At 70.3% G+C, this 229,117-nt stretch carries 206 protein-coding genes and 2 pseudogenes (2 of these 208 running past the window's edge); 89 read left to right on the top strand and 119 right to left on the bottom strand.

Annotated features, from left to right (window positions below; translation table 11 throughout):
• The 10 genes from AB0H54_RS21350 to AB0H54_RS21305 form a co-directional block, all read right to left on the bottom strand.
• Positions 1–2,133, bottom strand: partial view of an NADH-quinone oxidoreductase subunit G gene (locus AB0H54_RS21350; RefSeq protein ID WP_357347106.1) — the 5' portion only. 327 nt of this gene lie to the left of the window's left edge; the window shows 2,133 of its 2,460 coding nt (coding positions 1–2,133); the start codon lies at positions 2,131–2,133; the stop codon falls past the left edge of the window.
• On the bottom strand, positions 2,130–3,455 hold the full coding sequence (nuoF, locus tag AB0H54_RS21345; protein ID WP_355272050.1) for an NADH-quinone oxidoreductase subunit NuoF: 1,326 nt from the start codon (positions 3,453–3,455) through the stop codon (positions 2,130–2,132). Before nuoF ends, AB0H54_RS21350 begins: the two co-directional genes overlap by 4 nt.
• 1 nt (position 3,456) lies before the next feature.
• A complete protein-coding gene (gene nuoE, locus AB0H54_RS21340; RefSeq protein WP_357347104.1) occupies positions 3,457–4,158 on the bottom strand; it encodes an NADH-quinone oxidoreductase subunit NuoE in 702 nt (233 codons plus the stop codon).
• Complete coding sequence (nuoD, locus tag AB0H54_RS21335) at positions 4,155–5,468, bottom strand: NADH dehydrogenase (quinone) subunit D (protein WP_357347102.1); 1,314 nt, start codon at positions 5,466–5,468, stop codon at positions 4,155–4,157. Before nuoD ends, nuoE begins: the two co-directional genes overlap by 4 nt.
• Positions 5,468–6,223, bottom strand: coding sequence for an NADH-quinone oxidoreductase subunit C (locus AB0H54_RS21330; protein WP_357347100.1), 756 nt, complete (start codon positions 6,221–6,223; stop codon positions 5,468–5,470). The genes nuoD and AB0H54_RS21330 overlap by 1 nt, the downstream gene beginning before the upstream one ends.
• On the bottom strand, positions 6,220–6,774 hold the full coding sequence (locus AB0H54_RS21325; RefSeq protein ID WP_218720158.1) for an NADH-quinone oxidoreductase subunit B: 555 nt from the start codon (positions 6,772–6,774) through the stop codon (positions 6,220–6,222). Before AB0H54_RS21325 ends, AB0H54_RS21330 begins: the two co-directional genes overlap by 4 nt.
• Positions 6,775–6,784: 10 nt before the next feature.
• Positions 6,785–7,165 (bottom strand): NADH-quinone oxidoreductase subunit A, encoded by a 381-nt coding sequence (locus AB0H54_RS21320; protein WP_355272057.1) that lies wholly within the window; start codon positions 7,163–7,165, stop codon positions 6,785–6,787.
• Between the two features lie 371 nt (positions 7,166–7,536).
• Entirely contained in the window at positions 7,537–7,863 is a 327-nt protein-coding gene (locus tag AB0H54_RS21315; RefSeq protein ID WP_355273021.1) for a hypothetical protein, read from the bottom strand.
• A gap of 174 nt (positions 7,864–8,037) precedes the next feature.
• The gene (locus AB0H54_RS21310) at positions 8,038–9,117 is read right to left on the bottom strand and encodes a hypothetical protein (RefSeq protein WP_357347097.1); all 1,080 of its coding nucleotides are present in this window, start codon (positions 9,115–9,117) and stop codon (positions 8,038–8,040) included.
• A gap of 179 nt (positions 9,118–9,296) precedes the next feature.
• Positions 9,297–10,406, bottom strand: coding sequence for a hypothetical protein (locus AB0H54_RS21305; protein ID WP_357347095.1), 1,110 nt, complete (start codon positions 10,404–10,406; stop codon positions 9,297–9,299).
• Positions 10,407–10,459: 53 nt separating this feature from the next.
• On the opposite strand from AB0H54_RS21305, the gene AB0H54_RS21300 reads away from it, so the two are divergent.
• A complete protein-coding gene (locus tag AB0H54_RS21300; protein WP_357347093.1) occupies positions 10,460–11,347 on the top strand; it encodes a TIGR02452 family protein in 888 nt (295 codons plus the stop codon).
• A 17-nt stretch (positions 11,348–11,364) separates the two neighbouring features.
• Here the strand turns inward: AB0H54_RS21300 and AB0H54_RS21295 are convergent, their stop codons facing one another.
• Positions 11,365–12,246 (bottom strand): LysR family transcriptional regulator, encoded by an 882-nt coding sequence (locus AB0H54_RS21295; RefSeq protein WP_357347091.1) that lies wholly within the window; start codon positions 12,244–12,246, stop codon positions 11,365–11,367.
• Between the two features lie 198 nt (positions 12,247–12,444).
• On the opposite strand from AB0H54_RS21295, the gene AB0H54_RS21290 reads away from it, so the two are divergent.
• The 5 genes from AB0H54_RS21290 to AB0H54_RS21270 are packed head-to-tail and all read left to right on the top strand — an operon-like array spanning position 12,445 to position 17,289.
• Complete coding sequence (locus tag AB0H54_RS21290; protein ID WP_357347089.1) at positions 12,445–13,887, top strand: form I ribulose bisphosphate carboxylase large subunit; 1,443 nt, start codon at positions 12,445–12,447, stop codon at positions 13,885–13,887.
• Between the two features lie 9 nt (positions 13,888–13,896).
• On the top strand, positions 13,897–14,319 hold the full coding sequence (locus tag AB0H54_RS21285) for a ribulose bisphosphate carboxylase small subunit (protein ID WP_357347087.1): 423 nt from the start codon (positions 13,897–13,899) through the stop codon (positions 14,317–14,319).
• Positions 14,309–15,328, top strand: coding sequence for an AAA family ATPase (locus tag AB0H54_RS21280; RefSeq protein WP_355272069.1), 1,020 nt, complete (start codon positions 14,309–14,311; stop codon positions 15,326–15,328). Before AB0H54_RS21285 ends, AB0H54_RS21280 begins: the two co-directional genes overlap by 11 nt.
• Complete coding sequence (locus AB0H54_RS21275; protein ID WP_357347085.1) at positions 15,313–16,401, top strand: class 1 fructose-bisphosphatase; 1,089 nt, start codon at positions 15,313–15,315, stop codon at positions 16,399–16,401. The genes AB0H54_RS21280 and AB0H54_RS21275 overlap by 16 nt, the downstream gene beginning before the upstream one ends.
• A gap of 9 nt (positions 16,402–16,410) precedes the next feature.
• Positions 16,411–17,289: a phosphoribulokinase gene (locus AB0H54_RS21270; RefSeq protein WP_357347083.1), complete on the top strand. Its 879-nt coding sequence runs from the start codon at positions 16,411–16,413 to the stop codon at positions 17,287–17,289.
• A 12-nt stretch (positions 17,290–17,301) separates the two neighbouring features.
• Here the strand turns inward: AB0H54_RS21270 and AB0H54_RS21265 are convergent, their stop codons facing one another.
• Positions 17,302–18,333 carry a hypothetical protein gene (locus AB0H54_RS21265; RefSeq protein ID WP_357347082.1) on the bottom strand — a complete coding sequence of 344 codons (1,032 nt, stop codon included), beginning with the start codon at positions 18,331–18,333 and terminating at the stop codon, positions 17,302–17,304.
• A 112-nt stretch (positions 18,334–18,445) separates the two neighbouring features.
• Here AB0H54_RS21265 and AB0H54_RS21260 point away from each other — a divergent pair, with 112 nt between their 5' ends.
• Positions 18,446–19,036, top strand: coding sequence for a TetR/AcrR family transcriptional regulator (locus AB0H54_RS21260; RefSeq protein WP_357347080.1), 591 nt, complete (start codon positions 18,446–18,448; stop codon positions 19,034–19,036).
• A gap of 6 nt (positions 19,037–19,042) precedes the next feature.
• Here AB0H54_RS21260 and dinB read toward each other — a convergent pair whose 3' ends face one another.
• On the bottom strand, positions 19,043–20,278 hold the full coding sequence (gene dinB, locus AB0H54_RS21255; RefSeq protein ID WP_357347078.1) for a DNA polymerase IV: 1,236 nt from the start codon (positions 20,276–20,278) through the stop codon (positions 19,043–19,045).
• Positions 20,279–20,396: 118 nt separating this feature from the next.
• On the opposite strand from dinB, the gene AB0H54_RS21250 reads away from it, so the two are divergent.
• From AB0H54_RS21250 to AB0H54_RS21225, 6 genes are read left to right on the top strand one after another with little or no spacing between them, the layout of a single operon-like run.
• Entirely contained in the window at positions 20,397–20,774 is a 378-nt protein-coding gene (locus AB0H54_RS21250; protein ID WP_355272075.1) for a BlaI/MecI/CopY family transcriptional regulator, read from the top strand.
• A complete protein-coding gene (locus tag AB0H54_RS21245; RefSeq protein ID WP_357347076.1) occupies positions 20,774–21,853 on the top strand; it encodes a winged helix DNA-binding domain-containing protein in 1,080 nt (359 codons plus the stop codon). The genes AB0H54_RS21250 and AB0H54_RS21245 overlap by 1 nt, the downstream gene beginning before the upstream one ends.
• Positions 21,854–21,912: 59 nt before the next feature.
• Complete coding sequence (locus AB0H54_RS21240; protein ID WP_357347074.1) at positions 21,913–22,992, top strand: dihydrodipicolinate reductase; 1,080 nt, start codon at positions 21,913–21,915, stop codon at positions 22,990–22,992.
• Positions 22,989–23,468, top strand: a complete 480-nt coding sequence (locus AB0H54_RS21235; RefSeq protein ID WP_355272080.1) for a carboxymuconolactone decarboxylase family protein — start codon at positions 22,989–22,991, stop codon at positions 23,466–23,468. Before AB0H54_RS21240 ends, AB0H54_RS21235 begins: the two co-directional genes overlap by 4 nt.
• Positions 23,469–23,492: 24 nt before the next feature.
• Positions 23,493–23,906: an NUDIX domain-containing protein gene (locus AB0H54_RS21230; protein ID WP_355272082.1), complete on the top strand. Its 414-nt coding sequence runs from the start codon at positions 23,493–23,495 to the stop codon at positions 23,904–23,906.
• Positions 23,903–24,391, top strand: a complete 489-nt coding sequence (locus AB0H54_RS21225; protein ID WP_357347072.1) for a hypothetical protein — start codon at positions 23,903–23,905, stop codon at positions 24,389–24,391. The genes AB0H54_RS21230 and AB0H54_RS21225 overlap by 4 nt, the downstream gene beginning before the upstream one ends.
• A 193-nt stretch (positions 24,392–24,584) precedes the next feature.
• Here AB0H54_RS21225 and AB0H54_RS21220 read toward each other — a convergent pair whose 3' ends face one another.
• Positions 24,585–25,994 (bottom strand): MFS transporter, encoded by a 1,410-nt coding sequence (locus AB0H54_RS21220; protein WP_357347070.1) that lies wholly within the window; start codon positions 25,992–25,994, stop codon positions 24,585–24,587.
• Between the two features lie 14 nt (positions 25,995–26,008).
• Positions 26,009–26,812 carry a thioesterase family protein gene (locus AB0H54_RS21215; protein WP_357347068.1) on the bottom strand — a complete coding sequence of 268 codons (804 nt, stop codon included), beginning with the start codon at positions 26,810–26,812 and terminating at the stop codon, positions 26,009–26,011.
• Positions 26,813–26,865: 53 nt separating this feature from the next.
• On the opposite strand from AB0H54_RS21215, the gene AB0H54_RS21210 reads away from it, so the two are divergent.
• Both AB0H54_RS21210 and AB0H54_RS21205 read left to right on the top strand, forming a co-directional pair.
• Positions 26,866–27,339 carry a helix-turn-helix domain-containing protein gene (locus AB0H54_RS21210; protein ID WP_357347066.1) on the top strand — a complete coding sequence of 158 codons (474 nt, stop codon included), beginning with the start codon at positions 26,866–26,868 and terminating at the stop codon, positions 27,337–27,339.
• A gap of 145 nt (positions 27,340–27,484) precedes the next feature.
• Positions 27,485–28,525, top strand: coding sequence for a fused (3R)-hydroxyacyl-ACP dehydratase subunits HadA/HadB (locus AB0H54_RS21205; protein ID WP_357347064.1), 1,041 nt, complete (start codon positions 27,485–27,487; stop codon positions 28,523–28,525).
• Positions 28,526–28,572: 47 nt separating this feature from the next.
• On the opposite strand, the gene AB0H54_RS21200 is transcribed toward AB0H54_RS21205, so the two are convergent.
• A complete protein-coding gene (locus AB0H54_RS21200) occupies positions 28,573–30,768 on the bottom strand; it encodes a molybdopterin oxidoreductase family protein (protein ID WP_357347062.1) in 2,196 nt (731 codons plus the stop codon).
• Between the two features lie 156 nt (positions 30,769–30,924).
• Here AB0H54_RS21200 and AB0H54_RS21195 point away from each other — a divergent pair, with 156 nt between their 5' ends.
• Positions 30,925–31,815 carry a ribonuclease Z gene (locus AB0H54_RS21195; protein WP_357347061.1) on the top strand — a complete coding sequence of 297 codons (891 nt, stop codon included), beginning with the start codon at positions 30,925–30,927 and terminating at the stop codon, positions 31,813–31,815.
• Between the two features lie 4 nt (positions 31,816–31,819).
• Here the strand turns inward: AB0H54_RS21195 and fdxA are convergent, their stop codons facing one another.
• Positions 31,820–32,155, bottom strand: a complete 336-nt coding sequence (gene fdxA / locus AB0H54_RS21190; RefSeq protein WP_357347059.1) for a ferredoxin — start codon at positions 32,153–32,155, stop codon at positions 31,820–31,822.
• 122 nt (positions 32,156–32,277) lie between these two features.
• Positions 32,278–48,468, bottom strand: coding sequence for an amino acid adenylation domain-containing protein (locus tag AB0H54_RS21185; protein WP_357347057.1), 16,191 nt, complete (start codon positions 48,466–48,468; stop codon positions 32,278–32,280).
• Positions 48,469–48,736: 268 nt separating this feature from the next.
• On the opposite strand from AB0H54_RS21185, the gene AB0H54_RS21180 reads away from it, so the two are divergent.
• Entirely contained in the window at positions 48,737–49,975 is a 1,239-nt protein-coding gene (locus AB0H54_RS21180) for a helix-turn-helix domain-containing protein (protein ID WP_357347055.1), read from the top strand.
• Between the two features lie 102 nt (positions 49,976–50,077).
• Positions 50,078–50,434 carry a hypothetical protein gene (locus tag AB0H54_RS21175; RefSeq protein WP_357347053.1) on the top strand — a complete coding sequence of 119 codons (357 nt, stop codon included), beginning with the start codon at positions 50,078–50,080 and terminating at the stop codon, positions 50,432–50,434.
• Between the two features lie 443 nt (positions 50,435–50,877).
• On the opposite strand, the gene AB0H54_RS21170 is transcribed toward AB0H54_RS21175, so the two are convergent.
• Together AB0H54_RS21170 and AB0H54_RS21165 are read right to left on the bottom strand one after the other, a co-directional pair.
• Positions 50,878–52,656 (bottom strand): long-chain fatty acid--CoA ligase, encoded by a 1,779-nt coding sequence (locus tag AB0H54_RS21170; RefSeq protein WP_357347051.1) that lies wholly within the window; start codon positions 52,654–52,656, stop codon positions 50,878–50,880.
• Between the two features lie 40 nt (positions 52,657–52,696).
• A complete protein-coding gene (locus tag AB0H54_RS21165; protein ID WP_357347049.1) occupies positions 52,697–54,004 on the bottom strand; it encodes an ABC transporter permease in 1,308 nt (435 codons plus the stop codon).
• Between the two features lie 77 nt (positions 54,005–54,081).
• On the opposite strand from AB0H54_RS21165, the gene AB0H54_RS21160 reads away from it, so the two are divergent.
• Positions 54,082–54,672: a WHG domain-containing protein gene (locus AB0H54_RS21160; RefSeq protein ID WP_357347047.1), complete on the top strand. Its 591-nt coding sequence runs from the start codon at positions 54,082–54,084 to the stop codon at positions 54,670–54,672.
• Positions 54,673–54,678: 6 nt separating this feature from the next.
• Here the strand turns inward: AB0H54_RS21160 and AB0H54_RS21155 are convergent, their stop codons facing one another.
• The 8 genes from AB0H54_RS21155 to AB0H54_RS21120 form a co-directional block, all read right to left on the bottom strand.
• Positions 54,679–55,461: a carbonic anhydrase family protein gene (locus AB0H54_RS21155; RefSeq protein WP_357347045.1), complete on the bottom strand. Its 783-nt coding sequence runs from the start codon at positions 55,459–55,461 to the stop codon at positions 54,679–54,681.
• A 300-nt stretch (positions 55,462–55,761) separates the two neighbouring features.
• The gene (locus AB0H54_RS21150; RefSeq protein ID WP_357347043.1) at positions 55,762–58,146 is read right to left on the bottom strand and encodes an excinuclease ABC subunit UvrA; all 2,385 of its coding nucleotides are present in this window, start codon (positions 58,144–58,146) and stop codon (positions 55,762–55,764) included.
• A 57-nt stretch (positions 58,147–58,203) separates the two neighbouring features.
• Positions 58,204–58,614, bottom strand: coding sequence for a VOC family protein (locus AB0H54_RS21145; RefSeq protein WP_357347041.1), 411 nt, complete (start codon positions 58,612–58,614; stop codon positions 58,204–58,206).
• A gap of 10 nt (positions 58,615–58,624) precedes the next feature.
• Positions 58,625–59,065 (bottom strand): AraC family transcriptional regulator, encoded by a 441-nt coding sequence (locus AB0H54_RS21140; protein ID WP_218720192.1) that lies wholly within the window; start codon positions 59,063–59,065, stop codon positions 58,625–58,627.
• 49 nt (positions 59,066–59,114) lie between these two features.
• Positions 59,115–59,543 carry a MerR family transcriptional regulator gene (locus AB0H54_RS21135; protein ID WP_355272111.1) on the bottom strand — a complete coding sequence of 143 codons (429 nt, stop codon included), beginning with the start codon at positions 59,541–59,543 and terminating at the stop codon, positions 59,115–59,117.
• Positions 59,544–59,552: 9 nt separating this feature from the next.
• A complete protein-coding gene (locus AB0H54_RS21130) occupies positions 59,553–60,098 on the bottom strand; it encodes a class I SAM-dependent methyltransferase (protein ID WP_357347038.1) in 546 nt (181 codons plus the stop codon).
• A gap of 17 nt (positions 60,099–60,115) precedes the next feature.
• Entirely contained in the window at positions 60,116–60,673 is a 558-nt protein-coding gene (locus AB0H54_RS21125; protein WP_357347036.1) for a cysteine hydrolase family protein, read from the bottom strand.
• Between the two features lie 28 nt (positions 60,674–60,701).
• A complete protein-coding gene (locus AB0H54_RS21120) occupies positions 60,702–61,487 on the bottom strand; it encodes an N-acetylmuramoyl-L-alanine amidase-like domain-containing protein (RefSeq protein WP_357347034.1) in 786 nt (261 codons plus the stop codon).
• Positions 61,488–61,743: 256 nt separating this feature from the next.
• Here AB0H54_RS21120 and AB0H54_RS21115 point away from each other — a divergent pair, with 256 nt between their 5' ends.
• Positions 61,744–62,793, top strand: a complete 1,050-nt coding sequence (locus AB0H54_RS21115; RefSeq protein ID WP_357347032.1) for a glucose 1-dehydrogenase — start codon at positions 61,744–61,746, stop codon at positions 62,791–62,793.
• A 4-nt stretch (positions 62,794–62,797) separates the two neighbouring features.
• Here AB0H54_RS21115 and AB0H54_RS21110 read toward each other — a convergent pair.
• Positions 62,798–63,508: pseudogene (locus tag AB0H54_RS21110) on the bottom strand (DsbA family oxidoreductase).
• A 196-nt stretch (positions 63,509–63,704) separates the two neighbouring features.
• Between AB0H54_RS21110 and AB0H54_RS21105 the strand changes: the two are divergent.
• Together AB0H54_RS21105 and AB0H54_RS21100 are read left to right on the top strand one after the other, a co-directional pair.
• Entirely contained in the window at positions 63,705–64,409 is a 705-nt protein-coding gene (locus AB0H54_RS21105) for a histidine phosphatase family protein (RefSeq protein WP_357347030.1), read from the top strand.
• Positions 64,410–64,446: 37 nt separating this feature from the next.
• On the top strand, positions 64,447–66,312 hold the full coding sequence (locus tag AB0H54_RS21100; RefSeq protein ID WP_357347028.1) for a Na+/H+ antiporter: 1,866 nt from the start codon (positions 64,447–64,449) through the stop codon (positions 66,310–66,312).
• Here the strand turns inward: AB0H54_RS21100 and AB0H54_RS21095 are convergent.
• Positions 66,288–66,854, bottom strand: a complete 567-nt coding sequence (locus tag AB0H54_RS21095) for a TetR/AcrR family transcriptional regulator (protein WP_357347026.1) — start codon at positions 66,852–66,854, stop codon at positions 66,288–66,290. The genes AB0H54_RS21100 and AB0H54_RS21095 overlap by 25 nt on opposite strands.
• Positions 66,855–67,068: 214 nt before the next feature.
• Between AB0H54_RS21095 and AB0H54_RS21090 the strand changes: the two genes are divergently transcribed.
• Both AB0H54_RS21090 and AB0H54_RS21085 read left to right on the top strand, forming a co-directional pair.
• The gene (locus AB0H54_RS21090) at positions 67,069–67,677 is read left to right on the top strand and encodes a TetR family transcriptional regulator (RefSeq protein ID WP_357347024.1); all 609 of its coding nucleotides are present in this window, start codon (positions 67,069–67,071) and stop codon (positions 67,675–67,677) included.
• Between the two features lie 12 nt (positions 67,678–67,689).
• Positions 67,690–68,346 carry an enoyl-CoA hydratase-related protein gene (locus tag AB0H54_RS21085; protein ID WP_355272129.1) on the top strand — a complete coding sequence of 219 codons (657 nt, stop codon included), beginning with the start codon at positions 67,690–67,692 and terminating at the stop codon, positions 68,344–68,346.
• A gap of 6 nt (positions 68,347–68,352) precedes the next feature.
• Here the strand turns inward: AB0H54_RS21085 and AB0H54_RS21080 are convergent, their stop codons facing one another.
• The 6 genes and pseudogenes from AB0H54_RS21080 to mshC all read right to left on the bottom strand — a co-directional run bounded on the left by AB0H54_RS21080 (position 68,353) and on the right by mshC (position 76,084).
• The gene (locus tag AB0H54_RS21080; protein WP_355273024.1) at positions 68,353–69,195 is read right to left on the bottom strand and encodes an Abi-alpha family protein; all 843 of its coding nucleotides are present in this window, start codon (positions 69,193–69,195) and stop codon (positions 68,353–68,355) included.
• 2 nt (positions 69,196–69,197) lie between these two features.
• Positions 69,198–70,616 carry a hypothetical protein gene (locus AB0H54_RS21075; RefSeq protein ID WP_357347022.1) on the bottom strand — a complete coding sequence of 473 codons (1,419 nt, stop codon included), beginning with the start codon at positions 70,614–70,616 and terminating at the stop codon, positions 69,198–69,200.
• A 128-nt stretch (positions 70,617–70,744) separates the two neighbouring features.
• A complete protein-coding gene (locus tag AB0H54_RS21070; protein ID WP_357347020.1) occupies positions 70,745–71,530 on the bottom strand; it encodes a universal stress protein in 786 nt (261 codons plus the stop codon).
• An 84-nt stretch (positions 71,531–71,614) separates the two neighbouring features.
• Entirely contained in the window at positions 71,615–72,313 is a 699-nt protein-coding gene (locus tag AB0H54_RS21065; RefSeq protein WP_357347018.1) for a dienelactone hydrolase family protein, read from the bottom strand.
• Between the two features lie 9 nt (positions 72,314–72,322).
• Positions 72,323–74,729: pseudogene (locus AB0H54_RS21060) on the bottom strand (heavy metal translocating P-type ATPase).
• Positions 74,730–74,845: 116 nt separating this feature from the next.
• The gene (mshC, locus tag AB0H54_RS21055) at positions 74,846–76,084 is read right to left on the bottom strand and encodes a cysteine--1-D-myo-inosityl 2-amino-2-deoxy-alpha-D-glucopyranoside ligase (RefSeq protein WP_357347016.1); all 1,239 of its coding nucleotides are present in this window, start codon (positions 76,082–76,084) and stop codon (positions 74,846–74,848) included.
• Between the two features lie 295 nt (positions 76,085–76,379).
• On the opposite strand from mshC, the gene AB0H54_RS21050 reads away from it, so the two are divergent.
• Positions 76,380–76,808 (top strand): helix-turn-helix domain-containing protein, encoded by a 429-nt coding sequence (locus AB0H54_RS21050; RefSeq protein WP_357347014.1) that lies wholly within the window; start codon positions 76,380–76,382, stop codon positions 76,806–76,808.
• Positions 76,805–77,644 (top strand): alpha/beta fold hydrolase, encoded by an 840-nt coding sequence (locus AB0H54_RS21045; protein WP_357347012.1) that lies wholly within the window; start codon positions 76,805–76,807, stop codon positions 77,642–77,644. The genes AB0H54_RS21050 and AB0H54_RS21045 overlap by 4 nt, the downstream gene beginning before the upstream one ends.
• Before the next feature lie 69 nt (positions 77,645–77,713).
• Here the strand turns inward: AB0H54_RS21045 and AB0H54_RS21040 are convergent, their stop codons facing one another.
• From AB0H54_RS21040 to AB0H54_RS21015, 6 genes are all read right to left on the bottom strand, one after another.
• Entirely contained in the window at positions 77,714–77,983 is a 270-nt protein-coding gene (locus AB0H54_RS21040; RefSeq protein ID WP_355272142.1) for a hypothetical protein, read from the bottom strand.
• A gap of 95 nt (positions 77,984–78,078) precedes the next feature.
• Positions 78,079–79,056 (bottom strand): aldo/keto reductase, encoded by a 978-nt coding sequence (locus tag AB0H54_RS21035; RefSeq protein ID WP_357347010.1) that lies wholly within the window; start codon positions 79,054–79,056, stop codon positions 78,079–78,081.
• Positions 79,057–79,115: 59 nt separating this feature from the next.
• On the bottom strand, positions 79,116–79,913 hold the full coding sequence (locus tag AB0H54_RS21030) for an SCO1664 family protein (RefSeq protein WP_357347008.1): 798 nt from the start codon (positions 79,911–79,913) through the stop codon (positions 79,116–79,118).
• A 4-nt stretch (positions 79,914–79,917) separates the two neighbouring features.
• Positions 79,918–80,505, bottom strand: a complete 588-nt coding sequence (locus AB0H54_RS21025) for a DUF3090 domain-containing protein (RefSeq protein ID WP_355272148.1) — start codon at positions 80,503–80,505, stop codon at positions 79,918–79,920.
• Between the two features lie 50 nt (positions 80,506–80,555).
• Positions 80,556–81,266, bottom strand: a complete 711-nt coding sequence (locus AB0H54_RS21020) for a histidine phosphatase family protein (RefSeq protein ID WP_357347005.1) — start codon at positions 81,264–81,266, stop codon at positions 80,556–80,558.
• A 31-nt stretch (positions 81,267–81,297) separates the two neighbouring features.
• Positions 81,298–82,239, bottom strand: a complete 942-nt coding sequence (locus tag AB0H54_RS21015) for an undecaprenyl-diphosphate phosphatase (RefSeq protein ID WP_357347003.1) — start codon at positions 82,237–82,239, stop codon at positions 81,298–81,300.
• Positions 82,240–82,468: 229 nt separating this feature from the next.
• Here AB0H54_RS21015 and AB0H54_RS21010 point away from each other — a divergent pair, with 229 nt between their 5' ends.
• From AB0H54_RS21010 to AB0H54_RS20985, 6 genes are all read left to right on the top strand, one after another.
• The gene (locus tag AB0H54_RS21010) at positions 82,469–83,446 is read left to right on the top strand and encodes an aldo/keto reductase (protein ID WP_355272152.1); all 978 of its coding nucleotides are present in this window, start codon (positions 82,469–82,471) and stop codon (positions 83,444–83,446) included.
• A gap of 17 nt (positions 83,447–83,463) precedes the next feature.
• Positions 83,464–84,477 (top strand): ABC transporter substrate-binding protein, encoded by a 1,014-nt coding sequence (locus AB0H54_RS21005; RefSeq protein WP_357347001.1) that lies wholly within the window; start codon positions 83,464–83,466, stop codon positions 84,475–84,477.
• The gene (locus AB0H54_RS21000; RefSeq protein ID WP_357346999.1) at positions 84,474–85,595 is read left to right on the top strand and encodes an iron ABC transporter permease; all 1,122 of its coding nucleotides are present in this window, start codon (positions 84,474–84,476) and stop codon (positions 85,593–85,595) included. The genes AB0H54_RS21005 and AB0H54_RS21000 overlap by 4 nt, the downstream gene beginning before the upstream one ends.
• Positions 85,592–86,491: a heme ABC transporter ATP-binding protein gene (locus AB0H54_RS20995; protein ID WP_357346997.1), complete on the top strand. Its 900-nt coding sequence runs from the start codon at positions 85,592–85,594 to the stop codon at positions 86,489–86,491. The genes AB0H54_RS21000 and AB0H54_RS20995 overlap by 4 nt, the downstream gene beginning before the upstream one ends.
• 57 nt (positions 86,492–86,548) lie before the next feature.
• Entirely contained in the window at positions 86,549–87,124 is a 576-nt protein-coding gene (locus AB0H54_RS20990) for a TetR/AcrR family transcriptional regulator (protein WP_357346995.1), read from the top strand.
• A 71-nt stretch (positions 87,125–87,195) separates the two neighbouring features.
• The gene (locus tag AB0H54_RS20985; protein ID WP_357346993.1) at positions 87,196–87,984 is read left to right on the top strand and encodes an SDR family oxidoreductase; all 789 of its coding nucleotides are present in this window, start codon (positions 87,196–87,198) and stop codon (positions 87,982–87,984) included.
• A gap of 53 nt (positions 87,985–88,037) precedes the next feature.
• Here the strand turns inward: AB0H54_RS20985 and AB0H54_RS20980 are convergent, their stop codons facing one another.
• Genes AB0H54_RS20980 through AB0H54_RS20965 form a run of 4 tightly spaced genes read right to left on the bottom strand, consistent with a single transcriptional unit; the run spans position 88,038 to position 91,644 of the window.
• Positions 88,038–88,652, bottom strand: coding sequence for a hypothetical protein (locus AB0H54_RS20980; RefSeq protein ID WP_357346992.1), 615 nt, complete (start codon positions 88,650–88,652; stop codon positions 88,038–88,040).
• Entirely contained in the window at positions 88,649–90,727 is a 2,079-nt protein-coding gene (locus AB0H54_RS20975) for an MMPL family transporter (RefSeq protein ID WP_357346990.1), read from the bottom strand. The genes AB0H54_RS20980 and AB0H54_RS20975 overlap by 4 nt, the downstream gene beginning before the upstream one ends.
• A 20-nt stretch (positions 90,728–90,747) precedes the next feature.
• Positions 90,748–91,281 (bottom strand): hypothetical protein, encoded by a 534-nt coding sequence (locus AB0H54_RS20970; protein ID WP_357346988.1) that lies wholly within the window; start codon positions 91,279–91,281, stop codon positions 90,748–90,750.
• 6 nt (positions 91,282–91,287) lie between these two features.
• Positions 91,288–91,644, bottom strand: coding sequence for a hypothetical protein (locus tag AB0H54_RS20965; protein WP_357346986.1), 357 nt, complete (start codon positions 91,642–91,644; stop codon positions 91,288–91,290).
• A 162-nt stretch (positions 91,645–91,806) separates the two neighbouring features.
• Here AB0H54_RS20965 and AB0H54_RS20960 point away from each other — a divergent pair, with 162 nt between their 5' ends.
• The 3 genes from AB0H54_RS20960 to AB0H54_RS20950 are packed head-to-tail and all read left to right on the top strand — an operon-like array spanning position 91,807 to position 94,159.
• Positions 91,807–92,817 carry a hypothetical protein gene (locus AB0H54_RS20960; RefSeq protein ID WP_357346984.1) on the top strand — a complete coding sequence of 337 codons (1,011 nt, stop codon included), beginning with the start codon at positions 91,807–91,809 and terminating at the stop codon, positions 92,815–92,817.
• Positions 92,818–92,825: 8 nt separating this feature from the next.
• Positions 92,826–93,071 (top strand): DUF5703 family protein, encoded by a 246-nt coding sequence (locus tag AB0H54_RS20955; protein WP_355273027.1) that lies wholly within the window; start codon positions 92,826–92,828, stop codon positions 93,069–93,071.
• Positions 93,072–93,079: 8 nt separating this feature from the next.
• A complete protein-coding gene (locus tag AB0H54_RS20950) occupies positions 93,080–94,159 on the top strand; it encodes a quinone-dependent dihydroorotate dehydrogenase (RefSeq protein WP_357346982.1) in 1,080 nt (359 codons plus the stop codon).
• Positions 94,160–94,163: 4 nt separating this feature from the next.
• Here AB0H54_RS20950 and AB0H54_RS20945 read toward each other — a convergent pair whose 3' ends face one another.
• Positions 94,164–94,550, bottom strand: coding sequence for a hypothetical protein (locus AB0H54_RS20945; RefSeq protein ID WP_355272171.1), 387 nt, complete (start codon positions 94,548–94,550; stop codon positions 94,164–94,166).
• Between the two features lie 346 nt (positions 94,551–94,896).
• On the opposite strand from AB0H54_RS20945, the gene AB0H54_RS20940 reads away from it, so the two are divergent.
• From AB0H54_RS20940 to AB0H54_RS20930, 3 genes are all read left to right on the top strand, one after another.
• Positions 94,897–96,399: a PfkB family carbohydrate kinase gene (locus AB0H54_RS20940; RefSeq protein ID WP_357347553.1), complete on the top strand. Its 1,503-nt coding sequence runs from the start codon at positions 94,897–94,899 to the stop codon at positions 96,397–96,399.
• 101 nt (positions 96,400–96,500) lie between these two features.
• The gene (locus tag AB0H54_RS20935; RefSeq protein ID WP_357346980.1) at positions 96,501–97,247 is read left to right on the top strand and encodes a GTP cyclohydrolase II; all 747 of its coding nucleotides are present in this window, start codon (positions 96,501–96,503) and stop codon (positions 97,245–97,247) included.
• Positions 97,248–97,379: 132 nt separating this feature from the next.
• A complete protein-coding gene (locus tag AB0H54_RS20930; RefSeq protein WP_357346978.1) occupies positions 97,380–99,206 on the top strand; it encodes a long-chain fatty acid--CoA ligase in 1,827 nt (608 codons plus the stop codon).
• 59 nt (positions 99,207–99,265) lie between these two features.
• Here AB0H54_RS20930 and AB0H54_RS20925 read toward each other — a convergent pair whose 3' ends face one another.
• Positions 99,266–99,793: a YbhB/YbcL family Raf kinase inhibitor-like protein gene (locus tag AB0H54_RS20925; RefSeq protein WP_355272176.1), complete on the bottom strand. Its 528-nt coding sequence runs from the start codon at positions 99,791–99,793 to the stop codon at positions 99,266–99,268.
• A 26-nt stretch (positions 99,794–99,819) separates the two neighbouring features.
• Positions 99,820–101,181: a M20/M25/M40 family metallo-hydrolase gene (locus tag AB0H54_RS20920; RefSeq protein ID WP_357346976.1), complete on the bottom strand. Its 1,362-nt coding sequence runs from the start codon at positions 101,179–101,181 to the stop codon at positions 99,820–99,822.
• Positions 101,182–101,326: 145 nt separating this feature from the next.
• Here AB0H54_RS20920 and AB0H54_RS20915 point away from each other — a divergent pair, with 145 nt between their 5' ends.
• A complete protein-coding gene (locus AB0H54_RS20915) occupies positions 101,327–102,280 on the top strand; it encodes an endonuclease/exonuclease/phosphatase family protein (RefSeq protein ID WP_357346974.1) in 954 nt (317 codons plus the stop codon).
• 4 nt (positions 102,281–102,284) lie between these two features.
• Here AB0H54_RS20915 and AB0H54_RS20910 read toward each other — a convergent pair whose 3' ends face one another.
• Positions 102,285–102,875 carry a TetR/AcrR family transcriptional regulator gene (locus AB0H54_RS20910; RefSeq protein ID WP_357346972.1) on the bottom strand — a complete coding sequence of 197 codons (591 nt, stop codon included), beginning with the start codon at positions 102,873–102,875 and terminating at the stop codon, positions 102,285–102,287.
• 55 nt (positions 102,876–102,930) lie between these two features.
• Between AB0H54_RS20910 and AB0H54_RS20905 the strand changes: the two genes are divergently transcribed.
• Positions 102,931–103,785, top strand: coding sequence for an alpha/beta hydrolase (locus AB0H54_RS20905; protein WP_357346970.1), 855 nt, complete (start codon positions 102,931–102,933; stop codon positions 103,783–103,785).
• Between the two features lie 2 nt (positions 103,786–103,787).
• Here AB0H54_RS20905 and AB0H54_RS20900 read toward each other — a convergent pair whose 3' ends face one another.
• Together AB0H54_RS20900 and AB0H54_RS20895 are read right to left on the bottom strand one after the other, a co-directional pair.
• On the bottom strand, positions 103,788–104,789 hold the full coding sequence (locus tag AB0H54_RS20900) for a DUF6745 domain-containing protein (protein WP_357346969.1): 1,002 nt from the start codon (positions 104,787–104,789) through the stop codon (positions 103,788–103,790).
• A gap of 17 nt (positions 104,790–104,806) precedes the next feature.
• Entirely contained in the window at positions 104,807–105,133 is a 327-nt protein-coding gene (locus tag AB0H54_RS20895) for a hypothetical protein (protein ID WP_355272188.1), read from the bottom strand.
• A 156-nt stretch (positions 105,134–105,289) separates the two neighbouring features.
• Here AB0H54_RS20895 and AB0H54_RS20890 point away from each other — a divergent pair, with 156 nt between their 5' ends.
• Genes AB0H54_RS20890 through AB0H54_RS20870 form a run of 5 tightly spaced genes read left to right on the top strand, consistent with a single transcriptional unit; the run spans position 105,290 to position 110,443 of the window.
• Positions 105,290–106,270, top strand: a complete 981-nt coding sequence (locus tag AB0H54_RS20890; protein ID WP_357346968.1) for an STM4015 family protein — start codon at positions 105,290–105,292, stop codon at positions 106,268–106,270.
• Positions 106,271–106,285: 15 nt separating this feature from the next.
• Complete coding sequence (locus tag AB0H54_RS20885; RefSeq protein WP_357346967.1) at positions 106,286–107,341, top strand: STM4014 family protein; 1,056 nt, start codon at positions 106,286–106,288, stop codon at positions 107,339–107,341.
• Entirely contained in the window at positions 107,338–108,174 is an 837-nt protein-coding gene (locus AB0H54_RS20880) for an STM4013/SEN3800 family hydrolase (RefSeq protein ID WP_357346966.1), read from the top strand. The genes AB0H54_RS20885 and AB0H54_RS20880 overlap by 4 nt, the downstream gene beginning before the upstream one ends.
• Complete coding sequence (locus AB0H54_RS20875; protein WP_357346965.1) at positions 108,171–109,508, top strand: STM4012 family radical SAM protein; 1,338 nt, start codon at positions 108,171–108,173, stop codon at positions 109,506–109,508. Before AB0H54_RS20880 ends, AB0H54_RS20875 begins: the two co-directional genes overlap by 4 nt.
• Before the next feature lie 2 nt (positions 109,509–109,510).
• Positions 109,511–110,443: an STM4011 family radical SAM protein gene (locus AB0H54_RS20870; RefSeq protein WP_357346964.1), complete on the top strand. Its 933-nt coding sequence runs from the start codon at positions 109,511–109,513 to the stop codon at positions 110,441–110,443.
• On the opposite strand, the gene AB0H54_RS20865 is transcribed toward AB0H54_RS20870, so the two are convergent.
• The 11 genes from AB0H54_RS20865 to AB0H54_RS20815 all read right to left on the bottom strand — a co-directional run bounded on the left by AB0H54_RS20865 (position 110,347) and on the right by AB0H54_RS20815 (position 119,447).
• On the bottom strand, positions 110,347–110,859 hold the full coding sequence (locus AB0H54_RS20865; RefSeq protein WP_357346963.1) for an OsmC family protein: 513 nt from the start codon (positions 110,857–110,859) through the stop codon (positions 110,347–110,349). The two genes, AB0H54_RS20870 and AB0H54_RS20865, sit on opposite strands and share 97 nt — an antisense overlap.
• A gap of 65 nt (positions 110,860–110,924) precedes the next feature.
• A complete protein-coding gene (locus tag AB0H54_RS20860; RefSeq protein ID WP_357346962.1) occupies positions 110,925–111,653 on the bottom strand; it encodes a hypothetical protein in 729 nt (242 codons plus the stop codon).
• 43 nt (positions 111,654–111,696) lie between these two features.
• Complete coding sequence (locus tag AB0H54_RS20855) at positions 111,697–112,308, bottom strand: methyltransferase domain-containing protein (RefSeq protein ID WP_357346961.1); 612 nt, start codon at positions 112,306–112,308, stop codon at positions 111,697–111,699.
• Between the two features lie 78 nt (positions 112,309–112,386).
• Positions 112,387–113,073, bottom strand: a complete 687-nt coding sequence (locus AB0H54_RS20850; RefSeq protein ID WP_357346960.1) for a hypothetical protein — start codon at positions 113,071–113,073, stop codon at positions 112,387–112,389.
• Positions 113,074–113,101: 28 nt separating this feature from the next.
• Positions 113,102–113,707 (bottom strand): 3-oxoacid CoA-transferase subunit B, encoded by a 606-nt coding sequence (locus AB0H54_RS20845; RefSeq protein WP_357347551.1) that lies wholly within the window; start codon positions 113,705–113,707, stop codon positions 113,102–113,104.
• A 35-nt stretch (positions 113,708–113,742) separates the two neighbouring features.
• Positions 113,743–114,486 (bottom strand): CoA transferase subunit A, encoded by a 744-nt coding sequence (locus tag AB0H54_RS20840; RefSeq protein WP_357346959.1) that lies wholly within the window; start codon positions 114,484–114,486, stop codon positions 113,743–113,745.
• Positions 114,483–115,073 (bottom strand): alpha/beta fold hydrolase, encoded by a 591-nt coding sequence (locus AB0H54_RS20835; RefSeq protein WP_357346958.1) that lies wholly within the window; start codon positions 115,071–115,073, stop codon positions 114,483–114,485. The genes AB0H54_RS20840 and AB0H54_RS20835 overlap by 4 nt, the downstream gene beginning before the upstream one ends.
• Positions 115,074–115,100: 27 nt before the next feature.
• Positions 115,101–116,393, bottom strand: a complete 1,293-nt coding sequence (locus AB0H54_RS20830; RefSeq protein WP_357346957.1) for an MFS transporter — start codon at positions 116,391–116,393, stop codon at positions 115,101–115,103.
• Between the two features lie 82 nt (positions 116,394–116,475).
• A complete protein-coding gene (locus AB0H54_RS20825; protein WP_355272209.1) occupies positions 116,476–117,528 on the bottom strand; it encodes a 3-keto-5-aminohexanoate cleavage protein in 1,053 nt (350 codons plus the stop codon).
• A gap of 52 nt (positions 117,529–117,580) precedes the next feature.
• Entirely contained in the window at positions 117,581–118,447 is an 867-nt protein-coding gene (locus AB0H54_RS20820; RefSeq protein WP_355272210.1) for a TauD/TfdA family dioxygenase, read from the bottom strand.
• A gap of 25 nt (positions 118,448–118,472) precedes the next feature.
• Entirely contained in the window at positions 118,473–119,447 is a 975-nt protein-coding gene (locus AB0H54_RS20815; RefSeq protein ID WP_357346956.1) for a quinone oxidoreductase, read from the bottom strand.
• Between the two features lie 108 nt (positions 119,448–119,555).
• Between AB0H54_RS20815 and AB0H54_RS20810 the strand changes: the two genes are divergently transcribed.
• Positions 119,556–120,560: an AraC family transcriptional regulator gene (locus AB0H54_RS20810; protein WP_357346955.1), complete on the top strand. Its 1,005-nt coding sequence runs from the start codon at positions 119,556–119,558 to the stop codon at positions 120,558–120,560.
• 10 nt (positions 120,561–120,570) lie between these two features.
• Here the strand turns inward: AB0H54_RS20810 and AB0H54_RS20805 are convergent, their stop codons facing one another.
• Positions 120,571–121,662 carry a metallophosphoesterase gene (locus AB0H54_RS20805; RefSeq protein WP_357346954.1) on the bottom strand — a complete coding sequence of 364 codons (1,092 nt, stop codon included), beginning with the start codon at positions 121,660–121,662 and terminating at the stop codon, positions 120,571–120,573.
• A gap of 37 nt (positions 121,663–121,699) precedes the next feature.
• Complete coding sequence (locus AB0H54_RS20800; RefSeq protein ID WP_357346953.1) at positions 121,700–122,926, bottom strand: hypothetical protein; 1,227 nt, start codon at positions 122,924–122,926, stop codon at positions 121,700–121,702.
• Positions 122,927–123,194: 268 nt separating this feature from the next.
• Between AB0H54_RS20800 and AB0H54_RS20795 the strand changes: the two genes are divergently transcribed.
• Positions 123,195–124,139 carry an AraC family transcriptional regulator gene (locus tag AB0H54_RS20795; protein WP_357346952.1) on the top strand — a complete coding sequence of 315 codons (945 nt, stop codon included), beginning with the start codon at positions 123,195–123,197 and terminating at the stop codon, positions 124,137–124,139.
• Between the two features lie 3 nt (positions 124,140–124,142).
• Here AB0H54_RS20795 and AB0H54_RS20790 read toward each other — a convergent pair whose 3' ends face one another.
• Positions 124,143–125,621, bottom strand: a complete 1,479-nt coding sequence (locus tag AB0H54_RS20790; protein ID WP_357346951.1) for a sugar porter family MFS transporter — start codon at positions 125,619–125,621, stop codon at positions 124,143–124,145.
• 132 nt (positions 125,622–125,753) lie between these two features.
• Here AB0H54_RS20790 and AB0H54_RS20785 point away from each other — a divergent pair, with 132 nt between their 5' ends.
• Both AB0H54_RS20785 and ppk2 read left to right on the top strand, forming a co-directional pair.
• Positions 125,754–128,141 (top strand): glycoside hydrolase family 3 C-terminal domain-containing protein, encoded by a 2,388-nt coding sequence (locus tag AB0H54_RS20785; protein ID WP_357346950.1) that lies wholly within the window; start codon positions 125,754–125,756, stop codon positions 128,139–128,141.
• 58 nt (positions 128,142–128,199) lie between these two features.
• Positions 128,200–129,135, top strand: a complete 936-nt coding sequence (ppk2, locus tag AB0H54_RS20780; RefSeq protein WP_357346949.1) for a polyphosphate kinase 2 — start codon at positions 128,200–128,202, stop codon at positions 129,133–129,135.
• On the opposite strand, the gene AB0H54_RS20775 is transcribed toward ppk2, so the two are convergent.
• Positions 129,132–129,872 carry a hypothetical protein gene (locus AB0H54_RS20775; protein ID WP_357346948.1) on the bottom strand — a complete coding sequence of 247 codons (741 nt, stop codon included), beginning with the start codon at positions 129,870–129,872 and terminating at the stop codon, positions 129,132–129,134. The genes ppk2 and AB0H54_RS20775 overlap by 4 nt on opposite strands.
• A gap of 130 nt (positions 129,873–130,002) precedes the next feature.
• On the opposite strand from AB0H54_RS20775, the gene AB0H54_RS20770 reads away from it, so the two are divergent.
• The 3 genes from AB0H54_RS20770 (at position 130,003) to AB0H54_RS20760 (ending at position 132,607) form a co-directional block, all read left to right on the top strand.
• Positions 130,003–130,728 carry a Sir2 family NAD-dependent protein deacetylase gene (locus tag AB0H54_RS20770; protein ID WP_357346947.1) on the top strand — a complete coding sequence of 242 codons (726 nt, stop codon included), beginning with the start codon at positions 130,003–130,005 and terminating at the stop codon, positions 130,726–130,728.
• Between the two features lie 44 nt (positions 130,729–130,772).
• Positions 130,773–131,426 (top strand): CPBP family intramembrane glutamic endopeptidase, encoded by a 654-nt coding sequence (locus AB0H54_RS20765; protein WP_357346946.1) that lies wholly within the window; start codon positions 130,773–130,775, stop codon positions 131,424–131,426.
• 77 nt (positions 131,427–131,503) lie between these two features.
• Complete coding sequence (locus AB0H54_RS20760; RefSeq protein ID WP_357346945.1) at positions 131,504–132,607, top strand: glycosyltransferase; 1,104 nt, start codon at positions 131,504–131,506, stop codon at positions 132,605–132,607.
• Positions 132,608–132,647: 40 nt separating this feature from the next.
• On the opposite strand, the gene AB0H54_RS20755 is transcribed toward AB0H54_RS20760, so the two are convergent.
• Positions 132,648–133,523 carry an NAD(P)-binding domain-containing protein gene (locus AB0H54_RS20755; RefSeq protein WP_357346944.1) on the bottom strand — a complete coding sequence of 292 codons (876 nt, stop codon included), beginning with the start codon at positions 133,521–133,523 and terminating at the stop codon, positions 132,648–132,650.
• 51 nt (positions 133,524–133,574) lie between these two features.
• Between AB0H54_RS20755 and AB0H54_RS20750 the strand changes: the two genes are divergently transcribed.
• Positions 133,575–133,982 carry a MerR family transcriptional regulator gene (locus AB0H54_RS20750; protein ID WP_357346943.1) on the top strand — a complete coding sequence of 136 codons (408 nt, stop codon included), beginning with the start codon at positions 133,575–133,577 and terminating at the stop codon, positions 133,980–133,982.
• A gap of 3 nt (positions 133,983–133,985) precedes the next feature.
• On the opposite strand, the gene AB0H54_RS20745 is transcribed toward AB0H54_RS20750, so the two are convergent.
• The 5 genes from AB0H54_RS20745 to AB0H54_RS20725 all read right to left on the bottom strand — a co-directional run bounded on the left by AB0H54_RS20745 (position 133,986) and on the right by AB0H54_RS20725 (position 137,900).
• Positions 133,986–134,426, bottom strand: a complete 441-nt coding sequence (locus tag AB0H54_RS20745) for a DUF5990 family protein (protein WP_357346942.1) — start codon at positions 134,424–134,426, stop codon at positions 133,986–133,988.
• Between the two features lie 26 nt (positions 134,427–134,452).
• Positions 134,453–135,895, bottom strand: coding sequence for a hypothetical protein (locus tag AB0H54_RS20740; RefSeq protein ID WP_357346941.1), 1,443 nt, complete (start codon positions 135,893–135,895; stop codon positions 134,453–134,455).
• Positions 135,896–135,971: 76 nt separating this feature from the next.
• Positions 135,972–136,154, bottom strand: a complete 183-nt coding sequence (locus tag AB0H54_RS20735) for a hypothetical protein (RefSeq protein ID WP_355272239.1) — start codon at positions 136,152–136,154, stop codon at positions 135,972–135,974.
• A 24-nt stretch (positions 136,155–136,178) separates the two neighbouring features.
• On the bottom strand, positions 136,179–137,435 hold the full coding sequence (locus AB0H54_RS20730) for an MFS transporter (RefSeq protein ID WP_357346940.1): 1,257 nt from the start codon (positions 137,433–137,435) through the stop codon (positions 136,179–136,181).
• Between the two features lie 93 nt (positions 137,436–137,528).
• The gene (locus tag AB0H54_RS20725; protein ID WP_357346939.1) at positions 137,529–137,900 is read right to left on the bottom strand and encodes a nitroreductase family deazaflavin-dependent oxidoreductase; all 372 of its coding nucleotides are present in this window, start codon (positions 137,898–137,900) and stop codon (positions 137,529–137,531) included.
• A 96-nt stretch (positions 137,901–137,996) separates the two neighbouring features.
• Here AB0H54_RS20725 and AB0H54_RS20720 point away from each other — a divergent pair, with 96 nt between their 5' ends.
• On the top strand, positions 137,997–138,641 hold the full coding sequence (locus tag AB0H54_RS20720) for a TetR/AcrR family transcriptional regulator (RefSeq protein ID WP_357346938.1): 645 nt from the start codon (positions 137,997–137,999) through the stop codon (positions 138,639–138,641).
• 59 nt (positions 138,642–138,700) lie between these two features.
• On the opposite strand, the gene AB0H54_RS20715 is transcribed toward AB0H54_RS20720, so the two are convergent.
• The 5 genes from AB0H54_RS20715 to AB0H54_RS20695 form a co-directional block, all read right to left on the bottom strand.
• Positions 138,701–139,024 carry a hypothetical protein gene (locus tag AB0H54_RS20715; protein ID WP_355272246.1) on the bottom strand — a complete coding sequence of 108 codons (324 nt, stop codon included), beginning with the start codon at positions 139,022–139,024 and terminating at the stop codon, positions 138,701–138,703.
• Between the two features lie 79 nt (positions 139,025–139,103).
• Positions 139,104–139,637 (bottom strand): DUF4334 domain-containing protein, encoded by a 534-nt coding sequence (locus tag AB0H54_RS20710; RefSeq protein ID WP_357347549.1) that lies wholly within the window; start codon positions 139,635–139,637, stop codon positions 139,104–139,106.
• A 20-nt stretch (positions 139,638–139,657) separates the two neighbouring features.
• Positions 139,658–141,322, bottom strand: a complete 1,665-nt coding sequence (locus tag AB0H54_RS20705; RefSeq protein WP_357346937.1) for a GMC family oxidoreductase — start codon at positions 141,320–141,322, stop codon at positions 139,658–139,660.
• Entirely contained in the window at positions 141,319–142,767 is a 1,449-nt protein-coding gene (locus AB0H54_RS20700) for an NAD(P)/FAD-dependent oxidoreductase (protein WP_357346936.1), read from the bottom strand. Before AB0H54_RS20700 ends, AB0H54_RS20705 begins: the two co-directional genes overlap by 4 nt.
• The gene (locus AB0H54_RS20695; protein WP_357346935.1) at positions 142,764–143,564 is read right to left on the bottom strand and encodes an alpha/beta hydrolase; all 801 of its coding nucleotides are present in this window, start codon (positions 143,562–143,564) and stop codon (positions 142,764–142,766) included. The genes AB0H54_RS20700 and AB0H54_RS20695 overlap by 4 nt, the downstream gene beginning before the upstream one ends.
• Positions 143,565–143,705: 141 nt before the next feature.
• On the opposite strand from AB0H54_RS20695, the gene AB0H54_RS20690 reads away from it, so the two are divergent.
• On the top strand, positions 143,706–144,365 hold the full coding sequence (locus tag AB0H54_RS20690) for a TetR/AcrR family transcriptional regulator (RefSeq protein ID WP_357346934.1): 660 nt from the start codon (positions 143,706–143,708) through the stop codon (positions 144,363–144,365).
• 13 nt (positions 144,366–144,378) lie between these two features.
• On the opposite strand, the gene AB0H54_RS20685 is transcribed toward AB0H54_RS20690, so the two are convergent.
• Genes AB0H54_RS20685 through AB0H54_RS20675 form a run of 3 tightly spaced genes read right to left on the bottom strand, consistent with a single transcriptional unit; the run spans position 144,379 to position 146,604 of the window.
• Positions 144,379–145,017: a TetR/AcrR family transcriptional regulator gene (locus AB0H54_RS20685; RefSeq protein WP_355272254.1), complete on the bottom strand. Its 639-nt coding sequence runs from the start codon at positions 145,015–145,017 to the stop codon at positions 144,379–144,381.
• 28 nt (positions 145,018–145,045) lie between these two features.
• Entirely contained in the window at positions 145,046–146,134 is a 1,089-nt protein-coding gene (locus tag AB0H54_RS20680; RefSeq protein ID WP_357346933.1) for an NAD(P)-dependent alcohol dehydrogenase, read from the bottom strand.
• A complete protein-coding gene (locus AB0H54_RS20675; RefSeq protein ID WP_357346932.1) occupies positions 146,134–146,604 on the bottom strand; it encodes a DUF4334 domain-containing protein in 471 nt (156 codons plus the stop codon). Before AB0H54_RS20675 ends, AB0H54_RS20680 begins: the two co-directional genes overlap by 1 nt.
• A 94-nt stretch (positions 146,605–146,698) precedes the next feature.
• Here AB0H54_RS20675 and AB0H54_RS20670 point away from each other — a divergent pair, with 94 nt between their 5' ends.
• From AB0H54_RS20670 to AB0H54_RS20660, 3 genes are read left to right on the top strand one after another with little or no spacing between them, the layout of a single operon-like run.
• Positions 146,699–147,262, top strand: coding sequence for a TetR family transcriptional regulator (locus tag AB0H54_RS20670; RefSeq protein ID WP_357346931.1), 564 nt, complete (start codon positions 146,699–146,701; stop codon positions 147,260–147,262).
• Positions 147,263–147,283: 21 nt separating this feature from the next.
• A complete protein-coding gene (locus AB0H54_RS20665; RefSeq protein ID WP_357346930.1) occupies positions 147,284–147,862 on the top strand; it encodes a VanZ family protein in 579 nt (192 codons plus the stop codon).
• Between the two features lie 34 nt (positions 147,863–147,896).
• On the top strand, positions 147,897–148,505 hold the full coding sequence (locus AB0H54_RS20660) for a GDSL-type esterase/lipase family protein (protein WP_357346929.1): 609 nt from the start codon (positions 147,897–147,899) through the stop codon (positions 148,503–148,505).
• Between the two features lie 2 nt (positions 148,506–148,507).
• Here AB0H54_RS20660 and AB0H54_RS20655 read toward each other — a convergent pair whose 3' ends face one another.
• A complete protein-coding gene (locus tag AB0H54_RS20655; protein WP_357346928.1) occupies positions 148,508–149,167 on the bottom strand; it encodes a TetR family transcriptional regulator in 660 nt (219 codons plus the stop codon).
• A 128-nt stretch (positions 149,168–149,295) separates the two neighbouring features.
• Here AB0H54_RS20655 and AB0H54_RS20650 point away from each other — a divergent pair, with 128 nt between their 5' ends.
• Positions 149,296–150,219 carry an oxygenase MpaB family protein gene (locus AB0H54_RS20650; protein ID WP_357346927.1) on the top strand — a complete coding sequence of 308 codons (924 nt, stop codon included), beginning with the start codon at positions 149,296–149,298 and terminating at the stop codon, positions 150,217–150,219.
• A 4-nt stretch (positions 150,220–150,223) separates the two neighbouring features.
• On the opposite strand, the gene AB0H54_RS20645 is transcribed toward AB0H54_RS20650, so the two are convergent.
• Complete coding sequence (locus AB0H54_RS20645) at positions 150,224–150,868, bottom strand: TetR/AcrR family transcriptional regulator (RefSeq protein WP_357346926.1); 645 nt, start codon at positions 150,866–150,868, stop codon at positions 150,224–150,226.
• Positions 150,869–151,067: 199 nt separating this feature from the next.
• Here AB0H54_RS20645 and AB0H54_RS20640 point away from each other — a divergent pair, with 199 nt between their 5' ends.
• Positions 151,068–152,474, top strand: coding sequence for an NAD(P)/FAD-dependent oxidoreductase (locus AB0H54_RS20640; RefSeq protein ID WP_357346925.1), 1,407 nt, complete (start codon positions 151,068–151,070; stop codon positions 152,472–152,474).
• A 9-nt stretch (positions 152,475–152,483) separates the two neighbouring features.
• Here the strand turns inward: AB0H54_RS20640 and car are convergent, their stop codons facing one another.
• Complete coding sequence (car, locus tag AB0H54_RS20635) at positions 152,484–155,981, bottom strand: carboxylic acid reductase (RefSeq protein ID WP_357346924.1); 3,498 nt, start codon at positions 155,979–155,981, stop codon at positions 152,484–152,486.
• Positions 155,978–157,507 (bottom strand): carboxylesterase/lipase family protein, encoded by a 1,530-nt coding sequence (locus tag AB0H54_RS20630; RefSeq protein WP_357346923.1) that lies wholly within the window; start codon positions 157,505–157,507, stop codon positions 155,978–155,980. The genes car and AB0H54_RS20630 overlap by 4 nt, the downstream gene beginning before the upstream one ends.
• Before the next feature lie 80 nt (positions 157,508–157,587).
• Between AB0H54_RS20630 and AB0H54_RS20625 the strand changes: the two genes are divergently transcribed.
• Positions 157,588–158,385, top strand: coding sequence for a uracil-DNA glycosylase (locus AB0H54_RS20625; protein WP_357346922.1), 798 nt, complete (start codon positions 157,588–157,590; stop codon positions 158,383–158,385).
• A 312-nt stretch (positions 158,386–158,697) separates the two neighbouring features.
• On the opposite strand, the gene AB0H54_RS20620 is transcribed toward AB0H54_RS20625, so the two are convergent.
• The 10 genes from AB0H54_RS20620 to AB0H54_RS20575 form a co-directional block, all read right to left on the bottom strand.
• Entirely contained in the window at positions 158,698–159,426 is a 729-nt protein-coding gene (locus AB0H54_RS20620) for a hypothetical protein (RefSeq protein ID WP_357346921.1), read from the bottom strand.
• A gap of 76 nt (positions 159,427–159,502) precedes the next feature.
• Positions 159,503–160,000: an SRPBCC family protein gene (locus tag AB0H54_RS20615; RefSeq protein WP_357346920.1), complete on the bottom strand. Its 498-nt coding sequence runs from the start codon at positions 159,998–160,000 to the stop codon at positions 159,503–159,505.
• Positions 160,001–160,015: 15 nt separating this feature from the next.
• Entirely contained in the window at positions 160,016–160,717 is a 702-nt protein-coding gene (locus AB0H54_RS20610) for a TetR/AcrR family transcriptional regulator (RefSeq protein WP_357346919.1), read from the bottom strand.
• Positions 160,718–160,722: 5 nt separating this feature from the next.
• Positions 160,723–162,888 carry a 3-hydroxyacyl-CoA dehydrogenase NAD-binding domain-containing protein gene (locus AB0H54_RS20605; protein ID WP_357346918.1) on the bottom strand — a complete coding sequence of 722 codons (2,166 nt, stop codon included), beginning with the start codon at positions 162,886–162,888 and terminating at the stop codon, positions 160,723–160,725.
• Positions 162,889–162,917: 29 nt separating this feature from the next.
• Positions 162,918–164,129 carry an acetyl-CoA C-acetyltransferase gene (locus tag AB0H54_RS20600; RefSeq protein WP_357346917.1) on the bottom strand — a complete coding sequence of 404 codons (1,212 nt, stop codon included), beginning with the start codon at positions 164,127–164,129 and terminating at the stop codon, positions 162,918–162,920.
• Positions 164,130–164,161: 32 nt separating this feature from the next.
• Entirely contained in the window at positions 164,162–164,938 is a 777-nt protein-coding gene (locus AB0H54_RS20595; RefSeq protein ID WP_357346916.1) for an enoyl-CoA hydratase, read from the bottom strand.
• Entirely contained in the window at positions 164,935–165,831 is an 897-nt protein-coding gene (gene mmsB / locus AB0H54_RS20590; protein WP_357346915.1) for a 3-hydroxyisobutyrate dehydrogenase, read from the bottom strand. Before mmsB ends, AB0H54_RS20595 begins: the two co-directional genes overlap by 4 nt.
• Positions 165,828–166,898 carry an enoyl-CoA hydratase/isomerase family protein gene (locus AB0H54_RS20585; protein ID WP_357346914.1) on the bottom strand — a complete coding sequence of 357 codons (1,071 nt, stop codon included), beginning with the start codon at positions 166,896–166,898 and terminating at the stop codon, positions 165,828–165,830. The genes mmsB and AB0H54_RS20585 overlap by 4 nt, the downstream gene beginning before the upstream one ends.
• Positions 166,895–168,037, bottom strand: a complete 1,143-nt coding sequence (locus tag AB0H54_RS20580) for an acyl-CoA dehydrogenase family protein (RefSeq protein ID WP_357346913.1) — start codon at positions 168,035–168,037, stop codon at positions 166,895–166,897. Before AB0H54_RS20580 ends, AB0H54_RS20585 begins: the two co-directional genes overlap by 4 nt.
• 6 nt (positions 168,038–168,043) lie before the next feature.
• Positions 168,044–169,543 carry a CoA-acylating methylmalonate-semialdehyde dehydrogenase gene (locus AB0H54_RS20575; RefSeq protein ID WP_357346912.1) on the bottom strand — a complete coding sequence of 500 codons (1,500 nt, stop codon included), beginning with the start codon at positions 169,541–169,543 and terminating at the stop codon, positions 168,044–168,046.
• A gap of 187 nt (positions 169,544–169,730) precedes the next feature.
• Between AB0H54_RS20575 and AB0H54_RS20570 the strand changes: the two genes are divergently transcribed.
• From AB0H54_RS20570 to AB0H54_RS20555, 4 genes are all read left to right on the top strand, one after another.
• Positions 169,731–170,888: an acyl-CoA dehydrogenase family protein gene (locus tag AB0H54_RS20570; RefSeq protein WP_357346911.1), complete on the top strand. Its 1,158-nt coding sequence runs from the start codon at positions 169,731–169,733 to the stop codon at positions 170,886–170,888.
• Between the two features lie 71 nt (positions 170,889–170,959).
• Complete coding sequence (gene pepN, locus AB0H54_RS20565; protein WP_357346910.1) at positions 170,960–173,437, top strand: aminopeptidase N; 2,478 nt, start codon at positions 170,960–170,962, stop codon at positions 173,435–173,437.
• Positions 173,438–173,526: 89 nt separating this feature from the next.
• Complete coding sequence (locus tag AB0H54_RS20560) at positions 173,527–174,213, top strand: DNA alkylation repair protein (RefSeq protein ID WP_357346909.1); 687 nt, start codon at positions 173,527–173,529, stop codon at positions 174,211–174,213.
• Between the two features lie 67 nt (positions 174,214–174,280).
• Entirely contained in the window at positions 174,281–175,255 is a 975-nt protein-coding gene (locus AB0H54_RS20555) for a zinc-binding dehydrogenase (protein WP_357346908.1), read from the top strand.
• On the opposite strand, the gene AB0H54_RS20550 is transcribed toward AB0H54_RS20555, so the two are convergent.
• The gene (locus tag AB0H54_RS20550) at positions 175,252–175,881 is read right to left on the bottom strand and encodes a TetR/AcrR family transcriptional regulator (RefSeq protein ID WP_357346907.1); all 630 of its coding nucleotides are present in this window, start codon (positions 175,879–175,881) and stop codon (positions 175,252–175,254) included. The two genes, AB0H54_RS20555 and AB0H54_RS20550, sit on opposite strands and share 4 nt — an antisense overlap.
• 84 nt (positions 175,882–175,965) lie before the next feature.
• On the opposite strand from AB0H54_RS20550, the gene AB0H54_RS20545 reads away from it, so the two are divergent.
• Positions 175,966–177,636 (top strand): FAD-binding dehydrogenase, encoded by a 1,671-nt coding sequence (locus AB0H54_RS20545; protein WP_357346906.1) that lies wholly within the window; start codon positions 175,966–175,968, stop codon positions 177,634–177,636.
• A gap of 64 nt (positions 177,637–177,700) precedes the next feature.
• Here AB0H54_RS20545 and AB0H54_RS20540 read toward each other — a convergent pair whose 3' ends face one another.
• From AB0H54_RS20540 to AB0H54_RS20520, 5 genes are all read right to left on the bottom strand, one after another.
• On the bottom strand, positions 177,701–178,144 hold the full coding sequence (locus AB0H54_RS20540) for a hypothetical protein (protein WP_357346905.1): 444 nt from the start codon (positions 178,142–178,144) through the stop codon (positions 177,701–177,703).
• Between the two features lie 187 nt (positions 178,145–178,331).
• A complete protein-coding gene (locus AB0H54_RS20535) occupies positions 178,332–178,964 on the bottom strand; it encodes a TetR/AcrR family transcriptional regulator (protein WP_357346904.1) in 633 nt (210 codons plus the stop codon).
• 65 nt (positions 178,965–179,029) lie between these two features.
• Positions 179,030–180,595 carry an AMP-binding protein gene (locus AB0H54_RS20530; RefSeq protein WP_357346903.1) on the bottom strand — a complete coding sequence of 522 codons (1,566 nt, stop codon included), beginning with the start codon at positions 180,593–180,595 and terminating at the stop codon, positions 179,030–179,032.
• A gap of 39 nt (positions 180,596–180,634) precedes the next feature.
• Positions 180,635–181,729, bottom strand: coding sequence for a saccharopine dehydrogenase NADP-binding domain-containing protein (locus AB0H54_RS20525; RefSeq protein ID WP_357346902.1), 1,095 nt, complete (start codon positions 181,727–181,729; stop codon positions 180,635–180,637).
• An 11-nt stretch (positions 181,730–181,740) separates the two neighbouring features.
• Entirely contained in the window at positions 181,741–183,018 is a 1,278-nt protein-coding gene (locus AB0H54_RS20520) for an NADH:flavin oxidoreductase/NADH oxidase family protein (RefSeq protein ID WP_357346901.1), read from the bottom strand.
• A gap of 105 nt (positions 183,019–183,123) precedes the next feature.
• On the opposite strand from AB0H54_RS20520, the gene AB0H54_RS20515 reads away from it, so the two are divergent.
• Positions 183,124–183,705 carry a TetR/AcrR family transcriptional regulator gene (locus AB0H54_RS20515; protein WP_357346900.1) on the top strand — a complete coding sequence of 194 codons (582 nt, stop codon included), beginning with the start codon at positions 183,124–183,126 and terminating at the stop codon, positions 183,703–183,705.
• Between the two features lie 116 nt (positions 183,706–183,821).
• Here the strand turns inward: AB0H54_RS20515 and AB0H54_RS20510 are convergent, their stop codons facing one another.
• The 4 genes from AB0H54_RS20510 to AB0H54_RS20495 all read right to left on the bottom strand — a co-directional run bounded on the left by AB0H54_RS20510 (position 183,822) and on the right by AB0H54_RS20495 (position 188,170).
• A complete protein-coding gene (locus AB0H54_RS20510) occupies positions 183,822–185,420 on the bottom strand; it encodes a succinic semialdehyde dehydrogenase (RefSeq protein ID WP_357346899.1) in 1,599 nt (532 codons plus the stop codon).
• A 72-nt stretch (positions 185,421–185,492) separates the two neighbouring features.
• Positions 185,493–186,446, bottom strand: coding sequence for an alpha/beta hydrolase (locus AB0H54_RS20505; protein ID WP_357346898.1), 954 nt, complete (start codon positions 186,444–186,446; stop codon positions 185,493–185,495).
• A gap of 32 nt (positions 186,447–186,478) precedes the next feature.
• Positions 186,479–187,405: an acetoacetate decarboxylase family protein gene (locus AB0H54_RS20500; RefSeq protein ID WP_357346897.1), complete on the bottom strand. Its 927-nt coding sequence runs from the start codon at positions 187,403–187,405 to the stop codon at positions 186,479–186,481.
• A 63-nt stretch (positions 187,406–187,468) separates the two neighbouring features.
• The gene (locus AB0H54_RS20495) at positions 187,469–188,170 is read right to left on the bottom strand and encodes a type 1 glutamine amidotransferase domain-containing protein (protein WP_357346896.1); all 702 of its coding nucleotides are present in this window, start codon (positions 188,168–188,170) and stop codon (positions 187,469–187,471) included.
• A 213-nt stretch (positions 188,171–188,383) separates the two neighbouring features.
• Between AB0H54_RS20495 and AB0H54_RS20490 the strand changes: the two genes are divergently transcribed.
• Positions 188,384–189,247, top strand: a complete 864-nt coding sequence (locus AB0H54_RS20490; RefSeq protein ID WP_357346895.1) for an alpha/beta hydrolase — start codon at positions 188,384–188,386, stop codon at positions 189,245–189,247.
• Between the two features lie 6 nt (positions 189,248–189,253).
• Here AB0H54_RS20490 and AB0H54_RS20485 read toward each other — a convergent pair whose 3' ends face one another.
• Positions 189,254–190,843: an FAD-binding protein gene (locus AB0H54_RS20485; protein ID WP_357346894.1), complete on the bottom strand. Its 1,590-nt coding sequence runs from the start codon at positions 190,841–190,843 to the stop codon at positions 189,254–189,256.
• 93 nt (positions 190,844–190,936) lie between these two features.
• A complete protein-coding gene (locus AB0H54_RS20480; protein WP_357346893.1) occupies positions 190,937–191,539 on the bottom strand; it encodes a hypothetical protein in 603 nt (200 codons plus the stop codon).
• Between the two features lie 228 nt (positions 191,540–191,767).
• Here AB0H54_RS20480 and AB0H54_RS20475 point away from each other — a divergent pair, with 228 nt between their 5' ends.
• A complete protein-coding gene (locus tag AB0H54_RS20475) occupies positions 191,768–193,312 on the top strand; it encodes an acyl-CoA carboxylase subunit beta (protein WP_355272326.1) in 1,545 nt (514 codons plus the stop codon).
• 30 nt (positions 193,313–193,342) lie between these two features.
• Here AB0H54_RS20475 and AB0H54_RS20470 read toward each other — a convergent pair whose 3' ends face one another.
• Positions 193,343–194,971 carry an alpha/beta-hydrolase family protein gene (locus tag AB0H54_RS20470; RefSeq protein WP_357346892.1) on the bottom strand — a complete coding sequence of 543 codons (1,629 nt, stop codon included), beginning with the start codon at positions 194,969–194,971 and terminating at the stop codon, positions 193,343–193,345.
• 251 nt (positions 194,972–195,222) lie between these two features.
• Between AB0H54_RS20470 and AB0H54_RS20465 the strand changes: the two genes are divergently transcribed.
• On the top strand, positions 195,223–195,549 hold the full coding sequence (locus tag AB0H54_RS20465) for a hypothetical protein (protein ID WP_357346891.1): 327 nt from the start codon (positions 195,223–195,225) through the stop codon (positions 195,547–195,549).
• Between the two features lie 31 nt (positions 195,550–195,580).
• Positions 195,581–196,864 carry a DUF1576 domain-containing protein gene (locus AB0H54_RS20460; protein ID WP_357346890.1) on the top strand — a complete coding sequence of 428 codons (1,284 nt, stop codon included), beginning with the start codon at positions 195,581–195,583 and terminating at the stop codon, positions 196,862–196,864.
• Positions 196,865–196,911: 47 nt separating this feature from the next.
• Here AB0H54_RS20460 and AB0H54_RS20455 read toward each other — a convergent pair whose 3' ends face one another.
• The 5 genes from AB0H54_RS20455 to AB0H54_RS20435 form a co-directional block, all read right to left on the bottom strand.
• Positions 196,912–198,387, bottom strand: a complete 1,476-nt coding sequence (locus tag AB0H54_RS20455; protein WP_357346889.1) for an aldehyde dehydrogenase family protein — start codon at positions 198,385–198,387, stop codon at positions 196,912–196,914.
• A gap of 74 nt (positions 198,388–198,461) precedes the next feature.
• Complete coding sequence (locus AB0H54_RS20450; RefSeq protein WP_357346888.1) at positions 198,462–199,472, bottom strand: alcohol dehydrogenase catalytic domain-containing protein; 1,011 nt, start codon at positions 199,470–199,472, stop codon at positions 198,462–198,464.
• A 37-nt stretch (positions 199,473–199,509) separates the two neighbouring features.
• A complete protein-coding gene (locus tag AB0H54_RS20445) occupies positions 199,510–201,456 on the bottom strand; it encodes a hydantoinase B/oxoprolinase family protein (protein WP_357346887.1) in 1,947 nt (648 codons plus the stop codon).
• A 2-nt stretch (positions 201,457–201,458) separates the two neighbouring features.
• Positions 201,459–203,501 carry a hydantoinase/oxoprolinase family protein gene (locus tag AB0H54_RS20440; RefSeq protein ID WP_357346886.1) on the bottom strand — a complete coding sequence of 681 codons (2,043 nt, stop codon included), beginning with the start codon at positions 203,499–203,501 and terminating at the stop codon, positions 201,459–201,461.
• Positions 203,502–203,526: 25 nt separating this feature from the next.
• Positions 203,527–203,736, bottom strand: a complete 210-nt coding sequence (locus tag AB0H54_RS20435) for a hypothetical protein (protein ID WP_357346885.1) — start codon at positions 203,734–203,736, stop codon at positions 203,527–203,529.
• 191 nt (positions 203,737–203,927) lie between these two features.
• Between AB0H54_RS20435 and AB0H54_RS20430 the strand changes: the two genes are divergently transcribed.
• From AB0H54_RS20430 to AB0H54_RS20390, 9 genes are all read left to right on the top strand, one after another.
• Complete coding sequence (locus tag AB0H54_RS20430) at positions 203,928–204,899, top strand: AraC family transcriptional regulator (RefSeq protein WP_357346884.1); 972 nt, start codon at positions 203,928–203,930, stop codon at positions 204,897–204,899.
• A 147-nt stretch (positions 204,900–205,046) separates the two neighbouring features.
• Positions 205,047–206,231: an MFS transporter gene (locus AB0H54_RS20425; RefSeq protein ID WP_357346883.1), complete on the top strand. Its 1,185-nt coding sequence runs from the start codon at positions 205,047–205,049 to the stop codon at positions 206,229–206,231.
• 41 nt (positions 206,232–206,272) lie between these two features.
• Entirely contained in the window at positions 206,273–207,508 is a 1,236-nt protein-coding gene (locus AB0H54_RS20420; protein ID WP_357346882.1) for an aminotransferase class I/II-fold pyridoxal phosphate-dependent enzyme, read from the top strand.
• On the top strand, positions 207,505–209,070 hold the full coding sequence (locus tag AB0H54_RS20415; protein ID WP_357346881.1) for a carboxyl transferase domain-containing protein: 1,566 nt from the start codon (positions 207,505–207,507) through the stop codon (positions 209,068–209,070). Before AB0H54_RS20420 ends, AB0H54_RS20415 begins: the two co-directional genes overlap by 4 nt.
• Positions 209,067–211,001: a biotin carboxylase N-terminal domain-containing protein gene (locus tag AB0H54_RS20410; RefSeq protein ID WP_357346880.1), complete on the top strand. Its 1,935-nt coding sequence runs from the start codon at positions 209,067–209,069 to the stop codon at positions 210,999–211,001. Before AB0H54_RS20415 ends, AB0H54_RS20410 begins: the two co-directional genes overlap by 4 nt.
• Before the next feature lie 116 nt (positions 211,002–211,117).
• A complete protein-coding gene (locus AB0H54_RS20405; RefSeq protein ID WP_357346879.1) occupies positions 211,118–212,635 on the top strand; it encodes an ABC transporter substrate-binding protein in 1,518 nt (505 codons plus the stop codon).
• A 36-nt stretch (positions 212,636–212,671) separates the two neighbouring features.
• Complete coding sequence (locus AB0H54_RS20400; RefSeq protein ID WP_357346878.1) at positions 212,672–213,670, top strand: ABC transporter permease; 999 nt, start codon at positions 212,672–212,674, stop codon at positions 213,668–213,670.
• Positions 213,667–214,509 carry an ABC transporter permease gene (locus tag AB0H54_RS20395; protein WP_357346877.1) on the top strand — a complete coding sequence of 281 codons (843 nt, stop codon included), beginning with the start codon at positions 213,667–213,669 and terminating at the stop codon, positions 214,507–214,509. The genes AB0H54_RS20400 and AB0H54_RS20395 overlap by 4 nt, the downstream gene beginning before the upstream one ends.
• Positions 214,506–216,149 carry an ABC transporter ATP-binding protein gene (locus AB0H54_RS20390; protein WP_357346876.1) on the top strand — a complete coding sequence of 548 codons (1,644 nt, stop codon included), beginning with the start codon at positions 214,506–214,508 and terminating at the stop codon, positions 216,147–216,149. Before AB0H54_RS20395 ends, AB0H54_RS20390 begins: the two co-directional genes overlap by 4 nt.
• A 13-nt stretch (positions 216,150–216,162) precedes the next feature.
• Here AB0H54_RS20390 and AB0H54_RS20385 read toward each other — a convergent pair whose 3' ends face one another.
• A complete protein-coding gene (locus AB0H54_RS20385; protein WP_357346875.1) occupies positions 216,163–216,807 on the bottom strand; it encodes a hypothetical protein in 645 nt (214 codons plus the stop codon).
• A 182-nt stretch (positions 216,808–216,989) separates the two neighbouring features.
• On the opposite strand from AB0H54_RS20385, the gene AB0H54_RS20380 reads away from it, so the two are divergent.
• The 3 genes from AB0H54_RS20380 to AB0H54_RS20370 all read left to right on the top strand — a co-directional run bounded on the left by AB0H54_RS20380 (position 216,990) and on the right by AB0H54_RS20370 (position 220,154).
• Positions 216,990–218,105: an AI-2E family transporter gene (locus AB0H54_RS20380; RefSeq protein ID WP_357346874.1), complete on the top strand. Its 1,116-nt coding sequence runs from the start codon at positions 216,990–216,992 to the stop codon at positions 218,103–218,105.
• A gap of 145 nt (positions 218,106–218,250) precedes the next feature.
• The gene (locus AB0H54_RS20375) at positions 218,251–219,048 is read left to right on the top strand and encodes an SAM-dependent methyltransferase (RefSeq protein WP_357346873.1); all 798 of its coding nucleotides are present in this window, start codon (positions 218,251–218,253) and stop codon (positions 219,046–219,048) included.
• Between the two features lie 251 nt (positions 219,049–219,299).
• Positions 219,300–220,154 carry an acyl-CoA thioesterase domain-containing protein gene (locus tag AB0H54_RS20370; RefSeq protein WP_357346872.1) on the top strand — a complete coding sequence of 285 codons (855 nt, stop codon included), beginning with the start codon at positions 219,300–219,302 and terminating at the stop codon, positions 220,152–220,154.
• Here the strand turns inward: AB0H54_RS20370 and AB0H54_RS20365 are convergent, their stop codons facing one another.
• From AB0H54_RS20365 to AB0H54_RS20350, 4 genes are all read right to left on the bottom strand, one after another.
• Positions 220,155–221,690 (bottom strand): AMP-binding protein, encoded by a 1,536-nt coding sequence (locus tag AB0H54_RS20365; protein ID WP_357346871.1) that lies wholly within the window; start codon positions 221,688–221,690, stop codon positions 220,155–220,157.
• 72 nt (positions 221,691–221,762) lie between these two features.
• The gene (locus tag AB0H54_RS20360; protein ID WP_357346870.1) at positions 221,763–222,101 is read right to left on the bottom strand and encodes a nitroreductase/quinone reductase family protein; all 339 of its coding nucleotides are present in this window, start codon (positions 222,099–222,101) and stop codon (positions 221,763–221,765) included.
• Positions 222,101–222,310 carry a hypothetical protein gene (locus AB0H54_RS20355; protein ID WP_357346869.1) on the bottom strand — a complete coding sequence of 70 codons (210 nt, stop codon included), beginning with the start codon at positions 222,308–222,310 and terminating at the stop codon, positions 222,101–222,103. The genes AB0H54_RS20360 and AB0H54_RS20355 overlap by 1 nt, the downstream gene beginning before the upstream one ends.
• Before the next feature lie 47 nt (positions 222,311–222,357).
• Positions 222,358–223,545: a helix-turn-helix domain-containing protein gene (locus AB0H54_RS20350; protein ID WP_357346868.1), complete on the bottom strand. Its 1,188-nt coding sequence runs from the start codon at positions 223,543–223,545 to the stop codon at positions 222,358–222,360.
• Positions 223,546–223,756: 211 nt separating this feature from the next.
• Here AB0H54_RS20350 and AB0H54_RS20345 point away from each other — a divergent pair, with 211 nt between their 5' ends.
• The 5 genes from AB0H54_RS20345 to AB0H54_RS20325 are packed head-to-tail and all read left to right on the top strand — an operon-like array spanning position 223,757 to position 228,595.
• Complete coding sequence (locus tag AB0H54_RS20345) at positions 223,757–224,674, top strand: SMP-30/gluconolactonase/LRE family protein (RefSeq protein ID WP_357346867.1); 918 nt, start codon at positions 223,757–223,759, stop codon at positions 224,672–224,674.
• 46 nt (positions 224,675–224,720) lie between these two features.
• Positions 224,721–225,980, top strand: a complete 1,260-nt coding sequence (locus AB0H54_RS20340) for an acyl-CoA dehydrogenase family protein (protein ID WP_357346866.1) — start codon at positions 224,721–224,723, stop codon at positions 225,978–225,980.
• 1 nt (position 225,981) lies between these two features.
• Positions 225,982–226,773, top strand: coding sequence for an SDR family NAD(P)-dependent oxidoreductase (locus tag AB0H54_RS20335; RefSeq protein ID WP_357346865.1), 792 nt, complete (start codon positions 225,982–225,984; stop codon positions 226,771–226,773).
• Positions 226,770–227,519 carry an SDR family oxidoreductase gene (locus tag AB0H54_RS20330; RefSeq protein WP_355272374.1) on the top strand — a complete coding sequence of 250 codons (750 nt, stop codon included), beginning with the start codon at positions 226,770–226,772 and terminating at the stop codon, positions 227,517–227,519. The genes AB0H54_RS20335 and AB0H54_RS20330 overlap by 4 nt, the downstream gene beginning before the upstream one ends.
• Positions 227,516–228,595 carry a phosphotransferase family protein gene (locus AB0H54_RS20325; RefSeq protein ID WP_357346864.1) on the top strand — a complete coding sequence of 360 codons (1,080 nt, stop codon included), beginning with the start codon at positions 227,516–227,518 and terminating at the stop codon, positions 228,593–228,595. Before AB0H54_RS20330 ends, AB0H54_RS20325 begins: the two co-directional genes overlap by 4 nt.
• Before the next feature lie 83 nt (positions 228,596–228,678).
• On the opposite strand, the gene AB0H54_RS20320 is transcribed toward AB0H54_RS20325, so the two are convergent.
• Positions 228,679–228,846, bottom strand: coding sequence for a CsbD family protein (locus AB0H54_RS20320; RefSeq protein ID WP_357347548.1), 168 nt, complete (start codon positions 228,844–228,846; stop codon positions 228,679–228,681).
• Between the two features lie 177 nt (positions 228,847–229,023).
• Here AB0H54_RS20320 and AB0H54_RS20315 point away from each other — a divergent pair, with 177 nt between their 5' ends.
• Positions 229,024–229,117, top strand: partial view of an FAD-dependent monooxygenase gene (locus tag AB0H54_RS20315; RefSeq protein WP_357346863.1) — the 5' portion only. It continues 1,550 nt past the right edge of the window; 94 of the gene's 1,644 nt are visible here — the first part of the coding sequence; the start codon lies at positions 229,024–229,026; the stop codon falls past the right edge of the window.

Below are 229,117 nucleotides of genomic sequence, written 5' to 3'. Positions count from 1 at the left end.
CACCGCGGTACCGATACCGGGCGCCGGGCGGGTCTGGCTGCTCAGCTCGGGTGCGGCGATCGGTGTGCCGTGCCACGCGCCGAGCAGGTCGAGTTCGCTGCGGGCGGACGCGGTGTCGGGCAGGTTGATCGGCGTCCCCATCTCGGCGGCGAGCGAATGCAGCACCCGCAGGTCCGACAGCGGAGCGGCGACGCGGCGGGTGGTGTCGAGCGGGGCGGCGGCGAACGGGCGCGGCCTGCCCTCCCAGGTGCGGAAGGTGCCGGACTTCTCCATGACGGGCGCGATCGGGAAGACGACGTCGGCGCGTTCGGTCACGGCGCTGTGCCGCAACTCCAGGCTGACCACGAACCGCGCTGCGTCGATCGCGGCCAGCGCGGCCGCCGGGTCGGGCAGGTCGTCGGGGTCGACACCACCGATGACGAGCGCGCCGAGCTGAGCGGCGCTCGCCAGGATGCCCGCGGTGTCGCGGCCGAGCGTGACGGGCAGATCGTCGGCCTGCCAGCGGTGCCGGACCTGTTGCCGCGCGGCCGGATCGACCACGGGCCTGCCACCGGGCAGCAGTCCGGGCAGTGCTCCCGCTTCCAAAGCACCGCGTTCGCCTGCCCGTCGGGGTACCCAGGCGAGCCCGGCGCCGGTGGTGTCGACCAGCCGGACCACGGCCGACAGCGCGCCGGGGCTGCCCGCGAGCCGTTCGCCCGCCAGGACGACCGCGCCCGGGCTGCGCAGCAGTGCCATGAGTTCGGCCGCGTCCGCCGAGGTCTCGGCGGCGATGGCGTCGAGCACGTCGGCCTCGCCGCACGGCGGGGTCTGGATGAGCGCGCCCGACATCCGTTCGAGCCCTCGGGAGGCGAACGGGGCCAGCGACACCACGCGCAGCCCGCGGGTCCTGGCGGCCTTGCGCAGGCGCAGGTAGACGATCGGGGATTCCTCTTCGGGTTCGAATCCCACCAGCAGCACGACCGGTGCGGCGGCCAGCGCCGCGTAGTCGACGTCGACACCGTGTCCGGCGACGCGGGCGGCGAGGAAGCGTTCCTCCTCCTCGGAGTGCACGCGGCTGCGGAAGTCGATGTCGTTGGTGGCGAGGACCATGCGCGCGAACTTGCTGTACGCGTAGGCGTCTTCCTCGGTGACCCGCCCACCGACAAGCACGCCCGCGTTCCCGATCGCGGCCCGCAGCCCGGTCGCCGCGGCGGCCAGTGCCTCGGACCAGGAGGCCGGGGCCAGCACGCCGTCCCAGCCCCGGACCAGCGGCGTGGTGAGCCGATCGCGTTCGGTCGCATAGGTGAAGGCCCAGCGGCCCTTGTCGCAGTTCCATTCCTCGTTGACCTGCGGATCGTCACCGGCCAAGCGGCGCAGCACTTTTCCGCGCCGATGGTCGGTGCGCTGGGCGCATCCGGAGGCGCAGTGCTCGCACACGCTCGGCGTGGACACCAGGTCGAACGGGCGGGCCCGGAAGCGGTAGGAGGTGCCGGTGAGCGCGCCCACCGGACAGATCTGCACCGTGTTGCCGGAGAAATAGGAGTCCAGCGGTTCGGCCTGGGCGATGCCGACCTGTTGCAGCGCGCCGCGATCCATCAGTTCGATGAACGGATCACCGGCGACCTGCTGGGAGAACCGTGTGCACCGTGCGCACAGGACGCACCGCTCGCGGTCCAGCAGGACAGCTGAGGAGAGCGGGATCGGTTTCGGATAGGTGCGCTTCTCCCCGTCGAACCGGGAGTCGGCGCTGCCGGTGGACATCGCCTGGTTCTGCAGCGGGCACTCGCCGCCCTTGTCGCAGACCGGACAGTCCAGCGGATGATTGATCAGCAGCAGCTCCATCACCCCGCGCTGCGCCTTCTCGGCGACCGGCGAGCTGATCTGGGTACGGACGATCATGCCGTCGGTGACCGGAATCGTGCAGGACGCCACCGGCTTGCGCTGCCCCTCCACCTCGACCAGGCACTGCCGGCAGGCGCCGACCGGGTCGAGCAGCGGGTGATCGCAGAAGCGGGGAATCTGCACGCCGACCAGTTCGGCGGCGCGGATCAGCAACGTGCCCGCGGGCACCTGGACGGTGGTGTCGTCGATGGTGACGCTCACCAGATCCGCGGGGACGACGCCGCTGCTGTTGCCGGGCGCGATCGCTGTCATCGGTCCTCATTCCCTGCCGAGGCCCACACCGTGGCGCGGGCCGGATCGAACGGGCAGCCGCCGCGGCGCTGATGCTCGAGGTACTCGTCGCGGAAGTACTTCAGCGAGGAGAAGATCGGGCTGGCCGCGCCGTCGCCGAGCGCGCAGAACGATTTGCCGTTGATGTTGTCGGCGATGTCGGCGAGTTTGTCGAGGTCGGCCTCGGTGCCCTGCCCCGCTTCGAGCCTGCGCAGCAGCTGCACGAGCCAGTAGGTGCCCTCGCGGCACGGTGTGCACTTGCCGCAGGATTCGTGGGCGTAGAACTCGGTCCAGCGCAGGACGGCACGCACGACGCAGGTGGTGTCGTCGAAGATCTGCAGGGCCTTGGTGCCCAACATGGATCCGGCGGCGGCGACACCCTCGTAGTCGAGCGGGACGTCGAGGTGCTCGGCGGTGAACAGCGGCGTCGACGAGCCGCCCGGTGTCCAGAACTTCAGGGTGTGACCTGCCCGCACGCCACCGGCGTAGCCGAGCAGCTCGCGCAGGGTGATCCCCAGTGGCGCCTCGTACTGGCCCGGCCGGGCGACATGGCCCGACAGCGAGTACAGCGTGAACCCGGGTGACTTCTCGCTGCCCATGGACCGGAACCATTCGGTGCCCTTGCGCAGGATCGACGGCACCGAGGCGATGGACTCCACATTGTTGACGACCGTCGGGCAGGCGTAGAGCCCGGCCACGGCCGGGAACGGCGGCCGCAGCCGCGGCTGACCACGGCGGCCTTCGAGCGAATCGAGCAGCGCCGTCTCCTCGCCACAGATGTAGGCGCCCGCTCCGGCGTGCACGATCAGTTCCAGGTCGAACCCGGAACCCAGGATGTCGCGCCCGAGGTAGCCCGCGTCGTAGGCCTCCGCGACCGCGGCCTGGAGCCTGCGCAGCACCGGCACCACCTCGCCGCGCACGTAGATGAACGCGGTGGCCGCCCGGATCGCGTAGGCGGCGATCACCACCCCTTCGATCAGGGTGTGCGGAGTGGCCAGCATCAGCGGAATGTCTTTGCAGGTGCCGGGTTCGGACTCGTCGGCGTTGACGACCAGGTAGTGCGGTTTGGTCGTGCCGTCGGGACCGGGTCCCTGGGGGATGAACGACCACTTCATGCCGGTCGGGAAGCCCGCGCCGCCGCGACCGCGCAGGCCGGCGTCCTTCACCGTCTGGATGACGTCGTCGGGTGCCATCCGCAGGGCGGCGCGGAGTCCTTCGTAGCCGCCGGTGGCGCGGTAGCTGTCGAGGGTCCAGGATCGTGGGCGGTCCCAGTGTTCGCTGAGAACGGGGGTGAGGGTGGTCATCTCATTCCCCCTGTCCGAGGGAATCGCCTTCTGCGGCAGTGGTTTCCGCAGTGTGCAACCCGGCGAGGGTGGCCGCGCCCGGGGCGCCGTCGAGCGCGCCTGGACGTTCGTCGGGGAAGCCGGCGAGGATACGGGCGGTCTCCCGGAAGGTGCACAGCGGCGCTCCCCGGGTGGGACGCACCTGGTGCCCCGCGCGGAGGACATCGGTGATCGCGCGCGCCGACTCGGGAGTCTGGTTGTCGAAGAACTCCCAGTTGACCATCATCACCGGTGCGTAGTCGCAGGCGGCGTTGCACTCGACGTGTTCGAGGGTGATGGCGCCGTCGGCGGTGGTCTCGCCGTGGTGGATGCCCAGATGGTGTTGCAGCGCTTCGTAGATGGCGTCGCCGCCGAGGACCGCGCACAGCGTGTTGGTGCACACGCCGACGTGGTAGTCGCCGGTCGGTGTGCGCCGGTACATCGAGTAGAACGTCGCGACGGCGGTCACCTCGGCGCCGGTGAGACCGAGATGGTCGGCGCAGAAGTCGATGCCGGTGCCGGTCACGTATCCCTCTTCGGCCTGCACCAGGTGCAGCAGCGGCAGCAGCGCCGAGCGGGGGTGCGGGTACCGGGCGATGATTTCCTTGGCGTCGACTTCGAGCCGCTGCCGCACGTGCGGCGGGTACGGTTCCGGCCTGGTGGTGAGTTTCAGTTCGATCTTCATCGGTCCACTCCGCCCATCACGGGGTCGATGCTGGCGACCGAGGCGATGACGTCGGCGACCATGCCGCCTTCGCACATCGCGGCCACCGCTTGCAGATTGGTGAACGAGGGATCGCGGTAGTGCACCCGGTACGGCCGGGTGCTGCCGTCGCTGACCATGTGCACGCCGAGCTCACCGCGCGGTGACTCCACCGCCGCGTACACCTGGCCCGCGGGAACCCGCATGCCTTCGGTGACGAGCTTGAAGTGATGGATCAGCGACTCCATCGAGGTGCCCATGATCTTGCCGATGTGCTTGGGCGAGTTGCCCAGTCCGTCGGGACCGAGTTGCAGGTCGGCGGGCCAGGCGATCTTCTTGTCGTCGACCATGACCGGGCCGGGCCGTAACCGGTCCAGGCACTGCTCGACGATCTTGAGCGACTCGCGCATCTCGGCGACCCGGATCAGGTAGCGGCCGTAGCAATCGCACCCGGTGGTGGTCGGGATGTCGAATTCGTAGTTCTCGTACCCGCAGTAGGGCGCCGACTTGCGCAGGTCGTGCGGCAGACCGGTGGCACGCAGGACGGGGCCGGTGATGCCGAGCGCCATGCAGCCGGTGAGGTCGAGGTAGCCGATGTCCTGGGTGCGCTTCTTCCAGATCGGGTTGGCGCTGAGCAGGTGCTCCATGTCGCGCAACCGGCCCGGCATGATCTCCAGGAGCTCGCGCACCTTGGCGACGCCGTCGTCGGGCAGGTCCTGGGCGAGGCCGCCGGGACGGATGAACGCGTGGTTCATCCGCAGGCCGGTGATGGTCTCGAACACGTCGAGGATCAGTTCGCGTTCGCGGAAGCCGAACAGCATCGGGGTGAGCGCGCCGAGTTCCATGCCGCCGGTCGCGAGGGCGACCAGGTGCGAGGAGATCCGGTTGAGCTCCATCAGCATGACGCGCACGACGGTGGCGCGTTCGGGGATCTGCTCGGTGATGTCGAGCAGCTTCTCCACGCCGAGGCAGTAGGCGGTCTCGTTGAAGAAGGGGGACAGGTAGTCCATCCGGGTCACGAAGGTGACGCCCTGGGTCCAGGTGCGGAACTCCAGGTTCTTCTCGATCCCGGTGTGCAGGTAGCCGATGCCGCAGCGGGCCTCGGTGACGGTCTCGCCTTCGATCTCGAGGATCAGGCGCAGCACGCCGTGCGTCGACGGGTGCTGCGGGCCCATGTTGACGACGATGCGTTCTTCGCCGCCGCCCTCGATCACTTCGCTGACCTGGTCCCAGTCCTGGCCTGCGACGGTGACGACCTGCGGTTCGTCGCGGCGGAAATCGGTGTCGGTCATCAGCTGTAGGTCCTCCGCTCGTCGGGCGGCGGTATCCGCGCGCCCTTGTACTCCACCGGGATCCCGCCGAGCGGGTAGTCCTTGCGCTGCGGATGGCCGCGCCAGTCGTCGGGCATGGTGATGCGGGTGAGGGAGGGATGCCCGTCGAAGAGGATGCCGAAGAAGTCGTAGGTCTCGCGTTCGTGCCAGTCGGTGGTCGGATACACCGCGAACAGCGAAGGGATGTGCGGATCGGCGTCGGGGGCCGACACTTCCAGCCGGATCCGCCGGTTGTGGGTGATCGACATGAGGTGGTAGACCGCGTGCAGTTCGCGGCCCTCGTCGTCGGGGTAGTGCACGCCGTTGACGCCCAGGCACAGTTCGAAGCGCAGCGAGGTGTCGTCCCGCAACGCGCTCGCGACGGCGACTAGGTGCTCACGCCGGACGTGCAGGGTGATCTCGTCGCGGAAGACGACGATCTTCTCGATCACGGTGTCGAACGCGATCACCCGGTGGGTCAGCGCGGCGCGCAGGGTGCCGACGAACGCGTCGAACCAGCCGCCGTAGGGCGGCGGGGTGCCCGCGGGCAGCGCGACGGGCGTGACCAGACCGCCGTAGCCGGAGGTGTCACCGGTACCGGTGACACCGAACATGCCTCGGCGGGTGCCGATCACCTCGTCCTCGGGTGCCGCGGGCGGCCTCGGCGTGGCGGGTGTGTCGTCCGGAATGTCTTGTCCCGCAGTGTTGTCGGCGTTGTCGGGAGCGTCGAAGGTCATCGCAGCAGGCCCTCCATCCGGATGGTCGGCGTGCTGGCCAGCGCGGCCTGCTCGGCGGCGCGGATCGCTTCCTCGCGGTTGACGCCCATCGGCGTCTCGGCGATCTTGGCGTGCAGCGCGAGGATCGCGTTGAGCAGCATCTCCGGGCGCGGCGGGCAGCCGGGCAGGTAGATGTCGACGGGGACGATGTGGTCGACGCCCTGCACGATCGCGTAGTTGTTGAACATGCCGCCCGAGGAGGCGCACACGCCCATGGCGAGTACCCATTTCGGCTCGGTCATCTGGTCGTAGACCTGGCGCAGGACCGGAGCCATCTTCTGGCTCACCCGGCCCGCCACGATCATCAGATCGGCCTGGCGCGGGGAGGCGCGGAACGCCTCCATGCCGAAGCGGGCGATATCGAATCGTCCCGCGCCGGTGGCCATCATCTCGATCGCGCAGCAGGCCAGGCCGAACGTCGCGGGCCAGACCGAGCCCTTACGCAGGTAGCCGGCGAAATCTTCCACGGTGCTCAGCAGGAACCCGCTGGGCAGTTTCTCTTCGAGACCCATTATTTCCCACTCATTCCCAGCTGAGGCCGCCGCGCCGCCACTCGTAGGCGTAGGCGACCGACACATTGACGATGAACAGCGCCATCGCGGCGAGACCGAAGAGCCCGAGCGCATCGAAGTGCACGGCCCACGGGTAGAGGAACACGATCTCGATGTCGAAGATGATGAACAACATCGCGGTGAGGTAGTACTTCACCGGAAAGCGCTGTCCCGTGGCGTTTCCGGGGCCACCCGCGATGGCGTGCGGGGTCGGCTCGATGCCGCATTCGTAGGGTTCCAGCTTGGCCCGGTTGCGCCGCTTCGGGCCGATCAGCGCCGCCATGATGACGGAGAACACCGCGAACGCGGCGGCGATGGCGCCGAGTACGAGCGCGGGCACCTCGATATTCACGACTGCTTTCCCCTCCTCGCTGGAGCAGGTCGAGCCGTGTGGCCCGGCCGCGGACGGCAGCTTTGGCGAGACGGGGCCGACAACGTTGTCCGCCGATACGGGGCTCGCGCAAGGCTGTGCAGCGATGGCGGAGCGTTATACAGGAGCCCGCGCTCGTGTGAGCTAGAGCACAGACTACCGCCGTTGCGGGGGCGCACCGCGCGTTTCCGGGGTGGGCTTTGATCGATTTCGAGACAGCGATTCATGAGCGATCCGGGGGTAATCCCGGATCGGCGCACGCCACGTAACCACTGGTGTTACCAGTGGTAATAGGCAGAACTGTGGGGCGTGGGACTATCCGCGGGGCCGGGACGATGCCCGGAGGTCGCCGATCAGCGGGCGAGCAGGATGCTGGTGACCGCGTGGGTGAGCTGCATGGGGTCGATCGGGTGCGAGACCGCGGCCTCGGCACGCGACCAGTTCGCCAGCCAGGCGTCGTCGGGCCTGCCGGTCAGCACGACCACCGGCGGGCACTCGTCGATCTCGTCCTTGAGCTGCTTGGCGATGCCGAGGCCGCCCGCGGGCGCGGACTCCCCGTCCAGGATCGCCAGATCGATCCCGCCCGCGTCCATCTGTTCGATGACCACGGGTGCCGTGGCCACCTCGAAGAAGTCGAGCTCCGGCAGGTCGGGGCGCGGCTTACGGCCCAGCGCCAGCATCACCTGTTGCCTGGTGTCGGCATCGTTGCTGTAGACCAGCACACGCAGCGGGGTGGAACCATTCGATTCGGCCACGCTCGGATCGTACGTCCGCGCGGGCGCGCGGCGTGGCAGGTTCGCCGGATCGGCCGGTTGGCCTGCGGGGCAAGCGAGTCCACCGCGGGCCCGCGACGGCTACCAGTCGCCGTCCTCGACCTTCTTGCCGCCCAGCGGGATCACCGGAAGTGGTTGCTCGAGTGGCGGATTGGGCTGCTCGTCGGCCAGCCACTCGCCGGTGGGCTTCACCCCGGCGAGCTCGGCCGAGGGGGCCAGGTCGTCGGCGTCGGCGGCGTAGTAATCGAACCAGGGCAGATTGTGCTCGGCGTAGGCCTGGGCCGTGATCGGCGTCGGCGGGGCCGGTTCACCCGTGATCTGCTGCCATTCGGCCGCCGAAGCGAGGTGGACGAAGACGCGGCCGTCGGCCTCGGCGTGATAGTCCTCGACCGGCCTGCGGTCGGCGAAGATCTCCTGCCGCATGGTGCCACCCGCGCCGAGCCCCATCTTCCTGGCCGCACCGCGCATCCGGGCGGCGCCGGCGGGTGCCGCGGGCGGCGGCCCGCCCGGCGCCGGACCGGAATACATCGCCCCGGCCGGTGGCGCGCTCACCGGCATCGGTGCGCCGTACACCGGCTCACCGGACTGCCAGGGCGGGACGGTGCGCGCGGCGCGCTGCCGGGCGTCCTCGGCAGCACGCCAAGCAGCACGGGCGGCGTCGGTGAGCCCGTGGACGGCCAGTTGCACGCCACCCCACTGTTCGACCCCGGTGACCTGACCTTCGACGGTCGCGCCGAGCCCGAGCGGCACCGCGACGAACTGGCGGACGGTGCCGTCGCCGGAGTTGATGCCGTCCATCCACGGCTGCTGGGGCAGGGCGAGATAGTTCTGCGGGTCCTGGCCGATGGTGTCGCTCCATGGTTTCCCGGAGACCGCGCAGACCTTGCCGACGCCGACCTTGAGCGCGGTGGGCGCGCTCGCGGAGAAGCGCAGCCACAGGGCTTCACGCTGATACACCGGCAGCATGACCCCGCCGCGTGTGCGCCACTCCTCGGGCACGGTGTCCGGGTAGTCGGCGACGCGGCGCAGCGGAAAGCTGCCGAGTCCGGGCGGCAGCGGATAGGTGCCCGTCTCGGGCAAGCGCAAGGTTCGGATGAACGTCACCCGGACGCCGCCCGGCAGTTCGAGCGCGTCTCCCGACAGCGTCACTTCCGTTGCCATGCCCCACCCCTTCGTTCGATTGTGCGCAGACGATGGACCCGCCCCTGGCGACGACGGTACCCGCGGTGACCATGGCCGTCCACGGCGTTGTCGTCAGTACCTCGGCGGCAGTCCGAACTCGGCGCGGATGCCCGCGAACAAGACCTCGACCCGGTCACCGAAGGTGATCGCGGCTTCGTTCAGGCCCGCGAGCGCACCTGCAGCGGATCGGCGAGGCGCGCGTGGAACAGGGTGTTGACGGCGAAATGCGGGCGGCTGATATTGCCGCGGTCGTAGGGATTCCGGCGACGCGCGGGCAGGTCGCCGTCTACCCGGAGGACGGACCTGAACTGCGCCGCGCCGGGGCCGTACTCGTCCTCGTCCAGCCGGGCGAACGTCGCGGCCGCGTCCTGGAAGTGCTCGGGGAATGGGTCGCCGGCACGTAGGGCGGCGAGCGCGGGACGGACCCACGGGCGGTCGGCGAGCCCGGCGTACTCGTAGGCCCGCTCGGCGCAGAACACGCTCAGCGCCCGGAGTTGCTCGACATCCATCCCGGCGATCGACTCGGCGAGCGCGCGGTCGTATCCGGCGAGATCGCGGGCGCAGTAGATGTCGGCGAGCGCGGCGATCGGCTCGCCGCCCCATTCTTCCCTGGCACGCTCCGCCGCCGCCTGTTCCCACTGCCGTGCCTGGTCGTCCGGCGCGGAGCCCTCGGTGGCGAACGGGATCACGAGGTGCGCGGACGCGGCCGTCGTTCCGCTCGGGAGTGTGACGCCGGAATCGATGCGCGGCAGTGCGCTGGACGAGTCGGCCGCGAGATCGGGGTCGACCCAGACTCGTGGTGTTCGCAGCTCGCTGCCGTCGTCGGGCCAGCAGCGAATCCGCCAATGATCGCCCGGCGTGGTGGTGCCCGGCCAGCCGTATCCGACGAAGCCGGTGCCCGCGATCTCGACGATGTAGTCGCCCGGCGGTACCGGCGCGGGCTCCCAGGTGTCCACCGGCGAGCTGATGTTCAGTCCGTACTCGCCGATGTGCAGCCGGGCTTCGCTGATCTGTTGCCAGTCGTCCTCGTCGGCCGGTGGACGTGTCGCCCACACCTGCACCACCACGGGCATCTCGAAGTTGTTCTGGTGCGGACTGCACACCACGACGGTGTGTCCGTCACCGGCGGACGGACCGGTGGCGAGCGCCGCTTCCAGCAGGGCCAGTTCGGCGTCCTCCTCGCCCTCGCCGCCGTGGAGCACGAATTGGCCGTAGTCGAGGGCCAATTCCAGGTGGTGTTCCAGCACGGGTTCCAGGTCGCGGGTCATGAGCGGCATCGTGGCACGGTGTACCGACATCCTGCTCCAGTCAGCCGGTCGGCATGGTTGTTGTTATCGAGACAAAAACCAGTGGCGGGCCGACGGTCTCGCCGGTTACGGTCACGATGATGACGAAGAAATGGCACCACGTGGCCGTGGTGAACGAGGAAATCGCCGAACGAGGCACCTACCGGACCGCCGCGGGAGTGGCCGTCGACATCGGTCCGGAACTGCCGGCGGCGCGAGGCGGAACGGTGTCCTACACGCCGACGCTCTTGGACGAGATGATCCGAACGCCGGCACCCGGTTCCGGCCCGGCGACCATCGATGTGACCGGCGAAGGCAGCGTGGCGGCGGCCCGGCGACTGCACGGCGAGGACAACGGCGGGCGGATCGGAATACTCAACTTCGCCTCGGCGCGGAATCCTGGAGGTGGCTACCTCAGGGGCGCGCGAGCCCAGGAGGAGGACCTGTGCCGGAGCGCGCTGCTCTACACCTGCCTGATCGAGGCGCCGGACTACTATGCGGCCCACCGCGCGTCGTCGGACCCGGCCTACAGCCACCGGGTCATCGTCTCGCCCGATGTGCCGGTCATCCGCGACGACGAGGGCGCGCTGGCCGAACCGTTTCCGGTGACCTTCCTGACCTCGCCCGCCCCCAACGCCGGCGAGCTGGCCCGTCGGGCGGTGACCATCGACCTGCCCCTGCTGTTGGCCGAGCGAGCCGAACGGGTGGTCGCCGCCGCGGCGCGGCACGAGGTGCGCACCCTGGTGCTCGGCGCGTGGGGTTGCGGCGTGTTCCGCAACGATCCCGTCCAGGTGGCTGACGCCTTCGCCACGGCGCTGGAGAAGTGGGGCGCGGCCTTCGATCGGGTGGTGTTCGCCGTATGGGATCGGGCGGCGGTATCGGCCAATCGCACAGCCTTCGAGGCCCGCTTCGCTGCGCGATAACGCCCGAAAACAGCCCGCTAGGGCCCGATCGCGGCGTGGAAGGCATCGGTTCCGGTCTCGAGCGGGTCGATCAGGTGCGCCAGGAACAAGCGGGTGGCCGGGGTGGGGGTCGGCGTCGTGACCGCGTGCCAGGCCCGGTCCAGCGGGGTCCCGGGCACGTCGATCGTGTGCAGCGCACCGGATTCCAGATGCTCGCCGACGGCATCGGAATGGATGAGGGTGATGCCCAGGCCCTCGCGGGCGGCGGCGATGACCGCGCCGTGCGAACCCAGTGTCAGGGTGGGGGGATCGATCTGGAGCCGGTCGAGCAGGGCGAGGGTCGCTTCCCGGGTGCCCGAGCCGTTGCCGCGCAGCAGCCAGGTGTCGTGGCGTGGATCGTTGGTATCGTTCGCGCCCACGACGACGAGCGTGCTCGGCCGCCGGGCCTGGATGACCAGATTCGCCGCGTGCGGGGGACGGCCCGCGATGACGAGATCGGTCTCGTGGTGCTGCAATTCGAGAAACAGCACGTCACGGGGCTGAATCGACAGGCTCAGTTCCACATCGGGATAGCGGTGCCGGAACGAGGCCAGCGGGCGCAGCACCACCGATTCACCCGCCGTGGCGACGACGCCGATACGGAGCCTGCCCGCCTCGGCCTGGCGGACCGCGGCGTGCGCCTCCTTCATCAGACCCAGGATTCCGCGGCAGTACTCGGCGTAGACCCGGCCCGCTTCGGTCAGCGCGATCCCACGCCCCGATCGGGTGATCAGTTTGGCACCGAGCTGCTTCTCGACATGGGCGACGGCGGCGGAGACGGCCGCCTCGGTGACGTGCAGCTGAGCGGCCGCGCGGCGCACGCTGCCGAGCCGGGCCACCGCGAGGAAGGTTTCCATCCGTCCCGCGCTCACCCTGCCCATTACCCGACGGTAGCAAACTCAACGTTTCGGTTGAGCGTTCCCAGAAACATTCACATTGTTTGCTGCCCGGCCGGGCCTCATCCTGGAATTCGCAAGGCGTACACCGGATTCCACCGCCGGTGAAGTCAGGGCCCGGAGGCGGTAGCTTGCGTCACCATGGAGGGCCCCTGAACCGGCGAATCAGGTACAGGAGGAACGATGGCGGAAGAAACCGAACGGGATCGTTGGGATCCGGGCGTACAGTCCTACGCGTCGATGGGATATTACGCGCCCGACTACGTGCCCTCGGAGACCGATGTGCTCGCGGTGTTCCGGGTGACGCCACAGCGCGGAGTCGACCCGATCGAAGCGGCGGCCGCTGTCGCGGGTGAATCCTCCACGGCGACATGGACTGTCGTGTGGACCGACCGCCTCACCGCGCATTCGAAGTATCAGGCCAAGTGTTACCGGATCGATGAGGTGCCGGGCAGGCCGGGCGAGTACTTCGCCTACATCGCCTACGATCTGGATCTTTTCGAGGAAGGGTCGATCACCAACCTGACCTCCTCGATCATCGGCAATGTGTTCGGATTCAAACCGCTGCTCGCGCTGCGGCTCGAGGACATGCGTATTCCGGTGGCCTATGTCAAGACCTTCCAGGGCCCGCCGCACGGCACGGTGATGGAACGCGAATATCTCAACAAATACGGCAGGCCGCTGCTTGGCGCGACAGTGAAACCGAAACTCGGTTTGTCCGCCCGGAATTACGGCCGGGTGATCTACGAGGCCTGCAAGGGGGGTCTCGACTTCACCAAGGACGACGAGAACATCAACTCCCAGCCGTTCATGCGCTGGCGCGACCGGTACCTGTTCGCGATGGAGGGCGTGAACCGGGCGATGGCCGAGACCGGCGAGATCAAGGGCCACTACCTCAATGTCACGGCCGCGTCCATGGAGGACATGTACGAGCGGGCCGAGTTCGCCAAGGAACTCGGGTCGGTGGTCATCATGATGGACCTCACCGTCGGCTACACCGCCATGCAGTCGATGTCGAAGTGGGCGCGACGCAACGGGGTGCTGCTGCACCTGCACCGGGCCGGGCACTCGACATTCACCCGGCAGAAGACGCACGGCGTGAGCTTCCGGGTACTGGCCAAGTGGTGCCGGCTGATCGGCGTCGACCACGTCCACGCGGGCACCGTCGTGGGCAAGCTGGAGGGCGACCCGGCGACCACACGGGGGTTCTACGACACGTTGCGGGAGAACCACATTCCCACCGATCTCGGCAACGGCATCTTCTTCGACCAGGACTGGGCCAGCCTGCCCGGTGTCATGCCGGTGGCTTCGGGCGGTATCCACGCCGGGCAGATGCATCAGCTGCTCGACCTGTTCGGGGACGACGTCATCCTGCAGTTCGGTGGCGGCACCATCGGTCATCCGCTGGGCATCGCGGCGGGGGCCGAGGCCAACCGGGTGGCGCTGGAGGCGGTCGTCAAGGCCCGCAACGAGGGTCGCGACCTGCTGAAGGAGGGGCCGGACGTGCTGCGCGCCGCGGCCTCGACCTGCCGTCCACTGGAGGTCGCGCTGTCGACTTGGGGTGATGTCACCTTCGATTACACGTCCACCGACGCACCCGACGCGGTGCCGACGCCGAGCCTGTAGGGAGCAACCATGTATCTGCGACACGGGACGTTCTCGTATCTGCCCGAGCTCACCGACACCGAGATCGCGGCCCAGGTGCGCTACGCGCTGCTCAACAACTGGCCGATCTCGGTCGAGTACACCGACGACCCGCACCCGCGCAACACCTACTGGGAGATGTGGGGGTTGCCGCTGTTCGACCTCGACGAACCCGACGGGGTGATGGCCGAGATCAACGCCTGCCGGGCGACCTTCCCCCGGCACTACGTGCGGGTCACCGCCTACGACGCGACCTACACGAAACAGACGACGGCGCTGAGCTTCCTGGTGCAGCGTCCCGCGGACGAGCCCGGTTTCGAGCTGGCGCGCACCGAGGGACCGGACCGGCGCCAGATCTACAGCATGCGGTCCTACGCCACCGATCGTCCGCAGGGACAGCGGTATGGCGGCTGACGGGTCCGCTGCCGGATTCCGGTTGCCGCGGCCGGGCGTCGGTGACGCCCGGCCGTCGCGCCCGCCCGCCGAGGGCGCCACCGCGACCGAGGAACTGCTGAGCGAGGACGCGCTGTTGGACCTTTCCCTCGATGTGGCCGGGCACGACGTGGCCGAGACGCTGGCCGCGCTGGACGCCGAGCTGATCGGCCTGGCGAATGTGAAGGAACGGGTGCGCGAGATCGCCGCGCTGCTGATGATCGATCGGGCGCGGCGGCGGTTCGGGCTCGAATCGTCGCGCCCGACCATGCACATGAGCTTCACCGGTGGGCCGGGCACCGGCAAGACGACGGTGGCGTTGCGGATGGCGCAGATGCTGCACGCGCTGGGCTACATCCGCAAACCCAAGGTGCACACGGTGACCCGTGACGACCTGGTCGGCCAGTTCATCGGCCACACCGCGCCCAAGACCAAGGAGGCGATCGCCAAGGCCGCGGGCGGGGTGCTGTTCATCGATGAGGCCTACTACCTGTTCCGGCCGGAGAACGAGCGCGACTACGGGCAGGAGGTGATCGAGATCCTGCTGCAGGAGATGGAGAGCGAGCGGGCGAGTCTGGTCGTCATCTTCGCCGGCTATCCCGACCGGATGGACCGGTTCTTCTCCGCCAATCCGGGGCTGTCCTCCCGGGTGCCCCATCACCTGGAGTTCGCCGACTACACCCACGACGAGCTGATGGGCATCGCCGAACTCATGGTGGCGGGCGAGAACTTCCGGTTCGACGCCGCCGCGCACGTGGCGTTCTCGGAGTACCTGACGGTGCGGATGACCAGGCCGCGGTTCTCCAACGCGCGCAGTGTGCGCAACGCGATCGATCGGTGCCGGTTGCGGCAGGCCAAGCGACTGGTGGAGGCGGCGCGGCCGCTGTCGAGGACCGACCTGATCACCCTGTGTGACCGGGACGTGTACGGCAGCAGCGTGTTCGACGAGACGGTGCAGGAGGTGGCCACGACGCCATGCCGAACGGATTGAAAACGCTCACCCGCTACACGATCGAGGAGGAACATCGGCATCCCGGCTCGTCGGGGGAGTTCTCGGCGCTGGTCAACGTGGTGGCCACGGCCACGAAGATCATCGCCAATCAGGTGACCCGTGGCGCGATCATCAGCTCGACCAGCGACGCGGAGCCGCTGTCGGTGAGCGCGCGCCTGGATGTGCTGACCGACGAGATCATGGTCGCGCAGACGCAGTGGACCGGGCATCTGTCGGGGCTGCTGTCCGAGCGGCGCGACACGGCGTTGCCGGTGCCCGCCACGCAGCGGCGCGGCAAGTATCTGCTGGCCTACGACGCGCTGGACGGGTCGAGCAATATCGATGTGAACCTGCCCGTCGGTTCGATCTTCAGCATTCTGCGCGCGCCGCAGGAGGTGCTCGACGGGACGGCGGAACCGGTCGACGCGGATTTCCTGCAGCCGGGGGTGCGCCAGGTCTGTGCCGGGTTCACCCTCTACGGGCCCGCGACCATGCTGGTGCTCACCACCGGCAGCGGTGTGGACGGGTTCACCCTCGATCGGGAGATCGGCGCGTTCGTGCTGACCCACCCGCGCATGCGCATCCCCGAAGACACCGCGGGGTTCGCGATCAATGCCGCCAACGAGCGGTTCTGGGAGCGGCCGGTGCGTCGCTACGTGCAGGAATGCCTGCAGGGGATGGACGGACCGCGGGGCCGGGACTTCAATATGCGCTGGGTCGCGTCGCTGGTGGCCGACACGTTCCACATCCTGACCAGGGGCGGGGTGTACCTGTATCCGCGCGACACCCGCAATCCCGCCCGCCCAGGGCGGGTTTCCCTGCTGTACGGGGCGAATCCGATCGCGTTCATCGTCGAGCAGGCGGGCGGGGCGGCCACCACCGGGCACGACCGGGTGATGCTCGTGCCGCCCGCGGAGGTGCATCAGCGGGTGCCGTTCATCTTCGGTTCCCGCACCGAGGTCCTGCGCATCGAGCGCTACCACTCCGAGCCGGACGCGGGCCCGAGCTTCGACAGTTCGCTGTTCGGCACGCGGTCACTGTTCCGTCCGGCCAAGCACGACCAGCGCACTTAGGAGTCGCCCATGTCGGTCAAGCATCCCGTTGTCGCGATCACCGGGTCCTCCGGCGCGGGAACGACCAGCGTCACCCGCACGTTCGAGGAGATCTTCCGCCGTGAGGGCATCAGCGCCGTGGTGGTGGAGGGTGATTCGTTCCACCGGTACGACCGCTCGGAAATGAAGATCGCGATGGCCGAGGCCGAGCAGCAACGCAATACGACGTTCTCGCATTTCGGCGAGGACGCCAATCTGCTGCCCGAATTGGAGGCACTGTTCCGCGAATACGGTGAATCGGGGGTCGGGCAGGTGCGCAGATACCTGCACGACGACGAGGAGGCGAAACCCTACGGGCAGCCGGCGGGCACCTTCACCCCGTGGGAGGATCTGGCGCCCGGCAGCGACCTGTTGTTCTACGAGGGATTGCACGGCGCGGCCGTCACCGACGCCGTCGATGTTGCCCAATACACCGATCTGCTGGTGGGGGTGGTGCCGATCATCAACCTCGAGTGGATTCAGAAGGTGTACCGGGACAAGACCCATCGCGGGTATTCCAGTGAGGCGGTGATCGATACGATCCTGCGCCGGATGCCGGACTACGTGAAATACATCTGTCCGCAGTTCTCGCGGACCTATGTGAACTTCCAGCGGGTACCGACCGTCGACACGTCGAATCCGTTCATCGCGCGCAGCATTCCCACCGCCGACGAGAGTTTCGTGGTGATCCGCTTCGCCGATCCGAAGGTGATCGATTTCCCGTATCTGCTGTCGATGCTGCACGATTCGTTCATGTCGCGGCCGAATTGCATCGTGGTGCCCGGCGGCAAGATGGAACTGGCGATGCAGTTGATCTTCACCCCGCTCATCCTGCGGTTGATGGACAAGCGGCCCAAACGATTCGTATGAGGGCGGCGCCCGTCACCGGGTGCGTACCGAGCTGTTCCGGTAGTGCTCGGCGACGGCGGTGAAGGCGGCCTTGGGTTCCCAGCTCATGTCCGGGTAGGTCGCGCCGGTGCGGTCGTCGAGGATCGCGACGATGCCGTAGCTGGCGCGATCGAGGTCGTCGCGAGGATCGGCGGCGGGACGGTGCGGCATGTCGTAGAGGGCGAAGATGAACACGAAAGTGGTGTCGACACCGCTGTCGTCGAACAGTTCCAGCAGGTCGGTGAGGTAGGCGGCCTGGCCCGCTTCGTCGCGGTCGACACCGGCGGTGAGCCGGATCGGGCCGGGGCGGTATTCGACGATGTCGAGGCCGTTGGCGCCGACATCGCCCGCACCGCGGAAGGTGGCGGCGCCGAATTCGGTGATGGCCACCGGCTTGTGCTGGGCGACGATGTCGCGGATGCCGTCGGCGAAGCGGTCGGCGACCTCGGCGGAGCGGTAGAGGTCCAGCGAGACGATGTCGAACAGGTTCCAGTCGACGCGTTCGAGCGGGATCGCGGCATAGGTCAGTGGGCCGCCGAAGCGCTGACGGATCAGCGGCACCGAGGTGCGGAAGAACTCGTCGAGCCGGGCGCTCGCCTCCGTCACGACCTTCGGGAGTGCGCCGGGCGCGGTGAGCCCGGCGACGCGTTCGTGCAGGGTCGTGCCCGCGAGGAAGCCGATGTTCATGATGCTGATCTCGGCGCCGGTCACGAAGACCACCTCGGCGCCGCGGCGACGGAGCCGTTCCGCGCGGTCGGCGCAGTCGAGCATCAGCGCCAGCATCTGCTCGGTGGTCTGTTCCAGCGGATACGGCGAGAACCACACTTCCAGGCCGAGGTCGGCGGCCAGGCCCGCGGCGATGTCGAGCCGGTCGGGGTCGCCGCCGACGAGCCGGACCGCGGTGCAGTGCAGATCGTCGCGGATGATCCGCAGTTCCGCGCGTACGACGTCCGGGTCGAACTCGGTGCGGGACGACACACCGTCGCGGAGGAAGCCGGTGTCGTAGCTGATGCCTGTGGCGCGCATGCTGCTGCCCTTCGTTGCTGATACGGTACGCCACGTACCCTAAAGGCGGTGCGAGCTGGAGGCAAGGTGGTGTCCGGAAGGTACGATGTTCTCGGAATCGAGGAGGTCGACGGTGGCGGAGAAGGTCACTCGCAGGCGTGGCGCGGAATTGGAGGACGCGATCCTGCGCGCCGCGGCCGCGGAACTGAGCGAGGGTGGCTACGCCGGGCTGACCATGGACAAGGTCGCTCAGCGTGCCGGTACCAACAAGAACGCGCTCTACCGCCGCTGGCCGAATCGCCTCGCGCTCGGCGTCGCGGCCTACCGGCTGCTGACCACCACTGCAGAGGTTCCCGACACCGGCGACCTGCGCGCCGACGCGCTTGAGCTGCTGCGCCGGGCGAACCGGCACTGGAGTTCGGCACTCGGTGCGATCATGCGCGAACTGCTGGCCGCGGCGGGCGGGGCCGCCGAACTGCTCGCCCAGCTACCGGAACAGTCGGTGGACGCGACGGCGGCGACCTGGCTGACGGTGCTCGGCCGCGCGGTGGCCCGTGGCGAGGCGGCTCCGGAATGCCTGCATCCACGGGTCGCCACCGTGGCGATCGTGCTGCTGCGCAACGAATTCGTGCTGCGCGGGGTGCCCACCGCACCCGACGACGTCCTCGTCGAGATCATCGACGAGGTGTATCTGCCGCTGGTCCGCCGACGCGCCCGCGGGTGAGGGCGGTCAGTCCGGGAGCATCGGGACAGACAGGCCCTCGCCGCTTTTGAGCAGTGCGGCGCGGGTGACGGCGGCCGAGCCGAACCGGCGGCGCAGGTCGTCGAGGGTGGCGTCGAGGGTGTTCTCGGCGCGGGGTTCCAGGGGGAGGGTGAGTTGCATGGTGTCGGCGTCGTCGAGGTTGGTCAGCGACAGGCCGATGAGGGTGATGCCGCGTTCGGTGATCAGGGGCTGGGCGGTGTCGAGCAGCAGGCGGGCGGCGTGGCGCAGTGACGCGGTGGCGTCGGTGGCCTCGACCAGGGTGTGCGAGCGGGTCGCCCGGGTGAAGTCGTCGAAGCGTAATCGCAGGATGACGGTGCGGCACACGCGCTCCGCGGCGCGCAGCCGGCGACCGAGCCGGTCGGTGAGACCGTCGAGATAGGCGGCGATCTCCTCCGGGGTGCGGTGGCGGCGGCCCAGGGCGCGCTGCGCGCCGATCGAGCGCCGACGTTTCCCGGTCTCCACGCGCCGGGGATCGCGCCCCCACGACAGTGCGAACAGGTGCCGTGCCGCGCCCGGCCCGAGGATGGCGCGCAGATGCGGTTCGCCGAGTTCGGCGAGCTGCCCGACCCGGGTGATGCCGTTCTCGTGCAGGGTCGCGGCGGTCACCGCGCCGACGCCCCATAATCGTTCGACCGGCAGCGGGTGCAGGAAGTCGAGTTCACGGCCGGGCTCCACCAGTCGCAAGCCGTCGGGTTTGGCCACCGCCGAGGCCACCTTGGCCAGGAATTTGTTGCGGGCGATACCGACCGAGATCGGCAGCCCGACCTCGCTGCTGATCCGGGCCCGCAGGGCGTGCGCGATCTCGATCGGCTCGCCGCTGATCCGCCGCAGCCCGCCGACGTCGAGAAACGCCTCATCGATCGAGATGCCCTCCACGATCGGGGTGGTGTCGTGGAAGACCGCGAACACCGCCTTGCTCGCCGCGGCGTAGGCCGACATCCGCGGCGGCACGACCACCGCGTGCGGGCACAGGCGCAAGGCCTGGCCCGCGTTCATCGGGGTCCGGATGCCGAAGGCCTTGGCCTCGTAGCTCGCGGCCAGCACCACCCCGCCACCCACGATGACGGGTTTGCCCCGCAACCACGGCTGATCGCGTTGCTCGACCGAGGCGTAGAAGGAATCCAGGTCGGCATGCAGGATCGACGCCTCGGCGCGGGTCTGGATGCGCGGGCGACGGGCGGGAACGGAGTCGGACACGAACATATGTTCGCATCGGGGTACGACAGAAAGGGTTGCCGCGCGATAGCGGTCTCACCGCGGCCAAGCCGGTAGTGTGAAGCCGGTTTCGGCGAGTCGGCGATGATGAGGGAGACGGTAGGCGGTGCGTGGTTTCGGCGATCTCGAAGCGGTGCTGATGGACCGCCTGTGGGATCGCGACGTGGACTCGACCACCGTGCGCGAACTGTTCGACGAGCTCGCCGCCGAACGTGACATCGCCTACACCACGGTCATGTCGACCATGGACAACCTGCACCGCAAGGGCTGGCTGGCCAGGGAACGCGACGGTCGCGCCTACCGGTACTGGCCGACGATGACCCGCGAGGAACACAGCGCCCAGCTCATGCACGAGGCGCTCGGGCTCGGCGGTCGGTCCGATCTCGTGCTGAGTCATTTCGTCGACCGGATCAGTGACGACGAGTTCGCCGGATTACGGGCCGCGCTCCGGCGGGTGGTGTCCAAGCGCGCCGAGGAGAACTAGTGCTCGAAGTCGGGTGGGATCAGGTTTTCGCCTGGCGGTTGCGCAGGCAGTTCGTCACCGAGCCCGCCGCGGGCGGCGCCGCGGCGATCGCGGGCAGGCTGGCCGGGGTGCAGGCGCAGGTCGCGTCGGCGGCGGAGACGGCCGTCGCGATCCGAAGCCGGGACGCGGCACCGAACGCGTTGGCCGACGCGTTGGCGGCGGGCACCCTCGTCAAGACCTGGGCGATGCGCGGCACGCTGCACGCGATGGTGCCCGATCAGGCCGCCGCGGCCCTGGCGCTGATCGGCGCGGCGCGGACGTGGGAGAAGCCGTCGTGGCAGAAGACCTTCGGCGCGACACCCGATCAGGTGGCGGCGCTGGTGGAGGTGGTCTCGGCGGTACTCGCCGAGCAGGTCCTCACGCGCGACGAACTCGTCGATGCCGTGCTGGCCGATCCCGGTTTCGCGCACCTGGGTGCGCAGTTGCGCTCCGGCTGGGGCGCGGTGCTCAAGCCGCTGGCCTGGCAGGGCGCGCTGTGTCATGGTCCGGCGCGCGGCACGAAGATCACCTTCACCAGTCCCGGACATCTGGTTCCCGGCTGGACGGGTGTGCCCGACCCCGAGCTCGCCGCGCCGACGCTGATCCGCGCCTACCTCGGCGCGTACGGTCCGGCGACACCGGAGGTGTTCGATGCCTGGCTCAGCCGCAACAGCCTGCGCAAGACCCTGGTGCGCGGCTGGTTCGCCGCGCTGGGCGACGCGCTGACCGAGGTCGACGTCGAGGGCCGTCGTGGCTGGATCCCGACCGAATTCGCCGACGAGCTCGCCGCCGCGCGACTCGACGGCGCGGTGCATCTGCTCGGCCCGTTCGATCAGTACGTGCTCGGACCCGGCACCGCCGACACCGTGCTGCTGCCCGCTGAGCATCGCGCGAAGGTCAGCCGCACGGCGGGCTGGATCTCGCCGCTGGTCGTGGTCGACGGGCGGATCGCGGGGACCTGGGACCGCGTCGACGGCGAGGTCGCGGTGACGATGTTCGACGGTCGACAACTGCCGTCCCGGGCGCTGTCGACGGCGGTGGCCGCGGTGCGAGAAGGCTGATCGGAGACCGTCTTCCGGATATTCCGGACACCGAACCAAGCGCTTGCTACGCTCGCGCGATGATCCCCACGATCGTTTGGGGCACCGGCAACGTAGGCCGAGCGGCCATTCGTGCCGTGGCTGCCCACCCGGCCCTGGAACTCACCGGGGTGCTGGTGCACAACCCCGACAAGGTCGGCCGCGACGCCGGTGACCTGGCCGGACTCGACTACGGGCTGGGGGTGGCGGCCACCGACGACATCGACGCGCTGCTCGCCACCGGGCCACGCGCGGTCGTCTACGCGGCCTCCGGTGAGATCCGCCCCGATGACGCCCTCGCCGACATCGTGCGCGCGATCCGCGTCGGCGCCGTCGTCGTCACGCCCGCCCTCTACGCGCTCTACGACCCCAGCAACGCGCCCGCCGAGATGCGCGACCCGGTGCTGGCCGCGATCGCCGAGGGCGGCGGTTCGCTGTTCGTCTCCGGTGTCGATCCCGGCTGGGGCAACGATGTGCTGCCGCTGTTGATCAGCGGGCTCTCGAGCACCCTCGACGTGGTGCGCTGCCAGGAGATCTTCGACTACTCCACCTACGACCAGCCCGACTCGGTGCGCTATCTGGTCGGCATGGGACAGCCGATGGACTACCAGCCGCCGATGCTGCTGCCCTCGGTGCCGTCCATGGTGTGGGGCGGGCAGGTCCGGCTCATGGCCAGGGCGCTGGGCGTGGAACTCGACGAGATCCGCGAGACGCTCGACCGGCGTGCACTCGATGCGACGGTGCAGACCACGCAGATGGGCGAATTCGAGGCGGGCACCCAGGGTGCGGTGCGGTTCGAGGTGCAGGGCATCGTGGAGGGTGAGCCGCGCATCGTCATCGAGCACGTCACCCGGATCCACCCCAGCTGCGCGCCGGACTGGCCGACACCGCCCGACGGCGTCGGCGCGCACCGCGTGATCATCGAGGGCACGCCCCGGATCGAGGTCAGCGTGGAAGCCGCGGACGAGGGCGGCAACCGGTCGGCGGGCGGAAACGCCACCGCGGTGGGCCGGTTGGTGAACGCCGTCGACTGGCTGGTCGAGGCCGAACCCGGCCTCTACGACGCACTCGATGTGCCGCTGCGGGCCGCGGTCGGCAAACTCGGAAGGAAGACACCATGATCATCGACATTCCCGAGGGCAAGGACCCGATCGGCTACGTCTGGGGCGAGATGGTGCCCGGCATCGGGGTCGCCGCCGCCGCGTTCTCGCTGTCGGTCTACGAGCACTCGACCCTGGGGCTGCGCGAGTTCGAGGCGGCCCGGCTGCGGATCGCGCAGATCAACGGGTGCCTGTTCTGTCAGGACTGGCGCACCGAACGCGACGGGCAGAAGGTCGAGGCCGAGTTCGCCGACGCCGTCACGAACTGGCGCACCACCGAACTCTTCGACGACCGGGCTCGCCTGGCCGCCGAATACGCCGAGCGCTACGCCACCGACCATCACAGTCTCGACGACGAGTTCTGGGCCAGGATGTTCGAGCACTACACCCAGACCGAGGTGGTCGAGCTGAGCATGAGCATCGGATCGTGGCTCGCGTTCGGCCGGCTCAACCGGGTGCTCGGCCTGGACACCGTCTGCGTCCTGCCCGGCCACTGACGCGGGCGCAGTAGGCTGCGGGCCGTGGTGGACTCTCCGGTACAGCAGCTGATCGATACGGTGGCCTGGGTACTGATCGAGGACGGGCGCATCCTGTGCGCCCGCCCCCGGGGCAAGGACGTCTTCTTCATCCCCGGAGGGAAGCGGGAAGGCGCCGAGACCGATGTGCAGACGCTGGTGCGCGAGGTCGCCGAGGAACTGAGCGTCGACCTCGCACCGGAGAGCGCGGCCCATGTCGGCACCTACGAGGCCGCGATCGCCGACGGTCACCCCACCGTCGTGCGGATGGCCTGCTACACCGCCGAGTACCGCGGCGTCCTGACCGCCAGCAGCGAGATCGAGGCCCTGGCCTGGTTCGGCTACCGCGATCGCGATCTCGTGCCGCCGGTCGACCAGTTGCTCTTCGACGATCTGGCGGCGGCGGGTTCCCTACGGTGAGCGGGGTCGGGCGGACGATCGGCTATGCCCTGCTTGCGCTGCCCCTGGCCCTGTCCCCGGTCCGCACTCGACTGCGGGTGCCGCGCCTGCTCCTGCACGAACCCGTCTCCGCCCGCCGCGTCCCGGCGCCGCGCTGCCTGGTCCACTCCGTCCTGTCCGCGGGTACCGGTCTGGTCGCCTGGTTCCTCACCCTGCTCGCCGGCCTGGTCCTGATCCGCGGCCTCGCCTACCCCCTGGTCGCCGCGAATGCCTACGAAACCGCCTGGGGCGGACCCACTCTCGTCGGCGCCTGGCTGGTCCACGCCGCGCTCGGCCTACTCCTGGCCCCGGCCTTCCTCGGCATCGTCGCCCTCCTCGGCCGCCTCCAGCTGCGCCTGGCCCGCACCGTCCTCGGCCGCGACACAACCTGGTGGACCATCCCGATCAGCATCGCCCTCACCACGGCGGGCACCCTGTTCTTCATCGCCTGGACCCACCAGATCTGAACGGGCTCAGCCGAATTCGCGATCCCTCGGCGCGCCCACCGGCATCATCACCGGATGCGCACAGCCGCGGATCGAGGGATACGGCAGTGACTTCGGCGGGGAGACGACTCGACGATCCCTTGCCGCTATCGCGTGGCGAACGCCCGGTGCTGATGGTGTCGATCAGCACCGGGCGAACGTTCGGGCGGTACACCTACCCGTGCGACACCTGGGCAGGCTCTGCGTCCTGTCGCTCGGCCGCCGACGGTGTCGAGCGGATGCCGAGGCCGAGTAGGCCGGCGAGGACGGCGACGGCGGCGGTGACGTACCAGGCGCGGTGGAAGGCGTCGAGGGTGGCGGGGTTGCCGAGGAGGGCGACCAGGAGGGCGACGCCGACGGCGAGGCCGAGTTGGCGGGACATGCTCAGGACGGCCGAGCCGGTCGCGAAGCGGTGCGGGGGTAGGGTTCCCGCGCCGGCGGCGAAGGCGGTGGGTAGGGTGAGCCCGACGCCGAGGCCGGTCAGCAGCATGCCGCCGAGCAGGCCGGACGGGTAGTCCGGGGTCAGTTCGGCGGCCCGGGCCCACCACAGCAACCCGCCGCCGAAGGCCAGCCCGCCCGCGGCGATCACCGGACCGGCACCGACGCGGGCGATGAGGCGGCCCGCAGCGATCGCGACGAACGGGACGACCAGCGGTCCCGGCGCGATCGCCAGCCCGGTCCGCAGGGCGGACCATCCCCACACGTTCTGCGCCCACAGGGTGACCGACAGCAACATGCCCGCGAACGCGATCTGGAACACGAGCGAATTGGCGCTCGCCAGGGTGAAATTCGGGGCGCGCAACAGGGCCGGATCCACCACCGGACTCGGATGCCGCGCCGACGACACGACGAAGACCACTCCCAGGACGAGCGCGACCGCGAACGCGGCCAGCACCCCGGTCGACGTCCAGCCCCAGTCCGGCCCCTGCACCACGGCCAGGATGAACGACCCGACCGCACCGATCAGTGCCACCGCACCCACCAGGTCCGGCAGCGGACCGCAATCGGCAGGCGGGCGTGGCAGCGTGCGCGCGCCGACCGCCAAGGCGACCAAACCGATCGGCACGTTCACCAGAAATACCCAGCGCCAATCGAGTTCGACCAGCAGCCCGCCGATCACCGGTCCCAGCGCCGCGCCGAGACCGCCGAAGGCGACCCACAGCCGCACCGCGCCCGCCCGCCGCTCCGGCGGTGTCGCGGCCAGCACCAGCGCCAGGGACGACGGTGTCAGCAGCGCGCACCCGACGGCCTGCACGACGCGGAATCCCACGAGCGAGGCCACATCCCAGGCCACCGCGCACAGCGCCGAACCCAGCACGAAAACGGCGAGGCCGAGCAGGAAGGTCGCGCGATTGCCGTTGCGGTCGCCGAGGCGCCCCGCGGGGACGAGCAGCGCGGCGAAGACGATCGCGTAGAGATTGAGCACCCACGACAGCCCGGTGAGCCCGGCGCCGAAATCGGTGGCCATGGCGGGCATGGCGACATTGACGATGAACAGGTCCAGGCTCGACAGCAGGACGCCGGTGGAGACGACGGCGAGTACCACCCGGGAATCGGTGGTGCGCGCGGTGACGACGGAATTCATGCGAAAGCTCCCGATCAGCCGAGAACGCGGCGGGTCTGGCGGGCGGTGGCGAGCAGGACCCCGTCGCGGTCCCAGATATCGGTGTCGTCGACGGACCAGCCGTCTCCGGCGCTGATCGCGGCGGCGCGCACCAGGACGGGTGCCTCGACGAGGCGGGCGGGATCGGCGTGCAGTTGCAGCGACAGCGTCACAGTCGGCACCGCGACCGGCGCGGTGAGCAGCGGGAACAGCCCGGGCGGCAGCGCGTCGGCGAGGACGGCCAGGCTGGGCGCGTCCAGCGGCAGCGCGGGATCGAGCGCGATCCAGGCGCACATCATCGCCTCGTCCGCGCCACTGAGCGGCAGCGGGCCGGCGGCGGGCCGGATGACGAAATGCGCTCCCACCGGAACGATCTCCGGCGGCAACTGGAACAGCGCGCACTCCTGCGGCGCGGGCACAGCGGGCGCGGGCCGGGCCGAGTGGGCGGCGATCGCGGTGACCCCCGCCGCGCCGAGGGTGACCGAGGCGGCGGCGACGGGCGCGCCGTCCTGCTCGGCGATCACGTCGAGGATCGTCGTGCTGCGTCCGACGACGTGTTCGGCGGTGCGCAGCGTGAACGCCCCGGTCGCCGGGCGGCCGAGGAAGCGGATATCGGCGGCGCGCACGGGCTGGTCGCGGGTGCTCGCGCGCTGGGCGGTGTCGATCAGGAGTCCGGCGAGCGCGCCACCGTGCGGGCCGGTCCAGCCTCGCCAGGAATCGTCGACGACGGCCTGCCAGTGCCCTGGCGCGGTGGCGGTGAGGGCGAATTCCGCGCCCAGCCGCCCAGTGAGTTTCATCATGCAACTTACGGTAGATGGGTGAGTTCGTTCATGCAACCGACTAGACTCGGGGCATGCGCCGCACCAGCTTCGAGGACATGAACTGCTCCCTGGCCCAATGCCTGGAGGTGGTCGGGGAGTGGTGGACGCTGCTGATCGTGCGCGACGCCCTGTTCGGCGTGACCCGCTTCGACGAGTTCCGCGAGCGGCTCGGCATCGCTCGCAACGTGCTCACCCAACGCCTCGACGGCCTGGTCGAGCACGGGATCATGACCAAGGAGCCCTACCAGGACAACCCGGTCCGCCACGACTACCTGCTCACCCCCAAGGGGCGCTCGCTGTGGCAGGTCGTCACCGCGATGCGGCAGTGGGGCGACGAATGGGCGGCGCCCAACGGCGCGCCGGTCGTGGCCGTGCATCGCGGCTGCGGTCACGTCGCCACCGTCGAACCGGTGTGTTCGCACTGCGGCGAGCGGGTGCTCGGCCGGGACCTGACGCCGATCGACGGCCCGGGGGCCGGTCCGGTGTCGATGCTGCCGACGCGCTGACCACGCCCGCGCCGGTTCGGCTCGGCCCCGCGTAGAGCGTGCACACCGGGCGACGCCACTGTGAAGTGTGCCAAGGTGTGCGCGGTCGTGCGACGAGTCCGCTAGCCTGCCGGGTGTCCGTTCCCCGAACGAAGGTGATCGAAAAGTGACTTCCGTGGTCGATGCCCCTGATATCGCGTCGAAGGTTGGGCATTACTACCGGGTCGGCGACGTCTACGAGGTCGGCCGCGAGAAGATCCGCGAATATGCCCGCGCGGTACAGGATTTCCACCCCGCGCACTGGGACGAGGACGCGGCGACCGCGCTCGGCTACCCGGGCCTGGTCGCGCCGCTGACCTTCGTTTCCATCCCGGCCATGGCCGCCAACCGGCCGCTGTTCGAGTCGGTCGTCGTCGGCTACGACATGTTCGTGCAGACCGAGCAGGTCTTCGAACAGCACAAGCCGATCGTCGCCGGTGACCGGCTGGTCGTCGACGTCGAGCTGTCCTCGGTGCGCCGCATCGCGGGCAAGGACCTGATCACCGTCACCAACACCTTCGCCGACGAATCCGGCGAGACGGTGCACATCATGCACACCACGGTCGTCGGTATCACCGGCGAGGGCGTCGATCCCGAGATCACCAGCGCGGTGGAGAACGTCATGGTGCACGGCGTCAAGGTGTTCGGTAACAGTGACGCCACCGCCGAAGAAGCGGGCGAGACGCCGCTGCGCCCGGAAGGCGAGCTCCAGCTCTCCGTGGCCGGCGCGGCCCGCGTCCCCAGCACGACGCTGTCGTTCGAGGAGCTGACCGTCGGTGCCGAGCTCCCGCTGCGCGACGCACACCTGTCCCGCGGTGACCTGGTCAACTACGCGGGTGTCTCCGGCGACGGCAACCCGATCCACTGGGACGAGAGCATCGCCCGCCTCGCCGGCCTGCCCAACGTGATCGCGCACGGCATGCTCACCATGGGCCTGGGCGCCGGTTTCGTCTCGGCGTGGTCCGGTGACCCGGGCGCGGTGACCCGCTACGGCGTGCGGCTGTCGAACTACACCATCGTCGACTTCCAGAGCGGCGGCGAGGTGGAGTTCACCGGCCGGGTGAAGTCGCTCGACGCCGACACCAAGTCCGCGGTGATCGCCATCGTCGCCAAGTCCGGCGGCCGCAAGATCTTCGGTCTCGCCACCACCACGCTGCGCTTCCGCTGATCCGATGGTGGTGGACCCGGGCGGCCGGGTCCACCACCATCGCCGGTTCAGCCGGCCGCGGGCACGCCGATCCGGTCGCTGTCGGCCGCGTCCCGCTCGGTCACGACCGGGCTCACGCGCACCCAGGTGTTGTTGACCGCCGCGGTCCCGGTGAGCGGATCGGTGCGGGTCGGATCGTGCAGCAGGTTGACATTGACGCCCGGCTGGGCCGCGGCCACCTGCCAGCCGACGCCGGGCTCCCGATGCCCCCAGCCGTGCGGGATGGCCACCACACCGGGGCGGATGTCGTCGCTGACCTCCACCGGCACGACGATCGTCCCGACCGAGGACTCGACGCGGGCCGGATCGCCGTCGGCGAGGCCGCGGGTGGCGGCGTCGTCGGGATGCACCAGGACGGTGCAGCGATCGCGGCCCTTCATCATGGACGGGATGTTGTGCAGCCAGGAGTTGTTGCTGCGCAGGTGACGTCGGCCGATGAGTTGCAGGTCGTATCCCGCGCTCGTCGCGGTGTCGGCCTCGTCGAGGACCGCGTGGAGCGCGGCCAGCAGGTCCGGCGGCGTCAGCTGGACCTTGCGATCCTTGGTTCCGATCAGCTCGCGCAATCGGGGCACCAGCGGTCCCAGGTCGACACCGCCGGCTGTGGACCGAATCCTGTTGACCGTCAACCCCTTCCGCCCCTTGCGCAGGATGCCGTATGGTCCGGTGGCGATGGCCGCGGCGGTCAATCGCAGCGGGCTGAGCTGTTCGAGCACGCCGGTGAGCGCGCGGCCGGTGACGCGCCGTGCGGGCAGCGGCACCACCTCGGTGAGCAGCCGGGCCAGGATCTGCCAGTCCTCGAGCCCGTCGGCCGGCGGTTCGAACACGGGCGCGTCGAAGCGCACGTTGTTGCGGACGCTGAACACCGGGAACACCAGATTGAGGTCCTCGCGTTCCAGCGGTGAGACCGGCGGCAGGATGATGTCGGCGTGGCGGGTGGTTTCGGTGACGTACATGTCGATCGCGACGTAGAAGTCCAGGGACTCCAGGGCCTCGTCGAGGCGTCCGCCCTGGGGTGTGGACAGCACCGGATTGCCCGCGTAGGTGATCATCGCCCGGATCCGGTCCGGGCCTTCGGCGAGGATGTCCTGGGCCAGCACCGAGACCGGTAGTTCGCCGCGGAAGGATTTCTGGGTGCCGGAGCGATCGGTCCAGGCGCCGTAGCCCATCGGCAGGTATTTGCCGTAGCGGGCGATGTCGACCGGCGGTGTCGCGAACATCTGCCCGCCCACGCGATCGAGATTGCCGGTGACGGCGTTGATCGTGTTCACCAGCCAGTGGGTCAGCGCGCCGGTGGTCTGCAGGCAGACCCCGATCCGCGCGTACAGCACCGCCGAGGGGGCCGCGGCGTGATCGCGGGCCAGGCGGCGGATGGTGTCGGCGTCGACGCCCGCGTGCACTGCCATCCGGTCCGGTGTCGTCGTCGCGACCAGTCCGCTCAGCTCATCCCACCCCGCGCATTGCGCGCGGACAGCGCGCTCGTCGCACAGCCCCTCGGTGACGAGCACGTGCAGCATGCCCAGCAGCAGGTAGACGTCGCCGCCGGGGCGCACCGCGACGTGCTCATCGGCCAGCCGGGCGGTCTCGGTGCGGCGCGGGTCGATCACGACGACGGTGCCGCCGCGCTTGCGGACGTCCCGGATGCGCAGTTTCGCGCCGGGCATGGTCGTGATCGACCCGTTGGACACCGCCGGGTTGGCGCCGAGGATCACCAGCCGGTCGGTGCGGTCGATGTCGGTGACCGGCATCAGCACGTTGGCGCCGAACATCCGCCAGGCGACGAATTCCTGCGGGAACTGGTCGATCGAGGACGCGGAGAAGAAATTGCGGGTCAGCAGCGCGGTCCGCAACGCGACGCCGTAGATGACCGAGGAACTGTGGGCGGCCGGGTTGCCCATGTACATCCCGATCGCGCTGGGACCGTGTGCCGCGCGCACCGCCCGCAGCCGCTGCCCGATCTCGCGGAACGCCTCGTCCCAGCCGATCGGTTCGAAACTGTCCCCCACGCGTCGGACGGGAGTGCGCAACCGGTCGGGATCGTGGTGCAGCCCGCCCATCGCCGTCGCCTTGGGACAGATGTAGCCCTTCGACAGCACGTCATCGGGATTACCCTCGATCCGCGTGACCTGCTCGCCCTCCACCGTCACCAGAATTCCGCAGTGTGCCTCACACAGTGTGCACTGCCGCGCGATCGTCTTGCCGTCCACAGCTTCCCCACCTTTCGCCGAACCGCTCGATCCACGCTAACCCGGCCCCAGTGCCCACAGATCCATCTACGGGTGGAGATTTTCCTTCGTTGGTGGTGGGTGACGGGCAGTCCGGCGATTCTCGACACGGTGCGCTGTTGCGGCGAGGATGGGCCGATGTCGACACGTGAACTGGTCGTGCTCGGGACAGCGGGTGCTGTGCCGACGCGGCGGCGGAACCACAACGGGTATCTCCTGCGCTGGGACGGGCGGGGTGTGCTGTTCGATCCCGGGGAGGGGACGCAGCGGCAGATGTCGCAGGCGGGTGCGTCGGCGACCGAGCTGCACTGGCTGTGTGTCACCCATTTCCACGGCGATCACTCCCTCGGGGTTCCCGGCATCGTGCAGCGGCTGGGCCGTGATGGTGTCCCGCATGATGTGCATGCGGTGTTTCCCGCCGACGGCGCCGCCTACTGGGAGAGGTTGAAGTACGCGACCAGCTACTACGACGAACCGCGGCTGGTGGAACATCCGCTCAGCGGGCCCGGCGAGACACTCCAGGCCGACGGTTTCACCCTGACCACCCTGCCGCTGGACCACAGCATCACCACCTACGGTTACCGCCTCGCCGAACCCGACGGCCGGACCTTCCTGCCCGAACGCCTACGCGCCCACGGGATCTCCGGTGCGGCGGTCCGGGAACTGTCCGGCGCGCTGCTCGAGGAATGCACGGTGCCCCGGCCGGGGCAGAAGGTCGCGTTCGTGATGGACACCCGCCTGTGCGACAACGTCTACGCCCTCGCCGACGGGGTGGACATGCTCATCATCGAATCCACGTTCCTGGACTCCGAGACCGACCAGGCCAACGAACGGGGCCACCTCACCGCCCGGCAGGCGGGTGAGGTGGCCCGGTCGTGTGGGGTCCGAACCCTCGTCCTGACCCATTTCTCGGAACGCTACGGCGAATCCGACGATCCGCTGTTCCAGGAGCAGGCGGGCTTTCCCGGGGCCGTGCTCGCGCACGATCTCGACCGGGTCCCGCTGCCCGCCCGGCGCCTGGTCCGGTGATCCGTCACCGTTGGTAGTCCCGCACGAACGGCGTGTCGACGCCCAGCGGGCCGAGCGCGGTCGCGCCACCGGGTTCCCCGAGTGGCGCGTCCCGCCCTGGCAGCGGCTCGGCGAAGAAGCGGGCGTTCTCGGCGCGGAACTGTTCCTGCCCGGCCGGGAGGTCGTCCTCGTAGTGGATCGCCTCGACCGGACAGACCGGTTCGCACGCCCCGCAGTCGATGCACTCGACGGGCTGGATGTAGGCCATCCGGTCACCGACGAAGATGCAGTCGATCGGGCACTCCTCGACACAGGCCCGATCCAGGACGTCGACGCAGTCGGCGCCGATCACGAACGTCACAGTGGTCTCCTCCGATCCTGACCCGCGACACGGGACACCTACGATCCTGGTGCCCGTTCGGCGCGGTGGGTAGTAGGCCGGTGCCTACCACCCCATCAGCACCGCTTATGGGTTCGTGGTCGTCACAGCCACTCGCGCAACACCTTCGCGATCGCCTCCAGTGCGCGGCCCTCCGTCATCCGCCAGTGCGTCGCGTCGACGACATGGTTGCGCACGGGCCGGGTGGCGGCCTCGGTCCAGGACGCGGCGCCGGTAGCGCCGGTGGGATCGTCCTGACCCGCGGTGAAATAGGTGATGGCACCGTCGAAGCGGTGTGGCCGGTAGGCCGCGTCGAGTGCCGCCGAGGTGATCGCCGCCTCGACGACGCGCTCGATCCGCGCGGGATCCAGCGAGGCCAGCGGCGACGCGAGCCGGCCGAGGACCTGCGCCAGCCCCTGGGCATCGGCGACCTCGTCGAGGGCGCCGTCGGTGGCGAGATCACCGGCGAAACCGCCGAGCAGATCGGCCGCCGTGACCGGGCTCGCCGTGGCGGGTGACGCGGCGGTCAGCGTGCTGTCCAGCATGGCGAGCAGCGCGACCTCCTCACCGTCCTCCTGCAACTGCACGGCCATCGCGTGCGCGATCACCCCGCCCAGGGACCAGCCGAGCAGGTGGTAGGGCCCTTCGGCCTGGACCTCGCGGATCTGCTTGAGGTAGAGCAGCGCCCATTCCTCGATCGAATCCGGCAGCGGCTCGGCCGAACTGAGCGCCGGTGACTGCAGACCGTAGACGGGCCGGTCGGGGTGCAGGTGGGCGGCGAGCCCGCCGAACGACCAGGCGACGCCGCTGATCGGGTGGATACAGAACAGCGGTTCCCTGGTTCCGCCGGTCCGCAACGGCAGCAGGACCTCGAACGCGGCGTCGGCACCCGTGCTGTCGGCCCCGTCGGCGCGCAGGGCCGCGAGGATGCCCGCGGGCGTCGGCGTGGTGAACAGCCAGGTGACCGGGATGGTCGCGGCCACCGCGTCGCTCAGCTGCGTGGCCAGGCGGGTGGCGCTGAGCGAGGTGCCGCCCAGTTCGAAGAAGTGGTCGTCCAGGCCGACCCGGTCCAGCCGCAGGACATCGGCGAAGATCTCGCACACCGTCTGCTCGATCGCGGAATCGGGGGCCCGGTAGGCGCGGACCGCCAGCTCGGGCGCGGGCAGCGCCGACCGGTCGAGCTTGCCGACATGGGTGAGCGGTACCTGGTCGATGACCATGATCGTGGCGGGCACCATGTGCGAGGGCAGCGACCGCGCCGCCCACTCGCGCAGGTCCTCGACGACGACCACCCGATCCGGCGCGGCGACCACATAGGACACCAGCACCGTCGCGCCGGTCTGGTTCTCCCGCCCCACCGTGACGGCATACCCGACATCGGCGTGCCCGGCGAGCACGGCGTCGATCTCCTCGAGTTCGATGCGGAAACCGCGGATCTTCAGCTGGAAGTCGGTGCGCCCGCGATACTCCAGCGCCCCGTCGGCATTCCACGCCGCCAGGTCACCGGTGCGATACAGGCGGGTGCCCGCGTGGAACGGGTTGGCCACGAACCGCTCCGCGGTCAGATCCGGCCTGCTGAGATAACCGCAGGCCAGCTGCGCGCCGGCCAGGTACAGCTCACCCGGCACACCGACCGGCACCGGGCGCAGGCGCGCGTCGAGCACGTAGACCTGACTGTTCCAGACCGGCTTGCCGATCGGGACCGTCGCGGTGTCCGCGGCGCCGACCTGGTGACTGGTGATCGAGACCGCCGCCTCGGTCGGCCCGTACACGTTGAACAGGGTGGCGTGCGGTGCCGCGGACTCGAATCGGCGGGCCGAGGCCGCGGGCAGGGTCTCGCCGATGGCCAGGACCCGGCGCAGCGAGGTGGGCAGGGCGTCGGCGGGCAGCGCGTCGAGCATCGAGGGCACCGCGTGCAGCATGGTGACGCCCTCGCGACGCATCAGGTCGGCGAGGTAGGCCGGATCGCGGTGACCGTCGGGGGCGGCGATGACCAGGCGCCCGCCCGAGACCGCCGTCGACCAGAACTCCCACACCGACAGGTCGAAGGTCGCCGCCGTCTTCAGCAGCACGACGTCCTCGGCGGTGAGACCGAATCGTTCCGCCTTCCAGCGCAACTGGTTGACGACCGCCGCGTGCGACACCACGACACCCTTGGGGCGGCCCGTCGAGCCGGAGGTGAAGATCACGTACGCGGTGTTGGCGGCCCGCAACGGTGCGCGCCGATCGCGATCGGTGAGCGGGGCGGCGCCGAGTGTCGACAGCTCGAGCTGATCGACGGCGACGACCCGGGTTCCGGCGGCCGTGAATCCGGTGGCGGTGTCGGTGAGGACGAGGATCGGCAGTGCCGTGTCCAGGATGTACTCGGTGCGCGCGACCGGCTGATCGGGATCGATCGGCACATAGGCGCCACCGGCGGTGGCGACCGCGTACATCGCGACCACCAGGTCGACCGAGCGCCGCATAGCCAGCGCCACCCGGGTCTCCGGTCCCACACCCGCGGCGACCAGGTACCGGGCCAGCCGGTTCACCCGCGCGTCGAGCTCGGCGAAGGTCCACCGTCGGCCGTCGGCGACGAGGGCCACCGCGTTCGGGTCGGCGGCGACGGTCTCGTCGAGCAGCGACACCAGAGTCGCGGCCGGATCGGTGTGGCGGGCGGTGCGATTCCACCGCTCCACGATGCGGGTCCGCTCGGCCGGGGCGAGCAGATCGATCGTGTGCAGCGGGGCGCCGGGCGCGGCGACCACGGCGGCGATGATCCGGCTGAACCGCTCGAGGAAGCCGCGCACCGTCGACGCGTCGAACAGGTCGGTGGCGAAGGTGCAGTAGCCGCCGATCCCGGCCGCGGAGCCGTCGGCGGTGTACCGGTCGGCCAGGATGAGGTGCAGGTCGAACTGGGACAGTTCGCGATCGGTCTCCACCGAGGAGACGGTGACGCCCGGCAGGTCCATCCGCACCTCGGCCAGGTTCTGGAACGACAGGCCGACCTGGAACAGCGGATGACGGGCCGTGGAGCGGGCCGGGTTGAGCACCTCGACGAGCCGCTCGAACGGGACGTCGCTGTGCGCGAAGGCCCGCAGGTCGATCTCGCGCTGGCGGCCGAGGAGTTCGGCGAAGCTCGCGTCGCCGTCGACCCCGGTGCGGAACACCAGCGTGTTGACGAACATGCCGATCAGATCGTCCAGCTCGGCCTCACCGCGCCCGGCGACCGGAGTGCCGATGGCGATGTCGGTCGTGCCCGACAACCCGGCCAGCAGCACCGCCAGCGCGGTGTGCACGGCCATGAACAGGGTCGCGCCCTGCGTGCGGGCCAGTTCGGTGAGCGCGGCATGGGTGGCGTCGTCCACGGTGAACGGCACCCGGCCACCGGCGTAGGACTGAACGGGCGGTCGCGGGCGGTCCCGGGGCAGGTCGAGCTGGTCGGGCAGCCCGGCCAGGGCCCGGCGCCAGTAGGCGATCTGCTCGGCGCCCACCGAGGACGGATCGGTGTCCTCGCCCAGCAGCGTCTGCTGCCACACCGCGTAGTCGGCGTACTGGACCGCCAGCGGGCTCCAGGTCGGCGCGTGCCCGGTGACGCGGGCGCCGTAGGCGCTCACCAGATCACGGGTGAGGGGTCCGCCGGAGAAGCCGTCACCGGCGATGTGATGGATCGCCATGGCCAAGACGAAGTCCTCGGGGCCGACCTCGAACAACGTCGCCCGCAACGGCACCTCGGTGGTGACGTCGAAGACCGTCGAAACCAGCTGCGACACAGCGGATTCCACCTCGACCGTCGCCTGCGCGGTCAGTCGGGGCAGGTCGGGATGGTCGGCGGGCAGCACCACCTGCACCGGCGCGTGATCGGCGACCGGATACACCGTGCGCAGGATCTCGTGCCGGGCCACCACATCGCCGAACGCCGCCTGCAACGCGACGACATCGAGCGCACCGGACAGGCGCAGCACGACCGGAATCGTGTAGGCCGAGGTGCGGGTGTCGAAGCGGTTGAGGAACCACATGCGCTGCTGGGCGGGCGAGAGCGGCACCCGTTCGGGCCGTGGCTGTGCCCGCAGCGCCGGACGGCGGCCCGCCCGGGTCAGCCGGGACACCTCCGCGGCGCACTCGGCGACCGTCGGTGCCGCGAACAGCACCCGCACCGGGACCCGCAGGTCCACGGCCGCGCTGAGGCGGGCGGTGAGCCGGGTCGCGAGCAGCGAGTTGCCGCCGCGTTCGAAGAAGTTGTCGTCGGCGCCGATCCGGTCGACGCCGAGCACCTCCGCGAAGATCTCGGCCACGGTCCGTTCCAGCCCGCTCGCGGGCCGCCGGTAGGGGCGGGCCGCGAAGACGGGCGCGGGCAGCGCCGTGCGGTCGAGTTTGCCGGAGGCGGTCAACGGAATCCGCTCGAGCACCACCACGGCGGCCGGAACCATGTGCGCGGGCAGCATCGACGACGACCACCGGGCCACCGCGGCGGGGTCGAGGTCGCGGCCGGTCACATACGACACCACCGTGGTCTCGCCCGCCGGATTCTCGGCCCCGACCGTCACCGCGAACGTGACCTGCGGATGCCGCGCCAGCACGGCATCGATCTCGCCGAGCTCGATCCGGAAGCCCCGGATCTTGACCTGGAAATCGGTGCGGCCCAGATACTCCAGCTCATCGGCGTCCTCGGCGCCGCGCACCCAGCGCACGAGATCGCCGGTGCGGTACATGCGTTCACCCGCCACACCCCACGGGCAGGCGACGAACCGGTCGGCGGTCACAGCACCACGACCGTGGTAGCCACGGGCCAGCCCCGGACCGGCCAGATACAGCTCGCCGGTGACCCCGCGAGGTACCGGATGCAGCCGGTTGTCGAGGACCACCGCGCGCAGTCCGGGCACCGGGCGACCGATCGTGACCCGGTCACCGGCGCGCAACCGCGCGTAGGTCGCGCCGATCGTCGCCTCGGTCGGTCCGTACCCGTTGAGGAAGCGGCGGCCGCGCTGCCAGGCGGCCAGCAGCTCGGCGGTGCACGCCTCGCCACCGGCCGAGACACACACCAGATCGGGCAGACCCGCCGGATCGAGGGTGCCGAGCAGGGCCGGGGTGATGATCGTGTGGGACACGCGTTCCCGGCGCAGCAGGTCGTCGAGATCGACGCCGCCCACGGTCTCCGGTGGTGCGATCACCAGGGTGGCACCGCGATGGAAGGCGGTGCCGATCTCCTCGATCGACTGGTCGAAGCTGGGCGAGCAGACGTGCAGCATTTGATGGTCGTGCCGCAGGCCCATGATGGTGGCCGAGTGCGTGACCAGGGCTGCCAGGCCCGCGTGGGTGACGCTGACGCCCTTGGGCCGCCCGGTGGAGCCGGAGGTGTAGATGACGTAGGCCGCGTGGTCGCGCCGCAACGGCGCCCGGCGGTCCCGGTCACGCACCGCGGTGGCGGGACGGCCCGCGATGCGGGAGCGCACGGCCGGATCGTCGAGCACGAGCCAGCGCACCGACTCGCCGAGTTCCCGTGCGTGTCCGGTGACAGTGAGGCCAACGGCGGCACCGGAATCCTCGAGCATGTGCCGCACCCGGTCGGCGGGATAGTTCGGGTCGACCGGCAGATACACGCCACCGGCCTTCGCGATCGCCCAGAACGCCAGGATCGACCGGTACCCGCGCGGGATCGCCGAGGCGACCACGGTTTCCGGCCCGACCCCGTCGGCGATCAGGACCCGCGCCAGGCGCGAGGAGTCGGCGTCCAGCTCGCCGTAGGTGTGGCCGCGGCCGTTGGCACGCACCGCGATCCGGTGCTGGCCGTAGTCGGTGCCACGGACCAGCAGCTGCGGCAGGGTGGCGATGGTCGACGGTGTGCCGCCGTCGCCGAGCCGGGTCAGGAACAGGTCTTCGTCGCGGTCCGACAGCGGCAGGTCACCGACCGGTGTCCCCGGTCGCTGGGCGACAGCGGCCAGGATACTGAGCAGGCGCCGACCGAACGTCAGTGCGTCATCGTCGTCGAAAAGTGTTCGGGCGAAGGCGATGTCGAGCGTCGAGCCCGCCGCGTCGTCGACCACGGCGAGGGCCAGCTCGCCGGCGGGGAGGTGATCGAAGCCCAGACACACCTGAGCGAGGTGATCGGTCCCGAGCAGGACGGCCAGCTCAGCCGGGGGAATTCCGGCGTGCTCGAGGGCCTGGGTCTCGCTGTGGTGCGCGTGGGGCAGCAGGGCCAGGAACGGCTGGGCGGCGTCGATCCGGGTGCGGACCACCATGTTCTGCTCGGGTGCGGCGATCACGATGTCGTCGGTCCCGGTGAGCCGAGCCAGCAACACCGCGACAGCACTGCGGATCAGCGCCGACCAGCTCACGCCCGCCGCCTCGGCGAGCCGGCGCAGGTCGTCGTGCACCGCCGCCGGGATCGGCAGCCGCGCGCGTCCCGGAGCGTCCGCGGTGCCGCGCCCGGCCGTGGGGAGTGTGAGCCGCCCCGGCGGATCCGCCAGGGTCCGGCGCCAGAAGCGGGCGCGCGTGATCGGGTCGGTGGGCTCGGCCGCGAGCCGCCGCGCGACCTCCGCGGCGGGGCTGTCCGGGGCGGCGATCACCTGGGTCAGCGCGGTCCGCAGCCGATCGGTCACCGCCTGCGCGGTGGCATCGGCGACGAGATCACGCCGGTACTTGATCTGCACCTGGGTGCGGGCACCCAGGAACACCAGGATGGTGAGCGGGTAGTGGGTGAAGTCGGCGCCGCGCAACCCGTCGATGCTGAGGTCGTCCAGCGCGCCACCGGCCTGCTGGAGCCCTTCGGCGTCGACCGGGTAGGACTCGAAAGCCAGCATGGTGTCGAACAATTCACCGCGCCCGGCCACCCGCTGGATCGCGCCGAGACCCAGATGGTGGTGATCGAGCACCGAGGCCTGCTCGGCCTGCACCGCGCGCACCAGATCGGTGACCGTGGCGGTGGGGTCGAGCCGGACCCGCACCGGGACCGCGTCGACGAACAGGCCGATCATGTCACCGACACCGTCCAGCTGCGGCGGACGACCGGACACCGTGGCACCGAAGACGATGTCGTCGCGGCCCGTGGTGCCGGCGACGACCAACCCCCACGCCGCCTGGAACACGGTGTTCGCGGTGACCTCGGTGTGCGCGGCGAACGCGGTCAGCGCGGCCGTGCGGTCGGCGTCGAGGTCGAACTCGCACAGCCCGAATCCGGTCTCCGTGGCCGGCGGCCACGTCAGCTCCGGCGCGAGCACGCTCGGCTCCACCCCGGCCAGCACCGTCGCCCACGCGTGCTCGGCGACCGCGCGATCCTGACGGCTCAGCCACTCGAGGTAGTCGCGGTAGGGCCGCACCGGCGGCAGCGGCGTCGCGTCACCGTGCGTCGCGTACAGGACCAGCAGTTCCTTCATCAGCAGCGGCATCGACCAGCCGTCGAGCAGGATGTGATGACCGGTCAGCACGAGATGGCTGCGCCCGGAACCGGTGGTGTACACGGTGAATCGCAGCAGCGGCGCGATCGCCGGATCGAATCCGGCCTCCTGATCGGCGGCCAGCAGCGCGGGCAGGTCGGCGTCGGCGAGACCGCCGACGATCCGGAACGGCGCCTCGACCGCGTCGGCCACCACCTGCACCGGCGTGCCGTCGGCGGTGGTGACGAATGCCGAACGCAGATTCGCGTGCCGCTCCAGGACCGTGCGGGCCGCGCGACGCAGCCGCTCGGTGTCCAGATCACCCGTGAGCTCGGCGACGAGCTGGATGACATAGGCGTGCACCGACTCGTCGAGCAACTCACCCAGCGCCAGCAGCGAATGCTGTAGCGGCGACAACGGCAGCACCTCGGCAAGACCGGGGTGGGTGCGGCGCCAGAGATCCAGATCCGCCTGCGACACCCGCACCAGCGCAACATCCGAGGGTGTCAGGCCGCCCGCGTCCGCGTGCCGGGTGTGCTCGGCGAGCGCGGTGAGGTGCCTGCGCCAGTCGTCGGCCAGCTCCAGCACGTCGTCCGCGTCGAGAATGCCGGTGACATACCGGAAGTCGGCACGCAGCTGGAGACCGGTGTCGGTGGGGACCGCGATCGCGTTGATGTCCACCACGGTGGTCGCCGGCAGGGCGGGGTCGTAGTCGACCTCGAGGTCGCCGAGATCGGCGGCGGGCAGCCAGGCGGTGTCGTCGGCGGGTCCGTGCCCGGTCGTCGCGCGGCCGAGATAGTTGAAGCCGACCTGGCCGAGACCACCGGTGAGACCGTGCGCCGCGTCCAGGCGCAGCACACCGAAGCCGATGCCGTTGTCCGGCACGGCCAGCAGCTGTTCCTTCACCGACCGCACCGCCGTCGCGAGAGCGACGTCATCGACCTGCCCCGGGACCCCGGACAGGTCGAGCACGACCGGGTAGACGCTGGTGAACCAGCCGACGGTCCGGGTCAGATCGGCGCCGGGGACGAGGTCTTCCGCGCGACCGTGCGCTTCCAGTCTGATCCGCAAAGTATCGGCGTCCACGCCACGGCGCGCGCGCCAGTCACGCACGGCCAGCGCGAGCGCGGCCAGCAGGGCGTGGTCGGCGCCGGCCCGGTACTGCGCGGGCAGCGTGGTGAGCAGCGGCTCGGTGATCTCGGCGGGCACCTGCACCGTGATCGAGCGCGTCGTCGCCTCGGTATCGACCGCACCGTCCACCGCTCGCGCGCCGAGCAGCGGATCCGGGGTGGCCAGCAGCTGCCGCCAATAGTCGAGTTCGCGGGTCCGGTCGGCCGCGACGAGACCGTGCGCCCACCGCCGGAACGACGTACCCACCGGCGGCAACACGATCGCCTGCCCCGCGGTGTACCGGGCCCACGCGACGACCAGATCGGGCAGCAGGATCCGCCACGAGACACCATCGATCGCATAGTGGTGCGCCGCCACCACCAGCACATCCCGGGCACCGTCGCGGCGCACCCAGGCGAACGTGACCATCCGGCCCTCGCCCGGATCGAGCGCCGACAGCGCCGAATCCATGGCCGCGCTACCGAGCCGGGTGAGGTCCTCGCCGTCAGCAGCGGCCGCGTCGACCTCGGTGATCAGCGAGCCCGCGTCCACGGTCTCGGGGTCGAGGACCTCGAACTGCCACCGGAGGCCGTCGTGACGCAACCGCGAACGCAGCATGTCGTGATGGCGCAGCACGGCGGCCACGGTCGTGACCAGCCCGGTGCGATCGATACCGTCCGGTAGCGCCAGGACCATCGTCTGCGCGAAACGATCACTCGAACCGGTGGCCAGGAACTCCGCCAGCACCGGGGTCAGCGCCACCGCACCGATCCCGCCACCGGGAAGCTCGGCGAGCGTGACCGCAGGACTGTCGACCGCGGCGATCGAGGCCAGCTTCGCCACGGTCCGGTGCTCGAACACCTCCCTGGTCGTGAACACGATGCCCGCCGAACGAGCCAGCGAGACCAGCTGGATCGACAGGATGCTGTCGCCACCCATGGCGAAGAACGACTCGTTCACCCCCACCGACTCGACCCCGAGCACCCTGGCGAACAACTCGCACAGCACGGTCTCCCTCGGCGACGACGGTGCCCGGTCGACCGCCGTCGCGGCCACCGGCTCCGGGAGAGCCGCACGGTCGAGCTTGCCGTTCGACGTCAACGGCAGCGCGTCGAGCACGACGATCGCCGAGGGCACCAGATACGACGGCAGACGCTGCGCCGCGTAGTCGGTGAGCGCACCCGGATCTGCGGTCCGGCCCGGGGCGGCGACCACATAGCTGACCAGGGTGGTGGACCCGGACGCGGTCGACCGACCCACCGTCACCGCGGCAGCGACCTCGGCGCGACCGGTGAGCACCGCGTCGACCTCGCCCGGTTCGATCCGGAACCCCCGCACCTTCAGCTGCGTGTCCGCGCGACCCACATAGAGCAGTTCCCCCGCGCGCAGGCGCACGAGATCGCCGGTGCGATACATCCGTGACCCCGGAGCACCCCAGGGATCGGGGACGAACCGTGCCGACGTCGTCCCCGGCTGACCACGGTAGCCGCGCGCCAGCCCACGACCGGCCAGATACAGCTCACCGGTCACCCCCGGCGGTACCGGACGCAACCGCGCGTCCAGGACCATCGCGTCCGTGCCCCGCACCGGCCCGCCGATCGAGACCGGACGGCCCGCGGTCAGTTCGGCGTAGGCGGAGATGATCGTGGTCTCGGTGGGGCCGTAGCCGTTGAGATAGCGGCGACCCGGCTGCCACGTCGCCAGCAGCTCCGGCGTGGTCACATCACCGCCGACGGACAACACCTCCAGCGCGTCGAGACCCGTCGGATCGAGAGTGCCCAGCACGGCGGGGGTGATGATGGCGTGGGTGACGGCTTCGGCCGCCAGCAGCTCGGCCAGCTCGACACCGCCGATGATCTCCGACGGCACGACGACGAGCGTCGTCCCCGTGCTGAACGCGCACAGCCATTCCAGGACCGACGGATCGAACCAGGGCGCGCAGATGTGCAGGAACCGGTGATTCCAGGTCAGGTCGTAGCGGCGGACGGCTTCATCGACCAGGACGCTGAGCCCGGCGTGCGTCACCGTGACACCCTTGGGCACGCCGGTCGAACCGGACGTGTAGATGACATACGCGGGATGCTCCACCCGCAGCGGCGCACGGCGATCCGCGTCGGTCACCGCGGTCGCGGCAAAGGACGCGGCATCGTCGACGGTCAGCCAGTCCACGCCCGCGGGCACCCGATCGCGCTGCTCGGGCGCGGTGACACCCACCACCGCACCGGAGTCGGCGACCAGGTGTTCCAGACGCTTTGCGGGCAGGGCCGGGTCCATCGGCACGAAATGCCCACCCGCCTTGGCGACCGCGAGCGCCGCGACCACCATGTCCGACGACCGCGGGAACGCCACCGCGACAGCGACTTCCGGGCCGACACCCCGCGCGATCAGCGCACGCGCCAAACGGGAGGTCTGCGCGTCGAGCTCGCCATAGCTGATCGACCGTCCCCGGTGCCGGATCGCCACCCGATCCGGACCGATCGCGACCCCACGCGAGACGAGGTCCGGGAACAGCACCGCGGGCCCGCCGGGATCGGTCGCACGTTCGGTGCGCTGCTCGGCAGGGCTGAGAATGGCCAGGTCACCGACCGGCGACTCCGGGAACTCGGTGATCGCGGTCAGCAGCCGGACGAGACGTTCGGCGAACACCTCGACCGTCGCGCGGTCGAACAGGACACCGGCGAAAGCGAACTCGGCCGGGAGGGCGTCCACCGCGTCCGTGGGGACGGTGAGGACGAGGTCGTAACCGGTGACCTCCGGCCGGGGCGCCGTCAGCAGCGCGACCCGGCTCGACGCTCGCCCGCCGAGACCCAGCGCCGCCGACTCCGCCACGGACAATTCCGTGTGCGTGACAGCCTGCCGGGCGAGACCGGCCGCCTCGGTGAGTAACGCGTCGACGGTCCGCTCGCCCGGCACCGGTAGTCGAAGCAACACCGGATCGTGTGGGCCGAACGCGTCGATCGCGATATCCGCGCTTCCGGAGAGCCGCGCCAACAGCACCGCGAACCCGGCATGGACGACGGTGCGCACCGACGTCTGCCGCGACTCCGCGACCTCGCGCATCCGCGCCGCCAGACCGGCGGGAATCTCGAACCGCACGCGATCGTCGACGACCACCGGCTCCGCGGGCCGGGAGCGATCCGCCGGGAGATCCAGCTCCTCGGGCAGATCCGCGAGAACCGCCCGCCAATACGCGAACCGCGCGACCGCGTCATCCTGACGAGCGAGCACCTCGAGCAGGTCACGCACCGGACGATCCGGCGTCTCCCGCAGGGCATCGAGCACCACCCGCAGCCGGTGCGCCAGCGCCGCGGCGACCTCGGCACCTACGACATCGAGCCGATACTGCAGGCCCACCCGGATACCGTCGCCCACCTCGACCCCGACCGCCACCGGATAGTGCGTCGCGTTGGCCGCCTCGACAGCCACGATCTCCAGACCGTCGATGGCACCGTGCGCGCGCCGCATCCCCTCGGTATCCACCGGATACGACTCATAGGCCATCAGCGTGTCGAACAGCTCACCCGCGCCGGCCGCCCGTTGGATCTCGGCCAGCCCCAGATAGTGGCCGTCGAGCAACGCGACCTGCTCGGCCTGCACCCGCGACAGCACCGCGCGCAGCGACGCGGCACCGTCGAGCCGCACCCGCACCGGGATCGTGTTCGCGAAAAGACCGACCATGCCGTCGATCCCGTCCAGCTGCGGCGGCCGCCCCGACACCACCGCACCGAACACGACATCGTCGCGGCCGACGACACCGGCCAGCACCAGACCCCACGCCGCCTGGAACACCGTGTTCAGGGTGACCTCGTGCGCCGCGGCGGCCGCCGACAAGACCTCCGCCTCGTCCGCCGACAGATCGACCGCGCACAACCCGTAACCCGCCGACACCTCGGCAGGCGGTGCGACCGCCGCCGTGAGCACGGTCGGCACGTGCCCCGACAACGCCGCACCCCACGCGTCCAGCGCCGCCGAACGATCCCGGCCCGCCAGCCACGCGAGATAGTCCCGATACGGCCGCACCCGCGGCAGCATCGACGGGCCGCCGTCGGTGGCGTAGGAGACGAGCAACTCGGTCATCAGCAACGGCATCGACCAGCCGTCCACCAGCAGATGATGCGCGGTCAGCACCAGATGCAGATCACCGGAACCCCGGCGGTACACCGTGAACCGCAACAGCGGCGGCGCCGACAGATCGAAACCGACCCGCGCCTCGGCCGCCAGGAACTTCCGCGGGTCACGCACCTCGGTGTCGACGATCCGCCACGGCACCGCGACACCCTCGGCCACGAAACCCACCGGCGAACCCGACGCCGCCGACCCGAACGACGTGCGCAGGATGGCATGCCGATCCAGCACCACCTGCGCGGCCCGCCGCAGCCGCGCCAGATCCACCGCACCCGCCAACTCGACGGCCAGCTGCACCAGATACGGATCCGCCTCCGGCGCGGCCTGCGCGAGATACAGCAGACCGAGCTGCAACGGCGCCAACGGCACCACATCACTCAGCCCGGGCAACTCCCGATGCCACCGATCCAATTCCCCCTGCGACACCCGCACCAGCGCGACATCGGCGGGGGAGAGGCCACCGGCCGCCGGATCACGAAGATGCTCGGCCAGCAACGCCAACGCCTCGGTCCAGCACTCGGCCAGCTCGCGCACCGATGCCTCGTCGATGATCTCCGAGGCATAGGAGAACGACGCCCGCAGCAGCACACCCTCCGGGGAACCGGCCGCCAGCGCGTTGACATCGATCACGGCGGCCGCGGGCAACGCCGGATCCTGCTCGGCGACCGGCTCGCCCCACGCGTCGGTCGGCAGCCAGCCGTGCCCAGCCAGCGCCTCCGGCACATCACCGGCCGACACCCGGCCCAGGTAGTTGAAGCCGACCTGCCCCAGCGCACCATCGAGCAGCGGACCCGACTCGGCGTCCAGATGCCGGAGCATGCCGAAACCGATGCCCTTGTCCGGCACCGCGAGCAACTGTTCCTTTACCGCCTTCACCAGCGCCGCCGTCGCCGCGCCACCCCGCCACGCGGCTTCGGTATCGATCCCGTCCAGATCGAGCGCGACCGGATACATGGTGGTGAACCAGCCGACCGTCCGGGTCAGATCGGCACCCTCGACCGCCGATTCCTCCCGGCCATGACCCTCCAACCGCAGACGTGTCGCCGCGGCCGTCACGCCGCGGCGGGCGCGCCATGTCCGCACCGCCAGCGCCAGCGCGGCGAGCAGTCCGTCCTCGGCGCCCGTGCGATACGTTGCGGGCAGGTCGGTCAGCACCGCTTCGCTGACCTCGGCGGGCACCGTGACACTGAAAGTCCGCACGGTCGAGGCCGTATCGACCGAGCTGTCGAGCGGACGCTCGCCCAGCAACGGGTCGGGAACCGCGAGAATCCGCCGCCAGTAGTCCAGCTCGCCCCGACGCTGCGGCGCCGCCTCGACCACGCCGTGCGCCCACCGGCGGAACGACGTACCGACCGCGGGCAAATCGACCCGCTGCCCGGCCGCATGCTGCGCCCACGCGGTCACCAAGTCCGACAACAGGATTCGCCAGGACACGCCATCGATCACGGCATGATTGGCCGCCACCACCAGACCGTCCGGGCCGTCTGCACGGCACAGCCACACGAACGCGACCATCCGGGACGCCAGCGGATCCAGCGATGCCAGCGCCGCATCCAGCGCCGTGCTCGCGATCTCGGCCAGCTCGTCCTCGGACCGGCCCGCGGGCACATCGACCCGGGTGAGCAGCTGGTGTGCCTCCACCGCCCCTGCGGGCAGCGCGTTCAGCTCCCAGCGCCCGTCCACCTGCCGCACACAGGCGCGGAGCATGTCGTGATGATTCAGCACCGCCGTGAGCGTGTCCAGCACACCGATCCGGTCGATGCCGGACGGCAGCGCCAACACCATCTGCTGGCTGAACCGCCCGTACACCCGGCCGCCCGCCACCGACGCCGCGAGCACCGGCGTCAGCGGCATCGTCCCCACACCACCACCGGGCAGCTCGGCCAACGTCGGAACCGACTCCGCGCCGACCACCGCGACCCGGGCCAACCCCGCCACGGTCCGATGCTCGAACACCTGCTGCGGGGTGAACGAGATACCGGCCGTCCGCGCCCGCGACACCAGCTGGATGGACAGAATGCTGTCGCCACCCGAGGCGAAGAACGAATCCTCCGCACCGATCTCCCGCACACCGAGCACCTGCGTGAACAACGCGGCGATCGCGGTCTCGAGCGGGCCCTCCGGCGCCCGGGACCCGGCCGCGCCGAACACCGGAGCGGGCAACGCCGCGCGATCCAGTTTGCCGTTCGGCGTCAACGGGATCTCGTCCAGCGCGACGAGCACGGTCGGCACCATATGACCCGGCAGCGAGACACCGACGAACCGCGACACCTCCTCGGTATCGACCGGAACACCCTGGCGGGGGAGTACATAGGAGACCAGCACCGTCGCACCCGAGTCGGCTTTCACCCCCAGCGTCACCGCGTACTCGACGTCCGGATGGGCCGTCAGCGCGGCATCGATCTCCCCGAGCTCGACCCGGAAACCCCGGATCTTCACCTGGAAATCGGACCGGCCCAGATACTCGAAATCGCCCTCGATCGTGCGCCGGACCAGATCACCGGTCCGATACATCCTGGCCCCCGCCACGCCAGCGAACGGCGCGGCGACGAACCGCTCCGACGTCAGCCCCGGCCTGCCCAGATAGCTCTGGGCCAGCGCCGGACCCGACAGATACAGCTCACCGGCCACCCCCGCGGGCACCGGACGCAGCCGCCCGTCCAACACCATCGCCCCGATGCCGGGGAACGCGGAACCGATCGTGATCGGCTCGCCCGGCACCAATCCGGCACTGCCGGTAGCCAGAATCGTCGCCTCGGTCGGGCCGTACCCGTTGAAGAACGCACGCTCGCCGACCGCCCACCGCTCCACGAGGCTCGGACCGAACGCGTCACCGGCCACGACGACCACCCGCAGCGCGTCGAGCCCCTCGGCGTCGACCGACTCCAGCGCGGCCGGCGTGATCAGCAGATGGGTCACCCGCTCCCGGCGCAGCAACGCCGCCAGCTCCGGACCACCGAATACCGTCGGCGGCGACACCACCACCGTCGCACCGGCCTGGAAGGCCACCAGCAGCTCGAGCACCGACACGTCGAAGTTCGGTGAGCACACATGCAGGACCCGATCGCCCGCGTTCACCGCGTACCGCTCCCGCGCCGCCGTGACCAGCGCGCCCAGACCGGCGTGCGTGACCACCACACCCTTCGGCCTGCCCGTCGACCCCGAGGTGTAGATGACATAGGCCGGGTGCTGATCAGTCAGCGGACGCACCCGATCGAGATAGGAGATCGGATGCGACGGCCACTCCGCGATCCGCTCCCGCTGCCCGGACGCATCGACCTCGACCCACTCGAGCGCGTCGGCCAGGGCGGCCCGGTGCGCCGTCGCGGTGAGCCCGAGGACCGCGCCCGAGTCGGCCACCAGATAGGCGATCCGTTCCGCGGGCAGTCCGGGATCGACCGGGACATAGGCCGCACCGGTCTTGGCGACCGCCCACACGGCCAGCACCGACTCGATCGACCGGGTGAAACCGAGCGCGACCACATCACCGGGCCCGATACCGCGGTCCAGCAGCTCCCTGGCCAGCCGCGAGGACGACTCGTCGAGCTGGGTGTAGGTGAGGTCGATCCGGTCGCCGTCGACGGGGGAGGAGGTCAGGGCGATCGTCTCGCCCGCCGTGTCGACCGCCGCCGTCAGCAGCTGCGCGAAGAGGGGAGTGCTCGCCTTGCGATTGCCTCGACCTCGCGCCGCACGACGAACCTCACCCATCCTTGTACAACATCCTTCATCCGTCCGGCCCACAGCTCTGCGATGACCCACGAACCCTGTCGGATTCTGGGCCTACCGGGCGGTGGACCAGTGTCGAACAAGCAAGAAGGAGTCGATATCGGGGCGTTCGGCGACCATGACACCACACGTCACGCTGTCACGACCACACAACCGCCCCCGACGACCACCTCTGACGCCTTGTCAGGCGGGAATTTGTGCGCATGGCACAATATCGGCGGTAGTTTTTGTACAGCGGACGGAGTGGGCGGTGGCGGCGTACGGATCCCTCGTCTGGGTCGGCCAGGCCCTGGGTCCACTCACCGACGCGATCACCGAGGACCTGATCCGCGTCACCGAACAGATGATCCCGGTGACCGACATCGCCTTCGACCTGGCCGACCTGCGCGCCGCCAGCATCGCCGAGAACATCGCCGTCGTGCAGTACGTCCTGGCCAACAACATCGACCCGGCCACCGTCAGCCCACCCGCGGGCGCCGCCGCCTACGCCCAGCGCCTGGCCCGGCGCGGCGTGCCGCTGACCGTCCTGCTGCGCGCGTACGGCCTGGGCCAGTACCGCCTCCTCGACGCGGCCATCGGCCTGATCCTCGCCGTCCCCGGCCCCGACCAGGCCACCAGGATCGCCGAACTGCTCCGCTTCGCCGGCACCTACCTGGACCGGCTCAACTCGTCCATGGGCCGGATCTACGAGACGGAACGCGACCGCTGGCTCAGCAGCCGCCAAGCCGCGCGCCAGCAGTGGATCGCCCGCCTGCTCGACAGCGACGACGTCGACGTCCCGGCCGCCGAGGAAGCCCTCGACTACCGGCTCGACCAGTCCCACCGCGCCGCGGAGGTCTGGACCCCACCGGACACCCCGGGAGCCGACGCGGCCCGCGCGCTCGACCAGGCCCGCCAGCTCCTGTCGACGGCGATGGGCGCCAGGGGAGCGGAGCTGGCGGCCGCGACCGGCGAACGCGCGCTGCGCATCTGGTTCCCGTCCACCGGCGACCACCACATCGCACCCGAGGACCTCGCGAACCAGATCACGGCCTCCGGGCTGCCCGTCCGGGTCGCCATCGGCACCGTCGGTGACGGGCTCCCGGGATTCCGGAACTCCGCCCGCAGTGCGGCCCGCGCCAAGAACCTCGCCGTGACCGCGGGGCCCGACGCACCACCGGTAGTCGACTTCGACACCGTTGCCCCGTTCGCGCTGCTGTCCGACGAACCCGACGAGCTCGCCGGACTGGTCCGCCGCGTCCTCGGACCGCTCGCCGACGACGGCGCCAAGATGGCCATGCTCCGCCACACCCTGGAGGTCTTCCTGGCCGAGGGCGGCAGCTACTCGGGCACCGCCCGCCTCCTCGACGTCCACCGCAACACCGTCCAGTACCGCATCCAGCAGATCACCGGCCGCTACGGAATCACGTTGGACGGGGACAACTTCCGTCTACGGTTCGCCCTCGGTGTCTGCCGCTGGTATCGTCACATCATTTTTCGGACATTCTGACTCCGAACAGTTTGTGCCCGACGCACAGTCTGGGGGAGTGATCTCTTCGACGGTGGTGGTTGGCGGGCGTAGTGTTGGTAACCCGGGCGGCAGGAGTTGACCATGTCCATACGCGCCATTCCGGCGATAGTCCGGACCGCTGCGATAGCTGTGGCCATCGGTGCGGCCACGCTCGTCGGCGCAGTCGGTCAAGCAGCCGCCGACGTCGAACCCGGCACGTATACGTCGACGACATGGTCGGGCGGCATCGTGCTCCTGCAACGCGATGGGCGAGTCGAAGACGGGAACCTGGTCTTGATAGGGCGGTACCCAATTCATCCGACGCCCGACGGTGGTTACGTCGACCTCTTTCCCGGCCACCGAGTCGTCCTGATCAGGGACGGACAGGGCGGGTACGCGGGTCCGGCGTATTTCGGAGACGTGGTGATCGGTTCCATCACGCTGACGCCCAAGCGTTGACCCCGGACGCACAGCGGGGAGGAGTCGGCGTTTCGTCTGCCGCCATACGCCAGGGTTCTAGTTGACATAATGTGCATTATCGGCGTTTGAACGGCGCCGGTCGGGTGGGTGTTTTGCATTATTGGATGCAGCGTCTGCCGACATGCATTGCGTGCCGATCGATGGCCGAGCCGCCCGTTCCTGTTCCGCATCGACCCGCGAGAACTTCTTCGCATTCACAACGCCGCGTATCGACAGTTTCGATATGTGAGGTCGAATTCCGCATCTGCCGCCGAATGATCAATTCATGACCACTCGTGATGAATGCCTTCAGCTGCCGGTCGACGGCTCCGGATATCGAGAAATCCTGGATTCACGGGTCCGTGGCGACAGGGCGCGCACTCCCCCTCCACTTCCCCGGTGCCATCATTTCGTCACTGTGACGCAATGATGGCACCGGGAAGTCATGAATAGATCGCGTCGACGTCGGTCGCGTACTTCTTCATGACCTCCGCACGCCGCAGCGACATCTTGGGGGTCAGTTCGCCGGTCGCCTCGGTCCAGTCGGACGGCAGGATCCGGACCTTCTTGATGGCCTCGGCGTGGGACACCAGCGTATTGGTGTCGGCGACGGCGGCATCGATCTCGGCGACGAGATCGGGATTCTCGACAAGGGTCTGGATCGGCGTATCGGCGGGCAGGTTGTGTCGTTGCCGCCAGCCGGGAAGAGCCTCGGGATCGAGGGTGATCAGTGCGCCGACGAACGGGCGGCCGTCGCCAACGACCATTGCCTGACCGATCAGCGGATGTGCGCGCAGGGAATCCTCGAGCAGGCCCGGCGAGACATTCTTGCCGCCCGCGGTGACGATGATTTCCTTTTTGCGGCCGGTGATCGTGAGGTAGCCGTCCCGGTCGATGGCACCGAGGTCGCCGGTGCGGAACCAGCCGTCGGTGAAGGCGTCCGCGGTGGCGTCGGGGTTTCCCCAGTACTCGTGGAACACCACGGGACCGCGCAGCAGGAGTTCGCCGTCGTCGGCGATCTTGATGGCGTGCCCGTCGGTCGGGCGGCCCACGGTGCCGACCCTGGTGTGCTGCGGGGTGTTCACGGTGATGGCCGCGGTGGTCTCGGTGAGTCCGTAGCCCTCGTAGATGGGAATGCCCGCGCCGCGGAAGAAGTGGCCGAGGCGGGCGCCGAGCGGTCCCCCGCCGGAGACGGCCGCTCCGCAGCGTCCGCCGAGCGCGCCGCGCAACTGCCGATACACGAGCCTGTCGAACAGGGCGTGCTCGAGCCTGAGCAGGAGTCCCGGCCCACCGTTGTCCAGCGACTCGCTCCAGGCGATGGCGGTCTCGGTGGCCCGGTCGAAGATCCGGCCCTTGCCGCCGGCGTGCGCTTTCTGCTTGGCGCCGTTGAAGACCTTCTCGAACACGCGTGGCACCGCGAGGATGAAGTGCGGTCGGAAGCTGCCGAATTGGTCGACGAGGGTGGACCAGTCGGCGCTGAACCCCACGATGACCTTGGCATCGAGGGCGGCCAGGGTGACCGCGCGCGCGAACACGTGCGCGAGCGGCAGGAACATGAGTGTCTTGTGGCCGTCGACGACGAAGTCCGCCAGCTCGATCCGGTCGGACTTCGATTCCGCGTAGAGGTTCGCGTGGGACAGCAGGACGCCTTTGGGTCGTCCCGTGGTGCCCGAGGTGTAGATCAGGGTGGCCGGGGAGTTCGCGTAGACCTGTGCGCGCCGGGTGTGGACGGTCTCGTCGTCGAGGTCGGCGCCGCGCCTGGTCAGTTCGGCGACGGCGCCCTGGTCGATCTGCAGGATCTCGGTGAGCGCGGGCAGTGCGGCGCGGTCGATCTGGTCGATGACGCGGCGGTGTTTGTCGCTGTCGACCACCAGCAGTTGGGTCGCGGAGTCCTGCAGGATCCATTTGGCCTGCTCGGCGGCGGAGCTGTCGTAGATGGCGACGGTGCAGCCGCCGGCGGCCCAGATGGCGTGGTCGAGCACGACCCACTCGTAGCGGGTGGGGGCCATGATGGCGACCCGGTCGCCGAGCCCGACGCCGGAGGCGATGAGGCCCTTGGCGACATCGGTGACGGTGCGCGCGAATTCGGCGGCGGTGACGTCGCCGGTCGCGACGTCGAACAGGACCGTGTCCGGCGAGTGTTCGGCGTGCCGGAACACGCTGTCGGAGTTGTTCGCGTGTTCCGGAACGGTGTAGGAAGCGGGGGCTTCGAACTCGCGCATCAGGTGCCCTTCCACGTGGGGGTGTCGAGTGAGGTGTCCGCTAGTGCGCGGTGGCTGGTTCCTGGCGGTGGTCGAGGCCGAGCCGGTGGAGGCCGCGCAGGTCGTAGAGGTGGGTGGCGACGGCGCCGAGGACCAGTCCGATCGCGAGGCCGACGAGGGTCATCGCGAGGCCCTGGCCCATACCGGCTTCGAGGTTGCCGTCGAAGAACAGGATGGCGCGCACGGCGAGGTAGATCTGGTGCATGGGTTCGAACGCGGCCAGGTCGGCGATCCAGCGCGGGGTGGCTTCGAGCGGGATGGTGCCCGAGGACGACGGGATGCCGAGGACGACGAAGACGATGAGGTTGATCATCAGGCCCGCGGTGCCGAAGGCGGCCATGACCGACAGGCCGGTGACGGCGATGGCGATGATGGCGAGGGTGCCGTAGAGGAACAGCATCAGCGGTCGCTCGATGGACATGTCGAGCAGGGCGCCGATGCCGAGGAAGACGCCGGAGGCCAGTGGTGCGCTGATCGCGGCGATCGCCCATTTGATGAGCAGGGTGCGCCAGCGGCTGATCCGGGCGCGGTCGGCGATCTTGTGCCAGGGGCCGTATTCGGCGGGGACGAAGCCGAGGGAGCCGTCGACGAGGGAGTTGATCATCATCGCGCCGCTGAAGCCGACGATCAGCAGGACGAGGGTGTAGAAGAAGGCGGCCAGGCCCTGGCCGGTGCCTTCGGGTAGCGGGTGGTACGGGGTGACGACGACGTCGATGGGCTGGGTGAGCTGGAGCTTGGCCGCTCCGCTGAGGGGTGCGGTGCCGATCGCGCCGCGGACCTGGTCGGTGAGCTGGGTGCCGACGGTGGTGTTGACCTGGGTCATGGCCTGGTCGGCGATCGTCGCCATGATCTGGGCGGCGAGGGTGCCCGCGCGGGGGTTGGTCAGGACGGAGATGATCGGCTGTTCGACGTCGCCGGGGACGATCGAGGACGCGCCGAGGACGGCGACGCGTTTGGTGAAGTCGCCGGGGATGACGATGGCGCCGTAGACCTCGCCGTTGCGTAGTTGGCGTTGGGCTTCGTTGAGACCGACGGTGCGCAGGTCGATCTTGTCGGCGGGAATGTTCTCCCCCAGTGCCGTGGTGATCTGGGCGCCGAGGTTGGTGGGTGTGCCCGCGAGGGTGTCGCCGACGTCCTGGTTGACGACGGCGATCGGGAAGTCGTGCAGGTGCTTCTGTGGGTCGGCCGTGTAGCCGAGGTACATGGTGCCCAGGAGTGCGGCCAGCACGGTGACCAGCGTAATCGGTGCCAACCACTCGCGGATCGGCATGCTGCTCGGCGGGCGCGGCGGCGCGGTGTTGTCAGTCATGGCATCGTTAATGTAGTCAGCGACTACAAAGTAGTCAATGCAAACATTCGATGGCGGTCGGATATCCTGCCAACACCATGTCCTTGCACTCGCGCTACCACCACGGAGACCTCCGCGCCGCGCTGCTGCAGCACGCCGAGGCGGCGCTGCGCACGGTCGGGGCGGACGGCCTGTCGCTGCGTCAGCTGGCCCGCGACACCGGGGTCAGTCACGCGGCCCCGAGCCGGCACTTCCGGGACAAGCAGGCACTGCTCGACGCGCTGGCCGTGACCGGGCTCGAACGGCTCGGCGCCTGCTTCGAACAGGCCGTGACGACCGGCCCGATCACGACGCGACTACAGACCTTCGCGCGGGCCTATCTCCGCTTCGCCCTCGACAATCCCGAACTGCTCCCGCTGATGTTCGCGCGCAGGCACAGCTCCACCGACACCGGCATCCAGGCGGCCGCGGATCGCGCCTTCGCCATCCCGATCGCGATGATCGCCGAGGGCCAGGCCGCAGGCGAGATCGTGCCCGGTGACCCGAAACGGCTCGGGGTGACCGCGCTGGCGGCCGTTCAGGGTCTGGCGACCTTCGTCGGGTCGGGGTACACCGCCGACTACGACGCCGAACAGCTCCTCGACGATCTGGTCCGGCACATGACGCTGGGGCTCCTCCCCCGCTCCTGATCGGTCCTAGCCGGTCCCGGCGAGGATGACCGGGCGGCCGTTGCGTGGCTGCGTCGGCCGGTTGCTGTGCGGGAACAGGGCGCGATACCGGTCGACGTCGGCGATCGCCACGGGACTCGGGGTGCGCAGCACGATCCAGGCCACACCTTCGGTGCACGGCGGCGTGGTCAGCGAACCCTCGTAGCGGAACTGGGCGAGATCGTCGGGCAGGAATGTGCGGGGGTCGATATTGCTCAGGGTGCGGGTGGCGCCGACGCGATCCGGGGACGCGGTGAGGACCCTGCTCACCGGCGCCGGTGCGTGCTGGGCGTGCAGGAGGACGGCGAGAACGGCCAGCCGTCCGGCCGCGTCGGTGTGCACGAGGTGCAGTTCCATGGCGGTCTCGGCGCCGACGACGGTGTGTTCGCTGGGCAGGTGGAAGTGGTACTGGGTCAAGGAGAACGGGGTGCCGTCGACGATGATCCGGTTGCCCGAGCCGGCGGGCACACTGGTCTGGATGGTGTGGCCGGTGTTGGTGAGGGTGGCCGTGGGGGTCGGTCCGTACACGATCTCGATGTGGTCGGCGGGGTGGGCCTCGGCGGCGTCGGGTAGGTCGATCGGTGACTGGGCGTGACCGTTGCGGCAGGTGGCGTAGTGCTTGTCGAGATCGGCCCAGTGATCGGGTCCCTCGGCGTCGTAGTCCCAGTGGGGTGCGGTGGCGGTGGTGTCGGCGGCGCCGCACCCGGCGACCGCGAGCACTGCCAGGGCGGCGAACGCCTTGCGGCGGTTCAGGACGACTCGATGTGTCACCGGCGCGACTCCTTGCCACGATTCGGCCACCGGTCCGGCGCTGTCGGTCGACGCGTCCGGAGCGGCGGGGCGATCAGAGCGCACGCCGAAATCAGCGAGTCACCGCCGTCTCCGGAATGTCCGATTGGTACCGAATATCCCTCTGGTGCAGGTGATTTCGCGTGCAACGGACACTCAGGCTAGGCCGGTGAGTGCGGCGCGGACCAGAGGGGAAGGCGGCGAGATACGTCACAGCGGACGCGACGGAAGTGGGACTCCTCCCCCCGGGAACCGTTGTCCCGGGGGGAGGATAGCGGCGGCTCAGGCGCCGACGTAGTCCGCGAGATGCTCGCCGGTGAGGGTGGATCGGGCGGCGACGAGGTCGGCCGGGGTGCCTTCGAAGACGATCTGGCCGCCGTCGTGACCGGCGCCGGGGCCGAGGTCGATGATCCAGTCGGAGTGGGCCATCACGGCCTGGTGGTGTTCGACGACGATGACCGACTTGCCCGCGTCGACCAACCGGTCCAGCAGGCCGAGCAGCTGTTCGACGTCGGCCAGGTGCAGGCCGGTGGTCGGTTCGTCGAGGATGTACACCCCGCCCTTGTCGGACATGTGGGTGGCGAGCTTCAGGCGCTGGCGTTCACCGCCGGACAGCGTGGTGAGCGGCTGGCCGATGGTGAGGTAGCCGAGGCCGACCTCGGTGAGGTGGGTGAGGATCTTGTGGGCGGCGGGCGTCTTGGCCTCCCCCTCGCCGAAGAACTCACGGGCCTCGTCGACGGGCATCGACAGCACCTCGCTGATGTTCTTGCCCGCGAAGGTGTAGTCGAGCACCTCGGCCATGAACCGCTTGCCCTCGCACACCTCGCACACCGTGGAGACGCCGGCCATCATGGCCAGGTCGGTGTAGACGACACCGGCGCCGTTGCAGTTCGGGCACGCCCCTTCGGAATTGGCGCTGAACAGGGCCGGTTTGGCACCGGTGGCCTTGGCGAAGGCCTTGCGGATGTGGTCGAGCAGGCCGGTGTAGGTGGCGGGGTTGCTGCGCCGGGAGCCCTTGATGGGCGCCTGGTCGATGGAGATGACGCCCTCGTCGATCGGGATCGAGCCGTGCACGAGCGAGCTCTTGCCCGACCCGGCGACACCGGTGATCGCGACGAGTACGCCGAGCGGGATGTCGACGTCGACCGCGCGCAGGTTGTTGGCCGTGGCGCCGCGGATCTGCAACGCGCTCCCCGACTCGCGCACCGTGTCCTTGACGGCGGCCCGGTCGTCGAAGTGGCGGCCGGTGACGGTCTTGCTGGCGCGCAGCCCGTCGACGGTGCCTTCGAAGCAGATGGTGCCGCCCTTGGAGCCCGCGGCGGGACCGAGGTCGACGATGTGGTCGGCGATGGCGATGGTCTCGGGCTTGTGTTCGACGACCAGGACGGTGTTGCCCTTGTCGCGCAGGCGCAGCAGCAGATCGTTCATGCGCTGGATGTCGTGCGGGTGCAGGCCGGCGGTGGGCTCGTCGAAGACGTAGGTGACGTCGGTGAGCGAGGAGCCGAGGTGGCGGATCATCTTGACGCGCTGGGCTTCACCGCCGGACAGGGTGCCCGAGGGGCGCGACAGCGACAGGTAGCCGAGGCCGATCTCGACGAACGAGTCCAGGGTCTGGCGCAGCGATTCCAGCAGCGGGGCGACCGAGGGATCTTCGATGCCCTTGACCCATTCGGCGAGATCGGTGATCTGCATGGCGCAGGCGTCGGCGATGCTGATGCCGTCGATCTTGGACGAGCGGGCTTCGGCGCTGAGGCGGGTGCCGTCGCAGTCGGGGCAGGTGCCGAAGGTGACGGCGCGTTCGACGAAGGCGCGCACGTGCGGCTGCAGCGCATCGACGTCCTTGGACAGCATGGATTTGCGGATCTTGGGGATCAGGCCCTCGTAGGTGAGGTTGATGCCGTCGACCTTGATCTTGGTCGGTTCCTTGTAGAGCAGGTCGGCGAGCTGCTTCTTGGTGTACTTCTTGATCGGCTTGGCCGGGTCGAAGAAGCCGCTGCCCTTGAAGATCCGGCCCATCCAGCCGTCCATGCTGTAGCCGGGGATGGTGAGCGCGCCCTCGTCGAGCGACTTGTTCTCGTCGTAGAGCTGGGTGAGGTCGATGTCGTTGACGGTGCCCTTGCCCTCACAGGTGGGACACATGCCGCCGGTGATGCTGAAGCTGCGGCGTTCCTTGACGGTGACGCCGTGCTTCTCGACGGCGACCGCGCCGGAGCCGCTGATCGAGGCGACGTTGAAGGAGAAGGCCTGCGAGGAGCCGATGTGCGGGTCGCCGAGGCGGCTGAACAGGATGCGCAGCATGGCGTTGGCGTCGGTGACGGTGCCGACGGTGGAGCGCGGGTCGGCGCCGAGGCGGGACTGGTCGACGAGGATGGCGGTGGTGAGGCCTTCGAGGACGTCGACGTCGGGGCGCGACTGGCTGGGCATGAAGCCCTGGACGAAGGCGCTGTAGGTCTCGTTGATGAGGCGCTGGGATTCGGCGGCGATGGTGCCGAAGACGAGCGAGCTCTTGCCGGAGCCGGAGACGCCGGTGAAGACCGTCAGTCTGCGTTTGGGGATCTCGACGCTGATGTCGCGCAGGTTGTTCACCCGGGCGCCGTGCACCCGGATCAGGTCGTGGGCGTCGGCCGGCTCGACGGTCGCGGTGCTGGACTTCTTGGCCGTGCTCATGGATCTCCCTCAGGTCGGTCGGCGTCGCCGGTTTCTCGAATCTACCGGCGGTGGTGCTTACTTGGTCTGCTGGATGCGAACCATGTTGCCCGCGGGGTCGCGGAAGGCGCAGTCGCGGATTCCGTAGGGCTGATCGGTGGGTTCCTGTACCACTTCGGCATCGCCCGCCTGGAGCTTCTCGAACAGGCCGTCGAGGTCGTCGGTGGCGAGGTTGATGCCGGCGTAGGTGCCCTTGGCCATCATCTCGGTGATGACGCGGCGCTCGTCGTCGGTGATGCCGGGGTCGGCGGCGGGCGGGTGCAGCACGATCGCGGTGCTGGGCTGGTCGGGCGGGCCGACGGTGATCCAGCGCATGCCGTTGTAGCCGACGTCGTTGCGGACCTCGAAACCGAGCGCGTCGCGGTAGAAGGCGAGGGCGGCGTCGGGGTCGTCCTGGGGCAGGTAGCTCTGGTGAATGGTGATGTTCATGGCGACCACGCTAATTGTCGCGGGAGACCGGCGCTTCTCGATTCCTGATCGGTCTGGTCACCTTCTTGACCACGCACGACGGCATGCCCTGGGTCGCCAGCGCCTCCTGCCGGTAGACGCTGGGCGGGACGCCGACGAGTTCGGTGAAGCGGGTGCTGAAGGTGCCCAGTGAGGACGATCCGACGGCGAAGCACACCTCCGTGACGCTGAGGTCGCCGCGGCGCAGCAGCGCCATGGCGCGTTCGATGCGGCGGGTCATCAGGTACGAGTAGGGCGATTCACCGTAGGCGAGGCGGAATTGCCTGCTCAGGTGCCCGGCGGACATGTGCACACCGCGCGCGAGGGCTTCGACGTCGAGCGGCTGGGCGTATTCGCGGTCGATCCGGTCGCGGACGCGGCGCAGCAGGGCGAGGTCCCGCAGGTGCTGGGGTCGCTCCGGCGTGCTGGTCACCTGCGCGATCGTCTCATGTCGGGGCGGGGTTTCCCAGCACGGGACGGTGTCATCGGCCGGTCTCTCGCCGGGCACGTGCGGTAGCCGGGCGGACGGCGGCGACCTGGTCGAGGAAGTGTGGGCAGGTGCGGAAGTCCTCGGCGTCGCAGTCGAGGACGTGGGTGACGGCGTCGAGGGCGGCGCGGGTGCGGGCGAGCTGGTCGGCGAGGCGGGCCCGGTGCGCGTGCAGGACCTGCGTGCGGGTGGCGCGGTCGGGTGCCCGGGTGAACAGCAGGGCCAGGTCGTCCAGGGACAGTCCGGCTTTCTTGCCGAGGACGATCATGGCGATGGTGTCCAGGTCGGTGTCGCGATAGCGGCGGCGGCCCGCCGAGTCGCGGTCCGGAGTGAGCAGCCCGCGGTCCTCCCAGTGCCGCAGGACGTGGGTGGCGAGACCGAAGTGTGCCGCCGCCGCGCCGATCGTGGTGTGCTCACCCGTCATTCGTCGAGCCTAGGCGGTGGCGCGGTAGCGGGTGACGACGGCGACGGGATACCAGGGCAACCGGACGGCGGCGGTGTCGACGTGGCCGAATCGGGCGCGCAGGGTGTCCTGGACGGCCCCGGCGCGGGTGAACCGGAAGTCGTAGACGGTGAGGCTGCCGCCGGGGCGGAGGATGCGGTGCAGTTCGTCGGCGGCCGGGTCGAGGTCGGGCCATTCGTGCATGCTCAGGCTGGAGACGGCGAGGTCGATGCTCGCGTCGGGGTGTGGGAGATCGGTGACGTCGGCGACGGTGAGGTCGACGGGGTGGCCGTGCAGGTTGTGGCGGGCGATCTCGATCATGTGCGGGGACAGGTCGATGCCGTGCAGGCGCAGGTCGGGGCGGCGGGTCGCCACGTGGGACAGCAATTTTCCCGGTCCGGTGCCGATGTCGGCGACGGTCGCGCCGGGCGCGGTCGCGGTGTCGATGTCGGCGGCGATGCGGCGGTAGAGGCCGCCGAGCAGCCGGGTGGCGCGGCGGTCGTAGCCGAGGCTGCGGGCGTGGTCGAAGGTGGTCATGGGACCACCGTGCCGGTTCAGGTCGACCTGAAGTCAAGCTCCGCGGTCGGGCGGACGGCGGCGGTGCGGCCGGGCGCCCGCTGATATTGCCAGTACAGGTTGGTGTGGGCGATGACCTGGGCGGGTTGCGGTGCGCCCCACGGGGTTTTGTCGAAGGTGGTGTGGGCGTCGGCGACGAGGGTGACGTCGTAGCCGCGGACGAACGCGCCGTGGATGGTGGAGCGGATGCACGCGTCGGACTCGGCTCCGGCGACGACGAGGTGCCCGGCGCCCGCGTCTGCGAGCAGGTCGTCGAGCGGGGTGTCCTCGAAGGAGTCGCCGTAGCGTTTGTGGACGAGGGGTTCGTCGTCGGCGCGGGTGAGTTCGGGAACGTACTGCCAGGCCTCGGTGCCGGTGACGAGGTCGTCGCCGGAGTGCTGGACCCAGATCACCGGTACCGACGCGGCCCTGGCCCGGTCGACGAGGGCGGCGATATTGGCGACCACTTCGTCGCGCCGGATCGCTTCGCCGACGACGCCGTTCTGGACGTCGACGACGAGCAGTGCGGTGTGGGGGCGGTCGGGCAGGGTGGTCACGGCGAATCCCTCGATGGTGGTGCGGTGGTCAGAGCGGGCGCAGCACGACGATGCCCGGTGTGGTGCGGACATAGTCGGCCAGCGGGGTGTCGAGGACCTGGTAGGCGGCCAACGAGGACGCGTTGCGGAACATCGGGCCGTCGGCGGTCTGGACGATCAAGCCGACGTGGGTGACGTCGAGGCCCGCGTCGGGGGTGTAGGCGCCGACGAAATCACCGGTGCGCAGCCCGGCCACGACTCCCCCGTCGACGGCCGCCGCGGGAATGTGGGTGATCGCCCGGTCGACGACGGGCAGACCCGGCAGATAGGTGCCGCCGTCGGCTTTGGCGTTGAGGTGTTTGGTGACGGTGACCGCGGCGGGGCTCAGGCTCGTGGTGATGTCGGTGGCGGCGACGCGCCCGGTGGCCGCCCAGTCGGTGAAGAAGTGTTTGCGCTGGATGAATTCGACGCGGCTGTCGACGTAGCGGGTGGCGACGAGGTTGCTGACGAACTGGTCGCGGTCGGCCGAGCGGGACGCGGCGTCGAGGTAGTCGAGGAAGGTGAAGCAGTCGACGCGACGCAGGTCGACGACGAGCTGTTCGGGCTCGGTGGCCGATCCGATGAGCATGTTCGCGCCGTACGGCGTGCCGAGCAGGCGCGTGGACAGCCGTGCGAGCAGTTCGGCCCGGCTGATCGCGCCCGCGTCGGCGCGCACGGCGAGCAGTTCGTCGATCTTGCGGCTGGTGGTGTCGTCGACGGCCGGAGCCGCGAGCGCGGGCGTGGCGGCGCAGACCAGGGCGGCGAGCACGAGCAGGATCCGGACGATGATGCGCAAGACGCCTCCCAGCAGCCGGCGGTCGATCGGTGCGAGCGGTCTCCACCGTAGCCGACCCGGCGACCGGTGCTTCCGCCGTTGGGGACGATGACCGCTTGGAGTGATCGCAAGCAATTCGCGATCATCGCGGTACTGCGGGATCCCGGCGGGTTCCCGTACCGTTGGCGCAGGTGGTGCGTGTGCTCGCGGGTTCGCGAGTGAGTTGCTCGTGCAGGTTGTCGACAGCGTCGCCCGGGGTGGCGGAAGGGAAACCGACATGCGTGCTTTGACCGTGGTGCCCGAACAGGCCGGTTCGCTGCGTGTGCAGGATGTGCCGGATCCGGTGGCAGGGCCGAACGAGCTCCTCGTCGACGGGGTGTCGCTGGGCATCTGCGGCACCGACCGCGAAATCGCCTCGGGTATCTACGGATGGGCGCCGCCGGGGCGGGAACGGCTGGTCCTCGGGCACGAGTCGCTGGGCCGGGTGCGCACCGCGCCGGCCGGAAGTGATTTCGCGCCCGGCGATCTCGTCGTGGGGATCGTGCGCAGGCCGGACCCGCAACCGTGCGGGGCGTGTGCGCGTGGGGAATTCGACATGTGCCGCAACGGGCAGTACGTGGAGCGCGGGATCAAGGAGATCGACGGGTACGGGTCCACCGCGTGGGTGGTCGACGCCGACTACACGGTGCGGCTCGATCCGTCCCTGGCCGAGGTCGGGGTGCTGATGGAGCCGACGACGGTGGTCGCCAAGGCGTGGGATCAGATCGAGCGGATCAACCAGCGGGCCTGGTTCGAACCGAAGACGGTGCTGGTCACCGGCGCGGGACCGATCGGGCTGCTGGCGGCGATGCTCGGCGCGCAGCGTGGGCTCGACGTGCACGTGCTCGACCGGTCGACGGCCGGGCCGAAGCCCGGGCTGGTGGCCGATCTCGGTGGCACCTTCCACACCGGGTCCGCCACGGCGGTGGCCGAGAAGATCAGCCCGGATGTGGTGATCGAGGCGACGGGTGCGGCGGCGGTGACCCTGCAGCTGATGCAGTTCGACACTCCGGGCTCGATCGTGTGCCTGACCGGGGTGACAGCGGCGGGCAAGAACTCTCCGGTCGATGTCGGTGCGCTGAACCGCAATATCGTGCTCGACAACGCGGTCGTGTTCGGTTCGGTGAACGCCAACCGGCACCACTATCAGCTGGCCGCCGAGTCGCTGGCGAAGGCCGATCCGGCGTGGCTGGCCCGCTTGATCACCCGGCGACTGCCGTTGGAGCGCGCGCTCGAGGCGTTCGAGCCGGGTGATCACACCGATATCAAGGTCGTCATCGACCTGTAGCGGGTCAGATCTTGCAGCCGTCCGGGCCGCACGCGTCGGCGTCGGCGTCGGCGATCACCAGCGGCGCGGGGCGGTCGTTCCAGGCGGTGGTCAGGGCCTGGGTGAAGACCTCGGTCGGCTGGGCACCGGAGACGGCGTATTTGTTGTCGAAGACGAAGAACGGCACGCCGGTGGCGCCGAGCTGGACGGCTTCGCGTTCGTCCTGGCGGACGGCGTCGGCGTAGGCGTGCGGGTCGGCGAGGACCTCGCGCACGGCGGTCTCGTCCAGACCGGCGCGAACCGCAAGGGCGACAAGGCGTTCGGTGTCGGCGAAGACCGGTTCGGCTTCGGCGAAGTTGCCCGCGTAGAGGGCGTCGAGCAGGGCGTCCTGCTTGCCCTGGTCGAGGGCGAAGTGCAGCAGGCGGTGCATGTCGAAGCTGTTGCCGTAGTCGCGACCGGAGGTCTTTTAGGGCAGGCCGAGCTGGGCGGCCTGGGCGCCGATGCCGCGCTCGTTGGCGGCGGCCTGCTCGACGCTGATGCCGTATTTGGCGGCGATGCGCGGGATCACGGGGCCGGACTCGGCGGCGGGCAGGCCGGGATCGAGTTCGAAGGAGCGGTGCACGACCTCGACGTCGTCGCGATGGTCGAACTCGGCCAGTGCGGCTTCGAAGCGCGCCTTCCCGAGGTAGCAGAACGGGCAGTTGATGTCGGTCCAGATCTCTACTCTGGTGGTCAAGCGGGCCTCCTCCGGCACACGAAATCCGGCGGCGATCCGCCGGAAATATCTGGACAGGCGTTCAATTCTCGGGGTACAACGCCGGCAACGAAGCCGCTATTCCCTGGCGCGTCCGGGCACGACGGGACGAGCACGAAGGACATCGATGGGGTTCGACCAGCGGAGGGGGTGGGTGCAGGTGCCCGAAGGATTGACGGTGCCACGCGCGCTGGACGGGTTGTGGGCCGTGCGGCACGCCCAGAGCACGGCCAACGCCTGGTACGCGGACCCGGCGACCGAACTGCGGCCGATGCGCGGCACCGACGCCGAGGTCGAACTGACCGAGCTCGGGCACTGGCAGGCGCAGTGCCTGGGTGAGTGGCTGGCCGGTCTCGCCGGGGTCCAGCGGCCGGGGCTGGTGGTCTGCTCCCCCTATCTGCGCACCCGGCTCACCTGGGCGGTGATGGCGGAGGCCGCCGTCACCCGGAACCGGCACCTGCGCCCGATCCGCACCCTGGTCGACGAGCGGCTGCGCGACCGCGAGATGGGGGTGTTCGAACTGCACCCGTACAAGGCGATCCGGCGCCGCTCCCCCGAGGAGGCGGCCCGGCGCGAACGGGTCGGCAACTGGGTCTACCGGCCGCCCGGCGGCGAGTCGCTGGCCGATGTCGCCCTGCGGGTGCGCAGCTTCCTCGACGAACTCGACGTCGTCGCGGCGGGCGAGCAGGTACTGGTGGTCACCCACGACGCGGTGGTGATGTCGATGCGCTACATCCTGGAGGGCATGGGCGCCGCCGTGCCCGACTCGCTCGAACCGGTCCCGAACGCGTCGGTGTCGCAGTGGCGGCGCGAGGGCAGCAGGCTGGGCCTGCGGGTGTGGGGCGAGGTCGGCCATCTCGGGGGTGCCGAGCAGGTCGGCTGAGCGCGGGGGGCGTCCCCGGCGTGAGCGCGATGGAAGAATGCTGGTCGTGCATGTGGCGATCGGTCTGGTGATTCTCGTCGGCTCGGCGACCGCGCTGGCGGCGCTGGCGCGACGGTTCGGGGTGTCCGAACCCCTCGTCCTGACGGTCGCCGGCGTCGCCGCGTCCTATGTGCCGATGGTGCCGCAGGTGCATCTCGAGCCCGAGGTGGTGCTGCTGGGGCTGCTGCCGCCGCTGCTCTACACCGCGGCCCTGCGGACCTCGCTGGTCGATTTCAAGGACAATCTGCGCACGATCGCGTCGTTGTCGGTCGGGCTGGTGCTGTTCAGTACCTTCGCGGTGGCGCTGGTGGCCTGGTGGTTGCTGCCGATCCCGTTCGCGGCCGCGGTCGCTCTGGGCGCGGTGGTCGCGCCGCCGGACGCGGTGGCCGCGACGGCGATCGCCCGCCGCACCGGCATGCCGCGCAGCATCGTGACCGTCCTCGAGGACGAATCGCTGTTCAACGACGCGACGGCGCTGGTGTCGCTGCGCGGCGCGATCGCCGCCATGGCGGGCGCGGTGACGGTGTGGCAGATCGGTGGGGACTTCCTGCTCGCCGCGGTCGGCGGGGCGGTCGTGGGCGGGGCCGTCGCGGCGGCACTGGTGGTGCTGCGCAAGCGGATCAAGGACCCGGTCCTCGACACCACGGTGTCGCTGCTCGCGCCGTTCGTGGCGTACCTGCCTGCCGAGCACGTCCACGCCTCCGGGGTGATCGCGGTGGTGACCTGCGGGATGATCCTCGGGCACGGCGCGCAACGCTGGCAGGGCGCGGCCTCCCGGGTCGCCGAGTCGACGAACTGGCGAACCATCCAGTTCATCCTGGAGAGCACGGTCTTCCTCATCATCGGCCTGCAGGTGCGCTGGATCGTCGAGGCCGCCTGGCACAGCGGGCTGGACCGGGGAACCCTGCTGGTCGCCGCGGTGGCGGTGCTGGCCGCAGTGATGCTGGCCCGGCCGATCTGGGTGTTCACGCCGGTACTGGTGGCGCGGCTGTTCGGGCGCGAGACCGAGCCGTTGAGCCATGCCGCGGTGGTGTCGTGGGCGGGAATGCGCGGCGTGGTGACCCTGGCCGCGGTGCTGCTACTCCCCGAGTCGACCCCGCAGCTGCCGGTGCTGGAACTGCTGGCGCTGGTGGTCGTCGGCGGCACCCTGCTGGTGCAGGGCACCTCGCTGCCGTGGCTGGTGCGGTTGCTGCGGCTGCGCGGACCCAGCCGGGCCGAGGACGCGCTCGCGAAAGCCGATCTGCTGCAACAGGCGTCGAGCGCGGGGCTGGCCGAGCTGGACAAGCGGATCGGCCCGAACACGCCGGAACCGGTCATCGAGTCACTGCGGCAACGCCTGGTCTGGCGCACCAACGCGGCCTGGGAACGGCTGGGCCGCCCCGAGGCCGAACTGGTGACCCCGACCGCCGAATACCGGCGCCTGCGGCTGGCGATGCTGGCCGCCGAACGCGATGCCGTGCTCGCGGTCCGGGACGCGGGCGCGGTCGATTACGAAGTGCTGCAGCACGTTCTCGCGCGCCTGGACCTCGAGGAATCGATGATCGACCGCTTCGACGAAGCCGACGACGAACCCGGCACCGAACCGCTCTCCGGCGCCGCGCCCGCCGACGGCTGCACCCACCTCGAACACGCGCCGCTGCTGCGGGAGCCGGACGGTGCGCTGGTGTGCCAGGAGTGCGTGGCGGAGGGGCTGGCCTGGGTGCATCTGCGGATGTGCACCGACTGCGGCAATATCGCGTGCTGTGAGTCGTCGCTGGGCAATCACGCGAGCGCGCACTTCCGGTCCTCGGCGCATCCGGTGATGCGCAGCGTCGAGCCCGGTGAGGTGTGGCGCTGGTGCTACGTGGACGAGTTGCTGGGCTGAGGCCGGTGCGAATAGATCAGCCGCGCGTATTCGGCGAGCAGCTGGTCGAGTTCGGTGAGTTCACCGGTGGCGGCGAGCTGCTGGTAGCCGATCAGCATCGCCATGCCGAATTCGGTGACGACGGTGGCGGTGGCCGTGTCACCGACGACGCTGTCGATCACGCGATGCACGGTGCGGCGGCGGGATTCATCGACGCGCTTGACCGTCACGTGAACCGACTCGTCGTTGGCCGCCCAGGCGCGCAGCGCGGCTTCGGCGCCGTGTTCGAGTCCACCCGCCAGTTCCGACATGGCGCGCACGTCGGCGTCCGGATCGCCGTGGCCGACATCGAGCGCGCGTAGCTCGAGCATCTGCCGGTTCTCCCAGTGCTCGAGCAGGGTGTCGACGAACCCCTGCCACGAGCCGAAGTGGTGGTAGAACGAGCCGCTGGTGACCCCGAGGCGACGGCACAGCACACCGATGTTGAGGCCTTTGAAGCCGAACTCGGCGAGCACCGCCACGGCGGTGTCGTAGTACTGCTCCTTGGTGACCACTCGGGACATCGCGATGCCGATCTGTGCGTGCGGACAGGACCGAAGAATGCGAACAGTACCCGATCGTAACGAGGGCTCGCGCGAGCGTAACGAAGTCTATGCTGTGGCGGAATCGCGCAACGTGAGATCGAAATACCAAGTGCTGGAACAAAATCCGTGCGCTACCAGGTGACGAGTGCACCCGGATGGAATAACAGAGCAGACGCTCTGTAAACTTTTGTTCATGCCGAGACCGCGAACTCACGACCCGGAGACCGTGCTGGACGCCGCCGAGCACCTCGCCGCGCGCTCCGGTTCCGCGGCGGTGACCGTGCGCGCGGTCGCCGCCGCGACCGGGGTGTCCAACGGCGCGCTGTACCACACCTTCGGCTCCCGCCAGGAAGTGCTGGCGCGCACCTGGTTACGCGCCGCCCGCCGCTTCCTGGCCCTGCAAGCCGCCGACATCGATCGCGCCGTCGCCGCCACCGACCCGGACGCGCGGATCGACGCGGTGGTCGACGCCGCCGAGACGCCGGCGCGCCTGGCCGACGTCCACCCCGACTCGGCTCGCCTGCTGCTGCTCGTCGACCGCACCGAACTCCTCCACGGCGATCTGCCCGCCGACCTCACCCGCCAGATCGCCGACACCGAGAAGGCGTTGCTGACCGCGCTGTCGCGCGTCGCGCGGGCGCTGTGGGGCCGGGCCGACCGGCGCGGCGTCGCCACCGTCACCACCTGCCTGGTCGACCTGCCGACCGCGCTGCTGTTGCGGCGCGACCGGCTCACCGATCCCCTGGCCCGCAGGCATCTGCGCGCCGCTGTCCGTGCCGTGCTCGAACTCGGCCCCCGCTGAAAGGAACCCTCCATGCCCACCCTGCGCCACCACGACGCGATCGCGATCCTCGACCTCGGCGACGGGGAGAACCGCTTCTCCCCCGACTTCATCACCGAGGTGCACGCCCACCTCGACACCGCCGTCGCCGAGGGCGCGGCCGCGCTGGTGACCACCGCGACCGGCAAGATCTACTCCAACGGTCTGGACCTGGACTGGTTGTCCGCCAACGGCGATCGCGCCGCCGAGTACGTCGAAGCCGTGCACACCCTGTTCGGCCGGATGCTCACGCTGCCGATGCCGACCGCCGCGGCCATCGGCGGGCACGCCTTCGGCGCGGGCGCCATGCTCGCCGTCGCCCACGACTACCGGGTCATGCGCGCCGATCGCGGCTTCTTCTGCTTCCCCGAGGCCGACATCCGGATCCCGTTCACCAACGGCATGGCCGCGCTGATCCAGGCCAAGGTGCCGCCGCGGACCGCGGTCGCCGCGATGACCACCGGCCGCCGCTTCGGTGGCACCGACGCGCTGGCCTACGACCTGGTCGACGCCGCCGTCGGCGAGGACGCGGTGCTCGACACCGCGCTGGCGACCGTCGCCCCGTTCGGCGGCAAGGACCAGCCAACGCTGACCGCGATCAAGTCGGTGATGTTCGCCGGCGTGCTGGATGCGTTGCGCGGCAAGGACTGACGCGGCTCACGGCAGCCGGGGGCCCTTGCCCAGATAGACGTCACCACGATCGTCGCTGGCCCAGCCGCCCCCGGTGTAGTCGCCGAGCACGAAACACGCGTCACAGAACTGCTTGCCGAACACCGACAGGTAGATGCTGCGGTAGGAGCTGATCGCCCGCATCTTCACCGACTTGTAGGCGGCCTGAGCGCTGGGCTGGGCCTCCAGGAACGCGTAGCGGCGGAAGTCGGCGACCGGTTCGGTGGAGAAGCGCACCAACCCGAGCCTGCTCAGATTGCCCAGGTAGTGGTGATCGCGTTCGGGCAGCGCGCAGCCGGCCATGTAGGCGATCATGTTGATGCCGTCGGCCAGGCGCTGCGAGCCGATCCCGAACGGCGCCTTGGTGCGGATGTCGATCGCTGGTTGTGGGCCGGCGACGGCCAGGAACCGCAGGATGCGCGCCTCGTCGGGAGTCAGGTCGTGCAGGATCGGCACGAACGAGGGATGCAGATCGCGGGGCTGCTGCGCCGAATCCCAGCCCTCGGTGATCATCGCGTCGCCCATGGCCTTCAGATCCGCGGCGCCCACACTGGTTTCGGCCTGCCCGTACACCCCCGACGCGGTGCTGGTGAGCCCGAGCGCGCCCAGGGCGATCTTGCGCAGCGCGTCGATGCGCTCATCGATGATCTGCGACATCGGCTCGCCCGCGCGGATGTCGTCGGCGAGGTCGGTGGCGGTGTGCAGCGCGCCCTTGGTGACCGCGCCGACGATGTGGCGCAACGACAGTCCCGCGATGCGCGCCAACCCCACCAGGTCGGTCGGGATCCCGGGCTCCGGGGTGGGTTCGGGCAGGTTCTCGCGGTCGTCCATGCTCACGCTCCGAAGACCAGTAGATGCAGGGCGCCGACGAGCACACCGAGCGCGCCGCCGTGCGCGTAGAGCAGCCAGGCGTCCTGTTCGATGGCGGTGTAGAGCATTTCGACGAACTCCTCCGGCGGCAGTTCGCGCAGTTTCTCGGTGGCCAGGCGGTCGACGCTGGCCGCCGTGGTCTGGGAGAACTCGACATCGTCGACCAGCCACGGCTTCATCTCCGTCGCCAGGCTCGCGCCCGCGGTGGCCTGGATAGCGTCGAACTGGCGGGGCCCCACCGCGAGCCGGGTCACCGACCGCAGCGGCCCCAGCACCCGGTCGATCTCGGCCTTGAGGAAGTGGGCGATGACCGCGCGGGTCTTGTCGCCGCTGGGCCCCTCCAGGAGCTGCTCGGCGACGACGTCGAGAGTGACGATCTGATAGCCGATCGCGTGCCCGAGATCGGCTGCCGCCTGATGCTGACGTTTGGCGAATTTCGCCACCCGCCACGGGTATTTGTAGCGCGGTTGCGGGGTGGCCGGTTCGAACACCACCTTGATCGCGATGATGTTGACCAGCACACCCACCACCGCGCCGCCGAACAGCACCCACGCCCATGCGGGCAGGATGTGCAGGATGTCGTAGAGCCAGCCGGGCAGCGAGATCAACGCCGGGGTGTCCCCGTGCGGGGTGCTGTAGTGCAGCAACGACAACCACAGCGCGACGACGACCCCGAACGGGAACCCGATCACCCCGCTGCGGGTCATGAACCGCAACTCCGGCGCGCCGAGCCCGTAGATGACGTCCTTGAGCAGTTCCGGGCGCCGCCGCAGATAGCCGACGACCATCAGCTTCACATCGAGCAGCTGGTCGATATTGGCGCCGATGAAATCGAAGGCGCGATCGGTGATCGCGGGCAGTTCCGCCTCCACCCGCGAGTACACGACTTCGCGTGCGCGCGGCGGCATGTCGGCCCACAGCTGCGGATGCTCGGTCACCATGATCGAGTCGACCATCGACCGCACGTTCGGCAGCGCCACCTGGGCGACCTGCGCGGAGATCTTGCGCGGATCCATCTGGTCGAAGAAGTCCTTGGCCGTGCCGATCTTGGCGACGGCGTTGTCGACCATCAGGCTCGCCATCTTCTCGGCGCGGGCCGGAATGAAGCCCTGGAAGCCGAGGATGCCGCCGGGGGCGAAGGTCGGCAGGATCTGCACCTTGCGCGGCAGCAGCGGGAAGATCGTCTTGAGGCCAGGAACGTAGAACCCGGTGAAGCGCACCGGCGCGAACAGCATGATGACGCCGGTCCAGTTGGTGATCAAGCCGGCCATGGCGCTGAAGATCGGAATGCTGATCATGTCGACCCAGAACTTGCTCAGGCCGGTCGTCTTCTCCCAGTCGAGCAGGCCGAAGAAGCCCGCCGCTTCGATCCCAGCATTCATCCGGCGTCCACTCCGTCGTGTTCCGAACCTCGCGCGTTCGGGTCATCATAAGTGACCGACCAGGTGGTTTCGGGCAGCTTTCGTGGTTACCCGCTAAACCGGAGCAAACCTGAACTAAAACCTTCAACTCAGCCGTGGGTGGTGTTGACCAGCAGCAGGTTGGTGTCGATGTCGTGGGTGACCTTGTTGGCGACCGAGCCCAACAGCCGTGCGGGACCGCTCATTCCGCGATTGCCGATGACGACCAGGTCGTACTTCCAGGCCGCGTTGCAGATCGCCTCGGCCGCGGGCACACCGGTGAGGACATCACGGCCGAACAGCTCCGGATCCTCGACCTGGGCCTGGCCTTCCACCTCGATCAGTGTGACCGCGCCGTCGTCGTCGGTCTTGGCGGCGGTCACCAGGAACGGGCGGGCGCCGAGCGCGACGGCCACCTCGTAGCCGCGTCGTACCGCGGTGATCGAACTGGCCGACCCGTCGGTGGTGAGACCGACGGTGGTCCAGCGTTTCGGGATCTTGTGGGTGAACACCACATCGGATTCGCTGTGGTGGGACACGTGATTGGCGGTCGACCCGAGCAGGCGCGCCTTCGAACTGCCCAGCCCGCCCCCGCCGATGACCAGCAGGGTGCCGGGTTCGGCGGCGGCGACCTCGAGCAGGACCGCGCCCGCCGTGCCGGGCAGTTCGCTGCGCAGCACCTCGGTGACGCCCGCCTCGGCGAGCACCTCGGCGGCGGCCGCGGTGTTCTCCTCGGCCCAGGCGGCGTCGGTGCCCGCCTTCAGCGTCGCTTCCTTCCAGACGCTCACGACGGTGACCCCGAGTTCGAGCTTGACCGCGAGTTCGCCGCCGACGGCGACCGCCGTCAGCGCGGACTCCGAGCCGTTGGTCCCCACCACGATGCGCTGGTACCCCATGTGACGCTCTCCGATCGACGGCAGGTCAGCTGCGCTTGGCCACAGTATAAACGCCGCACACTCCCGGCTACCGTGGCGCGCGGCTCACGCCCCGGTGCGCAGATGCCGGTCGAAGAAGGCGAAGATGCGCTGCCAGGCGTCGTCGGTGGCGGCCGCGTCGTAGCCGATACCGATGCGTTCCAGCACGGCGTTTCCGGGCAGGACATTGGCGAAGCTGTGGGTGGCGTTCGGGTAGGTCTTGATGTCGTGCTCGACCCCGCCCGCGGTCAGCGCCGCCTCGAGTTTGCCCGCCGCGCCCACGAGCCCCGGATCGAGCTTGCCGTAGCTGGCAACCACCGGGCACGCGCCGTCGAGCAGCGTCTTGTAATCGCCGTAGAGACTGCCGTAGAACGGTGCCGAGGCGTGGAAGCCCTGGGGCGCGGTGAGCAGCGCGAAGCCGCCGCCGAGGCAGAAACCGAGTACCGCGATCCGGCCGGTGCAGTCGGGATCGTCGGCGAGGCGGTCACGCGCGGCGAGGATCTCCCCCACCGCGGGCCCCTTCCCGGTGAACGCGACGGCGCGGAACGCCTGCTGGATGCACCGCACCCGGCCGCGCGCGAACAGGTTCGGCGCGATCGCCAGATAGCCCGCGCCGGAGACGATCTCGAGCTGGTGGCGCAGGTCGGCGTTCACGCCGAGGGCGTCGTGGAGGACGACCACGCCCGGCCATGGGCCCGGACCCTGCGGGCGGGCGATCAGGGCGTCGATTCGTCCGGTCGGAGTATCGATCTCGATCGATTCCATGGCACGAATCTAGAGCCTCGACGCACGGTTCGCGGGCCGACGGCCGGAAACCGCACCGGCGCGTCGCCGGTCGGGCGGTTCGGGCAGCGGCAGGCGTTTGAGGTGCAGCGCGTTGAGGGCGACGATCAAGCTCGATCCCGACATCGCCATGGCCGCGATCTCGGGGCGCATCGTCAGCCCCCACGGCGCGAACACCCCGGCGGCGATCGGCAGCGCGATGCCGTTGTAGCCGACCGCCCAGGCCAGGTTCTGGTGTTCCTTGCGGACGGTGCCACGCCCGATGCGCAGCGCGGTCGACACGGTGAACGGGTCCGAGCGCATGAGCACGACGTCGGCGGTCTGGATGGCGACGTCGGTGCCCGCACCGATGGCGATGCCCAGATCGGCGCGGGCGAGGGCGGGCGCGTCGTTGACGCCGTCGCCCACCATCGCGACCTTCCTGCCCGCCCGCTGCAGTTCGGCGATCCGGTCGGCCTTGTCGCCGGGCAGGACGTCGGCGATCACGGTGTCGATGCCGAGGTCGTCGGCGATGCGCCGCGCGGTCGCGTGGTTGTCGCCGGTCAGCATCACCACGTCCACGCCGAGCTCGTGCAGCGCGGCGACCGCAGCGGCCGAGGTGGGTCGCGGGGCGTCGGCGAGGGCGATCACGGCAGCGGCGGTGCCGTCGACGGCGACCAGGACGGCGGTGTGCCCCGAGGCCGCCAGATCGTCGCGCCGGGTCGCCAGCTCGCCGAGGACGATGTGCTCCTGCTCGAGCAGACCGCGATTGCCGACGACGACGCGATGCCCGTCGACGGTGGCGATCGCACCGCGGCCGGGCACGTTCCGGAACTCCGTCGCCGACAGTGCCCGCGCGTCCTGGCCTTTCGCGTAGTCGACGATCGCCTTCGCCAGCGGATGCTCGGACTCGCGCTCCACCGCCGCGGCCAGGGCGAGCATCCGACCGGTATCGACGCCGGGCGCGGGCACCACGTCGGTGACCTCCGGCGCGCCCTTGGTGAGGGTGCCCGTCTTGTCCAGCACCACCACATCGATGCGCGACGCGTCCTCGAGCGCCGTCGCGTTCTTGAACAGCACACCGCGCTTCGCGCCGAGACCGGTGCCGACGAGGATCGCGGTCGGTGTCGCGAGACCCAGCGCGTCCGGGCAGGTCACCACGACCACGGTGATCGCGAACAACAGCGCCCGGCTCAGCGAGGCGCCGGCGAGCAGCCACACCACCAGCGTGGTCAGGCTGCCGATCAGGGCGACCAGGGTCAGCCAGAACGCGGCCCGGTCGGCCAGGCGCTGGCCCGGCGCCTTCGAGTTCTGCGCCTGCTGCACGAGTTCCACGATCTGGGCGAGCGCGGTGTCGGCGCCGACCTTGGTGGCCCGCACCCGCAGGCTGCCGGTGGTGTTGATGGTCGCGCCGATGACCGGGGAGCCGGGTTCCTTGTGCACCGGCAGGCTCTCCCCGGTGACCATCGACTCGTCGACCTCGCCCGAGCCGTCGAGCACGACGCCGTCGACGGCGATCTTGGCGCCGGGGCGCACCAGCAGCACGTCACCGACCGCCACGTCGGCGGTGGGGATCTCGACCTCGTTCCCGTCGCGCAGCACGACGGCTTTCGGCGGCGACAGATCCAGCAGCGTGGAGACCGCGTCGTTGGCGCCGCCGCGCGCCCGCATCTCGAACCAGTGCCCCAGCAGCACGAAGGTCGCCAGCATGGTCGACGCCTCGTAGAACACCTCGCCGCCACCGGTGAGCGTCACGTAGAGCGAGTACAGCCAGCCGGTGCCGATACCGACCGAGACCAGCACCATCATGTCGAGGGTGTGCGCCTTCAGCGCCTGCCACGCGCCCGTGAAGAAGATCGTCGAGGAGTAGAAGATCACCGGCAGGCTCAGGATCAGCGCACCACACGTCCACGCGCAACCCGAACGGGACCGCCAGGTGCAGGCCGAGCATGTGGGTGGCCATCGGCGACCACAGCATCACCAGGGTGGAGAAGACGAGCGCGACGAGGAACCGGTTGCGCATGTCGCGGGCCATGTCGTCCATGGACATGGCGGCGTGGCCGCCGTGGTGGTGTCCCGCCGTCGCCGCGTCCGGCGGGGCCGCGGCAGTGGTCGGTGTGCCGGTGCCCCCGGAAGCGCGCTCCGGCGAGGGCGGCTCACTGCCCGGATCGCAGAGATGGGTGGGTACCGAGCGGCCCGCGCAGTGGTAGCCGCAGTCCCGGATCCAGTCGCGCAGGTCGGTCACCGAGGTCAGCGCTGGGTCGTAGGTGACGGTGGCGGTCTGGGCGAGCGGGTTGGCCTCGACCGCCAGGACGCCGGGCCGATCGCGCAACGCGGCGGCCAGGGTCTGCCGGGAGCCCGCGCGATGCAGTCCGCCGACGTGCAGGACCGTGGTGGCGGGATGGTGCGTGTCGGGCATCGACGCTCCTGTCGCCGGTCGAACGCACGACGCGACAGCGCCCCGCGCCTCACTTCCGGCGACAGTACTCGGCGCGGGTCACGAGACGACGCAGGTCGCCGGGTGACCCGCGACCGTCAGAGCGTGATGCCAAGCAGCGCGTCCACGGCGTCGCGCACCAGCGCGGGCGCGGCGGGGTCGGCGCCGCCGTAGGTGAGCGCCTGCTCGACCCAGTTGTCGACGGCGTCGAGCGCCTTGGGGGTGTCCAGATCGTCGGCCAGGTGCTGACGCAGCCGGCCGACGGTGTCGGCGGCCGAGGGGCCGGTGGCCAGGCCGGCGGCTTCCCGCCAGCGCGCCAGGCGGGCCTGGGCCGCGGTGAGGACCTCGTCGGTCCACATCCGGTCCTGGCGGTAGTGCCCGGCGAGCAGGCCGAGGCGGATCGCGGCCGGGTCGACGCCGGAGCGGCGCAGCTTCGACACCAGCACCAGATTGCCCTTGGACTTCGACATCTTCTCGCCGTCGAGGCCGATCAGCCCGGCGTGCACGTAGTGGCGGGCGAAGCGGCGGGCGCCGGTGATCGCCTCGGCGTGCGCGGCCGAGTACTCGTGGTGCGGGTAGATCAGGTCCGAGCCGCCGCCCTGGACGTCGAACTCGGTGCCGATGCGGTTGAGCGCGATCGCCGCACACTCGATGTGCCAGCCCGGGCGGCCCGCGCCGAACGGCGCCTGCCAGGACGGCTCGCCCGGACGTTCGGCCCGCCACAGCAGCGCGTCGATGATGTCGCGCTTGCCCGGGCGGTCGGGGTCGCCGCCGCGTTCGGCGAACAGCTGTTCCATGGTGGCCCGGTCGTAGCCGGACTCGTAGCCGAACTGCTCGGTGGCGTCGGTGCGGAAGTAGATGTCGGGGAACTCGGCGTCGTCGACGATGTAGGCGGCGCCGGCGGCGAGCAGCTTCTGCACCAGCTCCACCACCTCCTCGACCGACTCGATGGCGCCGATGTAGTGCTGCGGGGGCAGCACCTGCAGGGCGGTCATGTCCTCGCGGAACAGCTCGATCTCGGAGCTGCCGAGGTCACGCCAGTCGACGCCGTCGCGGGCGGCGCGTTCGAACAGCGGGTCGTCGACGTCGGTGACGTTCTGCACGTAGTGCACGTCGTGGCCCGCGTCCCGCCACAGCCGGTTGACCAGGTCGAATGTCAGATAGGTGGCGGCGTGCCCGAGGTGGGTGGCGTCGTAGGGAGTGATGCCGCAGACGTACATCTTCGCGGTCGCGCCGGGGGTGACCGGGCGGACCTGGCGGTCGGCGGTGTCGTACAACCGCAACGGCGGCCCTGTTCCGGGGACGGTCGGTAGGGCGATATCGGACCAGGACTGCATGATTCGAGGGTAGAGCCCCCGCCGGGGCGAGCGGTCCGCGGGCCGGTCAGGCGGTTGCCCGCGGTGTCGCCCGGGCGGCCCACTACCTGCAGACAAACGTGTTCCGGCGGTTGCGTCAAGGGTTGTGTTCAGCCAGATCCGCTGGTCACGGCGGTGGCGGACGAATTGCCGATGATCATGCACCGCACCAGCGCCGATGGTTGCCGAAACGGGCGCTTCGCGACCATTGTCACACATCACACCTACCTAAACTTCCCTATTGCTCCCTATATGCATGTTCGTTTACGGTAGTTTCATGACGGATCGTCTCTACTCGGTCGAGCAGGTCGCCGACTTGCTCGGGCTGCATGTGCGCACCGTGCGCAGCTATGTCCGCGACGGCAAGCTCCCCGCGGCGCGCATCGGCAAGCAGTACCGCATCGCGCACGACGACCTCGAGGCCTTCACCGGCCTGCCGATCACCGCGCCCCGCACGCCCGAGACCGCGGGCCCGCACGCCGACGCGTCCTGCATCGTCGAGATCGACGCCGTCGACCGCACGACCGCCGACCGGATCACCACCTTGCTCACGAGCGCGGCCGGCACCCGGGGGCCCGGTGGCACGCCCCTGCGCGTGGACACCGCCTACGACCCGGCGCGTTCGCGCCTCAAGGTCATCCTGCTCGGCGGTCTCGCCGATACCGCCCGCCTGCTCGACTACATGGACGGAGTACTCACCTCATGACCGGCATCTACACCTCCGAGACCGGCCGCCAGGCCATCGCCGAGCGCTATCGCGCCCACCTCGACGCCTGGCCGGTCCCGCACGAGGAGATCCGGGTCCCGACCGCCGCGGGCGAGACCTTCGTCGTCGCCTCCGGACCGGTGGACGCGCCACCGCTGGTCCTGCTGCACGGATCGGGAGCCAACGCGAGCGCCTGGCGCGGCGATGTCGGCGACTGGTCGACCCGCTATCGCGTGTACGCGGTGGATCTGCCCGGCGAGCCCGGATTCAGTGCCCCCCGCCGCCTGGCGCTGAACAGCGACGAGACCGCGAGCTGGCTGTCGGAGACCGTCGACGGCCTCGGCCTGACCACCTTCGCTCTCGTCGGCATGTCCCTGGGCGGCTGGACCGCGCTGGACTTCGTCCTCCGCAGGCCCGGACGGGTCGACGCGCTGACACTGCTGTGCCCGGGCGGACTGGGTGGGCAGCGCTTCGGGTGGCTGATCAAGGGGATGGCCCTGCGGCTGATCGGCAGGCAGACCGTGCGCGACTCCGCGCGCACCGTCCTCGGTATCGACGACGCGGACGTCCTGGACGAGGTGGAATCGACGTTCCGGCACTTCTCGCCTCGAACCGGCCGGCTGCCGATCTTCCCCGACGCGGACCTGAGCACGGTGGACATCCCGGTCCTGGTGATCGTGGGCGGCCGTGACGTGCTCTTCGATTCGGCGCGGACCGCCGAACGGGCGCGGGCGTGCTTCGCCCGGGGTGATGTTCGCGTGCTACCCGAAGTGGGTCACGCGGTGCTGGGACAGACCGCGGAGATCGAGCGGTTCCTCAGCGCGCACACCGGCTGAACCGGGTGCGGGGCGATGAGCCCGGTGTCGCCGCGCGTCGGGAGCGGCAACACCGGGCTCATCGAAGGCTCACGCCTGCAGGTAGCACTGCACGTTGGCGCCGTCGACCTCGGGGCCGAACTGCGGCAGCGCGTAGAACGAGGCGCCGACCTGATCGGCGGCCTGCACGGTGACGTCGGGCAGCGGAGCGCCGGTGTTGCGGTCGGTCGCGGTGCAGACGTAGGTCTTCTCGCTCCACCATCCGCTGGGGAAGGCCTGCGCGGGCGCGGCCACAGCGGCGACGGCGCCGGTGAGCAGCAGCGCGGCGGCGGAGGTGGTGACGATCGATCGGGTCGACATAGATTTCCTCTGACTCTTGCGTTGGAATGACGAAAGTGCTTGGAGCACACTAGCACCGGCCCCGACCCGGAAAAGCAGCCTCAAGATACCCGACGTCAACGGATGCGTGGGCCGGAATCGCCGACATCGACGCGGTCCACCGCGTCACCGTAAACCATCGGGCTGGCATCGCATTCGGCGACGAAATCGGCCGGAAAGCCCCGTTCGAACGGCACCGCGTCCGCGAGCACCCGGATCGCGTCGGCGGGCAGGCGCAATTCGGCCGCCGCCAGATTGCCGCGCAGCTGCGCGGCGGTACTCACCCCGAGGATCGGCAGCACCGCGCGGCTGCGCTGCCGTGTCCAGGCCAGGGCGACCTGCTCGGGCGGAACACCCAGCCCCGTCGCGACTTCGGTCACCGCGGCGACCGCGGCCAGCTCCGACGGCGTCCGCGCGCGGCCCGAACCCGGCGCGAGCACTCCCCCGGCCAGCGGCGACCACGCGGTGACGGTGAGTCCGAAGGCCTCGGCCATCGGCAGCACCTCCCGTTCGATTCCACGCTCGAGCAGGCTGTAGGGCACCTGGACGGCGGCGAACGGCGTCCGGTCGCGGCACTGCGCGAGCGTGTTGGCGCGGGCGATCACCCAGGCGGGCGCGTCGGAGATGCCGATGGCCAGTGCCTTGCCCGCCCGCACCACCTCGTCGAGGGCGCGCATCGTCTCCTCGATCGGGGTGTGCCGGTCCCACACGTGCACCCAGTACACGTCGACGTAGTCGGTGCGGAGCCTGCGCAGACTGCGTTCCAGCGACAGCACCAGGTTCTTGCGGTGATTGCCCGCCGCGTTGGGATCGGTGGTGTCGCGGCTGAGCGTGTATTTGGTGCCGAGCACGAAACGGTCGCGATCCCGCAGCACCTGACCGAGGATCGTCTCGCTCTCACCGTAGGCGGAGGCGGTGTCGAGGAAATTGCCGCCCATCTCGGCATAGGCGCCGATGATCCGGTCGGCCTCGACGGGGTCGTCGAAACGCATGGCGCCCAGGGCGAACTCGGAGACGCGCAGGCCGGTGTGGCCGAGCAGACGGTAACGGAGCATGCGATCAGTCTGGCCGGGCAGCGCGGGCGCAGACAGACCGTGTCAGGGCCACCCTGGGATCAGAACGCGGGCCAGGGAATCGGGCGCGACGAGTTCGGGATCGGCATCACCGGATGCTCGAGCAGCGCTTTCGTGCGTTCGGTCAGCGCGGTGATCTCGGCGTCGGTGATGTGCTCGGCCAGTGAATCGGCCACCGAGCCCGGCAGGTTCGCGGCGAACGCGGTGATGTCGGCGAGCAGTGACGCGTGCACCGGACGCCCGGCCCAGCCCCACAGCACCGTGCGCAGTTTCGGCTCGGTGTGCAGGCAGATGCCGTGGTCGACGCCGTAGACCTGCCCGTCGACACCTTCGAGCGCGTGTCCGCCCTTGCGGTCGGCGTTGTTGAGCAGCAGGTCCAGCACCGCCATCCGTTGCAGGCGTGGATCGTCGGCGTGGATCAGCGACACCTCGTTGCCCTCGCCATCGAGGGCGCGCAGTACCTCGCAGAAACCGTCGGGCACCGTCCCCGGCCTGCACAGGTCGACCAGGTCCAGCCGCGGCTTCGGCTCGGTGTGATGGTCGACCGAGGTGACCCAGCGCTGCACCATGCCGGGCCCGAACGGCCCGTCGCGCAGCACCGTTTCCGGGATCACCCCCCAGCCCAGCTGCTCGGAGATCAGGTAGGAGGCGACTTCCCGGCCGGCGAGCGTGCCGTCCGGGAAGTCCCACAGCGGACGTTCCCCGCGCACCGGCTTGTACACCACCCGCAGCGGCGCCCCGTCGGGCTCGGGCGCGGCGATCTCGCACACCAGCGTCAGATTGCTGGCGACGCCGACCCGGCCGACGATGTCCAGCTCGCCTGCGGTGAGCGCGGTCACCGGATCACTCCTCTTCGAGCTCGGCCGCGCCGAAGATCTCGCCCCGCTTGTAGCCGTTGGTGCGCACACACATGTGCCCACGCGCGGAAAGCGGTTCACCGCACAGCGGGCACGGCGGCCTGCCCGCCGCGATCACCCGCGCCGAGCGCAACGCGAACTCGCGGGCCTGGATCGGGGTCAGGAACACCCGCACGGCGTCGGGGCCCTCCTCGGTGTCGTCGAGCACCACCGATTCGTCGACCTCGGTCTCGGTGATCGCCAGCAGTTCCACCACCACGGCACCCGCGTCGGCGTCCCAGCCCAGACCCATGGTGCCGACCCGGAACTCGGTGTCGATCGGGGTCACCAGCGGCGCGACATCGCGCACGTCCTCGCCCTGCGGCGGGACCTCGGCGCCGAAGCGGCGGGCCACCTCGTCGAGCAGCAGTCCCATCCGGTCGGCGAGCACCTTCACCTGCTGCTTCTCCAGCAGCACGCTGACCACGCGCGGTTCCTGCACGGCCTGCAGGTAGAACGAACGATCGCCCGGCTCACCGACGGTACCGGCGACGAAACGATCGGGGGTGCGGAATACATGGATTGCGCGTGACACATGCACCTCCTGATACGTGACCCTGTTCGACACTCACGAACACCCTCCCTCTAAGGAGAATCGCGGTGTCCCGCATTCCCATTATCCGCGCCCGCGCCATTGCTCACCTCTCCACCGGGAGTCGGCGGGGCGGTGACGGCGAGGGCGGACAGGTCGGCGCCGGTGTCGTTGAACTTCCACACCGACGGCCCGACCGGGCTGTACCGGACGACGCTGATCGAGGCGGGTTCCACCGCGATCCGCTGAAAACTGTCCAGATGCAGGCCGAGTGCGTCGGCCAGGATCGATTTGATGATGTCGCCGTGCGCGCAGGCCACCCACAGCACGTCACGGCCGGCCTGCTCGGACAGCCGGCGTTCGGTGTCGCGGATCGCGGCGACCGCACGCTGCTGGACCTGGGCCAGGCCCTCCCCACCGGGGAACACCGCGCCGGAGGCGTGCCGCTGCACGACCTTCCAGAGCGGTTCGGTGAGCAGTTCGGCCAGCGGACGGCCGGTCCACTCGCCGTAGTCGACCTCGATGAGCCGTTCGTCGTGCTCGGGTTCGAGGCCGAGTTTCTCGGCGAGCGGGGCGACCGTGCGCTGACAACGCAACAACGGTGAGCTCGCGATGTGTTCGATCGGCAGCGTCGCCAGCCGGTCGGCGACCGCGGCGGCCTGCTCGGTACCGCGGTCGGTGAGTTCGACACCGGGAGTGCGACCGGCCAGGGTCCGCGCGGTGTTCGACGTGGACACTCCGTGCCGGAGCAGGATCACCGTCATGGGACCAGCCTAACCATCAGTGCCCGGCGGCTCAGGTCGCCGAGACGACGCCCGCGGCGAGCAGACCCATCACGACCAGGCCGAGGATGATCCGGTACCCGACGAACCAGTAGAACGAGTGCTTGCCGACGAACTTCAGCAACCAGGCCACCGAGGCGTAGCCGACGACGAACGCCAGGATCGTCGCGACCAGCAGCTGCGGGCCGCTCGCGTTGAGGCCCTCTCCGGCGGGTTCGAACGCGTCCGGGAGGCTGAACAGGCCCGAGGCGGTGACGGCGGGGATGGCGAGCAGGAACGAGAACCGGACGGCCGCTTCACGCTGCAGGCCGAGGAACAGGCCGGCGGTGGAGGTGGCGCCGGAGCGCGAGACGCCGGGGACCAGCGCCAGGCACTGCGCCAGGCCCATGACCAGGCCGTCGCGGGTGGTCAGCTGCTCGATCGGGCGGGTCTTGCTGCCGAAGTGCTCACCGGCGGCGATCACCAGCGCGAACGCGATCAGCATGAACGACACCAGCCACAGGTTGCGGGCACCGGTGCGGATCTCGTCCTTGAACAGGAACCCGAGCACGCCGATCGGGATGGTGGCGATGATCACGTACCAGCCGACGCGGTAGTCGAGTTCGCGCTGGGTGTCGCGTTCGTAGGCGTCGCGGGCGCTGCGATCCATCACCGGCAGCCGGGTGGTGACCCGGTCGGCGACCGCGACCTCGCGCTGGGATCGTTCGCGCAGCCGCATGCCGAGGGTGGTGAACCAGGCGACGATGATCCGCCAGATGTCCTTGGCGAAGTACACCAGGACCGCGGCCTCGGTGCCGAGCTGGGTGACGGCGGTGAACGAGGCGCCGGCGTCGTCGCCGAAGAACACGCCCGAGACGATGCGCAGGTGCGCCGACGACGAGACCGGCAGGAACTCGGTGAGTCCCTGCACCAGCCCGAGTACCAATGCCTGTACCCAGGTCATCGACTCGCCCACCGTGTCCTCCTGCTTACTCGCGCCCGAAAGACCGCGTCCTCCTGGGCTTTTGCTTCACGTGCGGCCGGGTGGGGCCGCGATCCCGCAGCGACCCTACCCGCCCGGCCGCACCGGTGCCGCCCGCCCACCTAGGGATCTGCTGAGAGTGCGCGACGCCACGGGTCGTCGGCGAAGACGGCGGGGAGCCGCCCATTAGGCTGGTCGCCGTGACGAAAACGCGGGCGCGGTGATGGAACAGCGAACGGTGGGACGCAGCGGCCTCCGGGTGTCGCGGATCGGGTTGGCGACCCATACCTGGGGGACCCATACCGACGCCGACGAGGCGTCCGTGCAGCTGGCGGCGTTCACCGAGGCCGGTGGCACGCTCGTCGACACCTCCCCGGTCTACGGCAACGGCGCGGCACAGCGGATCCTGGCCGATCTGCTCGGCGACCTCGTCGCCCGCGACGAGCTGGTGCTCAGCGGCAGCGCGGGGGTCGTACTGCACGCGCCCGGTGCCGGGGTCGGTGATTCCGTGCCCGCTCCGGCGGCGACCGGCCCGGTGGTCGACGCGTCGCGGCGGACCCTGCTCGCCCAGCTCGACCGCACGCTGCGCGAGCTCGGCACCGACCACCTCGACATCTGGAGCATCGCCGCCTGGGATCCCTACACCCCGCTCGACGAGGTCGCGGCGACCCTGGAGACCGCGGTCCGCACCGGCCGCACCCGGTATGCCGGGGTCCGCGGCTTCGCGGCCTGGCAGCTGGCCAGTCTGGCGGCGATCGCACCGATCACCGCGGCGCAGACGCCGTACTCGCTGCTGGCGCGAGGCACCGAGTCCGATGTGATCCCGGCCGCCCGCCACCACGGGGTCGGCATCATCGCCTCGGCCCCGCTGGCCGGGGGCATTCTGACCGGCAAGTACCGCGACGGCGTGCCCGCGGATTCGCGAGGCGCGGACGAGGCGACCGCCGCCGAGATCCGGCGCAGGCTCGACGACGAGCGCGCGACGCGCGTGGTGGACGCGCTGGTCACCGCGGCCGACGGCCTCGGTACCTCGCCGCTGGCGGTGGCCCTGGCCTGGATCAGGGACCGGCCCGGCATCGCGAGCATGATCGTCGGTGCCCGTGACATCGGTCAGCTCACCGGCGTGCTGGCCGCCGAGACCCTCGAGTTGCCGCGCGCGATCGCGGCGGCCCTGGACGATGTGAGCGCCCGTTCCGAATGATGGCTAGCCTTACCTGCATGAGACTGCGTGGTGTGCTGACGGCGATGCTCGCGGCGACGGTGCTGACCGGCGCCGTCGCCTGCACAGGCGGCAACACCGCATCGACTGCCACCACCGGCGGTCCCGTGACCGCCCAGCTGACCGACCTCGACCCGGTCCCGATCGGCACCGCGCCCACACCGCGGCTGCCGGTGACCGCGCGGTCCTTCGACGGCACCGAGGTGACTGTCACCGACACCTCGCGCATCATCGCCGTCGACCGCTACGGCACCCTCGCCCAGACCGTGTACGCGCTCGGGCTCGGCGCGAATCTCGTCGGCCGCAGCACCTCCGCGTCCTTCCCCGCCGTCGCGACCGTGCCGAACGTGGCTGGCGGCAACGGCAGCCTGAGCGTCGAGGCCGTGCTCGCGCTGCGCCCGTCGGTGTTCCTCACCGACACCACCAGCGCCGCCCCCGCGGTCCGCGAACAGCTGCGCGCGGCGGGCGTGAACGTCGTCTACTTCGACCCGGACCGCACCATGGACGGCGTGGTCCCGCAGATCGAGGCGGTCGCCGCCGCGCTCGGCGTGCTGGAGGCGGGGACCGCACTCGGGCAGCGCACCCGCGACGAGATCGCCGCCGCCACGGCCCGCGTACCGAAGCAGGACCCGCAGCCCAAGATCGCCTTCCTCTACCTGCGCAGCAGCGCGATCACCATGATCGCGGGACCCGGCTCTGGCGCGGATTCGCTGGTCACCGCCATCGGCGGGATCGACGCGGGCACGGCGTCCGGGGTGAAGGAACCGTTCACCGCCATCACCAGCGAGGCGATGATCGCCGCGGCACCGGACGTGCTGCTGGTCATGTCGGACGGGCTGAAATCCGTCGGCGGGGTCGACGGACTGGTGAAGGTGCCCGGCATCGCCCAGACCCCGGCCGGTCGCAATCACCGGGTGGTCGACATGGCCGACGCGGTGGTGCTCAGCTTCGGCCCCAACACCGGCCGCGTCATCACCGCCCTGGCCGACGCCGTCTACGGCAAGCCGGCATGAGCGATGCCCCGGACCTGACGAGATCCGCGAACGCCCCGCGGATCGACGACGCGACGCCGGACCCGCTGCCGCACCCCCGGCACCGGACCACCCGGGTGGCCGTCGTCTTCGCCGTCGCGCTGCTCGCCTTGGTCGTGCTGGCGCTGGTCTCGGCGGTGCTGGGGCAGGTGCCGACGACCGCGGCCGAGGTGCTGGGCAGCGTCGCGCACCGGATCGGCCTCGACATCGGCCCGCTGCCCGCCCATCCGGCGGGCGAGGTGACGCTGTGGGAGGTGCGGTTCCCGCGGGTGGCGCTGGCGATCCTGGTCGGGGCCTCGCTGGCGACGGCGGGGGCGTTGCTGCAGGGCGTGTTCGCCAACCCGCTCGCCGAACCCGGCGTGATCGGGGTGTCGGCGGGCGCGGCGGTCGGGGCGGGCACGGTCATCGTGGTCGGCGGCGCGTTCGTCGCGGCCTGGTCGGTGGCCGCGGCCGCGTTCGTCGCCGGACTACTCACCACCGTGCTCGTGTACCTGCTGTCGCGGTCGGGCGGGCGCACCGAGGTCGTGACACTGATCCTGACCGGTGTCGCGATCAACGCGTTCGCGGGCGGTCTGATCGCGCTGCTGCTGTTCGTGGCCACGCCCGCCGCGCGCGACCAGATCGTCTTCTGGCAGCTGGGCAGCCTCAACGGCGCCACCTGGCAGTCGGTGGCGATCGTGGCGGTGCTCGCCTCGGTCGGGATCCTCGCTGCCGTCCTGATCGCGCCGCGCCTGGATCTGCTCGCCCTCGGTGATTCGGCCGCCCGGCACCTCGGTGTCGACGTCGAACGGCTGCGCAGACAGGTCATCGTGGTGGTGGCCGTGCTGACCGCCGCGGGTGTGGCGTTCAGCGGCATCATCCTGTTCGTCGGGCTGATCGTGCCGCACGTCGTGCGCATGCTGGTCGGGCCGGGCCATCGGGTGCTGGTGCCGCTGAGCGCGATCGTGGGCGCGGTGATCCTGCTCGGCGCCGACGTCGTCGCGCGCACCCTCGTCGACAATGCCGATCTGCCGCTGGGCATGCTGACCTCGCTCATCGGCGGTCCGTTCTTCTTCTGGCTGCTGCGCCGCACCAGGGCCCGCGCGGGAGGCTGGGGATGACCGACATCCGACCCCACGATCCGGCGCTCGCCCCGCCCGTCACGCCGCCGCGACGCACCCGATCGTGGCGCGGCCTGTTCACCAGGACACCCGATGTCCCGCAGCGGCCGGAACCCGGCACCGTGACGTTGCGCGCGGTCGGCCTGACCGTGCGCCGGGGCAGCCGGACCGTGCTCGAGGACGTCGACTTCCAGGTGGCGGCCGGTGAGATCGTCGCCCTGGTCGGCCCGAACGGGGCGGGCAAGTCGAGCCTGCTCGCCGCGCTCGCCGGGGAACTCGAACCCGGTTCCGGCACCGTGAAACTCGAAGGCCACGCGCTCTCGCACTGGACCCCCGCCGACATGGCGCGCCGCCGCGCGGTGCTGCCGCAGTCCCACGCCGTCGGCTTTCCGTTCACCGCGCGCGAAGTCGTCGCGATGGGCCGCGCACCCTGGTTGCACACCCCCGCCGCCGACCACGACGACGAGCTGATCGCCGCCGCGCTGGCCGCCACCGACGTCACCCATCTGGCCGAGCGGATCTTCCCGTCCCTGTCCGGCGGTGAACGCGCCAGGGTCGCCCTGGCCCGCGTCCTCGCCCAGGACACTGCCACCCTCCTGCTCGACGAGCCCACCGCCGCACTGGACCTCGGCCACCAGGAAGCCGTCCTGCGCCTGGCCGCGACCCGCGCCGCCGAGGGCACGGCCGTGGTCGTCGTCGTGCACGATCTCGGTGTCGCCGCCGCCTACGCCGACCGGGTCACTGTCCTCGACGCCGGCCGCGTCGCCGCCGACGGCCCGCCCCGCACCGTCCTGACCCCCGACCTGCTCACCGAGGTCTACCGCCACCCCGTCGACGTCTTCGACCATCCGGTCACCGGGGCGCAACTCGTGCTCCCCGAGCGCGGCCACGCCTGATCCGGTTGCTCGAATCCAGTTATTGACCCAGAGGTCTAGAACAGATACGGTCGAATCATGGCCAGGCCACGCAACTTCGACGCCGACACGGTGATCGATCGCGCCATGGACCAGTTCTGGTCCTACGGCTACGCCAACACCTCGCCCGCTCAGCTCGCCGATGCCACCGGCATCGGAAAAGGCAGTCTCTACAACACTTTCGGCAGCAAGCGCGCCCTGTTCGAGCAAGCGCTCGAACGCTACGGCCGCAACGGTGTCGCCATGGCCGAGGACTACATGTCCCGGCCGGGTTCCACTCGCGACTGCCTGCGCGCCTACCTCCGTGCCGCCGTGGACCTCGACTTCACCACACCCCTGCGGCGCGGCTGCCTGGCGGTCAATACCGCCGCCGAGTTCGGTGACCGCGACCCCGCGATCGTCGCGACCCTGCGGGGGATCGAGCGCCGCATCGTCGCGGCGTTGACCGCCCGCATCGATCAGGGGCGCCGCGACGGCGATGTCGACGCCACCGTCGACCCGGCCGCGATCGCCGCGCTGCTGTTCACCACCAGCGCCGGCCTGCGCATTATGGCCAAGACCAACGACACCCCCGAGCTCTACCGCCTCGTCGACGTCGCGCTGACCGTCCTCTGACTTCCCACCCCGCCATCGAGCGGCTTCCGACTGCCCGAATATTTGACCTGTAGTTCAAGAAAGGTATCTCCATGGATCTCGCACTCACCGGCAAGACCGCCGTCGTCACCGGCGCCTCCCGCGGCATCGGCCTCGCCGTCGCCGAAGCCTTCGCCGAGGCCGGCGTCCGGGTCGTCGGCGCGGCCCGCACCATCACCCCGGAACTCGACAAGGTCTCGGCCGCCACCGTTTCCGCCGACCTCAGTACCCGCGACGGCGCGGTCTCGGTCATCGATGCCGCCCTCGAGGCAGTCGGCGGCATCGACATCCTGGTCAACAACGTCGGCGGCGGCGACCCGGAGTGGCTCGACCTCGACGGCTTCCTCACCAGCACCGACGAGCAGTGGCGCCACTACCTGGACCTGAACCTCTTCAGCGCGATCTGGACCACCCGCGCCGCCCTGCCCAGTCTCCTCGAGCGGCGCGGCTCCATCATCAACGTGTCCTCGATCAACGCCCACGTCCCCGGCTCGGGCCCGGTCGGCTACAGCGAGGCCAAGGCAGCCCTGGCGTCGTTCGGCAAGCGCCTCAGCGAAGAGTTCGGCCCCCAGGGCGTGCGCGTCAACACCATCTCCCCCGGCCCCGTCGGCACCCGCATCTGGCGCGACGAACACCGCATCGGCGCCAAACTCGCCTCCGCCCAGGGCATCTCCCAGGAACAATTCCTCGACGCACTCCCCACCCAGTTCGACATCGCCTCACGCCGCATCACCGAACCCGAGGAAGTAGCCGCCCTGATCGCCTTCGCCGCCTCCGGCAAGGCCGCCAACATCGTCGGCGCCGACCTCGTCATCGACGGCGGCATCATCAAGACCACATAACCGACACCCGGCGGCAGGCCCGACCACACCGGACCTGCCGTCGGACCTCGGCGTCACAGCTCGCGCACCCGAAGCCATTCGCTCGCTATGGCGATGTCCGCGGCGGTGACAGCGTGTCCGACAGGCAGCACACGATGGGTCACCGGCGCGCCGACGCGGCGCAGCCGTTCCGCCAATCGCCCACCGTCGCCCGCTGATCGGCGATCGTCGTCCGCGCCGTCGACGATCAGCACCGGAGTACGGTCCGACCGGTAGCGGGCATCGTCGGTGAAGGGCGACAGCGGCCGCAACAGGATCGCCCCCGCGAGTAGCCCGGGATGGTCCATCAGCAGCGCCGCGGCCATGATCGCGCCGTTGGAGAACCCGATCGCCACCGGCCGCCGGGTGAGCTCCAGTCGGGCACACGAATGTTCGATGAACTCCGCGAGCACCGGCGTTCGGGCGTCCAGATCGGCTTCGTCCACCCGGCGGTCCGGACAGCGGCGGAAGAACGCGTACCCGCCGTCCGTGGCGACCGCTCCCCGGATACCCACTCCCGGTGCGCCGGGCGATACCTCCCCAGCTACCGGCAGCAGATCGGATTCGGTGCCGTCCGAGCCGTGGAGCAGCACGAGAGGCGCACGGGCGGTATCGGTGCCCAGGACATGCGGGAGTGCGCCCGTGGTCACCGCCAGATGATCTTGAGGAGGGCGGGGGTGAGGACCATGCGGATGATCGTCGCGTCGATGACGAGGGCCACGATCATGCCGTAGGCGATGTATTTCATCAGGACCAGGTCGGAGAAGCCGAAGGCGCCGGTGACGACGATGAGGATCGCGGCCGCCGAGGTGATGACGCCACCGGTGTGGGCGACCCCGTAGCGGATGGATTCCGGCGCGTCGGCGCCCGAGGCCCGTTTCTCCGCGATCCGGGACAGCAGGAACACCTCGTAGTCGGTCGACAGGCCGAAGATCACCGTGACGATCAGCGCCACCACCGCGAACATCAGCGGACCGGGGGTGAACTGGAAGGTCGCAGCCCCGTGCCCCTCCACGAAGATCCAGGTCAGCACGCCCAGCGTGGAGACCAGGCTGAGCGCGCTCATCGCGACGGCCTTGACCGCCAGGATCACCGACCGGAACGCGATGATCATCATCGCCAGGGCCGCGGCCATCAGGATCGCCAGCAGCAGTGGCAGCCCGTCGATCAGGCCGTTGATGCTGTCGCGTTCCAGCGCCGGGATGCCGGCGACCATGATCTGCACGCCCGGTGGTTCGGGCAGGGCCCGCAGGGTGTCGATCACCTGGTCGGCGTCGCGTTTGTCGCCCAGCCCGGCCGAGAGCACGTTGACGCCGTCCTTCGTCGGCGCGGCGGGCTCGAACCTGCCGGTCAGCCCGGGGACCTGATTGGCCTCGTACCGGATGTCGCTGAGCTGCTGGGGTGTCGCGTTCACCACGACCAACTTCAGCGGTTCGGTGCGGAACCCGGGAAACAGGCGGTCGAAGTCCTCCTGCGCGACGCGCGCCGGATTGTCCGCGGCCAGGTACTTCTCGCTGATCCCACCGAACTCGATGTGCCGCAGCGGAATACTCAGCGCGAGCAGCCCGAGCACGATCGGGATGACGACCGCCCACGGCCGCCGCATCGCCCACTGAGCCAGCCGGGAGAAGAACCCGGCATCGATCTCGGCCTCGGTCTTGCTGCGGGAGAACCGCTTCCAGCCCAAGAAGTCGATGCGCCTGCCCGCGATGCTCAACGCGGCGGGCAGGGCCGTCACCGACAGCAGCGCGGCCAGCATGACCGCGGAGATACCGCCGTAGGGCACCGATCGCAGCACGCCGTTGGGGAAGATGAACAGCGCGCCGAGACTGATGGCGATGATCGCGGCCGAGAACAGCACGGTGCGCCCCGCGGTCGCGACGGTGCGCGCGGTCGCCTCCTCCACGCTGCGCCCCGCCGCCAGCTCCTCCCGGAACCGGGTGACGGTGAAGAGCCCGTAGTCGATCGCCAGACCGAGGCTGACCAGCGTCATCACCGCGCTGGCGAACACGTTGACCTCGATATGGGCGGTCAGGAAGCGCAGGATGCCGGAGGTGCCAAGAACGGTGAGCCCGCCGATCATCACCGGCAGCAGGGCCCCGATCACGCCGCCGAACACGAAGTACAGCAGGATCGCCACGATCGGCAGCGCGATGAGCTCCGCGCGCCGGATGTCGTGCTGCATCCCGATATTGATGCCCTCGACCACCGGCTGCAGCCCCGCCAGCTGCACGGTCGTCCCGCCCGGCCCCGCCCCGGGAACATCGGCGTTCAGATGGGGTTTCAGGGCCAGGTAGTTCTCGACCGTCGCCGTACCGCCGCCACCGGCCAGGCCGATGCTGGCGAACGCGTGCTGCTTGGTGGGATCGGAGGCGTTCGCCGAGAACGGTGAGTCCCAGTAGCTGTCGATCTTGTGGATGCGTTCGCCGTAGCGTTCGCGCAGGTCGGCCAGCGCGGCGACGACGGGGCCGCGCACCTGCGGATCGTCGACGGTGGTGCCCGGCGGCGCGGTGTAGATGACGATCAGGTCGCCGTCGGTGTCACGGCCGAAGATGTCGTCGGCGAGCTTCGAGGCCGCCACCGACTCGCTGGACTCGTCGAACCAACCCTCCTGGGTGTAGCGGCCGGCCATGTCGCGGCCGTACCAGCCCGAGATCAGCACCGTCAGGACGAACACTCCGAGCACCAGGTAGCGGTGGCGGTGGACGAACCGTCCCCACCGCATCGAACGCGATTCCCGCATCGTCAGCCGCAGGCGGCGGTGCGGTAGTCGGCCGAGCGCAGGATGCCGCACAGATCGGTGCGCGAGATCTTCCACTTCCCGTCGAGCAGCACGAAATGCACGATGGTGGTGCGGATATTGGTGCCCGAACCGTCCTTGTCCAGGCGCATGGTGGCGGTCAGGGTGCCATCACGATTGTCGAAGACCGGGTCGACCACGCCGTACACCGCGTGCGGATTGTCCCGCAGCGCCTTGTACATGTCCGGGATCGCATCCTTGAACGCGGCGCCGTCCTCGATCAGGTCGGTGCGTTCGACATCGGGCAGGTTCGGATCGAGCGCGCGCTTGATCTGCGCGTCGAGTTCCGCGGCGGTCGGCAGCGGCACGTTGGCCTTGCTCGACGACACCGAGATGGAGGAGGACAGGGAGGCGTTGGCCGAGGACCGTGCGGCGTCGACCGAGGCCTCGTCGGTGCCGCCACCGCAGGCGGTGAGGGCGACGAGGGCCGTGAGGCAGGCGGTGGCCGCAGCGGCCCTGGCGAAAAATGTGGAAGACATCACCATCTACATACCATCAATGACCGCGCTGATCCGGCCCAGGATGCTCCGCACGGTCGTGGTGTCCCGCGGTACGGCGGTCGGGACCGGGATCGCGTCGTGGATCAGGTCGCGCACGAACGCGGCGACACTGCGCTCGTCGCCGAGGTCGATATCGGTGACCTGAGCCTGCGCGGTGGCGACCACGTCGTCGGCGCCCGGCACAGCTTCGCCCAGGTCGGGGCGGTAGATCTGCACCGTGAGGGTGGCGCGGCGGGTACGGAAGGTGAAGGGGCGGCCGTCGTCGGTGGTACCGAAGCCGTGAGCGAAGGGGCCGACGGAGATGTCATCGATGCCGAAACCCGCGGTTGTCCGGTCGGTCATCGCGCTGATCTCCTGCCGTTCGCCGGTAACGGATTGTCGACACGTCAACAGTAGCCCCCGCCACCGACAGGCCCGACGCGCGCCACCCGGTCGGAGCTACCGGTGAGTCATCATGGTCAGATGGTGATCAGCGGTCACCTCGTGAGATTAGGAGTTCGGTGCATGCGCCCTCGCGGCTCGGTCGCCTCAGCGCTGGTCGGCGCGGCGGCACTGGTATTGCTGACCGGTTGTGCCGGTGAGGACGGCGCCCCGGACGTGCCGACCAGGGAACCCGCCACCGCGGCCGTCTCCCCCGCCACGGCTACCACCCCGGCGGGGCAGGTCGTCCCCGCCGCCGCGACGAAAGCCCTGCTGGCCGAACGCGAGACCGGACGCCTCGCGGCGCTCGACACCGCGGGCACCACGCTGTCGCTGATCGACCCTGCCGCGCCCGCCACCGCGCGGACCGTCACCCTGCCCGCCGCGGGTGCCGCGCTCGCCCAGGGCACGCCGGGGGAAGTGCTCGTCGCCGCGCAGGGCCGGGTACTGCGGGTGGATGTGGCCGCGGGCGCCGTCACCGAGGTTCCCGTCGATGGTGACGTGCACAGCGTGCAAATTCGCACCGACGGCAACCTGGTGGTCGGCACCGCCGGAGGCAAGATCGTCGAACTGCGGCCCGACGGCAGCGTCGCGCGCACCGTCACCGGCCTGGTCTCGGCCGACGCGATCGCCCTGACCGGCGAGAACATCACCGTCCTCGACCGCAAGCAGACCGCCGTCGTCAGCGTGCGCGACGACGCGCTCGGGCTGATGCTGCGGGCAGGCGACGGCGCGGCCAACGCGATCGCCGACCCGGAGGGACGGATCATCGTCACCGACACCGCGGGCGGCGAACTGCTGGTCTACTCGGCCGGTCCGCTCGTGCTCCGTCAGCGTTTCCCGGTAGCATCATCGCCTTACGCGCTCGCCTACGATCCGCGGTCCAGCACGGTGTGGGTGACCTGCACGCAGAGCAACGAGGTCGTCGGTTACGACCTGTCGACCGGGATCGGTGTCGAGGTGGGGCGGTTCCCGACCCTGCGCCAGCCCGACGCGGTGACCGTCGACCCCCGCACCGGCGACCTGTTCGTGGCCTCGGCCGCGGGCGACGGTCTGCAGCGGATCGGCGCGGACGAGCGGAAGAGAGGGCAGTGATGGCGGCCATATCTCGCGGTGGACGCTCGGCGATCCCGCCGAGCTGGGAAACCAGCAACGACGACTACGAATACGTGCCCCTGCGTCTGCCACCGGAGGTCACCCGGGTCACCGCCTCGATGCGGCTGGCCATCCAGGCCGAATTCGGTGGCTGGGAGTTGTCGCGCGTGCGCGCCTACACCGACGGCAGCCGCCGGGTGTTGTTGCGCCGCCGCAAGAATGCCGTCCTGCCTGTGCCCGAGCCCGGAATGTGAGCCGACCCATGTACGCCCTGCTACTACGCCTGATGTTCCTGATCCCGCCGGAGCGGGTGCACCACCTGGTGTTCTCCGCGCTGCGGTTCGCCACCTGGTTCCCGCCGACCCGCTGGCTCGCGCGCAGGCTGACCGTCGTCGAGGACCCGATCCTGGCGACCACCGCCTTCGGTGTCGACTTCGCCGCGCCGCTCGGGCTGGCCGCCGGCTTCGACAAGAACGCCGACGGCGCGAACACCTGGGGTTCGCTCGGGTTCGGGTTCGCCGAGATCGGCACCGTCACCGCGCACGCGCAGCCGGGCAACCCGGCGCCGCGACTGTTCCGGCTGCCCGCCGACCACGGCCTGATCAACCGGATGGGTTTCAACAACCACGGTGCCGCCGCGGCCGCCGCCCGCCTGCACGACGCGCGCCCCACGGTCCCGATCGGCGCGAATATCGGCAAGACGAAGGTCACCGAACCCGAGGCCGCCGCGGGCGATTACGCCACCAGTGCCCGGTTGCTCGGCCCGCTGGCCGATTTCGTGGTCGTCAACGTGTCCTCCCCCAACACTCCCGGCCTGCGTGACCTGCAGGCGGTCGAGTCGCTGCGCCCGATCCTGCAGGCCGTGCTGGACAGCGTCAGCGTCCCGGTGCTGGTGAAGATCGCCCCCGACCTGTCCGACGACGACATCGACGCCGTCGCCGACCTCGCCATCGAGCTGGGCCTGGCCGGCATCGTCGCCACCAACACCACCATCCGCCGCGACGGCCTGGCCACCCCCGCCGCCGAGGTCGAGGCGATGGGCGCGGGCGGCCTGTCCGGTGCCCCGGTCGCCGAGCGGTCCCTGGACGTCCTGCGCCGCCTCTACGCGCGCGTCGGCGACCAGCTGGTCCTGATCTCGGTCGGCGGCATCGAAACCCCCGAGCAGGCCTGGGCCCGCATCCTCGCCGGCGCCACCCTGCTGCAGGGCTACACCGGCTTCATCTACGGCGGCCCGTTCTGGACCACCCGGATCCACCGCGGCATCGCCGCCAACCTGCGCGCCGGTGGTTTCCGCTCGCTGGCCGACGCGGTCGGCGCCGAGCACCGCACGCCCTCGGCCTGAGGATCTATCCGTAGTTGACCTGCCGCGTACCGCCGTGCCCGAACAGGTGCGTCGCGGTGCGCGGCCTGGTCAGCGGCGGGCGCGGTGCTGCTTCGTCGGGATCGTCGAAGCGAGCCAGCATCCGCTTGTAGAGCCGGATGATCGCCTGCTCCCACACGATGCCCACGGTGTCGGCCAGCGCGTTGATCTGCGCGTGCGCGAGCCGGTCGTGCGCGGCGGTGAGGTCGCTGATCAGTTCGTCGAGTTCCATGCCCGCGTAGGCCTGGTCACGGCTGAGCCGGCGTTCCGGCAGCCAGGTCAACCGCCAGACCTCGGGGTCCGTTCCCACCCGCTCGGCGTATTCGGGGCTGCGGGTGCTGCGCATGTCGTCCGGTGTGATGTGAATGGTCATCGGATACTCCGATTCCACGAGGGGAGCCGTGCGAGCTCCCGGTTCCTGGGATGCGGAACGCGTACGTGGCGCGTTCGGCGAGTGCGTCGGCGGTGCCGACCACACCTGAGTTCGCCGGTGGATCCGTGAACTCGTCGCGCGGATATTCAGACGACCGTCCGGTATCGGTTCGGGGTGGATGTCGTCTGCACCAGACCTCCCGGGTTGTCCGGTGGGCGAAGGATCGCCAATTCCAGTGTGGCATTTGCCCTTCTATGCGGTCAATTGCCGTTGTAGATTGGTAATTGCCCGACAAGATGTTGTTCAAACACCGCCGTCACGACCATGGAGGGCAGAACGCGTGCCGATGCTCCCGCACGACGCACGAACAGACCTGGTCCGCGGCATCCTCGCGCGGCTCGGCAAGTTCTCCGGTCTCAGCGCAGAACGTTTGCGGCACACCGAGATCGGTGCGGCGCCGATCCTCGAACTACCGGTGGTGACCGGTTACGCGCAGCGCGAAGGCGTCTCCCGCGAGGAGGCGGTGCTCCCGGTGCTCCGGGAGACGACCCGGCAATTGCCCCCTGCCGACCGGCTGATCGCCGATGCCACGCTGGCTCTCGGCCTCCTCCGCGAACCACCGAACGGCGACATCGACCCCGACCTGCTCTACGCCGCCAATCTCGGCGCCCGCCGCGAGTACCTGGCGCAGCAGTGGATTCCCCTGCACACCGCGCTGGGCGTGTCCGACACCCCGGCGGCACCCACGGTGAAACGCTTGCGCACCACCGCCGAGCGGGCCGCGCTCACCGCACTCGCCGGCCTGCTCACGGCCGGTCCGGTGACGGCCGCCGGTCCCCCGCCCGGCACGACCTCGACGTCGTTGCCCACGGGTCGTTCGGTCACCGTGATCGGGGACGCGGTGATCGACCATCTCTACCGGGTGGATACCTTCCCGGCCAAGCAGTCCCCCGTCGACGGCACCTTCGCCGGTCTGCCGGGCGGCAAGGGACTCAACCGCGCCGTCGCCGCCGCCTTGCTCGGGCTCGACGTGCGGCTGGTCGCGGCCGTCGGCGACGACGCCAACGGCAGACGAATCCTCGACCTGCTCGCCGACTACGAGGTGAACCGGGACCTGGTGAAGGTGGTGCCCGCGGCCTCGACCCTGGTGACCGCGGTGGTCATGAACCACAGCGGTGAGGTGCGGCTGATCGCCTGCCGCGACGCCCGCGTGCAACTGCTCGACGACGACATCAACCGGCCCGAAGTCCGGGCAGCGCTGGCCGGGTCGGCGGTGGTCGTGCTGACCTTCGAGCAACCGGCGCCGATCATCGAGCAGGTGCTCGCCTACATCCGCGAGCTGCCCGAGCGCCCGCAGGTCATCGTCTGCGCCGCACCGAGTATCGCGGTGCCGCAGGGGCTGTACATGTATCTCGACGTCGTCGACTATCTCGTCGGCAGCATCGTCGAACTCGACGCGCTGCTGCCCGAGGTCGACACCGACTCGGCCGCGGACACCGCGCGGCGCCTGCGCGGCCTCGGGGTATCGGCCGTGTGCGCGGTGGACGGCTTCGGCTGCACCGTGTATTCCGACGACGACGATATCGTCGTCGACCACTTCCCCCAGGTCCTCAAGGCGGCGGTCGGCGCCGCGGCGGCGTTCGCGGCGGCCCTGGCCTACCGGGTGGTGCAGTCCGAAGACGCGCTCACCGCAGCCGATTTCGTGTGGGCGACGGCGGCGATGATCCCCACCCAGAAGCTGGGCGCGGTGTCGGCGGTGTTCCCCGACGTCACCGAGGTCGACCGGATCATGCACCTCTACGCGCGCGGCGGTGCGACCACCCGTAACACCGGCGTGACCCCCGGTTGATGTGCCTGGCATCACAGCCGGAGTAGAGTCGCGCCGTTGCCTTGCCCACACACCGTCCACGCAGCGGGTTTTCCGGTGCCGACACCGTCTCGGAGGAGCGCTTGACGATCATCGAGCCCGTCCAGTTCCCGCCGGGTGAGGCGACCGGACGAGACGTTGACGATCCGCGACCGGAGCACCAGTTCAGCCGCAACGGCGCCCAGCTGCGCGTGCAGGTGCACACCATCGACGACCCCACCGACGGTGGCTATGTGCTGGTCTTCGGCGACCCCGGCGAACAGCCACTGGTCCGGGTGCATTCACGCTGCCTCTACGGTGACGCGCTCGGCTCCGACGACTGCGATTGCGGACCCGAACTGGCCCTGTCGATGGACCTGATCCAAGCCGAGGGCGCCGGCGTCCTGGTCTATCTCGAGCAGGAAGGCCGCGGGGCCGGGCTGATCTGGAAGGCGATCGGCTACGGCACCAGCGAGCGCTACGACATCGACACCTTCGAGAGCTACGCCCGCCTCGGCCTCGAACCCGACACCCGGCGCTACGAACTCGTCGCCAAGGCGCTGTTCGGGCTCGGCTTCCATCGGGTGCGCCTGCTGACGAACAATCCCGACAAACTGCGCGCGCTCGCCGACGCGGGCATCGCGGTCGAGGTGATCCCGCTGGCCGTGCGCATGGCAACCGATCGCGGCCGGCGCTACCTGGATGCGAAAGTGCGGTGGCGCAAGCACATGATTCCGCGTGATTTCGCCCCCTGGGCCCCGCAGACAACCCCTTTTCCCGCGCCGGAACGGCCCGTGGACGACGATCGGCGTGCGAGGCGCCGCTGGCAACGGCTCTTCGGTCGGCGGTAACCGACGCCACAATCCCGTATGTCCGGTTACGATGAGTGAGCTGTGCCACTGTGACGCCCATCGCTCGAGACGATGAGAAGGATTCACTCGCATTGGCTCGGCATCCGGAACGGCCTATTCGGGAACAGGGATATGACAGACATCGGTTTCGCGCACGCCTCGGGCGTCACGGTGCACACCGTGCCCGCCGCCTTCCAGCAGACCGCCGCGTTGCGGCCCGACCAGATCGCCTTGCGGACGGTCGGCGGCACCCAGCAGATCACCTGGGCGGAGTATGCGACGCGGGTGCGGGCGCTGGCCGCCGGCCTGGCGAAACTCGGTGTGCGCCACGGTGACGCGGTCGGCATCATGCTCACCAACCGCCCCGAGTTCAACCTGATCGACACCGCGGCCCTGCACCTGGGCGCGACCCCGTTCTCGGTGTACAACACCAGCTCCCCCGAGCAGATCGCGCACGTGTTCGCCAACGCGGGCAACAAGGTCGTGATCACCGAGCAGGCGTTCCTCGACGTCATCCGGGAGGCGGGCGCCGACGTCGAGCACACCGTCCTGGTCGACGGCACCGCCGAGGGCACCCTCGGCCTGGCCCAGCTGGAATCGGATCCGGAGCCCGACTTCGACTTCGACGCCGCGTGGCAGGCCGTGCAGCCGGGTGATCTGGCCACCCTGATCTACACCTCCGGCACCACCGGCCCGTCCAAGGGCGTCGAGCTCACCCAGAGCAATGTGATCGCCCAGGTCGTCGGCCTGGTCTCCGGTCCGCTGCCGGTCGGCTTCGACGACCGCGCCGTGTCGTACCTGCCCGCCGCGCACGTCGCCGATCGCATCTCCGCGCACGCGATGAGCCTGCTCACCGGCATCCAGATCACCACCGTGCCCGACCCGCGCGAGATCGCCGCCGCCCTGCCCGACGCGCGCCCCACCGTGTTCTTCGGTGTGCCCCGGGTGTGGCAGAAGATCAAGGCCGGGATCGAGAACAAGCTCGCGGTCGAGCCGAGCCCGGTGAAGAAGGCGCTGGCCAACTGGGCGATCGGCGTCGGTGTCGCGCAGGCCAAGGCGAAGCTGTCCGGCGAGGGCGGCTCGCTGCTACTCGGCGTGCAGCACAAGGCCGCCGACGCGCTGGTGCTGTCGAAGCTGCGCGAGGCGCTCGGTTTCGGTGAGCTGAAGGTCGCCGCGTCCGGCGCCGCCCCGGTGCCCGCCGAAACCCTGGAGTACTTCCTGGGTCTCGGCTTCGCGGTCAGCGAGGTGTGGGGCATGTCCGAGACCACCGGTGTCGGCACCTTCACCGATCTGGACAAGCCGCGCCCCGGCTCGGTCGGTCGCGTCATGGACGGTGTCGAACTGCGGCTGGACGCCGACGGCGAGGTGCTCATCCGCGGCCCGATCGTCACCCCCGGCTACCGCAACATGCCCGACAAGACCGCCGAGGCGATCGACGACGCGGGCTGGCTGCACACCGGTGACATCGGCACCCTCGACGCCGACGGCTACCTGCGCATCGTCGACCGCAAGAAGGAACTGATCATCAGCGAGGCGGGCAAGAACATCGCCCCCTCCAACATCGAGAACGCGATGAAGGCGGCGTCGTCGATGATCGGTCAGGCCGTCGCGATCGGCGAGGCCCGCCCGTACATCACCGCGCTGATCATGCTCGACCCCGATGTCGCGGCATTGCGCGCCAAGGAATTCGGCGCCACCGACGCGACCCACGCCGAGCTCGCCCGCCGCAGCGAGATCGTCGAGGAGGTCAAGGCCGCGGTGTCGGCGGGCAACCGCAAACTCTCGCGGGTGGAGCAGATCAAGCGCTTCGTGATCGTGGAAACCCTGTGGGAGCCGGGCGGTGACGAGCTGACCCCGAAGATGTCGCTCAAGCGCACCCCGATCGCGGCCAAGTACGCCGGGGACATCGAACAGCTCTACGCCGCGACCCCGGCCGATCACGTCGTCAACGTGAAGTAGCTACGACAACGGCGGTGGCCCCGGGAGTTCCGACTCCCGGGGCCACCGCCGTTCCACGCTCAGTTCTGCTCGTAGGTGCCGATCAGGGTGGCACGGCCGAGCGTGTGGAAGAACAGGTTGAAGCCGAGGTAGGCGGGCGCCGCGTCCGGTCCGACTTCGAGTTCGGGCACGTCGACGGCGTGCACGACGACGAAGTACCGGTGCGGCCCGTGGCCCTGCGGCGGGGCGGCGCCGACGAAGCCGGGGAAGCCGCCGTCGTTGCGCAGGGTGACCGCACCGGCGGGCAGGGTGCCGCCTTCGCTGCCCGCGCCCGCGTCGAGCTCGGTGACCGAGGCGGGGATGTTGGCGACGGCCCAGTGCCAGAAGCCCGAGGCGGTCGGCGCGTCCGGGTCGTAGACGGTGACCGCGAAACTCTGCGTGCCCTCGGGGAACCCGGACCAGCTCAGCTGGGGCGAGATGTCCTTGCCGCCCGCGCCGAACACACCGGAGACCTGGTCGTTGGCCAGCGGCTGGCCCTCGGTGATGTCGGCGGAGGTGACGGTGAACGACGGAACCTGCGGCAGTGCGTCATACGGGTTGTAGCTCATGGAGTCTCCGATTCGTGGCGTCGTGCTCAGCTGTGCAGGAGGAAGTGTTCCAGTACCCGGGTGCCGAATTCCAGTGACCGCACCGGCACCCGCTCGTCCACCCCGTGGAACAGGGCGGTGAAGTCCAGTTCCGGCGGCAGCTGCAGCGGCGCGAAGCCGAAGCAGCGAATACCCAACCGCGCGAACGCCTTCGCGTCGGTGCCGCCGGAGAGCATGTAGGGCACGGTGCGCCCGTTCGCGTCGTGGGCGAGCACCGCGTCGTTCATGGCGTCGACGAGATGGCCGTCGAAGGTGGTCTCGTAGGAGTCGAGCTTGGTGATCCATTCGCGCTCGACATCCGGGCCGATCAGCTCGTCGACCTCGCGTTCGAACGCGGCTTGGCGCCCCGGCACCACGCGGCAGTCCACCACGGCCTCCGCGGTCTGCGGAATGACATTGGCCTTGTAGCCGGCCTGCAGCATCGTCGGATTGGCGGTGTCGCGCAGGGTGGCGCCGATGATGCGGGAAATGGTGCCGAGCTTGGCGAGCTGCCCCTCGATGTCGGGGCCCTCCGGGTCGAACTGCAACCCGCTCTCCTCGCTGACCGCGGCGAGGAATTCGGCCACCGAGTCCGACAGCACCACCGGGAAGGTGTGCCTGCCCAGCCGGGCGACGGCCTCGGCGAGGATGGTGACGGCGTTGTCGTCGTGCAGGAACGAGCCGTGCCCGGCGCGAGCCTTGGCCCGCAACCGCATCCAGCCCAGCCCCTTCTCGGCGGTCTCCACCAGGTAGAGCCTGCGTTCGGTGCCGTCGGGGCGCGGCACGGTGAGCGAGAACCCGCCGACCTCGCCGACCGCCTCGGTGACGCCGTCGAACAGGTCGGGCCGGTTGTCCACCAGCCACTGCGAACCCCACTTGCCGCCGTTCTCCTCGTCGGCGAGGAAGGCGAACACCAGATCGCGCGGCGGGACGGTGCCCTCGGCCTTGAACTGGCGGGCCAGGGCCAGCGTCATGCCGACCATGTCCTTCATGTCGATCGCGCCGCGACCCCACACGTAGCCGTCGCGGACCGCGCCGGAGAACGGGTGCACGCTCCAGTCGGCGGCCTCGGCGGGCACGACGTCGAGATGGCCGTGGATCATCAGCGCGCCACGGCCGGAGTCGGCGCCCTTCAGCCGCGCGAAGACGTTGCCGCGGCCGGGCGCGCCCGATTCGACGTAGTCGGTCTCGTAGCCGACCTCCCGCAGCTGCTCGGCCACCCATTCGGCGCACTCGCGTTCGCCTTTGGTGGTCGCCAGCTCACCGGTGTTGGAGGTGTCGAACCGGATCAGCGCGCTGACCAGCTCCACCACCTCGTCCACCGCGCGGGACCGTTCGTTCGAACCAGAACTCTCGCCAGATGCCGACACGTCCCCTTTCCTACCACCCCGGCGGTGTCCCCCGCGCCATCTCCCCTGGCTCACCCGATTCCGCCGCTGCTGGCGACTACTGCTCGGGCTGAGCCGAATTCCGCCGGATTCGCGCGTCCGTCGCCCGGCGTGTTTGGCTGTGGCGATGAGATCGCGGGTCGTTCGGGTCGGGACGCTGCTGGTGGCGGGCGCGGCGACGGCGGCTGGCGCGCTGGGTGTGGCCCTGCACGTCGTCGGCTGGTCGGCCGAGCCGCTGGTGCTCGCCGCCGCGGGCGCGCCCTACCTGATGGGCGGGGCGATCCTGGGCGCGGTGGGGTTCGCGGCGACCCGGCAGTGGGTGGCGACCGGTGCGGCGGTGGTCGTCGCCGGTCTCGGCATCGCGACGCAGGCGCCGCTGTATGTCGCCGACGGTGGGGGCGACGGGCCCGCGATCACGGTGATGCAGGCGAATCTGCTCTTCGACGGCGCCGACCCGGCCGTGTTGGTGGCGCAGGTGCGGGCCAGGGACGTCGCGGTGCTCACGGTCAACGAGCTCACCCGGGCTGCGGTCACCGAGCTCGGGCGCGCCGGCTTGGACGACGTGCTGCCCTACCGCTATCTCGCGCCCGGTCAGACCGCCAGCGGCACCGGGATCTGGAGTCGTTTCCCCCTGTCGGACACCGTCGAATACGACGGCTACGTCCTCAACCAGATCTCGGCGACCGCCACCGTTCCCGAGGTCGGGCCGGTCTCGGTCTACGCGGTCCACCCGGTCCCGCCGGTCTACGACGTCGGGGTGTGGGCCGACGAACTGTCCCGGCTCGGCGATGTCCTGCGCCGGTCCCCCGCCGATCGCCCGGTGATCGTCGGCGGCGACTTCAACGCCACCTACGATCACGCGCGGTTCCGGGCGCTGGCGTCGGGCCGGTTCGCCGATGCCGCCGCGCAGGCGGGTGCCGGGCATCTGGTCACCTATCCGACGGACAAGCGGTTGCCGCCACTGGTCGGTATCGACCATTTCCTGCTCGCCGGAGCACACGCCACCGCGGTGGCGACCGTCGCGCTGCCCGGTGCCGATCACCGGGCGCTGGTGGCCCGCGTGGTCCTCGACCGCCGGTAGGCGTTCAGCGGGCGGCGAGGAGTACGTCGATCCGCGCTCCGACCACACGTCCGGCCGCGTGCAGTGGTTCGGCCGAGTGCAACGTTCTGGCCAGCACGAACGCGCCTTCCAGCGCGCTGAGCAGGCCGAGGACAAGATCGCGTGCCTCGCCCGCGGCCAGCCCGCGCCGCGTGAAGTAGGCGGTGCCCTGGTCGATCCAGTCCGCGACGACCTCCGCGGCGACGGCCCGCAACTCCGGTTCGCTGTCGGCGATCTCCCCGGCGACGGTGCCGACCGGGCACATATTGATCCACCCCGACTCGGCCATCGTGCGCGCGGCGTCGTCGAACGCGGCAGGCACCGCCAGCCGCAGATCGGGGTGCGGGTCCATCAGCAGCGGCAGCAGCTGGATGTAGGCGGCGCCGGAGGTCCGGAGCGCCTCCGCCGCGATCTGCACCTTGCCGTGCGGGAAGTGGTGGTAGAGCGACCCCATCGGGGCCTGCGCGGCCGCGGTGATCTGTTTGACGGTGATCGCGCTGTACCCGTGCGTGCGCATCAGCTCGGCGACCGCGACGACCAGCCGATCCCGGGTGGCCGTTGACATCTTCTCGCTCACCGCTCCAGACTAGAGCAAACGCACTAGAGCGGATACTCTAACGCTGGAGGTTCTCATGCCGACCGTCGATCTGCCCTCGGGCCCCGTCCACTACCACGAACGCGGCGACGGCCCACCGGTCGTGCTGCTGCACGGCCTGCTGATGAACCACACGGTCTGGGATTCCGTTCTCGACCTGCTCCCGACCGGCTTCCGCTACGTGCTGCCCGACCTGCCGCTGGGCGCGCACCCCGAACCGTTGCGCCCCGGCACCGACCTGAGCCTGCGCGGCCTCGCGCAGCTCGTCGCCGACTTCCTCGCCGCCCTCGACCTGCGCGAGGTCACCCTCGTGCACTCCGACTGGGGCGGCGCCCTGTTCCTCACCGCCTACGGCCTCGACGAGCGTGTCGGCAGGCTGATCGTTTTCCCGAGCGAGGCGTTCGACAACTTCCCGCCCGGGCTGCCCGGCAAGACCGCGACACTGGCCGCCTACCTGCCCGGCGGCGTCACCCTCGCGCTGCGTCAGCTCCGCATCCGGTGGTTGCGGGAGAGCCCGCTGATGTTCGGCTGGATGGCGAAGTTCCCGATCCCGCAGGACCTCGTCCACGGCTGGACCGAACCGGGGTTGCGCGACCGTGGCATCCGCCGCGATGTGCTCGCCTACATGCGCTCGGATCTCCGCGGGTCCGACCTCGTCGCGAATACCGAAGCGCTGCGGCACTTCCGGGGCGAGGCCCTGATCCTGTGGTCGTCGGCGGGCAAGGTCATGCCGCGCGAGCACGGCCGCCGCCTGGCCGAACTGATCCCCCGCGCCCGGCTGGTCGAGATCGACGACGCCTACGTCCTGTCGATGCTCGACCAGCCCGCCGCGGTCGCGGCCGCCGTCACGGACTTCCTCGCCACCACCTCGGCGCAGCCGACCGAGCGCTGACGTCAGGTCTGCCGCAGCGGTTCGTAGGCGTCGGCCCCGAGGCTGAAGGTCCAGGCGACGCCTTCGCGCGCGGTGCGGGTGGTCGGCGGTACGCGCAGCCAGTACACGCGATGCGTGCCGTCGGGTTCGGGTGTCGAGTTGACGACCTCGACCATGACCACGTCCTCGTCGCCGACGAGCTCGATCCGCCACAGGATCCCGGTCTCGTCGCGATGGACGGGGCGGGCGTCGGATTCGGTCAGGTAGCGGTCGTAGCCGTAATGCTCGAGCATGACCCGGCGGAGTTCGGCGTTCTCCTCGTCGCGGATACGCTGCGGTGTCAGCGAGGCCAGGCTGTCGAGGAATTCGGCCGGGACCGGCATCCCGCGCCACGCGTGCAGAGCGAAGCCGTCGGCGTAGGCCAGGGCGGGTCCGTCGGCGCGGTCGAGCCTGCCTGCTTCGTCGCGGTGCAGGGCCAGTGGGCGTTCGGAGATCACCGCGATCTTCTCGTAGGGCCACCACCAGCCCGCGTGCCGCGCGACGGCCGCGACGCCGCCGAGCGGCCCACCCGGTGCGGTGTCGTAGGCGCTGAGCCAGGCCGCCTCGTGCTGGCCGAGCACGGCATCGAGCAGCAGTACCCGGATCCGCCGTTCCTGCTTGCTGTCACCGGCCACCGCCTCGACGACGCCGGCCCGGATCCGGTCGATCACCATCCCGGTGACCTCCCACAGATCGGCGCCGGTGGCCCGCCAGTGCGCGCTGTAACCGGGCCCGCCGAGTTCGGCGTGCAGGCGGGCACGTTCGGCCGCCCACGGCCCGCTGCGCACCGCCTCCCGCACCGGTGCGCCCGTCTCGATTCCCGAGGTCAGGATCCGGACGGCAGCCAGCGGTGAACGCGCCCAGCGGATCTGTTCGGGTTCGGGCAGCCCCGCGCGGGAATAGGCCAGGCGCACACCCGCTTCGGCGGCGGCCCGGTCGCCCGGTCCGGTGGCGGCGGCGATCGCCCGCCAGTCGCTGTCCGTCATCGTCGTCTCCCCGATCATCAGTCCGCCACCACCCGAACGGATCCCGGGATGTACTCGCGCTGGCGCACCACCCGGTACCACCCCTTCGGCAGGCCGATCGCCGCGTGCTCCTCGTGGACCACCCGTCCGCCTTCGGGCAGGTGCAGCAGCATCGGCCCGAACGCGCCCGCCTCCCTGATCAATCGGCCGGGCGCGGCGATGGCATGCGCGTGCCCGGTCACCTCCCCGAGGGCCAGCACGAGCCTGCCCCGCCCGTCGCGGTGCTCACCCCGCGCGGCCAGCGCGCTGCCGGGAACGGCCGTCTCGGCCACCGGCACGATCAGGACATCGCCTTGTCGATACATGAATTTCCTCCCGTCACGGCCCGCGACCGCTGCCGTGGCGAGGACGGTAGCGGCAGGGGCCGACAACTCGGGTCGCCGCGCGGATTGTCGGTGCCGCTTGGTAGAAACGCAGCTGTCACCACGGGGTCACTACGCCAGAAGGGGCGGGAAACAGCTATGTCCATCGGAGAACATCTGCACGGGTGGGGCGGTCTGCCCACCTATCCGTTCCCGGACCCGGAGAAGGACGCCGAAGCGCAGGAGACGGCCGTGCGGCTGCTGCCCGCCGCCGACGGTGTGGCGTGGCGCATCGGTGTCGACTCCTACGACGCCGCCGAGACCTGGCCGGAGGCCTTCGCCCGGTTCCTCGACACCGTCGACGCGGCGCGGGTGCGTTCGATCGTGGTCGGTTCGTGGGCCGACGCCTACGACAACCGGCCCGACGATGTCATCGACGCCATCGTCGCCGCCCGCGCGCAGCTGCCCGCGCTGCGGGCGCTGTTCGTCGGCGACATCGTCGGCGAGGAGTGCGAGATCTCCTGGATCAACCAGGGTGAGGTCACCCGGCTGCTCGACGCGTTCCCGCTGCTCGAGGAGTTCGGCGCGCGCGGTGGCGAACAGCTCGAGTTCCCGGCGGTCCGCCACGCGCACCTGCGCAAGCTGAAGGTGCAGGCCGGTGGTCTGCCGGTGGCGGTGGTGCGCGGTATCGCCGCCAGCGACCTGCCCGCGCTGCACGATCTGGAATTGTGGCTGGGCACCTCCGAATACGGCGGTGACGCCGATGTCGACGATCTCGCGCCGATCCTGTCCGGTGATCAGCTGCCCAGCCTCAAGCGCCTGGCCCTGCGCAACAGCGAGATCCAGGACGCGGTGTGTGCCGCGATCGCCTCGGCTCCGGTGGTCGCCCGCCTCGAAGTGCTCGACCTGTCGATGGGTGTCCTCACCGACGACGGTGCCGCCGCGCTGCTCGGCGGCCAGCCGCTGACCCATCTGAAATCGCTGGACCTGCACTACAACTACGTGAGCAAGGAGATCGGCGCCCGCCTCGCCGACACGCTCACCCCGGCGGGCGTGGAACTGAACCTCGACACCGACGACGCCGAGTCCGACGAGGACGACGACGGTTCGGTGTGGCGGTTCGTCGCGGTCGGCGAGTGATCCGAGGTGCGCTGGGTGGTGGTCGGCAACGCCGAGAACCGGCGGGTCCGGCTGTTCACCGAGGCGGCCCGCGCCGCCGGGTTCCCGGCGCCGCGGGTGGTGGAATGGCTGTCGGTCCTGACCGAGGGCTGTCACGAGTTCGCCGACGACGAGATCGTCCGGCTGGATTCGCCGGGCGAGAATATGGCAGTCGATGCACTGTTGCGCGGGGTGAATGATCCGACCCGGGTGGAGGGTTCGGCCCGCTGGTACACCCGATTCCTCGCGGCGGTGGACTCACTGCGCGGCGGCCACCGGCTGGACGATCCGGCCGAACTCGCGGTGCTGTTCGACAAGCGGCGCTGCCATGCCCGCCTCGGCGCGGCCGGTGTGCCGGTTCCGCCGTCGCCGGTCACCGGGCCGGTGCCCGGCTGGGCCGAGGTCAAAGCACAGATGCGGGCGGCCGGAATGGCCCGGGTGTTCGTGAAACTCGCGCACGGTTCGTCGGCGTCGGGGGTGCTGGCGATCGAGTCCACCGCGTCGGGCCGCTGGCAGGCGATCACCTCGGTCGAGGTGAGTACCGGAGGCGCCCTGCACAATTCGCTGCGGGTGCGCCGGTACCGCGACGAACGCACGATCGGCGCCATCGTCGACCGGCTCGCGCCCGACGGGCTGCACGTCGAACGCTGGATCCCCAAGGCCACCACCGGGGGCCGCTCGGCGGACCTGCGGGTGGTGGTGATCGCGGGCCGGGCCACCCATGCCGTCGTCCGCACCAGCCGTGGCCCGCTGACCAACCTGCACCTCGGCGGTGCCCGCGGTGACCTCGACCGGGTCCGGGCCGCGATGGGTGACCGATGGGCCGAGGCGAGGGAGATCTGTGAGCGCGCCGCCGCGTGCTTCCCCGGAACCCTGTGTGTCGGGGTCGATCTCTTGCCCGGTGCGCAGTGGCGGCGGTTCACCGTCGGGGAGGTCAACGCGTTCGGCGACCTGCTGCCGGGCCTGACCGGATTGCCCGGCACCCCGGCCGAGGGGCTCGACACCTACACCGCGCAGCTCATCGCCGCGACCCCGATCGGAGCGTCACGATGACCGTCCCGACCCCGTCGCGCCCCGACATGACCGAGGTCGTCGGCCGCGACGACCTGTTGCTGCTGACCCTCGACACCCTGCGCTACGACGTCGCCACCGAACTCGCGGCCGCGGGCAGACTCCCCACCCTGGCCGCCCATCTGCCGCAGGGCCGCTGGGAGAAGCGCCACGCGCCGGGCAGTTTCACCTACGCCTCGCACCACGCGATGTTCGCCGGGTTCCTGCCGACACCGGCCGCGCCCGGCCCGCATCCGCGCCTGTTCGCGGCCCGCTTCGCCGGCAGCGAGACCACCGCAGACGGCACCTTCGTCTTCGAGGAACCCGACCTGGTGACGGCGCTGGCGGCCCGCGGGTATCACACCGTGTGTATCGGCGGCGTCGGCTTCTTCAACAAGCAGGGCGCGCTGGGCAGCGTGCTGCCCGGCCTGTTCGCCGAAAGCCATTGGGCGCCGGAGTTCTCCGTGGCCGCACCGACCTCGTTCGAGGCGCAGGTGGCCTGCGCCGAACGCGCGGTCGCCGCCGTGCCCGCCGATCAGCGGCTGTTCCTGTTCCTCAACGCCTCGGCACTGCATCAGCCGAACTGGTTCCACCTGCCGGGCGCGACCCGCGACGCGGGCGACAGCCGCGACACCCACGCGGCGGCGCTGGAGTACATCGACGCCCACGTCGGCAGGCTCTTCGACACGATGCGCTCGCGCCGCCGGTGTTTCGCGATCGTGTGCTCCGATCACGGCACCGCCTACGGCGACGACGGGTACACCGGTCACCGGCTCGGCCACGAGTCGGTGTGGACGGTCCCCTACAGCCACTTCTTCCTGGAGCCCGACGCATGATCGACACCGCGCTACCGCGCCCCTACCAGAACTACGTCTACGGTTATCCGCACAAGACGGCCTATCGCCCGCTGCCGGATCGACCGCCGCTGTCACGGGTGTGGGCGGGCGAATCCCGCTCGGCGCTCTCGCTGTATCTGCACATCCCGTTCTGTGAGGTGCGCTGCGGCTTCTGCAATCTGTTCACCCGGGTCGGCGCCCCGGACGGTCTCACCGGCCGCTATCTCGACGCGCTCGCCCGCCAGGCCACCGCCGTGCGCGACGGTCTCGGCGAAGCCGCACCCCTTCGCTTCGCCAACGCGGCGTTCGGCGGCGGCACCCCGACCTTCCTCACGGCCGACGAGCTGACCAGGCTGTGCGATATCGCCGAGCGGATCATGGGCGCCGACCTGCGCGCGATCCCGCTGTCGGTGGAGGCGTCGCCGTCCACGGCCACCGCCGACCGGCTGACGGTGCTGGCCGAGCGCGGGGCGACCCGGCTGAGCCTGGGCGTGCAGAGTTTCATCGACGCCGAGGCCAGGGCGGCGGTGCGGCCGCAACGGCGAGCCGAGGTCGAGGCGGCGCTGGGCCGGGTCCGCGACGCGGGCATCCCCGTCCTCAATATCGACCTGATCTACGGCATCGACGGCCAGACCGCCGCGAGCTGGCGGGTCTCGCTGGACGCGGCCCTGGCGTGGCGGCCGGAGGAGATCTACCTCTACCCGCTCTACGTGCGCCCGCTGACCGGCTTGGCCCGGCACGCCGATCCCGCTGTCGCCGACCTGGATTGGGACCGCGACCGGCTCGCGCTGTACGCGCGGGGCCGCGATCACCTGCTGGCCGCCGGCTACGAGCAGGTGTCCATGCGGATGTTCCGCCGCGCCGACGCACCGCCGCAGGGCCCCGACGACTACGCCTGTCAGACCGACGGCATGATCGGGCTCGGCTGCGGCGCCCGCTCCTACACGAGCGCGCTGCACTATTCCTTCGACTACGCCGTCGACCTGCGCGAGGTGCGCGGCATCATCGACACCTACGTCGCGACGACGGATTTCGGTTCGGCCCTGCACGGCCGGGTGGTCGACGGCGACGAAGCCGCCCGCAGGCACCTGCTGCAATCCCTGCTGCAAGCCGACGGGCTCCCCGTCGCCGACTACCGCGCCCGCTTCGGCACCGATCCCCGGGACGACTTCGCCGTCGAGCTGCGCACCGTGGCCGAGCGTGGCTGGCTGGCCGACACCGGCACCGACCTGCTGCGCCTGTCACCGGAGGGCCTGGCCTACTCCGATGCGATCGGACCCGGCTTCTTCTCCCCCGCGGTGCGCGCCGCGATGGCCGCCTACGAGCTGCGCTGACCGTGGACCTGACCCTGTTGTATCGCGGCCCGCTCGCCTCCTGCGACTACGACTGCCCGTACTGCCCGTTCGCCAAGCGCCGCGACTCCACCGATCAGCTGCGCGCCGACCGGGCCGCGCTGCGCCGCTTCACCGAATGGGCGCACGCGCAGACCGGGGACCGGCTGTCGGTGCTGTTCACGCCGTGGGGTGAGGGCCTGGTGCGATCGTGGTACCGGACGGCACTGATCGAGCTGTCCCACCGCCCGCACATCGACCGGGTCGCCATCCAGACCAACCTGAGCGGCCGGATCGACTGGACCGCCGACGCCGACCTCGACACCCTCGCCCTCTGGTGCACCTACCATCCCGGCCAGACGCCCTATCGACGCTTCCTCGACAAGGCCGAACGGCTGGCCGAGGCCGGAATCCGGTTCAGCGTCGGCATCGTCGGGCTGCCCGAGCACCTCGCGCACGCCCGCCGCCTGCGCGCCGACCTGCCCGAACACGTGTACCTGTGGGTCAATGCCGCCGAGGGGCACACCTACACCGACGACGAGGCCGCGCGCTGGACCGCGATCGACACGCTGTTCCCGTTCAGCAGGCACCCACACCGCTCGGCCGGATCACCCTGCCGCACCGGGTCGTCGGTGATCTCGGTCGACGGTGACGGCGAGGTCCGCCGCTGCCACTTCGTGCGCACCCCGCTCGGCAACCTCTACGACGGCTCCTACCGCGCCGCGCTGACCCCGCGCCCGTGCCCACTGTCGGTGTGCGACTGCCACATCGGCTACGTCCACCTGGAGACGCTGCCGCTCTACGACGTGTTCGCCGGTGGCATCCTGGAACGGATTCCCGCTCAGCCGACGTCGAGCGTGGTGCTCACCGGCGTGGCACCGGTCGAGAGGTCCAGCACCGGGCAGTGCGCGTCGACCGCCTGCTGCAGTTCGGCGTAGCGCTGTGCGGTTTCGGGGCCGGTGATCCGCACGTGCACCCGCACCGCCTGGAAGCCGGGCCGCACCGTGTCGTCGATGCCGAAGAAACCGCGCACGTCCAGGTCGCCCTCGGCGGTGATCGCGAGGTCGTCGACGGTGATGCCGAGGCGTTGCGCCCAGAAGCGGTAGGTGACCACCTGGCAGGAGATCAACGCGGCGAGATACACCTCCACCGGGTTGGCGGCGGTGTCGGCACCACCGAGCGCGGCCGGTTCGTCGACGACGACCCGGTGCGTGCGCGCGGTGACGACACTGCCGACCGTGCCCTCGGGGGCGCCCGCGGCCCGGAAGACGAAGTGCGCGTTGGCCGGATCGGTCGCCACCGCCTGCGCGGTCGCGTCGGAGATGTCGTTGAGCGTGGTGAGCTGACTGGTCATGGCGGGACGCTATCGCCGGGACGGCGACCCGCCCACCCATGTGTTCGCGCTGATTCCAACCGGTGTCAGCGCTCGTCCGACAGCTGGCGGGCGATCAGCTGGTCCACGGCCTCGGGGGTGAGTGGTTCGCTGCCCGGAGGGTCGATCGGTTCCGGGCGATCGTCGAACAGGTAGTCGCGGAAGGCCCGCAGGTAGTCGTCGAGGTCGCGCTGCTCGGCGAATTCGGTTCCGGTCGGATCGAACCAGTCGTCCGGTGTCGGGCGCCACGCGATCATGAAGTCGAGCGCTTCACGCAGCATTCTCCCGGTGGTGGGATCCCTGAGGCAGGCCGCGCGCAGCGCCGCCGCTCGCTCGCGCATTCCGCGGCTGTACTCGCGACTGTGCATGTCGACCAACTGCCATCGCAGGCTTTCGATATGCGGGATTTCGTCCCACCAGGTCAGTTCGGCGCCCCGGGTGGCTCGTCCTGATCCCGTGACCGGCACCGGGTAGTCGGCGGGTGCGTTCCTGCGGTCGATCGCGCGGGTCGGCCCGATTCCGAGGTTCGCGGGTGGGTACCACACGCCACGCCACACCGGGACCCCGAGACCACGGTTCACCGGCGGTCGCTCGGCCAGGGAGATGTCGACCGTGATGCGCCGCACCGGTGGCAACGGTCCGTCGCCGACCAGGTCCGCCAGCATCGACCAGCAGTCCGGGACGTCGAAGCCGGTCACGCCGACGCCCTCCCAGAGCCGTGCGTCGGTGCCCTCTTCTCGGTCGAATTCGATCCAGTACCGTCGCGGCTCGGTCACCCGGGATGTCCTTCCCTCGCCGTAGCGTCCAGCGCTGATCCTGTCAGCGCGCGACGCCCAAGGACAAGGCGGCGAACGCTTTCGGTGCGCCCGGATGGTAGAAGCGGTCGAGTTCGGCGGTCTCGAAGCCCGCCTCGGTGAGCAGGCCGGGAATGTCGCGGACGAGGTGGCAGCCGCCGGCGATCCGCTGCTGGATCGGGTCGAGCCGGTACTGCCAGGTCCGCACCGACGCGTCGGGGGCGAGCCCGTGTTCGACGAAATGCAGTGTGCCGCCGGGTTTGAGCACCCGGCGGATCTCGGCCAGCGCGGCACCGACATCGGGAATCGTGCACAACGTGAAGGTCGAGAGCGCGGTGTCGAAGGTCGCGTCCGGGAACGGCAGCGACTGCCCGTCCAGCCCGGCCCGTTCGATCGGCACCCGGCTCTCCGCCACCCGCTTCGCCGCGATCTTCCAGGCGACATCGGCCGGTTCCACGCCGCTGACCCGCTCCACCGCGTCCGGATAGAACCCCACATTGGTGCCCGACCCGAACCCGACTTCGAGCACGGCCCCGTGCAGACCTGCGCAGGCGCGCCTGCGCAGGGTGTCGTTGGTGGCCACCCCGCACACCGTGTCGACGATGTGCGGCAGGATCCGCTCGCTGTAGAAGCCCATCCCCCGATCATCCCCCTCGCGCGCGCCGAGCGCCGCCGAACGCACGGTCGCCCTGCCCGGCGACCGTGCGGCCCGCGTCTACTTCGCGGGGAACGGCGCGGTGATCGTGGAGACGTATTGGATCACGGCCCCGATCGCCACGGGCGCGGTCACCAGCAGCTGACCCGCCACCGTGCCGAGCGCACCGACCGCGAGGACACCCCCGAGGCAGCCGACCGCGGCCGCGGGCAGGAACGGACCGAACAGGCCGATGATGGTCGCCGCGGCGACGGTCGCGCCGACGACACCACCGAGAACGCACCCCACGGCAGCTCCGCCGAGTCCGCCGATCAAGGTGCCGACGGCGGCGCCGGTGGAGATGGTGGTGGTCAGGCGCGCCCACGCCGCCTGCTCCCGGTCGTATTCGGTCTTCCACGGCGCCTTGTCCTCGAACGGCAGCGCGACCGGCCGGTAGACCGCCTTGTCCGGGGACAGCTCGGGGGTCAGGGTCGCGGTGCGGCCGTCGATGTGGGCGGCGATCGGGAAGACGAAGTCGTCGACGGCGAAACGCAGCGGTGTCGCGGCGACGACGGTGCCGTCGTCGGTGCGCACGGTCAGCGCGCCGTTCTCGACCGTGAGGGTGCCGGTGTCGATCTCGATGATCGAGGCCGACTCGGTGGCGTGCGCGGTGAATCCGACCGGTGCCGGGCCGGTGGGTTCGGCCTGCGCGGTGCCCGCCGCGGCGACCACCGTGAGGGCGGCGGCGGCCAGGGACTTCATCAGCATGGGGTGGTTCCTCATCATCGTGGGTTCTTCAGTGCAGGGGTGCCGCGGTGACAGCGCGGACGTGGTCTTCGGTGACGCCGGGCGCGCATTCGCGCAGCACCAGTCCCGACGGTTCGACGTCGATGACGGCGAGTTCGGTGATGACGCGGTGCACGACGCCGACGCCGGTGAGCGGCAGGGTGCAGTGCGGCACGATCTTGGGCGTGCCCGCCTTGTCGGTGTGGGTCATCAGCACGATCACCCGGCGAGCGCCGTGGACCAGGTCCATCGCCCCGCCCATGCCCTTGACCATCTGTCCGGGCACCATCCAGTTGGCCAGGTCGCCGGTGGCCGAGACCTGCATGCCGCCGAGGACGGCGGTGTCGATGTGGCCGCCGCGGATCATGCCGAAGCTGAGCGCGGAGTCGAAGAACGCGGCGCCGTCGGCGACGGTGACGGTCTCCTTGCCCGCGTTGATCAGGTCGGCGTCGACATCCTCGGCGCGTGGGTAGGGGCCGGTGCCCAGGATCCCGTTCTCCGAGTGCAGGGTTACCGCCACGCCGGCGGGTAGCTGATTCGGGATCAGGGTGGGCAGGCCGATCCCCAGGTTGACGTACTCCCCGGGGCGCAGTTCCCTGGCGGCGCGGGCCGCCATCTCGGTGCGGGTCCAGCCGCCGGTCACGGTCGAGGTCACGAGACGGTCCGCCGTTCGATCGGTTTGGTCTGTGGGCCGGTGTGCACGATGCGGTCGACGAAGACCCCGGGCAGGTGCACCTGCGCCGGATCGAGCGTGCCCGCCGGAACGAGCGTCTCCACCTGGGCAAGGCACACCCGGCCCGCCATCGCGGCGAGCGGGTTGAAGTTGCGGGCCGCCTTGTTGAACACCAGGTTTCCCGCGGTGTCGCCGATCAGCGCGTGCACGAGCGCGTAGTCGGCGGTGATCGATTCCTCGAGCACGAAGCGGCGGCCCGCGAAGGTGCGGACCTCCTTGCGCGGCGAGGCCACCGCGACGGACCCGTCGGCCCGGTATCGCCACGGCAGGCCGCCCTCGGAGATGGGGGTACCGACGCCCGCGGCGGTGTAGAACGCCGGGATGCCGGTCCCGCCCGCTCGCAGTTTCTCCGCCAGCGTGCCCTGGGGCGTCAGTTCGACTTCCAGTTCCCCGGCCAGGTATTGGCGGGCGAACTCGGCGTTCTCACCGACATAGGAGGCGGTGACCCGGCGGATCCGCTTCTGCGCCAGCAGAATTCCCAGACCGTGATCGTCGGTGCCGCAATTGTTGGAGAAGATCTCGAGGTCGCAGGCGTTGCCCGCCGCCAGCGCGCGGATCAGGGCGTCCGGGATGCCGCACACCCCGAACCCGCCGACGGCCAGCGACGCACCCGAGCCGATATCGGCGACCGCGTCGGCGGCGGTGGCGCACACCGTCGTCATCGGGCGAGCTCCGGGCTGTCGGTCATCGTGAGCAGGTCGTCGAGCAGTTCCTGCGCGCGCGGCCACGGCCCGTAGCCCGCCGCCGGATTCAGGTGCCCGACATCGCCGAGCTCGACCAGGCTGCTGCCCCACGCCTCGGCCATGCCGGACACCCGGCGCGCGGTGGCCAAGGGGTCGGTGCTGCTGGCGGCGACGATGCTGGGGAACGGCAACCGGCGGCGCGGCACCGGGGTCCAGCCGTGCGCGGCGAGGTCGGCGGCAGCGGGATAGCCGGGCGGGAGCGGTGTTTCGAAGTCGGGCGGCGTCGCCAGCAGCGCGCCGCGCACGGGGCGGGTGGACTGCTGGGCCCAGTGCACGGTGATCATCACGCCCGCGCTGTGCGCCACCAGGACGACGGGTCCGTCGATCTCGGCGAGCACCGCGTCCAGGGCGGCGATCCGCGCGGGCAGGCTGAGCCCGTCGTGTTCCAGCGGCGGCACGATGGCCACCTGGTCCAGGGTGGCGGCCAGCAGGGTCTGCCAGTGGTCGGCGACGTGATCACGCAGACCGGGGACGATCACGACGGTCGGGGTGGGAAGGGAATTCATCGGTGTGGTTGTCCTTGTCGACGAGAGTCAGTGCGGTGCCGCGGCGTGGACGGCGGCGAGTTTGCGCAGTCCCAGCGGGTAGACGCGACGGCCGAGCAGCAGGGCAGCGACGGCGAGCACCGACACCACCGGGGTCACGCGCAGCGCGTCCCACAGGCCGAGGCGATCGGCAAGCACGCCGACCACGAACGGGCCGAGCGCGAGCCCGAGCAGGCTGTTGGCCAGGGTGAGGGTGCCGAAAGCGGAGGCACGCACGGAGGCGTGGGTGAGGTTGGCGACCATCGCGACGGTCGGGCCCGCCGAACCACCGGAGAAGAACGCGCCGATCCCGAGCAGCACCAGTTGCGGGACCCCGGTGCCCAGGCTGAACCCGAGCCCGAGGCTGACGAGCGAGATCAGGCAGAACACGATCGCGGTGACCCATTTGCGGCCCATGTCGGCGCGGCCGACCCGATCGGTGATCACCCCGCACACCACCATGCCGGTACCGACGAGCGTCACGATGACCGCCGCCAGTCCCGCCGCCCGATCGGGCGCCAGCCCGTAGTAGCGATTGAAGAAACTGGGCATCCACGACAGCAGCACGGCCGCGGTGAACATCTGCAGGCCGCTGCCCACATACGCGCACAGCACCGCCGGGTTGGTGAACAGGGTCGAGATCGGTGCGCGGTAGGCGATCTCGGGCGCGGGATCGGTGGCGTGGCCGGCGGTGCGCTCCTCGGTGACCACCGACCGGAACGCCACCGCCAGCACCAGTCCGAAGATCGCCATGGTCGCGAACGACCACCGCCAGCCCAGGTGCACCGCGATCACGCCGCCCGCGGCGACGCCGAGTACCGATCCGAACGAGCCACCCGCCATGAACGCCCCGCTCAGCGCCGCGTGCCTGCGCGCGGCGAACACACTGAGCACCAGCGCGATACCGACGCTGCCGTAGGCGGCCTCCCCGACCCCGACGAAGAAGCGGGCGGCCAGCATCTGCGGGTAGTTGTCGGCGAGCGCGCACACCAGGGTCGCCGCGCTCCAGACCAGGGCCATCAGCACGAGACTTCGGACCCGCCCCCACCGGTCGGCCAGCACCGACAGCGGAAGGGTGAGCAGCCCGACCATCAGGGCGACGACGCTGCTCAGCGACGCCAGTTGCGAATCCGACAGCGCCCATTCGGCTTTCAGGAACGGAAAGACCGCGCTGAGCACTTGGCGCGACATGTAGTCGGCCAGTAGCAGGCCGAAGGCCAGCGCGAACACCAGCCAGGGATAGGTACGGGAGACGGACGGGGTGCGATACGGCGCCGCGACGGCGGTCGTGGTGTGGTCCATGGGTGCTCCTGCGAACCGGTGGACGTCGTCGCTGACGTCCACCGGGTTGTCGAGACAGGGGAAGCTGATCCCCCGGGAGGGGTCAGGCGTGGTGGGTGAACCCGACCTGGCCCGGCTTGCGGTTCGGGGCGAACCCGATCTTGGCCAGCGTCTCGTCGGCGTCGGCGTAGTGCTCGTCGAGCCGGTAGATCTCGCGCGCTTCCTTGCCGGTGGCGACCTCGCGGCCGAGTTCCCCGGCGATCCGGACCAGCTGCTGGATCTGCTGGACCGAGGTCATCCGCTCGCCCTTGCGGCCCCACAGGGTGTCCTCGTTGCCGCAGCGCGCGTGCAGACCCATCGCGATGGCCATCGTGTTCACCGGCAGCACGCTGCGCATCAGCGTCTCCAGGGTGAGTACGGCGCCGTCGGGGGTGCGGCGGATGAACTCCATCATGTTGTACGGGTTGGGTCCGTCGAAACCGCCACCGATGCCGACCCAGGTCAGCATGAGCGGGCCGGTGTAGACCCCGCGCCGGATCAGCCGCTCGACCGTCTCCAGCTGCGGGATACTCGACAGCTGGAAGTGCGGCTGGATGCCGTTGGCCTGCAAGCGCTTCAAGTGCTCGGCGACCCAGGCCGGGCCCGCGGGCACATACATCTCCCGGTACGCCTCGTATACCTCGGGCCGTTCGAACGAGGTGCCCGCGATGTCGTCCTCGGTCATCAGCTCGACGATGTTCATCTGGCTGGTGTTGATCGCGATGGTGACCTGGTCGGGCTTGGGGTCGAGCTCGGCCAGCATGTGCCGGGCGTCGTCGGGCAGCCACAGCGCGTCGGCGCCCTCGCCTTCGGGCGAGAACGAGATCGACCCGCCCACCTGCAGGATCATGTCCGGCACCGCCTCGCGCAGCCGGCCGAGCAGTTCGTTGAACTTCGACAGCCGCTTGGAGCCCTTGCCGTCGAGTTCGCGTACGTGGATGTGCAGCACGGTCGCGCCGGCGGCGTAGCAGTCCACCGCCTGCTGGACGTGTTCGTCCATGGTCAGCGGGAGGTCTTCGCGGAAGTCGTCGAGTTCCCATTCCGGACCGTACGGCGCGGCGGTGATGACCAGCTTTTCCTGATTCTCGGGGAACAGTGCGTCGTCGTGAAAATGCATGGGGGTACTCCGATCGGAATTGCGAGGGTGAAAGGAAAAGAAGAGAAAGAAGTCAGAAGGGACGGTCGCCGACGATGCCGGCCCGTTCCATCTTGCGCACCGCGGGCCAGTAGTCCTGGACGGCATAGTGCTGGGTGGAGCGGTTGTCCCAGATCGCGAAGCTGTTCTCGGTCCAGCGCCAGCGCACCTGATACTCCGGAATGGCGGCCTGCCGCATCAGATAATTCAGCAGTTCGCTCGCGCCGGGCGCGTAATCGGCGCCGAATCGCACGTTCTCGGGGGTGTGATAATTCACCAGGTGGGTGGTGAAGGAATTGACGAACAGAATTTCCTCCCCGGTTTCCGGGTGAATACGCACCACCGGGTGTTCGGCATCGGGAAAACGTTCGTGCAGCGCGAGGCGGTCCTCTTCGAGCATGGCCGCGCCGAAGCTCGCCTCGATACTGTGCCGGGCCCGCAGGTGCGCGATCCGCGACCGCACCGACTGCGGCAGCCGCCGGTAGGCCTCGACCATGTTCACCCAGATGGTGTCACCGCCGACCGGCGGCGATTCCACACACCGCAGCACGGCGCCCATCGGCGGATTCACCCGCCAGGTGGCATCGCAGTGGAAGGCGTTCTCGTAGTGCTCGGGTGCGCTGTCGAGGTCCTTGTAGATGCGGACCAGGCCCGGATGGTCGGGATCGCCTGCCGCGACCGGATGGTCCTCGAGCGGGCCGAAACGTTCGGCGAGCGCGACGTGTTCGGCCCTGGTGATGTCCTGGTCGCGCACGAACAGCACCTTGTGGCGCAGCAGCAGCGTGCGCAGTTCGGCGAACAGGGCGTCGTCGGCGGCGACCTCGGCGAGGTTCACCCCGTGCAGTTCGGCGCCGATGGTCGCGGTCAGCGGCACCGCGTGCAGGGCGGTACGGACGGTCATGGCTGGTTCCTTTCCGGTGGACGCGTCAGAGCGTGAAGACCGACGCGCCGACGCTGCGGCCCGCTTCGAGGTCGCGGTGCGCCGCGACGGCGTCGGCGAGCTCGTAGCGCTGGTTGATCTCGACCCGCAGGCGACCCGCGGTGAGGTGGCCGAAGAGCTCGCCCGCGAGGTCGGCGCGTTCGGCCGGGTCGGCGATGTAGTCGGCCAGGGCGGGGCGGGTGACGAACAGCGAACCCTTCACGGCGAGCTGCATCGCCTCGATCGGCGGCACCGGACCCGAGGCGGTGCCGAAGCACACCAGCAGGCCGCGGCGGGCCAGCGAGTCCAGCGAGGACTGGTAGGTGGTCTTGCCGATGCTGTCGTAGACCACCGGAACGCCCGCGCCGTCGGTGATCTCGCGCACCCGGGTCGCGACGTCCTCCCTGGTGTAGATCACCACGTGGTCGCAGCCGTTGGCGCGGGCGACGGCGGCCTTCTCCTCGCTGGAGACCGTGCCGATCACGCGCACACCGAGCAGCTTGGCCCACTGTGTGAACAGCTGACCGACCCCGCCCGCCGCGGCGTGCAGCAGGACGGTGTCGCCCGCGCGCAGCGGATGGATCCGCCGCAGCAGGTAGGCGGTGGTGAGACCGCGCATGGTGGTGGCGGCCGCGATGTCGGCGGCGATACCGTCGGGCAGGGCGATCAGGTGCTCGGCGGGCATGACCCGTTCGGTGCTGTAGGCGCCGAGCGGGCTGCCGGTGTAGGTGACCCGGTCGCCCGGCGCGAAGCCGGCCACGCCGGGGCCGACGGCCTCGACGACACCGGCGCCCTCGACGCCGAGTCCGGCGGGCAGGGCGGCCGGGTAGAGACCGGTGCGGAAGTAGGTGTCGGCGAAGTTGAGTCCCACGGCCTCGTGGCGGAGCCGGACCTCGCCGGGCCCCGGATCGCCGACCTGGGTGGTCTCCCACCGCATGACGTCGGGGCCGCCGATCTCGGCGAAACGAATTGCGTGTGCCACTGCATCTCCTTCGGTGTGATGGACATAACAGTAGGGATGGACACCGGTCAGTGCTTATCCTGACGGGACAGAGAACTATTCCTCTCGGGACATCGAGGAGGTGGTGGCGTGAAGCCGTTGTCCCGGTACGCGTCGCTGAACGACTACCTCGACCTGGCTCGTTCGCTCGGGTTGGAGCCGGCGCGGCTCATCCGCGACTGCGGCCTCGATCCGGCCGGTTTCGGCACCCAGGACCGCTGGATCCCGGCCGAGGCGGTCGCCGAACTGCTGGAGCGCTCGGCCGCCGAATCCGGCCGGGAGGACTTCGGATTGCGGATGGCGCAGCTGCGCCGCTTCGCCAATCTCGGCCCGCTGAGCCTGGTCATCCGCGAGGAACCCGACGTGCGCAGCGCACTGCGGCTGCTCGCGCGCCACGAGCACATGTACAACGAGGCACTGCACACCGAGATCATCGAGGCCAACGGGGTGGCCACCCTGCGGGTCTCGGTCGACGTGGGCAGACCGGCGCCCGTGCGCCAGGCGGTCGAACTCACCACCGGCGTCCTGCACGGACTGCTGCGCGGCTTCCTGGGGCCCACCTGGCGGCCGATCCAGATCAGCTTCTCCCACCCCGCGCCCCGCGACCGCGCCACCTACTACAAGATGTTCGGCCCGCACGTGGAGTTCGACCAGGACTTCGACGGAATCCTCACCTACAGCACCGATCTCGACGCCCCCAACGCGATGGCCGACCCCCAGTTGCGCACCTACGCCCAACGATTGATGGGCAGGCTGACACCGACGCGCGAAGCCACGGTCACCGACCGGGTCCGCGAACTCGTGGAACTGCTGCTACCGACGGGACGCTGCACCGTCGAGCAGGTGGCCCGCAGTCTCGGCGTCGACCGGCGCACCGTGCACCGCAGGCTCGCCCAGGACGGCACCACCTTCAGCGCGATCGTCGACGACACCCGCGCCGCGCTGGCCGAACGGCTGGTCACCCATCGCCGCCACTCCCTCACCGAGGTCGCCGACCTGCTCGGCTTCTCCTCGGTGAGCAACTTCTCCCGCTGGTTCCGTACCCGCTACGGCACCAGCCCCCGGCAGTGGCGCGAGCAGCGCCCGCGCCACTGACCGGTCGCGCTCAGGCCAGGCGACGATCGAAGACCTGGGTCCCCGCGCCGGAGGCGGCGTCCACGGTGACGACCCGCAGGTTCACCTTCTCCTGGCTCAGGTCCATCACCATGAAGCCCAGTTCGTGCTGGGTCTCGAACAGCGCCGGATGCGCGGAATCCTCGGTCGCCGCGGGCTGACCGGACGCCGTCTTGCCCGCCGCGCCGGAGACGATCTGCCGGGTGCCCTTCGACGCCGCGGTCGGTTCGAGCACCTGCAGGGTGTGGTCGTGGCCGGACAGCAGGAACGAGACCTTGCCCAGCACATGGTCTTCGAAGAACCGCTTGGCGTGCACGCCGTTGATCGGCTCGATCGGCAGGCCCTCGTAGTTGCCCGCGTCGCCGTGCGGCCCGTTGCTGAGGTACGGGTGGTGGGTGCAGGCGATCTTCCACGGCGCGGTCGACTCCGCCAACGCCCGGTCCAGCCAGGCGCGCTGCTCGTTCATGTACTGGCCGTCCACCGACCAGTACGGGTCGAGCAGCGGTGGGATGTAGGCCGCGAGCGGATTGACGTCGAGCACGAAGAACTCCACCACCGGGTTCTCCTCGGGCACCCGCACCGAGTAGTAGCGGCTCGGCATCCACCAGCGGCGTGACCTGGCGTGGTACTCGACCTCGTGATTGCCGCGCAGCAGCCAGCCGCCGTCACCGGGGAACACCGCGGAGGTGTCGTGGTTGCCCAGCACCATCGCCCACGGAAAGTCCAGGCCCGCATTGGGATCCTCGAACTTCGTCGCGAACTGGACGTCATCGGGGCCGTTGGGGCCGGACTCGTAGATGTTGTCGCCGAGGCCGACCGCCATCGTGAACGGCTCGCGCGCATGGAAGGCCCTGGCCGCGTCGGCCACCGCCCACTGGGTGCGGCTGCCGGTGCCCGCGTCACCGGTGATCAGGATCCGGGCGGTGCGCCCGGCGCCCGGCGCGAACTTCGGCACCTGCGCCGGGACCGCCGCCGCGGGCGTCAGCCCGACGAGGGTGATGCCGGCGACGACGCCTGCCGCGCCGGCCAGCACTTCCCGCCGGCCGATACCGGCCGGGGTGGAACCTGCGGTGGAGTGCGACACGTGGATGCTCACCTTCTGGTCTGGGATCGGTGGAAACTTACACCGCGCACATCGACTGGATGACGCCGCGCACGATCGGTGCGCCGTAGTCGGTCGGCGCGAAGGCCAGCTTCTGCACGATCGACAGCGGCGTGAGGACCGCGTCGGCGACCCCGGCGTACCCGGCGACGGAGGTACCCGCCGAGAACAGCAGGCTGGTGATGTCGAGGGTCAGCGTGGCCAGGTCGAACGCGTTCTCGACCTCCACCTGCGCCAGCGGCACGGTGTCGCGCGCGGTTCCCGCGGCGACGTCGGCGCCGAGGTTGGCCAGGAAGGTCAGCGGGCCCATGTCGAGGGCTTCGACCAGCGGTCCGAGTTCGTCGGAGCGGCGCATCAGCATCACCTTGGCGACGCGATTGCCGGCCAGGAACACCTGCAGGTCCGCGGCGGCCTGGTCGACGGCGGCGGGGTCGACCCGCACGGCACCGCTGGTCAGGAACGCCCGCGAGCGTTCGACGACGGCGGCCATGGTCAGATCGGCGATCGGTGTGCAGTGTCCGTCGGCGGTCATGACCAGGGCGGCCAGGTCCTCGATCGGCTGGGGAACGTCGACCGGTTCCGTGGTGGCGGCACCGAGGTCGAGCGGCGGGTACACGTTCGGGGCGACGCAGCCCGCGTCGATCGAATTCTGCACCGCCCTGGCCAGGGCCTTGGTCCCGGTGAACGCGGCGCCGACGATCGGCTTCAGGAAGATCCCGACCGTGGGGACCATGCCGGCGGCCAGCTTGGCGGGAATCTTGACGATGCCGGTGGCGAGGATGAACACCTCGATCGCGTCGTCGACCGTCAGCTGCGAGACCGACATGGTCTGGTCGATCCGGCCGGTGCGGACCGCGTCGAGGCCGTTCACCAGGTAGGTGACGATGGGGTCGTCGAGTTCGGCGGGCCGGGTGCCGACCAGCTCGGGTCGCATCGGCAGCCCGTCCCGGTGCACGCGCACGGCGGCGATCCCGGCACGGAAGTCGGCGACCTGCCGATCGTAGGCGGCCAGCTGGGCGGGCCCGACCATCCCGCGCAGGATCGACGCGGCCGCCGTGACGACATCGTCGAAGGTCGGTGCGCCCGTGGTGCACAGCGCTGTCGCGTCGGCGATCGGGGTGGCCGCGAGGGTGTCCGCGGCGCTCGCCTGCGCGGTTCCCGGCGCGAGCAGGACACCCGCGGCCACGGTGAGCGCGGTGAGGGAACCGACGAACGGCGCGGTGCGGCGGGACAGGGGCAGGCGCATGCGGTGTGATCTCCGGCTGGGCGGCGCTCGGCGCACCGCCGAGCGCATCGGATGGAAGGTGCGCACCGAACCTAGGGCGGCGTAGTTTCCGAAACGGTGGCATTTACATGAACGGCTAACCAATTTGGACGTACGTTCAGTTAATCCGTGCTCACCGAACATGGGTGTTCGCCACGATGTAGCGACCGAGCGGGTCGCGACACGCGCCCGATCGTGGCTGTCACCACGATCGGGCGACAAGCACGGTTGCCCGATGGATACTGGGCCGATGGCCGACAGGTTGTCTCCCCTGGTGCTCAGCACCGAGAGTGTCTCGCGCAGGGAGGCTTTCGACTTCTGGCGCGACAGTGTGTGCGCGATGTACTTCCGCATGCAGGTCGATCCGATGACCAGCGCGGATTTCAACGCGCGCATCGAATACGCCACGCTGGAGAACGCCGTCGGCCTCTCGCGCGTGCGCGCCGACGCGCAGCGGGCCCGCCGACGCCACGTCGACCTGAGCGCCGACACCGAGGACTGCGTGCTCGGCATCATCACCCTCGACGGGCGCGCGGTCCTCGAACAGGACGGCCGCACCGTCGAAGCCGCTCCCGGCAACCTGATCTTCCTCGACAGCACCCGCCCCTACTGCGCGACCTGGACCTCCACCTTCGAGGAACTGGTCGTGCAGGTGCCCACCCGCCGGATCTCGGTCGCCGACACCCGCTCGCTCACCGCCAAGGCCTTCGGCCCCGGCACCGTCGCACCGACGGTCACCTCGTGCTTCACTGCCCTGTTCGACCTCGTCGCCACCGACCCCGCCCAAGCGGCGCCGCTGGTCCCGCACGCGCTGGGCCTGTTCGGTGCCGCCGTCGCGACCGTGGCCCGCCGCAAGAGCGAGCCGGAGGAGATCACCGCGCTGCTGCGCCAGCAGGTCTTCGACTTCCTGCGCGCCAACGCGTGCGACCCCGAACTCACCGCCGACGTCGTCGCCGAGGCGTGCGGGGTCTCCCGCCGCACGCTCTACCGGATCGTCGGCGGTGGCGGTGTCGCCCAGCACATCCGGGTGATCCGCATCGATCGGGCCAAGAAACTGCTGCAACGCGAGCGCTACCAGTCGATGGGCGCGATCGCCGCCGCCTGCGGTTTCGGCAGCGAGTCCGGCTTCCATCGCGCGTTCCGGGAGGCGGTCGGCGCGACACCGGCCGACTACCGGCAGATGGTGCGGCCCTAGCGATCACACCGCCGACGCGGGCCGGTCCACGCCGGTGGCGGCATCCATGTCCTCGAGCGACATGCCCTTGGTCTCGCGTACGAACCGTGCCACGAACAGCAGCGACAGCAGCGCGAACACCGCGTACATGCCGTAGGCGAAGCCGAGCGAGAACGTCTTCAGGCTCGGGAAGGACACGGTGATCGCCCAGTTCGCCGCCCACTGGCCCGCGGCCGCCAGCGACAGTGCGGCGCCGCGGATCCGGTTCGGGAACATCTCGCCGAGCAGCACCCACACGACCGGGCCCCAGCTCATGCCGAAGAACACGACGAACAGGTTCGCCGCGACCAGCGCGATCGGCCCACTCGCCCCGGTCAGCTGCGGCTCCATGGCGCCTTCGGAGTTCGCCACCTGGTCGGCGGTGCCGAAGCACACCGCCATCGTGGCCAGGGTGATCGTCATGCCGATCGAACCGATCAGCAGCAGTGGCCGACGCCCGATCCGGTCGATGAGCATGATCGCGACGATGGTGGTGGCGATGTTGACCACCGAGGTGAACACGCTGATCTGGAACGACTGGGACTCCTCGAAACCCACGGCCTCCCACAGCACGTTCGAGTAGTAGAAGATCACGTTGATGCCGACCGCCTGCTGGAACACCGACAGCAGCAGACCCACCCAGACGATCGGATAGATCCCGCCCGCCGGGCGGCGCAGGTCCTTCCACGACGGCTTCACATCACCTTTGAGGCTGTCCTCGATCCGGCCGATCGTCAGTTCGAGGTTCTTCTCGCCGAACAGCAGGGCCAGCACCTTGCGGGCCTCGGGAATGCGATGGGTGGCCACCAGGTAGCGCGGTGATTCCGGAATCGTCGAGGCCAGCACGCCGTACACGACCGCGGGCACCATCATCGACAGGAACATCCACCGCCACGCCTCGAGGCCCAGCCACAGGTTCTCGCTGGCGCCGCCGGCGATCTCGGCGAGCACATAGTCCACGAGCAGGGCCAGGAAGATACCGAGCACGATCGCGAGCTGCTGCAGGGATCCGAGCCTGCCGCGAATGCGCGCGGGCGAGGTCTCGGCGATGTAGGCGGGGGCGATCACCGAGGCGACACCGACGCCGAGACCACCGATGATGCGCCCGATCACCAGGATCCACACACTGGGCGCGAGCGCGGTGACGACCGCGCTGACGAAGAACAGCACCGCCGCGATCTTCATGACCTTGATCCGGCCGATCCGGTCGGCGATGCGGCCCGCCGTCATCGCGCCCGCGGCCGCGCCGAGCAGCGCCGAGGCCACCGCGAAGCCGAGAACAGCGTCGTCGACGGCGAATTCGTCCTGGATCGCGGCCACCGCGCCGTTGATCACCGCGCTGTCGAAACCGAACAGCAGACCACCCAGCGCGGCGACCGAGGCGATCCGGATGATGTGGCTGCCCGGCGCGCTCTCCTCGTCGGGGGCAGCGGACTGATCGGTGAAAGAACCTCCGTCGGACATCGGCGTCGTCCTCTCCGCGGCGTGGCGCTCGTGCCACGCTGGTCGCTGTGTGGTCTGGTCGCAGTATGCCCCGACCGGCGGGCCGCTTCGTCGAGGACACGCACACCACCGACGGGACCGAAAGGCAGGGCTATGGACGACCGCATCGAGGAATTGCTCGCCACACTGGATCTGGCGGGCAAGCTGCGGCTGATCTCCGGCGCGAGCCTGTTCCGGCTGGCCGGTGATCCCGCGATCGGGCTGGCCGAGATGCCGGTGTCGGACGGTCCGTCGGGGGTGCGCGGCGAGAACTGGGACGAGCGGGATCCGTCGGTGAGCCTGCCCTCGGGCACCGCGATCGCCGCCACCTGGGATCCGGCGCTGCTCGACGAGATCGGCGCGCTCATCGCCGCCGAGGCCCGCCGCAAGAACGTGTACGCGGTACTCGGGCCGACGATCAACCTGCATCGTTCGCCGGTGGGCGGCAGGCACTTCGAATGCTTCTCCGAGGATCCACTGCTGACCGGCGAGCTGGCGGCGGCGTATGTGCGGGCCGTGCAGGCGCACGGCGTCAGTGCGTGCCCGAAGCACTACGTGGCCAACGATTCGGAGACCGATCGCTTCACCGTCGACGTGCGCGTCGGCGCGCGGGCCCTGCGCGAGCTGTACCTGTACCCGTTCGAGCGGGCCGTCGACGCGGGCGCGTGGATGATCATGGACGCCTACAACGCGGTCGACGGGGTCACCATGACCGAGAACCCACTGCTGGACGAACCGCTCAAGGGCAGCTGGGGATTCGACGGTGTGGTCGTGTCGGACTGGACCGCGGTGCGCACCACCGACAGCGCCGCCCACGGCACCGACCTGTGCATGCCGGGTCCGCCGTATTTCTGGGGCGAGCCGCTGGCCGAGCGGATCCGGGCCGGGGCGATCCCCGAGTCGGCCGTCGACGAGAAGGTGCGCCGCATCCTGCGTTTCGCGATCCGGGTCGGCGCGCTGGACGGAACGCCGCGGAGCACACCGGTTTTCACCGACGCGCGGGCGCGGGACCTGGTACGCGCGGTGGCCGCCGAGGCGATGGTGCTGGTGCGCAACGACGGTGTCCTGCCGTTGGCGCCGCGGACGACGGTCGCGCTGGTCGGCCCGTCCGCGGGCGAACCCCGCTATCTCGGCGGCGGCAGCGCGACGGTGATTCCCGGCCACACCACCTCCCCGGTCGAGGGGTTGGCGGCGACGTTGCCGGTCACCTACACCGCGGGCGTGCGCCTGTCGGAGGATCTCGTGCCCGCGCCGCTGTCGGTGGTCACCGATCCCGCGACCGGCGAACCCGGCCTGTCCGTGCGCTACCTCGCCGCGGGTACCGAACTCGGCGTCCAGCACCGCTCCGCGAGCCGGCTGGTCCTGCTCGGCGAGCCGCTGGCCGCGCGGGCCACGACGGTGGAGGTACACGCGCGGCTGCGCGCCGACGTCACGGGCGCGTGGCAGATCGGTGTCGCCGGTGTCGGGCACATCCGGCTCGACCTGGACGGCACGACGGTCATCGACGAGCACGTCGCGCTCGACTCCGGCGATCCGGCGGCGGTTCTGCTCGATCCGCCGCAACGTCAGGTGACGCGCACGCTGGCCGCCGGGGACGAGGTCGATGTGCGGGTGGTGATCGATCTCGGCGCGGCGGCGGTGCCCGGGTTCGGTGTCGTCCTCGGGGCGACGCTCGGCGTCCGCCGCCCGCAGCGCCCCGACGACGAGGAGTTCGCCGCCGCCGTCGAACTCGCGCGCGCCGCCGAGGTCGCCGTCGTCGTGGTCGGCACCACCGAGCAGATCGAGAGCGAGGGCGTCGACCGCACCACCCTGCGCCTGCCCGGTCGCCAGGACGACCTGGTCGCCGCCGTGGCCGCGGCCAACCCGCGCACCGTGGTGGTGGTGAATTCCGGTGCGCCGGTGGAGATGCCGTGGCGCGACGACGTCGCCGCGGTGCTGCTGGCCTGGTTTCCCGGCCAGGAGTTCGGTGCCGCGCTGGCCGATGTGCTCACCGGGGCCGTCGAACCCGGCGGTCGGCTGCCCACGACCTGGCCCAAGACGATGGCCGAGGTGCCCGTGCTCGACACCACCCCCGTCGACGGCGTCCTGGACTACGCCGAGGGCATCCACGTGGGCTACCGCGCCTGGCTGCGGGCGGGGACCGCACCGGCCTACCCGTTCGGGCACGGACTCGGCTACACGACCTGGTCCACCGGCGGACTCGTCGTCGCGGGCCGCACGGTGTCGCTGACCGTCACCAATACCGGCGACCGGCCGGGTAAGCATGTCGTCCAGGCCTACCTGTCCCGCCCGACCAGCGCGATCGAGCGGCCGGTCCGCTGGCTGGCCGGATTCGCCGCCGTCACCTGCGCGCCCGGGGAAACCCGCACCGTCGACATCGCCCTCCCCCGGCGCGCTTTCGAGCACTGGGACGGCCATGGCTGGGCGGTCGAGCCGGGTACGTTCACGGTACTGGTCGGCACCTCGGTCGAGGACCTGCCGCACACCGCGACGGTGTCCTGAGGGCGGCCCACACCGCATGTTCACCTCGCCGACACGCTCGTCGTCTAGCGTCCGCGAGATGACCGATGTCGACACGCGTCCGATCCCCCGTGAGGTCAGCGAGATCGCCGATCTGGCCACCGCCGTGAACCTCGCCGACACCTCGGCGTTCACCGTCGACGACAGCGACGACGACGATCCGTTGCTGCTCACCGCCCCCGGCGGGCTGATCGTCGACACCTGGCGCGAGGGCTACCCCTACGACGAGCGCCTCGCCCGCAATCAGTACGAGCTGGAGAAGCGGCTGCTGCAGATCGAGCTGCTGAAGCTGCAGAACTGGACCAAGGCGACCGGGCGCCGCATCGTCATCGTGTTCGAGGGCCGCGACGCCGCGGGCAAGGGCGGCACGATCAAACGGTTCATGGAGCATCTGAATCCGCGCGGCGCGCGCGTGGTGGCGCTGGAGAAGCCCTCGGCGCGCGAATCCACCCAGTGGTATTTCCAGCGCTATGTCGAGCACCTTCCCGCCGCGGGTGAGATCGTGCTGTTCGACCGGTCCTGGTACAACCGGGCCGGGGTAGAGCGGGTGATGGGATTCTGCACGCCCGAACAGCATCGCCGGTTCCTCGCGCAGGTGCCGCTGTTCGAGCGGATGCTCGTCGACGACGGCATCGACCTGGTGAAGTTCTGGTTCTCGGTATCACCGCTGGAGCAGCGCACCCGCTTCGCCATCCGCCAGGTCGACCCGGTCCGGCACTGGAAGCTGTCCCCCATGGACCTGGCCTCACTCGACAAGTGGGAGCAGTACACCGCGGCCAAGGAAGAGAACTTCGAGCACACCGACACCGATCACGCGCCGTGGATCGTGGTCAAGAGCAACGACAAGAAGCGGGCCCGGCTCAACGCGATGCGTCACGTGCTCAACCGCTTCGAGTACGACAACAAGGACGAGGAGATCGTCGGTACCGCGGACCCGCTGATCGTGGGCCGCGGTCGCGACGTCATCGGTTCCTAACGCACCAGCGCGGCGGTGTGCGCGGCGGCCATCAGGGCGGCCAGCTCGTCGCGTTCGGCGGCGTCGAGGGCATCCTCGAAACAGGGCGCGATGAGCTCGTCGGTGAGGGCCTCCGCGGCGTCCCAGCGGGCCCGCTGATCGTCGGTGATCTGCTCGAACGGTTCGGACCAGCCGAGCATGCGCGCGTGGGTCGGGCCGTCCGACATCGGCGAACCCGCGATCAGGATCGCCTGCAGCGGGGTGAGACCGTGGGCGAGCACGGCGATCAGGTGCAGGCCACCACGCAGTTCGCGCAGCACATGGGTCAATTGGAGCGCGGCCGCCCGGCTGTCGGTGGGCAGCGGCATGGCGCGCCAGCCGGCGAACAGCGGCAGTCCGGTCGACGGCGCGGCCGCGACGACCCGGCCGAGCAGTTCGGCGAGCCGCTCCGCGTCGTCGTAGGCGGCGAGTTTGCGCCTGCCGAAGTCGTGGCAGGCCGCGAGGTAGGCGGTGGCCGCGTCGGCCGCGGGCAGCGGCACCGATTCCCAGGCGGCCCGGATACATCCGGGTTCGAAGAAGCCGAAGGCCGCGGAGACGACATCGGCGTCGACGTCGCCGAGCACACCGCCCCGCCCGCGGGTGTAGGTGCCGTGGAAGCCGGGGACCCCGACCGCCTGCCCGAATTCCTTGGCCTCGCGCGAGATCATGAATGCCCCACCGAGTTCGAGTACCTGCTGTTTCACTGCTGTCGACGTCATCGTCTGCCTTCCACTCGTTTCACTCAGAGCAGACTTTAGCGTGCAATAGCCAGATTGGGCAGCCCCCTCGGTGAGATCGGCACCGGGAAATCTCGTCGACCACCCCGACCGGTCGCCCTACGCTGAACCCATGACCAGCCGATCTCTCGTGGCGATCCTGTCCGGCGCCGGTGTCTCCACCGACAGCGGGATCCCCGACTATCGCGGACCGCAGGGCCTATGGCAGCGCGACCCCGACGCCCAGAAACTGGTCACCTACGACTACTACATGCGCGATCCCGACATCCGCCGTCGTTCCTGGCTCATGCGCGGCGAACACCCGGCCTGGCGCGCCCAGCCCAACGCCGCCCACCACGCCGTGACCGCGCTGGCCGCGAGCGGGGTGCCGGTGCGGGTACTCACCCAGAACGTCGACGGCCTGCACCAGCTCGCCGGCCTGCCCGACCGCAAGGTCGTCGAACTGCACGGCAACGCCCGCACCGCGATCTGCACCGAATGCGGTGACCGCACCACCACCGAGGCGGCGCTGGCGCGAATCGCGGCGGGCGAGGACGATCCGGCCTGCCTGCGGTGTGGCGGCATCCTCAAGACGGCCACCGTCATGTTCGGCCAAGCCCTCGATCCCGACGTGCTCGCCCACGCGATGGCGATCGCGCAGGCGTGCGGCGTGTTCGTCGCGGTCGGGACGAGTCTGCAGGTGCAGCCCGCCGCCTCGCTGGCCGGGATGGCCGCCGAGCACGGCGCCCGGCTGGTCATCGTCAATGCCGAACCGACGCCCTACGACGCCCTCGCCGACGAGGTGATCCGGGAGCCCATCGGGACGGCCCTGCCCGCGCTGCTGGCCACCTTGGGCTGATTCCGGCCCGGCGCGATCGTGCCGGCGCCGCTAGGCTCGGACGCATGACCGTCGATACCGGCGTGAGTAGCCGGAAGACATGGCTCACAGTCGAATTCGTCGTCCTCTTCCTCGGGGTGGCCGTGTTGTACGCGGTGTTCCTGCGCGGGGTCGGGCCGCTGCCGTTCCTGCTCGTCGTCACCGGTGGTGTGGTCGTGTATCTGCGCCGCACCGGATTCGACCGCCGCGACTTCTGGCGGCCCGAGGCACTGCGGGCCGCGCTGCCTGGCATGCTCGCGGTGTGGGCGATCGCCGCGGTCGGGCTCGGGATCGCCGTCGCGGTGCTGCGCCCGGCGTCGCTGTTCGATCTGCCCCGCGAACGGCCCCTGCTGTGGGTGCTGGTGCTGGTGTTCTATCCGCTGGTCAGCGTGTATCCGCAGGAATTGCTGTTCCGCGCGTTCCTGTTCCACCGATATGCGCCGGTGTTCGGTGACGGCACCCGGATGGTGGCCGCCAGTGCCGCCGCGTTCGGTATCGCGCACCTGATGTTCGGCAGCTGGCTGTCGGTGCTGCTCAGTACGGCCGCCGGATTCTTGTTCGCCGAGCGTTATCGGCGCACCCGCTCGCTGCTGACCGTGTCCGTCGAGCACGCGCTCTACGGCTGCCTGGTGTTCACGATCGGCCTGGGCGAATTCTTCTATCACGGTGCCGCCGGCTGACCGGGTGAACCCGGCACGCCGCTGTTCCGTATGACGGCAGGGGCCCGGGACGCGGCCACACGAGCGACGGAGGCCTGATGCGAGTGATGTTCGTGGCGATGCCGCTGCTCGGGCACCTGTTCCCGATGATGCCGCTGGCCACCCTGCTCCAGCGGCGTGGGCACCAGGTCCTGCTTGCCACGGGCGGTGCCGCCGCCGACGCGGTGGGCGAGCACATCCCGGTCACCGAGGTGGCCCCGCCGATCCACTACCTGCGCTCGGCGGTGCGCGGTCTCGGCACCCATCCCCTGCTGGCGGTGCGTTCGGCGCACGGCATGGCCGAGCCACGCGGTGGCGCCCGGGTTTTCGCCGTCACCAACCGGCCGATGCTCGCGCCCTTGCTCGCGGCGGCTCGCGAGTTCCGGCCCCAGCTGATCGTGCACGAGCCGTTCGCCGCGGCCGCCGCGATCGTGGCCGCCCAGCTCGGCGTGCCCACGATCCTGCACAACATCGCCCTCGACGACGGCACCGTCCTGCGCCGAGAGCTGCTGCGCCTGCTCACCGACACCGACGTCCCCGCACCGGCGCAGACGCTGTCGATCGCGCCACCGAGCATCGTCGAGGTGAGCGGGCGCGCACTGCGCTACACCCCGTACGCCCCGCCCGGCGTCACCACACCGGCGTTCCTGCGCGAACCCGCCACCCGTCCGCGCATCCTGGTCACCCGGAGCACGATGCTCGGTGACGGCCCGGACGCGATGCTGCGCGCGATCATTCGCGCGGCGCCCGAGGTCGACGCCGAGATCGTCATCGTCCGACCCAACCGCACGATCGCGCGCACCGGCGATCTTCCCGGCAATGTCCGCACGACGGGCTGGATCGCCCTGCACGAGGCCCTCCCACACTGCACCGCCATGGTCGATCACGCGGGTGCGGGGTCGGTCTTCGCCGCTCTGCGGGCGGGAGTTCCGCAGCTGGCCACCCCCGCCGCAGGCGACCGCGCCTGGAATGCCACCGCGGTGCAGCGCCGCGGCGCCGGACTGTCGGTCGCCGCCCGCGCGATCACCGCCGACCATCTCACGACCCTGATCAGCGACTCCGGCCTCGCCGCCACCGCCCGATCGGTGGCGGACGAGATCGCCGCGATGCCCAGCGTCGCCGAGATCGCCGACGACGTCGCGACATTCGTGGCCGCCTGCTGAGATTCCCGGCCTACGCTGCCGCCCGACAGCACCGAGCGGATCAGCGGTGCGGCGTGCCGAATTCCTCGATCAGCACGGGATACTGCTCGCCGCCGTGTCCCGCGGCGATCGCGCGATCGGCCATCGCCTTGAACAATCGTGGCAGTTCGGCGTTGACGCCCAGGGCCTCGCACTCCTCGATCAGGTGCGCCATCGACCGCGCGTCGGTCTCCAGCGCGGCGACCTCGGCGGGGAACGCGCCACTGTCGACCTGGGCGGCGTATCCGGGCAGCCAGGTCGCGACACCGGCGGCGATCTCCTGCGCGAACGGCGCGTAGGTGGCGGCGTCGACCCCGGCGACCCGCAGCATCGCGGTGCCCTGCAGCCAGGCGTTGAGCACACTCCACATCATGGCCAGACCGGCGGCGTCGTAGAGCGACGCGAGCCCGTGGTCGGCACCGAGATGACGGACGGTGCCGAGCGTGTCGAGGGTCGATCGGTGCGCGGTGACGTCGTCGTGCGCGCCGGCGAGGAGGATGACCGCGTCGGCGGTCCCGATGGTCGAGGGGATGGCCATGATGGCGCCGTCGAGGTAGCGGGCGCCGCGCGATCCGGCCCAGCGGGCGGTTTCCCTGGCCTGGGCCGAGTCACCGGAGGTCAGATTCAGCAGGGTCGCGCCCGCGAGGACGGTGTCGCCGAGCAGGTCGCGCACGGCCGGGTAGTCGGTGACGCAGAGGATCGTGAGGGACCCGGCGGCGACGGCGTCGCCGACTGTCGGGGCCAGGCGGGCGCCGCGGGCCACGAGCTCGTCGGCCTTGGCGGCGGTGCGATTCCAGATGGTGGTCGGGTACCCGGCGTCCAGGAACGCGCCGGCGAGGGCACGGCCCATCAGGCCGAGTCCGAGAACGGTGACGGGTGTGGCGGTGGTGTTGTTCATGGCAGCATCGTCGACGTTCATACCGGTGTGAAGGTCAAGTGGAGGATGCGGATGCGGATCGGCGAACTGAGCCATCGGACGGGTGTCAATGCCCATCAGCTGCGCTATTACGAAGCGCAGGGCCTGCTCACGGCCGACCGGAGCGCGAACGGCTATCGCGTCTACGACGAGGGCTCGGTCCTGCGCGTTCAGCAGATCCGGCATCTGCTGGGCGCTGGACTGTCCTCCGACGACATCGCCTATCTGCTGCCGTGCGCGCAGGGCGAGGTCCCCGAGCTGCCCGGGTGCCCGGAACTGCTGGGCGCCATGCGATCACGGATGCGGCGGATCACCGAGCAGATCGACCGGCTGGCCCGGTCCCGCGACGCGCTGGCCGACTACATCGCGGCGGCCCAGCGCATCGGGGGCGACAACTATCCCCCGTTGGACGGCTCCGGCCGCGAACCCGTCTCGGCCTGATGGTCAGGCCCCGGCGGTCCAGGCGATCGCAGGCGGTGTCACTCGCGCGCACACCGGGTTTCCGGTGGCGTCGGTGAGTCCGAGCCGGGCCTCGAGGACTCCGGAGATCGTCGCGGCGGCCAGGACATCCGCGGGGACGTCGGCGAGCATGAGTTTCGCGCGGCGGAACATGGTGGGGGTGCCGTCTTCGCCCGCCGCGGTCCAGCTGAGGTAGACGAACCGCTCGCCCGGGCGGCCTTGCACGTGGGGTCCGCGCACGTCGGTGCCGTCGACGGTGCAGTCCAGTGTCCAGCCGACCGATTCCGCGTCGCCGGGCTGAGGATCGAGAAGTTCCCGCGGGCGGTTCTTGCGCTGCACCCCGACGTGGATGTCGGTGTAGCGCGGCGCTCCCACGGGTCGGCACGACGAGCCGGGCATCCGGGTCCCCACGATGCGAATCAGCACCCGCTCATTCTCGCCCACGACCGACCTCACGACTGGAACACGGTCGCCGCGATCCGCAGCGACGACCACACCAGCAGCGCGCCCGCCCCGATGGTGAAGAACACGATCATCGGAAGATCGCCGTCGTCCCGGGCTTTCGTGATGATCTTGATCGTGCCCGCCTCCACGAACAGGGCCGCCACCAGGAGCGCGTTGATCGCGACCGCCGCCCACACCGCGCTCGGCTGGTACGCCCAGTAGCTCGTGACCCATCCGAACAGCAACGTGCTGGGCAGACCGAACATCATCCAGCCGAAGCCGAGCACGACCAGGTTCTCCCCGTGCGCCTTCGGATCGGTCTCGGCGGCGCCCACCGGCAGCACCCGGCCGATCTGCACGACCGCGTGCCCGACGCAGGCCAGCGCACACGCGACGATCAGCGCGAAGTATCCGTCCGCCGCCTCCAGCGGTGGGTTGCGTGCCCAGCGGAACGGCAGCCAGCCCGCGCACACCACCAGCCCGACGGCGAAGACCACTGCGGGCCGGGCCAGGACGTGGACGCGCACGTAACCGGCGGGGAAGAGCTCGGCGCGCCGCCCGTACAGCCAGCCGACGCACACCGGCGCCACGGCACCGACGAGCACCGTCAGCCAGCGCCACTGCGTCGGTGCCAGGAACATCGAGACGAGCGCGAGTAGCCAGCTGGTGACCACGAGGGCGAGCGCCGGTCGCGCGAGTGCCGTCCACAGCCGGTCGGCCCGGGCGGCGGCCTCGGCCATCGGATCGGGCTCCGGCGCCGGATCCACCTGCACCACAGGATGTTCCGGCTCCCGGATACGGGGCGGGGTCGGCCACTCCCCGGCGAAGGCCGAGCCCGGGCACAGGACGAGGCTGTCGTCGGCGTGGTAGTCGTAGTCGACATCGACCTCGCCGTAGTCGCGCATCAGCTCCATCCGCTCGGTGATGGCCAGCCCGTGCCACGATTCCTCGCAGTGCGGGTTGGGGCAGTCGGGGTAGGTCGGGTCGTCGTAGTCGTAGCCGATGCGGGGTTCACCGTCGCGCATGCTCTCCTCGACGAGCTGATCGATCTCGTCAAGCACTCGTTGCGCCGGTGCGGATTCGACGGTCTGGGTGGTGTCGACGGTGATCGTCCCGGCCGCGACCACGGCGTATTCGGCCGACACCACGTCGAGGTCCACCGCGACCGGCGCGGTCCGGAACCATCGACGCCGCACCGCGATCGCGTGGGCGGTGCCGCCCACCATCAGCCCGAACAGGCAGACGTCGAAGACGGTGTCGCGCACCGGGTCCGACTCGATCGCCCAGATCTCCAGGACCAGCAGCCCCAGGTACGCGAGCGCGGCGCCGGCCAGCGGCCACGACCGTGCGCGCACGGCGAGGACGGTGAATACCGGCCAGGTCAGCAGGCCGAGGGAGAGCAGCGGGACGAACGAGACGATCCAGCTGGCACCGTTGCGTACGGCTGACACGACCACTACCCCCACTGCCCGGACACGATCCGACGATCCTAGGGTCGCCGCCTCATCGGGTCCACACGATTGGCGGCTACTCCGGGGTGGACGTCTCCGCGGGCCGTCGGCGATCGCGCACGACCAGGACGACGGCCGCCACGGACCAGATGACGGCGTAGGCGACCGCGCGCATCGGGCTCCAGTTGGTGAGCAGCAGGATCACGGCGACGCCACCGAGGAGGCCGAGGATGCGGGTGGTGCTGGCCGGGCCGGTCATCCGGCGATCATCGCACGAGAACGGTCAGCCGTCGACGCGGGCATCCACCGGACGTGGCCGCGTCCCGGCGGGCGGGCGGCGCGTGCTCCAGGCCAGCGCCGGGACGATGAGCAGCGCGATCGCCGCGCCGAGGTAGGCCAGGCCGGGGTAGTCGGCCGCCGCGACGATCAGTCCGGAGCCGAGGCCGCCGCCCGCGCCCGCGACGGCGATCCCGACGTCGACGGTGCCCTGGGTACGGGCACGGGTCGCCACGGGGGTGGCGTCGGCGATCATCGTGGTGCCCGCGACCAGGCCCAGGTTCCAGCCCAGCCCGAGCAGGCCGAGGGCGGCGGCCAGCGCGGGCACCGAGCTCGGCGGGGCCAGGGCGGCGGCCAGTCCGGCCGCGACCAGGGTGCCCGCCGCGGCGACGGCGACCCTACCGGCGCCGATCCGGTCGACGAGCATGCCCGACAGCAGCGAGGGCAGATACATCCCGGCCACGTGCACCGCGATCACGATGCCCGCCGCGCCGACATCGTGGCCGTGGTGCTGCATGTGGATCGGGGTCATGGTCATGACCGCCGCCATCACCAGCTGGGTCACCACCATGATGGTCGCGCCCGCCACGATCGGCGCCGACCAGGTCCTGGTCGGCGTCGGATCATCGGTGGCGGCGGGTGCGTCGGCGACCGCCATGTCCCGGGCCAGGACGAGCGGATCCGGTCGCAGCAGCACCCACAGCACCAGACCGGCGAGCAGGTAGGCCGTGCCGGAGAGCACGAACGGCCCCGACAGCGGCGGGATGCCCCAGGCGATGGCCAGACTCGCCATGGGGTGCAACAGGTTCGGGCCGACGACGGCGCCGACCGTCGTCGCGACGAGCACCGTGCTGATGGCGCGGGCCCGGTGCGCCGGGGTCGCCAGATCGGCGCCCGCGTACCGGGCCTGCAAGCTGGTCGCGGTGCCCGCGCCGTAGACGATCAGCGACGCGAACAGCAGGGCGATGCTCCCGGTGACGGCCGCGACGACGACACCGAAACTGCCGAGGGCCCCGACCAGATACCCGGCGGTGAGGCCGGCCCGGCGTCCGGTCCGCTGTGAGATCCGGCCGACGCCGATCGCGGCCGCCGCCGACCCGACGGTGAACAGGGCACTGGGCAGACCGGCCAGCCCGGTCGATCCGAGCATGTCCTGCGCCAGCAGCGCGCCGACCGTGATGCCCGCGGCCAGTCCCGCCCCGCTGAAGATCTGGGCCGTCACGAGCACGGCGAGAGTGCGCCGCTGGGCCGGATGTTCGCTCATGAACGTCAACAGTGCGGCAAAGATGGACGCCCGTCCAATCGTTTCGTCGGCGCACGATCGGCGCTGTCCAGTGTTGCGATCACCGCGAGCGGATCAGGCGGCCAGGTCCATCCGCAGGAACTCGGTGATGCGCAGCAGCTTCGGTGGCCGGGTCACGTCGTCGGCCAGCGCCCGGAACGCTTCGGCCTCCCCCACGACGACCGGGGCGGTGAGATCGAGTTCCCGCCCGTCGACCCGCAGCTGCGCCCGGCCCGCGGCCAGCACGTTCTGCGCCCAGTCGCAGCGCGCGCCGTACACGAGGACGAACAGGTAGCCCCCGTCGACGGGATAGGCGTCCAGGGGCGTGTGATACGTCACCCCCGACCGGCGGCCGACGTGGGTGAGCACCGGCCATTTCCCGCCCTTGATCGCGCGCGGATTGAACACCCGCTTGTTGATGTGACCCCACCACCGCGGCATCGGCATCGGGCTCTCCTCACTGTGACATCCCGGCTGGTCTTACACCTGTAAGGCTGACTTACATGTGTAAGACTGTCAAGGCCGTCCACCCTGGGAGCTGCGATGACCCGACCACCCCTCAGCCGCGAACGCGTCCTCGACGCCGCCATCCGCGTCGCCGACCGCGCGGGCGCCGAGGCGATCACGATGCGCCGGGTCGCCCAGGAACTGGGGGTGGAGGCGATGTCGCTGTATCACCATGTGCCGAACAAGGACGCGATCCTCGACGGCGTGGTCGACGCGGTCTTCGCCGCCATCGACCTGCCCCCCACCGACTACGACGACTGGCGCGACGCCATCCGCGCCCGCGCGCACTCGGCACACCGGGTCCTGGCCCAGCACACCTGGGCACTGGGCCTGATGGACTCCCGCCGCCATCCCGGCCCGGCGACGCTGCGCCACCACGACGCGGCGCTCGGGGTGCTGCGCACGGCCGGTTTCACGCTGCCGATGGCGGCGCACGCCGTCTCGCTGATCGACAGCTACGTCGGCGGCTATGTCCTGCAGGAAGCGAATCTGCCGGTGACGACGCCGACCGAGGTCGAGGACGTCGCGTCGGACATCCTCGCGAGCCTGCCCGACGGCGAGTTGCCGTACCTCACCGAGCTCATCGTCGACCACGCGCTGCGACCCGGCTACGACCACACCGCCGAGTTCGCCTACGGCCTCGACCTGATCCTGGACGGGCTGGAGAGCCGCCGCACCTGACACGACGACCACCGTCCGGGCGGGTGAAACCCGCCCGGACGTGGACTACGGCCGCACCCTCAGTGACCGGCGGGGTCGGTCAGGTGCAGTCCCTCGCCGACTTTGATGCGGCGATGTTCGGCCAGCACGATCGTCACTCCCGTCAGCAGACACACGCCGCAGATCACCCCTGCGATCACTGCCCACCCGGCGAAGCCGGAACCCGCGGCCGTCAAGGTCGCGGCGAGAAAGACGATGCCGATGCCGATGAGGAGCAGTCCGGGCCAGTTGAGGGAGTCCTGGATGGATTCCCCCGCGTGGGAGCGGAAGGTGCGTTCGGTATCAGGGAACCTGTGTACGTGCGGATCCACGTGTGTCGCCCACGGGTCGGGATGTGTAGCCATGGCCTGCCGTCCTTTCGACGAGCCGTTCCATATCCCATGCCTACCCTTGATCCCGCCGATTCACCAGCGGTGTTGTGTGTCAGTCCCGACCGAGAACGAAGAAATAGGGATCGGGCAGGTCACGGAAGTCCATCAGACCGAACACGGTGTCCTCGTCGACCCGGCGGAACACGTCGATGATGGCCAGATGGTCGTAGACCATCGCCGCCGTCACGACCCCACGATGCTCCACCGACCGCAACCGCGCCCGATAGTCACGGGTGCGCAACGCCGGCTTCAGCACCCCGAGCAGGCCGCGGCCACGCCGTACGAGCGTGTGCGGCACCTTGTCGGCGATACCCAGCGGCACCCGCTTCGGGTCGACGGCGAAGATCTCGCCCGCGGGAGCGCGGAACAGCAGCGGATGCACGCTGTCGACGCCGTCGAACTGCTTGCCGTACCAGCCCGATGCCGCGAGCAGCCCGTCGAGCCCGTGCCCGGTGGCCAGCTCGCGCCCGTGCCATCGGCCGGTCAGCTCCGCGGGCGACACCGCCGGGAGACTGTCGAACAGGGCCAGCGCCGCCGCCCTGGTGCAGGCGGGTTCGAGCGCGGCGAGTTGTGCGGTGGCGGTCATGGCGTCCTCTCCGGAGCGGGTCATGCGGGCAGGCGCAGCGCGCCGGGCGCCGACTCGGGGACCACGGGCCGGGTGGGGGCGACGGGGCTGACTCGCTGATAGCCGGCACCCAGCGCCGGGCGGGGATCGGCCTCGCCCTTGTTGGGCCAGAACGCCATCGCCCGTTCGGCCTGGGCGGTGATGGTCAGCGACGGGTTGACGCCGAGGTTCGCGGTGATCGCGCTGCCGTCGGCGATGTGCAGGCCCGGGTAGCCGTAGATCCGCTGGTACGGGTCGATCACGCCGGTGTCGCTGGAATCGCCGATCGTGCAGCCACCGATGTAGTGCGCGGTGGCGGGGATGTTGAAGATGTCGGTGGCGATATTGCCGCTGACACCGTCGCATTCGTCGGCGTACTTGCGGGCGATGTCGTGCGCGAGCGGGATCCACGCGGGATTCGGTTCACCGCTGCCCTGTTTGGTGACCAGCCTGCGGCCCTTGAGGTACGAGGTCAGCGAGTTGTCCAGCGACTGCATGACCAGCAGGATCACCGACCGGTTCGAGGCGCCGTGCGCGTTCTGCGACCGCAGGAACTGGATCGGGTGCAGCAGCATCGTCAACAGCAGGCGCAGGAACCGGAACGCGCCGCCGTCGACCATCGGCACCGTCTGCAGGAACAGCGCGTTCTGCCCGGTGCCGTACGTGCACACCTCGACGTGGGTCTGCGGCTCGGGATGGATGGAGGAGGTGATGGCCACGCCCTGGGAGAAGTCCTTGCGGGACTTGCTGGTGACGCCGATGATCGCCTCGGAGTTGCTGCGGGTCAGCTCACCGACCCGGGGCGAGAGCTGCGGCAGCGAACCGTCGGCGCGCAGCTTGTGCAGCAGTTTCTGGGTGCCCAGCGCGGCCGCGGCGAACACCACCTGCTGCGCGGTGAAGGTGCGCCGTTCCTTGCGCAGCCACCCGTTGGACGCGACGGTCTCGACCCGGTAGCCACCGTCGCCGTCGGGCGCGACGGAGGTGACCGTGGTCAGCGGATGCACCTGCGCGCCCCGGCTTTCCGCCAGGTGCAGGTAGTTGACCGTGGTGGTGTTCTTGGCGTTGTGCTTGCACCCGGTGAAGCAGTCCGAACAGTGGATGCAACCAGCCCGCCGCGGACCGGCGCCACCGAAGTACGGGTCGGCGACCTCGACACCCTCCTCGCCTTCGTTGAAGAACACCCCGACCTGGGTGCGATGGAAGGTGTCGGCGACGTTCAACCCGCGCGCGACTTGCAGCAGCACTTCGTCCTTCGGGCCGATCCGCGGGTTCTCCACGACGCCGAGCATCCGCTTGGCCTGGTCGTAGTAGGGCGCGAGTTCGCTCTTCCAGTCGGTGATGTGCGCCCACGCGCGGTCCTGATAGAACTCGGGCAGCGGTTCGTAGAGGGTGTTGCCGTAGATCAGCGACCCACCGCCGACACCGGAGCCACTGAACACCAAGCACTTGCCGAGCACGCTGATCCGCTGCGGCCCGGTCAGGCCCAGCCGCGGCGCCCAGATGGCCTTGGGGATGTTCCAGTTCGTCTTCGGGTAGTCCTCGGCGTTCCAGCGCCTGCCGGATTCGAGCACCCCGACCCGGTAGCCCTTCTCGGTCAGCCGCAGCGCGGTGACGCTGCCACCGAATCCGGAGCCGACGACGATCACGTCGTAGTCGTAGTCAGTCATGCGGAGATCACCTCGTAGTCGGCGGCGTCGAATCGCGCCTGCTTCTTGTATTGGATTCCGAGCAGCGGCCAGTTCGTGGTGATCCGGCCGTCGGCCTGCCGGTACCACGACGAGCACCGGCTCCACACGCTGTCGGTGAGCTGGTCCTGGATCCGGGCGTCATAGGCCTGTTCGACCTCGGGCCGCACCGTCAGCGGCGCGCCGGTCGCGGCGAGATGGGCGACGTAGTCACCGAGGTACTCGGCCTGGGCCTCGAGGAAGTAGATGATCGAGCCGCCACCGGTATTGGTGTTGGGCCCGTACATGATGAACAGGTTCGGGAACCGCGGCACGGTCATGCCGTAGTAGGCGTGCGCCCCGGTGCGCCACTCCTGGTCGAGTTCGAGCCCGCCGGTGCCGGTGATCGCCATCGGCGCGAGGAACTCGGTCGACTTGAACCCGGTCCCCCAGATGATGACGTCGACCTCGTGCTCGCGCCCGTCGGCGGTGCACACCCCGGCCGGGGTGATCCCGGTGATCTTGTCGGTGCTCACCTCGACATTCGGCTGGGTCAGCGCGGGCAGGTAGCTGTCGGAGAACAGCATCCGCTTGCAGCCGATCGGATAGTCCGGCCAGACCTGCTCGAACAGGCCCGGCTTGGCCGCGGTCTGCCTGCGCATGTGCCACTTGGAGATCGCCCGGATGGTGGCGGCGAGCGGCTTGGCGTAGACCCAGGCCAGGCTGAGCCCCTCGACCACGCTGTACCAGGTGCCGCGCTCGGCCAGCTCGGTCACCGGCAGCTTCTCGAACACCCGATGGTGCAGGTCGCTGAATTCACGATCCGGGCGCGGGACGATGTAGGGCGCGGTGCGCTGGAACAGGGTCAGTTTCCCGACGCGCGGCTGGATCTCGGGCACGAACTGCACCGCGCTGGCCCCGGTCCCGATCACCGCGACGCGCTTGCCCGTCAGATCGATGTCGTGGTTCCACTCGGCGGAATGAAAAGTGGTGCCCGCGAACGTCTCCCGGCCTTCGATGGCGGGCAGTGCGGGCCGGGAGAGCTGGCCGACCGCGGGCACGACGACGTCGACCTCGACCGAGTCGCCCGAATCCAGGCGCACGGTCCACTTGCCGGTGGTGTCGTCGAACGCCGCACCGGTGACCTCGGTGCCGAAGCGGATGTGGCGGCGCACGTCGTACTTGTCGGCAACGTCGCGGATGTAGTCCAGGATCGCCGGTTGCCGCGAGAAGCGGTGCGGCCAGCGCGGATTCGGCTCGAAGGAGTACGAGTAGAACGGCGAGGGCACATCGCAGGCCGCGCCGGGGTAGGTGTTCTCGCGCCAGACGCCGCCGACCTCGTCGGCTTTCTCGAACACGACGATGTCGTCGAAGCCCCGTTTCTTCAACGCGATCACGGCGGCCAGGCCACCGAATCCACTGCCGATGACCGCGATCGAGGGTTTCATGGCGCACTCCGGTTGTCGAGGATGGTCCGAACACACAGCTCGGGGGCGTCGCTGAAGGGCAGATGGCCGCAACCGGGCAGATCGGTGTGGCGGGCGAACGGCAGCACCGCTCGCGCGCGGGCGCTCTGGGTGCGGTGGGTGAGCACCACGTCGCGGGTGCCCCAGGCGATCGTCACCGGGATGCCGGTGAGCGCGCCGGGGTCGTCGCTCGCGTCCAGGACGTAGGTGGCGAAATCGTCGCGGGCCGCGGCGAACGAGCTCGCGCCCGCCAATCCGGCCAGGTCGACCCGGGCCGCGTCGGGGGCGACCAGGGTCGGATGCCCGAACATGACGGCCAGCAGCGCCGCGCGCCCGGCGGGATAGGCGACCGCCTTGTCCAGCGCCGGACCGGCGAAGCGCGCGACCGCGCGCATGGCGGTCAGCGAACCCTGGACCCAGCGCAGGCCGGGCCCGCCGTAGAAGCCCACCGGGGAGAAGGCGGTGACGGCGGCGGCGACACCGGAACGCCCCAGCTCGAGCGCGATACCGCCGCCCATGGAGCTGCCGACGACGTGCGGACGCCGGATGTCGTTGTCGCCGAGCCACTGCGCCAGCCAGTCGGCATACCCGCGCGGGCCGGGCAGCACACCGGGCAGTGCCGGCGTGTCGCCGAATCCCGGCAGGTCGAGGGCGATCACCTCGTGGCGCTCGGCCAGGAGATCGATCACCGGCGCGAAGATCTGCCAGCGGCTACCGAGCCCGTGCACCAGCACGATCGGCGAGCCGGCGCCCCGGCGAATATGAGAGATCTGCGTCATCGCAGCCCTTCACTCGGAAGAAACAGTTACTGCGTACGGTTTCTTGATTGCATCAGGTTGCTGTCTCTGCGTCAATAGGCAATCACGCACCGATTCGCCCGGCGTTCGCCCTTCTTACCGTCACCGCGTACGATTTGTCGGGTGACCCTGCAACAACCGCGCCGCACCCAGGCCGAACGCCGGGCCTCGACCAGGGCCCTGATCCTCGCCTGCACGGCGGAATGCCTGCTCGAACGCGGCTACGCGGCGACCACCGTCAGCGCCGTCCAGGAACGCGCCGGACTCGCCCGCGGCACCGTGCAGCACCACTTCCCCACCCGCGCGGAACTGCTCATCGCGGCCACCACCCGCGTCGTCGACCTGCGGCTGGAACAGTTCCAGCGCGAAGCCGAACTCCTGCCTGCCGGCCGCGACCGGCTGCAATCGATCGTCGACCTGGCCTGGCGCGACCTCAACAGCCCGGCCTTCTTCACCGCCCTGGACCTGTGGGTCGCCGCCCGCACCGACGCCGAGCTGCGCGAACGCCTCGTCCACGAGGAGCGCCGCGTCTTCACCGAGATGCGCAGGCTCTACCTCGCCGTCGTCGGCGAACCGTACGCCTCGGACCCGCGCGCGGAAGTCCTCGTCGAATTCACCATCGACCTGCTCACCGGCCTGTCCATGACGGCCATGCTCACCGGCACCCTCGGCGAACGCGAAGCGGTCGTGCGCCGCTGGAAGCGTGCCCTGGCCGTCCTCATCGGCCGCCTGCCCAGCGACGAACTCCTCGACGGCAGCCCCCTGCCCGCCATCGCCGACTGAACTCCTCCCGCGATCAGCCGATCCCGGCCAAACCGTTCCAGCACAGGGCGACCGTCGTCTCCACCGCGTCCTGCTTGGGAATCGGCCTGCCCGTGTCCAGCCACAGCCGCGCCGCCTGATGACTGGCCCCGACCACCCCGAACGCGCACGCGAACGCCCGCGCGTCGTCCATCCCGGCCGCGCGCAACTCGGCGCTCACCAGCACCGCGCACTCCCCGAAGGCGTGCCGGGCCCGCCAGCGCACGCTCGGTTCGCTCGGCACCGGCGATTCGTAGATCAGCACATGCCCGTCCGGGTCGTCGTCGACGAAGTCGAAGTACGCCCGCACCGCGCGCCGGACCTTGTCCTCCTGGCCGCTCGCGCCGGTCAGCGCGTTGCGGATCCCGCCGACCATCCGGTCCAGATGATGTTGGAGCACCGCCAGATACAGATCGAGCTTGTTCGCGTACAGGGTGTAGAGCACGGGCTTGCTCATGCCCGCCCGCAGACCGATCTGATCCATGCTCGCGCCGTGATAGCCGTGCGCGACGAACACCTCACGCGCGGCGTTCAACGCCGCGAGCAACCGTTCGGCGCGCGCCGCCACCGTCGCCGCGTTCGACGGGATGTCCTCGTCCTCGGCGCGCAGGATGTCGCTGTGCAGAATCGTCATGAGCGGGACCGTTCGCGGGAGTAGTCGTTCACCATGTCAGCACCGGCTTCACCACACGCCCGGCGCGCTGGTCGGCGAGCGCGGCGTCGACCTCGGTGTGCGGATACCGGCCGATGAGCCGGTCGACCGGGAACCGCCCCTCGGCGTACAGCCCGAGCAGGTGCGGCAGGAACGTCGACGGCACACTGTCGCCTTCCAGGCATCCGCGAATCGTCTTGCCGCGCAACACGATATCGCCGACATCCACCGGCGGGGTGCCCGCGCCGAGCCCGACCGCGACCACGGTCGCCCCCGTGGCCAGCGCGGCGACGGCGTCGCCGAGCACCGCGGGCACGCCGGTGGTATCGATCGCGTGCGTGACACCGCCACCGGTGAGCGCACGCAGCCGCGGCACGGTCGGCCCCTCGGCGGGGTCCAGTGCGGCCTCGGCACCGAGCTCGAGCGCCAGTTCCCTGCGCGCCGCCGAGGTTTCGACCACGACCACCCGCACGCCCTCGACCGAGCGCGCCGCCAGCAGGGCGGCCATCCCGACAGCACCAGCCCCGAACACCGCCAACCAGGCCCCCGCCGTGGGCCGCAGCACGTTGAGCACCGCACCCGCCCCGGTCTGGAAACCGCAGCCGAACGGCGCGGCCACGGCCAGGTCCAGCGCCGGGTCCACGACGATGGTGTTGTCCTCGGTGGTCAGCGCGTATCCGGCGAAACTCGACTGGCCGAAGAAACCGTCCAGCACCGGGACGCCCTCGCGCGACACCCGCGCTCCCTCGTGCGCGCGCCGCCCGAACTGGTTGAGCGCGACCGAACGCTGACAGTAGGCCGGCCGCCCGTCCACGCAGGTCGCGCACTCGCCGCAATGCCGGAACGTCAGCACGACATGATCGCCGGGGCGCACCGCGCGCACCTCGGGCCCGACCGCGGCCACGACACCGGCACCCTCGTGCCCGAGCAGGATCGGCCGATCCGCCGCACCGGCGCGCCGGGTCACCAGGTCGGTGTGACAGATGCCCGCCGCCGCGATCCGCACCAGGATCTCCCCGCCGCGCGGCTCGTCGATCTCGACGTCCTCGATCGAGAACGCCGCGGCCGGATCACGCGACAGGACCGCCGTCGTGCGCATCAGGACACCCGTTCCAGCAGGAAGTAGAAGTACTCGCCCTTGGACAGGACCAGTTCGGCGCGCCCGTTCATGATGCCCATCAGCGTGTTCTCGTCGAGCCACTTGAAGTGGTCGAACACCGCGCGCCCGTCGTAGACCATGGTCGCGGTCACCTCGCCGCGGAACTCGATGTTCCACAGCGTCGCCTCGCCCTGTCCCAATTCGACATTCGAGAACAGGGTGCCGTCCTCGGCGCGGCAGATCAGCGGCTTGGCGTCGTCGACGGCGAGGAAGTTCTTGCCGTACCAGCGGCTCGCGGGCAGCGCTCGGCACAGCGGGTGACCGGTCTGGAAGGCGTCGCCGCGCCACTCGCCCAGGATGTCGTCGGTGCGGGCCGGGCGTAGCCGGGTCCATAGCGCGTCCAGTTCGGCGGTGGAGACGCCCTCGGTCTGCTCCCGGAGTTGCTGCCAACGTGGCTTGTCCGCGCCCATGGTGTCCTCGTCTCGCCGATTCCAGAACCATCTGGTTCCGAACGGACCATAGTTCCGAACCAGTTGGTTCGGCAAGAGGGGTACGATTCCGGCCATGCGTGCGGCAGGTGAGGCAACCCGGGAGCGAATACTCGCTGCCGCCAAGGCGGAGTTCGCCGAATACGGCATCGCCGGCGCCCGGATCAACCGCATCGCCGACGCCGCGCACGCCAGCAAGGACCGCCTCTACGCCTACTTCCCCGGCAAGAACGAGCTCTACGCGGCCGTCACCGAGCGCTGGACCACCGAAACCGCCGAGGAGACCGCGCTGCGCGCCGACGACGTGCCCGCCTACGTCGGCCGCCTCTTCGACCACTTCGTCGCCCACCCCGACAACGCGCGCCTGCAAGCCTGGTCCGACCTGGAACCCGAAGGCGCCCACATCGGACCGCTGCTGCGCCGCACCATCGACGCCAAACTGACCGAACTGCGCCGCGGACAACGCGAAGGACTGCTCACCGACGCCGTACCGCCGGTCATCCTGCTGCGCATGCTCTCCGACCTGACCCGCACCAACGCCATGCAGGCCCGGTTCGCGGCCGAACGCGGCGACACCGAACAACTCTCGACCCGCCGCGCCGCCACCGTCTTCGCCGCCGCCCGCATCGTCGCGCCCTGAGCCGCCGCTATCGTGGGAGCGGTGGGGAGCGTGTGGGCGTCGTGGGGGCATGTCCTGATCGTCTGGCTGGTGGCGGTGCCCGCACTGGCCGCCGCGACCGCGCTGCTGATCCGTCGCAGGCTCCGCGCCGGACTACCGCGTAGACAGGCGTTGCGGCATTCGATCGCCGAGGTCGGGATCCTCGGCGCCACCCTGCCGTGGGTGTGGATGATCCTCACCCCCGCCGCCGGAGAACGCGCGATCAGCGCGGTGCCACTGCGGGACCTGCTCGACACGCTCGGCGCGGCACCGGGCACCGCCGTCGTCCAGGTCGGCGCCAATCTGATCCTGTTCGTGCCGCTGGGTTTCCTGCTCCCCCTGCGGTTTCCGCGCCTGGCGGGCGTGCTGCGGATGACGGCGGTCGGCGCACTCGTCTCGACCACGCTCGAGCTGCTCCAATACGTGCTCGAGCTGGGCCGGGTGTCCTCGATCGACGATGTCCTGCTCAACGCGGCCGGGGCGGGCCTCGGCGCCGCGCTCGCGGCGGTCCACGTCGCCCGCAGGGAATCCGGGTCCGCACGCAGCGACCGGGTACTGCGCAGGCTGGGCTGGGCGAGCTGACATCGCGCCCAGCGGGCCCCATAGTGTCATGCGGGTGAGTGCAGATCTTCGCGTCTTCTTCTTCGGCGACTCGTTCGTGCAGGGCATCGGCGACCCCGAGTACCAGGGGTGGGTGGGCCGTGTACTCGCCGCCACCGGCGCCGGAACGACCGCGTTCAACCTCGGAATCCGGCGCAACACCTCCACGGACGTCCTGCGCCGCTGCTGGACCGAGATCGAGCCGCGCGTGCAGACCGAAGCCGACCAGCGACTTGTCCTGTCCTTCGGCGCCAACGACGCGGTCGAGGAGAACGGCGCGCCCCGGGTCGATCCGGACCGCACCCTGGACAATCTCACGACGATCCTCGACGGCGCCCACCAGCGCGCGTTGGCCCCGCTGGTCGTCGGCCCGCCACCGGTGATCGACGCGGGCGAACCGCATCTGCGCCGCGTCACCGAGCTCGCCGAACAGATGGGCGCGCTCTGCCACGCACGGGAAGTCCCGTTCATCGATGTCACCGCGACCCTGGCCGAGGACCCGATCTGGCGTGCGGAGGTGACGGCCGGCGACGGCGCGCATCCGGGCAGCGATGGCTACCGCCGGCTGGCCGAGCTGGTCCTCGCGGGTGGCTGGCACGACTGGATCGCCGCGCCGCGCGGCTGACCTCAGCCGGCGGGGGTCGCGCGCGGGTTGTCGGCGAACCTGATCTGGAGCAGCTGGCGGGCGATCACCTCGGTGAGATGCTCTCGGGTGGTGTCGAACTCCCCGCGCATCCACGCCGCGACCAATTCGAGGGTGCCACTGACCACGGTGTAGGCGGCCATCTCGGAGTCCAGTTCGCGGGTCGCCGATTCCGGGAACAACTCACGACCCACTGCCGCCATGGTGCGGGCGATGGCGTGCTGGGTGGACACCCGCGCGGATTGCAGCGCCTCGGTGCTGTGGGCGGTGAACAGCAGGGCGGACCGGCGCGGGTCGGCGATCAGGAAGCCGAGGGCGGCATCGGCGGCCGCGTGGACCTGGCTGTCGACGTCGGGGGCGGCAGCGCGGGTGGCGGTGACCACGGCGGCGATGCCCTCGGTCGTCTGGTCGTCGGCCATCGCCGTCAGCAGCACGTCACGGTCGGCGAACTGTTCGTAGAAGTAGCGGTCGTTCAGTCGTGCGCGCGCGCAGACCGCTCGTTTGGTGACCGCGGGGGCGCCACCCTCGGCGAGCAGATCCAGCGCCGCTTCGACCAGGGCCGCCCGGCGGCGTGAGCGGCGTTCGTCGGCCGTCACGCCCGCGTAGGCGCGCGGCGTGGCGGCGTCCGCGGAATCTTCACCCATGCTCTTGACCATCCCGTCATTCTGGTGCACTCTGACACCACACGAGTTTCTGGAGTCGCGCGACACCAGAATAGCGCCAGAAAATCGACCGGACCGGCGGTCCGCGACGCTGGAACAAAGGAGTTCCCATGACCTGTCCCGTGCCCCACATCGCGCCCGCGACGACGCCCGACCACGTCTCCGACGCCGTCGCCCGCTTCGAACGGGTCGGCGGCTCCGTGCTGTTCAGCCTCTTCGGCGTCGGCCTGTTCGACCAGACCATGCTGCCGCCGGTCTCCGCGGCCCTGGAGGACACCGGACGCGCACGCACCGAACCGTGGGCCCGCGCGGTCCGCACCGCCGCCGCCGACCAGCTGATCTACCACGGCGAAGACCCCGACCGGGCGACCGAGGCCGAACGCCTGATGGTGCTGCACCGCGAGGTCAAAGGCGTCGGCCCGGACGGCGAACGGTACTCCGCGCTCAACCCCCAGTCATGGAACTGGATCCTGTACTCCACCTTCTTCGTCCAGCGCGGCGCCTACCTCGCCCTCACCGACGCCGAACCGACCCGCGCCGAGAACCAGGCCATCTGGGACCACTACCGGCACAAGACCGCCGGCCTGCACCTGCCCGGCAAGTCGCGACCGATCGAGGACTACACCGAACTCGTCGCCCACTACGCCCACATGGCCGCCACCGAACTCCGGCCCACCCCCGCCCTGGCCACCGCCGTCGCCACCGTCCGGCACGCCCCGCGGCCGTTCTTCCTGCCCGCCGCCACCGGACCACTGTGGCGGCTCAGCTCACCCGCGCTCGGCCACCTCCTGATGGTGCTCGGCTGCGGCATCATGCATCCCGACGTGCGCGCCCACATGCCCTACCCCTGGACCCGCCGCCACGACCGCGAATTCCAGGCGATCACCAAGGCCCTGCGCGTGGCCTTCGACCGCCTGCCCGCGACCGTCACCGACTCCCCCATGGCTCGCAACCGGCGCAAATACCAGCACCTCGTCAGCAAGTACCGCGACGTCGGACTCACCTCCTTCGCCCCCGACGCCGCCCTCCGCTGACCGATCAGGGCGCGTCGCCGTAGACGACCAGCCAGATGGCCCGCCCCAGCGCCGCGGCCAGCTCCCCGTCCTCGATCCCGGTGTCGGTGTCGGCGGAGCAGGCCACGGCCATCGTGCGCTCGACCATCGAGGTCAGGATCACCGCGGTGGCGCGCGGATCCAGCTGCGCGGCGACCCGTCCCGCCGCCCGATCCGCCGCCAGCCGCGCCCCGACCAGCTCGGTGAACGCGGCCACCCGCGCCCGCCAATAGGCGCCGACCTCCCGGTCGTACGCGGCGACCTCACTCAACGCCAGCAATAGATAGCGGTGCGCCCGCACCCCCTCGATCATCGCGGCAGCGGCATCGACGACACCGGCCTGCCGCTCGGTGCGCTCGGCACTCCACCACCGCTCCGCGGCCGCGAATAGATCGGCGGTGGCCAGCTCACCCAGCCGCACCAACAGACTGCTCTTGTCCGGAAAATACCGGTAGAACGTGGATCTGGCCGACCCCGACGCGGCGGCGATCCGCTGCACCGCCAGCTCGGTGAACGGAGTGCCCTCGGCCAGCAGGTCCTCCACCGCCCGCAACACCCGCGGCTCGAACTCCGAACGACGGTCACCGGCCGACTTCCGCGCCGATCGCGGAACACGGGTCAGCGAGGACATCAGCGGCTCCCGAACTGCTCGGCCGCGAGCCCTCGTGCGTCGACCATGCGCCCATTGTGCCCCGCGACCACCGCCGTGGACCGGCAACGGCCGAGCAGCCGCGAATCCGTGGCCTCCACGCTCTGTTGACAGTGGTCGCCGCCGACCGGATCATCTTCTCGGACACACTGTCCGAGACTCGATGACCGAGGCGGTACCCATGCTCGATTCCCCCGTCACCTCGGCCGAGTCGGCCGACGTCGTCATAGTCGGCGCGCGCTGCGCCGGCGCGGCGACCGCAGTGACGTCGGCACGAGCGGGCCGCAGCGTCATCGTCCTCGACGCCGCACCCCTGCCCTCGGAAACCCTGTCCACCCACCTGCTCTGGCCCGCCGGACTCGCCGAACTCCGGACACTGGGCGTCCTCGCCGACGTCAAGGCCCTCGGCGCACCCCGGCTGACCCAGGCCTACGCCGAAGGCGCCGGCTACGGCATCACCTCCACCTTCCCCACCGTCGACGGCATCGACTACGCCATGTGCGTGCGCCGCACCGGCCTCGACGACGTCCTCGTCCGCGCCGCCATCGCCGCGGGCGCCGACGTCCGCACCCGCTGCCGGGTCACCTCCGTCCTCTGGGCAGGCGATCGCTGCGCCGGCGTCCGCTACACCGACCGCACCGGCGCCGTCGTCGAGATCCGCGCCGCACTGGTCGTCGGCGCCGACGGCAGGCACAGCAGCATCGCCCGCGCCGTGGGCGCCGACGAACCGTTCCTCACCGTCCCCAGCGGCCGCGACTGCTACTACGCCTACTGGCGCGACCACGGCGACACCCCGCGCGACACCGCCGCCCAATGGCGCGCAGGCGCCGATCTCGGCACCGCGTTCCCCTGCGACGACGGCCTGGTCCTGAGCCTGGTCCAGCCACCGGCGAGCCGGGAACGCACCGGCCCCGGCGAAGCCAAACGCCGCTACACCGAAGCCGTCGCACGGATTCCCGCCCTCGCCGCCCGGCTCGACGGCTGCGAACGCGTCGGCCGCGTCCGCTCGGCGACCGGCATCGCCTCCTATTTCCGCCGATCCACCGGTCCCGGCTGGGCACTGCCCGGCGACTCCGGCCACTTCAAGGACCCGGTGACCGCCCAGGGCATCCGCGACGCCCTACGCTACGGCCGACTACTCGGGGAGACGGTGGCCGCCACCCTCGACGACCCGGCCGCACTCGACCGGGCACTGCACGAGTGGGAACGCCGCCGCATCATCGACTGCCGCGCCATCTTCCACTGGACCAACCGCCTGGCCCGCGGCGAAGCCATGCATCCCTTGGAGATCGAGCTCTACCGCCGCGCCACCACCGACCCCGAACTGGCCCGGATCACCACCGGCATCTTCTCCCGCACCCGCCCGCCCGCCGACCTGCACACCCCCTCCCTCGCCCTGCGCCTGGTCGCCGGTGCGCTGCGCCATCAGCGCGGCAACGCACCGGCCGTCGTCGCCGACCTCGCCCGCGAGATCCGCGGCGCCACCCGCAACGCCCTGATCAACCGGACCACCCTGCGCGGCGAGGTCCCCCGACCGGCGCCGCCCAGCACGCCACTGCTCGCCGCGGCCCCGAGTGGATCCCACTGACCCGCACCGCTATTCGCTCCGGAGACCGAGCAGACCGAGCCCGGCCAGATCGCGGACATACTTGCCGATCAGTTCCGGACCCAGGTGCGGGATATCGCGCTCCGCACCGATCCCCGCCGCACGCACCGCCGCCCGGAATCCCTCGGCGGGCAGCGCCGAACCCGGCAGCGGCCGCCCCGGACGACGATGCGCCTGCAACAGCGGCAGCAGCGTGTGCCTGCGCTGCTCCTCCGGCAGCGCGCGCAGCGCGGTCTCGAAACGCGCGAACCAGTCGGCGTAGTCATCGATCCGATCGATCCGATGCCCCGCCTCGATCAGCCAATCCACGAAACTGTCCAGCGAAACACCGTCGTCGTGCGGATTGACCACATCGAAGGTCCGGTACCCCGTCACCGCCGCCGCACCCAGCCCCGTCACCGCCGCGGCGACGAAATCGGCAGGCAACCCGTCGTAGTGCGCGCGCTGCCGCCGCCCGTTGGCGTCGGTCAGATAGAACGACGCGGGCGCGAGACCGGTCACGAGCACACTCAACAGCAACCGGGTGAATACGTCGGGCACATTCAGCTGACCGGGATAGTCGCTGTGCGCCAGGATCATGTCCGACCGGAACACCGCCACCGGCAACCCGAACCGCTCCGACACCTCCCGCAACAGCACCTCACCGGCCCACTTGCTGTTGCCGTACCCGTTTGCGTAGCTCGCCTCCACCCGCCGGACCGGACTCATCACCCGCACGTCACCGTCCTCGGCGAACGACTCCCCCTGCGCCGCCACCGCCACGGTCGACAGATAGCTCACCGGCTTGCGCGTCGCCGTCAACGCCAGCCGGATCACCTCGGCGGTCCCGACCACGTTCGGACCGAACAACTGCCCATACGGCAGCACATGATTCACCAGCGCCGCCGAATGCACGATCAGATCCACCTCCTCGGCCAGCCGCCGCCACACCGCCGCGGACAGCCCGAGATCCGGCTCCCCGATATCCCCCGGCACCACCTCGAGCACACCGTCGGCGAGCGCGCGGAAGTGCTCGCGCAGTGCGGGATCGGTCGCGAACACCGCCGCCAGCCGCGCACGCGCGGCAGCCGCGTCCCCACCTCGGACCACACAGATCACCCGACCACCCAGCGGCGCCAACCGCTCCAGCCAGGTCAGCAGCAGGAACCGCCCCAGATAGCCGTTCGCCCCCGTGATCAGCACAGTGGACGGCGGCACCGTGGCGGGCGGCAGCTCCCGGGCGCGATCCAACATCTCCGCGTCCAGGAACTTCGCCAGCGTGAGATCCGCCGCGCGGATCTCGGTCGCACCGACACCGTGCACCGCCTCGACATCGGTTCGCCGGGCGCCCGGTTCACGCTCCCGGCCGACGTAGTCCGCGATCCGCGCCAGATCACTGTCCGGTCCGAGCAACACGTTCACCGGCACCTCGACCCCGAGCAACTCCCGCAGCAGCGTCGAATACGACAGCGCCGCCAGCGAATCCCCACCCAGATCACCGAACCGCGCCCCGGGCCGCAACTCGGTGGCCGAACACCCGAGCACCGCGCGCGCCGCCCGCGCGACCGTCTCGTACACCGGCAGACCGGCAGCGTCGCGGCGCAACCGCTGCAACTCCGCCTCCTGATCGCGCGCGACATCGTCGTACAGCGCCTCCAGGCGCGGGCCGTACCACTGCTTCAGCTTGGGCCGCAACAACTTCCCGACCCCGGACAGCAGGCCGTTCGCGATCGAGAACGGCTCGGTCTCGAGCAGGAAATCACGCGGGATCTCATACGGCTCCAGCTCCGCCGCCACCGCCACCCGCTGCAACGACGCACTCACCGCGGCCCGCACCTCCTCGGCAGGCCCGGCGAGCGCCGCCTCCGTCGGCACCACCACCGCCAGCAGATACGCCCGCTCACTGCTGCCGTACACGAAGATCTGCCGCACCAGATCCGCCCCCGCGAACACCGCCTCGAGCCGTGACACCGTCACGAACTCCCCCTGCGACAGCTTCAGCACATTGTTGCGCCGATCCACATAGGCCAGCCGATCCGGCGCCAGCTCCGCGACCACATCACCCGTGCGGCAGAAACCGTCCTCGTCGAACACCGCCGCGGTGACCTCCGGCCGCCGGTAATAGCCCGAGATCATCGTGGTCGTCTTGAGCAACAGCTCACCCCGCGGATACGGCTTATCGGTCCCGAAATAGCCGAGCTCCGGCACATCGACCAGCTTGTAGTCCAACACCGGCGGCCGCATCACTTTGGTATCGAAGATGACACCGCCCCCGGTCTCGGTCGACCCGTAACCATCGTGCAACCGCAACCGCAACACCGACTCCACGAACTCCCGCAGATCCGGCGCGATCGGCGCGCTCCCACACAGCACCGTCATCAACCGGCCACCCAGGAACTGTTCGCGCAGCTCCGTCCGGACCTCCTCGGCCAGCACCGCCGGATCCACCCCCGGATCCGACCGCCGATCCACCTCACGCCGGAACCGCTGCAGGATCATGTCGCACACCCGCGGCACCAGGAAGATCTCCGTCGGCCGCACCAGCTCGATGTCCTCGAACAAAGTCGACATATCCGGCGCCGCCGCGAAATACGCCGTCCCGCCCCGCGCCAGCACACCGGTCAGCGTCAACCGCGCCGCGATGTGACTCATCGGCAGGAAGTTCACATTGAGCACCGCCACCGGACGGGCGGGCTGCCAACCCGCCGCCACCAGCCGATGGGTGTACATCGCGCCCTTCGGCGTCCCCGTACTGCCGGAGGTGTAGATCAGCATCGCCAGCGGATCCTCGTCCGGCCCCGGCACCGTCAGCGGCGCGGGCTCGACGACTCTGCCCTGGGCGATCGCCTCGTCGATGGTGTGCAGCGTGACTGTCGAACCCGCCGCGGTCAGCCGGGCGCGGGCGGCGGCCAGCGCGTCCCGGTGATCGTCGTCGTCCGCGTGATGATCGAACACCAGCAGCGAATTCGGTGGCGTACCGGCCAGCACCGTCTCGACCGCGATCGCCAGATGCGCCGTGTCGACCGCGAACACCCGCGGCCCCGTCTCATCCAGGATCGACCGCAACTGCGCGAGACCGGCACCCGACTGCAAGGGCACCGCCACCCCGGCCAGATGGATCGTCGCCAGATCCAGCACCGTGTAATCGGCCCCGGTGAATCCGAGCGTCGCGACGAAATCCCCCGCCCCGACCCCCGCCGCGTGCCACGCGGCAGCCAGCGCCCGAGCCCGCGCCCACACCTCGCCGTAGGTCACCGACTCGAACTCCGGCAGCAGCCGCCGCGTGACCCGCCCGCCCTCGACCACCGGCTCGGTGCGCCGGATACCGAGCGCGGGCCGATCCGTGTAGCCGGTCATCACCGTCGAAACGATGTGCGCCAGTGGCAGACCCGGCGTGGTGACCGCCGCGTGCACGTCCTCGAGCGGCGTCGCCGCCCGGATCTGCTCGTCCTCGGCGTAGAGCGCCCTGATGCGCTCCGCCAGCAGCCCCGCGTCCAGCTCGACCGTCATGCCTCGTTCTTCCGATCGGCCGAACCACCCAGCGCGGAGATCCGGACATCGCGCCAGGCTTCCCGCCGCGCCGCCTCGGGATCGATCAGCACCCGCGGCGGATGGTCGATGATGCAGGTCGCCCTCCGCTCGGCCGTATACGGCGACCACGCCGCCAGCGGCTCCCCCGTCCGGGCGAAACTCACCCAGTTGTCCTGCACGTGGTCCTGCACCGCACGGAAGGCCCGCCGCCCACCCGCGGCTGTCATCGCCCGGCCGACCGGACTGTCCACCCAGCCGAACACCGGCACCAGATCCAGCGCGTGCGTCGCACCGAACCCGGCCAGCCGCACGGCACGTGGCGCGTAGTCGAAACGGTAGGCGTAGGTCGGCGCGAACCGGCTGTGGCCCTCCAGGACGGCCAGTGTCGGCCGCAGGAACATGAAGTCACCGCCGATCCGCACCGCGGTCCGCGCGGCCGGATACCCGGGATAGCTCCGGACCACGCGCTGCTCCGCCCCCGGATCGCAGCGTCCGAACGTGGTGGTGAGCTGTGCGGGCGTGTGCGGCACCGACTTCATGAACCGCTGGAACAGCGTCGCCTCGTCGCGGTTCGTCCCGATGATCAACGGCACCCGATGCGCACGGCCCCCGGCGATCGCGTCGATCGGCGCCTCCGGCAGGAACTCTCCGTCCACCACCGGCGTGTACGGGAAACTGCCCGGCCGTTCCCGCAGCGTCCGGTACAGCGCCCGATCGGCCGCCCGGCACAACTCGCTCGCCAGCGTCGTCGCCAGCACGGTCGCGGCGTCGGCAGGACCGGCGCCCAGCCGTTCCAGGCAGCTGCGCGCGAAGCGCCGCGCCTCCGCCGGCTCGGCGGTCCAGTCCGCGGGCGCGCTCTGCGCGATCGCCCGGTGGAACAAGCCCTTCGCGGCCGGGGTCGCCAGCAGCGCGACCACCGCGTGCGCGCCCGCCGACTCGCCGAAGATGGTCACATTCTCCGGGTCACCACCGAACGCGGCGATATTGCGCCGCACCCATTCGAGCGCGGCGACCTGATCCCGCAGCCCGAGGTTCGACTCGAAAGGCCGCTCCGGCGTGGAGAACTCGCTGAAATCGACATAGCCCATGGCCCCGAGCCGGTAGGTCACCGACACCACGACCACGTCGCCGCGCACCGCCAATCGCGCACCCGAGTACATGCTCGCGGCACCGATCACGTACCCGCCGCCGTGGATGAAAACCATGACCGGCCGCGGACTCGCCGACGGCGTCGCCGGCGCGGTCACGTTCAGGGTCAGACAGTCCTCACCGGTCGGCTGCCACGTGCGGGGGCCGGTGCGCGCACCGTTGGGGTGCTGCATCGCCGCGAAGCCGTACTCCGTCGCCGAGCGCACCCCCGTCCACGGTCGCACGGGTTGGGGCGCGCGGAATCGGAGTTCTCCGACGGGCGCGGCCGCGTAGGGAAGGGCTCGCCAGCTGACGACTCGACGGCCCGCACGACCGCGCACGACTCCGTCGGCGGTCACGATCTCTGTGGACACCATGCGCCCCACAGTACGTGGTACCAGCGGTACCGCGCAGGCGGTTCGGTGGTCCGTCACGCCAGGCGGACTAGACTGGTCCGATGGCCGGCGACGCCCCGGAAACCGCACCGCTCGCGGCTCGAGACGCCGGGAGCGTCGCCGACCTCGACCGCCTCGTCTGCACCTGTCGCGCCTGTCCCCGCCTCGTCGCCTGGCGGGAGGAAGCCGGCCGCGTCAAACGCGCCGCCTACCGCGACGAGACCTACTGGGCCCGCCCCGTTCCCGGATTCGGTCCCGACGACGCCGAGATCCTCGTCGTCGGCCTGGCACCCGCCGCCAACGGCGGCAACCGCACCGGCCGCATGTTCACCGGCGACCGCAGCGGAGACGTCCTCTTCGCCGCACTGCACGCCGTCGGACTCGCGACCGGCGCCCATCCGGTCGGCTTAGACGACGGCATCCGGCTCGTCAACACGCGCCTCACCGCTCCCGTGCACTGCGCCCCACCGGAGAACAAGCCGACCAGCGAGGAACGCCACCGCTGCGCCCCCTTCCTCAGCCGAGAGCTGGAACTATTGGCCCCGACGGTGCGGGTCATCGTCGTCCTGGGCGCCTTCGGCTGGCAGGCCCTCTTCACGGTGCTCACCGAAGGCGGCTGGACGGTACCCCGACCTCGCCCCCGCTTCGGCCACGGCGCCGAGCTCACCCTCACCCACCCGGACGGCCGCACGATCACCATCCTCGGCTGCTACCACGTCAGCCCCCACAACACCTTCACCGGCAGACTCACCCCCGCCATGCTCGAAGACGTCTTCCACACCGCCCAGACCATCGCCGATTCCGCGCACCCGGCCCGCACCGCCACGCACCCGATCGGCCACTCCACCAGCTCGAACTGAAACCAGCACAGCTGGTCTCACCACAGCCACGAGGACCCACCCCTGCCCTCTTCAGCGTCTTTTTAGGACGTGAGGTCGGGTTGTGTTCGTGGATCCAATGGTGGGGTTAATCATTAGTAGATGCGCATATCTACGTCTCTTCATGCTATTTCTGGAGGATAGGCCAGCCAATCGGCTCCACATGAGCCACGTGTTCTCCACCCGAAGGAGCTCCCCTCTTCTGCCCCAGCTCCTGTGCCGGAGCACGCTCCCCCCACCACCCCTTCATCCGAGCCCACCCGCGCCCCTCCCCCACGACCGCGACATGGAAGGTCAGCGATCAAGGAACGAATGGATCTCCCCGAGTAACTCGAGTGTCTGCGAGTCGTCGGAACGCTCGAACGCCGCGACCACCGCACCGAGCGCCGCTCCACCGTCGAGCCACTCCACCAGCTCGCCGTAGGCCTCCGATGCCCTGTCCCAGTAGGCATTCGAAGGAACCGCGGTCCCACCCCGCACACGACAGTGCCGCAATACGAAGTCGTGCAGCTGCCGCACCTTTGCAGCGTCTGCCAGGTCACTCCAGTCGATCAGGCGGTGCGCGACGGTGCCCTGCGCCGTGCCGAGCGCACACAACACCGCACCGATGTCCCCCTCCGGCAGGTCGTTCGTGAACTGGTGCGCCCACAGCGCGTCCATCACCGAGGTGACCGCCTCGGCCTCCGGCCACGTCTGCCAGCCGGCGAGGCGCAGCTTCCCGTAGACCACTTCCATATCCGGCATCGCACGGTCGTCGGTGTGCAGCAGCTGGAGAATTCTCCCCGCCAGGTAGCGGAAGTCCGTCGCGGATCCCACTGTCGTCAGCGCACGGAACGTGTAGGCGCTCAGATCTGCGGCCGTCAGCGCAGAACGTGGATGATCGAGCAGCCTCGCGTAGTCCCGCGGCGTACGGCAGCACGGACATGCGTCGATCGACGCGGGCGGAGTCACCCGGGCGAATGCCGCATCCAGGGCCGCCAACGCCTTCGCTATTGGCTGATTCCGCTGTCCCCCTTCGATCACCGCGCCGACACTACCGGCGAGGCCCCGGCGGGCGCGGGCTGTGGCTGCGCACCGTCGGGGCCTCGGTCGGCTCGGCTCAGTGGACCGGGGTGTCGACCTTGCGGACGATGCCGCGGGCGATGGAGGCTGTGAGGCGGTTCGTGATCGGGCCGGACAGGCGCAGGAGCGGGCGTAGGGCCGCACCGCCTTCGACGGCGAAGGTCCAGGTCAGGCGGGTGCCGGTGGGGCTGGGGGTGAGGTCGATGTCTTCGGCGAAACGGCGGAGGCCGGGGATGGAGGCCGAGTCGACGGTGAAGGTCATGCGGCGTTCGTCGTCCCAGCGGTAGAAGCGTTCGGTCAGGGCGGCCGCGCCGGCGAGGGTGACGACCCGGGTGGAGCCGATACCGTAGGGCCGCGGGGAAATCCAGCGCATCCCGGTGACGGCGCCGGACCACGACACCAGCGCGTCGTCGGCGGTCAGCGCGGCCCAGACGGCGCTCGGCGGCGCGGCGATGTCGACCACGTGCACATAGCGATTCGGGGCGGTCGCGAGAAAGGTGTCATCGGATTCGTGCAGGACAAAGGACGGTGACATGGCGTTGCGGTCCATTCAGTTGTGCGGATCGAGTTCTTCTGACAATCGAGGTCTTTCGGGGCCGGTCTGCGGTCGCACCCCGGACAGGCCGTTCCAGCACAGCGCGACCGTCACATCGACGGCGTCGTGCTTGGCGATCGGGCGGCCGGCGTCGAGCCACTGCCGGGCCGCGAGGTGACTGGCGCCGACCAGGCTCCAGGCGTACATGTCGGCGGGCGCTGCGGCCACCCCGACCGCCCGCAGCTCAGCGGCCACGAGGTCGGCGCACGCCCGCAGAGCGCTGCGCACCCGCCATTCGATGCTCGGTTCGCTCGGCACCGGTGATTCGAAGACCAGCACGTGCCCGCCCGGATCCTCGTCGACGAAATCGAAGTACACCGCCACGGCCACCCGCACCCGGGACCGGGGCGTGGTCTCGGCCGCGACCGCGGTGCGGACACCGTCGACCATCCGGTCCAGATACTGCTGCAGGACCGCGAGATACAGGTCCAGCTTGTTCGCGAAGTGGTCGTAGAGCACCGGCTTGGAGATCCCGGCGCGCGCACTGATCTCCTCCATGCGCGCGCCGTGATAGCCGTTGACGACGAACACGTCCCGCGCCGCGGCGACCACGGCGCGCCTGCGATGCGCGCGCCTGCCGTCACCGCGCACCCCGCGCGCCGAGGCGACCCCGGTGCCCGGCAGCACCGGATGCCGGAAGGTCGTGTCCGTCGTCATGTCGCTCAGCCGAGCGTTTCCCCGGCGGCGGCCTTGGTGCGCAACGACTCCGGCACCTCGAACCGGTCACCGTAGGCGGCCCGCAGCTCGTCGGCGCGGGCCACGAAACCCGCCAGGCCGCCCGCGTACTGGTTGATGTACTGCACGACACCACCCGTCCACGCCGGGAACCCGATGCCGAAGATGGAGCCGATGTTCGCGTCCGGCACGGTGCGCAGCACGCCCTCGTCGAAACACCGCACAGTGTCGAGCGATTCGGCGAACAGCATCCGCTCCTGCATGTCGACAAACGAGATGCCGTGGTCGTCACGGGTGTACTTCTCGACCAGCCCGGACCACAGCCCGAGCTTCTTGCCCTCGGCGTCGTACTCGTAGAAGCCGCGGCCCTCGAGCCGGCCGGGCCGGTCGAAGTCGTCGACCATGGCGTCGACGAGCGGGTACGCCTTGGAGTCGGTCCAGCGCTTGCCCTCGGCGAGCAGATTCTCGCGCAGGCTGCGCCGGATCTTCTGCGCCAGCTTCATATTGATCTCGTCGGCCAGCGCCAGCGCGCCCACCGGATAGCCGGCCTGGGTGGCGGCCTGCTCGACCGACGCCGGGTGCACGCCCTCGGCGACCAGCGCGATCGCCTCGTCCATGAACTGGCCGATGACCCGGCTGGTGAAGAAGCCGCGGCTGTCGTTCACCACGATCGGGGTCTTCTTGATCGCGAGGGTGTAGTCGATGGCGCGGGCGATGGCTTCGTCGCTGGTCTGTTCGCCGACGACGATCTCCACCAGCGGCATCTTGTCCACCGGCGAGAAGAAGTGCAGACCGATGAAGTCCTGCTGCCGCTGCACCCCGGTGGCCAGATCGGTGATCGGCAGGGTGGAGGTGTTGGACCCGAGCAGGGCGTCGGGGTTCACCAGGTGCTCGATCTCGCCGAACACCTTCTGCTTCAGGCCCGGATCCTCGAACACCGCCTCGACGACGAAGTCGCAGCCCGCGGCGTCGGCCGGGTCGGCGGTCGGGTGGATGCGGCCCAGGACCTCGTCGTAGGAGTCCTGGCTGATCGCGCCCTTGCGCAGCGCCTTGTCGAGCAGTTTGCGCGAGTAGTCCTTGCCGCGCTGCGCCGCCTCGAGGGTGACGTCCTCGAGCACGACCTGCATGCCGGCGCGGGCCTGCACATAGGCGATGCCCGCGCCCATCATGCCCGCGCCGAGCACGAGGACCTTCTCCGGCGTGCGCACGGGGAAGCCTTCGGGGCGGCTGCCGCCCTTGTTGATCGTCCCCAGATCGAAGAACAGGGACTTGATCATGTTGGTGGAGACCTGACCGCAGATCAGGTTGGTGCAGTAGCGGGTCTCGATCGCGAACGCGGTGTCGATGTCGACCTGCGCGCCCTCCACGGCCGTGGCCAGCACTGCGATCGGCGCCGGCATCGGCGCACCCTTGAGCTGCTTGCGGACGTTGGCCGGGAACGCGGGCAGGTTGGCCGCCAGCGCCGGGCTCGACGGGGTGCCGCCGGGGATCTTGTAGCCCTTCACATCCCACGGCTGGGCCGCCTCGGGATTGGCCGCGATCCAGGCGCGAGCCCTGTCGAACAGCTCCTCGCGGGTGGCGGCGACCTCGTGGATGATCCCGGCCTGCAACGCCTTCGCCGGCTTCATCCGCTGGCCCTGACCCACGACGTTGAGCACCGCGTCGGTGATGCCGAGCAGCCGCACCGTCCGGGTGACACCACCGGCGCCGGGGAGCAGGCCGAAGGTGACCTCGGGCAGGCCGAGCAGGCTGCCCTTCGCGTCGAGCGCGATCCGGTGGTGGGTGGCGAGGGCGACCTCGAAGCCGCCGCCGAGCGCGGTCCCGTTGATCGCGGCGACCACCGGCTTGCCGAGGCGCTCGAGCCGGCGGAACGCGGCCTTGTAGGTGTCGAGGCCGAGCGCGATCTCCGGCGCGGTCTCCGGGGTCGCGTTCATCAGCAGATTCAGGTCACCACCGGCGAAGAAGGTGTCCTTGCCCGAGGTGAGGATGACACCGTCGTAGCTGTCCTTCTCGGCTTCGAGCCGGTCGACGGTGGCGGTGAGGTCGCGCGCGAACGCCTCGGTCATGGTGTTGGTCGACTGGTTCGGGTCGTCGATGGTGAGCACGAGCACCCGGTCGGCGCCGAGGTCCCAGCCGATCATGTTCTCTGTCATGGTCTTTCCTCTGTCTCCGGGTCCGGCGCTCAGACGCGCTCGATGATGGTGGCGATGCCCATGCCGCCGCCGATGCACAGCGTGATCAGCGCGCGTCGCGCTCCCCGCCGCTCGAGCTCGTCGACCATGGTTCCGGTGATCATGGCGCCGGTGGCGCCCAGCGGGTGCCCCATGGCGATGGCGCCGCCGTTGACGTTGAGCTTCTCGTCCGGGATCGCCAGCTTCTTCTGGTAGTTGAGCACCACCGAGGCGAACGCCTCGTTGAGCTCGAACAGGTCGATGTCGTCGACGGTGAGCCCGGCCAGCGCCAGCACCTTCTCGGTCGCCGGGACCGGGCCGGTCAGCATGATGGTCGAGTCGCTGCCGCTCACCGCGGACGCCACGACCCGGGCGCGCGGGGTGAGACCCGCCGCGGCACCGGCGGATTCGCTGCCGATGAGCACCAGCGCCGATCCGTCGACGATGCCCGAGGAGTTGCCGGCGTGGTGGACGTGGTCGATCTTCTCGACCTGGTGGTAGCGCTGCAGGGCGACCGCGTCGAACCCGCCCATCTCCCCCATCGCCGCGAACGACGGGGTCAGCCCGGCCAGGCTCGCGACCGTGGTGTCCGGGCGCATGAACTCGTCGTGGTCGAGCAGCACGGCGCCGTTGATGTCGGTCACCGGAACGATCGACTTGGCGAAGTAGCCACCCGACCAGGCCGCCGCCGCCTTCTGCTGCGAGCGCACCGCGAACGCGTCGACATCCTCGCGGGTGAAGCCCTCGATGGTGGCGATCAGGTCCGCGCTCACGCCCTGGGGGACAAAGTAGGTGTTGTAGTTGGTGACCGGGTCCATCGCCCAGGCGCCGCCGTCGGAGCCCAGCGGGATCCGCGACATCGACTCCACGCCACCGGCGATCACCAGCTGTTCCCACCCCGAGCGCACCTTCTGCGCCGCGGTGTTGACCGCTTCGAGGCCCGACCCACAGAACCGGTTGAGCTGCACACCGGCCACCGTGTCGGGCAGCCCGGCCGCGAGCGCCGCCGTCTTGGCGATATCGGCGCCCTGATCGCCGACCGGGGAGACCACGCCGAGGACGATGTCATCGATGAGCGCCGGATCGAGCCCGGGGTAGCGGACCTTCAGCTCCTCGATGAGCCCGACCACCAGGTCGAGCGGTTTGACGCCGTGCAGGGCGCCGTTCTTCTTGCCGCGACCGCGTGGGGTGCGGATCGCGTCGTAGATGAATGCCTCGGTCATGGTTCCTCGAAACTGTGTCGTGTGATGACAGGTCAGCGATGGGTGAACTGTGCGGTGCGCTTGTCGACGAAGGCGTTCATGCCTTCCTTCTGGTCCTCGATCGCGAACAGCGAGTGGAAGACCCGGCGCTCGAAGCGGATGCCCTCGGCCAGCGTGGTCTCGAAGGACCGGTTCACGGCCTCCTTCGCGATCATGGTGACCGGAAGCGACTTGGCCGCGATGGTCTCGGCGACCTCGGCGGCGACGTCGAGCAGGTCGTCGGCGGGCACGATGCGCGAGACGAGCCCGGCCCGTTCGGCTTCCTCGGCACCCATGTTGCGGCCGGTCAGCACCAGGTCCATCGCCTTGGCCTTGCCGACCGCCCTGGTGAGCCGCTGCGAACCACCGATGCCGGGGATCACCCCGAGTTTGATCTCGGGCTGCCCGAACTGCGCGGTGTCGGCGGCGATCAGGATGTCGCAGAGCATGGCCAGCTCGCAGCCACCGCCGAGGGCGTACCCCGCGACCGCGGCGATGGTGGGCTTGCGGAACTGCGCCAGCCGGTCCCAGCGGGCGAAGAAGTCGTCCATGAACATGTCCATGTAGGACTTGGGCTGCATCTCCTTGATGTCGGCGCCCGCCGCGAAAGCCTTGGCGGAGCCGGTGATCACCACCGCGCCGATCTCGTCGTCGCGCTCGAGCTCGTCCAGGGCCGCGACGATGTCGTCGAGGACCTGGGTGTTGAGCGCGTTGAGGGCCTTGGGCCGGTTCAGGGTGATCCAGCCGACGCGGTTCTTACGCTCGAGCAGGATCGTCTCGTACTCGGTCATGCGGTGGCCTCCCCGGAACGCTCCCGGATGTCGGTGACGATGGCCGAGAAGTCCCGGCGCGCGTCGGTCTGGTTGAACCGCTCGTAGATCGCGGCGGCCAGCTCGCCGAGCTGCCCGTCGATGCCGTTGGCGCGCAGGGCATTCGCGGCCAGCGTGAGATCCTTCGACATCAGCGCGGTCGCGAAACCGGGCTGATAGTCGTTGTTGGCCGGACTCGCCGGAACCGGGCCGGGGACCGGACAGTAGCTGGTCAGCGCCCAGCTCTGGCCCGATGCCGTGGAGACCACGTCGAAGAACGACTGGTGGCTCAGGCCCAGCCGCTCACCGAGCACCAGGGCCTCGGACAGGCCGATCATGGAGATGCCGAGCAGCATGTTGTTGCAGATCTTGGCGGCCTGGCCGACGCCGGCGTCACCACAGTGCACGACCTTGCCGCCCATCACGTCGAGAATCTCGCGCGCGTCGGCGAAGTCGGCGGCCGCACCACCCACCATGAAGGTGAGGGTGCCCGCGGTCGCGCCCGCAACGCCACCGGAGACCGGGGCGTCCAGCGGCCGGTGACCGGCCGTCACCGCCTGTGCGGCAGCGGCTTTCGCGTCGGCAACATCGATCGTCGAACAGTCGATGAACAGCGTGCCCGGCGCCGCGGCGGGCAGCAGCTCGGCGTAGACGTCGAGCACGAGCTTGCCGTTGGGCAGCATGGTGATCACCACGTCCCGGTCGGCAGCCGCGTCGGCGGCGACCGAGACCACGGTGGCGCCGTCGGCGCGTGCCTGCTCCTGTGCCGCGGGCACCGGATCGAAGGCGACCACGTCGTAGCCCGCGCGCACCAGGTTCGCCGCCATCGGCGCACCCATGTGGCCGAGGCCGAGGAATCCGATCTTCTTGCTCATCGCTGCGCCTCCTGCGTGGTCGCGCCGAGTTCCTTGTCCCCCAGTGCGGCGAAGTACGCCGCCACCTGCTCTTCGCCGACCTCGGTCAGCGTCGCCGGCTCCCACCGCGGATTGCGGTCCTTGTCGATGACCTGGGCGCGAATGCCCTCGACCAGGTCGTGCGAGCGCAGCGCGGCGATCGAGACCCGGTATTCCTGATCCAGCACCGCCTCGAGGCTCGGCAGCTCCCGCGCGGCGCGCAGCGAGCGCAGCGTGACCTTCAGCGAGACCGGCGACTTGGCCAGCAGGTCCTCGGCGGCCTTGGTCGCCTCGGGCGAGTCGGCGGTCTGCAGGCGGGACGCGATCTCCTCGACGGTGTCGGCGCTGTAGCAGGCATCGATCCAGCTCCGCTGGGCGAGCAGCTCCGAGGCAGGTGCCGGTTCGGCGACCGCCGCGATCGCCGCGTCGACCTCGGTCGTGCGCAGCGCGTCGAGCAGTGCTGGCAGGGCAGCCGAGGGCACGTAGTGGTCGGCGAAACCGGCCGCGATCGCGTCGCCCGCGCTCATCCGCGCGGTGGTCAGCGCGACGTGGGTGCCGATCTCGCCCGGCGCCCGCGACAGCAGGTAGGTGCCGCCGACATCGGGGACGAAACCGATCCCGACCTCGGGCATGCCGATGCGGGAGCGTTCGGTGACGATGCGGTGGCTGCCGTGCCCGGACAGGCCGACACCGCCGCCCATCACGATGCCGTCCATGATCACCACATACGGCTTGGCGTAGCGGCCGATCAGCGCGTTGAGGTGGTATTCGTCGCGCCAGAACACCCCGGTCGGCGAATCGGCGTTCGCCGCACCGCCTTTCGCGTCGGCGTGGATGGCGACGATGTCACCGCCCGCGCACAGTCCGCGCTCGCCCGCGCCGCGCACGACGACCGCGCGCACCGCGTCGTCGTCGGCCCACGTGCGCAGTGCCTCGGTGATCGCCAGTGCCATCGGGTGGTTGAGCGCGTTGATGGCCTTGGGCCGGTTCAGGGTGATGAGGCCGAGGCCGTCTTCGACGGTGATCAGCACTTCGGGTTCGTCGGTCATGCCGCTCCTGTCAGCGTGCGGGCCACGACCACCCGCATGATTTCGTTGGTGCCCTCGAGGATCTGATGGACCCGCAGGTCGCGGACGATCTTCTCCAGGCCGTATTCGTGCAGGTACCCGTACCCGCCGTGCAATTGCAGCGCCTTGTTGGCGACCTCGAAGCCGGCGTCGGTGGCGAACCGCTTGGCCATCGCGCACAGTTCGACCTTGTCCGGTGCCCCGGCGTCGAGCGCGGCCGCGGCCCGCCACAGCAGGGTCCGGGCGGCTTCCAGCTGGGTCCGCATATCGGCCAGTTCGAACTGCAGCGCCTGGTTGTGCGACAGCGGTTTACCGAAGGCGTGACGTTCGGCCAGATACGGGACGGCCTTGTCCAGCGCCGCCTGCGCGCCGCCGATCGAGCACGCGCCGATATTGAGCCTGCCGCCGTTGAGGCCGTTCATCGCGATCGCGAAACCGTCGCCCTCGGCGCCGAGCCGGTTGGCGACCGGCACGCGCGCGTCCTCCAGGATCACCTGGCGGGTGGGCTGGGCGTTCCAGCCCATCTTGCGCTCGTTCGGCCCCACCGTCAGGCCGGGAGTGTCGGCCGGGACGATCAGCGCCGAGACGCCACGCGCGCCGTCGCCGCCGCCGGTGCGCACCATCATCACGTACACGTCGTTGGCGCCGGCACCGGAGATGAACTGCTTGGCGCCGGTGAGGATGTAGTCGTCACCATCGCGGACCGCCTTGGTACTCAAGGCCGCCGCGTCGGAACCGACACCCGGTTCGGTGAGGGCGTAACTGCCGAGCAGTTCCATCGACGCCATCCCGGGCACCCAGCGATGCCGCTGCTCCTCGGTGCCGTACGCATCGATCATCCAGGTCGCCATGTTGTGGATCGAGATGTAGGCCGCTACGGCCGGGCACCCGGTAGCCAGCTCTTCGAAGATCCGCACGGCGTCGAGCCTGCGCAGCTGTGAACCGCCGACGTCCTCGCGCACATAGATCCCGCCCAAGCCGACCGGGCCCGCCTTGCGGAGCACGTCGACCGGGAAGTGTTTGCGCTCATCCCATTCCAGCGCGTTCGGCGCGAGGAATTCGTCGGCGAACTGGCGCGCGGTCTCACCGATCGCGCGCTCGTCGTCGTTGAGAGTGAACACGGCCGGTCAGTCCATCGTGGGGATGACGAAGGCGTTGGACTCCTTCAACCCCGCGGGCCAGCGCTGGGTCACCGTCTTGGTCTTGGTGTAGAAGCGGATCGAGTCCGGGCCGTGCTGGTTCAGATCACCGAAGCCCGAACGCTTCCAGCCACCGAAGGTGTAATAGGCGATCGGCACCGGGATCGGCACATTGATACCGACCATGCCGACCTGCACGCGCGCGGCGAAATCACGCGCGGTGTCACCGTCACGGGTGAAGATCGCGACACCGTTGCCGTACTCGTGCTCGTTGGCCAGCCGCAGACCCTCCTCGTAGTCCTCGGCCCGCACCACGGTCACCACGGGACCGAAGATCTCCTCCTGGTAGATCCGCATGTCCGCGGTCACCCGGTCGAACAGGCTCGCGCCGACGAAGTAGCCGTCCTCGGCACCCTCCACGACCAGCCCACGGCCGTCGACGACCAGCTCGGCACCCTCGTCGACACCGATCTGGACGTAGTTGTTCACCCGGTCCACGCCGTCACGGCCGACCAGCGGACCGAAGTCGGCACCCGGATCATCGGACCGGCCCACATTGAGCTTGTGCACCCGCTCGGTCAGCTTGGCGACCAGCCGATCGGCGGTCTCCTCCCCCACCGGCACCGCCACCGAGATCGCCATGCAGCGCTCACCCGCGGAACCGTAACCCGCGCCGATCAGCTGATCGGCGACATCGTCGAGGTCGGCATCCGGCATCACGATGGCGTGGTTCTTCGCCCCGCCGAAGCACTGGGCCCGCTTGCCGTTGGCGGTCGCGGTCTCGTAGATGTACTGCGCGATCGGGGTCGAGCCGACGAAGCCGACCGCCTTGATCCGCGGGTCGTGCAGGATCGTGTCGACGGCTTCCTTGCCGCCGTTGACCACGTTGAACACCCCCGGCGGCAGACCCGCCTCGAGGAACAGCTCGGCCAGGCGCAGCGGCACCGACGGGTCACGCTCGGACGGCTTGAGCACGAACGCGTTGCCACACGCCAGCGCCGGTCCCGCCTTCCACAGCGGAATCATCGCCGGGAAGTTGAACGGGGTGATACCGGCGACGACACCGAGCGGCTGACGCATCGAGTACACGTCGATCCCGGTGCCCGCGCTCTCGGTGTACTCGCCCTTGAGCAGGTGCGGGATACCGACGGCGAACTCGATCACCTCGAGGCCGCGCTGGATGTCGCCCTTGGCGTCGGCGATCGTCTTGCCGTGCTCCGACGACAGCAGCGCCGCCAGGCTGTCGATCTCGTCGTTGACCAGGGTCAGGAACTTCATCAGCACCCTGGCCCGCTTCTGCGGGTTGAACGCCGCCCACACCGGCTGCGCGGCCGCCGCGTTGGCGATGACCGCCTCGACCTCGGCGGTGTTGGCCAGCGGGACCGTGGCCTGCACCTGGCCGGTGTTCGGATCGAACACCTCACCGAACGCGCCCGAGGCGCCCTTGACGTGCTGTCCGTCGATGAAGTGGGTGAGTTCGCGAACCATGCCAGTCCTTAGTCGTGGGTCGGTGCGCCGGAGCGCAGGTGAATGGAGCTCCAATAGTTGGATGTCCAATCAATTGATACCATGGAGCACTATTGGCGGTTTGTCAACATCTACTCGTTCTATTGACAGAATGCCAACAACTGCTCACTCTGGTGCGCAGCCCATCGACATCAGGGAGAGGAACCCGATGACCACCGCCGAAACCGACCGCGGCATCGACGCCGAGTCGGAGCTGCAAGGCCTGGCCGAGCTGGCCCGCACCTTCTTCGCGAACACCGTCGCGCCGCATCGCGAGGAGTTCGCCGCGCAGGGCTTCCCGAGCCGGGAGGTCTATCGGCAGGCCGGCGAACTCGGCCTGCTGTGCATGTCGATCCCCGAGGAGTACGGCGGCGGCGGTGGCACCTTCGCCCATGAGGCCGTGCTGTTCACCGAGCAGGTCAAGGGCGGCGATTCCGCCATGCAGCTCGGCGTGCACACCGGCATCGTGCCGCACTACATCCTGGCCTACGCCTCGGAGGAGAACAAGAAGCGCTGGCTGCCCAAGCTCGCCTCCGGCGAGTGGATCGGCGCCATCGCGATGACCGAGCCCGGCACCGGCTCCGACCTGCAGAACATCGCCACCAAGGCGGTCAAGGACGGCGACGACTACGTCATCACCGGCGCCAAGACGTTCATCTCCAACGGCCGCAACTGCGACCTGCTGATCATCGCCGTCAAGACCGATCCGACCCTGGGCGCCAAGGGCGTGTCGCTGGTGGTCGCCGAGGTCTCCGACGACACCCCCGGCTTCGAACGCGGCAGGCTGCTCAAGAAGATCGGCCAGAAGGGCCAGGACACCACCGAGCTGTTCTTCGACGGGCTGCGCGTGCCGCAGGCCAACCTGCTCGGCGCCGAGGGCGAGGGCTTCATCCAGCTCATGCAGCAGCTGCCCCAGGAGCGGCTGATCTGCGGCGTCGCGGCCGCCGCGGCGATCGAAGCGGCCGTCGCCGAGACGCTGGCCTATGTCAAGCAGCGCAACGCTTTCGGCAAGCCGCTGTTCGCCATGCAGAACACCCGGTTCGAGCTGGCCGACTGCGCGACGATCGCCGAGGTCGTGCGGACCTTCGTCGACTCGGCCGTCGAGAAGCACCTGCGCGGCGCGCTGGACGTGAAGACCGCCGCGATGGTCAAGTACTGGACCACCGATCAGCAGTCCCAGGTGATCGACCGGTGCGTGCAGCTCCACGGCGGCTACGGCTACATGGAGGAGTACCCGATCGCCCGGATGTGGGCCGACGGCCGCATCTCGCGGATCTACGCCGGCGCCAACGAGGTCATGAAGGACCTCATCGCCCGCTTCCTCTGACGCGCGACGCCTGATCGAGGCCGTGACGCCGAGCGGCGGCGTCGCGGCGCTCGGGCTGGCAGGATCGACGCGTGACTACCGCGAACCTGACCCGTGCCGAGACCGCCGCCCGATCGGCCGCGGTCACCGTCCGCGCCTATCGCGTCGACCTCGACCTGTCCGGCACCACCGACCACACACGGGACACCTTCGCCACCACGACGACCGTGGAATTCGACGCGGCCGTGGACCGGACCTGGCTCGACTTCCTCGGCGAGTCGGTCGAGTCGGTGACGGTGAACGGGCAGGACGTGCCCGTCGACTACGACGGCGCGCGGCTCACGATTCCCGATCTCGCCGCGGCGAATACGGTCGTGGTGCGCGCCACCGGCCGCTACAGCCGCTCGGGCGAGGGCCTGCACCGCTTCCTCGACCCGGCCGACGGCGCGACCTACCTGTACACCCAGTACGAGCCCGCGGACGCCCGCCGGGTCTTCGCGTGCTTCGAACAGCCGGACATGAAGGCGCCCTTCACCTTCGTGGTGACAGCGCCCGCGGGCTGGGAGGTGGTGTCGAACCGGCCGATCGCGGCGATCCAGGACGAGGGCGCCCGGCAGCGGGTCGAGTTCTCCCCCACCCTGCCGATCTCCACCTACATCACCGCGATCGCGGCGGGCCCGTATCACCGCGTCGAATCCTCCTGGGCACGAGACGAACTCACGGTCCCGCTCGGGGTCCTGTGCCGCGCGTCCCTCGCCGGGCACCTCGACGCCGACACGATCCTCGAGGTGACGAAGCAGGGACTGGACTTCTTCGCCGAGCACTTCGCCTACCCGTACCCCTGGGGCAAGTACGACCAGATCTTCGTCCCCGAGTACAACCTCGGGGCCATGGAGAACCCGGGCCTGGTCACCTTCACCGAGGCCTATGTCTTCCGTGGCGTGGCCACCGCCGCGCAGTACGAGGGCAGGGCGAACACCATCCTGCACGAGATGGCGCACATGTGGTTCGGCGATCTGGTGACGATGGTGTGGTGGGACGACCTGTGGCTCAAGGAGTCCTTCGCCGACTACATGGGCGCGCTGGCCAGTGCCGAGGCGACCGAGTGGACCGATGCCTGGGTGGCGTTCGCGAATCGCCGGAAGGCGTGGGCGTATTCGCAGGACCAGCTTCCGACGACGCACCCGATCGTCGCCGACATCGGCGACCTCGAGGCCGCCAAACTCAATTTCGACGGCATCACCTATGCCAAGGGCGCGAGCGTGCTCAAGCAACTGGTCGCCTATGTCGGGCGCGACGAGTTCTTCACCGGTGTGCGCCGGTACTTCCGCACGCACGCGTTCGGCAACACCACCCTGGCCGATCTGCTGACCGAGCTGTCGGCGGATTCCGGCCGCGATCTGGCGGGCTGGGCACGCGCCTGGTTGCAGACGACCGGCATGTCGACGCTGATGCTCGACGACGGCACGATCGTGCAGACCGACCCGCGACCGCATCGGCTCGCCGTCGGACTCTACGACTTCGACGCCGCGGGTGATCTGGTGCGCCGGGATCGGGTGGAGCTCGACCTCGTCGCCGAGCGGACGCCGGTCGCCCTCGAGCCCGCGCCGCTGCGCCTGCTCAACGACGGTGACCTCACCTACGCCAAGGTCCGGCTGGACACCGATTCACTGGCCACCGTGGAGAAGTCGCTGGATCGGGTCACCGATCCCCTGGCGCGCGGATTGATCTGGTCGGCGCTCTGGAACGCCGCGCGCGACGGTGAACTCGAGGTCGAGCGGTATCTGCGGATGGCCCGCGACTTCGCCCCCGCCGAATCCAACACGGCCCTGCTCGCCGCGGTACTCGCCAACGTCTCCTTCGCCATCGGCCACTACCTGCCCGCGGCGGACCGGGAGCGGTGGCGCGGCGAATGGCTCGAATCATGCTGGGCCACTCTGCATTCCGCGGCACCGGGCTCCGGCGATCAGCTGGCGTGGGCGCGGGCGACCGCGACCGCCGCCACCGTCGACGGCCGCCGGGCCGCCGATATCCGCGCGATCCTGCTCGGCGACGCGCCCGCACCGGACGGTCTGGCGCTGGATCCCGATCTGCGCTGGCAGCTGTGGACCGCCCTGGCCGCGACAGGTGCCGCCACGGAGGCCGAGCTGGACGCCGAGCTCACCGGCGACAGCACCGCCTCGGGCCGGACCGCCCATCGCCGGGCGCTGGCCGCCCGCCCGGAGCCGGAGGTGAAGGCCGCCGCGTGGGCCGCGGCGCTCGGCGACACCACCTTGACCAACGATCATCTCGACGCCGTCATCGACGGGTTCCGCGCCGGGCAGCGCCGCGACCTCGTCGCCCGCTACGACGACGAGTACTTCGCGGTGCTGCGGGAGGTGTGGGAGCAGCGCAGTATCGAGATCGCGCGGCGCATCGTCCTCGGCCTCTTCCCCGCGGCCGACTCGCTCGACCAGGTGGACGCCTGGCTCGACGCGCATGCCGACGCACCGGGTGCGTTGCGGCGCTTGGTGATCGAACAGCGCGACCATCTCGCCCGCGATCTGCGGGTCCGCGCGGGCGGCCGGTAGCCCGCGGTCCCGACCTCGGGTGGGCGAGGTCGGGACCGCCGCCGGACGTACGCTGACAGCGCAATGACCCGACCAGCGAGGAGACCGGTGTGACGACCAGTTCGGCGCCCCAGACCACGGTGGACGAGGTGCTGGCCGAGCTGGCCGCCCTGGCCGACCCGAAGATCCTCGCCGTCAACACCCGGCACGGCGACGACCACGCGGTCAACCTGACCAAGCTGCGCGCGGTGGCGAAGGCACTGAAAACCCAGCACGAGCTGGCCGGCGAGCTCTGGGCGACCGGTGACACCGCCGCCCGGCTCGTCGCGATCCTGATCAGCCGCCCCAAGGCCTACACCGCCGCCGAACTCGACGCCATGCTGCGCGACGCCCGCGTCCCCAAGGTGCACGATTGGGTCGTCAGCTACCTCGTGAAGAAGAGCCCGCACGTCGAGGAACTCCGCATCGCCTGGTTCGCCGACCCCGACCCGGTCGTCGCCGGTGCGGGCTGGGCGCTGACCAGCGACCGCGTCGCGAAGTCCCCGGACGGACTCGACCTGCCCCACCTGCTCGACCTCATCGAGTCCCAGATGAAGGACGCCCCCGACCGCCTCCAATGGGCCATGAACGAATGCCTGGCCACCATCGGCATCCACCACCCCGCCCTACGCCCCCGCGCGATCACGATCGGCGAATCCCTCCGCGTCCTGGAGGACTACCCCACCCCACCCAACTGCACCTCCCCCTACGCCCCGATCTGGATCACCGAAATGGTCCGCCGCAACACCCAGCCCTAGCACGACGGCGATCCCCGCCGGCGGAACCCTTGACCTCGAGTCCACTCGAGCTTCTAGGTTCGCCGCTATGCGAGCAATCATGGCGGCAGAATTCGGCGGACCCGACGTTCTCGAGCTGGTAGAGGTGGACCCACCCGAGCCCGGCCCCGGACAGGTGGTGGTGGAGGTAGCTGCCATCGGAGTCACCTGGATGGATACGCGGATCCGAGCCGGCAACGGGCCAACGGTGTTCCCCGTTGTTCCCCCCTTCGTTCCCGGCAGTGCGGTCGCGGGAACGGTGACCGCACTCGGCGCGGACGTTGCGCACCACTGGCTGGGAACCCGGCTCGTCACCCGCGCCGCCGGCGGGTATGGAGGCGCGTACGCCGACGCCGTTCTCGCGGACGCCGATCCGAACTCCGCCTTTCCGATACCGGCTGCGCTGAATTCCGTTGCCGCCGTGGCATTGATCGACGACGGTGCCACCGCACTGGCGCTGGTGGAACGGGCCGTGGTCGCCCCGGGCGACCATGTTCTCGTCGCGCCCGGTCTCGGCGGGTTGGGACACCTGGCATCGCAGCTCGCGCGATCGGCCGGCGCTCACGTCATCGCCGCGGTCGCGGGGCAATCGAAGCTGACTCGCGCTCGCAGCCTGGCCGATGACGCGGTCGACTATTCCCAGGCGAACTGGGCCGATCAGGTCCGGGCGATTACCGCTGACCGCGGGCTGGATGTGGTGTTCGACGGGATCGGCGGTTCGATCGGCACTGCCGCGGCGGAATTACTGGTCGACGGGGGACGATTCTCCGGCTACGGGATGGCGAGTGGTTCGGAAGCTGTTCTCGCGCAGCGCGATCGGCAGCGCCTGCGGGTTTCGGACATGCGTCAGCTACCGGAATTCTGGCCGGAATCCGCCCGACGGGTGCGCGAGGTGCTCACCAGCGCGGCCTCGGGCCTGCTCGGTCCGATCATCGGACGGACCTATCCGCTCGCCGAGGCGGCGGTCGCGCACGCCGACATCGACGCGCGCCGGTTCATCGGCAAGCTGGTGTTGACGCCCTAGTCGCGGGTCCGGGGTGGGGCGACGATGCCGAGGCGGGTGATCAGGCGGGCCAGCCAGTCTCGGGCGGCGGGCTGGTCGTTGTCGAGCAGGAGTTGGACGGTGACGCCGTCGTAGGCGGCGACGACCGAGTGGGCCAGTTCGGCGATCGAGCCGAGTTCCGGGGGCACGGTGAAGCCGCTGGCGGCGAGTTTGTCGGCGATGGCGGCGCGCAGCTGGGCGCGGTGGGTGATCAGGCGGGCCGCGATGTCGGGGCGGCGGGCGGCGTGGGTGAGGAAGTCGGTCTTCACCAGGAGCCAGTCGCGGTCGAGGAGCAGGGTCGCCGACAGCCGGTCGACGAAGCCTGCCACGTCCGCGGGGTCGTCGATCGCGGCGAGCGCGTCGCGCACCTGTCCGGTGATCAGGGTGGCGCGCTGGTCGTAGAGGACGAAGAACAGTTCCTCGAGACTGTCGAACTGGGAGTAGAACGCGCCCCGCGTGTAGCCCGCCGCGCCGCACACGTCCTCGATGCGCACCAGCCCGAAACCCTTCTCGGCGAACACGGAGAACGCGGCCTCGAGCAGGCGCGCCCTGGTCTCGGCCCGGCGCCGGGTCACGCGGGGTGGCTTGGCCGTCTCGGTCGTGTTCACGGATCGACGATACCTCCCACCATCAGATGCATTAGTGTATCCGATGCAGCAATGAAGCTTTTGCGGAGAGTGGAGGTAGTCCGGATGGATGCCGATGTCATCGTGGTCGGCGCGGGCCTGGCCGGCCTGGTCGCGACCCATGAGCTGACCCGCCGGGGCAAGCGTGTCCTCGTGGTCGATCAGGAGAACGCGGCCAACCTCGGCGGGCAGGCGTTCTGGTCCTTCGGCGGGATCTTCCTGGTCGACAGCCCCGAGCAGCGCAGGCTGGGCATCCGGGACTCGTTCGACCTGGCCTGGAACGACTGGAGCGGCAGCGCGGGCTTCGATCGGCTCGACGACGAGGACAGCTGGGCCGCCCGCTGGGCCCGCGCCTACGTCGAGTTCGCCGCGAGCGAGAAGCGTTCCTACCTCACCGATCTCGGCATCGGCTTCGTGCCGTCGGTCGGCTGGGCCGAGCGCGGCGACCTGCGCGCCGAGGGCCACGGCAATTCGGTCCCCCGCTTCCACGTCGCCTGGGGCACCGGCACCGGTGTCGTCGGGCCTTTCACCGAATCCGCGCTCCGCGCCGCGGACGCCGGACTGGTCACCTTCCGGCATCGGCACCGGGTCGACGAGCTGGTGTTCACCGACGGCGCCGTCACCGGCGTGCGCGGGGCGATCCTGGCCGACGACGACGCCGAACGCGGCGCACCGTCCAACCGGGACGTGGTCGGCGAGTTCGACTTCGGCGCCGCGGCGGTGGTTCTCGCGACCGGCGGGATCGGCGGCAATCACGACACGGTCCGGCGGCACTGGCCCGCGCGGCTCGGCGCGCCGCCGGCGCACATGATCACCGGCGTCCCCGCGTATGTCGACGGGCGCATGCTCGATATCGCCGCCGACGCCGGTGTCCGGCTGGTCAACCGGGATCGCATGTGGCACTACACCGAAGGCATCCGGAACTGGGATCCGATCTGGCCCGAGCACGCGATCCGGATCCTGCCCGGTCCGTCGTCGCTGTGGTTCGACGCGCTGGGCCGTCGGCTGCCCGCCCCGTACCTACCCGGCTACGACACCCTGGGCACACTGCGCTACCTGCGCACCACCCCCGATCTGGCCGAGCACGACCATTCCTGGTTCGTCACCACGCAGCGGATCGTCGCCAAGGAGTTCGCGCTGTCGGGGTCGGAACAGAATCCCGACATCACCGCGAAGAACCGCGTCGGGATGATCCGGGAACGGGTCTTCGGCAAGGGCGCTCCCGCGCCGGTGGAGGCGTTCAAGCGGCACGGCGCCGACTGGGTGGTCGCCGACACGCTCGACGACCTGGTCGCGAAGATGAACGCACTCACCGAGCGGCCGCTGCTCGACCCGGATCGTCTGCGCGAGCAGATCGTCGCCCGGGATCTCCAGGTGGACAACGCGTTCAGCAAGGACGCCCAGATCCAGGGCATCCACAATTCCCGCCGCTACCTCGGCGACCGCATCACCCGCACCACCGCACCGCACCGCATTCTCGACCCGGCCGCCGGACCGCTGATCGGCGTGAAACTCCATGTCCTGACCCGCAAGTCGCTCGGCGGCATCCAGACCGACCTCGACTCCCGCGCGCTCGGCGCCGACGGCACTCCGATTCCCGGGCTCTTCGCGGCGGGCGAGGCCGCGGGCTTCGGCGGTGGTGGTGTGCACGGCTACAACGCGCTCGAGGGCACGTTCCTCGGCGGGTGCGTGTTCTCCGGGCGAGCGGCGGGCCGGGCGGCAGCCCAGGACGCCTGACCAGCGGAACGCGAACGGCGCCCCCGGAATCCCGGAGGCGCCGTTCGCGCACCGCGTCAGCGGATCAGGCGGTGCGCACCGCAGTGACGATCGCGACGACCGCCGCGGACAGCGCCGCGAGCACGACCCCGCCGAGGACGACCGCGGCGGCCGCGACCGTGAACTGGGCCCAGCCCACCATCAGCGCGGCCACGCCGAGCACCACGAGAACTGCGTCGACGCTCACCGAGGCCAGCACCACATCGTCGCGCTCCAGCAGCCGCGGAGCCAGGGCGACGGTGGCCAGGCCGAGCAGGACCGAGACCAGGCCGACCGCGACGAAGACGGGGACGGCCAGTCCGGTGCCGACCTCGACCCCGAGGATCAGCGCGGCGAAGGGGACGAGGCCGTAGAGCACGCGGATCGCGCCCACTCCGCGCAGCGTCCACGCGGACGCGTCGACGGGGGCGCCCCCGGTGGAGGTCCGGGTCGCGTACGCCATCTGCACAGTTGCCACCTGGCTGGTCATATCCCGCTCCTTCGATATTTTCACACTTCCGTGCAATTGCACGATGATGTGAAACTACGCCCGCTGCACAACCCTGTGCAAGAACTCGTGGGGGGACTCACAGCGCTTCGGATACGTGCCGGGCAGCACAGTCGGAGCCGTTCGCGGACAGCGTGATTCGTCGAGCGGTCGCCCGCCCGCGGCACAATCAGTGCGGTGCTGAGGCCGCCGCGGTCCGGGCGATCGCCGCGGCGGTGGAGCGGTCGACACCGGCCGCGATCAGACAGGTCAGGGCGGCGTCGCGCCCGGCGTCGGCGTCGACCCACTCACCGTCGCTGTGCGCGTTCAGCAGCGCGAGCACCAGTGCCGTGAGCACCCTGGCGATCGCGGCGGGCGGGAGATGGTCGGCGAAGGTTCCGTCGGCTTGACCGGCGGCGATCAGGGTGACCAGCCGGGTGCGGACGGGCGCGAGGCGGTCGGACATCCGGGCGCGCGACCCGGCTTCGTCCAGGCGCAGCAGCAGCTGGAACTCGTCGCCGACCGCCCACAGCGCGACGGTCATCTCGGCGATCACCGGAGCGGGCGGCTGCGCCGTGTCGATGCCGTCCAGTGCCCGGCCCACCTGCTCGAAGGCTTCGTCGAGCATGCCGTCGATCAGCGCTTCCCTGGTGGGGAAATGTCCGTAGAGAGTGCGGCGGACCATGCCCGCGGCGGCGGCGATGTCTTCCATGCTCGCCGCGGGGTTGCGCAGCAGCTCGTCCCCGGCCACGGCGAGGATGCGTCGCCGGTTGGCCAGGGCGCGCGGCCCGAGGGCGGCGGTCGAGTGCGTCGTCGCAGTCACGTACTTCCTTTCGCCCACCACCCTCCCACACCTGCGCGGGGGCGGGCAAAAGACCCTCCGGAGGCTCACCGGATGCGCCGATCCTCCTCCGCCCAGGCCGCTTCCCGCAGGACGTACTTCTGCACCTTCCCGGTCGACGTGCGCGGCAGCGGCCCGAACGTCACGGACTTCGGCGCCTTGAACCGCGCCAGCCGCTCCCGCACGAAGTCGACGAGTTCGCCCTCGGTCACGCTCATCCCTTCTTTCAGTGCCACATACGCGGCGGGCACTTCACCCCATCGCTCGTGCGGTACCGCGATCACCGCCGCTTCCAGCACCGCGGGATGGTCGGCGAGTGCCTGTTCGACCTCGACGGAGGCGATGTTCTCGCCGCCGGAGATGATCACGTCCTTGCTGCGGTCCCGGAGTTCGATGTAGCCGTCGGGGTGGACGACGCCCAGGTCACCGGTGCGGAACCAGCCGTCGGGGGCGGCCGCGGCGGTCGCGTCCTCGTCGTCGAGGTAGCCGAGCATCAGGTTGTTGCCGCGCAGGGCGATCTCGCCGACCGCGTGGCCGTCGGCGGGCACATCGGCGCCGAATGCCCCGATCACCCTGGCCCGGCACGAGATCATGTTCCCGACGCCTTGCCTGGCCTTCAGACGCGCCTGAGCGTCCTCGTCCAGCCCGTTCCACTCCGGCCGCCAGTCACAGATCATCGCCGGGCCGAAGGTCTCGGTCAGCCCGTACAAGTGAGTGACTTCGAACCCGAGTTCGCCCATGCGGCGCAGGATGGCCGGGCTCGGTGGGGCTCCCCCGGTCGCGACCCGCACCGGCGGCGTCACCGGATGCGCCTGCGGCGCGTAGGCGAGCATCGAGAGCACCGTCGGCGCGCCGTTCAGATGGGTGACACCCTGCTCGGCGATCAGCCGCCAGACCTCGCCGGGATCCACCCTGGGCAGACAGACGTGGGTGCCACCGACCGCGGTGACGGCCCACGGGAAACACCATCCGTTGCAATGGAACATCGGCAGCGTCCACAGGTGCACCGACGACGGCGACAGACCGGTGTGGCCCACCATCGCCAGCGCCTGCAGGTAGGCGCCACGATGGTGGTACATCACACCTTTCGGCTTTCCGGTGGTGCCCGAGGTGTAGTTGATCGACAGCAGCGACCGCTCGTCGGCGGGCAGGACGGACGACGGTGTGGCCGCGGCGAGGAGCCGCTCGTACCGTCCGTCCGCGACGATCACCCGCGGCGGCGTCGACATTCCCGCCAGCGCCTCGGCGAGCACCTCGTCGAGGGCCGGATCGACCACCACCACAGCGACTTTCGCGTGGTCGAGCACGTAGGCGATCTCGGCGGCCGCGAGGCGGGTGTTCAGGGCGACGAGCGCGACACCCGCCCAGGGCACACCGAAATGTGCTTCCAGCAGGACATGGGTGTTCGGCGCGAGGACCGCCACCGGTCGCCCCTCGGCCAGCGGCTCGAGCGCGCCGGCGAGCCGGCGGCACCGCTCCCGCAACTGCGTGTAGGTCCATCGGTCGTCGCCATCGATGACGGCGATCCGGTCGCCGTGGGCGTCGGCCGCCCGGTCCAGGAAGGCGACCGGCGTCAGCGGCTCGAAGGACAGACGATCCAGATGTGGCGACATGCGTCGTCTCCTCACAGGTGGTTGACGGCTGGACACGGCTCAGATCGGCCGGAGCCCGACTTCGGCACAACCGGCCACGAACTGGCCGAGCCCGAAAGCCTCGACGGGGCCGACGACGCCCGCGGTGTGCGGTGGCGTCGTCGCCAGCCGCTCGGCGGCCCATGCCATCAGTTCGCCGGTCAGGCTGTACGCGCTGGGGCCTTCGACGTGCACTTCGGCCAGCGGGCCGTACGCACCGGACGCGACGGCGACGACCTGTGAGCGGGTGCGCGCCCGCTCGGCGGCGTCGGGACCGCCGGGCGGGCCGATCATCGGCCGGGTGAGCACCCCGATGGTCTTGCGGCCGAGCGGGATTCGCGTCGCGACCGCGGTCAGCGCCGAGAGCGCCACGAGCGGGCGGCTGAGTCTCGGAAACCAGCCGTTGTAGACGGTGACGTCGTCCAGGGTGGGAAAACCGGTGGGCAGGAACAGCACCTCGGTGCCGGAGACGAGCGTGGCGTACTTGCGCTTGCCCCCGATCTCGAAGCCGCGGACCCGGGATCCGGTGCGCTCCTCGACGAGTCGTCCGCCACGTCGGCGCGCGGACGGCAGCGTCAGGCCGTCGCGCAGGGTGCTGCGGGTGCCGTGGCTCAGGCCGCGCCGGAGCGAGCCGTTCGCGAAATAGCCGATGTCGAGCGCGCGCAGCTCCGAACCGGCCTTGCGGGCGGCGAGCGTGCCCGCCAGGATCCCGGGAACATAGTCGTAGCCGAACGCGGGCAGCATCAGCGAACCGGTCTCGCGGGCCCGCTCGTGCAGCTCACGGCGCAGGTCGAGGACGAATCCGACCTCGCCAGTGGAATCGATGTAGTGCGCGCCTGCCTCGGCGGCCGCGCGGGCCACGCCGTGGCCGAACCGTTCGAACGGGCCGACGGTGCTGATGAGCACGTCACCGCGACGCACCAGGCGGGTGACGCCGTCCGCGTCGGTGGCGTCGACGACGACGGTGGCGAGGCCGCCCGCGCGTGCGGCGATCACGGCGAGGGCAGCGCCGTCGCGCCCGGCGAGCACGGGGGCCAGGCCACGGCGCAGCAGCGCGTCGAGGACGAGCCCGCCGGTGTAGCCGGTGACGCCGAGCAGGACGATCCGTCCGGTCATCGCGTTCTCCCTCATCGTGCCGCCGCCGCGATCGCCTGCCGCCGCTGCTTCGACGAAAGCCACTGCGCGTAGCGGCGCAGGGCCCGCGCCTGGACGCGCTGGTCGGCGATCATCGCCAGGGCCGGGCTGACACTGAAAGCCGGCGCCGACCCGGTCGCCATGCGGCGCATCTGGTAGCGGACCATCGCCATCTCGGTCGCCGAGGCGAGCGCCTTGTCGGTCCAGGTCACCGGCTTCATCGACCGGGGCGCTTCGCGACCGTCACGCCAGCGGCGCGGCAGGTCGGGGGTGACCGCGAGGGCCGTCGCCATGCCGACCACCTCGACCTTGTTGGCCAGGACGCGACGTGCGGTCTCCTGGCGGGAGATGCCGCCGGTCAGCATGAGCGGCAGCGCGCTGGTTCTGGCCAGGTCGGCGGCCAGTTCCAGGAAGTAGGCCTCGCGGGCGGCGATACGGCCGTCGACGGGTCGGCCGGACATGGCCGGGCTCTCATAGCTGCCGCCGGACACCTCGACGAGGTCGACCCCCGTCGAGGCGAGCATGCCGATCACCGTGTGCGCGTCGGTGGCGTCGAAACCACCGCGCTGGAAGTCCGCGGAATTCAGCTTCACCGCCACCGCGAACGACGGCGCCACCACCGCGCGAATGCCGCGCACGATCTCGACCAGGAATCTGGCCCGATTCTCGAGCGAGCCGCCCCACTCGTCGGTGCGATTGTTGACCAGCGGCGAGAGGAACTGCGACAGCAGATATCCGTGTGCGGCATGGACTTCCACACCGTCGAATCCCGCTTCCTCGGCGCGCTGGGCGGTGGTGACGAAGCGCGTGATGGTGGCCTCGATCTGCCCGGCGGTCATCGCCACCGGCTGACCGAATCGCTTGGTATGGCGGCCGAGGTCGACCCCGATGTCGGAGGGACCCCACACCACGCCGGGCATCCGCGCCTGCACCTGCCGCCCCGGGTGACTGATCTGCATCCACATCGTCGCGCCCGCCGCTTTGCCCGCCTGTGCCCACGCCACGAACGGCGCGAGCGGGGCGTACGCGTCCAGGACGATGCCGCCGGGACCGGTCAGCGCTTCGGCGTGCACCATCACGTTGCCGGTGATCAGCAGGCCGGTACCACCGGCACCCCAGCGCCGGTACAGGGCGACCAGGCGCTCGTCGGGAATCTGCCCGATGCCCGCCATCCCCTCCTCCATGGCCGCCTTGGCGATCCGGTTCGGCAGGATGTGGCCGGATCGCAGTCGCAGCGGCGAGAACAACCCGCCCGGGTCCGGACTCGACATCGATGGCTCCTTTCGGGCACGCATATTGACACTGCTTACATTCGTGCGTGAGCGCCAACGGTAGGGATAGATGTAAGCATTGTCAACACTTGCTAAATTGATCCCATGGCACAGTCGAGCACCTCGTACCATCACGGCGATCTCCCCAGCGCGCTGGTGCGGGCCGCCGTGGAGCTCCTCGAGGAGGACGGCGCGGCGGACCTCTCGCTCCGCGCGGCCGCCCGCCGGGCCGGGGTGTCCACGGCCGCGCCGTACCGGCATTTCGCCGATCGGGACGCACTACTGTCGGCCGTGGCGGCCGTCGGTTACCGCGACCTGGCCGAGCAGCTCGTGGCCGCCAGTCCGACGCCGAGCACGTCCGAGGACCTGGCCGCGATCGCGGTCGCCTACGTGCGCTTCGCCCTGGCCCGGCCCGCGCTGTTCCGGGTGATGTTCTCCGATCCCTGCGATCCGACCAGCCCGGAACGCGTGGCCGCCACGACCGCGATCCACGAGTACGTCAGAGCGATTGTGCGCCAGGTGTTTCCCGACGGCGACGAGGACTCGCTCGCGACCGCGATGTGGGCGCTGGTCCACGGGCTGGCATTCCTCTACCTGCACGGGAAATTCGATCCCGACGGGCTCGACGACCGCGTCCGCGCCACCGTATTCGCGGTGCTCGATCTCCCGGGCCGCGCACCCTCCTGAGGCGATCCGAGCCCGTCAGACCCTCCACGCCCGGGGTGATTGCTCGACCGTCGACCGCGCCACCGCATCCGGCCGAACGGAATTCACCGCTCGGGCCGGAGACCGAGGGCCGGTGCTCAGTGCGCGCCGACCCGCTTCAGGCCCTTCAGCACTGTCGTCAAGGTGGTGGCCCACGCGCTCTGCGACAGGCCCGCAGGCGCGTCGAAGCCCAGGAGTCGCTGGTGGGCAACGGTTTGCGCCTCGGTGTACTTCAGCATGCCGTCGGCGCCGTGCCGCCTGCCCAGGCCGGAGTCACCCATACCGCCCATCGGGGCGTCGACACTGCCCCACGCCGCGGCGTAGGCGTCGTTGACATTGACCGTGCCCGCGTGCACCCGCGCCGCGACCGCACGACCCGTGGCGCCGTCGCGCGTCCAGACACTCGCATTGAGTCCGTACGCGGTGGCATTGGCCCGCTCGACCGCCTCGTCGATGTCGCCGAAGGAGTAGATCGAGACGACCGGCCCGAAGGTCTCGTGGTCGTAGAGCGTCATCTCCGGGGTGACACCCGTCAGAATCGTCGGCTCGTAGAACAGCGGCCCGAGGTCGGGCCTGGCACGGCCACCGGCCAGCACCGTCGCGCCCTTGGCGACGGCGTCCTCGACATGCGCGGTGACGGTGTCCAGCTGCGACCGGTTGGTCAGACAGCCGACATCGGTGCTGTAGTCGTAGGCCGCGCCGATGGTCAATGCCTCGGTGCGGGCGACGAACGCGGCCACGAACTCCTCCCGGATCGACTCGGCCACATACATCCGCTCGATGGAGACACACAGCTGTCCGGTCGAGGAGAAGCAGGCGGAGACGGCGCCCGCGGCGGTGCGCGCGATATCGGCGTCGTCGAGCACGATCATCGGGTTCTTGCCGCCGAGCTCCAGGGAGGCGCCGATCAGGCGTTCACCGGCGTCGCGGGCGATCTTGCGGCCGCTGGCGGTGGAACCGGTGAACATCAGGTAGTCGGCGTTGTCCATCAGTGGCGTCCCGATCGAACTGCCGCGACCGACCACCATCTGCCACACGCCCTCCGGCAGACCGGCTTCGCGCAGCAGGTCCAGCGCCCACAGCGCGGTCAACGCGGTCTGGGTGTCCGGCTTCTGCACCACCGCGTTGCCCGCGAGCAGCGCCGGAATGGCATCGCCCGCACCCATGCTCAGCGGGTAGTTCCAGGGCGAGATGATCGCGACCACGCCTTTGGGATGGCGCAGTTCGGTCGTGTGGGTCAGCACCGGAATCGCGCCGCGCCGCCGCTTCGGGGCGAGCAGCTTCGCGGCGCCGCGGGCGTAGTACCTGGTGGCGATCGCGATGTCGGTGACTTCGAGGAAGGCGTCACGGCGGGTCTTGCCGTTCTCGGCCTGCATCAGGTCCAGCACCTCGTGCTGACGGTCGAGCAGCAGATCGTGGAATCGCAGCAGGATCGCCTTCCGCGCGGCCACCGGGGTGGCGGCCCACCCCGCCTGGGCGACGCGGGCGCGCGCGAAGGCGGCCTCGACGTCGGCGGGCGTCGAGACCGGCAGGGTCGCCAGGGGTGCCCCGGTGAACGGAACGGTGGTGGTGACCTGCGCGGCGTCGGGCGCGGCCGTGACGTGCGCGGCCAGCCGCCGGATCACGGCCTGCGTCAGCGACGGTGGGAGATCCGCGCCGCGGTGGGTCGTGGGTCGGGGTGCGTGGTCGAGGGACATGTCGGACTCCATGGTGTCGACGTCCCGGCCTGCCGGGTTCGGCGCGCGGCCGGACCCGGCAGGGGGACGGATTCAGTGCAGTGCCGCGCGCAGGGTGTCCTGCGCCAGCTTGATGGCGGCGTTCGCCGCCTGGGTCGAGCGCATGGCGTTGATCATCACGAAGTCGTGGATGATCCCGCCGAAGCGCACCTGGGTGACCGGTACCCCGGCCGCACGCAGCTTGGCCGCGTACGCCTCGCCTTCGTCGCGCAGGACGTCGGCTTCGCCGGTGATCACCAATGCCGGTGGCAGCCCACGCAACTCGTCGAGCGAGGCACGCAGCGGCGCGGCGTAGATCTCCGCACGCTGCGCGTCGTTCTCGGTGTACTGATCCCAGAACCACCGCATGCCCTCGCGGGCGAGGAAATAGTGCTCGGCGAACTGACGGTAGGACCCGGTGTCGAAATCGGCGTCGGTCACCGGATAGAACAGCACCTGCTGGGTGATGTGGACGTCGCCGCGATCCTTGGCCATCAGGGTGAGGACGGCGGTCATGTTCCCACCGACCGAGTCACCCACCGCCGCGAAACGGGAAGCGTCCAAGCCCTTCTCGGCACCGTGGGCGACCACCCACTGGGCGGCGGCGTAGTTCTGTTCGATGGCCGTCGGGTACTTCGCCTCGGGCGACAGGTCGTATTCGGGGAACACGACGGCGGCGTCGGCGCCGACCGCGAGTTCGCGGACCAGGCGGTCGTGTGTGTGCGCGTTGCCGAAGACCCAGCCGGCGCCGTGGATGTAGAACACGACGGGGAGGGTGCCGGTCGCGCCCGCGGGTTTGACGATGCGGACCCGCACCGATCCCGTCGGCCCGCCGACGACGGTGATCCACTCCTCGTCGATCGCGGGCTTGCCCTCTTCGCTCGCCTGGACCTCGTCGACCGCCTTGCGCCCCTCGGCGGGCGGCAACTGGAACAGGAACGGTGGGGTGTCGGTGGCTTTCGCGAACTCCGCCGCCTCGGGCTCGAGAACCGGCTCGATCTGCGTCATCGTGCTCTCCTTCTGCTCGGGTGTTCGGATCCTCAGCTGTCGCCGGCGCGACTCGGGACGGACGTCGGGACCGGCATGTGCAGGGCCAGTTGGCCTTCCGTCGTCACATCGAGACGGACAGTCTTGATCGGGGCGAGCGAGCGCAGATCCTCGGACAGGCGGCCGCGCCCCAGCCGCAGGTCGATGCCCCGGGGGAAGCTCGCGCTGCCCGCCGAGAGCAGGTTGATCTGGCTGAGCGTGGCGAACCAGGCGCCGTCCATGGTGGTGTAGGAGGTCAGCGACGACACCCGGTCGCCGCTGCGGTAGCTCGTCTGCGCCGGAGTGGCGACCGACAGCGACAGGTCGGTGTCACCGTTGTCGTCGGCGACCCGCGCCGTGGTGCGGGTGGCGTCGATATCGACGTCGACCTCGGTGACCCACTTCGGGAAGCCGTAGCCGTCGTGCCCGCGGACCTGGGCGATCTGGGTGCTCACCGGGAGCGAGAACACATAGGAATCGAGGTGGTCGGTGTCGAGGCCGGTGACCAGGTCGGCGAAGCCGAGCCTGCCGTGGCGAGCGGGCCGCACCGCGACGCCGATCCCGACCTCGGTGTAGAAGTCGATATCGCACACGTCGTAGCGGAAGAACATCGCCGAGACCAGGCCGATCCCCGGCGCGACCTCGAGCGGCGCCAGCTCACGGGGCAGCCGGGCCCGGATCGCCTTGGACCGGGCCAGCATCGTGAGCCGTGCGCTGGCCATCCGGTAGTAGAAATTCGGGGTGTAGGTCTCGCCGATCCGCGAGTCGACCCGATTCTTGGGCAGCCGCCGGAAATAGTCGACACCGCTCACCCGGGGATCGCGGGCGATCTCGTCGAGATCGGTCTGCATCCGGTAGCGGTCGTACAGCCCGCCCTCCGGAACGGTGACCACCCGGCCACCGAGGTCCACCTCGACGGTGTCCTGACGCGTCGCTGACATCGGCGTAGCTCCCTTGCTCGCGGTAGTTGATGTAAGCGACGTTAACTTCGAATGTAAGCACTGTCAACGCGGCAGGTCGGCAATGAGCCGATCGGCCAGTTCTCCCGACGAGCCCGGGTTCTGCCCGGTATACAGATTGCCGTCGACCACGATGTAGGGCCGCAACGGAATCCGGCCCTTCGAGTAGTCGACGCCCAGCTCCTTCAGCCGGTCCTCGAGCAACCACGGCGCCTTGCGCGCGAACCGGTTCAGCAGCTCCTCGCGGTTGGACAACCCCGTCATCCGGCGGCCGGCGAACGGCGAGACGCCGTCGGGCCCGGTGGCCGCCGTGATGGCGGCGGGCGCGTGGCACAGCAGGGCGAGCGGTCGACCGGAGGCCAACCGCTCGGCGAGCAGCGCGCCGGAGGTCGCGTCGTAGGCGAGGTCCTCCATCGGGCCGTGGCCGCCGGGGTAGAAGACGAGATCGAAGTCGTGCGCGTCGACGGCGTCGAGGGCGACCGGGCTGTCGAGTTCGGTCCGGATACCGTCCAGATACCGCTCCACCTCGCGGCGTTTCCACGGCATACCGCCCGCGATCCCCACGCTCAGCCGGTCGAGGGTCGGCGCCTTCCCGCCCGGCGTGGCGATCGTGATATCCCAGCCCGCCCGGCTGAACGCCCGGTGCGGGACGGCGACTTCCTCCGCCCAGTAGCCGGACGGGTGCACGGTGCCGTCGTTCAATGTCCAGCGGTCCGCGGCGGTGATCACCATCAGAACCTTCGTCATCATTCCTCCTGATGCGGTCGTGCCGAGACGGGTGCGGCATCAGGCAGTCGAGGTCGGGACGATCGGAAACGGGCGGACGTTCGCGCCCCGGATCGCCGACGAAGAGCAGACCCACTGCCGAATGTTTTCGGCGCTTACATTAGTCTCCGTGCTGTCCGGCGTCAACGGAGCCGAGGCCGCCGGACCGAGCCGATCCACCGAGGAGCACCCCCTATGACCAGGCCGAACGACCCGCGTGCCGCCGGCAGCGCCGCCCAGCCGGCGGCAGCGCCGATCGTCTTGATCGCACCGGCGATGGCGATCGGCTCGCGCTTCTACGCCCCGCTCGTCGCGGCGTTCGCCGAGCGCGGCTGGAGCGCGCGGGCACTGCCCCGACGCGGATTCGAGCAGGGCGAGCCGCCCGCCGCGCGCGGGCACGACTGGTCCTATCGGGACGAGATCGACGTCACCGATCGGGCGGTGGCCGCGGCCCGTGCCGAAGTGCCGGACCGGCCGGTCGTCGTGCTCGGGCACAGCCTCGGCGCGCAGCTCGCCGCCGGACTCGAGTTCACCGGCACCGGCGCGGACGGCCTGGTCACGATCGGCGGCTGTCTGCCGTACTACCGCCACTATCGGCGCGGCGGACTCGACATCGCCGTGATGGCCACCCTGGTACCACTGTTGACCTCGGTGGCCGGGTATCTCCCCGCGCCCGCGTTCGGCGCGCCCGGCGCCCGCACGATGATGCGGGAATGGGCCCGGATGGTGCTGACCGGCCGCACACCGTTTCCCGCGCAGGGCACCATCGACACCGTGGCCCTGGTGATCTCGCTCGAAGGCGACACCCTGGGACCGCGTCGCGGCATCGACGCGTTCGCGTGCGACCTGTTCGCGCCCGAGCGCGTCACCCGGTGGGACTATCGCACCGCCGACGTCCCGGCCGGCGCGAGCAACGACCACATCCGCTGGGTGCGCAGTCCAGGACCGGTCGTCGACCGTGTCGTCGCGTGGTGGCAGGAGGCATCGGCGACCTCATCGGTGCGCGTACACGCCGCGGACCGACGGCGGTCCGGCGCTTCGGTCATCGCGGCGCGATAGTCCAGGTCAGGCTACGGCGTGCGTTCCCGCGCGGCGGCCGGAGAAGACGCAGTCGGCCAGGGACAGCCCGCTGACATAGGAGTTCGAGCAGATGCCGACGGCCGCGCGGCCCGCCGCGAAGAGGCCGGGGACGACGCCGCCCGCCTCGGCGCGGACCGCGCCGGTGTCCTCGTCGACCAGCAGGCCGCCGAGGGTGAGCATCGGCATCGGGTAGGTCAGCCGGGCGGTGAACGAGATGTCCAGCAGTGTGAAGGGTCCCGTGCGCAGCGGACGGCGGATGTCGTCGGGCTTGCCGAACGGGTCGGGCAGGTTGTGCTCGATGGCCCGGTTGTGCGCGTCGACGGTGTCGCGCAGGGTGGCCGGGTCGATGCCCGCGCGGGTGGCGGCCTCCTCGACCGTGCGACCGCGCGAGGTCCCGATCCGCAGCAGGCGCTCGGTCTGCATCCGCTGGAACCACACCGACTGCGGGCCCAGTTGCTCGCGGGCGTCCCGGTCGAGTTCGGCGTCGACCAGCAGCCACGCCCGGTTACCGGGGCTGGTCGCGATCGCCGCGCCGAGCGCGGCGCCGTAGCGGGATTCGTCGATCATCCGCTGCCCCAGGGAGTTCACCGCGATCGCGCCGAACATGGCGCTGGGGGGCGCGATGAACCGCCAGGTCGACAGGGCGTCCAGCTTGCCGCTCGCGGCGCCGATGTCCTGCGCCATGGTGATGCCGCTGCCGTCGTCGCCCGCGGTGCCCAGGGGCAGGCCCTGCGACCACGGGTAGTCGGGGGCATGGCGGGCGACCATCGCGCCGTTGGCGATGAATCCGCCGGTCGTGAGGACCACGCCGGACTTCGCCTGGATCCGGACCGGCCTGCCGTGCTTGCGTTCGATCCGGGTCAGCAGCGCTTCCATCGCCGCGCGGAGACCCGGGTGGTACACGCCAGGCTTCGCCGAGATCCGGGCCAGGGCGGCGAAGCGGCGGCGCACGGACGCGGGCGCGTCGGCGATCGTGATCGCCTCGATCCCGGTGACGCGACCGTCCTCGACGACGAGCCGGGTCGCCCTGGTGCCGGTGCGGACCCGCACGCCGCGGTCGGCCGCCGAGGCGGCCAGCGGCCCGAACAGCGCCTTGCCGGACACACCGGGGCCGTGCGCGCGGTGCCCGCGCTGCCGCGGCTTCGCGAGATCCCGGTACCCGCCGGAGTTCTCGCTGCCGGAGTAGTAGAGGTAGTAGTCGTCGGACGGGTACGAGGTCTTGTAGGGGCAGAGCGACGCCTGGAACGGCACGCCGTGCTCGGTCATCCAGTCGATCATCGCCGGGGACTGCTCGCAGAACCGGCGCAGGGTCGCGGCGCTCACCGCGTCACCGACCTCGGCCTCCAGGTAGGCGAGCATGGTGTCGACGTCGTCGTCGATGCCCGCGTCCCGCTGCACCCAGGTCCCGCCACCGGCGTAGACGATGCCGCCGGACAGCGCTGTCGCACCGCCACCGAGATACCGGTCGATCGCGAGCACGTCCGCGCCCGCCTCCCGCGCGGTCAGCGCGGCGGTCACACCCGCTCCGCCGTACCCGACGACTACGACATCGGCCGCACTGTCCCAAGCCCGCACCAGTCCACCTTCCGAGCGGACGACGACCCCGTCGTCGCCGTCCAACCCAACTATAACGTGTTCTAGAAATCCGGCAGCCGGACCGGCGCGCCGCTATCCGTGGACGCGCACCCGCCCGCCGGTCAGTTGCGCGGCGACGTGGTCGATCGCCGCGACGGGCTGATCCAGAATGCGCACGGCGGTCCGCAGCCCCTTCGTGCCCCCGACCTTCTTCCGCAGCACACGCTGCACGTCGGGATGCTCGAGCCCACGCACTCCGCCGGTCTCCGGCCCCACTCCCGGGAACAGATCGATCACCAGCAGGTCGTTGCCGAGCTTGCGGTGCAGGCGCAGCCCCTGGACGGTGGCCCACGGCAGGAAGACCGAATCCGGTGCGGCATCGATGCTCAGTCGCAGCCCCGCCGGCGACAGGCGCATCGCCGTCGGCGGCACGCCCTGCGCTTGCCAAGTCGCGCGCAACTCGCGCAGGCGCCGCAGTTTGCGCACCCCGTCGACACCGAAGATCGCCACAACCGGCAGTTGCACGAGTCCGATCGGCCCGGCCAGCCAGACCAGCAGCGCGGTGATCGCGGCGACGAAGACCGCGGTCACCAACCCCACCCAGGCCGCCACCGCCCCCAGTCTGAGCACCGATTCCCGCGACCGCTGCACGGCCACCGCGTCCACGCCGACGACGAACTCCCCCACGGATTCCATCCCGCGCACGCTACCGGTGTTCTCGACGGCACGACGTCTTTGCGCACGCTGCCACCATGCAGTCACTGCCACATTTCGGCTCGGCGACCCGCCTGCCCAACGGTCGGAGGGCAATTCGTGGTCGATCACAAACCCGGACGGCACCGGGGGGTGGTGGGCACCGGTACTGTGGCTAGCGCCCACCGGACGCGGTGTCGGCGTTCCACTGCGACAACCTGGATGTAATCGATGAGTGCTACTGCCGAAAAGCTTGCCGACCTGCGAGAGAAGCTGGAGCTCGCGCAGGAACCGGCCGGAGAGGCGGGAGCCGCCAAGAGAGCGCGCAAGGGCATACCCTCGGCCCGCGACCGCATCAACATGCTCATGGACCCGGGCACTTTCGTCGAGATCGGCGCCCTCGTGCGCAATCCCACCGACAAGAACGCCCTCTACGGCGACGGCGTGGTGACCGGACACGGTCTGGTCGACGGCAGGCCGGTGGCGGTGTTCTCGCACGATCAGACCGTCTACGGCGGCACCATCGGCGAGATGTTCGGCCGCAAGGTCGCCGCGATCATGGCCCTCGCGGGCAAGATGGGCTGCCCGCTCGTCGGCATCAACGACTCCGGCGGCGCGCGCGTGCAGGAGGCGGTGTCCTCGCTGCGCTGGTACGGCGAGCTGGCGACCATGATGGAGCCGCTGTCGGGTGCGGTGCCGATGGTCTCGCTCATCCTCGGCAACTGCGCCGCCGGTGCGGTGTACCAGCCGATCTGCACCGATGTCGTGGTCGCGACCGAGAGCGCGCACATGTTCGTCACCGGCCCCAAGATCATCGAGGACGCCATCGGTGAGAAGGTCGACATGGAGGAGCTGGGTGGCGTCTACAACCAGGCCGCCTACGGCAACATCCACCACGTCGCCAAGGACGAGCCCGCCGCCTTCGAGTGGGTCCGCACCTACCTGAGCTACCTGCCGTCGAGCTCCACCGAGCTCCCGCCGGTCGTCAACCCCGGCCTGGAGCCGGAGATCACCGAGTCCGACCTCATGCTGGACAAGCTGGTCCCCGACTCCGACAACATGGTCTACGACATGCACGACGTGCTGCTGCGGATCTTCGACGACGGCGAGTTCCACGAGATCGGCGCGGCCGCCACCGAGAACATCATCACCGGCTTCGCCCGGGTCGACGGCAGGCCGGTCGGCGTGGTCGCCAACCAGCCGACGGTGCTGGCCGGCGCCCTCGACGCCAAGGCCAGCGACAAGGCCTCGCACTTCATCCACATCTGCAACGCCTTCGAGATCCCGCTGGTGCTCGTCGTCGACACCCCGGGCTTCCTGCCCGGCGTGGAGCAGGAGAAGGCGGGCGTCATCAAGCGTGGCGGCCGGTTCCTGTTCGCCTATGTCGAGGCCACCGTGCCGAAGGTGACCGTGGTGATCCGCAAGGCCTACGGCGGCGGCTGGGCCGTGATGGGCGCCAAGGCGCTGGGCTGCGACGCCTACCTGGCGTGGCCGACCGCCCGGATCGCGGTGATGGGCGCGGAGAGCGCCGTCGGCCTGACCCAGCGCAAGATCCTCGAGGCGACGCCCGAGGAGCAGCGCGGCGCCATTCGCCAGCAGATGATCGACTTCTACAACGCGACGATCGCGACGCCGTGGATCGCGGCCGAGCGGGGTTACATCGACCGCGTCATCGAGCCGTCGACCACCCGTCTCGAGATCCGTCGCGCTCTGCATCTGCTGCGGGACAAGCAGGTCGTGCGCTACCCGCGCAAGCACCACCTGCTGCCGCTGTGATCCGGTGCGGGCGGATATCCGCCTGCACCGTCACTTCCCGTCCCGCATGACCGAGCGCAGCCGCTCGGTGTCGGCCGCGGTCCAGTCGGGCGGTGACAGGATCGCCGCCCAGGCATCGGCGATGTCGGCCTGAAAGGTGTGCCCGTGTCCGTCGGGCACATCGGTCGAGACAGCCATGTCGGCCGACACCTGCAGGAACGTCACCACCGGGATCCACCGGGTACTGGGCAGGACGTCGGGACCGCGCGGCTCGCGCAGCCAATCCGGTTGCTGGAACAGCAGTTTCGGCGTCCACCAGGTGATCGGGTCGGAGGCGTGCTGGAGGTAGACGACCCGCGGGGACGGCCACGGCGCGTCGGGGCGGGCCAGATCGGCGGCGCTCGCGACGAATCGCGCGGTGCGCCCGTCGCGGTAGATCGGCAGCCATTCCGGCGAGCCCGGGTCACGGCGCATCGTGGCGTCGCGCCAGACCGGGTTGGTGGCGGTCGGGCCGACGAACAGCACGCCGTCGGTGCGGGCGGCCATGTCCTGCACACTCGAGAATGCCGCTTCGCCGCCGAAGGATCCGAGGCTCTCGCCGAAGACCACCAGCTTCGGCCGCCGGTCCGGCGGCAACGTCGCCCACTCCGCGTGTACCGCCTCGAACAGGGCCTGTCCGGCGTGGCGGGCCCGTTCCTGGTCGACGAGGAACGACAGCCAGCTCGGCAGGAACGAGTACTGCATGCTCACCAGCGCGCTGTCGCCGTTGGCCAGGTACTCCACGGCCGACGCGGTGGATTCGTTGATCCAGCCCGTGCCGGTCGTGGTCGCCACGCCGAGCACGGCCCGCTCGAAGCCACCCGCCCGCCGCAACTCGGCGACCGCGAGATCGGCTTCGGCCTCGACGGTCTCGGCCGAATCGAGACCCGTGTAGACCCGGATCGGTGGCCGCGCGGGGCGGCCGTTGAACGCGGCCAGGTCGACCTCGGTGGGCCCGTTGGACACGAAGATCCGGCCCTGTCTGCCCAGCGAGTCCCAGGTCACCAGTGAGCCCGGCCCGCCGGATCGCTCCGGGGAGACGGGCTGCGGGGTGTCCGCCGACGTCTCCTGGTTGACCGCCTTGAACGTCGAGTTCAGCAGCGACATCGCCGCACTCGCCACCACGCCGTTGAGCAGCGCGATCACCACCACCACGACGACGACACCGCCCAGCAGCACCGACACCCGCCGTGGCAGGACCCGCCCGAGCAGACCGCCGACCCAGCCCACCAGCGCCCGCCCCACCCGGACGAGCCCCATCAGCACCCCGAACACGATCAGGCCGATCAGCACCATGATCGGATACGCCGACCACGACAGGCCCGCCACGCCCATCAGCTCGCGCAGCTCCCGCTGCCAGCCCGCGTACCAGATCAGCGCCACGACGGTGCCCGCGATCGCCACGACGCCCAGTCCCCAGCGCAGCACGGGCGGCATCGGGATCGGTTCCCGTTCGAGCACCCACCACACCAGCGCGGCGATGGCGGCACCGAGGCCGTAGCCGAGGGCCGCCGCCGCGCCGGACACGACGCCCTGGAACAGCGGCCCGCGCGGCAGCAGGGAGGGAGTCAGCGACAACCACACCAGGATCAGCGCACCGGTGAGCCCGCCGAACCCGTGTCCGCGTGGTGTCGAATTCATCTGTGCCCCTACGGTTCGATCAGCGACCACCGGGTGCGCATCCCGGTGCTGCACGTTCACCGGTACGGAGCAGACGCCGCTCTCCGCACGGACAGTTGAACTGTACGACCGGTCACGACCTCGCCGCCGGATCTGCTGCGACGCTGCTCCGAATCGTGATCCGGTCCCGGCCGGGGCCACCGGGCTGCGGGAGGACCCGGTTGTGGCGCGTCGTAGCCCGGAGTTCGCTGTCCGTCGCGCACACTGGGGTCATGGGTTCGCTGTGGATTCTGCTCGGCTCGGGTGCGATTCGCGCCGACGAGGTGTCCGAGATCGCGGTCGTCAAGACCGGCCGGGTGGTCGGTGGCCGGGTCGGGCGTGAGCAGTTCGCGGTGGTGGTGCGCTCGTTCCGGGGGTCGCCGACCGCCGGGCGCGCACTGTCGCGGACCGTCTGGACCACCGCACGGGAGCCACGGGCCGACGAGGTCGCCCGGTCCCTGCTCGACCAGTTGATCGCCCGGGCCGACGCGGCGGGCACGCTGGCCGTCGACGCCTCGGGCACGGTCGAATTCACGAGTCCGCCCACCGAGACCCGCTGACCGGCTCGTGTCGCGGCGAACGAAGGCCCGCGTGCGCGGTGTCGACGATCAGCAGGTGCTGTTCCGGGTCGTCGTCGCGATGTCGGTGGCGTTCGTGGTGTTCGGGTTCGTGGTCGACTCCCCCGGCGCCGTGCTGCGCGGTGTCGTCGATATTCTCAGCGCGCGCGACACTCTCGTCACCGACTTCGTCGGGGTCGGGGGGCTCGGCGGGGCGTTCGTGCAGGCCGGGCTGCTCACCCTGGTCGCCTGCGCGACCTACCGGATCACCGGCGCCGCCGTCGACGGACCGGCGGTGGCCGCTCTGCTGCTGGTGCTCGGCACCGCGCTCTACGGCAAGACCCTGCTCAATGTCTGGCCGATCCTGGCCGGAGTGGCACTGTATGCAACATTGCGTCGCGAGCGGCTGTCGGCCCATGTCTCGACCGCGTGGTTCGGGACGGCGCTGTCGCCGATCTTCGTCGAGCTGGCCTTCAACACCGCGCTGCCAGTGTGGGCGGGAGTCCTGCTCGGCGCGGCCACCTCGGTCCTGATCGGCTTCGTCCTGCCGCCGGTCGCGCGTCAGCTGTTCCGCGCGCACGACGGATTCACCCTCTACAACATGGGTTTCGTCGCCGGTGTGGTCGGCGCGGTGGTCGTCGCGGTGTACCGCGCGTTCGGGCTCACCGCGCCACCGGAGATGGTGTGGACCTCCGGCGACGACGGGCCGCTGTCGATCCTGCTGGCGATCCTGCTCGTCGGCCTGATCGGCACCGCGTTCGCGCTCGACCGGGCGCCGTGGCGCGCCTACGTCCGGTTGACCCGCCGCGACGGCCGGGCTCCGTGCGATTTCCTCGCCGACGACGGCGCGGCCGCGGTCCTGCTCAACATGGCGGTGATCGGCACGCTCACCACCGGGTACGTGCTGGTGATCGGAGCGCACCTCAACGGGCCGGTCATCGCGGGCATTCTCAGCGTCATGGGTTTCGGCGCGTGCGGGAAGAACGCCGTCAACATCGTGCCCGTCGTCGCCGGGGTGGCGATCGCGGGCCTGCTCAAGCCCTACGAACTCACCGACCCCGGCCTGATCTGGGCCGCGCTGTACGGCACCTGCCTGGCCCCGATCGCGGGTCGCTTCGGTCCGCACTGGGGTGTCGTCGCCGGGTTCTTCCACGCCTCGGTCGCCCAGGTCACCGGCGCGCTGGTCATCGGGCTCAACCTGTACGGCAACGGATTCGCCGCCGGCTTCGTCGCCGCGGTGATCGCCCCGGTCGCCGCCCTGATCTCGCACCCACGCCGCGGCGCGGGCGAGCGGGAGAAACCGGTCCCCGCGGCGTGAGCCACCGGCCGTCCGTCGACGCGACGACAGGGACGGCCGGTTCCGGGTCAGCTCAGGTTCAGGTAGACCGCCTTGGGGTAGAGGTAGCTCTGGACGTGGTCGCGGCCGCCCTTCCAGCCGTAGCCGCTCATCTTGGTGCCGCCGAAACCGACGGCCGGGTCGAGCACTCCGTAGCAGTTGACCCAGACGGTGCCCGCGGTGATGCCGCGCGACACCCGGTGCGCGGTGGCCAGATCCATGGTCCAGACACCGCCGGCCAGGCCGTAGGGCGTCGCGTTGGCCAGGGTCAGCGCCTCGTCGACGTCGTCGAACGGGATCACGGTGGCCACCGGGCCGAAGATCTCCTCCTGCGCGATGGTCATGTCGTTGGTGGCGGCGGCGAAGACGGTGGGCTCGACGAAATAGCCCGCAGCGCGGTCACCGTCGACCCGGCGACCGCCGCTGACCAGTTCGGCCTCGCCGGACCCGATGTCGATGTAGTTCAGCACCCGGTCGAGCTGGCGCTGCGAGATCAGCGGACCCAGCTGGGTGGTGGGGTCCAGGCCGTCGCCGACCCGGATCGTCTTGGTGAATTCGGCCATCCGCGCGACGAATTCGTCGTGGATCGAACGCTGGACGAAGATCCGCGTGCCCGCCACACAGACCTGACCGCTGTTGGTGTACACGCCCATCGCCGCGCCGGGGACCGCGCGGTCGAGGTCGGCGTCGGCGAAGACGATGTCGGGTGACTTCCCGCCCAGCTCCAGCTGCAGCCGCTTCATATTGCCCGCCGAGGCCCGCACGATCGTCTGCGCGGTGCCGACCGAGCCGGTGAACGCGATGCGGTCGACGCCGGGATGCTCGGCCAGCGCGGCGCCCGCGTCCTTGCCGTATCCGGTGACCACGTTGACCACACCGTCGGGCACACCGGCCTCGGTGAGCAGCTGCGCCACCCGCAGCACCGACAGCGACGCGTCCTCGGCCGGCTTGAGCACCGCCGTGCAGCCGGTCGCCAGCGCCGGTCCGAAGATCCACCACAGACCGATGAGCGGCCCGTTCCACGGGATGATGCCGCCGACCACGCCGACCGGCTCGAGTGAGCGCAGGGTCAGGAAGTCGCCGGGCAGCGAGTTGGGGGCGCTCGCCACGGTGCCCGCGTCGACCTGGGAGGCGAAGAACTGCAGTACCTGCGAGGTCCACTCGCGCAGTCCCTGGGTCCGGGTCAGCGGCGCGCCCATGTCCAGGGTCTCGATCGTGGCGAGTTCGTCGAAGTTCGCCAGGACCAGGTCGTGGACGCGGAGGATGAGCGCGCGCCGCTGGTGCGGGGTCCAGCGGCTCCATTCGCCCTCGAACGCGGCCCGCGCCGCCGCCACCGCGGCGTCCACGTCGGCCGCGCCGCTCGCGGCGATGGTGCCGAGCGTGGTGCCGGTGGCGGGGTTGATCACGTCGATGGTCTCGCCCGACGCGGCGGGCACCCAACGGCCCCCGATCAGGTTCTGCTGCGCGGCTCCGACGAAGGCGGGAACCGGATGAGTGGTGGTCATGAATTACTCCCTTTGCCCCCGGCCGAGCGCCGGGGGCGTTGCTGAAGATCACCGGGCGGGCAGTGCCGCGTCGGTCAGTCGAACAGGAAGACGCCCTTGCCCGCGTCCTGCTTGTCGAACCACCGGTAGGCCTCGTCGGCCTGCTCGATGGTCCAGGTGTGCGAATACAGTTCGTCGACCGGAAGATCGTGGGCGACCACGTACTCGGCGCAGCGCGCCTGCTCGATCGACGACATCGTCCAGGAGGTCAGCAGCGTCCACTGCTTCTTGTAGACCGCCTGGGTGGTGAACCGCACGTCCCCGGGCAGCCCGGTGAACACGGCCCGGCCGAAGGTGCCGAGCACCGCCAGCGCGTCGTCGCTCGCCCGCCCCGAGGTCTCCAGGACGACATCGGCCAGGCGCCCGCCGGTGAACTCGGCGACCGCGTCGGTCAGCGACTGCGCGCGCGAGTTCACCACCAGGTCGGCCCCGAACTTCGCGCTGTGGGCCAGGCGCCGGTCGTCGACATCGACGGCGATCACCCTGGCGCCCATCGACGCCGCGAACATGGTCGCCGACAGTCCCACCGGGCCCTGCCCGAGCACGACCGTCGTGGTGTCCGCGACGCTGCCGAGGCGCTTGATCGCACCCCACGCCGTGCCGGTGCCGCAGCCGATCGCCGCGCCCGCCTCGAAGGAGAGGCCGTCGGGCATCGGCAGCAGCGAGGACTCCGGTACCAGGGCGAAAGGCGCGTGACCGCCGTCGACGTGCACCGCCATGGTCTTGCCCGGCGCGGTCTCGCACATCTGCGGCCACCCCGCCCGGCACCGGCGGCAGGTTCCGCAACCGATGTAGTGGTGGATCATCACCCGCTCGCCGATCCGCGCCGGGTCGACGCCGGGGCCGACCGCGTACACCTCACCGCACGGTTCGTGCCCCTGGATCACCGCGTGGTCGAAATCGAACGCGCCATGATAGAAGTGCAGGTCCGAACCACACATCCCGGAGGCGCGGATCTTCACCACGACCTCGCCGTACCCCGGTTCGGGCTCGGGGAAGTCCCGCAGCACGACGGTCCCGTCACCCGGGAACACGACGCCCTTCATGTCATTCTCCTTTGGATATCCGATGTCTCGCGGTAGCTCATGCCGACCGCCCCGCCCGCAGGCGTGCCGTCGCGTCGAGGTCGACGCGCAGCCCCTCGGGATCGGTCCGCGGGTCGCCGACGACCACGACGCCGTAGTCCCGCGCGGCGCCCGCGATGCTCACGTACTCGTTGCGGACGTCGGCGAGCACGCGGTCGGGATCGCGGCGCAGCGGGTCACCCCAGCCGCCACCGCCATTGGTGAGGCAGCGCAGGACGGTGTTCGGCACGGTCGACCACACCGGCTCGGCGGCGAAGTAGTGATACCTGCCGTCGACCGGGTCGAGTGCCTTGGTCTCGGGATCGAGCACGCCGGCGACCGGAACACTGTCGGCGTACACCTCCGGACCGGTGCCGAGAATGCCCGGCGCCGTCCCGTCCGCCCCGGGCGGGAACAGCCACATCGCGCCGGTCGGCCCGGAGCCGCCGCCGTTGGCGCCCACCCCGGTGGCCTGTTTGGTGCGGAACGGCGACAGGTGGTGTTCCCCCGCGGTGAGCCACAGCGCGTCCTTCAGATTCGCCGCGCCACCGCGGAACACGCCCGCACCGCCGGTGTCGATGGCGTGTTCCTTGCGCAGCAACACCACCGGCGAATCGCGTTCGATCGTCTCGGTCGCCGGATCGAGGTTGTTGAGGGTGAACAGCACGGTGTAGCTGTCACCGTCACCGGCCTCGGTGGCACCCCACGGGCCGTGCTCGCCACCGCACTGGGTGGCCGAGGTCCACGGCGTGCCGTCGGGGCGCACGCCGGAGGCGTTGTGGGTGTTGGTCGACCCGTAGTCGCCGCCGACGCCCTGCGTTCCCAGCACGGGATTGAGCGCGTCGAAGATCGCCGACGCGACCGCGCCCGAGGCCTCCCAGAACATCATGATGCCGCCGTCGGGCGGGAGCGAGGAGACGATGGTGCCCGGTGGCACCGCGAGGTCGACATTGCGCCAGGTGCCCGAGGTGAACGGCACCTTCGGATCGAGGAGCATCGTCAAGGCCACGCCCACCGCGGTCTTCGCGTCGAGGACTCCGCAGTTGATGCAGGTGCGGGCCTGGGGCGAGGTCCCGGACAGGTCGATCTCCATGTCCTCGCCGCGCTTGCGGACCAGCACCCGCACGGTGTAGTCGATGCTGTCGTCGAGGCCGTCGGCGTCGATCAGCGCCGAGCCGGCGTAGTCGCCGTCGGGCACCGCCGCGATGGCGTCGCGCATCCGCTCGGCGGAGGTGTCGCACGCGTAGTCCAGGGTGCCGAGGTAGGCCGCCAGCCCGTACCGGTCGATGTTCTCGTGGACGAGCCGCTCCCCCAGCTTCAGCTGCTGGAAGATGCTCTTGAAGTCGGGCAGCAGCATGCCGCCCCAGCGGGTGTTGTCGAAGATCAGGCTGAAGGTCGACCGCACCGGCTCGTCGCCCGACCACAGCAGCATGGGCGGGATCACCAGCCCGTTCTCGTAGACATTGGCCTTGGTCGCCGAGAACCCGCCGGGCACCGTGCCTCCCATGTCCAGCTGGTGCGCGCACATGGTGACGTAGGAGACGATCTCGTCGTCGACGAAGACCGGCCGGGTGAAGGCCACGTCGTTGACGTGCCTGCCACCCCGGTACGGATCGTTGCAGATGAGAACGTCACCGGGACGCAGGTTCTCGGGACCGTACTCCTCCACGGCATTGCGCACCGCGTCGCCCATGGTGCCGAGGAACACGACCAGGCTGTTGCTGACCACGGCCATCGGATAGCCCTTGTCCGCGGGACCGCTGATGGTGCAGGCGAAGTCGTACCAGTCGCGGATGATGGGCGAGAACGCCTCGCGCATGAACCCGGTCGACATGTGCTCGACCGCGTAGCGCAGCCGGTTGGTGAGCACGGTGGCGCTGAACCGGTCGCACCCGTAGCGCTCGTGGAACTGCGCGTCGGACAGGTCGCGCAGCCGGGGCGCGGCGGGAATGGTGGTGCTGGACATCGTCACTTCCTCCGGATCACGATCTCGCCGTAGGCGCCGACGTGGGCCTGGTGCCCCGCGCCGATATGGGTGGTGGACAGCCCCTCCTCGACGACCGCCGGCCCGTCGAACCGATCTCCCGCGCACAGGGTCGCGCGGTCGTAGACGTGGGCCTGCTGGGCCCCGACGCCGTCCGCGTCGAGGTCACCGAGGTAGCGCAGCGTGACGGTCCGCACGGGGGTGAGTGGACCGTTCTGCGCGCCGCGGGTGTCGATCCGCGCGTACTCGACCTTCGGGGTGTCCAGGATCGCGCGGACGCGGAAGGTGACGCCCTCCACCGGCATCGCCTCGAACCGGTTGCCCGAGCGCGCCTCGTAGGTGTCGTGGAAGGCCGACACCATGAGCTCGACCGCCCTGTCGTCGATGAGTCCGCCGGGGACGGGCACGAACGGTGTCTCCCAGCTCTGTCCGGCCAGGTGCGCGTCCATGCTGCGCACCAGGGTCACCGAACCGTCGCCCGCCTGCGCCCGCAGCTGCTCCTCCATCTCGACGAACAGCGCGTCGATGGCGGGCGCCGCGCCTGCGGTGAGCATGAGGTACGCGCTGCGATTGACGGTGAAGACCTGGTCGGCCGAGAGCAGGCCTACCGCCGAGAACAGGCCGGGGTTGGGCGGCACGATCACCTGCTTGCACTGCACTGTGTCCAGCACGGCGGGCAGCAGCATCGGGCCCGCCGCGCCGAAGGCGACCAGGCTGTAGTCGCGGGGATCGACGCCGTTCTTGATGGCGACGTTGAACACGCCCTCGGCCATGTTGTTCACCGCCATCTCGTAGGCGTAGCGCACGCGATGGGCCAGGTCGAGCTCGGTGTCGAGGCCCTCGAAGGCCCGTCGGGACGCGGCGGCGTCGAGCTGGAGCTCACCGCCGGCGAAGTCCGTCGCGTCGAGGATGCCGATCATGAGACACGTGTCGGTCGTCGTCGGCGCGGTGCCGCCGCGGCCGTAGCAGGCCGGTCCCGGCTGGGCCCGAGCGCTGTCGGGTCCCACCTGGATCTCACCGGCGGGACCGATCGCGACGATGCTCCCGCCACCGGCACCGATGCTGGAGATGTCGTTGGCCAGGGCATTGACCACGAGGTCGTGCTCGAGCTCGAAGGTGGTGTCGACGAACGGCTCGCCGTCGCTGACCACGCTGATGTCGCACGAGGTGCCGCCCACATCGGCGCAGAGCAGGTCGTTCTCGCCGATCAGGGCGCCGAAGTGGGCGCTGGCCACGGTGCCCGCCGCGGGTCCGGAGAACACGATCCGGAACGGCTGTTCCATCGCGCGGGCCGCGGGGACGAGGGTGGCCGCGCAGTCGGCGAAGTTGAGCTGACCGGCGAAGCCGAGCTCGCCGAGGCCCTTCTCCAGACCGGCGGTGTAGTCGGTGTAGATGATCTTCATCAGGGTGTCGACCACTGTGGTCGAGGCCCGCGCGTACTCCTTGGCCAGCGGCGAGACCTCACTCGAGATCGAACACGGCAGGTCCCCGAGCACCTCGCGCACCAGCTCGCGCAGCCGCAGCTCGTGCACCGGCGTGACATAGGCGTTGATCAGGCAGATCGCCACGCCCGCGACCTCGCATCGGCGCAGCACCTCGAGTTCGGCCCTGGCCTGGTCCTCGTCAAGGGCGAACAGCACGCCACCGTCGGCGGTGATCCGCTCGCGGATGCCGCGGCGCAGGTAGCGCTGCACCAGGGGCCGGGACGCGTCGCCGAAGCTGCGCCGCCAGTGCGGGTCGAGGATGGCCTCGGCCGGGCGCCAGACGCGGCCCATGTCGAGGATGTCGCGGTGCCCCTCGGTGGTCAGGAACCCGATCTTGGGCAGCCGGCGGGTGATCACCGCGTTCAGGCCGTGGGTGCTGGCATGGTTGAACACGGCGGCATCGGCGACGCCGAGCACTTCGGCGCCGCGCAGCACCGGGCCCGCGACCTCGGCGTAGTCGGTGGAGATCTTGGCGGTGTGGATCCGGCCGTCGCGCCAGGCGACGACATCGGTGAACGTTCCGCCCACATCGACTGCGATCATGGTTGTCTCCTCAGGTGTTTCGCGCTCAGACGAGGTCGGCGAGCAGCTGGATGGGGCCGAGCCGACGCCAGGGTTCGCGCGCCACCGAGTGCAGGCAGCGCTGACACTTGACGACTCGTACCCAGCCCTGTTCCGCGACAACGGGATACGCGCGGAGCTCGGCGGCGCCGCACCGTGGACAGGTGCCGTCGCGGGGTTCGCGGATCACCTCGGGCGGTGTCGATGCGTCGGGCATAGCTGGTCCTCCTGCGGCTGAGATGTACGGCCGAATGCCGTGAGGACGACGCTAGGAGTGGGAGACCCAGGTCACAATCCGCGCAGCGAAGGGCGGATATCCACGGACCGAAACTAGCCAAATTCGCGCCAAGTTTATATTATATTCACATTGATGTGACCCCCATCACGCTTCGAAGGGAAGGTGGATCGTTGCCCGCAGCACCGGTGACGTGCGCGAACGCTTTCCGCACCGCCGACCCGGCCGCCGCCCACGCGCACGTCGCCAGCACGTTCGCCCATCACGAACTCCGCCTCGACGAGCGCACCGGGATCGACTTCGCGCTGGAGTCGGTCCGCACCGAACGCCTCACGGTCGGCCGGATGACCTACGGCACCACCGCGCGCCTGGACGGCCCACCGATGCAGTCCTGCTATCACGTGAACCTGGTCGTCACCGGGAACAGCACGGTGCAGCAGCGCGGTGAGCGCCGATCCTTCGGCGCGGGCCAGGCGGGCGTGGCCTTCGTCCACGACGCGCCGCTGTCGATCCGCTGGAGCGCCGACGCCGAGCACTTCCACATCAACCTGCGGCGGGACCCCCTCGAACGCCACGCGGCACACCTGCTCGGCAGGCGCGATCCCGAACCGGTCCGCTTCGATCTCACCTTCCCGACCGACTCCCCCGCCGGCCACGCCCTGGTGGCCGCCACCCGGTTCGTCTACACCGAACTCGCCCGCGAAGGCGGCGTCTCGACGATGCCGCTGGCCTGCCGCGACCTCGAGTCGACCCTCATGACCCAGGTCCTGCTCACCGCGCCCAGTCAGCTCACCCCCGCGCTCACCGGATCCGCGCCCAATATCGGCTCGTCCCGGATCCGCGACGCCGTCGCCTACATCCACGCCCACCCCGACGCCGACATCTCCACCGCCGAACTCGCCGCCCGTGCCGGTGTCACCGCCCGCGCGCTGCAACTCGGATTCCGGGACGCGGTCGGCATGTCGCCCAGCGCGTACGTCCGCGCGGTACGCCTGGACCGGGTACACGACGACCTGACCTCGGGTCGCGCGCTGTCGGTGAGCGACACCGCGATGCGCTGGGGCTTCTTCCACCTCGGCCGCTTCGCGCAGCAGTACCGCGAGCGGTTCGGCGAGTTGCCCTCGGAGACGACCGCGTTGCGGTAGCACCGCCGGTTCACCGGGTCGCCATCACCCGTTCGTTCCCCTAACGAGAATCACGGCGATTCGAACCATGGCCCCGTCGTGCCCTGACGCCGTATACCTGTACCCCGAACCGGAGATTCCGAATAGTTCAGGGGGACAACATTGTTCGTGCGCGAGGGTGCCGATACCGTCTCGCCGGCGACGCAACGGGCCGTGGTCGCCACCGCCTGCGGCGCCGTCACCGCCGCGCAGATGGCCACCACGATCTACCTTCCCGGGATGCCCGCGCTGGGCGCCGACATCGGCGCGAGCGAGGGCGTGCTGCAACTGTCGGTGGCCGTGTTCGTGGTGTTCGCGGCGCTGCCCGTCGTCGCGTGGGGCCGGGCGGCCGAACGCTACGGCCGGGTGCCCGCGTTCGTCGCGGCCGGGGTGCTTTTCGTGCTCGCCAGCGCGGCACTGGCGGTCATCAGCAACGCCCCGGAACTGCTGGGGCTGCGCGTGCTCCAGGCGATCGGCGCCGGCGGCATCGCGGTGGTCGGGCGGATGATGATCAAGGACCTGTTCACCGGCGCCGACCTCGCTCGTCAGCTCGCGCTGCTGTCGATGGCGTTCGTGGTCGCGCTCGGCGGTGGTCAGGTGATCGGCGGCATCGTCACCTCCACGGTCGGGTGGCGCTACGGATTCGTCGTCCTCGCGATCCTCGCGGCGATCCCGGTGGTGTCCGCGCTGCGCATCGCACTGCCGAAACCGGCGGTGACCGCGACCGGACGCGGCGTGGCCCGGCGCCTGTTCGGTGACCGGACCTTCGTCGCCAGCGCGGTGGCCGGTGGCATCGGCTTCGCCGTGATCGTGATGATCCAGCAGAAGTCCGCCTTCATCTTCACCGATCGATTCGCGTTGCCGCCCTGGGTCTTCGGCCTGTTCGGCGTGCTCTACGGCGCCGCCTATCTCGGCGGCGCCACCTATGTGCGCCGGGCCGTGCGCGGGGTCGGCGCGCGCACCATGATGCGCCGCGGCGCCTGGATCATGCTGGCCGGGTGCGTGCTGGTCACCGTCGTCTGGGCGGTGGACCTGCCGCGCGCCGTCGCGCTGCCGATCTTCCTGGCCGGTTACGTGACCACCACGTTCGGGCAGGCGACGCTGTTCCCCAACAGCGCCGCGCACGCTGTCAGTCACCTGGCCACCGGCGCGGCCATCGCCGTCTCCTGGTGCGCCCTGATCCAGCAGGGCTTGGCCGGCATCGCCTCGCTGTCGGGCCCCGCGCTCACCGGGCTGCTCGCCTGGTCGCTCGTGCTCACCGCGCTCGCCGCGGCCAATGTCGCGCTGGTCGCGACCCCCGACAACCGAACCTGAACACCCTCATCGACGCTCGACCGCCAACGAAGGACTACCGAATGGTTACCCACCAGTTCGCCAACATCCGTAGGCAGCTGCACCTGAGCAACACCTTCTGGGACGACAGCACGGCCAACGGACTGGTCGACATCGTCGCGACCGACATGCGCGACGGTCTGGTCAACGACCGCGACGGTCGCACGATCGTGAACTTCTCCTCGTACTCCTATCTCGGTCTCGACAGCGACCCGCGCATCGTCGCCGGCGCGCACCGCGGCCTCGACGAGACCGCGACCATCAACTCCTCCATCTCCCGGATGCGGATCCGGTTGTCGCTGCTGGAGGAGGCCGAACAGCGCCTGTCGCGCACCTTCGGCGCCCAGGCGGTGACCGTGTCGTCGTGTGCCGCGGCGGCCTGGGCCACCCTGCCGCTGCTGGCCTCGGGCGAACTCACCGACGGCCGTCCACCGCTGGTGGTGTTCGACAAGAACGCCCACTTCTGCCTCAACGCCATGAAACCGCTGGTGGCCGACGAGACCGAGCTGGTGACCATCGAGCACAACGACATCGCGGCCCTGGAAGAGCTGTGCCGCACCCATGCCACGGTCGCCTATGTCGCCGACGGCGTCTACAGCACCGGCGGCGGTGCGCCGCTACGGGAACTGCACCGCTTGCAGGACCGGTACGGCCTGTTCCTGTATTTCGATGAGGCGCACGGCATCTCGACCATCGGGCCGGGCGGGCGCGGGTACGTCCTCGGCGCCTACGAGGGCTGGCGCGAGCGCACGCTCGTGATCGCCTCGCTCAACAAGGGTTTCGGCGCCAGCGGCGGCGTCATCTTCCACGGCGCCGAGGGCGACCACTCCCGCACGCCGACCCTGCTGCGCACGAGCGGGCCGCTGATGTGGTCGCAGCGGGTGAACACCGCCGGGCTCGGCGCCATCGTGGCCGCCTGCGATCTGCACGACGACGGCACCGTCGACACCCTCCAGCGCGCGCTGCGCGAGCGGGTGCGCCTGTTCGACTCCCTGGTCGACACCGAACTCGCCGGGGACGGGCTGCCCATCCGGTTCGTCTCCATCGGCAGCGAGGACGTCACCGTGGCCGTCGCCAGGAACATGCTCGAGGCCGGTTTCTACACCTCCCCCGTGTTCTTCCCGATCATCCGGCGCGGCAGCGCGGGCCTGCGCCTGATGCTGCGGGCCGATCTCGCGCCCGAGACGATCCACCGCTTCGCCGACACCTTGAGCGCGAGCCTGGCCGAGCATCAGCAGCGGGCGGAGCAGCCCGCATGACCGTCACCGTGGAGAACACCCTCGGCTTCGAGGGTCAGCGCACGCTGCTGCGCGAGCACACCGCCGAGATCGTCGCGCCCCGCCGACGTCCGGGCGACGCCAAACTGCCGGTGCGCGAACGGGTCAACCGCGTCCTCGACCCCGGCACGCCGTTCCTGGAGATCGGCCGCCTGGCCGCGCACGAGGTGTACAACACCGACCTGCCCGCCGCCGCGCTGATCGTCGGGATCGGCACCATCCACGGCCGCCCGTGCATGATCTTCGCCAACGACCCGCACGTCAAAGGCGGCACGTACTACCCGCTCACCATCAAGAAGCAGCTGCGCGGCCAGAAACTGGCCCGCGAGTACAAGCTGCCGTGTGTCTACCTGGCCGACTCGGGTGGGATCTATCTGCCGCTGCAGGAGGAGATCTTCCCCGACGAGGAACACCTCGGGAAGATGTTCCGCAATATCGCGGAGATGTCGGCGCTGGGACTGCCGCAGATCTCGGCGGTGCTGGGTATCTGCACCGCGGGCGGCGCCTACATCCCCGCCATGAGCGACGAGACGGTGATGGTCAAGGACCTCAGCACCGTGTTCCTCGGCGGGCCCCAGCTGGTCGAGGCCGCCACCGGCGTGGTCGTCGACGCCCAGACCCTCGGTGGCGCCGACCTGCACGTGCGCGAGACCGCGGTCGCCGACCATCTCGCGGTGAACGAGGTCGAGGCACTGGCGATGATCCGTGACATCGTCGCGCGCACCCCGGGTGACCGGGTGCATCCCCCGGCCTTCGAGGTACGCGAACCCCTCGACGATCCGGCGCGGCTGCCGGAACTGATTCCGGCCAGCACCAAGAAGGAGATGGACGTGCGCGCGATCCTGCGCTGCGTCGTCGATGCCGGATCCTGGGTCGAGTACCGCAAGGACTACGGGATCACCATGGTGTGCGCGACCGCGCGGATCGCCGGCTACGAGGTCGGCATCGTCGCCAACCAGGGCGTGATCTTCCCCGACAGCGCGCTCAAGGCCACCAACTTCATCCAGATCTGCCACCAGCGCCGCATCCCCCTGTTGTTCGTGCACAACGTGAGTGGGTTCATGGTCGGCGAGGAGTACGAGCGGGCGGGTATCGCCAAGCACGGCGCGAAGATGGTCAATGCCGTGTCCTGCGCGACGGTCCCGAAGATCTCCCTGGTGATCGGCGGTAGTTTCGGCGCCGCCAATTTCGCGATGTCGGGTCGCTCGATGGGCGGCCAGTTCATGGCGATGTGGCCCAATGCCCGTTCCACCGGCGTCGGCGGCGAACAGGCCGCCGCGGTGATGGCGATCCTCAAACGCGACCGCCTGCGCCGCGAGGGCAAAGAACTCGGGGCGGCCGAGGAGGCCGCCATCAAGCAGCCGATCATCGACAGTTTCGAACGCCAGTCGCTGCCCACCTATATCGCCGCCCGCATGTGGATCGACGCGGTGGTGGAGCCGGAGGACACGCGATCGTGGCTGGCCCAGTGCCTCTCACTGGCGCACGAACGATGGGACCGGGCCGAGCCCGCGCCCGCGAACTTCGGGGTGTTCCGGCTGTGATCACCCGACTGCTCATCGCGAACCGGGGCGAGATCGCCGCCCGGATCGCACGCACCTGCGACCGTCTCGGCATCGAGTACGTGACGGTCGCCGTCGACGAGGACCGCGACCTGACCGGCCACGCCGGTGCGGTGACCACGGTCCAGCTGCCCACCGGCGGCTACCTCGACGCGGCGGCGTTGATCCGCGCGGCCACCGACACCGGCTGTGACGCCGTCCATCCCGGCTACGGGTTCCTTTCCGAGAACGCGGGTTTCGCCCGCGCGGTGCGGGCGGCCGGGCTGGTGTTCGTCGGGCCGAGTTCGCGGGTGATCGAGACCATGGCCGACAAGGCCTCGGCCCGCCGCGTCATGGCGGCCGCCGGGGTGCCGGTCCTGCCGGGCACGGCCGAGGCGACCGAGGACATCGACGTGCTGGTCGACGCGGCCGCCGCCATCGGCTATCCACTGATCGTCAAACCCGCGGGAGGCGGTGGCGGCAAAGGCATGTCGGTCCTGCGCTCGGCGGCCGGGCTGCCCGCGGCGCTTGCCTCGGCGGCGCGCACCGCGACCGCGGCCTTCGCCGACGGCCGCCTGCACCTGGAACGCTACGCCGAGCGGGCGCGCCACATCGAGGTGCAGGTGTTCGGTGACGAATTCGGCAGCGCTGTCCATCTTTTCGACCGCGACTGCTCCTTGCAACGACGGCATCAGAAGGTGATCGAGGAAGCGCCCGCGCCCGGGATTCCGGCGCAGGTGCGCGAGGCGATGCTCGCCGCCGCGGTGCAGGGCACGCGGGCGCTGCAGTACGTCGGCGCCGGCACCTTCGAGTTCCTGCTGGTCGGCGACGAGTTCTTCTTCATCGAGATGAACACCCGGCTGCAGGTGGAACACACCGTCACCGAGGAGATCACCGGCGTCGACCTGGTGGAGTGGCAACTGCGGGTCGCCGCGGGCGAACCGCTGCCCGCCGATCAGGCCGAGATCACGGCGTCGGGCGCCGCGGTGCAGGTGCGGATGTACGCCGAGGACCCGTTCCGGTCGTTCTTGCCGTGCCCCGGCGAGCTCGAGGTCACCCACTGGCCGCCGGTGCGGGTGGAGCGGGCGTTCACGCGACGGCTGCGCGTCACCGGCGGTTTCGACCCGATGATCGCCAAGCTCGTCGCGACCGGCGCCACCAGGGCCGCGGCCCTGGCCGCCGCCCGCGACGCCGCCCTGGCGCTGCGCTGGACCGGCATCTCGACCAATCTCGGCTTCGCCGCACAGGTGCTCGACGCCCCGATCGTCGCGGCGGCCGACCACGACACGGCCTACCTGGACCGCATCGACCCCGTCACCGAGTTCGGCGACCCCGACGAGCTCGCCGCCCTCGCGGTGGCGGCGACCCTCGCCGCGCCCGACCGGGCGACGCCGTGGTCGGCGGGCGCACCGGGCGGTGACCGCGTCTGGCTCGATCCCGCCGACGGCGACCTGGGCACCGTCGACCTCACCGTCGACGGCAGGCCGGTCACCGTGCGGGTCGGCGGCTACACCGGCGACGCGGTCCTGCTGCGCGCCGACGCCACCGCACCCGCCGTCCCCGCCGTGCACACCGGCGAGACGGTCACGGTGGACTCCGTGCCCGGCACCGTCCGGCGCCGCGGCGACGGATGGGAGTGCCAGATCTCCGGGGTCACCCGGGCGGTCCGGTTCGCCGAGTACCGCGCACTCGCCGGCGCCGACGCCGACCCCGAAATCCGTTCTCCCATGCCGGGAACGCTCGTCCGGCTGCATGTCGCCTCGGGTGCGGCGGTCGAGCAGGGCCAGCTGCTCGGGGTGGTCGAGGCCATGAAACTCGAGCACGAACTCACGGCGACCCACGCCGGAATCGTCACGGTGACCGCCGCCGAAGGCGCGGTGGTCACGACGGATCAATCACTGTTTCTCATCGAGGAGAGGGGCGCCGCGCTGTGATGCGGACACGCCGACTTGCGACAGCTCTGATCGCGGCCACGGCCGTGCTGGTCTCCGCGTGCAGCGGAACCGACACCGCCGCACGCGAATCGGCCCAACCGACGAGCGGCGGCTCGTTGACCTGGGGGGTGGAAACCGAGCCGACCACGCTCAACCCGCACCTCAACGGCCAGAGCAACACCAAGATGCTGCTGCGCAACACCTACGAAACGCTGCTCGCGCGCACCGCCGACGGTGGCTTCGTGCCGTGGCTGGCCACCGGCCACGAGGTGTCTGCCGACGGACTCACCTACTCCTTCACCCTGCGCGATGGCGTGAAGTTCACCGACGGCACCCCGCTCACCGCGGCCGGGGTGGCCCGCAACTTCACCACCATGCAGGATGTCGCCTACTCCGGCGGGTTCTCCTCCGGCCCGCTGTCGAACCTCGCCGGCGTGACCGCCCGCGACGACCGCACGGTGGTCTTCACCCTGAAGAATCCGTACGCGCCGTTCCTGGACTTCGCCTCCGGCTTCGACATCATCTCCCCCGCCGCGTTCGACAAGCCACAGCTCAAGGCCGGTGGGCCCGAGATCGCGGGCACCGGTCCGTTCATCCTGGACCGCTACGTCAAGGGCCAGGAACTGCACTTCCGGAAGAACCCCGACTACAACTGGGCCCCGCAGAACGCCGCGCACCAGGGCCCGGCCTATCTCGACGAGCTCACCTACCGCTTCCTGCCCGAATCCTCGGTCCGCACCGGCGCGCTCACCTCCGGCCAGGTCGATCTCATCGAAGGCGTCTCGGGCAACGACGCGTCGCTGTTCCGGGACAATCCCGACTTCACCTATCGCACCGCGCTCAACAACGGCAGCCCGTACACGCTGTACTGGAACGCCACCTTCGGCGCGGCCACCGACGAGAAGGTGCGCAAGGCGCTCAACAACGCCGTCGACGTCGACGCGGTGCTGCAATCGATCTATCGCGGCCAGCGCACACGCGGCTGGGGCATCGCCTCCACCGTCGACACGCTGTTCTACGACAAGAGCATCGAGCGTGCCTACGGTGCCGACAAGAACGCCGCCAACCGCCTGCTCGACGAGGCGGGCTGGACGGCCAAGGACGCCGACGGGTTCCGGACCAAGGACGGTCAGCGCCTGACCATCGAACTGGTGCAGGCCCAGTCCACGGTCCGCGACCAGCGTGAGGTGCTGCTGCAGGCCGTGCAGGCCCAGGCCAAGCAGAACGCGGGCATCGACCTGAAACTGTCCTATGTCGACCTGGGCACCTACGCGGAGCTGCGCAAGAACAACACCTTCGGCTCGATCGCCAACTCCGACACCCTGACCGGCGGCATCGACATCGAGAACCACTGGTACCCGCCCACCGCCAAGGGCACGCTGAACTACAGCCGCGCGGGCGATCCCGAGCTGTCCGGCTGGCTGCGGGCCGCCGCGGCCACGATCGACACCGCCGAGCGCGCGAAACAGTACGCCCAGCTGCAGCGCTTCGCGCTCGTCGACAAGGCCTACGGGCTGCCGCTGTACATCCCCGAGAACCAGATCGCGGCCGCGGCCCACGTGCACGGCGCGGGCTTCCGTCCGTACAAGCAGCTGCCCGAGAGTGCCTACGACATCTGGGTCGATCGTGGCTGACCCGGCGCCCGCACCCTCCGCCACGAGGTGGTGCCGGTGACGCTCGACGTCACCGCGCCCACCCCGGTGGCACCCGCGGCCGACTCCGCTCCCGGCGCTCGCGCCGGGGTGGCGGGACGGGTCGCGCTGCGGGTGCTTTCGGGCCTCGGCGTGCTGTGGGGCGCGGCCACCCTGTCCTTCCTCGGCGTGCGGCTCGCGCCGGGCGACACGGTCGACGTCCTGATCGGCGAGCAGCCGCGCACCCCGGAGGTGGAGGCCGCCATCCGCGCCGAATGGGGTCTCGACAGCCCCACCGTGGTCCAGTACGCGCGCTATCTGTGGAATGTGGCGCACGGCGATTTCGGGCGCTCCTATGTGCTGCAGCGGCCGGTGTCGGAGGTGATCGGCTCGCAGGCCGGGCCGACGCTGGCTCTCACCGGGGCGGCACTGCTCGTCGCGCTGGTGTTCGCCGTCGTCGTCGCGACCACCACGGCCCGGCGGCGGCGCGCCGCCGCGGTGGCGAACGCCGTAGAGCTGGCGCTGGTCTCGACACCGTCGTTCTGGCTCGGCATCGTGCTGCTGTCGGTGTTCAGCTTCCAGCTGAAGATCTTTCCGGTGGCGGCGAACAAGGGGCTGGCGGCGCTGGTCCTGCCCGCGCTCGCGCTCGGGCTGTCGCTCGGGGCGGTCATCTCCCAGGTGCTGCGCGACGGGCTCGAGCGGGCCCTGGACGAACCGTTCGCGGTGACGGTGCGCTCCTGGTCGGTCAGCGAGACCGAGCTACGGCTGCGGCACGGCCTGCGCCACGCCGCCCTGCCCGCGGTGACCCTGACCGGCTGGCTGGTCGGCGGACTGCTGGGCGGGGCGGTGATCATCGAGGAGGTCTTCGGCAGGCCGGGGCTGGGCCGGGTGACGGTGGACGCCGTACTCGCCCAGGACCTTCCGGTGGTGCTCGCCGTGGCCATCCTGTCGGCCTTCGTCTACGTGGTGATCAGCACGCTGGTCGATCTGCTGTATCTGGTGCTCGACCCGCGGCTGCGACGGGGCGGTGCGCGATGACCACGATCGCACTCCCGCGCGCACGACGTTTCAGGCCCGCACCCGGGGTCGCCGTCGCGGCGGTGACGGTGGGACTCGTCGCCGTCGCGGTGCTGGCGCCCACCCTCCTGGCCGGCGCCGACCCGCTCGCCGCCGATCCGCTGTCGGCGCAGCTGGCGCCCAGCGGCTCGCACTGGTTCGGCACCGATCATCTGGGTCGCGACGTCTTCACCCGGGTGGTCCACGGCGCGCGCTACTCACTGCTCATCGGCGTCACCGCCGTGGCGATCGCGGTCGTGGCGGGCACGCTGCTCGGCCTGCTGTCCGGGCTGGCGCGGGGACCGCTCGACGAGCTGATCACCCGCTTCCTCGACGTGGTCTCCGCGTTCCCCGATCTGCTGCTCGCCCTGGTGCTGATCTCGTTCACCGGGCCGGGCACCACGAATCTCATCGTCGCCCTCGGCATCGCCTCGATCCCCCGGTTCGCCCGGGTCGTGCGCGCACAGACACTGGTCGTGCAGGAGTCCGGATATGTCGAACAGGCCCGCACCTTCGGGCTCACCCGGGCCACGCTGGTGTGGCGTCATGTGCTGCCGCACGCGGTGGCGCAGGTGCCGATCCTGGCGACCATCGGCCTCGGCACCGCGATTCTCGGCGCGGCGGGCCTGAGTTTCCTCGGCATGGGTCCGCAACCGCCGGAACCGGAATGGGGCGCCATGCTCGCCGAGGGCCGCAACTATCTGCGCAATGCCTGGTGGATCGCCGTGCTCCCGGGCGTGGCCGTCACCGCGACGGTGATCGCGGTGAGTTCGCTGGGACGGCATTGGCAACGGCACTACGACGGAAGGCCGCGGGCATGAGCCTGATCGACATCGCGAACCTGCGCATCGGATTTCCGGGGCAGGGCGAGGTGGTGCACGGCATCGATCTGCGGATCGCACCGGGCGAGGCCGTCGCCCTGGTGGGCGAATCCGGCTCGGGCAAGTCGGTGACGGCCCGCGCGCTGGTCGGCCTGGCCGGGCCGGGCGCGACGGTCCGGGCGGACCGGCTCGCGCTCTTCGGACAAGACGCGCGGCAACACCGAGACCGGCAGTGGCGCACGATCCGCGGCAGCGACATCGGTTTCGTGCTGCAGGACGCCCTCGTCTCGCTGGACCCGCTGTGCTCGATCGGCGGTCAGCTGGCCGAAGCGCAACGCGCACTGACCGAGCTGCGCGGGCGGGCACTCGCCGAGCGCAGCGTGCGGCTGCTCACCGAGGTCGGCGTGCCCGAACCCGAACTGCGCCTGCGCCAGTACCCACACGAACTGTCCGGCGGCCTGCGGCAGCGGGTGCTGATCGCCACGGCGATCGCGGGCGACCCGCGCCTGATCATCGCCGACGAACCGACCACGGCACTCGATGTGACCGTGCAGCAGCAGATCCTGGACCTGCTCCGCCAGCGCAAGGCCGACGGCACCGCGCTGCTGCTGATCAGCCATGATCTCGCGGTGGTCGCCGAGGTGGCCGACCGGGTGCTGGTCATGCGCGACGGCGAAGTCGTCGAGCAGGGCAGCACGATCGATGTCCTGACCCGTCCGGCGCATCCGTATACGAGGAAGCTGCTGGCCGCCGTGCCGTCGGCGGCCTCGCGCGGGTCGCGGTTGTCGGTACCCGCCGAACCCGCGCCGGACCACCCGGCCGCACCCGAGCGTCCGGCCCTGCCGCCGCGCGTGGTCGACGAGACCCGGGTCGTGCTGTCGGTGCGCGCGCTGCGCAAGGCCTACGGCGCACGCACGGTGGTCGACGGTGTCGACTTCGACCTTTTCGCGGGCGAAACCCTCGGCATCGTCGGCGAATCCGGCTCCGGGAAGACCACGACCGCCCGGCTCGCGCTGCGGTTGGTCGCGCCGTCGTCCGGGCGCGTCGAGGTCGACGGGAAACCGTGGAGCGACTACTCCGAGCGCGAGCTCCGCCCGTTGCGCGGCGCCGCGCAACTCATCGCGCAGGATCCGCTCAGCTCCTTCGATCCGCGCTACACCGTCGAGCGCGTCATCGGCGAGAGCCTGGACACCGTCGCCGTGCGCGGGGCGGCGCGCGCCCGCCGGGTGCGCGAGCTCCTCGACGCGGTCGGCCTGGGCCGCGACCTGCTCGAGCGTCATCCGCGCACGCTGTCCGGCGGGCAACGGCAGCGGGTCGCGATCGCGCGCGCCCTGGCACCCAGCCCGGCGCTGCTCGTCGCCGACGAACCGGTCTCCGCCCTCGACGTCTCCGTGCAGGCCCAGATCCTGGACCTGCTGGCCGATTTGCAGGCCGAGTTCGGTACCGCGCTGCTGCTCATCTCGCACGATCTCGGTGTGGTCCAGCACGTCGCGGACCGCGTGCTGGTGATGAAGGACGGGCGCGTCGTCGAGTCGGGTGCGGTCGACGACGTCCTGCGCGCACCGCGGCACGACTACACCCGCCGCCTGATCGCCTCGGTTCCCCGGTTGCCGGAGTTCGCCGACCCGCCCCGGGACTGACCGCCGGTGCGTCTCAGAACGGGTACTCCAGGCACAGCTCGCCCGCGAAACCGCGAGCCGCGTGCTCGCGCATGCGCCGCCCGTACACCGGGTCGGCGGCCAGGGCGGTGTAGGTCTCGAACACGCAGTGCACCAAGCCCGCCGCCTCCGCCGCGTAGACGTCGAACCCCGGGTACATCAGGCCGACATAGGGCATGTCGTCCACGTCGAGGGCCAGCACCGGGTACTCCCCCGCCGAATCCGGCTCACCGACCGCCAGCACCCGCCGCGAATCCGAGCCACCGGGCAGCAGGAAGCACTCCGGGAAACGGTCGGCCAGCGGCGCGTAGATCTCCCCCCACGGTGCGCCCAGCTCGTCGTCGACCAATTCGTCCAGGGTGCGGGGCGCGAAGCCACCGTCGTCCGCGAACCAGCCGTGGCGATCGAACAGGCCCCGGTCGAAGGCCAGCCATTCCCGCAGGCTCGGCGACAGCGGGCGCCCCGACGGGAACACCGCGCACGCCAGCTCGTCGGCGGACATCGGCCGCGGCGCGCCGTCGACCCACGGCGTGTGGCCCACCCACGCGGCGGGCTCGAACATCGACCGGCCGGGATCGGCCCGCACCGCGTCGAGCACCCTCCGGGTCAGGCCGACACCGTGCTGGACCTCTACTGTCATGGCGCGCAACGTAACAGGCCACACCGACAGCCGCGAGCGCACCGGTATCGCGGGCAGCGCAGCCGGAACGGACGCGCGACAGGCCGCGTCGGTGCCGAAATGTGGGCTCCTCCGGGGCGACACTGGGATCCGTGGACACCGACTCCCCGGACAGCACTGCGCCACCGATCGCACGGGCGAGGATGCCCGAGTGGCTCCCGCGGGCGATGGTGCTGGCCCTGGTCCTGTTCGGGCTGTTCCTGCTCGCCGACTGGGCGTTCCGCCGGCTGCTCGGGCTGCTGATCGTGCTGCTGGTCGCGTTCTTCGTCTCGCTGGCGATGGAACCGGCCGTCGGCGTGCTGGCCCGCCGCGGCGTACCGCGCGGACTCGCCACCGCGCTCGTCTTCCTCGGCACCTTCGCCTGCGTACTGGCCTTCCTCGCGGCGCTGGTGACGCTGCTCGTGGAGACCACGACGAATCTCGCCCACGAATCCCCCCGGCTGCTCGACGAAGGCATCGACCGGTTCAACCGAACCTTCGACCAGCACGTCACCACGCACGACCTCAGCCAGCGCCTGCTGCGCGAGTCCGATCTGATCGAGGGCTACGCCCGCACCGCGGCGGACAACGTCTGGGGCGTGTCGACCACCGTGCTCGGCGGGCTCGTCCAGGTCCTCACCATCGCGTTGTTCAGCATCTACCTGACCGCGGGCGGGCCCCGGGTGCGGCGCACCGTGTGCTCGCTACTGCCGCCGTCGCGTCAGCAGACCTTCCTGCACGCGTGGGATCTCGCGATCGACAAGACCGGGGGCTACCTCTATTCGCGGGTCCTGCTGGCCATCGTCTCGGCGATCGCGCACGGGGTCTTCCTGGCGATCCTCGGCATCCCCAACCCCGTCGCCCTCGGTGTCTGGTTCGGCGTGATCTCCGCGTTCATCCCGACGATCGGCACCTACATCGCCGCGATCCTCCCGGTGCTCGTGGCCCTGACGGTGGATCCCCTCGACGCCGTCTGGGTCATCCTGTTCGCGGTGTTGTACCAGTGGTTCCAGGACTACCTGCTGCAGCCCCGGATCACCGCGCGCACCGTCGACGTCAATGCCGCGATCGCGCTGCTCGCGGTCCTGGCAGGCGGCGCGTTGCTCGGCGCGGTGGGGGCGCTGCTGGCGATCCCGGCCACCGCGACGGTGCAGGCGTTCCTGTCCGAATACGTCAAACACTATGCGGTGAGCGAGGATCCGCGCATCGAGCAGACGGCGTCACGCCGGAAGCGGGCCAAGAGCGCACCGGCCCCGCAGACCGACCAGGACGCGGAGTAGGGCTGATCGCCGCTGATCTACCCGACGGTAGGGGCCACCGGCCGTTGTGAATCTTGTACTGTCACAACAGATCAGAAGCTGCCTACCGTCAGCACTGCTCGTCCGGGTGACTGACGCCGTCGAACTCTGCTGAGGAGCCAGGTTCATGACCGAAACCGATACCCCGGTGATCCGGACCGACATCCCCCACTCCGCCCGGATCTGGAACTACTGGATGGGTGGCCAGGACAACTACGAGATCGACCAGATCGCCGGCGACGCCGGACTGGCCGTCGACCCCGACATCTCCACCATGGCCGTGCAGTCGCGCCAGTTCCTGATCCGCGCCGTCGGCTTCCTCGCCCGCGAGCGCGGCATCCGCCAATTCCTCGACATCGGCACCGGCCTGCCGACCATGCAGAACACCCACGAAGTCGCCCAGAGCATCACCGCCGACGCACGCATCGTCTACGTCGACAACGACCCGCTGGTGCTGACCCATGCCCGGGCCCTGCTGCGCAGCACCACCCCCGAAGGCGTCACCACCTATATCGACGCCGACTTCCACAACCCCGAGCAGATCGTCGCCGACGCGCGCAACGTCCTCAACTTCAACGAGCCGATCGCGGTGATGTTCATGGGCGTGCTCGGCCATGCCCGGACCTACGAGGACCTGCTCCGGATCGTGCGGACCGTGGTCGGCGAGGTGCCGTCGGGCAGCCACCTGATCATGTGGGACGGCACCGACGACAGCGAGGCCTATGTCACGCTGTGCGAGAACTACACCGGTACCGGCGGCACCCCCTACATTCCCCGGCCGCAGGCGCAGATCCGCGCGGTGTTCGACGGCCTGGAACTGGTCGACCCCGGGTTCGTGTCGATCACCCAGTGGCGCAACGACACCGTCGAGGTGGGCGAAGTGCTGCCGATCTCGGCGTACGGCGCGGTGGCACGCAAACCCTGAACCCCACCGGCCACCACCGGCAGCGCGCCACCACCAGCCGCCCTGCCGGTGGTGTCGGGGACCGCTTGTCCGGCGAATGATGTTTCAGCACAGAAACATTCATGTGACATCCGATGGTCGGGGTAGCGAACGGCGAAGAGCGGAAGCAAAGATGAGGAGACCGCCGACTCGCCCCGGGGACCATCTGTGAGTCGAGCGCCACCGATGCCGCGTGTGGAGCGAGATCGCCTATGCCACAAGGGAGCCCGCCGGTGAGCCAAGCATTTTTTCGGGTGACGACCGAGGTCCGCACCCAGACCGAGATCCTGATTCCGGAGCCCGAAGCGGTCGCCGGCTGGGAGGGTGGACAACTCCGCGGCATGGCCGTCGGCGCGGCACTGGCCCGCGCGGTCGAACGCGAGGTCGCCGCCAAGGGCCGGACCGATCTGCGGCCGGTCCGATGGACACTCGACCTGTTCCGCCCGGTCTTCCTGCGCCCCTGCCGCATTCGCGTCACCGTGGTGCGCGACGGCCGCAGGCTCTCGCTCTTCGACGCCGTGCTGATCCAGGACGACCGACCGGTCGCCCGCGCCGGCGCGCTGTACCTGCGGCCCGGGGTCGATCCGCAGGGCGTCTGCTGGTCACCCGGCACCAGCGCCGATCCGCCGCCCACCGATCGGCTCCCCGAACCCGGCCGGAATCGGGTCTATTTCAGCGAGGACGCGGGCTGGGGACCGGACCCGCGCACCCACCACAATGTGGGCCGCACCGGAATCTGGCACCAGCCCATCGCGGTGGTCGCCGGCGAGGAACCGACGCCGTTCCAGTTCGTCGCCGGACTGGCCGACGTGACCAATGTGATCGCCAATCTCGGCAGCAACGGCCTCGAATACATCAATGCCGACGCCACACTCACACTCACCCGCCTGCCGGAAGGCAACGAAGCCGGGCTGCTCTGCCTCGATCGGCTGGCCGAGGACGGCATCGTGATCGGCACGGCCGCGGTCTACGACCGCAAGGGGGTGTTCGGCACCACGACGGTCAGCTCCCTCGCCAACGCACGCGGTGCCGCCGATCTGAGCGTCATCGGGACGCTGGCGCGGGCCGGGGCTGCCGAGGCGGGCTGATCACGGCGCCGCGCGCAGCTCCCGCTTGTAGAGCTTGCCGGAATCGTCGCGCGGGAGCTCGGCCACGACGCTGATCCGCGAGGGCAGCTTGTAGGCCGCCAGCTCCCCGGACAGCGCCGCCGCGACCTCGTCGGGATCGACTTCGTGGCCGGGACGGGCGACGAGGTACAGCACCAGCGCCTCGCCGAGGTCGTCGCCGGACGGCACGCCGACCGCGGCGGCGTCCTCCACACCGGGCAGTGCCATGGCCGCGTTCTCGATCTCGGCCGGGTAGATGTTCACCCCGCCCCGGATCACCACCTCGCTGGATCGCCCGGTCAGGAACAGGTAGCCGTCGGCATCGAGATATCCGGTGTCGCCGACCCACAGCAGATCGCCGTGGGTGACCACCGATCCCGCCCGGTGCAGATAGTCGAAACGCGGCCAGTAGTCGGCGCCCCGGACGAACACCCGCCCCGGCTGCCCGGCGGCCAGTTCCGCGCCGTCCTCGTCCAGGATCGCGACCGCCGACCCGTCGGCGGGGCGACCCACGCTGCCCGGCCGTGCCAGCCATTCCGTGGCGCCGATCCAGGTGATGGTGCCGGTCTCCGTGCTGCCGAAGTACTCGATCACCGCATCGCCGAACCAGTCGATCGCCGCCCGCTTGATCGCGGGTGGGCACGGCGCCGCCGAGTGGATCAGGTGGGTGAGGCTGCTGGTGTCGTAGCGCTCGCGCACCTCGGCGGGCAGTGACAACAGCCGGGACAGCATCGTCGGCACGATCTTGGCCTGCTGGATGCGATGCCGCTGCACCAGCCGCAGGAATCGTTCGCTGTCCCAGCGCGGCATGATGGTGATGTCGGTGCCCATCCGCAGCGCGAGCACGGCCACCGCGTTCGGCGAGGTGTGATACATCGGCCCGGCCACCAGGATCCGGCCGCCGGGGGTCACCCCCATCCGCTGCGCGATGCCGCCCGCGATGGACAGCAGCTGGTGCGGCGTCATCCGTTCCCGCAGGACGCCCTTCGGGGTGCCGGTGGTGCCGGAGGTGTAGATCAGCCCCATCGAATCGGCCACGGCGCCGTCGAGATAGCCGACCGGCTCGGGATGGTCGGCGATCCACTCCGTCAGGAGCGGATGCCTGCCCGTCGGCACCGACAGCGCGGGGTCGAGCCCGGCCTCGGACAGTGTCGTCGCAGGCATGGCGATCTCGACGATCCGGGCCGTGCTGCCCGCGCGGTCGCGGGCGTCCTCGACCGTGGCGACGAACTCGGTGTGCGCGAAGATCACGCGCGGCGCACAGTCGGCGAGCACATGGGCGACCTCGCCCGCCCGCCAGCGGGTATTGATCGGCACCGGGTTCCCGCCCGCCGACGCGATGGCCAGCGACACCTCGAGGAATTCGATGTCGTTGCGGGCCAGCACCGCGACCCGGTCCCCACGCCCGACGCCGGCGGCGAGCAGTGCCGCGGCCAGGCGGCCCGCCCGGTCGTGCGCGTCGGGCTGGGCACGCACCCGGTCGCCACAGCGGATGATCGGAGTCGCGGTGTCGGCCATCGCTACCTTCGCCTCGGGAGTCGGTGTCCCTCAGCGTATCCGGACCCCGGAGCGGGGACAGTTCCGCGTGACTCAGGTCGCCAGGTCGATGGCGACGGCGCGCCCGGTGCGGAACCAGTACTCGTGCAGCGCACGGATCTTCGCGCGCGAAGGCAGGCCGCGCAGATGAATCGCGCACTCACCGATATCGACCGGGACCACGATGTCGCACAGCAGCGCGCGGGCGACCTCGAGCTCCGCCGGATCGGTGATCTCCCTGGCCGTGCCGTGGTGGGTGCCGTCGCGCAGTTCCAGGGTGACGCGCGGATCGGCGCGAACATTGCGCAGCCACGCGTTGACCGCCTGCGGCCGGTCGAGGGTGACCTGGGGCGGCATCAGCTGCACCAGATACGCCCGATCACCGGCCCGCATCACCCGCACGCACTTCGGGCGGGCAGGCCGGTCTTGCGTCCGGTCGTCGTGAGGATGCCGTAGCCACGGGGAACCCGCAGCCGGAACCACGGCAGCATCCCGGCGCTGAGCAGCTTGCCGTCGCGCGGACCGCGGATCAGCCGACCGTGCTTGCCGACTTCCGCCTGCGCCGCCGCTCGCCGGGCGCGCTGCTCCGCTGCCTCGTCCATCTGTCCATCATGCGCGCACCGGCCCGGGGGCGTCGCCGCTTCGCCGGTCAGCGCGACGGCGGGTGCGCGCCGGGATCGCGGTGCAGCAGCCACCACGCGACGATGAGATCGTCGGTCCGGCCGAGATCGAGGCCGGTGAGCTCGGCGAAGCGGGTGAGCCGATTGCGGACGGTATTGCGGTGCAGGTACAGCCGGGCCGCCGTGTCGTCGATGCGCTGGTCGCAGTCGAGGTAGGTCCCGACCGTACCGAGGATCTCGTCGGCTCCGCCGTGGCGGCGCAGCGGCGCCAGGTGCTTGTCCGCGAGCAGCCGCGCGATGTCCTCGGCCTCCCCGAGCAGCGGGAGCGGCCCCAGCGATCCGAGATCGACCAGGCCGCTCCTGCCGTGCCGCATCGCGAGATCGAACGCGCGACGCGCCTCCCGGTAGGACGTCGCGGCGTCACCGAGCGGTACCGCGGATCCCACCGCGACCAGGCTGCCCTCCGGCAGCGTGTCCGGCGTCCGCGGCAGCAGGGCGACCAGGTGCTGATCCACGACCGTGTCGACGACGGGCAGTCGCGTCGTCGAACCGCGTGCCCGCAGGGCGGCGAGCAGGTCCGTGGCCGCGGCCGTGCCGTTCCACGCGGCGCAGGCGATCCGGTACCGGTGCGCGGGATCGAGCCGGTGCTCACGCGCCTCGGCGCGCAGGATCGCGGGCGCGACCGTCCCGTCGACGAGACTGCGCAGGAAGTCGGCTCGCCGCGCGGCCCCGGTCACCGCCCGTTCCCGCAGCACCCGGTGGATCGCGGTGGCGGACGCGGTCGCCCATTCCCAGGTGAGGTCCTGCATCTCGTCGATCTCGGCAGCGGGCACCCCGTGCGCGGCGGCCCGGCGCCGGATCAGCTCGAAGATCCGGCGCGCGCCGATCTGCAGGCTGTGCGCCACCAGATCCAGCGGGATCTGCTGGTCGGCCCAGGATCTGGCCAGGGTGGTGAGCTCGTCGAACCCCGCCTGCGCGGCGTCGTCCTCGCCCAGTTGCCCGACGACGATGCGCAGCACGGCCCGGGTGTTGGTCTCGATCGAGCCCGCGTCGACCTGGTCGTAGACCGGGATGCTGTCGCGGTAGAGCCGCGTCAGGTCGGCGGCCATCTCGTTGAGTTCGGGATCGACCTCCGCGATCAGCGCGGCCACCCGGGCCGCGGCCTTGCGCCGCCGTGGTCCCAGCTCGAGCGCGGGCATCGGCGGCGTGGTGTGCATATGCACAGTCAACTCGGGTGGCGCGCCTATTTCAACGTCGCTGACCGGGGCCCAGAATGGCATGTGCACAGAGTGCGGCAGTGGGCGGCGCTCGATCACAGGGGAGGCACGCATGGTCGTCGGTGCTCGGTCGGGACCTCGGATGACGCCGGTGCGCTGGTCGCCACCGACGGCGACACGCAGGGCCGGGCAGCGCCGGAGCGCGCCGCCGATGCCCGCGATCCGGCGGATCGAACTCCCCGGCGCGGGCCCCGAAGACGTGGTGATCGGTGCCGACGGCCTCGTCTACACCGGCATCGCCGACGGCCGTATCCTGCGCGTCGACCTCGCCACCGGGACCGTCGAGACGGTCACGCACACCGGCGGGCGTCCGCTGGGCCTGTGCGCGGTCGCCGACGGGACCCTGCTCGTCTGCGACGCCCACCGCGGCCTGCTGCGCTGGACCGGGACCGAACTCGAGGTCCTGGTGGCTGCCGTCGACGACGGCCCGGTGAACATGGCCAGCAATGTCGTGCGGGACCCTCGCGACGGCACCGTCTATTTCACCGCGTCCTCCCGCCGCTGGCCGCTGGACCTGTGGATGGGCGATCTCATGGAGCACTCCGGCACCGGCCGCCTGTTCCGGTACTCCCCCGATGGAACCACCGAGACCCTGCTCGACGGTCTCCAGTACGCCAACGGCGTCGCCTTCACCCCCGATCAGGACGCGCTGATCGTCGCCGAGACGGCGGCCTACCGGCTCAACCGCTACTGGCTGCGCGGCCCGAAGGCCGGAACCCGCGAGGTACTGGTCGACAACCTGCCCGGCTTCCCCGACAACATCGCCCTCGGCTCCGACGGACTGATCTGGGTCACCCTGGCCTCCCCCCGCAATCCCCTGCTCGATCTGCTGCTGCCGATCCCGCCCCTCGTGCGACAACTGTTGTGGCAGGTACCCGATCGGCTCAAGCCGCGCCCGGTCCGCACCGCCTGGGTGATCGCGGTCGATCCGGACGGGACCATCGTCCACGACCTGCAGCGCGACGGCGCTGACTACGCGATGGTCACCGGCGTCGCCGAGGCGCACGGCACGCTCGTGCTCGGCAGCCTGGACGAAACCGCCCTCGCGATCACCCACCTCCCCGCCTGATCGACGGCGAGATCACCACCCGTTCCCTTTCCCTGAAAGCAGAGACATGGACTTCGCCCCCAGTGCCCGCGCCACCGATCTCGCCGGCCGCGTCCGCGGCTTCATCGCCGAGGAGATCGCCCCGATCGAGGCGGACTATCACCGCCGGGTAGCCGCGCTGCGCGAGACCGGCGCCGACCCGTGGGATCCGCTGCCCGTGCTCGCCGACCTGCGCACCAGGGCCCGCGCGGCCGGACTGTGGAATCTGTTCCTGCCCGCCGCCCACGCCGGCGAGTACGCCGCCCGCTTCGGGACCGACGGCGGCACCGGCCTCACCAATGTCGACTACGCCCCGATCGCCGAGGAGACCGGGCGCTCGTTCCTGGCGCCCTACGTCTTCAACTGCAACGCACCGGATTCCGGGAACATGGAGGTCCTGCTCCAGTACGGCGACGCCGCGCAGCGGCAGCGGTGGCTCGAACCGCTGCTCGACGGCGGCATCCGGTCCGCGTTCGGGATGACCGAACCCGACGTCGCGTCCTCCGATGCCACCAATATGGCGGCCACCGCCGTCCTCGACGGTGAGGACGTCGTCGTGAACGGCCGCAAATGGTGGACCACCGGCATCGGCCATCGCGACTGCGCGCTCATCATCTTCATGGGCCTGACCTACCCAGAGGCCGAGAAGCATCGCAGGCACACGATGGTGCTGGTCCCCGTCGACACTCCCGGGGTGCGGATCGAGCGGATGCTGCCCGCGATGGGCCGCTACGACGAGCCGTTCGGCCACGGTGAGGTGTCGTTCACCGACGTGCGCGTGCCCGCCGCGAACATCGTGCTCGGCCCCGGTCGCGCCTTCGAGATCGCCCAGGGCCGTTTGGGTCCCGGCCGCGTCCACCACTGTATGCGGTTGATCGGCCTGGCCGAGGCCGCGCTCGCCGCGGCCTGCGAGCGGGCGACGACCCGCACCGCGTTCGGCAAGCCGCTGGCCCGGCTCGGCGGCAACCGGGAACGGATCGCGCAGGCGCGCATCGCGATCGACGCCGCGCGTCTGCTCGTCCTCAACGCGGCCTGGAAGCTCGACACCGTCGGCGCGTTCGGCGCGCTCAGCGAGATCAGCCAGATCAAGGCGCACGTGCCGTCGATGGCGCAGCACGTCATCGACTTCGCCATGCAGATCCACGGTGGCGCCGGGTTGTCCGACGATGTGCCGCTGTCGGCCGCCTGGACGACCGCGCGGGCGATCCGCCTGGCCGACGGTCCCGACGAGGTGCACCTGGACATGGTCGGGCGGCTCGAGCTCGCCAAGTACGGGCAGGGGCGCTGACGTGGCCCGAGTGCTGATCACCGGCGGCGCGTCCGGCCTGGGCGCCGCCTTGGCCCGGCTCTTCGCCGCCCGCGGTGACCGGGTCGTGGTCACCGACCTCGCCGACGACGCCCCGGTCCCCGCGGGCGCTTCGTACCTGCGCCTGGACATCACCTCCGAGCAGGACTGGGACCGCGCCCGCGACACCGTGCGCTCCACCCTGGGCGGCCTCGACATCCTGATCAACAACGCGGGCATCGCGGCGGGCGGGCGCATCGACCGGGTGCCCGCCGAGGAGTGGGCCCGGGTCATGTCGGTCAATGTGCTCGGTGCCGCGACCGGGTGCCGGACCTTCACCCCGATGTTCCAGGCGCAAGGCAGCGGTCACCTGGTCAACATCGCCTCGATGGCCGGTCTCGTGCATCCCCCGGCGATGGCGCCCTATACCGCCGCCAAGGCCGCGGTCGTCGCCCTCAGCGAGAGCCTGCGCTACGAGCTGGCGCCGCACGGCATCACCGTCTCGGTGGTGTGCCCGTCGTTCTTCCGCACCGACCTGGCGTCGTCACTGAGCGACGCCGACCCGCTGATGTCCGAGATCGCCCGCCGCCTGATCGACGGCGCGACCGCAAACGCCGACGCCATCGCCACCGCCGCGCTGGCAGGCATCGACGCCCGCCGCTTCCTCGTCCTGACCGACCGGTCCGGCCGCGTGGCCTTCTGGACGAAACGACTGCTGCGCCCGCTCTACGACCGGCAGCTGACCACGATGGGCCGTCGCATCACGGCGGCCGAGAACAAGGAGACTTCCCGATGAGTACCGGCACCATCGTCATCACCGGCGCCAGCGCCGGGCTCGGCGCCGAGATGGCACGGCAATTCGCCGCGCGCGGTTACGATCTCGGCCTCTGCGCCCGCCGGGTGGACCGCCTCGACGACCTGCGCGACGAACTCGTCGCCGCCCATCCCGGCATCGTGGTGCGCACCGCCGCCCTCGATGTCACCGACGACGCCGCCGTCCAGACGGTGTTCGAGAAGTTCCGGGCCGAATTCGGTGTGCTCGACCGGGTCGTGGTCAACGCGGGCCTCGGCCACGGGGCCGCCCTCGGCACCGGCGGGCACGCCGCCAACCGGCGGACCGCGCTCACCAATTTCGTGGGCGCGCTCTCCCAGAGCGAGCACGCGCTGGCGGCGTTCCGGGCGCAGGGTCGCGGTCATCTGGTCCTCATCTCGTCGTTCTCCGCGCTGCGCGGCATGCGCCGGTCGATGACGGTCTACGCCGCGAGCAAGGCCGGTGTCGCCGCCCTCGCCGAAGGCCTGCGCTCCGAACGCATTCCCGGCGTGGATATCTCGCTGATCTGCCCCGGCTACATCCGATCGGAGATGACCGACCGCAAGGAGGGCCGCACCACCTTCATGGTCGACACCGAACCCGGCGTCGCCGCGATGGTACGGGCGATCGAGGCGCGCAAATCCGTCGCCTACGTCCCGGCGTGGCCGTGGGTTCCGCTGTCGGTCGTGGTGAAGCGGCTGCCGGTGTCGCTGCTACGGCGGCTGACATGACCCGGTCCCCCACCCGCTCCGACGCCCGCGCCGTGCGTGCCGAGGACGCCTTCGATGTCGCCGCCCTTGCGGCGTGGCTGCGCACCGAGACCGGCGCAACCCTCACCGGGCTCCCGCAGGTACGTCAATTCTCCGGTGGCGCTTCCAATCTCACCTATCTCGTGCAGTACCCCGAGCGGGCGCTGATCCTGCGCAGGCCGCCCGGCGGGCACCGCGCCGACGGCGCGCACGACATGGCGCGCGAGTACCGCGTGCAAACCGCCCTCGGCCCGGTGTTCGACTACGCGCCGCCGACGGTGGCGCTGTGCGAGGACGACAGCGTGCTCGGCTCGCCGTTCTACCTGATGGAACGGCTCGACGGCCTCATCCCGCGCAAGGAGCTCCCGCCCGAACCCGCCTGGACGGCGCCGCGGGTGCGCGCACTGTGCACCAATGTGCTCGACGTCCTGGTCGACCTGCACGCCATCGATCCGACCGCCGCGGGCCTGGACTGGATGTCCAAGGGCCCCGGCTATGTCACCCGGCAGGTGTCCGGCTGGTCGGACCGCTATCGCCGAGCCCGCACCCGCAACGTCGGTTCGTTCGAGTCGGTCATGTCGTGGCTGGCCGCCCACCAGCCACCCGATCGCGCGACAGCCCTGATCCACAACGACTTCCGCTTCGACAACATCGTGCTCGACCCCGCCGAGCCCACCCGGCCGATCGGGTTGCTCGACTGGGAGATGGCCACCATCGGCGACCCGTTGCTGGACCTCGGCAGCGCCCTGGCCTACTGGGTCCAGGCCGACGACAACCTCGCCTTCAAGTTCTTCCGGCGCCAGCCCACCCACACCCGCGGCATGCTCACCCGCGACGAGGTGGTCGAATACTACTGTCGCCGGACCGGAATCGGGCTCACGGATCGCGAATGGGCCTTCTACGAGGTCTTCGGGCTGTTCCGCCTGGCGGTGATCTGCCAGCAGATCTACTACCGCTACTACCACCGCCAAACCACCAACCCGGCCTTCCGCTCCTTCGGTCTGGCCGTCCGGCTGCTGGAATGGCGCTGCCGCGCGGTCATCCGCCGTACCAGGTGAGTTGCCGCCGCACAGCCCGGCGTTCTTCTCGAACACCGGGCTGACCAGGGAGACGCCCAGCGGCTGGCCGGGGCCCACCGGAGCTAGTTCCTGAAGGCGTCTTTGATTTTCGCGGCGGACTGCTTCAGGTTGCCCTTGGCTTGTTCGATCCGACCTTCGGCCTCGAGGCTTCGATTACCAGTGGCTCGACCGAACACCTTCTTGATCCGGCCCCTGTTGGCCTCGACCGAATTCGCGATCTTCTTGCGCATACTCATGGCGGTTCCTCGCTGTGTGAGAACCAAGTCAACGCCGCGCTCTCCCCGGTGTCAACGATGCTGCGCCAGGGAACACGTGAAGTCTCGACGGACGAGGATGCTGCCGCGGGACGCCCCGGCGTACGATCAGCGAACACACTGAGGCGGGGTAGTCCAACGAGGTGATGTCGCATGGTCGAGACGGATGTGCTGGTCGTCGGTGCCGGGCCGGTGGGCACGGCCGCCGCTGTCGAACTGGTCCGGCGCGGAGTGCGCTGTCGGGTCG

Source organism: Nocardia sp. NPDC050718 (assembly GCF_040654235.1).
Taxonomy (GTDB): domain Bacteria; phylum Actinomycetota; class Actinomycetes; order Mycobacteriales; family Mycobacteriaceae; genus Nocardia.
This window is presented reverse-complemented; position numbering and strand designations above follow the sequence as displayed.

Bases quoted from the DNA above. Each gene is read 5' to 3' on its own strand.
- AB0H54_RS20975 (WP_357346990.1), bottom strand. From the start codon at position 90,727: ATGCGGTGGGGACGGTTCGTCCACCGCCACCGCTACCTGGTGCTCGGA.
- AB0H54_RS20320 (WP_357347548.1), bottom strand. From the start codon at position 228,846: ATGCGCAAGAAGATCGCGAATTCGGTCGAGGCCAACAGGGGCCGGATC.
- AB0H54_RS21275 (WP_357347085.1), top strand. From the start codon at position 15,313: ATGCCGAACGGATTGAAAACGCTCACCCGCTACACGATCGAGGAGGAA.
- AB0H54_RS21240 (WP_357347074.1), top strand. From the start codon at position 21,913: ATGATCCCCACGATCGTTTGGGGCACCGGCAACGTAGGCCGAGCGGCC.
- AB0H54_RS20940 (WP_357347553.1), top strand. From the start codon at position 94,897: ATGCTCCCGCACGACGCACGAACAGACCTGGTCCGCGGCATCCTCGCG.
- AB0H54_RS20355 (WP_357346869.1), bottom strand. From the start codon at position 222,310: ATGGACGAGGCAGCGGAGCAGCGCGCCCGGCGAGCGGCGGCGCAGGCG.
- AB0H54_RS20960 (WP_357346984.1), top strand. From the start codon at position 91,807: ATGCGCCCTCGCGGCTCGGTCGCCTCAGCGCTGGTCGGCGCGGCGGCA.
- AB0H54_RS21315 (WP_355273021.1), bottom strand. From the start codon at position 7,863: ATGCTGGCGCTGGGCCGTAAGCCGCGCCCCGACCTGCCGGAGCTCGAC.
- AB0H54_RS20585 (WP_357346914.1), bottom strand. From the start codon at position 166,898: ATGACCGACGAACCCGAAGTGCTGATCACCGTCGAAGACGGCCTCGGC.
- AB0H54_RS21195 (WP_357347061.1), top strand. From the start codon at position 30,925: ATGTCGACACGTGAACTGGTCGTGCTCGGGACAGCGGGTGCTGTGCCG.
- AB0H54_RS20710 (WP_357347549.1), bottom strand. From the start codon at position 139,637: ATGACCGCCACCGCACAACTCGCCGCGCTCGAACCCGCCTGCACCAGG.
- AB0H54_RS20435 (WP_357346885.1), bottom strand. From the start codon at position 203,736: ATGCCCGACGCATCGACACCGCCCGAGGTGATCCGCGAACCCCGCGAC.
- AB0H54_RS21325 (WP_218720158.1), bottom strand. From the start codon at position 6,774: ATGGGTCTCGAAGAGAAACTGCCCAGCGGGTTCCTGCTGAGCACCGTG.
- AB0H54_RS20770 (WP_357346947.1), top strand. From the start codon at position 130,003: ATGACCAGCCGATCTCTCGTGGCGATCCTGTCCGGCGCCGGTGTCTCC.
- ppk2 (WP_357346949.1), top strand. From the start codon at position 128,200: ATGACCGATGTCGACACGCGTCCGATCCCCCGTGAGGTCAGCGAGATC.
- AB0H54_RS20755 (WP_357346944.1), bottom strand. From the start codon at position 133,523: ATGAACAACACCACCGCCACACCCGTCACCGTTCTCGGACTCGGCCTG.
- AB0H54_RS20915 (WP_357346974.1), top strand. From the start codon at position 101,327: ATGAGATCGCGGGTCGTTCGGGTCGGGACGCTGCTGGTGGCGGGCGCG.
- AB0H54_RS20760 (WP_357346945.1), top strand. From the start codon at position 131,504: ATGCGAGTGATGTTCGTGGCGATGCCGCTGCTCGGGCACCTGTTCCCG.
- AB0H54_RS20625 (WP_357346922.1), top strand. From the start codon at position 157,588: ATGGCCGGCGACGCCCCGGAAACCGCACCGCTCGCGGCTCGAGACGCC.
- AB0H54_RS20630 (WP_357346923.1), bottom strand. From the start codon at position 157,507: ATGGTGTCCACAGAGATCGTGACCGCCGACGGAGTCGTGCGCGGTCGT.
- AB0H54_RS20480 (WP_357346893.1), bottom strand. From the start codon at position 191,539: ATGGAATCCGTGGGGGAGTTCGTCGTCGGCGTGGACGCGGTGGCCGTG.
- AB0H54_RS20700 (WP_357346936.1), bottom strand. From the start codon at position 142,767: ATGAAACCCTCGATCGCGGTCATCGGCAGTGGATTCGGTGGCCTGGCC.
- AB0H54_RS21220 (WP_357347070.1), bottom strand. From the start codon at position 25,994: ATGAATTCCGTCGTCACCGCGCGCACCACCGATTCCCGGGTGGTACTC.
- AB0H54_RS20600 (WP_357346917.1), bottom strand. From the start codon at position 164,129: ATGACCGAGGCATTCATCTACGACGCGATCCGCACCCCACGCGGTCGC.
- AB0H54_RS20555 (WP_357346908.1), top strand. From the start codon at position 174,281: ATGCGAGCAATCATGGCGGCAGAATTCGGCGGACCCGACGTTCTCGAG.
- AB0H54_RS21010 (WP_355272152.1), top strand. From the start codon at position 82,469: ATGGAACAGCGAACGGTGGGACGCAGCGGCCTCCGGGTGTCGCGGATC.
- nuoD (WP_357347102.1), bottom strand. From the start codon at position 5,468: ATGACCGACACCGATTTCCGCCGCGACGAACCGCAGGTCGTCACCGTC.
- AB0H54_RS20830 (WP_357346957.1), bottom strand. From the start codon at position 116,393: ATGGACCACACCACGACCGCCGTCGCGGCGCCGTATCGCACCCCGTCC.
- AB0H54_RS20905 (WP_357346970.1), top strand. From the start codon at position 102,931: ATGCCGACCGTCGATCTGCCCTCGGGCCCCGTCCACTACCACGAACGC.
- AB0H54_RS20415 (WP_357346881.1), top strand. From the start codon at position 207,505: ATGACCGTCACCGTGGAGAACACCCTCGGCTTCGAGGGTCAGCGCACG.
- AB0H54_RS20875 (WP_357346965.1), top strand. From the start codon at position 108,171: ATGATCGACACCGCGCTACCGCGCCCCTACCAGAACTACGTCTACGGT.
- AB0H54_RS21165 (WP_357347049.1), bottom strand. From the start codon at position 54,004: ATGACTGACAACACCGCGCCGCCGCGCCCGCCGAGCAGCATGCCGATC.
- AB0H54_RS20330 (WP_355272374.1), top strand. From the start codon at position 226,770: ATGAGTACCGGCACCATCGTCATCACCGGCGCCAGCGCCGGGCTCGGC.
- AB0H54_RS20465 (WP_357346891.1), top strand. From the start codon at position 195,223: ATGGGTTCGCTGTGGATTCTGCTCGGCTCGGGTGCGATTCGCGCCGAC.
- dinB (WP_357347078.1), bottom strand. From the start codon at position 20,278: ATGTTCGTGTCCGACTCCGTTCCCGCCCGTCGCCCGCGCATCCAGACC.
- AB0H54_RS20890 (WP_357346968.1), top strand. From the start codon at position 105,290: ATGTCCATCGGAGAACATCTGCACGGGTGGGGCGGTCTGCCCACCTAT.
- AB0H54_RS20985 (WP_357346993.1), top strand. From the start codon at position 87,196: ATGGATCTCGCACTCACCGGCAAGACCGCCGTCGTCACCGGCGCCTCC.
- AB0H54_RS20990 (WP_357346995.1), top strand. From the start codon at position 86,549: ATGGCCAGGCCACGCAACTTCGACGCCGACACGGTGATCGATCGCGCC.
- AB0H54_RS21090 (WP_357347024.1), top strand. From the start codon at position 67,069: ATGCCGAGACCGCGAACTCACGACCCGGAGACCGTGCTGGACGCCGCC.
- AB0H54_RS20685 (WP_355272254.1), bottom strand. From the start codon at position 145,017: ATGACGATTCTGCACAGCGACATCCTGCGCGCCGAGGACGAGGACATC.
- AB0H54_RS20925 (WP_355272176.1), bottom strand. From the start codon at position 99,793: ATGAGCTACAACCCGTATGACGCACTGCCGCAGGTTCCGTCGTTCACC.
- AB0H54_RS20390 (WP_357346876.1), top strand. From the start codon at position 214,506: ATGAGCCTGATCGACATCGCGAACCTGCGCATCGGATTTCCGGGGCAG.
- nuoF (WP_355272050.1), bottom strand. From the start codon at position 3,455: ATGACCACCCTCACCCCCGTTCTCAGCGAACACTGGGACCGCCCACGA.
- AB0H54_RS21280 (WP_355272069.1), top strand. From the start codon at position 14,309: ATGGCGGCTGACGGGTCCGCTGCCGGATTCCGGTTGCCGCGGCCGGGC.
- AB0H54_RS20345 (WP_357346867.1), top strand. From the start codon at position 223,757: ATGCCCGCGATCCGGCGGATCGAACTCCCCGGCGCGGGCCCCGAAGAC.
- AB0H54_RS20545 (WP_357346906.1), top strand. From the start codon at position 175,966: ATGGATGCCGATGTCATCGTGGTCGGCGCGGGCCTGGCCGGCCTGGTC.
- AB0H54_RS20765 (WP_357346946.1), top strand. From the start codon at position 130,773: ATGACCGTCGATACCGGCGTGAGTAGCCGGAAGACATGGCTCACAGTC.
- AB0H54_RS20855 (WP_357346961.1), bottom strand. From the start codon at position 112,308: ATGGGCTTCTACAGCGAGCGGATCCTGCCGCACATCGTCGACACGGTG.
- mmsB (WP_357346915.1), bottom strand. From the start codon at position 165,831: ATGAGCAAGAAGATCGGATTCCTCGGCCTCGGCCACATGGGTGCGCCG.
- AB0H54_RS21270 (WP_357347083.1), top strand. From the start codon at position 16,411: ATGTCGGTCAAGCATCCCGTTGTCGCGATCACCGGGTCCTCCGGCGCG.
- AB0H54_RS20450 (WP_357346888.1), bottom strand. From the start codon at position 199,472: ATGAAGGGCGTCGTGTTCCCGGGTGACGGGACCGTCGTGCTGCGGGAC.
- AB0H54_RS21305 (WP_357347095.1), bottom strand. From the start codon at position 10,406: ATGACCCGCGACCTGGAACCCGTGCTGGAACACCACCTGGAATTGGCC.
- AB0H54_RS20850 (WP_357346960.1), bottom strand. From the start codon at position 113,073: ATGCTGATGAAGTCCCTGGCCGCCGCCGCCCTCACGGTGGTCGCCGCG.
- AB0H54_RS20970 (WP_357346988.1), bottom strand. From the start codon at position 91,281: ATGTCTTCCACATTTTTCGCCAGGGCCGCTGCGGCCACCGCCTGCCTC.
- AB0H54_RS20440 (WP_357346886.1), bottom strand. From the start codon at position 203,501: ATGATCGCAGTCGATGTGGGCGGAACGTTCACCGATGTCGTCGCCTGG.
- AB0H54_RS21185 (WP_357347057.1), bottom strand. From the start codon at position 48,468: ATGGGTGAGGTTCGTCGTGCGGCGCGAGGTCGAGGCAATCGCAAGGCG.
- AB0H54_RS20730 (WP_357346940.1), bottom strand. From the start codon at position 137,435: ATGAGCGAACATCCGGCCCAGCGGCGCACTCTCGCCGTGCTCGTGACG.
- AB0H54_RS20795 (WP_357346952.1), top strand. From the start codon at position 123,195: ATGGCCGACAGGTTGTCTCCCCTGGTGCTCAGCACCGAGAGTGTCTCG.
- AB0H54_RS20520 (WP_357346901.1), bottom strand. From the start codon at position 183,018: ATGTCGAGTCCGGACCCGGGCGGGTTGTTCTCGCCGCTGCGACTGCGA.
- AB0H54_RS20705 (WP_357346937.1), bottom strand. From the start codon at position 141,322: ATGACTGACTACGACTACGACGTGATCGTCGTCGGCTCCGGATTCGGT.
- AB0H54_RS20840 (WP_357346959.1), bottom strand. From the start codon at position 114,486: ATGACGACGGTGTGCGCCACCGCCGCCGACGCGGTCGCCGATATCGGC.
- AB0H54_RS21145 (WP_357347041.1), bottom strand. From the start codon at position 58,614: ATGAACATCACCATTCACCAGAGCTACCTGCCCCAGGACGACCCCGAC.
- AB0H54_RS20605 (WP_357346918.1), bottom strand. From the start codon at position 162,888: ATGACAGAGAACATGATCGGCTGGGACCTCGGCGCCGACCGGGTGCTC.
- AB0H54_RS20375 (WP_357346873.1), top strand. From the start codon at position 218,251: ATGACCGAAACCGATACCCCGGTGATCCGGACCGACATCCCCCACTCC.
- AB0H54_RS20835 (WP_357346958.1), bottom strand. From the start codon at position 115,073: ATGAATTCCCTTCCCACCCCGACCGTCGTGATCGTCCCCGGTCTGCGT.
- AB0H54_RS20790 (WP_357346951.1), bottom strand. From the start codon at position 125,621: ATGTCCGACGGAGGTTCTTTCACCGATCAGTCCGCTGCCCCCGACGAG.
- AB0H54_RS21050 (WP_357347014.1), top strand. From the start codon at position 76,380: ATGACGGATCGTCTCTACTCGGTCGAGCAGGTCGCCGACTTGCTCGGG.
- AB0H54_RS20735 (WP_355272239.1), bottom strand. From the start codon at position 136,154: ATGACCGGCCCGGCCAGCACCACCCGCATCCTCGGCCTCCTCGGTGGC.
- AB0H54_RS20445 (WP_357346887.1), bottom strand. From the start codon at position 201,456: ATGTCCAGCACCACCATTCCCGCCGCGCCCCGGCTGCGCGACCTGTCC.
- car (WP_357346924.1), bottom strand. From the start codon at position 155,981: ATGACGGTCGAGCTGGACGCGGGGCTGCTGGCGGAGCGCATCAGGGCG.
- AB0H54_RS21100 (WP_357347028.1), top strand. From the start codon at position 64,447: ATGCTGGTCGTGCATGTGGCGATCGGTCTGGTGATTCTCGTCGGCTCG.
- AB0H54_RS20615 (WP_357346920.1), bottom strand. From the start codon at position 160,000: ATGTCACCGTCCTTTGTCCTGCACGAATCCGATGACACCTTTCTCGCG.
- AB0H54_RS20965 (WP_357346986.1), bottom strand. From the start codon at position 91,644: ATGACCGACCGGACAACCGCGGGTTTCGGCATCGATGACATCTCCGTC.
- AB0H54_RS20670 (WP_357346931.1), top strand. From the start codon at position 146,699: ATGCGTGCGGCAGGTGAGGCAACCCGGGAGCGAATACTCGCTGCCGCC.
- AB0H54_RS20950 (WP_357346982.1), top strand. From the start codon at position 93,080: ATGTACGCCCTGCTACTACGCCTGATGTTCCTGATCCCGCCGGAGCGG.
- AB0H54_RS20385 (WP_357346875.1), bottom strand. From the start codon at position 216,807: ATGACAGTAGAGGTCCAGCACGGTGTCGGCCTGACCCGGAGGGTGCTC.
- AB0H54_RS21295 (WP_357347091.1), bottom strand. From the start codon at position 12,246: ATGGGCAGGGTGAGCGCGGGACGGATGGAAACCTTCCTCGCGGTGGCC.
- AB0H54_RS21000 (WP_357346999.1), top strand. From the start codon at position 84,474: ATGAGCGATGCCCCGGACCTGACGAGATCCGCGAACGCCCCGCGGATC.
- nuoE (WP_357347104.1), bottom strand. From the start codon at position 4,158: ATGAAGATCGAACTGAAACTCACCACCAGGCCGGAACCGTACCCGCCG.
- AB0H54_RS20945 (WP_355272171.1), bottom strand. From the start codon at position 94,550: ATGACCATTCACATCACACCGGACGACATGCGCAGCACCCGCAGCCCC.
- AB0H54_RS20475 (WP_355272326.1), top strand. From the start codon at position 191,768: ATGAGTGCTACTGCCGAAAAGCTTGCCGACCTGCGAGAGAAGCTGGAG.
- AB0H54_RS20995 (WP_357346997.1), top strand. From the start codon at position 85,592: ATGACCGACATCCGACCCCACGATCCGGCGCTCGCCCCGCCCGTCACG.
- AB0H54_RS21040 (WP_355272142.1), bottom strand. From the start codon at position 77,983: ATGTCGACCCGATCGATCGTCACCACCTCCGCCGCCGCGCTGCTGCTC.
- AB0H54_RS20725 (WP_357346939.1), bottom strand. From the start codon at position 137,900: ATGCCGATGCCGCGGTGGTGGGGTCACATCAACAAGCGGGTGTTCAAT.
- AB0H54_RS20455 (WP_357346889.1), bottom strand. From the start codon at position 198,387: ATGACCACCACTCATCCGGTTCCCGCCTTCGTCGGAGCCGCGCAGCAG.
- AB0H54_RS21310 (WP_357347097.1), bottom strand. From the start codon at position 9,117: ATGGCAACGGAAGTGACGCTGTCGGGAGACGCGCTCGAACTGCCGGGC.
- AB0H54_RS21265 (WP_357347082.1), bottom strand. From the start codon at position 18,333: ATGCGCGCCACAGGCATCAGCTACGACACCGGCTTCCTCCGCGACGGT.
- mshC (WP_357347016.1), bottom strand. From the start codon at position 76,084: ATGCAGTCCTGGTCCGATATCGCCCTACCGACCGTCCCCGGAACAGGG.
- AB0H54_RS20340 (WP_357346866.1), top strand. From the start codon at position 224,721: ATGGACTTCGCCCCCAGTGCCCGCGCCACCGATCTCGCCGGCCGCGTC.
- AB0H54_RS20350 (WP_357346868.1), bottom strand. From the start codon at position 223,545: ATGCACACCACGCCGCCGATGCCCGCGCTCGAGCTGGGACCACGGCGG.
- AB0H54_RS20540 (WP_357346905.1), bottom strand. From the start codon at position 178,144: ATGACCAGCCAGGTGGCAACTGTGCAGATGGCGTACGCGACCCGGACC.
- AB0H54_RS20500 (WP_357346897.1), bottom strand. From the start codon at position 187,405: ATGTCAGCGACGCGTCAGGACACCGTCGAGGTGGACCTCGGTGGCCGG.
- AB0H54_RS21215 (WP_357347068.1), bottom strand. From the start codon at position 26,812: ATGATGAAACTCACTGGGCGGCTGGGCGCGGAATTCGCCCTCACCGCC.
- AB0H54_RS21135 (WP_355272111.1), bottom strand. From the start codon at position 59,543: ATGACGGGTGAGCACACCACGATCGGCGCGGCGGCGGCACACTTCGGT.
- AB0H54_RS20820 (WP_355272210.1), bottom strand. From the start codon at position 118,447: ATGACCGTCCGTACCGCCCTGCACGCGGTGCCGCTGACCGCGACCATC.
- AB0H54_RS21035 (WP_357347010.1), bottom strand. From the start codon at position 79,056: ATGCTCCGTTACCGTCTGCTCGGCCACACCGGCCTGCGCGTCTCCGAG.
- AB0H54_RS20715 (WP_355272246.1), bottom strand. From the start codon at position 139,024: ATGGCTACACATCCCGACCCGTGGGCGACACACGTGGATCCGCACGTA.
- AB0H54_RS21235 (WP_355272080.1), top strand. From the start codon at position 22,989: ATGATCATCGACATTCCCGAGGGCAAGGACCCGATCGGCTACGTCTGG.
- AB0H54_RS20720 (WP_357346938.1), top strand. From the start codon at position 137,997: ATGACCCGACCACCCCTCAGCCGCGAACGCGTCCTCGACGCCGCCATC.
- AB0H54_RS20515 (WP_357346900.1), top strand. From the start codon at position 183,124: ATGGCACAGTCGAGCACCTCGTACCATCACGGCGATCTCCCCAGCGCG.
- AB0H54_RS20525 (WP_357346902.1), bottom strand. From the start codon at position 181,729: ATGACCGGACGGATCGTCCTGCTCGGCGTCACCGGCTACACCGGCGGG.
- AB0H54_RS20880 (WP_357346966.1), top strand. From the start codon at position 107,338: ATGACCGTCCCGACCCCGTCGCGCCCCGACATGACCGAGGTCGTCGGC.
- AB0H54_RS20575 (WP_357346912.1), bottom strand. From the start codon at position 169,543: ATGGTTCGCGAACTCACCCACTTCATCGACGGACAGCACGTCAAGGGC.
- AB0H54_RS21075 (WP_357347022.1), bottom strand. From the start codon at position 70,616: ATGAATGCTGGGATCGAAGCGGCGGGCTTCTTCGGCCTGCTCGACTGG.
- AB0H54_RS20695 (WP_357346935.1), bottom strand. From the start codon at position 143,564: ATGACGCAGATCTCTCATATTCGCCGGGGCGCCGGCTCGCCGATCGTG.
- AB0H54_RS21150 (WP_357347043.1), bottom strand. From the start codon at position 58,146: ATGAGCACGGCCAAGAAGTCCAGCACCGCGACCGTCGAGCCGGCCGAC.
- AB0H54_RS20495 (WP_357346896.1), bottom strand. From the start codon at position 188,170: ATGACGAAGGTTCTGATGGTGATCACCGCCGCGGACCGCTGGACATTG.
- AB0H54_RS21115 (WP_357347032.1), top strand. From the start codon at position 61,744: ATGCGTGCTTTGACCGTGGTGCCCGAACAGGCCGGTTCGCTGCGTGTG.
- AB0H54_RS20470 (WP_357346892.1), bottom strand. From the start codon at position 194,971: ATGAATTCGACACCACGCGGACACGGGTTCGGCGGGCTCACCGGTGCG.
- AB0H54_RS21130 (WP_357347038.1), bottom strand. From the start codon at position 60,098: ATGACCACCTTCGACCACGCCCGCAGCCTCGGCTACGACCGCCGCGCC.
- AB0H54_RS20895 (WP_355272188.1), bottom strand. From the start codon at position 105,133: ATGTATCGACAAGGCGATGTCCTGATCGTGCCGGTGGCCGAGACGGCC.
- AB0H54_RS21330 (WP_357347100.1), bottom strand. From the start codon at position 6,223: ATGACCTTCGACGCTCCCGACAACGCCGACAACACTGCGGGACAAGAC.
- AB0H54_RS20490 (WP_357346895.1), top strand. From the start codon at position 188,384: ATGACCAGGCCGAACGACCCGCGTGCCGCCGGCAGCGCCGCCCAGCCG.
- AB0H54_RS21210 (WP_357347066.1), top strand. From the start codon at position 26,866: ATGCGCCGCACCAGCTTCGAGGACATGAACTGCTCCCTGGCCCAATGC.
- AB0H54_RS20395 (WP_357346877.1), top strand. From the start codon at position 213,667: ATGACCACGATCGCACTCCCGCGCGCACGACGTTTCAGGCCCGCACCC.
- AB0H54_RS21160 (WP_357347047.1), top strand. From the start codon at position 54,082: ATGTCCTTGCACTCGCGCTACCACCACGGAGACCTCCGCGCCGCGCTG.
- AB0H54_RS20570 (WP_357346911.1), top strand. From the start codon at position 169,731: ATGACCACCGCCGAAACCGACCGCGGCATCGACGCCGAGTCGGAGCTG.
- AB0H54_RS20930 (WP_357346978.1), top strand. From the start codon at position 97,380: ATGACAGACATCGGTTTCGCGCACGCCTCGGGCGTCACGGTGCACACC.
- AB0H54_RS20775 (WP_357346948.1), bottom strand. From the start codon at position 129,872: ATGACGTCGACAGCAGTGAAACAGCAGGTACTCGAACTCGGTGGGGCA.
- AB0H54_RS20420 (WP_357346882.1), top strand. From the start codon at position 206,273: ATGGTTACCCACCAGTTCGCCAACATCCGTAGGCAGCTGCACCTGAGC.
- AB0H54_RS20360 (WP_357346870.1), bottom strand. From the start codon at position 222,101: ATGCGGGCCGGTGATCGGGCGTATCTGGTGCAGCTGATGCCGCCCCAG.
- AB0H54_RS21290 (WP_357347089.1), top strand. From the start codon at position 12,445: ATGGCGGAAGAAACCGAACGGGATCGTTGGGATCCGGGCGTACAGTCC.
- AB0H54_RS21085 (WP_355272129.1), top strand. From the start codon at position 67,690: ATGCCCACCCTGCGCCACCACGACGCGATCGCGATCCTCGACCTCGGC.
- AB0H54_RS20785 (WP_357346950.1), top strand. From the start codon at position 125,754: ATGGACGACCGCATCGAGGAATTGCTCGCCACACTGGATCTGGCGGGC.
- AB0H54_RS20750 (WP_357346943.1), top strand. From the start codon at position 133,575: ATGCGGATCGGCGAACTGAGCCATCGGACGGGTGTCAATGCCCATCAG.
- AB0H54_RS21065 (WP_357347018.1), bottom strand. From the start codon at position 72,313: ATGGAATCGATCGAGATCGATACTCCGACCGGACGAATCGACGCCCTG.
- AB0H54_RS21045 (WP_357347012.1), top strand. From the start codon at position 76,805: ATGACCGGCATCTACACCTCCGAGACCGGCCGCCAGGCCATCGCCGAG.
- AB0H54_RS20680 (WP_357346933.1), bottom strand. From the start codon at position 146,134: ATGCGCACGACGGCGGTCCTGTCGCGTGATCCGGCCGCGGCGTTCTCG.
- AB0H54_RS21285 (WP_357347087.1), top strand. From the start codon at position 13,897: ATGTATCTGCGACACGGGACGTTCTCGTATCTGCCCGAGCTCACCGAC.
- AB0H54_RS20655 (WP_357346928.1), bottom strand. From the start codon at position 149,167: ATGGGTGAAGATTCCGCGGACGCCGCCACGCCGCGCGCCTACGCGGGC.
- AB0H54_RS20845 (WP_357347551.1), bottom strand. From the start codon at position 113,707: ATGGCGGCCCGCGCCGCCAGGGAACTGCGCCCCGGGGAGTACGTCAAC.
- AB0H54_RS20650 (WP_357346927.1), top strand. From the start codon at position 149,296: ATGACCTGTCCCGTGCCCCACATCGCGCCCGCGACGACGCCCGACCAC.
- AB0H54_RS20505 (WP_357346898.1), bottom strand. From the start codon at position 186,446: ATGACGCAGATCGAGCCGGTTCTCGAGCCCGAGGCGGCGGAGTTCGCG.
- AB0H54_RS20865 (WP_357346963.1), bottom strand. From the start codon at position 110,859: ATGACCAGTCAGCTCACCACGCTCAACGACATCTCCGACGCGACCGCG.
- AB0H54_RS21095 (WP_357347026.1), bottom strand. From the start codon at position 66,854: ATGTCCCGAGTGGTCACCAAGGAGCAGTACTACGACACCGCCGTGGCG.
- AB0H54_RS20595 (WP_357346916.1), bottom strand. From the start codon at position 164,938: ATGACCGAGTACGAGACGATCCTGCTCGAGCGTAAGAACCGCGTCGGC.
- AB0H54_RS21020 (WP_357347005.1), bottom strand. From the start codon at position 81,266: ATGACGGTGATCCTGCTCCGGCACGGAGTGTCCACGTCGAACACCGCG.
- AB0H54_RS21300 (WP_357347093.1), top strand. From the start codon at position 10,460: ATGGTTGTTGTTATCGAGACAAAAACCAGTGGCGGGCCGACGGTCTCG.
- AB0H54_RS20640 (WP_357346925.1), top strand. From the start codon at position 151,068: ATGCTCGATTCCCCCGTCACCTCGGCCGAGTCGGCCGACGTCGTCATA.
- AB0H54_RS20800 (WP_357346953.1), bottom strand. From the start codon at position 122,926: ATGCGCCTGCCCCTGTCCCGCCGCACCGCGCCGTTCGTCGGTTCCCTC.
- AB0H54_RS21170 (WP_357347051.1), bottom strand. From the start codon at position 52,656: ATGCGCGAGTTCGAAGCCCCCGCTTCCTACACCGTTCCGGAACACGCG.
- AB0H54_RS21070 (WP_357347020.1), bottom strand. From the start codon at position 71,530: ATGGGGTACCAGCGCATCGTGGTGGGGACCAACGGCTCGGAGTCCGCG.
- AB0H54_RS20675 (WP_357346932.1), bottom strand. From the start codon at position 146,604: ATGGGCGCGGACAAGCCACGTTGGCAGCAACTCCGGGAGCAGACCGAG.
- AB0H54_RS21175 (WP_357347053.1), top strand. From the start codon at position 50,078: ATGTCCATACGCGCCATTCCGGCGATAGTCCGGACCGCTGCGATAGCT.
- AB0H54_RS20610 (WP_357346919.1), bottom strand. From the start codon at position 160,717: ATGACGACGGACACGACCTTCCGGCATCCGGTGCTGCCGGGCACCGGG.
- AB0H54_RS20365 (WP_357346871.1), bottom strand. From the start codon at position 221,690: ATGGCCGACACCGCGACTCCGATCATCCGCTGTGGCGACCGGGTGCGT.
- AB0H54_RS20325 (WP_357346864.1), top strand. From the start codon at position 227,516: ATGACCCGGTCCCCCACCCGCTCCGACGCCCGCGCCGTGCGTGCCGAG.
- AB0H54_RS20900 (WP_357346969.1), bottom strand. From the start codon at position 104,789: ATGACGGACAGCGACTGGCGGGCGATCGCCGCCGCCACCGGACCGGGC.
- AB0H54_RS20510 (WP_357346899.1), bottom strand. From the start codon at position 185,420: ATGTCCCTCGACCACGCACCCCGACCCACGACCCACCGCGGCGCGGAT.
- AB0H54_RS20825 (WP_355272209.1), bottom strand. From the start codon at position 117,528: ATGCATTTTCACGACGACGCACTGTTCCCCGAGAATCAGGAAAAGCTG.
- AB0H54_RS20645 (WP_357346926.1), bottom strand. From the start codon at position 150,868: ATGTCCTCGCTGACCCGTGTTCCGCGATCGGCGCGGAAGTCGGCCGGT.
- AB0H54_RS20380 (WP_357346874.1), top strand. From the start codon at position 216,990: ATGCCCGAGTGGCTCCCGCGGGCGATGGTGCTGGCCCTGGTCCTGTTC.
- AB0H54_RS21005 (WP_357347001.1), top strand. From the start codon at position 83,464: ATGAGACTGCGTGGTGTGCTGACGGCGATGCTCGCGGCGACGGTGCTG.
- AB0H54_RS20530 (WP_357346903.1), bottom strand. From the start codon at position 180,595: ATGTCGCCACATCTGGATCGTCTGTCCTTCGAGCCGCTGACGCCGGTC.
- AB0H54_RS21080 (WP_355273024.1), bottom strand. From the start codon at position 69,195: ATGGACGACCGCGAGAACCTGCCCGAACCCACCCCGGAGCCCGGGATC.